This is a genomic window from Solibacillus sp. FSL W7-1464 (genome assembly GCF_038004425.1).
GTDB lineage: Bacteria > Bacillota > Bacilli > Bacillales_A > Planococcaceae > Solibacillus.
Map to the genome: position 1 here is coordinate 3,315,001 of NZ_JBBORC010000001.1, position 165,000 is coordinate 3,480,000.

Sequence of the window (165,000 nt, forward strand, 5' to 3'; positions counted from 1 at the left end):
GAAGATTGCTTCGTTTTTAGCAATAACCGCTTCCACCAGAATGAGCTCTCTTTCAATTAAGTATTCAACAAACACTTCCAAGTCCACAGAGTAATAACTCAACTCCGGATGATCATGCAATTGCTGAATCGTCCATGAAGGTTGTGCAAGCATTGTCTCCAAAATATGTTGTGCCCCATCAGCAGTTCTGGAATTTATTAAAAACTCACCGGCTAAAAATAACAACTCCAGACGCTTCTCAAGACTTTCGCTGCTCATAATCAATTCTTCATATAATTTATAAATTGCAGGATCATTGCGTTTCACCTGGGCCCATACTGTCACTTCCGGATAATGCCCGCTATCGATAATCGATAATCTCCCTAAATGATGCAATGACGCAACTACATGATTGTACGCATCTAAATAATGACCATCTTCAAACAATTCTTTTCCTTCTTTATAACGGCGGATTAACTGGGCAAACTGGATACCTGTTTTTAATTTACGACCGAAGAACGGGAACTCTTGCAATTCAGAACGCAGTTTATATAAAAACTCATTGCGGTCAAACATAACCTTCCCATGGAAAAGCCAATCAACCAACCGCTTATGCGAGCCAATGAAAATCCATTTACGCAACCGTTCCTCCGTTAAAATATGCATCACCATTTTCGCTTCACCATATGAATAGTGTTTCGAATAAATAGGCTTATCGCTTTCTTTCACAATAATTAAAAGAACCGAATCAAATGTATCGGTCATATTCTCAGCACCTTCGCGCTTGTTTATCAATATTACTCCAAGCGTTTCCGGCTGGCTTGCACGTTCCTGATATATCGGTCTTAAAATATGTTCCATTGTTATCCCCCTATAAAGTATACCTTCTATATAATGTCCGTGTAGATGCTGTAAGATAAATTAACTAATATTACGCCGATAAACTTCCAACATGCTGAAAGTCCATCATTTCCTTAAAATAAATAATAGCAATCCCGCTACTTTTTCTTTCGCCATTCATTTATAAAAACCCTTCATTTTAACATTTTTATATAGTATTAGAGGATCTTTATAAGCCACCTAATTCTTTCCTGTCTACTAATTTATATCCAATTCATGTTATAGTATATTTTAGATTAGGAGGCAATTGAAATGAAAAAATATAATAGTAAAATTAATAAGATCCGCTCTTTTGCATTATCCCTTATTTTCATCGGCTTCGTTATTATGTATGGTGCAATCTTTTTTAAAAATAACCAAATACTTGTATTAATCTTCATGACAATTGGACTTCTTTGTATCATCGGCAGTACAGCTGTTTACGGCTGGATAGGATTGCTGTCTACAAAGGCTGTGCAAGTCGTCTGTCCGGAATGCGGGAAATGGACAAAGGTTTTAGGTCGCGTGGATATTTGTATGTACTGCAATGAACCGCTTACTTTAGATCCTGCATTGGAAGGAAAAGAATTCAATCAAGAATACAATAAAAATTAAATGTCCAATAAGGGCTGGAGTAAAGGTGATTAAACTTTTACTCCAGTTTTTTGTATAAAAAAAACCCAGCAACAACACCGTTACTAGGTTAAATTATTATTGGACTTTTGTTGCGCCGACTGCAATACAGTCAGGACATGTACCATAGACTTCTAAACGGTGCGAATTAACTTGAAAGCCCGTTACTTGCGAAGCAAACTGCTCCACTTCATTTAATCCGGGATAGTGGAAATCTACAATTTTACCGCAGCCATCACAGATCATGTGATAATGGTCGCCTGTTACAAAATCAAAACGACTCGCTGCATCCCCATAAGTAAGCTCTTTTACTAAGCCCACTTCACGAAAGACACGTAAATTATTATAAACTGTTGCTACACTCATATTAGGAAACTTATCGCAAAGCGCCTTGTATATATCATCAGCTGTTGGGTGAATCATACTTTGAATTAAATATTCCAAAATCGCATGACGCTGAGGAGTAATTCGTACACCAGTAGTCTTTAACGTGTCCAGCGCATCCTTTAAATGCAATTCAGACATCGTCATGCACCCCTTTTCATACATATTATTAATTTGTAATCGTTATAAATAGTGTAGCGAATTTGTCCATGCGTTGTCAACAATTGCTTATTCCATTCAAAATAAAAGTATTCGATAAAAAAGCTAATTGAAAATGAAAACGATTAAAGGCTTATTCTTTCATCTAGCATTCTCAATTAGTACCCTCGTAAAATATCCATTTTATTCTCTAAATCACGTTCCCCTTTCAGCCACTTTTGCAGACTTGGTTTGAAAATATCCAGACTGCGCTCCACATAACGTGATGAATGACTTGAAAAATGCGGTGATAGTGTCACATTATCCAATTCCCATAGCGGGCTGTCTGCCGGTAATGGTTCGATTTCATAGACATCCAGTACGGCATGCTCAATTAGCTCGTCTTGTAAAACCCCGACAAGAGTATCCGTTTCGACCAAGTCTCCTCGCCCGAAATTCATAAAGATGGCAGAACTTTTCATCAGTTCAAAATGCTCTCGAGTCAGCATATGTTTCGTTTCCTTTGTAGATGGCAGCATAGAAAGAATAATATCCGCTTTTGGTAACTGCTCTTTTAAATCATCCAGCTTATACGTTTCATTCATATACGGTGCTTCTTTGCCTGAACGATTGCAGCCAATTGTATGAACATCGAATGCCTGCAGTATACGTCCTACTTCTCCGCCGATTGCACCCGGACCGATAATCAATGCTGTACTTCCATTTAACTCTGTCGGACGCGCCTTTTTATTCCATTCTTTCTTCTGTTGCTGCTCATAAATAAACGGCAATACACGTTTCAATGCTAAAATATGAGCTAAAATCGATTCAGTCATCGGCTTCTTATGTATACCGCGCACATTCGAAACAAGTATATTACGTTTCGCGATCGCTTCTGCCGGCATCTTCTCGATTCCAGCAGAAGCAACGAAAATCCATTGCAGTTTGTCTGCATGCTGTACATGCTCTTCTTTTAAATCTTCCCCATAAGTTACTAAAACATCTGATTGAGCAAGTTTCTCCACATCCAGCTTCTTATCGAATAAAAAATCGGCTTGAGGAAACTGTGCCAAAAGCGGCTGCTTTAAATCCTCGCGCGGTTCAAATGTAAAATAAATCGTTACCATCATAATTCCCCTTTGTGCACCTATTAATTTGTGCGATTTTTTAAATAGTTTAACACATCTTCAATATGATTTTTCACCCGTACTTTACGCCACTCTTTTTCAACGATTCCCTCTTCATTGATTAAAAACGTTGAACGTTCAATACCCATATACTCTTTCCCAAAGTTTTTCTTCAACGTCCATACACCATATTTCTCAGCAACTTCATGGTTTTCATCGACTAATAATGAAAACGGCAATCCGTGCTTTTCAATAAACTTTGTATGTTTCGCTGCATCATCCAGACTCACACCTAAAATTACAGCATTCAAATCCGAGAAATCCTCATATTTATCGCGAAAGTCGCAAGCCTGTGTTGTACAGCCAGGCGTTAAATCTTTCGGATAGAAATAAAGAATAACGTTTTTGCCTTTATATTCTTCGAGCGTAACCGTTTTCCCCTCTTCATTTTGCAATGTAAATGCCGGTGCTTGTAAATTTTCTAATGTCATGTGTATTACCTCCAAAATTTTCTTCTATGATACAAAACAATGCCCGATGCTTCAATTTCTTTGGCGTTCCCTTTCATTACATACTACAATAGATAAGAAATCATTTCATGTAACCTATTTTGGAGGAATAAATTATGAATCATACTAAATCTGAACAGCTTCATGCAGAAGCACTCGAACATATCGTCGGCGGGGTAAACAGTCCATCCCGTTCTTATAAAGCAGTAGGCGGCGGAGCACCTGTTGTCATGGTCCGCGGTAAAGGAGCATACTTTTGGGATGTGGACGGTAATCGTTACATCGATTATTTAGCAGCCTACGGACCGATCGTTACAGGCCACGGCCATCCTCATATTGCAAAAGCCATCGCACATGCAGCAGAAACAGGCGTATTATTCGGTACACCGACAGAACATGAAATTAAATTTGCTAAAATGCTGAAAGATGCTATTCCTACATTGGATAAAGTGCGTTTTAACAACTCCGGTACAGAAGCCGTGATGACATGTGTACGTGTAGCACGCGCATTTACAGGCCGTACAAAAATTATTAAATTCGCCGGCTGCTACCACGGACACTTCGACCAAGTACTTGTCGCTGCTGGATCAGGTCCAGCAACATTAGGTTCACCTGATTCTGCCGGTGTTCCCCATGCTGTCGCAACTGAAGTCATTACCGTACCTTTCAACAATAAGGAAGAATTTACATTAGCAATGGAAAAATGGGGCAATGATGTTGCGGGGATTTTAATCGAGCCAATTGTCGGCAACTTCGGAATTGTAGAACCGCATAAAGGATTTTTGGAACATGTGCATGCACTGGCAAAAGAGTATGGTGCATTAACAATTCACGATGAAGTTATTACAGCTTTCCGTTTCCACTACGGTGCAGCACATACTATGCTCGGCTTAACTCCGGACTTAGTTGCAATGGGGAAAGTAATCGGCGGCGGTCTGCCAATCGGTGCATACGGTGGTCGTAAAGAAGTTATGGAAACAGTTGCTCCACTTGGCCCTGCATATCAGGCTGGTACTATGGCCGGAAACCCTGCAAGTATGCAAGCAGGTATTGCATGTCTTGAAGTGTTGCAGCAACCGGGGATTTATGGAGAAATGGATCGCTTAGGTGCCCTTCTTGAAGAAGGTATTTTAGCTGCTGCCCAAAAACATAATGTGACGATTACATTAAACCGTTTAAAAGGCGCATTCGCTATTTACTTCACTGATGTAAAAGTGGAAAATTACGAGCAAGCGGAAAATACGGACGGTGAAAAGTTCGGCCGCTTCTTCAAATTAATGTTATCTCAAGGCATCAACTTAGCCCCATCAAAATATGAAGCATGGTTCTTAACGACAGAACATACAGATGCAGACGTAGAAGAAACGTTAAAAGCAGTGGATTACGCATTTTCTCAACTATAATAACAACTGCCGCTATACATTTTATAGCGGCTTCTCTTCATTGACTCTCCGAGAAAGGAGGAAAAGAACATGAAACTAGGTGCACGCGTTTTAAAAACGGGTGTTGCAATCGTTTTCGCTTTATTTTTAGCTCAAATACTGAATGTACCTTCACCTGTGTTTGCTGCAATTGCTGCTGTTTTCGCAATCCAGCCTTCTATTTACCGCTCTTATCTTACAATTTTAGAGCAAATACAGGGTAATATAATCGGCGCTACCGTTGCAGTCCTGTTCGGTCTCATCTTCGGACATCATATCGTGTCTGTCGGAATTGCGGCTATTATTGTACTTGGTATTATGATGAAGCTAAAGCTTGAAAAATCTGTATCCCTTGCACTTGTAACGATGATCGCCATTATGGAAGTACCGGGCGATGATTTTCTAATGTTCGGTTTAATCCGATTTAGTACTGTTATGCTAGGCGTTTTTGCCGCTTTCGTTGTAAACTTATTGTTTTTACCGCCTAAATACGAAATAAAACTATTTAAAATGATCAACTCTGTCCAGGATGATATCATTCGCTGGACACGTTTGGCCGTTCGTCAAGCTAGTGAACACACATCTACAAAAATGGCAGTAAATAAATTGCAGTCCCGACTAAATGAAATTGATACAATGTACGGTTTTTTCAAAGAAGAACGCAACTATTTCAGAAACCGGAAGTTTGTGAAAGCCAGAAAGCTTGTTATTTACCGTCAAATGTTATTAACTTCGAAAAAGAGCTATGAGTTGCTCGTCCGTTTACACAAACATGAAAATGAGCTCGGAAAGTTACCTAGTAAATTTCAAGTAATTATTCAGGAACGTTTAGATTTCTTACTAACCTACCACGAACAACTGTTATTGAAATATACCGGGAAACTCAGGCCGGAACATTCAAAATGGACACGGCACGAAGAATATCTGCAAGGCAGTGAGCTAATGGAGCAGTTTATCAAACAGATTGCCCTTGCTCAGGAAGAGGCAGCGGAGGATGAGCAGTTTTCAAGCTACCATCTGCTTTATATTTTATCGCGGATTTTGGATTACGAGGAAAACCTGGAGCATCTGGATACATTGATCGTATCCTATCGCAGCTTCCATAGTGAAGAAAAAAACTTAGATCTGGAATCAGAGTTCTACTAAATAAAAAGAAGGTGTGCAATTTTCGCACACCTTCTTTTTAACTTTTCATCTTCGGATCAAGCGCATCCCGCAGTCCGTCGCCCATAAGATTAAAACCAATTACAGTCAGCATAATCGCAAGTCCCGGGAAAATCATTGCCCATGGTGCGTTCAGTAAAAACATCCGCGCATCCGCAAGCATTTTCCCCCACTCCGGCTGGGGCGCTTCTGCACCAAGTCCTAAAAACCCGAGTGCTGCCGCTTCGATAATCGCAGTCGCAATCGCCAATGTCCCCTGTACGATTACAGGAGTCATCGAGTTCGGCAAAATATGTTTCCATAATATACGGGAGTTTTTCATACCGATTGCTCTGGCGGCATGAATATACTCTTCCTCTTTTATACTCAGTACCCGCGACCGGATTAGTCGGCCGAAGTTCGGTATATTAATAACCGCGATCGCAATTAATGCGTTTTGCAATGATGGTCCTAAAATCGATACAATGGCAATCGCCAATAATATACTTGGAAACGCAAGCATAATATCAAAGATCCGCGAAATAATCGTATCAACCCAGCGACCGTAGTAGCCTGCAATAATCCCCAAAAAACTTCCGGCAACTGCTGAGATTAGTACAGCCGATAAACCAACCGTCAACGAGATGCGGGCCCCATGCAAAATTCGCGAAAATATATCGCGACCGAGATCATCTGTTCCAAACCAGAAATCAGCAGATGGAGGCTGCAGACGCATACTTAAATTTTGCTCGTTTATACCTTGTGGTGCAAACAAAGGGCCTAATACTGCCAGAAGCACAAAGAATAACACTATTGCACTTCCGAACAGCGCAGACTTGCTTTTCTTGAAATTCGTCCACGCCTCTTGCCACGGTCCCTTCACTCGTTCTTCTTCAATTCGCTGAACTTGATTTTGTATAATTTCAGCCATGCTATGCGCCTCCTCTCTAGTTGTATTTAATGCGCGAATCAATCACGGTATATAAAAGGTCAACAATCAGGTTGATCATCACGAATAAAAAGGCAACGATTAAAATACCTGACTGGATGACAGGATAATCGCGGAATCCTATCGCTTCGTATATATAGCGCCCAATTCCCGGCCAGCTGAAAATCGTTTCCGTTAAAATAGCGCCGCCTAAAAGCATGCCTGTTTGCAAGCCGACCACTGTCAAAACAGGAATCAACGCATTTTTCAATGCATGCTTATAAACAACGACGAACATTTTTTGACCTTTTGCCCGTGCTGTACGTACAAAATCCGAACGCATTACTTCCAACATGGAGGCTCTTGTCATACGTGCAATGATCGCCGTCGGAATCGTTGCAAGTGCAATGCCAGGTAATAATAAGTGCTTAAAAACAACAATAAATTGATCAAACCGGCCTTGCCATAATGTATCAATTAAGTAAAAGTGAGTAATTGCCATAACCGGATCCCGCACTTCTTCCCGTCCCGATGTCGGCAACCATCCCAGCTGAATACCGAATGCCCATTGCTCCATTAAACCTAACCAGAAAATCGGCATCGAAACACCGATTAAAGCAATCACCATCGCTAAGTAATCAAACCATGAATTTTGAAACCATGCCGAAACAATCCCTGCATTTACCCCGACGATAATTGCAATAATCATCGCGAAAAATGCCAGTTCAAATGTAGCTGCTAAGTATGGCCACATTTCAGAAGAGATCGGCTGCCTCGTTCTTAATGACTCTCCCAAATCTCCCGTTACAATCCCTTTTAAGTAATCGAAATATTGAATATACCACGGATTATCCAGACCCAGTTTCAGGCGAAGTGCCGCGATTGCATCTGCAGTAGCTTGCTGTCCTAAAATGACTTGTGCCGGATCACCGGGAATGGCACGAATGATCAGAAATACTAAAAAGGTCATCCCGAGTAATACAGGTATTAAATGCAGTAGACGTTTGCCAATGTAGTGAAGCATGCTCTTCACCCCTTTTATGAATGTATGTTTCTACTAGTTGAAAAAAAGGAGAGGAATATTCCTCCCCTTTCACTTAACTTTCTATTACTCCATTGAAACGTTATCTAATTTATCAGAGCCTGTTGGGTGCGGCAAGAACCCTTTCACACCTGCTTTAGCTGCAAGTAGTGGTGTAGAGTGAGCAAGCGGAACCCATGGAGCATCGTCATGAATGATTTCCTGTGCTTTTTTGTATAATTCATTACGCACATTTTCATCTGTTTCAGACTGCGCCTGGATTAATAGACTATGAACTTCTTCATTAGTATAGTACGCATAGTTGTTTGAACCGATATTGTCTTTGTCTAATAATGTGTAGATGAAGTTGTCTGCATCTCCATTATCACCAGTCCAGCCAAGCATGAATGCATCTGCTTCACCGTTGTTCGCTTTTTCCAAATATGTTGCCCATTCAAATGTTACGATTTTCGATGGAATCCCAACATCTTCTAAGTTTTTCTGAATAACTTCCGCAACTTTCGCTCCGTCCGGCATATATGGACGAGGTACCGGCATTGCCCATAACTCAATTTCTTTTCCGTCATAACCAGCTTCAGCTAATAAAGATTTCGCTTTTTCAGGATCATACGGATATGGGGAAATTGCATCGTTGTAACCGCTAATTGATGGTGGCATCGGGTTTGCCGCCACTTCTGCACGTCCTTCAAAGAACGCATCAACAATCGCCTGTTTATCGATTGCATAGTTTACTGCCTGACGTACCAGTTTGTTATCAAACGGTGCGCGTGTATTCGTTAAACCTAAATAGCCAATGTTCATTGATGGACGTTCAATCAGTTGTAACGTCGAATCACCTTCCACTGTTTTACCGTCTGAAGGATTAATACCATCAGCTAAATCGATATTGCCTGCCATTAATTCATTTAGACGAGCAGAGTTATCCGGAATTGAACGGAAAATAACTTTATCTAATTTCGGTAAACCTTCTTGCCAGTAATCTTCAAACTTCTCAATCGTAATTGAGTCATTACGTTTCCAGTCTGTAAATTTAAATGGACCTGTACCTACAGGGTTATCGCCGAATTTATCGCCTGCTGCTTCAAATGCAGTTGGAGAACCAATTCCGAACGGGCTCATTGCCAAGTTTTTAAGGAATGGTGCCTGCGGACGGGAAAGTGTGAAGACAACTGTGTAATCCCCTTCTGCCGTAACATCTTTAATAATATCTTCGCCCTCTGCTTTAAACATCGAGTTGAAATAGTAGAAATCTTCCTCTTTTCCACCTTTCCAGCGGTTGATATTTTTAATAACCGCTTCTGCATTGAAGTCTGTGCCGTCATGGAATTTTACACCTTCCTGAAGCTGGAATGTATAAGTTAAACCGTCTTCACTTACTTCCCATTCTTTTGCTAGTCCAGGGTTGATCGTTGTATCCTGTTCCCCGAAGTTCAGTAATGTTTCAAATAGGTTTTGCGTTACTTTGAATGATTCGCCATCTGTTACGATGCCTGGGTCAAGTGAAACAGAATCTGCTCCACGGCCAAATACTAAAACTTGAGGTGTTGAAGAACTTGAATTGTCTGTCGTATTGCTGTCTGTATCTGTACTTGAATCATTGCTTGTTTCTGATGATGACGTTTCTGCATCGTCAGTACCGCAAGCAGCTAAAAATAATGACATTATTAATAGCATCATAAGACTTACTAAATACAATTTACCTTTCCTCAATAAAAAAACCCCCTAGACTTTATAATCTATTATCATTGTGGCGTTTCATATAAATGACACGCTACAGAATGACCTGGTTTAACTTGCTGGAGCATCGGAGTGACTTGCTTGCACTTTTCCATCGCAAAAGGACAGCGCGTATGGAATGTGCATCCTGTCGGCGGGTTTGACGGGCTCGGAATATCCCCTTTGAGCAATAGCTGTTCCCGCTCAAACTGCGGATCCGGAATTGGTACAGCCGATAATAGCGCTTGTGTGTAGGGATGTAATGGCTCATGATATAACGATTCGCTCTCCGCAATTTCGACTAGCCTTCCCAAGTACATCACACCTACCCGGTCACTAATATGTCGCACAACCCCTAAATCATGGGCAATAAATATATATGTCAGTTTCAAATCTTCCTGCAATCGCTGCATTAAATTTAATACTTGTGCTTGAATGGATACGTCCAGTGCAGATACCGGTTCATCTGCAATAATCAGTTTCGGATTAGTCATTAAAGCTCTGGCAATACCGATCCGCTGTCTTTGTCCCCCGCTAAACTGGTGTGGATAGCGCTTCGCATGATAGGAGCTTAAACCGACGATTTCCAAATATTCACGGACTTTCTTTTTGCGCTCCTTCGCATTGCCGATTCCGTGGACAATTAACGGTTCCTCTAAAATTTTTTCAACCGTATGTCTTGGATTCAATGAAGCATACGGATCCTGAAACACCATTTGGATTTCCCTTCGGACTTTTCGCATTTGTTCGCTGTTTAACTTTGTGAGCTCTACGCCATCAAATGTCACCTGGCCATCTGTAGGTTCATGCAAACGCATAATCGCACGGCCCGTAGTAGATTTCCCACAGCCGGATTCTCCGACAATGCCTAATGTTTCCCCTTCATAAAGCTCAAACGATACGTCATCGACAGCCTTCACATCACCTACATGGCGTGCAAACATCCCATGCCGGATCGGGAAATACTTTTTCAGATTGTCAACTTTCAGCAGCACTTTCGACATGTGTGACTCCCCCTTCTTCCATATCCAATAAAAAGCATCTAGCTTTATGTGTACCGGATGATTCATAGAGCGGAGGAGTATTTGTCATACAACGATCGAATGCATATTCACAACGTGCTGCAAAACGGCATCCTTCCAAAATCGAACCTGGTTTCGGAACATTCCCGGGAATCGAATAAAGCGTATCCTTTTTATAACGCATATCCGGTACTGACTGGATAAGTCCTTTTGTATAAGGGTGCTGCGGATTTCTGAATATTTCATTAACCGGAGCTTCTTCTACGATTTGCCCCGCATACATGACAATGACGCGCTCACAGGTTTCCGCAACAACACCTAAATCATGTGTAATGAGTAAAACAGCGGTGTTCAGCCGTTCATTTAAGTCCCGCATTAACTTTAAAATTTGGGCTTGGATAGTTACATCGAGGGCTGTTGTCGGTTCGTCGGCAATAAGTACTTTCGGATTGCATACAAGGGCCATCGCAATCATTACACGTTGCCGCATCCCTCCCGACAGCTGATGTGGATAGTCTTTAAGCAACTGTTCCGCGCGCGGCAAACCGACCAGCTTCATGATTTCCACCGCCCGGGTACTCGCTTCTTTTTTTGACCACTTCGGATGGTGAATTCTGATTGCCTCGATCAATTGGTTCCCGATTGTAAACAATGGATTCAGCGAAGTCATAGGCTCCTGGAAAATCATCGCGATTTCATTGCCTCGTATTTTGCGCATTTGCTTATCTGAAAGCTTTGAAATGTCTTGCCCTTTCAGTAAAATTTCCCCATTTGTTATTTTTCCGGGAGGATTCGGCACAAGGCCCATAATGGATAGGGAGGTAACACTTTTGCCACAGCCGGACTCCCCTACAATGGCGAGTATTTCCCCTTCATGAATTGAAAAGCTTATTCGATCGACAGCCGCAACCTTTCCACTGTCTGAAAAAAATGTCGTTTCTAACTCTCTCACTTCAAGCACAGCTTTTCGACTCATTTAAACACCCCAATTTTCTGAAGATTAAAAGTATTTGAAAATATGATATTATAACATCTACTAATTTACAACATTATCGTAAAAAAATGTAATTTTAAATATACATAAAAAAAAGTGACCATGCTGATTTATTTCAACATAGTCACTTAAATTTAATCTAATTTTTGTACTTGGAATAAGTTATAATATGCTCCTTGTTGCTCCATTAGTCGTTGATGTGTACCGGATTCTACAACTTCTCCGTGTTCAATAACGAAAATGTTGTCAGCGTGGGTAATTGTAGACAGTCGGTGAGCGATAATAATCGTCGTCCGCTCATGTGCTAAACGGTCAAGCGAGTCTTGAATTAGCGCTTCACTTTCCAGATCGAGTGCAGAAGTCGCCTCGTCCAACACAAGAATTGGCGGATTTTTTAGAAATACCCGTGCAATTGCCACACGCTGTTTCTGCCCGCCTGAAAGTTTAACACCGCGTTCTCCCACTTTCGTGTCATAGCCTTCCGGTAAACCCATAATAAAGTCATGGGCATTCGCCGCTTTGGCAGCAGCAACTATTTCCTCATCTGTAGCATGCGGATTTCCCATTAAAATATTCTGCTTCACCGAATCACTAAACAAAATATTATCCTGTAATACTATCCCGATTTGTGCGCGTAATGATTCAATCGTAACATCTTTAACGTTTTGATCATCAATTTTTACCGCTCCCTCCGTTACATCATAGAAGCGTGGAATTAAGCTGACGATTGTCGATTTCCCCCCGCCACTCATACCTACAAAGGCGACAGTTTGTCCAGGTTCAATCGTGAAATCAACTTCATTTAAAATTGTGTTTCCAGCTTTATCATACTTGAATGTAACTCGATCAAATTGAAGCTTCCCTTTTGCTGCGGGTAACACCATCGCGTTAGGCTTGTTTTGAACTTCATATTTCTCATCCATCAGTTCAAACATTCGGTCCATTGAGGCAATTGACTGAGTCAATGTTGTCGACGAACTCACCAATCGGCGAAGTGGTCCATACAAGCGTTCAATATAAGCATAAAATGCAACAAGTACACCGATGGATAGGTCACCTTGTAAAAACTGATAACCTGCGTAGCCAATCACGATCAGCGGCGCCATATCCGTAATAGTATTAACGACAGCAAAAGATTTTGCGTTCCAGCGTGAATGGTCCAACGCTTTATTAAGAAATTCTCCATTCGTTTCATCGAAAATTTTCTGCTCATGCTTTTCCAGTGTAAAACTTTTAATGATGCTCATACCGGCAACACGTTCATGTAAATAACTTTGAACACCTGCTAGTGCCTGAGATCGCTCCTTCGTTAAACTACGAAGTCTTCCGAAGAAATACTTTACACTAAATGCGTAAAACGGCAGTGCTATAAGCGACACAAGCGTCAGCTTTACATCCATTGCAAACATGACGGCAATGACGATTAAAATCGTCGCTAAATCCAGCCATAAGTTCATCAATCCTGTCATAACAAAGTTTTTCGTCTGCTCAACATCATTGATGACACGTGAAATTACCTCTCCAGCCCGGGTATTCGCATAATACTTTAAGCTTAATTTTTGTAAGTGCCCATACAGCTCTTTACGTATATCAAATAAAATATTGTTACTCAAGTTTTGAGCAAAGTATTGGCGGTAATACTCGATTGGTGGCCGAATAACAAAAAACAGTACGAGCGCAATTCCGATCCATGTAAATAATTGCTTTGTCTTCTCCTCTGTAGACATACCATCATTTAACAATATATCATCAATAATTATTTGCAGGAGCCACGGTAAAAATAACGGAATCGCAAATTTAAGTATGCCGATTACGATTGTTAAAAATAAAAGCATTTTATACGGCTTGACGAACCGCATATAACGTTTAATACTATCCAATGCAAAAAACACTTCCCCTCAGAAATTTTGCAACAGCAATTATCATATCATAATTCCCCATTAAACATTTACACATGTACTTTACCCAAAAGAAAAACACAAGCAACATAAAATAGCTGCTTGTGCCTCATTACTCTTTATTTGCCTGAATTTCACTCAATAAAATATAACGGTTCGTCCAAGATTCTATGAAGTCCGGAGCGAACGGTCCACGGCGTTGTTCAATCCAGCTTACCAATGTTTTAACATTCCGCTGTAAGATTTTATCTATGACTTCGGGGTAGTTCATTTCCAACCTGTGCTGCTCATATTCATCTTCATCCAATAATGCATGAGTCATATCAGGAAACACCTTTACGTCCAAATCATAGTCAATATATTTTAAGCAGTTGTTATCAAACACAAACGGTGAACTGATGTTGCAATAGTAATACACGCCGTCATCCCGCAGCATACAAATAATATTGAACCAATGCTCTGCATGAAAGTAACAAATCGAGGGCTCACGTGTCAGCCAGGTGCGACCATCCGATTCAGTAACAAGTGTTTTTTCATTGGCGCCGATAATAATATTTTTTGTTGCTTTTAATACCATCGTTTCTTGCCAGACACGGTGGATATTACCATTGTGCTTATAACTATGTATTTGGATTTTTTCTCCTTCAACCGGTAATGCCATCATAAAGCCCACCTTTTCGTCTTAGCTAAAAATTCTAGCAGTCTTTATTGTATTATAACAATGCTTTGGCAAAACTTGTAGTTCGAATGCAATTATTTTCAATTTTGCGTGAAAATCATTGCGAGCCCTTAATAGTTGCACCTATTTAAACAGAGCATCTAGAAGTATAGCTTCTTTTATAATTTCCCTGCTCTTTCTTTTTAAAACAAAAAGGCGCTCTGAAAGTTTGCACTTTCAGAACGTCTTCCTTCACTTCATTAGAAGTTGTTGTTGTTACGCTTCGCGAATTGTGCGTTACGCTGCTCTTGTTCGCGTTGCTGTTTTTGGTTTTGTTGTTGAACTTCGTTGAAATTTTCGTCTTGACCGAACTCTTCAAGGTTGTTGTTTTGTTGGTTGTTTTGACGCTTATTTTGTTTTTGGTTTTGATTTTGGTTTTGGTTTTGCTGGTTGAACTCGTTGAAGTTTAGTTCTTGACCAAACTCTTCAAAGTTGTTCTGTTGGTTGTTACGTTGGTTTTGGTTTTGTTGATTATTACGGTTTTGCTGATTATTACGGTTTTGGTTTTGTTCATTGCGACTCATCTTTTGTCACCTCCACGACCTTTATTGTGGTCCGGTGATAAAAGAATTATGCATTGATTTTTCCCCAGATTTTTAACATCGGCACGGGCATTGGTAAATTGGCAATATGTTCTTTTGTAAAGAATGCCGTATTTTCCGGATTACCCTTCGTCTCAACAGCATCGACTAAATAGCTGTCGAGATGCCATTTCAAATGAGAAAACACATGTTTAAAATTTAAAATCGGTTCTTTAAAATTGCGCTCCAAAGTTACGTTATATTGTTTTTCAACTTTGGTTAAACTATTTTCATCTGTCTGGCGCTCAATCATAATAAACTGCCACATATTCGCGAGCAGACCATCTTCCGGACGCTTCTCCATTAAAAAGCGACCTTCTTTGTCACGAATAATATAAACATCATATTCAATATTCTTTGTTTTAAGCTTTTTGGATTTAACTGGCAAGCTGGATGGATCGCCTTCATGGAATGCCGTGCAGTAATCACGCACTGGACATAATAAGCATTTTGGTGAAGTCGGTGTACAAATCAATGCACCAAGCTCCATCAGTCCTTGATTAAATGCAGATGCATTTTCAGGATCAATCAGCTCTGTTACCGCTTGTTCAAAAATTTTCTTTGTTTTCGGCAAAGCGATATCGGCGTCAATATTTAATACGCGACTTAAAACACGCATAACATTTCCATCTACAGCATGTTCCGGCTTTCCGTAAGCAATACTTAAAATTGCACCTGCAGTATAAGGTCCAACACCTTTTAGCTTTGATATGTCGACACGGTTATCCGGCACTTTTCCGCCGTACACCTCGACTACTTCCCGGACACCTGCTTGTAAATTACGGACACGGGAATAATACCCTAGACCTTCCCACATTTTAAGCAGCTCTTCTTCCGGTGAATAGGCTAAGCTTTCCGCTGTCGGATATTTTTCTATAAAACGGTTGTAATATGGGATGACTGTATCAACTCTTGTTTGCTGCAGCATTACTTCTGATACCCAAATTTGATACGGTTCTTTCGTACGACGCCAAGGCAAATCTCGTTGCTCTTGCAAAAACCATTGCACTAACGCTCGGCGAAACTCTTTTGTATATGGATAGTTCACATTGTCCTCCAAAAATTCGATTTTATTTCCTTAAAAAAGGGTATATTATAATGTGGATACTATTGCTAAATTTTTCCGTTCTCGAACGGGTTTAAGATCGAGGGGTTGATACATTTGGATTCAGGCACACATTTCGTCATGGGGATTGCAATTGGAGGCCTAGCACTTGTAGACCCGACTGTCGCAAGTCATTCCATGACCTTTACGGCTGTAATGGCAGGAACGATTATCGGACAACAGGCACCGGATATTGATACGGTTTTAAAACTTCGTAATAATGCGGTTTATATACGTCATCACCGAGGGATTACACATTCAATACCAGCCGTTTTACTATGGCCTCTCTTAATAACAGGTGTTCTCGCTCTTATTTTACCTGACGTCCACCTATTCAATGTTTGGCTATGGACACAGATCGCCGTATTTTTACATGTGTTTGTAGATATTTTCAATGCATACGGCACACAGGCATTGCGCCCGTTTTCAAAAAAGTGGGTTGCACTCGGTGTTATTAATACATTTGATCCATTTATATTTACGATGCACTGTATCGGTATTTTACTTTGGTTATTAGGGACAGAACCTGTCCTCACATTTACGGTCATGTACATCATTATTTTCTTCTATTATATTTTACGTTTTGCTCTTCAAAAGGCGGTTAAAACTGCTGTCCATCATGAACTGCAGGACGAAGAATTTGTAATTGTTGCTCCGACAATGCGCTTTTTCCATTGGAAAGTTGCTGCTAAATCTAAAACGCACTTTTACGTTGGCCGTGCCTATCGCAGATCCGTCAATATTTACGATAAGTTCGAAATTGAGCCAATCCCAAAAACGGAGCTCGTTGAAAAAGCGATAAAGGATCCAAACTTAGATGCCTTTTTATCGTTTTCACCACTTTACCGGTGGGAAATTTCAGAGCTTGAAAGCGGCGTAACAGAACTGCGTTTAATCGATTTACGCTACCGCAGTAACGATCGCTATCCTTTCGTTGCAGTCGCCCATTTAGATGATGAGCTTAACATTGTCAATTCTTATACCGGCTGGATTTTCACAGAAGAAAAACTGCAGAAACGACTGCAAATAGGAGCCGGAAATGACTAAATAAAAAGACGGAAAACCACCAGCCACAACTGGTGGTTTTATTTTGCAATCAGCTTAGAAGCTACACAATTACATTATAGCTGGATTGGTTTTAATTTAACGTATCATCACTGTCGTTTAATAAATGGGCATATTTCGGATTTTGTGCCGCAAATAAATGCAGTTTATCCCCATAGCTTTCAATTAACTGGCTCACTAATTTAGCCGTATATTCCGCGCCGCGGTAATCCGCACCGGCTTTGGCAGATGTCGACTCGAAATCGCTGCATAATAATTCCACCCATGTACGAGCACGGCCTGCCGGTAATTTAGGATTTTTCGCTAATAATTGTTCTGTTAATCTTTGATATAATTCTTCCATGCTACTTCCCTTCTTTCATTGGACGTAATATAGAAACTGGTAATGCTTCTTCAAAACGTTCCGACCCTAATCGGTGTCCCCATGCAAAGCGACCTTTTAAATAATCTACTTGGAAAAATTCACCTGGCGATCCGTTCAGGCGATAGATTTCACCCGGAATAATTGTTGAAAGATCAACTAAATACGCCTCTGCCATCAATGCTTTACGCTCATATACTGCATACTCATTTACAATCCCCAATTGCTCGGCTTTTCTTGCACGTTCACGTAAATTTGCAATTTCCTGACGCAATTCCTGTTCAGACATTGAACTATATGTTAATTCATTCATTTTGTTGTTGCTCCTTCTGTTCAATATATTCATTGATTTTCTCTATTGGAAAGCCCTTTTGATAAAGTGCCTGTTTAACTTTTTGCCGAAGATCGGAACCTGTTAATTTGGATGCATATTTGCGCCAAATTTTATCACCTTGAGCTTCTATTAACTCGGACCATTCATCTTCATCACGCTCTAATGTAATCTGGCCGAGTATTTCTTTAACAATCTCATAGGAATAACCTTTACGCAACAGCACATCCTGAATTTTCTGTTTCACTTGTGTCGGCGTTTTGTTTGTATTGGAACGTACGGCTTTTTCCGCTAATTCCATTGCAAGCTTTAACTGTTCATCATGTTCAAATGTCGCCAATACTTTCTGCTGCAAACTTTTATCAATTCCTTTTTGCATCAGATCCTGGCGAATTGCTGCCGGACCTTTTTTTGTCGTACGCTTTCTCGTTTCAAGCAGCGCTTTTGAATAACTTTCATCATTTAAAAAGCCTAAGCTCGTCAATTTATGAATCGCTTCAAGTACAACTGCTTCCCCATGCCCTGCTTTCAGAAGCTTGGATTTCACTTCATGTTCACTGCGCATTTGGAAGCTTAAAAAGTTTAGCGCCTTGTTAAACGCTTTTGCAATTTCATCTTCATATTGTATTTCATCTATTTCCATCTGCTCAAGTACTTTGCCTTTTTGCAGGCCGAACTTAATAAGTGTGCCTTCATCAACTGCAAAAGCATACTTTTCGTTCAAGTATATATTGTAGCGCTCCTGATTGTTTTTTTGACGACCAATTTTTGTAATGATTTGGACTTGCACCGTGTACACCTCACAATAACAATGTACATTCTAGTATACATCTTTTTACTTATAGTTTCATGGAACGGTATACTTATAGGAACAAAAAGAAATAAAGGCGGTGTTTGTCATAAAAGTTGCAATTGCAGGCGGTACAGGAATGGTTGGCAGGAGATTGAGTAAACTATTACTTGAACAAGGTCACGAAGTCATAGTATTGACACGTGGAAAGCAGCATACTGAAAATAATATACTTTATGTGCAATGGCTAAAAGACGGGGCGACACCGGAGCATCATGTTGAAAATACGGATGCATTCGTAAATTTAGCGGGCGTCTCTCTAAATGAGGGAAGATGGTCAGATGAACAAAAACAAAAAATCCTATCAAGCCGTTTGGAGTCTACCGATGAAATCATCCGTATTTTACAAACCGTGAAGCAAAAACCGAAAGTACTCATTAATGCGAGCGCTGTTGGTATTTATCCTGTTTCCGAAACAGCTGTTTATACGGAACAAGCTACCGAACAAGCTACTGATTTTTTAGGGAGCGTTGTGGCACAGTGGGAAGAAAAAGCATTGCAGGCTCAACTATTAGGCATTCGCACTTGTTTAACCCGTTTTGGCGTTATTTTAGAAAAAGGCGAGGGTGCATTGCCGATGATGGTACTTCCTTACAAACTTGGTGTTGGCGGTACAATCGGATCAGGCAGACAGTGGCTTAGCTGGATTCATGCAGAAGATGTGGCGCGTGCTATACTTTTTGCAATAGAAAACGGTACGTTATCAGGACCGATTAATTTTACGACACCGAATGTAAAACGAATGAAGCAATTCGGGCATTCAATTAGTAAAGCACTGAATCGACCACATTGGTTCCCCGTACCAAGCATGGCTTTAAAGATTGCACTTGGCGAGAAGAGTATGCTCGTACTGGACGGTCAGCATGTCGTGCCCGAAAAATTATTAAATGCGAATTTCGATTTTAAGTTTATTTCTGTAGAGGATGCAATTCGTGATCTATATGAATAAAACAATGCTTTTCACGCAACCTACCTTGTAAAAGGAGGTTGCTTTTTCATTGAAAAAACATATTTTAGGGATTAGCTTCGTGTTAGTCGCCACATTTATTTCCTTTATATCTGTGTCTGTTGCAAAAGCCGAGGAATTTCATTGGGGCTTCAAGCCAAGCCGTAATGGCGCACCTGTTGAAATAGGAGAACCGCTTGAGTCTATGTTAAGTAAATACGGAGCCATTTATAAGGGGAATGAAGAAAAGAAAATTGTTTACTTAACATTCGATAACGGCTACGAAAACGGCTATACCGAGAGTATTTTAAATACTCTGCGGGAAGAAAAAGCCCCAGCCACTTTCTTCTTGACCGGGCATTATTTAACGAGCGCGACCGACTTAGTAAAAACGATGGTTAAAGATGGCCATATTATTGGAAACCACTCATATGGCCATCCAAATATGGCGCGTTTGACTCCTGATGGAATGAAGAAGGAATGGAAACAGTTTGATGATAAATTAAATGAGTTGACTGGTGTAAAACGGACTTATTACGCCCGACCGCCGGAAGGTATCTTTAATGAAGAAGTTCTGAAAGTCGGCAATGAAGCGGGCTATCGCCATATGTTCTGGTCGATCGCTTTTAAAGACTGGCTGAAAGATGAACGACGCGGTGCAAAATATGCCTATGATGCATTGATGAACCAGCTTCATCCAGGTGCCATTATTTTAATGCATACAGTAGCACAGGATAATGCCGAAGCGTTACCTCAATTTATAAAAGATGCTAAAGCAAAAGGCTATACATTCGGCTCTTTGGATGATTTGGTGCTTGAATACGAAAATATTTCCCCTTATTAGAAAAGTAGCGTTCCTTTCTTTTCATTGTACTTTCCGCTATACTGTAATGATGAAGAAAAGGAAGTGACTCGCACTAAATTTTGGTGCGAGTTACTCTATTTAAAGGACGTGTAAACTTGAGTGAACTAAAAATGGAAGTCGGGCAAAAATTCCCGTTAACAATAAAGCGCCTTGGCATTAATGGTGAAGGTGTCGGTTTTTATAAACGCAATGTCGTATTCGTAAAAGGTGCGATTCCCGGAGAAGAAGTAACAGTAAAATTAACTAAAGTATCACCTAAATTTGCTGAAGCGGAAATCTTAACAATACGTAAAGCAAGTGAATTCCGTCAAGAAGCGCCTTGCCCTGTGTATTCTGAGTGTGGTGGCTGTCAATTACAGCATATGACTTATGACGCGCAGTTAATGAATAAGCGGGATATCGTCGTACAAGCATTCGAAAAATACGCGAAAGAAATCGGTCAGACCGCTGAAATCCGCCCAACAATCGGAATGGATAATCCTTGGCATTACCGCAACAAATCTCAGTTCCAAGTACGTAAAGAAGGCAAGCGTGTATATGCAGGTCTATTTGCTGAAGGAACAAACCAGCTTTTAAATATTAATGACTGTCTTGTACAACATCCTGTAACTTCAAAAATTACAGTTGCTACTCGTAAAATTTTACAAAAGCTAAATATCCCGATTTACGATGGAAAAACGTTAAACGGCTTAGTTCGTACAATTGTTGTCCGTACAGGTATGCGCTCTGGTGAAACACAAGTATGTCTTGTCACAACACGCCGTGAGCTTCCGCATAAAGAAGAGTTGATCGAACGTATTAAAAAGATTGATCCTTCAATCGTTTCTATTACACAAAACGTCAACCGCGAGAAAACCTCGTTAATATTTGGTCCGGACACTTATATTTTAGACGGAAAAGACGCGATTCATGAAAAGTTGGGAGAATTTGCATTTGATTTATCAACTCGTGCATTTTTTCAGCTTAACCCTGAACAAACAGTCCATTTATATAATGAAATTAAAAAAGCTGCGGCACTGACTGGAAAAGAAAATGTTGTCGATGCATACTGCGGTGTTGGTACTATCGGTATGTGGCTGGCAGAAGGTGCCCGCGAAGTGCGCGGTATGGATAATGTAGACGAAGCAATTGCCGATGCGAAGTACAATGCACGTACAAACGATAACCTGCAGCATGTACGTTTCTTCCCAGGCTCTGCAGATAAATGGCTGTTCCGCTGGTCAAAAGAAGATTACCGTCCGGATGTCATTTGTGTGGACCCGCCTCGTACAGGTTTAGAGCCAGGCTTTATTCGAACTGTATTAAAAATCAAACCAAAGCGTTTCGTGTACACATCTTGTAACCCATCAACACTTGCGCGTGATTTAAAGGAATTATCAAAGTCTTACAACGTTGAATATATTCAACCAGTCGACATGTTCCCGCAGACGGCACAGGTTGAATGTGTTGTAAAACTGACTTTAAAAAAATAGTAAAATCTATTGCCTGCACAAAAATCTTGTGTAGGCTTTCTTTTGGTGAAAACTTGCAAATAGACTTCAATTGACGCAATATTGAATTAAATATATTTTCGGAGGGATCTAATTGGGGAGAATCATTCATTTTGAAATTCATGTAGACAATATGGAACGGGCGAAAAACTTCTATCAGACTGTTTTTGGGTGGAGTTTTGAGGATTATAGTGAATATGCAGGCATGCCTTATTTTGGAGCCATTACTGGCGACGACCAATATCCAGGCATTAATGGTGCATTAATGCAGCGGCAGGGCCCTTCCCCTGCAGAAGGACAAAGTGTCAATTCGGCAGTATGTACTTTAGGTGTAAGCGATTATGATGAAACCGGAGCAAAAATCTTAGCTAATGGCGGTAAAGTAGCTTTGCCTAAATATGCGCTGCCAGGTATGGCTTGGCAAGGATATTTCATTGATACTGAAAATAATATTTTTGGTCTTCACCAACCAGATCCTGAAGCAAAATAACACGAAAGCGGCGAATTTTGTTTTATAAAGGCGCGCCGCTTTTATGAATCTTTTAGCAGAACCTCACCCACTTCTTTACTTTTCATGTAAAATAGAAGTCGCCAGGAGGTATTAATATGAAGAATTTTCTATTTGTAGTGCTCACTTTTATTATTTCTTATTGGGCGATCTCATCTTTTGCAGGTTTCATCTTCCCAAGCAATGATGAAAATTCCGCAACTTCAGCAAGCTCACTTCAAGCCGCTGTTACATTTGGTGGAGTGAACTATTTAAATGTGTTCATCTACATAATTTTAGCAATGATTTTAACAGCAATAGTCTTCTTTTCAGTAAAAAGCAGACGTTCTAATTAAGAGAACGTCTGCTTTTTTATACAGCTGTTTTTCTTGATTTGCCGAAAAACAGAATGACAACCGCCACCGTTAGAAGCATGAGCGAAATCACAAATAAGAACCCGTTGTTCGGGAACACTTCCAAATATAATCCGCCTAAAAGCGGGCCTGTTAAACTTCCTAAGCTGAAGAAAATACCACAAAGCAAGTTCCCTGTCGGCAACAGCTCTTTCGGAGTCAAATCGGTCATATATGTGATACCGAGCGAATACATCGAGCCTACACACATACCTGCAAAAAAGAAGACTGTCGCTACAGACAGTTCCGAATGCTCATAAAAATTACCTATTAAGAAAAATATGCTGCCGGCAAAGAGCCCAGAAACTACGACTTTATGGCGACCAATTTTATCGCCTAATGCACCAAGCGGAAATTGCATAACAATCGCACCGATCGAAAAGCCGGCCAAAATAATTGATACAAATGCTACGTCAAATTCTTTTCGCAATGCATAAACCGGGAATAAAGCATTTAATGATGATTCTAAAAAACCATAAACAAACGGTGGTAAAAAAGCAATCCAGCCGTACTTTACAGCAAGACTGTAACGCTTGAAACCCGACTCATTCGCATCTCCTGCCAACGCTTCCGGTTTTTCATTTTTCACGAAAAAGACTAGCGACCATGCCAATAAACATAATGCCGATGAAATAATAAACGGAAAGCTTTCCGAAATTTTGATTAGCGGAACAAACAGTGGGCCAAGAGCAAACCCGACACCAAAAGATATGCCGTATATTGACATGCTTTTACCAAGTTTTTGTGTAGCTGTTGTTGAAGTAATCCAAGTTTGTGTTGAAAAATGCAGTGCATGATCCCCGATGCCAATCAACAGGCGGAGAATAAACCAGAACATGACACTTTTCCATAATGGAAATAAAAACAGTGACACAAAAACGAGTGCCCCACCCAATATGATAATCGGTTTATAGCCATACTTGCGTAATGGCCGCTCGATAAATGGTGATATCAATAGTGTTCCTATGTATAAACCTGTTGCATTCAATCCGTTGAGCGTTGAGGATACGCCGTCCCCTTCAAAAATCACTGAAATCAGAGGTAAAAGCATTCCTTGCGAAAATCCTGAAATCGATACAATAATAACTAAAATAGCAAATCTGCGCTGTTCATAACTCATTACAATATTCTCCCTTAGTTCATACAATTTATCGTATCACAGCTTTCAGGAGAAATAAAAGTAAACTCAAAAACCCCAGCTAACTTTATCTCTAAAAGTTAACTGGGGTTTTAAATATCACTATATTCCATTTCTGCGTTGCGTAAACAATCGTATCGGCATTGAGCCGTAAATGTTTAAACTTCCTCCTTTTCTTGAGTTTGTCTATACATGTTTTTTCCGACCATCTCCTTCGTATTTAAGTATGAGTTTACTTTATCATAACACTTCATTAATGTAAATATTCAAAATTAACAGAATGTTAAAATAATTAACAAGTACTATACAATTTCCTATTTTTTAAAGTTAATTTAATAGAATGGTCCGATATATCCTACAAGTTGTTGTTTAACTTTTAGAAAATAGCGTAGTATAATATTAATAAGTCAATACAAAAGGAGCATCATACATTATGAAGCCAATTACAAACAAAGAACAACAAGTAACCTATTTAAAAGAACGCCTGGAAATTTTCCTTGAAGTGCTTGATGCCATCGATCCTGCAACGACGGAAATTGAAGATATTGATCGCTTAATTCAAATGATGGATGATTTAGAAGAAAAAATGGACCAGTTCCAATCCCGCGAAGAAAAATAGAAAAATTCAGCAATGCCTGTACAATAGGTATTGCTTTTTTCATTCTTTTGACTAGTTCTGCTATTATTCGTCGTTTTTTCATTTAATCCGACAACATTCATGTAAGCGCTCTTTTTTTTCCACTTTAAAAGAGTTATAATGTAAGATGGATTATCAAGAAGGACATCACAATCGCTTTTTAGTGAAAGTTTTGTTCTACCTTATATCAAGCTTTTCACTGATCAAAATACACATATTTTTCTGGGGGGAAAAATAAGATGGCATACTTAGAAACTTTAGAAAAAAGTCTTTATTCTTTAGTAACTGAAACATCTACTAACTTACCAAAAGACGTTCGTCGTGCTATTAAAGCTGCAAAAGAAGCAGAAAATGCTGGTACACGTGCAGCGATGTCTTTAGACACAATCACTACAAATATTGTAATGGCAGAAGACAATGTATCTCCAATTTGTCAAGATACTGGTCTACCAACATTTAAAGTATATACTCCGGTTGGCGTAAACCAAATCGAAATTAAAAAAGCAATCCATACTGCAATTGCTGCAGCTACAGGAGATGCAAAATTACGTCCAAACTCAGTTGATTCATTAACTGGTAAAAACTCTGGTACAAACATTGGTGCTGGCCTTCCAGTAGTAAAGTTTGAGCAATGGGAAAATGACTATATTACAGTGAAGCTTATTTTAAAAGGCGGCGGCTGTGAAAACAAAAATATCCAATATTCTTTACCTACAGAATTAGAAGGTTTAGGCCGCGCTGGTCGTGACTTAGACGGGATTCGTAAATGTATTTTACATTCTGTATGGCAAGCACAGGGACAAGGCTGTTCTGCTGGTTTCATCGGTGTTGGTATCGGTGGTGACCGCTCTTCAGGTTACGATCTTGCAAAAGAGCAGTTATTCCGTCACGTTGATGATGTGAATCCAATCGAAGACTTAGCAAAACTAGAACAATATATCGTAGAAAAATCAAATACATTCGGTGTTGGTACAATGGGCTTCGGCGGTGAAGCAACATTATTAGGTTGTAAAATCGGCGTAATGGACCGTTTACCAGCTTCATTCTTCGTATCTGTAGCGTACAACTGTTGGGCTTACCGTCGTATGGCAATCGATATCGATCCGGTGACTGGCGAAATCACAAACTGGCACTACCAAGAAGGTGAAAAAATCACTTTCCGTGATGAAGAAAAACAAGACAACTCTGACAACAAAGTAGTTGAATTAGTTGCACCAATTACTGAAGAAAAAATTCGTTCACTTAAAGTTGGGGATGTTGTAAAAATTTCAGGCCGTATGTACACAGGTCGTGACGCAATCCACCACCACCTAATCGGTGAAGGTGTAGAAGCGCCAGTAGACTTGGACGGTCAAATTATTTACCACTGTGGTCCGGTAATGGCTAAAGACGAAGCAGGCAACTGGGTTGTTAAAGCTGCGGGACCTACAACTTCAATTCGTGAGGAGCCATACCAAGGCGATATCATGAAAAAATTCGGTATCCGTGCTGTTATGGGTAAAGGCGGCATGGGTCCAAAAACACTTAAAGCTTTATCAGAACACGGTGGCGTTTACTTGAACGCAATCGGTGGTGCTGCTCAGTACTATGCAGACTGCATCAAATCTGTTGACGGTGTAGACTTAATGGAATTCGGTATTCCGGAAGCGATGTGGCATTTAACAGTAAAAGACTTTACTGCAGTTGTAACAATGGATTCTCATGGTAACTCATTACATGCTGATGTAGAGAAATCTTCTTTAGATAAACTAGCATTGCATGCAGAGCGTGTATTCTAATAGATAATAAAACGACTTCTTCCTCTAAAGGTTGAAGTCGTTTTTTATTTCTGTATTTCAAATTACATATTATTCTAACTATTCTTTTTATTGGTATGCTATACTATTTTTCATAAAAGGTATAGGTGGTGTTTTATGTTCTATATTAAGATACTGATCAATGCATTATTTATAGCTGCTCAAATACATGTGAGCACAAAATATCAGTATAAACGCAGTTTCCTTGTAGCTCTTTTATATACGATTTATGTTAGTATTATTTTCCCTTATGTAACTTTTGGATATATATATCTATATCTTTCAGTAATGCTTTGGCTATTTTTCAGCGCGACCTTTTTTATGCGAGATCGATTGTTTGGTTAATAAAAAGCAGCACAGAACTTAATCTGTGCTGCTTTTTACTATTATTGAACTAATTGTTTATCAGCTGATTCATTGTAAATTGTTGTATCGAGCTCTTTTGTTGCACGGCTTGATACGACACCCGAAACCATTGACCCGCTAACATTAAGTGCTGTACGTCCCATATCGATTAACGGTTCTACAGAAATTAAAACACCTGCTAGCGCAATCGGTAAATCCATTGCAGATAATACGATAATGGCTGCGAATGTCGCACCACCACCAACACCGGCCACACCAAACGAACTAATCGCTACAATTAAAATCAATGTTGCGATAAAGCCAGGTGTTAACGGATCAATACCAACTGTCGGTGCAATCATTACCGCCAACATTGCCGGATATACACCCGCACAACCGTTTTGCCCGATTGAAAGACCAAATGAAGCAGCAAAATTGGCAATTCCATCAGGAACTCCAAGACGCTTTGTCTGTGTTTGAATATTTAACGGCAACGCCCCTGCACTTGAACGTGACGTAAAAGCAAACAGTAATACTTCTGCTGTTTTCTTCACATAAGTTAATGGACTTAAACCTGTTAACGAAACAATGACTAAATGTAGGATGAACATAGCGATCAATGCCACATAAGAAGCCAGGATGAATTTACCTAAATCCATAATCGCCCCTAAATCACTTGTTGCTACTGTACGTGCCATAATGGCAGCTACACCATATGGAGTCAAACGTAAAATAATACGTACAACACCCATAATTAAACCGTAAAGTGCATCGACACCTTTTTTTACATTTGCCGCCGTTTCTTCCTCTTTTCGACGGAGTGTTAAATAACTAAATCCTAGAAATGCTGCAAAAATTACAACCCCAATTGTTGACGTTGCGCGTGATCCGGTTAAATCCGCAAATGGGTTTGCAGGAAACATTGATAAAATCTGTTCCGGTAAAGGTGTTACTTCCGCAGAACGTTCAACCAGTGATTCTCCGCGAGCGATTTCGGCTTCACCTTGCATAATTTGAGAAGCATCTAAATCAAACAGCACTGTTGATGCAATACCTAAACCAGCCGCAACCGCAGTTGTTCCGATTAATACCGATAAAATGACTGCTGCTGACTTACCTAAGTTTTTACCAAAAGTAACTTTTGTAAAGGCAGCTAATATTGAGATGAATACTAAAGGCATCGCAATCATCTGCAGTAACTTTACATAGCCGGTACCGACAATGTTATACCATGGAACAGTTTCATTAATGGCATCAGCCCCTGCCCCATAGGCAAACTGTAAAACTACTCCAAGTAAAATACCTAATCCTAAGGCAATAAAAACACGATTTGAAAACTTAACATGCTTCGTTTTAAGGAAATATAAAAAAGCAATGACGATTAGCAACAAAGCAATATTAAGCAATACGTAGAAATTCAAAGTAAACTCCTCCAATTTAATAAATGTACTCCATTATATTACTCTATAATCCTTATAAGTCAAGTTGGCATTATTTTTTTTAATTCTCTATTGTATGTTATTTACAAAATAAGTTACCTATATTATAATTATTCTAAACAAGAAATCATTCTAATCTAAATGAAATCCATTATCAGTCCTTATTAATATTAATAATCATTATCAAGGAGGTATTTATGAGTAATTCTAATCGAGAAAACTTATCATTAAATGAGAAAATCTTAGAACATAAAGAATTAATAGCTGCATTGGTGTCCGGCTTTATCATTTTGCTCGCATGGCGAATGGAATCAACGGATCAAACGACAGCTGCTGTAATAGCCTATTTAACCGCGTTTTTCATCGGTGGCTATGCAAAAGCAAAAGAAGGTATTGAAGATACAATTGAAGATAAATCTTTAAATGTAGAAATTCTAATGATTATTGCTGCCATTGGTTCTGCCGTTATCGGTTACTGGATGGAAGGCGCTGTATTAATCTTTATATTTGCCTTAAGTGGCGCACTTGAAACATATGCAATGAATAAAAATAACCGTGAAATCTCTACATTAATGGAATTACAGCCGGAAGAAGCTTGGCTGGTACGAGGCGGATTCGAACCGATTAAAGTTTCGGTTAAAGACTTGAAGATAAACGATCATATTCTAGTCAAGCCCGGCGAACGTATTCCAGCTGATGGCGAAATTTTTAAAGGTGTCTCAACAGTCGATGAGGCAGCAATTACAGGTGAATCAATGCCGATTACTAAAAATATAGGGAATGAAGTTTTTGCAGGGACAGTAAATTTAAACAGTGTATTAACTGTAAAAGTAACGAAGCCCAGTTCCGAAACGTTATTCCAAAAAATCATTACACTTGTTCAATCTGCACATAGTGAAAAATCACCTTCCCAACAGTTTATTGAACGCTTTGAAAATGTGTATGTAAAAGCTGTATTATTGGCCGTAGCACTTATGATGTTTTTACCGCACTATTTATTAGGTTGGGACTGGACGACAACACTGTACCGAGCAATGGTGTTACTAGTAGTTGCTTCTCCTTGTGCATTAGTTGCTTCTATTATGCCGGCTACCCTTTCAGCTATTTCCAATGGGGCAAGAAACGGGATACTAGTTAAAGGTGGTGTGCATTTAGAGCATTTAAGCGCGATTCGCGTATTGGCTGTCGATAAGACCGGTACATTAACACAAGGAACACCTGTTGTGACGGATTTTATTGTACGTCAAGACTTAGACGAACAGCAGACGTTAGCTTTAATAGCAGGAATTGAGGGACAATCAAATCACCCCCTTGCACAGGCAATTAATGCATTTGCAAAAAAGCAGGATGTCATTACTACGTACAATATTACTATTGAAGATATTCCGGGTTACGGGATGAAAGCGCTGTTTAATGAACAGCCCTATTTAATCGGAAAACCTGATTTTGTAGGAGCAACTTCGGCCCATCAATTTGCTGACGGAGCACTCGAACATTTAGCGAATGAAGGTAAAACAGTTGTGTTCCTGAAAGATCAACATGGCATTGCAGCACTAATCGCCCTTAAAGATATCGTTCGGGACGAAGCAAAAAAAGCGGTAGCCGCACTGCAAGAGCTAGGTATTAACGTAGCCATGCTGACTGGTGATAACGAAACAACGGCAAAAGCGATTGCAAAAGAAGCGGGTGTTTCAACTTATGTAGCAGAATGCTTACCGGAAACGAAAGTCGAGCATATTAAGCACTATCAAAAAACATCCGGTCATGTCGGAATGGTTGGCGACGGTATTAATGATGCCCCTGCCCTTGCCACTGCATCCATCGGTATTGCTATGGGTGGCGGTACAGATGTGGCACTCGAAACAGCGGATGTCATTTTAATGAAAAACGACTTATCTAAAATCGCCCATGCCGTTAAGCTTTCGCGCAAAATGCAGCGTATTGTGAAACAGAACATTATTTTTTCATTAACGGTTATTACATTGCTGATCATATCGAACTTTTTCCAAGCAATCAGTCTTCCTTTAGGCGTTATCGGTCATGAAGGCAGTACGATTCTAGTTATTTTAAATGGATTACGTATGCTAAGTAAAAATGTTTAATCCAGCTTTAAAAGGTGCATCCCATTAGCAGGATGCACCTTTTTGCTTTGTCCATTAAATTTGTACAAAACATACAGCCATTATTGACATTTCTATAAAAAGAAATGGCATTTTTCCGCATACAGTTTCGGCTAAAAAACAGGTGTTTTAGCTTGCTTTTTGCTTTCCTTCGCAAGCTGTCTCTTTTGGAATGATGCGTTTAACAAACCGCCAAGGATAAGAATCATTCCGGTGAAATAGAGCCAAAGCATTAAAATAATGACCCCGCCGATACTTCCGTATGTTGAACTGTAATTACCGAAATTGTTAATATAGAATGAGAATCCGTAAGTTAATACAAGCCAGCCTAAAGTCGCAAAAACAGCCCCTGGAATAACACTAAACATCGTTAACCGCGGATCTGTATTCGGAACGATCCAATACATGATCGATAGGACGATAAAAATAAGTGTTGGTGGCGTAATCCAGCGAACAAAGGTCCAAATGCTTTCAAATGATTCCTCGACACCTAAATAGCCGAATACAATATTCCCGATCTGCTGACCAAAAACAGGGAATAACAGGGCAATTAAAATAACCGCTACTAATGCAATCGTAAAAATAAGTGACCATAAACGGTTGATAAACCCTGCTCTGCCTTCCACATCATAGGCACGGTTCAATGCTTTCATCAGTGCATCTACACCTCTTGAGGCAGACCAGATCGTACCAATGATACCGATTGAAAGCAGACCACCGTTTTGATTATTCAAAACATCTGCTAACGTTGTTTCAATCAGTCCATATACTTCTTCAGGCATAACATCACTTAAAAAATCGAATATTTGCCCTTGTTCCAAATTTAAGTAAGGTAACAGTGTTACCATAAAAATAAGCATAGGGAAAAATGATAACAGGAAAAAATAGGCCAATTGTGCTCCCATGCCCGACATATCCACATTTTTAATCCGATAAATTAAATCTTGGATGAACCCTTTTGTTGTCAATATATTTATTTGGCTGCGCTCCGGTGAAACATATGATTTCACTAACGAAATTTTTTCTTTCAGTTCTTCCTTTTCTTCCATGCTGCCACCACCTGTTCACATTATGATGATTCAGTGGATATCATGGACATCCGCTTACCCGATTTGCTCATCCTTTTTCGAGAAAGCCTGAATCGTTTCTGAAACCATACTTTGAATTGTAGCAGGTAACTCTTTAATATCATTTTCATTTTGCATTATTGATTGGACACCATTATTTACTGTTCCATACAATGATTGCGCCTGTTCCATTTTTGTTTCTACCAACGCCATTAATTCATCCCGGTTTTCGGAATAGTACGCTACTGTATCCTTCGCTTTTTTTGCTGTTTCTACAGTATGTTCACGTGTTTGTTTGTCCAACATGCTAATCGCTGCTCCAGTTACTGCTCCAATTGCTATAAAAGGTAATAGTTTACTTTTCATCTTTTTTTCTCCTCCTATATATGCTTTCGTATTCCCTTAATATTTTTTCGTAAAACTTATCTACTTGTATTTTAACGAATGTTCGATATTATTAAAAGTATTCAGTAAACTTTAACCTGTTGACAAGATGATGGTTGCATGAAATGATATTTTTGTAAACATTGAAAGGTAGGGCACACAAATTATGGATTTATCAAACCCGTCGCAGCAAAACGTCATCTATATGATCGAGCAAATCAAAGAAAAACTTCGTATGGTAAATGTTGATGCTATGCAGTCTACTGCATTTGATGAAGAAAAATACGAAGATCTGCAATATTTATATGAAATGGTTATGAAACGCGATTCATTTAGCCCAAGCGAGATGAATGCCATCGTAGCAGAACTAGGCGCCCTTCGTAAATAACTTCAAATGTGAAATGTGAAAAAGAAGCTCATCGATTAATTCGACAAGCTTCTTTTTTCATTTCCTATTCCCCAGGAAATATTAATTATTTATTTAATTCGACAGCGATTTTTGCACCTACACGGGCATTATGTTTAACAAGGGCAATATTTGCATCCAATGATTTACCTTCTGTCAGCTCTTTCACTTTACCTAATAAGAATGGTGTTACATTTTTGCCTGCGATACCTTGTTCTTTCGCTTCATTTAAAGCATTGTCAATAATTCCGTCGATCACGCTTGATTCCATAGCATCTTCTACTGGAATCGGGTTTGCGATCAATGCACCGCCACGTAAGCCTAAATCCCATTTCGCACGTAGGATTGCGGCTGTTTCTTCTGCAGAATCAACACGGATATTTACATCAAATTCACTCTCACGTGCATAGAATGCAGGTAATTTATCTGTTCCGTAACCAATTACAGGTACACCTTTTGTTTCAAGGTATTCCAATGTTAAGCCGATGTCTAAAATTGATTTTGCACCTGCACATACTACAGCTACATTTGTCATTGCCAGCTCTTCCAAGTCTGCAGAAATATCCATTGTAGTTTCAGCACCACGGTGAACTCCACCAATACCGCCTGTTACGAATAGTTCAATACCAGCAAGCTCCGCACAGATCATTGTAGCTGCTACAGTAGTTGCACCGATTTTCTTTGTTGCAAGTAAGTAACCGATATCACGACGGCTTGTTTTTGCTACACCTTGAGCATTACCGAACATTTCTAATTCTTCATCAGAAAGACCGATTTTAATTTTTCCGTCGATTAATGCGATTGTTGCCGGTACTGCACCGCCATCACGAATAATTTGTTCTACTTCACGAGCTGTTTGTACATTTTGAGGATATGGCATACCGTGTGAAATAATTGTAGATTCCAACGCTACGATTGGTAAACCTTTCTCTTTAGCTTCTAATACCTCTTGTGAATATGATAAATATTGTTCCATTATAAATTCCTCCATTCAAGTAAGTTATCTTTTGTTAAATCTTCACGTACTGTTTTATCCGATTGCAATGTTTTCGATGCATTTACTAATCCGAGCTGGATTGCTTCTTCAAGCTCCTCATCGTTTAATACACCATGTAAAAATGCACTGACAAAAGCATCTCCTGCACCTGTAACATCGACAATATTTCTAGTTGCAATTGCTTTGTAATGTACTACATTGCCTTCGTTACCTACCATTACTCCATGTTCGCCCAGAGTGAGCACAACATGCTCCGCCCCTTTTTGCAATAGCATGTTAACTGCCTTTTCATAATGGCTAAATGTATTCAGCTCCACATTTAAATAGCTTTCCGCTTCATCACGATTGCAGATGAAGTAACGGATACCGTGCAAATCCTGCGACACATTTTTCATTTTAGGTGCGGAAACCGGGATAACCGCCAATGCGATATTACGCTCCATTGCGAAATTCCTAATATATTCTACTGTTTCTACCGGACTGTTTAAGTCAATGACAATACAGCTGGCATTTTGTAATATTGCTTCGTGCTTTTTTAAAACACTTGGCAGCAACTGATCATAAATCGCCATATTTGCCATTGATATTACCAGCTCGCCCATATTGTCAAGTACTGCTGTATAGGAACCTGTATTATAATCACTTAATTTCTCTACTAAATCCACATTCATCATACTCTTACAATTTTGTTCAATAAATGCACTATCATGATCTTCACCCATTACAGTAATCAAGGATACCCGGTTGCCTAAACGTCCTAAGTTTTCAGCGATATTACGGGCTACACCGCCTACCGATTCTGTAACAGCAGCAGGATTGGAAGTCCCTAGTTGGACATTTTGCTCAATAGTGAATTTACGATCGATATTGGCACCACCAATTGCAATGATTTGATTTTTTTCCGGCAAAACATAAGCACGTCCTAAAATTTCCCCTCGTTTTATAAGCGATGAGATCATATTGGCAAGCGCCGGCCTGGACATTCCAAGTTGTTCTGCCATTTCCTGTTGTGATAAGTAGGGATTTCTTTTTATTAATTGAAAGATTAATTTTTCCTTTTCATTCAACTTTATCACCTCGAATCAAACATTTGTTTATTATTATAAACTTTTGTTTAATTAATGTCAAATTTATATTAAGTCTTTTCATCCCGAGTAGTATGGAAGTACTTTCTACTTTATGAGCGATTTAATTTAATAAAAAAAGCTGTTCAGAAGGTTTCCCCTTCCAAACAGCTTTCTTGCTATTCCACGATCACATCGCCATTTTCTGCTATACGCGGCTGTACGAGCACTTCAACACGACGGTTTTTAGCTCTGCCTTGTTCTGTATCATTCGTAGCAATCGGCTGGAATTCACCAAAACCTTTTACACTGAAATATTTGGAATCAAGTTGCTCATTGCCCGAAACGATTTCCTTCATGAAGTTTACTGCACGCATAACTGACAGATCCCAGTTAGAGTCAAATTCCGGTGTCTTAATCGGTACATTATCTGTATGACCCGTAATGACAACATTACGCGGTGGATCAAACATTAATAGTTGCGCAAGCTCGTCAGCAATTGAATCGTATTCCGCTTTTACATCCGCTCGCCCCATATCGAATAAAATACTGTCCCGGATTGTAATCAATAATCCTTCTTCTGTCATTTTCGTTTCAAACTGGTCTTCCAGCTCATTAACGGCAATAAACTCATCCACACGGTTTTGTGTTTCTTGAAGATGTTCCTGATCCTCCATATATTTGGAGACTCCTGTTGGTATAGAACTATCCGGAGTTTGTATAAGAGATGTGTTATCCATTACACCTGTACTACCGGTAAAAATATCATTAAACACTGTAGACATTTGCTGTAATTTCTGCTCATCCACTGAGCTTGATGCAAATAGTACAATGAATAATGCTAATAATAACGTCAATATATCTGCATAAGGAACTAACCAGGACTCGTCAATATGCTCCTCATGCTTTTTATGTCTTTTACGCTTCTTTGCCAAGGCCACCCGCCCCGCTTTCGGTAATTTGCTTACGTTCTTCCATCGTTAAATATGAAGCCAGCTTTTGCTCGATTACACGAGGTGCTTCACCTTCAAGTACGGATAAAATTCCTTCAACCATCATTAGCTTTTGCTTAACTTCTACAGCAGATTTGCGTTTTAGCTTGTTGGCAAATGGATGCCATAAAACGTAACCTGTGAAAATCCCCAATAATGTTGCAACAAAGGCCGCTGAAATGGCATGTCCTAATTTATCAATATCAGACATATCTTTTAATGCAGCAATAAGACCGACTACAGCACCAAGTACCCCAAGTGTAGGTGCATATGTACCTGCTTGAGAGAAAATACCCGCTCCACTTGCATGGCGGTCTTCCAGCGCTTCAACTTCCTCTGTTAACACATCGCGAATATAGTCAGCGTTTTGACCATCGATTGCTAATGTTAGACCATTTTTTAAAAACGGATCTTCAATTTCAGCTGCTTTACCTTCTAATGCCAATAGTCCTTCACGGCGGGCTAAGTCAGCCCATTGCGAAAACATTTTTATCAGCTCAATATCACTTGCGAGTTTTGTTTCTGAAAACAAAATTTTAAAAAGCTTTGGAACCCTTTTTAGTTCTTTCATCGGGAAAGCGATTGTAACTGCAGCAATCGTACCGAAAATAATAATTAAAATAGCAGCAGGGTTTATTAGCACTTCCGGTGTAACACCTTTTAAGAACATCCCGACTAACAGGGCGATAAAGGCGATGATAACCCCAACAACTGATGATATATCCATATGTAGTACCTCCAAATTACGATGTCTTTTCTTTATTTCGGTATATTTAAATTTTTGTTAACTTCCTTTACACTAGTTATAAGAAGATTTTTTTGTTTTTGACACATTATTGTTCTTTTCTAAGCTGGAATATGACTATTAATGTGTCTGAAATTAACTAATTTTTAAGATAATTATTGGAGGAATGAATCAATGAATTCTATATTCGAAGCAAATTTAACGAAATACGCAGAACTGGCAGTAAAAATCGGTGTCAATATTCATCCGAATCAATATTTGTATATTGCGGCTTCTATCGAGTCGGCACCATTTGTACAAGTAGTTACTAAAGTTGCCTATGAAATTGGAGCCAAACAAGTATTTGTAGATTATACAGATGATCAAATTACACGTACTCGCTATGAGCTGGCACCGGATGATTCTTTCGATTTCTTCCCGCCTTGGAAAGTACAGGAGCGTGAATGGCTTGCTGAAGAAGGTGCGGCATTTATGAGCATTGTATCTCAAAGTCCGGATTTACTGTCGGGGATCGATTCAAAACGTATTGCAGCATTCCAAAAAGCTTCAGGCACTGCTTTGAACAAGTACCGTCAATATGTTCAGTCAGATAAAATCAGCTGGACGGTTATTGCTGCTCCATCAAAACAATGGGCTCGCAAAGTATTCCCGGATTTACCGGAAGAAAAGCAAGTAGAGGCATTATGGGATGCCATCTTTAAAGCGACACGCGCAGATCTGGATAACCCGGTAGAAGCTTGGGCACAGCATAATGACAACTTGCATGAAAAAGTTGATTACTTAAACAATAAAAACTATGCGAAATTACACTATACAGCACCAGGTACGGACTTGACGATCGAGCTTCCTAAAGGACATTTATGGTGTGGGGCAGGCAGTGTCAACGAAAAAGGCGAAGAGTTCATGGCAAATATGCCGACTGAAGAAGTTTTCACAGTACCGCATAAAGATGGTGTAAACGGGTATGTGTCTAGTACAAAGCCATTAAGCTATGGCGGTAATATTATCGACAACTTCAAACTTACATTTGAAAACGGACGTATTGTTAAAGTAGAGGCTGAGCAGGGAGAAGAAGTATTAAAAAATCTTATTGCTACAGATGAGGGCTCGCATTATCTAGGAGAAGTGGCGCTTGTTCCATTTCATTCTCCAATTTCTCAATCGAATATTTTGTTCTACAATACGTTATTCGATGAAAATGCGTCAAATCACCTGGCAATCGGCAGCGCCTATGCATTTTGCATCGAAGGCGGAAAGACAATGTCACGTGATGAATTAAAAGCTAACGGTTTAAACGAAAGTATTACACATGTCGACTTCATGATTGGCTCTGAACAGATGAATATTGATGGAATTACAGAAGACGAACAAGCTGAACCCGTTTTCCGCAATGGAAACTGGGCATTTTAATAACTGTATAGATTCCATTTATACAAGAAATAATTTTCAAGATGTCGCCATATTTACAATATTTTCTACATTAACTAACTAAATTACCCTACAATGTTCCAATTTATTAGGTTATAATTGGTTAATGATTGATATCACTAAATAGAGAGGAGTTTTTATAATGTTTGATCACCATTATCCGTTCTTATCCGACTACTATACGATAGTATTAGGATTTACGGTAATACTTCTTGTATTCTTATTTATGTTTATTATGTTCTTACGTATTGGTTTACAATCACACGACTCTGTTATAGTAGATTCAAAGGCAAATACATTTGCGCCAAACGAAAAATCATTGGATGGCCACCATCAGCATTAAAATTTTTACAACCACTTTATTGAGTGGTTGTTTTTTTATAGCGGATTTTTGCGATACTTCTCTCTTTTTATTATAAATTTAACCTTAATAATGCGCATTTGTTTGAATTATCTAAAAAATATTTTAAAATATAAAAGAATCGAAAGGGGTTTGAGGAACAAATGTCTGCATTACAAACAATTTTAGAGTTTAACGGAAAATTCGTAGATGAAAAACAATATGAACAGTATGCTACAACAAAATATCCTGATAAAAAAATTGTTGTTTTAACTTGTATGGATACACGTTTAGTTGAATTACTACCTAAAGCAATGAACTTACGCAACGGGGATGTCAAAGTTGTGAAAAGTGCAGGAGCAATCGTAAATCACCCATTCGGCGGGATTATGCGCAGTTTACTTGTAGCGGTTTATGAATTGCAAGCGGATGAAGTATACATTATCGGCCACTACGACTGCGGGATGAGTGCAGTGGATCCGAACGTCATGATCGGTCATATGCTTGAACGTGGGGTTAAACAGGAAACGATCGACGTCATCAATTACGCTCGGTTTGATTTAAAAGAATGGTTATGCGGTTTTGGGGATGTTGAAACAAGTGTATTAAAAAGTGTTGACTTAGTCAGAACACATCCATTAATGCCAAAAAGTGTTCCGGTACATGGTCTTATTATCGATCCTGCTACAGGAAAGCTGGATTTAGTAACGGACGGCACTGTAGACCAAAACCAATAATAAATAATTAGCGACAGTGCTCTTCAATGAGTACTGTCGCTATTTTTATTATGTGGTACCTTTATATTCCCGCTGTAAAATGGCATACATATAATGATCAACCCATTTGCCGTTTATATACAACAGCTCCCGTAATAGCCCTTCCCTTGTAAAGCCCGCTTTTTCCAATACACGGATGGAAGCAGAATTTTGTGGTGCGACATACGCTTCTATTCGGTGAATATTTAATGTGATAAAAGCGAATTCCATTACTAGACGTACCGCTTCGGTCACAATTCCTCTACCTGTAAAATTCTCATCCATCGAATAGCCGATAAAACCGCTTGAGTAAGGTAATCGTTTAATTGAATAAAGTGATATATGCCCGATTAACTGACCTGTTGCATTGTAAAAAATACCGAAAGAAAATTCACGGTTTGACTGCAGCAGATGTATGCTTTCCAAAATTTTATTATACTGAACTTGTTCTGTATAAAATTCATCGCGATGTAATGGCTCAAATTCGGACCAATACATTTTATTGTCCTTTAATAATTTTGCCAACCCTTTCGCATCGGACGGGGTAAATGTACGAAGCGAACATTGTTGCCCAATAAGTCGAACCATTGGACCCTCCTTCTTGTGAAATAGCTTGAATAAGCTTTTCATTGAACCACCTACATTTCATTTCAAAGCTTGCCTACTTTTTTTTCAACTTTTTCTTTTTTGATTTTACAGGCTTTGGTATTATTTCTATAAATCCCGATTTATTTTTATCTGCTGTTGTTTTATTGCCGCTTTCGAAAATGTTCGTAAGCTTTAGTCCACGCTTTGTAACTTCCTTTTCTATATGGGCAACTGTTTCTTTTAGCACTTGAACACGTGCATAGTTTTTGTCGTTCCCTGGGATTAAGTGCCAAGGGGCATTTTCCGAATCATTGCTTTCGAACATTTCATCCGCTGCCTCACAATATAAATCGAATTTATCACGGTTCCGCCAATCTTCAGCCGTCAATTTCCATGATTTATACGGATCGGCTGCTCTTTCATTAAAACGTTGAAGCTGTTCATCCGCATCGATATGAATCCAAAATTTAATCATTATATAATCTTCTTCTGTCAATTGCTTCTCAAAACTATTAATTTCTTCATAAGCCCGTCTCCATTCCGCTTCTTCAGCGAAACCTTCTATGCGCTCCACAAGCACCCGCCCATACCAGGAACGGTCGAAAATGGCGATTTGGCCATGCTGCGGCAACTTTCTCCAGAAACGTTGCATATAATGATACCGCATTTCATGGGGCTGCGGGGCTGAGATTGGCCATACCATTAACCCGCGCGGATCGATACGTTCTGTTAAGCGTTTGATTGCTCCTCCTTTGCCTGCTGCATCCATTCCCTCAAAAGCAATAATAAGACCGATTTTATTGTTAAATAAAAATTGCTGGGCATTAAGCATCTCGTATTGTAAAGCTTTCAATTGCTTCTTATAGATTTCCTTCTCCAGTTTTTGCGATAAATCCACATCTTTTAGCTTTTTCAAATAGTACTGCCTCCCCTACTCCATTTATTTATGTATATTTTACTTGAAAGTGTATGGAATTGGTAATTGTTGCAGTCATTTATTTGAATCATTTGATTATTTTATGTTGGCGTCACGTTTTGTTAGAACAAAAAAACGCGGGTGCACTTTTGTAGGCTCCCGCGTTTATAAATTAGTCTTCCAATGTTGTTAAAATGATCGGTTTATCTTTCGTTACGATAATCGAGTGTTCGATTTGGGCAACTAATGATTTGTCCGGTGTGATGAATGTCCAGCCGTCACCTGATTCTACGATATGCTCAGCCTTCGCCGAAATGAACGGTTCAACCGCCAACACCATACCTTCTTTCATGATTGTTGTATCCCAAGCATCGTAATAGTTCAATACATGGTTTGGCTCTTCGTGTAATGATTTGCCTAAGCCGTGTCCTGTTAAGTTCATAATTACCGTCAATCCGTGATCACGTGCTTCACGCTCTACCGCTTTACCGATCTGATTTAATTTCGAACCTGCTTTAACCTTTGTCATTGCACGGTCAAACGCCGATTTTGCTACAGTGCAAAGTTTTTCTTTATCTTCATAACCTTCACCAACGACAAAAGAAATACCTGTATCTGCAAAATATCCGTTTAAAGAGCCCGAAACATCAATGTTTACGATATCGCCCTCTTGAATAACCTTGTTCCCTGGAATACCATGTGCAACTTCATGATTTACTGAAATGCATGTATATCCCGGAAAGTCGTATTCGCCTTTAGGACCAGAAACCGCGCCTGCTTCCGCAAACATACGGCCTGCAATTTCATCTAATTCTTTCGTTGTCACGCCAGGTACTGTCGCAGCTTTCATCGCCTCGCGAATTTCAGCACAAATGCGTCCAATTTTTTTAAACGCCTGTATTTCTTCTTGTGTAGTAACAATCATGTGTAACTTCCTTCCTCTTAAACAATGTCTACCCTTAACTATAGCATACTTAAAATCGGTTGTAATTGTTCAAGGATTTAAAATTTTACCGGTTTATTACTATTTCGGTACAACTTTCTACCACGAAAAAAGAGAAAACTTGCAGCAGGAATAGTATCCGTTGCTGCAAGCCTTGAGTTTCGTATTCGTTATGTTGTTTTTACTTTTTGCAGTAAACGGGGTGCAGAAGTGAATAAAATAACTGCGATAATTGCCGTAAGTATTGTAGCAGGTACCATATAAGTACTGTTGTAAATAATTGAATAGGCCCATACATTATCATCGCCTGCATATTCTTTAAAGAACACGACACCTGCAAGCAAGTGCGATACAAATCTTAAAGCTCCGCCTATAAGTGCCCCAATGACGATATAAAGTGCCATTTTCACTTTATTGAGTGATTGTGTAGCCTGTAATAACGGCTTTCTTACAATTGCCGCTAATCCTACTACTGTAAAGGCAAGACCATAATCCAAAATTGCCTGTAGCCAGTGCACGATGTAAGCTCCGAACATCATTTGCATAACACCGATCAGCAAACCCGTTGCAAGTCCTGCCGTTAATCCCCAACGAATGGCCATTAACATAATCGGCACCATAACAAAGCTGATTGACCCGCCTTGTGCCCACATTTTAAACGATACTTGGTCCAATACCAGTCCGATGGCAGCAAATATCGCTATCTCCACCATCATCAATAATTTCTTTCTGTCCACAACAATTCCCCTTTCTTTTATCCGATGTAACAAAAGTGAAGAGGGATAGAATGGAACTTTTACTTCTTCCATGTATTCAGAAAAAGCAAAAAACGATAATCAGGACAAAAGCCTGACTATCGTTTGAACAGTCGGATTCTATCCACATCCCTACGCAAGTGCTAACTTACAGGTTCAAAGAGTCAGTGCAATCCCGTGCACAATCTCAGCCGACTTTCTCGGCACCCCTTGTGGTACATCTAAATTTTTATTGTTTGAACATGCTCATTGTAACGAATATTTTTACAACTTTCAACAGCTATTATTTTGAAACGTACTAGAATTACATATAATAGATAAGAAGGAGTGATAAATAATGGAATCGAAAGGTTTAAGTGCACTGAGCTATTTGAGCTTTTATTTTGCACCATTTATTTTACCGTTAATTATATTTATTGTTACGAAAGATGATGCCGTTAAAGGCCATTCTAAAAAAGCTTTCATTTCCCAACTCATTCCGATACTATTAGGGATTTTGTACATGATTTACTTTTTCACTTCTGTTCTTTCATGGGATAATACTATGACACTGAGCATTCAGGATTTTTTCATTAGTTCGCATTTTATCGGATTTATTCTTTTAGTTGTTATTACCTTCATCCTGGCGATTTGGAATCTAGTTCAAGCAATTAAAGTTTTACGGTAATGTTTATGAAGGCTCCCATTATGGGTATATTTTTTATACGAACTGTATTCGTTAAGGAGTGTATATTATGAAATTAAATAAACTCATTAAAACAGCAATTAAATATGGGCCAATCGTGTACCCCATCATTAAAAAAATGATGGATAAAAAATCTACACCCCAACCAGCAACTACACGACGAACTCCAAAACGTTAATGCAAAAAAACACATTTCCCATTTTTAACTGTGAACTGCACCTCCAATTGTTAGATGTGTCTAGCAATTGGGGTCGCTTCACTGGAGGGAAATGTGTTTTTTCTTATTTAAGAATAATCTCTGTTTTACTGTAGCCTTCTTTTAGCTTTTGGACTTGTAAAATAGCGGGCATTGCTGCTTTTAATTCGGCCACATGGGAGATGACACCGATTAAACGGCCTGTTTGCTGTAGATCGATCAATATATCGATTGCCCTTCTTAATGCCTCTTCATCCAATGTACCAAATCCTTCATCGATGAACATCGTATCGATATGCACACTTCCTTGAACACTTTGAATAACATCGGCCATTCCTAATGCCAATGAAAGTGAGGCATTGAATTTTTCACCGCCGGACAGTGTTTTTACATCCCGTGTTTGCCCTGTATGGCTGTCAAATACATCGATACTGAGTCCGCTTTGTGCATTTCCTTCTTTCCTTCCTGTAGATTTCAAGAAGTATTGGCCATTTGATAAGACACGCAAACGTTCATTTGCCGCATGTGTCACTTTTTCCAAATAGCCGATTTGTACAAAACGCTCAAATGAAATTTTCGCATCATTTTGACCGCGGATTAAATTGTAGACATGTTCGACTTGCATCAGTTTCGCTTTATAGCTTTCAATTTGCTGTGCGGATTGGTCAAGTTTATCGCGCGTCTCCTCACATTGCTCCACATAGGACTGAATCAATGTCATTTTCGAGTACTGTGCCTCAATCTGCTCATTCAGCTCATGTATTTGTTGCTCACATGCCGTTAAATCGGCACGTTCTTTTCCTACGAGCAAAGGTTCTTCCTCAGTAATTTGTACAGATAATGTATGAACGTTTTGCTTGTACGCTTCAACTGTATCTTGTATTTGCTGCTGTACATTTAATGGCAGCAGCGCAGTCCTATATGTTTCCAAATCGAAACCTTCCTGCTGCAATGCTGACTCAAATGCTTTTTGTGATAATAGAGTTTCCTGCTGTTTTTCTATTACAAGGTTTTGCGCATGCAGATGGTTCACTTCACAAGATTTTTCATCTAATTGAATCTTTTGCATCGTTTCAAGTGCACTTTGAATCGCAGCTTTTAAATGGCGATGTTTTTGCTGCTGACTTGACAATTCTTGTGTTACTTCATCCAAGGTAGAGAACCGAGGCAATAATGACTGTTCACTTTGCTCAAGCTTCCCTTTTTCCTGCGCATATTGTTTATCGATCTCGATTACATATTGCTGCCCTTTTTCAATACGCCCTTGCAGCACTTCTTTACTTTCCAGAAGCTGTGCCAGCGTTTTCTTTTCAGCGATAAGCTGTGCCTGCTGCTGTTTCTGCTTTGTCAATTTTTCTGTCAGTATGGCTAATTGCTGTCCATACTCACGTAGTTGCGAAAGTTCTGCGCCGAGTAATTGAAGCGCACTATTTTTTTGTTCCCATGTTGCCTTTTCTACATCTAATTTCGAAGTGACCTGATAAAAGCTTTTCATCGCCCGGTCGCCTTCTTGACGCAGCAGTGCCAATGCATTTTCATCAACGACAACCGCTTCATTGTTATGAATGGCCGGGTGGTCTGTGCTTCCACATACAGGACATGCTTTCCCGTGCTGTAACGATGCTGCCAGGAAGGCTGCCTGGTTGCTGCGTATTTGCTGCTCCATATTTTGCAGCTTCTGTTGTGCTTCATCGGCAATTTGTTTCTTATCAGCAAGCTGTTTCACTAAAGTTTCGACATTCATTTGTATTGCTGCCACTTCTTTTGCCATTTCAATTTTCCGTGTTAATGCCGCATGTGCCTCATACGTTTCATGGTATGTCACTGTTGCATCTTCCAGCTCATTTATAATGGCTTGCTGCTCTTGGTATTTTTCTTTTAAAGAGATTGCTTCGCTTTGCAGCTTATCAAATAATTGTTTGGCATTTTTCTGATTTTCTGCAAGCTTGGACACATTTTCCCGCTGCGTATTAATCGATTGATAGATCGGAACAAGCTGTTCTAGCTGCGAAATCGATTTTGTATATTCATCCAACAATGGTTCTTGCTGTTTTTGCTCCTGATAATGATTTGCCGCCTGCTGAAGTTGTGCCTGTGCACGTTCATAGTCAGTCTTTGCTTTTTGCAAGGAGACTTCCGCTTGGTCAAGCTGCCGCTTTATCTTCACATATTCACGTTCTAAAGGTTCTATTTGATTAGCCTTTTTGGCAAGTACAAGTTTCTGCTGTTCTGCCTGGATTTTATCCTTTTGCTGCAGTAATTCTTCGAGCCGCGCTTTCCTGATTAAAAACTTTTCAATCCGCTCATTCAACAGCCTTTGTTCATTTAATGTTTTAACTAATGATTTTAAATTCTTTTTGGAGGCATCATATTCCCCTTTTAATGCAGTACATTGATTTTCGTAATGTTGCTGTTCTGTCAGCAAGGCACTCTTTACTTGATACAGATTAATGACATCATTGTTCAGGGCAGTAAACAGTTCGGATTCTCTTAGCGGGAGTCGGGAACGAATTTCATGAATCGTATTGTCCTGCTGCATCTTGGCTTGTTCATAACGTTTTTCGGCAATAGTCTTTTTCTCTTTCAGCAGTTCCACCATTTTCGTAAAGCGTTCCGTTTTGAAAATCTTCCGGAAAATCTCTTCTTTATGCTTTGATTCCGACGTGAGGAGCTTTTGAAATTCCCCTTGCGGCAGCATGACGATTTGATTAAATTGGGACTGTGTCAAGCCGATCAGTTCTTCCACTTTCGACTGAATGAGCTTCACTTGAAACTTTTCTACAGCGGGTACAATGATTCCATCGGTAATCTCAAAAAACTCGCGCTTTGCACTTGCACCATCATGACCAAACTTCCGCCAAATACGGTAAAGACGACCGCGCACTTCAAATTCAAGCTCGACTTCTGTATCGACCGTTTCATCCGCAAAATCACTGCGCAGAAACAGTGACTTTTCCCGATCCTCTCCACTTCCGGAATCATAAAGGGCAAACGTAATCGCATCGAAAATAGTCGTTTTCCCTGCGCCGGTTGCACCGGAAACGACAAAAATTCCATGCTCATGGAGTTTAGTAAAATCAATGACTTCCTTTTGATGATACGGTCCAAATGCTGTCATCGATAATTTGATTGGTTTCATCGTTACAGCACCTCCTGTTTTTCACGTTCATTTTCGATCAACTGCTCTAATACATCCGTATAAATCTCTTTAATTTCATCACTTACAGGCTTGCCCGTCATTTCCGTGTAAAATAGTTCAAACAGCTCCGAATCATCCATTTGAACACGGTTCATTGTTGTCGCATGCTGTTCAAGCTGTTCATATACAACTGTTCGTTCAATATGCAAAGCATTTGGATAAACAGTACGGACAAGTTCGGCAGCACCCTTTACATAATGTTCATCCTGTAATTTAACAAATACATAATCATCGTTTACTTTATGCTGCAATATATCCTCTAAAACCCCCGTCACAATACGCATATCCCGTATTGGTGTGAGCATCCTTTTTTCAATTGCTACTGATCCATCTTCTTTTAAATCAACAATCAAAAATCCCTTTTTATGAGTCACTTCAGACTCCGAATACTTAAGCGGTGATCCGGAATATTGAATTTTCTCGTTTGCCACAAAGTGCGCCTGATGTAAATGCCCTAAAGCGGTATAACAGAACGGTTCAAACAACGCTGAACTGATACACTCTGTCCCGCCAATCGTCAACTTGCGTTCAGAGTCACTCGTATTCGGTTCCGGCATCCCGTCTTTAGTAATGAAGGCATGACCGATGATAATATTGCGCTTCGTATCATCCATTGTCTGCTTAATCTGTTCAACGATTTTCGCCATCGCCGCCTCATGCGATGTAATGGATTGGTCGTCAAATAGTGCCCGTACAATTGATGGCTCTGCAAAAGGAACTAAATAAAAGTGAACTTCCCCATATTCATCATGCATGATGACCGGATCGATCTGTTGTTCTAGATGTCCAACGATATGTAAACCACTCGCCTTCATAAATTCACTGCCAAAATTTAAACGTGTAGCGCTATCATGATTTCCAGCGATTGCTAAAATCGGTGTTTTTTCATCGACTAAAATTTCTTTCAATGTTTTATTTAATAGTTGGATCGCATCTGTCGGTGGTACGGACCGATCATACAAATCTCCGGCTATAATGATGACATCCGGCTTTTCTTTTCTGATTTCTTCGATAAACTGTTCAAGCACAAATTGCTGGTCTTTCGTCATCGATACACCTTGTACTATTTTTCCTAAATGCCAATCTGCTGTGTGGAAAATTTTCATGAATACCGCCTCCTATCTTATAATTATAAGTGTACATGAGGGCAAATAAAAAAACCACATCGCACGAATATTCGTTCGTACGATGCGGTCGATGCTTACTGCTTTACAGCCATTTTGCCGGCTGAAATTTCTTCCATGTAGTGGCATGCCGCCTCATGCGTATTCTTCATAATAGAAGAGGTACGTAAAACAGGTTCTTCCGTTCGGCACTTATCTGTCGCAAATGGACAGCGTGTATGGAATCGGCAGCCTTGTGGTGGATCGATTGGTGACGGTACATCACCTTTTAAAACAATACGATTTTTTACAGCATCCGGATCTGGCACGGGAATCGCAGATAATAATGCTTTCGTATAAGGATGCTGCGGGTTTTCGAACAGGCTTGTTTTATCGGCAATCTCCACAATTTTCCCTAAATACATTACGATAATACGATCCGAAATATGACGTACTACCCCTAGGTCATGCGAGATGAATAAATAAGTTAAACCGTATTCATTTTGCAGCTCTTCCAGTAAATTCAGCACTTGTGCCTGAATCGATACGTCCAGCGCAGATACTGCCTCATCACAAATGATCAGTTTTGGATCAACCGATAACGCGCGGGCAATGCCGATACGCTGACGTTGACCACCTGAGAATTCATGCGGGTAGCGGTCTGCCTGATATGGTCGTAACCCAACCGTCTCGAGCAGTTGTTCAATACGGGCACGTCGCTGATTTGGCGGCAGTACATTTTGAATATGCATCGCTTCGTTCAGCACACTTGCAACTGTCTGACGAGGATTGATCGACGCATACGGATCCTGGAAAATGATTTGCAGATCTTTCCGGAATTTACGCATTTCGCCTTTCCGAATTTTCGTAATATCGGTCCCCTGAAATACTACGGATCCATCTGTCGGCTCTTCCAGGCGTAAAATCGCCCGGCCTGTCGTAGATTTACCACAGCCTGATTCTCCCACAATGCTGACAGTCTCTCCTTCATAAATCGTAAAGGAAATATCATCTACCGCTTTTACGTGGTTGACTGTACGGCCTAAAAAACCTCCCTTAATCGGGAAATACTGTTTTAATCCCTCAACCTTTAACAGTTCTTTTTTCGCCATATAGCGTCACCTCCGATTCTCCATCCCATTCATCCGAATACATCCAACAGCGGATTTGCTCTGAACTATTGCCATCTGTATTCAGTAAATCCGGCTGCTTTTTATGGCAAAGCTCGATCGCAACCGGGCAACGTGGAGCAAAGCGGCATCCTACCGGCATTTCATGCGGGCTTGGCACCATTCCTTTAATCGGAATCAGTTTTTCCTGTTCCACATCATGACGTGGCAATGAATTAAGTAATCCTAACGTATATGGATGTTTCGGATTTTTGAATAATGAACGGACATCTGAGTATTCAACCACTTGTCCTGCATACATTACTGCCACATAATCACATGTTTCCGCTACTACACCTAAATCATGGGTAATCATAATAACAGACATGCCTAAACGGTTTTGCAGATCTTTTATCAGTTCCAAGATTTGCGCTTGTATCGTTACGTCCAGCGCTGTTGTAGGCTCATCCGCAATTAAAATTTCCGGGTCACATGCCAGTGCCATTGCAATCATTACACGTTGACGCATCCCTCCTGATAGTTCGTGAGGGTATTGCTTAACACGCTTTTCGGGAGAGGGAATACCTACAAGCTTCAGCATCTCTACCGATTGCTGCATCGCTGCTTTTTTGTCCATTTTTTTATGGATTCGGATTGTTTCACTAATCTGTTGGCCTACTGTATAAACGGGGTTTAACGATGTCATAGGCTCTTGGAAAATCATAGAGATCTGGTTCCCCCGAATATCACGCATCGCTTTTTCAGAAAGCTTCAGCAAGTCCTTCCCTTTAAAAAGAACTTCGCCACCTTTCGTTTTACCGTTTGATGCAAGTAAGCGCAGTATTGAAAGTGATGTGATACTTTTCCCGGAACCTGACTCCCCTACAATTCCGATTGTTTTACCTTTTGGAACAGTAAAGCTTACACCATCAACAGCACGTACTTCTCCAGCATCCGTGCCGAAAGAAGTTTGTAAATTATTTACGACTAAAATGTTTTCCATTTCATTCATTTGCCACACCTCTTTTCATGTTTAGTTCAAGTCAATTCGTTTATTTAGGAACTTGTAAGAAATATCAACAAGCAGGTTTACAATTACGAATAATAGTGAAATTACAAGTACAGTACCTTGGACAATCGGGAAATCCCGTTGCCTGATTGCATCAATTGTCAATCGCCCCATACCGTTAATAGCGAAAATTGTCTCAGTTAATACTGCACCGCCCAGGAAACCACCGAACTCCAGACCAATAACTGTTACAACAGGTATTAGTGCATTTTTCAGTGCGTGGCGGTAAATAACGATACGCTCTGACACACCTTTTGCACGAGCAGTACGGATATAGTCCTGACCGATTACTTCAAGCATTGATGAACGGGTCATACGAGCAATAATAGCTGCTCCGCCTGTTCCTAGTGTTACGACAGGTAAAATAATTTGGCGCCATGAATCTCCCCATCCGGAAGGGCGCATTTTTAGAAATTCCGGCAGGTCCATATCGAATGGCAGGTTCCCTAATGCAAACCATTGGATCAAGAGTAAACCTAACCAGAAGTTCGGCATTGACAGACCGAAAAGCGCGACAATCATAATCGATACATCTGTAAGCGTATAATGACGAACTGCCGAAATGATTCCGGCAATTAAACCGATAAATACAGCTAAAATTGTGGCATATACAGACACTTCCACCGTAATCCAAAAACGTGCCTGTATCTCATCCATTACCGGGCGTCCGCTGCGAATAGAGTTTCCTAAATCACCTTGCAGTGCATTTCCTAAAAACCGGCCGTACTGCACATATGGCGGATCATTAAGACCCAATTTTTCCCGTAAATTGTCTACCGTTTGTTGAGATGCACCTTCTCCTGCCATTACTTGGGCAGGGTCTCCAGGAATTAGGAACATCAATGAAAATACTAAAATTGAAACCCCAAACAAGACGGGAATCGTTTGTAATAAACGACGAATGATATATTTAGTCATTTACTGTTCCACCTCCTATTGTTTCATCTTCGGATCAAGTGCATCACGTAACCCGTCACCAAAAATGTTAAATGCCAAAACTACAATTACAATCATCATTCCAGGAATTAATACCATATGGCCCGCACTATGCATAAACGCACGTCCATCACTTAACATTGCACCCCATTCCGCTGCTGGCGGCTTTGCACCTAAACCAAGGAACGCCAAACCGGAAGCAGTCAATATTGCTGTTGCAACACGCATCGTTGCCTGAACAATAATAGGCGACAAAATGTTCGGTAAAATATGTTTAAAGATGATGCGGATATCCGATGCACCGAGTGCTTTAACTGCATCAATGTACTCGAGCTTTTTCACTTGTAAGGTCGATCCACGAACAATACGTGCGAATGCTGGTATCGAGAATATCCCTACCGCAATAATTACGTTTATTAAACTGCCCCCTAATACTGATACAATCGCAAGCGCCAGTAAAATACCAGGAAATGCCAATAAAATATCCATCAGACGCATCGTAATTGTATCTATTGCCCCTCCATAGTAACCAGCTACAATTCCTATTACAACTCCGATAATTCCGCCAATAAATACGGATAAAAATCCTACAGTTAACGTAAGCTTTGTTCCGTTAACAATACGGGAGAAAATGTCCCGGCCAAAGTTATCAGTACCAAACCAATGTTCTTTTGAAGGTGGCTGTAATTTGTTTAAAATATTTTGAGCATTTGGATCTGTCTTTACTACAAATGGCCCTAGTATACCTACTAAAATGATGAAAATAATAATAATTCCACCAACTACAGCCGCTTTGTTTTTCAATAAACGCTTCATGACTGTCATAAAAGCTTCTGCCCGGGGATTGCTTTTTCTCACAGTAGAAGGATTTTGCTCTGTTTGTGTTGTGTTCAATCTAATTCACCCTTTCAAATTTTTTTTCCTTCCTACAACAATATTAAATTTGTATAAGCATTAGTATATAGAGTGAAATCTGAACATTTCAACATAATATTTTTTTACTAAAATTCAGAATATTTTAATATTTTTATGTTTTTTAGTTCGAAAGTTATACTCAGATAATATACTTTTATTTGGAAATATAGTTAAAAACTTGATTCCGTTATATTATTATCATTTTTCTGAATATAACAACATTATAATAAGATACTATAAAATACATAATTTTTCTACTTAAAAAAGTTTTTTTCTTTTTTGTATTTGATGCTATGGAATCATGTGCTATTCTATTAACAGAAATTACATTTTTGTAATATTCTAAAATTACTTATTGGGGGGACTTCCAACATGTCATTTTCTAAAAAGTCGCTATGGATGCTACTTCTTACATTTACACTTGCACTTGTGCTAGCTGCATGTGCTGGTGGAGATGATTCAGAAGACACATCAACAGATAGCGGAGACACTGGAACTGAAACAAATACTGACTCTGGTAATACCGAGGAAGCTGCGGCTGGCGGCGACTTAATTATCGCCGAGTTATCTGATGCAAGCTCATTGGATCCACATGGTTCAAATGACGTACCATCATCTAACGTACAATCAAACCTTTATGAAACATTAGTAAACCGTAATGCAGACGGTGAATTAGTACCTGGTCTAGCAGAATCTTGGACTCAAGTAGACGATGTAACTTGGGAATTCAAGCTTAAACAAGGTGTTACTTTCCATGACGGTGAAGAATTTAATGCAGAAGCAGTAAAGGCATCATTCGACCGTTTATTAGATCCAGAAGTTGCATCTCCACGTGCTTTCTTATTTGAGATGGTAACAGAAATTAAAGTAGTAGATGAATCTACTGTTCAATTTGTAACTGAATACCCATTCTCACCATTACTTGCTCACTTAACGCACAATGGTGGTAGTATTATTTCACCTAAATCTATTGAAGAAGATTATGCTGCACTGAAAGCTGATTCATCACTTAAAGCTGGCACTGTAATCGGTACAAATCCGGTTGGTACTGGTCCATTCAAATTTGAAAGCTGGACTCCAGGTACTGAAATTAAATTAGTTAAATTTGAAGAATACGCTGGCACTCCAGCAAACATTGATTCTGTAACATTCAAAGTAGTACCTGAAAGCGCTACTCGTGTTGCGGAATTACAATCAGGTTATGCACACATTATCGGTGCAGTTGAGCCTGGTCAAGTAGCAAATGTTAATAGTTTTGAGGGCGCTTCTGTATTAGAAACAGCTTCTTCATCTTTAACATACCTTGGTTTCAACACTGAAAAGGAACCTTTCAATGATCCAAAAGTACGTCAGGCAATTTCTAAAGCAATCGATCGTCCGACATTAATCGAAGGTATTTATGAAGGCTTTGGTATTCCTGCTATCTCACCATTAGCTCCTGGTATTTTCGGATACACAGAAGATGTAACTTCGATGGCATACAACATGGATGAAGCGAAAGCATTACTTGAAGAAGCAGGTTATGCGGACGGCTTTAAAACAACAATCTGGACAAATGACAACCCGGCTCGTCAACAAGTTGCAATTGTTTTACAAGAGAACCTGAAAAAATTAAACATTGAAGCTGAAATCGAAGTAATGGAATTCGGCTCATACTTGGAAAAAACAGCTGCCGGCGAGCACGATATGTTCATCTTAGGCTGGTCTAACCCAACTGGTGATGCGGACTACGGTCTATATGCATTATTCCACTCTTCACAACATGGTGACCCAGGTAACCGTTCATTCTACACAAGTGAAAAAGTAGATGAACTATTAGAAAAAGGTCGTCGTGAAGCTGATTCATCTGCACGTGAAGCAATCTACAAAGAAGCATTACAACTGATTTCAGACGAGTCGCCAATGGCATTCGTATTACACCCATATACTTTAACTGGTGTATCTGATAAAGTTTCCGGCTTCAATGTTGGTACTGACAGCATCTATCAATTACGTGACGTTAAAATTAGCGAGTAATTGAACACAAAAAAGCATTCCTACAAGAAATTCTTGATGGAATGCTTTTTTTATACAAATATCGGTACTGGTTGATCCAGTCTGTGCAGTGCGATATTTGGTACTTCTACTACATCTGACTCCCTTTGCAGCTGCAGTATTTCTTCAAATGTTTTCGGGTTTGGGGCCGGCATTGCATCGATCGGCAGGATAAGTGCCTCATTGCCGCTGTAACTTTTCAGCATTTCATTCGCCATAATACGGTACCCGAGCTGGTTTGGATGCACATCCGCCACATTCGGCAAATATGTTGTGCGCTGCTGTTCAAATGTTTCATAAACATCCACAAATATATGGTCTGCTGCTTCAGTTTCCTGCTTCAGTATCGCATTTAAAAGCTGTACCGCCTCTACCGCTCCATCTGCCTGTTCTTTATGAACACTTACATAGGGGAAATAATAGCCAAGTACATAAACTGTCGCTTTCGGTGCCTTTTCATTTATTAGCGAAAGCAGCTCTCCCATCTGGACACGCACTTCATTTAATGCGAAATTGGCGTTAAGCTGACTAAAAGCGAGTGTTCCCTGTTGCGGGTTATGTGTAATGAGCGGGAGTAGATTATTCGCTCCTGCTGATAGAGTAATCAGTGTTGCTTCACTCAGTAATGGTGCAGCTTTTTCAGACTGAACGGTTTCAATCACATTTCCTACACGATAACCCGGGAAAGTAAGCTCTTTTGAAAAATGTGCGAGCTTGCCATGGCGCTCCAGCTGTAAAGCAATGTAATCCGTATACCCAGCATCAATTTGACTGTAAGGTGTTTGCCCTGCTGCCAAAGAGTCACCAAGGGCAACATAAACTTCCCGTTCGCTTGCTAATGCTGCCACCGGAAAGAGGGCAATGCAAAAAATAAAAACAGCTATTATTTTTCGCATTATTTCACCCCCGCTTCTATTGTTAGAATGCCCAATTACCTTTTCTGAAAATCGGTTCTGTTGTGCCATTTGCCAGGATCCCGTCAATATCCATTTCCGCACTGCCGATCATGAAATCCTCATGTGTGATCGACGTATTAATGCCCAGTGCTTCCAGTTGGCCCTTTTCAAGTTCCTTGCCGCCTTCATAGCACGTCGGATATGCTTCTCCGATTGCTAAATGGTTAGAGGCATTTTCATCGAATAATGTGTTGTAATATAAAATATTTGATGAAGATATAGGTGACTTATGCGGCACTAATGCCACTTCCCCCAAATATGAAGACCCTTCATCAGATGCAACTAACTGCTGTAATAAGTCCTGACCTACTTTTGCCTCAATGTTAACAATCTTACCTTTTTCAAACGTCAGCTTGAATTCATCGATAATATTCCCTTTATAAACGAGCGGTTTTGTATTGGATACATAACCGTTTACACTATATTTTGCTGGTAGCGTAAATACTTCTTCAGTCGGCATATTCGCAATGAATGTCGTGCCATCAGGCGCCTCGCTGCTTCCGCTTTTCCATAAATGTTTGTCCGGAAGTTCAATCGTCAAGTCTGTGCCAGGTGCCGTGTAGTGAAGCTTCGCATATTTTTTCTTATTCAGCTGATCGGCGCGTGCGTGTAGGTTTTCAATATGAGTTTGCCAGTTTGCTACTGCATCCCCTTCACCGATACGTACTGTTTTGAAAATAGCATCCCACAATGCTGGAACCTGCTCCTGTTCCGGTAAATCAGGGAATACTTTTGCCGCCCATTTCGGCGAAGGAACAGCAATAATTGACCATGCAATATCATCATTCATCACAGCCTTACGGTAATTAACTAATGCTGCACCGGCTGCTTTTTGCTGTGCTCCGATTTTTTCTGAATCAATACCTGCTAGTAAATCAGGATTTTCCGCATCGATCCAAAGAAGTGCACCTTTACGTTCAATTAACTCTTCACGTTGTGCGACAACCCATTTCGGGAAATTAGCTGTTTCTTCCACCGTAACATTCTCATAGTAAGCTCGCTCAAAGCTGGCATCAGTCAAGTTTACATGAACACGGCTTGCCCCTGCTTCATATGCCTTTTTAACAACAATACGTGTAAAGTCCAGCGTATCCGTAGATGTATTGATTAATAAATATTGCCCTTTTTGAATATTTACTCCGATTCGGACGGCTAAATCTGCAAATTGCTCTAACTTCTCTTGGAATGTCATGAATTATTTCTCCTTTTTCTTACTGAAAGTCATGCCTTTTTTATTGGACTTCGTTTGGTATGTTTTTTTCTCCGTTGCTTTGTTCGCTGCAGGTGCCGCTTTTGAAGCTACTGTCTTTGCATTCCCCTCGACAAGCTGTCCTTGAGTCCATACTTTTTGAACACCTTTAAAGGAAAGATCGCGCAACCATTTTTTGAATGTCTTTTCATCTTTATACGATAATAATGTCAGAACTTCTCCGTCTGCACCCGCACGTCCTGTACGTCCTGAACGGTGTGTATACTGCTCGATCGTTCTTGGTACATCAACATGAATAACATGTGTTAAACCTGAAATATCTAAACCTCGTGCTGCAATATCCGTCGCAATTAAAATGCGTGCTTCTCCTTTACGGAATGCATCCAGCGCTTTTTTACGCTCATCTTTTTTCATATCCGAGTGAAGTGCTACAATCGGTGCATCACGGTATTCCAGTTTGTTCTGTTTCATTAGTACTTGATCGATGTTATTAACAAATGCCAATCCGCGCAATCCTTCAATGTTAGCGAGACGACGAAGCATATCTGTTTTGTCCCGCTCGTCCACTTTCACAAATGAATGGACGACTTTACCGAATTTCACCATATCTTCCGGTTTGATTTCGATGCTGATCGGTTCGAACATTAATCGTTCTGCTACTAGTTTGATCTCTTCTGTAATCGTAGCCGACACGACAACAACCTGACGGCCGAATGCAGCATTTTCGATAAATGATTTTACGACAACACGGTACTCTCGGCTAAGGAGCTGATCGCATTCATCCAAGACAATTGTTTCGATTTCTTTAAGTTTTAATTTACCTTGGCGTGCCAATTCATTTAGACGACCTGGTGTTCCGACAACAATCGTTGGCTTTTTCTTTAATTTTTCGATTTGGCGTGCCGAGTTCGCTCCGCCGATTAATTGCTGCACAGTGATGTCTGTTCCTGCTGTCCAATCACGGATTACTTCAACGATCTGCATCGCAAGTTCTTGTGAAGGTGCGACGATTAATGCCTGAGTTTGTTTCTTGTTACCGTCTACTTTATTTAAAATCGGTAATGTATAGGCCAGTGTCTTCCCTGAACCTGTCGGTGATTCCGCTACGACATCTTTTCCCTCAATCATCGCCGGTATCATTTCCTCTTGTATTTTCATTGTTGTTTCAAACGACCATTTATTTTGAAGTGTTTCGTTTAATAAGCTAATTGCTGACATATTGTTTTACCACCTTTTATTCGTTGGCTTTAGTGTACCATATTCGGTTATTAATGCGGAAATTTGGCAGGAAATCAGTTTGTGTTTTACAGACAAAAAGGGAGGTTATGTGTCAATTGAAAAATGGGGTGTGGAAGTTGGGGGTTTTCCAATAAATTTATAAATCATCTAATATATTCTAATTTATTCTAATAAAATTGCGATTTTCTAATATATCCGGCCGATGTGCTAATATCGGATCGCTTTGTTCTAATATCATATTGCCTTTATCTAATAAAGCTTGGACATTTTCTAATATCCCACAGCAATGTTCTAATAAAAGTTAAACCGTATGCTTTTCCGTACGATTTGAACTCAAAAACTCTCCCATGTACATAAGTGTCAACCGAAGTTCTAATAACCTCTCCTTTCTTCTAATATTCCCTTCATTTCTTCTAATAACCCTCCCCATTGTTCTAATAAAGAACCCACAACAAAAAAGCATGCCGGAAACTAATTTCCAGCACGCCTCGTTTTTACACTCTTTCGATAATTACAGCAATCCCTTGTCCGCCACCGATGCAAAGGCTGGCAACCGCATACTTTCCGTTGCGTCGTTGCAGTTCATATGCTGCGGATAAGATAATTCTCGTCCCACTTGCACCGACCGGGTGACCGAGGGCAATTGCACCACCGTTAACATTCGTTTTTTCACGGTCCAGGCCAAGTTCCTTTTCCACCGCGATATATTGGGCTGCAAATGCTTCATTAATTTCAACTAAATCCATGTCTGCAATTGTTAAATTCGCACGCTCCAATGCTTGGCGAATTGCCGGAGCCGGGCCGATTCCCATGATAGTCGGGTCTACACCAGCTATTCCCCATGATACAATGCGAGCTAACGGCTTTAGTCCTTGTCCGTTTACAAAATCTTCACTTGCCACAACAACCGATGCTGCCCCGTCATTGATGCCGGAAGCGTTCGCGGCTGTAACTGATCCGTCCTTTTTGAATGCCGGGCGTAATTTTGCCAAGCTTTCCATTGTACCGCCTTCTTTAATATGTTCATCCTGATCTATTAAAATCTCGCCTTTTCTAGTAGGAACAGCAACCGGCACAATTTCTTTTGCAAATGTGCCGTCCCGGCGCGCTTTTGCCGCACGTTCATTAGAAAGAAGTGCGAATGCATCTTGTTCTTCTCGAGAAATCGTATATTGTTCAGCAAGTTTTTCTGCCGTCAAGCCCATCCCTGAACCTGTATACTGGTCAGTTAATGTCGCTTGAAGCATATCTGTAAACTCCAAGTTGCCCAGTTTTGATCCGCTGAAACGTTGTTCAAAATTCGAATACGGCGATTGGGACATATTTTCCGCTCCTCCGGCGAGTACAACTTCACCTTCACTTAGCTGAATCATCTGAGCCGCCGATACGACCGATTGCATACCCGATCCGCAAAGGCGGTTTAACGTTAATGCCGGAACTTCTTTTGGTACGCCTGCATAAAGACCGATATGACGGGCTAAATATGCCGAGTTTGCTCCTGTTGTAATTACACCCCCGTAAATTACATGGTCGACTTGCTCAGGTTGTACATTTGCACGCTTTAACGCTTCCACTGCAGTTTTTGTACCAAGCTGTACTGCATCTATTGTTGCAAAAGAACCTCCAAAAGCTGTAAATGCTGTACGTGCTCCGTCTACGATATATACATTTTTCATCATTCTATCCCCTTTATAAGTCCTATTTTATAATTTGCTTTGCGATGATCCCCTTCATGATTTCGGTCGTACCCGCGTAAATCGCGGCTACCGGAATATCCCGGTATCGTCTTGCGATTTCATATTCCTCCATATAACCGTAACCGCCGTGCAGCTGCAGACAGTCTGCTACGACACGCTTGGCCATTTCACTGATCCACCATTTGGCCATCGAAACTTCTTTCACAATTTCTTGTCCTTCAATATGTTTCGCAATTAAACTATCGACATATGTACGGCCAAGGTCAATTTCAGTAGCTATTTCCGCTAACTTGAATTGAGTATTTTGGAAATCGGCGATGCGGCTGCCGAATGCTTTTCGTTCTTTTACATAGTCTACTGTCAGTTTTAAACAGCATTCAGCCTCGATTTGTGTTTCCAGTGCAACAATAAGTCGTTCCTGCTGCAGTTTTTCCATTAAATAATAGAAGCCCCGGTTTTCTTCCCCTAATAAGTTGTCTGCTGGTACGCGTACATCTTCAAAAATAAGCTCTCCTGTATCTGCACTATGCATCCCGATTTTATCGAGTTTTTTCCCGCGCTTAAAACCAGGTGTACCACTTTCCACAATAAGCAGACTAACCCCTTTGTAGGCAGGACTTGCCTGCGGATCTGTTTTACAAACGACCACCACATAATCTGCATGAATGCCATTCGTAATAAACGTTTTTTCACCATTTAATATAAAAAAATCGCCGTCTTTTTTCGCTGTCGTTTGAATGCCTGCGAGATCAGATCCTGCACCCGGTTCCGTCATAGCAATCGCTGAAATGTACTCCCCTGTAACACTTTTAGGAAGCCATTTTTCCTTTTGTGCAGTTGTCCCGTACGCTTCAATATAAGGTGTCACGATATCGGAATGAAGTGAGATCCCGCTAGCTAACCCTGCGCCAACACGCTCAAGTTCCTCCGTTAATATAGCAGAATAGCCAAAATCCAGCGCAAGCCCTCCATACTCTTCACTCACCATTGGACATAAAAAACCATTCTCCCCAAGCTTCAGCCAAAAATCACGTGGTATATCCCGATCCTTTTCCCATTGTTCAAAATAAGGATATGCCTCTTTATCCAGCATTCTGCGTAAAGATTTTCTAAACATCTCATGCTCTTCTGTATAAATGCCCATTTCCCCGCCCCCTTTGTTTTTTCTGAATATTATTACACTTTAATATTAACAGGCACAAAAAATGGAAACAATGGTTTTATAAGAAATATTATTGCGCTATACAGAAATTTTCGCGAAAAACAAAAAAGAGTCGCCATAATCATTCATGACATCTCCTGATATTAACTATTGTTTAAAAGTAAAATAGCTTTTCTCGTATGGCCCTTTTCAAACCGGCCCCACGGTGGATTTTACGAAAATATTTTCTTTATATTTATCTAGCACAATCCTGCTAACAAAAGAACTTCATAAAAAACCTATATTACTAGCCGGCAGTATTGCCTTTTTATTCCCTGAAAATAAAAGGAAATAAATGTTTTATTTTATCGATAAATTGACTATTGCTATAATATTGTAGAAATCCAATTATACGGTGGTGATTTATTATGAAATATGCAATATTGAGCGACTTACATTCGCACTATAAAAATACAAAAAAGGTCTTAAGCCATATCCAGCAAGTGGCTCCCAATGCAGAGATTATTGGCTTAGGGGATTTATTCGAGTGTAAAATCGGCAAGAAAAAGGCGAAGTTAATTCGTAATGCAAAGTTAAGGGATGCGGCGATCATTGATGATAAGTTTATGAGCCTCTTAACATTCCCTTCAATTATCGGCAACCAGGAAGAACGTATTGCGCTTGTAACAGGCGACAATCGTTTTCTGCAATACGAGAATGCACTTGTAATTGAACATGCCACTTTAATTCATGGACATCAAATAGAGTGGGATAAAACATTCAACCCTACCTTCCCCAGTATTCAAACGCCATTGCTGTTTTTTGGACATAGTCATGAAGCAGCGATTTATAAAGATGGGCTGCGACAACCTGTGCCTTACGACATCCCTCTGGCTGTTGGAAATAAACAATATCAGATTAATGTAGGTCCTGTCGTAGATAACAAAGAATGGTGTTTATATGACAGCAAGGAAATGACGGTTACATTTATGCAGGCTCAATAGGAAAAGGCTGCCCTGGAGTAGATTCAGGACAGCCTTTTTTATCTTTCAATATAGCGGACTATAAAACATCCGGCAGCTCGGAATCCATGCCAAACTTTTGGCGGAAACCGCATTTTTTGCAAAGTTCTTCAATAGCTTCACGACGAGAAAATCCATCTACTAAGTTTTGTGCACGGTCAGTAGTAATAATGTCGCCGAACTTCTGGTCGTGGACATTTCCTAAATTAATGACACCCTCGCCATCCAAACAGCAAGGTACAACAGAGCCATCTACTAAAATGGCTGCATGTGTACGCAATGCATGACAGAAACCTTTGCCTTCATCCGCTTTTTCAAGCAGGCTCGGCCAGCGGAATTCATGATCTTGGTTCAAATAGATGTTTTTTGCGATTTTTACTCCTGAGCCCATTTCTACCCGCTCTTGAATTTCATAGTCCAGCTCATACTCTTTTTCCAGAATTTCAAGTGTTTCACGGTTTCTGCGGTTTGCCAGCTCGGAAATATTATTACGCTGTAAATTCCATAGGCGGTAAGAAATAATGACATTATGTTTTCGTACATCCCGTACAAATTCCAAAATATCGCCTAAGTACTTTTCACGGTTTTCAGAACCTTCATGTCCATCAAAACTATGAAGCGAAAAATTTATTTGTCTGAGTGCAGGCTTGCCCAGAAGCTTTTCACGGTTCTTTTTAATTAATGTCCCATTTGTCGTAATATTGACTTTAAAGCCTTTTTCATGTGCAATATCGAGTAACTGCCCGATGCGAGGATGCAATAAAGGCTCCCCTTTTACATGTAGGTATATATATTTTGTATAGCCGCTAATTTCATCTAAAATATGAGCAAATTGCTCTACCTTTATTAATCCTTTTGCTCGCTCTGTAGGTGGACAAAAGCTGCATGCTAAATTACATACACTTGTAATTTCGATATACACTTTCTTAAAAGTTTTCAACGCTCGTTCACCATTCCTTTTTTTATCCTAAACAATACTACTCATTGTAACAAATTTCTTATGTAAAAAGGAAGCTGTCTGTTTGGCTTAATATAATGCAAATAAAAAACCGAGGCTGGACATAAACCAAAAACACCATTTTTCTCCCTGAGAAAAATGGTGTTTTTTCGCTGTATCTAAAAATTGATTTCCATTCCGGGACGCTTTCCGCGGGCACGGCCTTACACGAACGTCTCAGGCGTCGTGCTATTCCCGCTGGAGTCGCCCTCCATTCCAATCAATTTTATAAAATATCCATTTCATAATAAGAGTTATTTCCTTATTGTATGAAATTTCTACTTATGTCCCAGCCGCAGTTCGTGTTTTTATCCGCGGTACCTTACAGAAAGGCCTTTTAGGAATTTACGGGCAAAGTTATCGCCGCATTCTTTGTAATTACGGTGTCCCGGTTTACGCATAATAGCACCAAGCTCGCCTTTTGATACGGCAATACCGCCGTCATCGAGTACATCCAGCATCTCTTCTGTCGTCAGCTGGCACGCCACTTTCAGCTTTTTCAGCATCATATTGTTCACATGGTCGGGCTTTTCCTGCACTGGCGCCGGCTGTCCTTCTTTTTTCGGCATCGGCCCACGCTTATACGTAATCAGCCCATTGAAAAATGCTTCCAAGTTTTTATGATTCACTTTCATCTGATCATAATCAGCTGGTGCTTCCTCATCCTTTTCCAAAGACTTCGTTAAAATTTTCGGCATATCCTCCGGGGTAACAGTAACGCCACCTAATTTAAAAATTTCGATCATTTCTCTATTTTTCAAATCCATTGCGTAACGTACACGGATTAAAATATCATTATTATCCATAATTGCCTCCATCATGTTTTGCTTACGCCTATTATACCAGACGACAGGGCAGGTTTGTTAGCTGGACTCTTTAAGGACTCGTTTTTATAAAGGATAGGAGAATGCTTCTTATTTTAATCATGAAAAAAAGCCTCGACAAAAAATCGAGGCTACCATATTTTAAATCGTCTGTTTTGGTCTTAACGTATGCTTCAGTACTTTACCTGATGCATTACGAGGCAGTTGACCGATAAAATCGACTTCAAACGGAACTTTATACTTTGCAAGCTGTGTCATGCAATAGTCCAGCACATCCTGCTCCATTAGTTGTTGGCCTTCTTTTAATACAACAAATGCCTTTGGAACTTCACCATAAACTTCATGAGGCACCCCTACGACAGCAGCCTCTAAAATTTGAGGCATTTGGTAAAGTACTTCTTCCACTTCAATCGGGTAAATATTTTCCCCGCCGCGAATAATCATATCCTTTTTGCGGTCTACAATATATAAATAGCCTTCCTCGTCAAAACGGCCTAAATCTCCTGTGTACAACCATCCGTCTTGAATCGACTTTGCTGTTTCTTCCGGTGCGCGCAAATATCCCTTCATTACTTGAGGACCTTTCACGCAAATTTCACCAACCTCCCCTAATGGTACAACTTCACCATTAGCATCACGCAGCTGAATTTCCGTCCGTGCTAACGGTTTGCCTACTGAACCGATTTTAAATAGTGCAGCATCATCCAGCAATGAACTCGCTGCAGGTGAATTTTCCGTTTGCCCGTACAAATTCTGTACTTTTACTTTCGGGAATGTATCCTTCAGACGCTTAACAAGCTCATATGGCATCGGTGCAGCTCCATAGCAGAATAGGCGCAGTTGACTAAAATCATAGGACTGCAGCTCAGGTTTGTTCAATAAAATCGTATACATTGCCGGCACACCAAAGAAAATGGTTGCCTTTGTTCCAACTAGATTTTTCAATGTCTGATCTGGTGAAAACGCCTCTTCTATAAGAACTGCTCCACCTTTATAAATTGTCGGCACCGCAAACACATGGCTGCCTGCACAGTGGAACAATGGAGTACAAATAAACATGCGGTCCTCATTCGTCATATTCATCGAATCAGACCAGATTTGCGCTGTCTCCAAAATATTCCGGTGACTGAGCATAACCCCTTTTGGTTTTCCTGTAGTTCCGGATGTATACATGACAACAGACGTATCCTCAGGCTCCAACTGCGGCAATTCCGGGGAAGCGCTACCCCCCTTAATAATTTCTTTGATTTGTGAAAGCGACAGGATTTCCTGAAAACCATGTGTCGTAAGGTCAATCGTCGCTTGCAATTTTTCATCATAAACTAAAATTTTTGCTTCTGAATGTTTAAATATAAAATCCACTTCAGGAGGAGCCAGCTTTGTATTTACAGGCATTACGGTTAAGCCTGCGAGCTGCACACCATAATAAACAGCCATAAACAAATGGGAGTTGAGCGCAAACTCTGCTACAATATCATCTTTTTGAAAACCTTTTTCGATCAGATAACCGGCAATTTTCCGCGAGTTATTCAGAAGTTCTTCGTAGGACCATACTTCATTTTCAAATTGAATAGCCGTTGCATTTGGTGTCTCCAGAGCTTGGTCAACTAATGCCTGTAAAACTGTCATTTAAAATCCCCCTTAGTATATAAATATCTCAATATTCTAAATTTTAACAATTTTAAGCTGCTTAATGCAATATTTTCTGTCTGTTTATTTTTTTTAGCAACTCACAAAAATTTTAGTATTTGCGAATGGTATGTATTTATTTTGGATAAGCTAGTTGTCAAATAAAGCTAATTGATCCATTTTATTTGAACATAAAAACATTCAGAGTGGACAAATTAATGATGAAGTTTGAAAAGGAAAGTAATCACACGCCTTTTACTTCAACATTGCTAAATCAAAGAGGAGGAAAACTATGCCAGCTTTAGAGGTGAAATGTACTGTATCAGATTGCTTTTTCCATGCAAAGGGGAATTTTTGTGGGGCCGAAAAAATAGAAATCGATATGGAAAGTATAACCAACAAAAAAGAGCGGTCGGAATTTGCTTCTGACTTTGATTTGCAAGCCCCTAAACAAAAAGAAGCCAAGTCTTCCAGCGACACTTGCTGCAAAACATTTATTTGTAAAAAAGATGCAGAAAAGCGGCACTAAGTAATTTGAAGAAGCTGTCTAGAAAGTGTATACCACTTATTTAGACAGCTTCCTTTTTATTGCAGGTTTAATGCGGTCCGTTGCCACCTAACTGCCCACTGCCGGGCACTTCATTGACCTTGTAAGTACCGCTGTCTACTTCCAGATTTTCCGTTAAAGGACGAAGCGGCATTTCATCGTTCGTCTTCACTTCCTGTTCCTTGGCAAGCATGGCAAGCGTTTCATTATACGAAGGACCTGAAGCTGCATTCAGACGTTTTACTTCATCAACATCTGTTCCTGCTTTTGTGAAATTTTTTTCGTTCATACATCCACCTCCTCCGCTATTAGGATGTACGATGATTAATTGTTTATGTAACTATTAGTTAATCAATCCTATAATGTTTCCGTAACATGCGCTTCTTTGTACAACATAATTCCAACTAAACCGACTAATGAAAAAAGAACCGGAATTATAAAGCCATAAAAATAACCAGATTGTATATTTATCGAGCTTGCCTGAACATAATCCAAAATAGCACCTAAAAAAATCGGCAGTAAAACGGCACTTAAAAAGCCTCCTGTATTTGCAAATCCCGATACAATGCCTGACTCTGTCATTGGGAATGACTGCCTTACAGCAGCAAATGTCAATGCACTTGCTCCATACCCGAAGCCGATAAGGAAAAAAAGAATGATGACCCCAACTAAGGATGGATACCCTTGAAATAAAAGAAACATAAACCAGCTGGCAAAAACAAGCGATTGTACCGCTATATAAGGTTTTTTAATCGATTCATACATACTTGCCACCCAGCTCATAAATGGAGCCCCAATAATTGCTCCGACCAGCCCTACCATAATTAACTGGCTCGCTTGAGACCGGCTCATTTCGTAAAGATCCATTCCATACGGTACAGCCCATGAACTGATAAACCCGACATACCCGCCAACTACCCCAAAGTGGCATAAAAATAAAGCCCATGCTTGACGGCTTGAAAAAACTCTTTTTACAATGCCCGCTGTTTTTTCGCGTTGGGCAGTTTCTGTTACTACAGGACTAGTTTGCGGAAAAGCCTTTTTTGCTTGTTTTATTAGCACCATAAATAGCAGTATGCCGCATAAGCTTACAAGAAGACCTAAAGAGAAAAATGCCCATCTCCATCCAAAGAGTCCAATCCAAGCAGAAAATGGAACAGTCGCCAACAGGAACCCTAAACTGCCTGTCATCCCGGCAAAACCGACTAATCGGACAAATTCCTTCTTATAAAACCACTGGCCTAATATGAGCATCATATTAACCCATATCGTCGCATCCCCTATTCCGGTAAAAATTCGCGATATAAATAATACCGATTCATGTGTACCGACACTGTAAAGAACTGTCCCCACACCGGTAAGGACGGCACCAAAAATAAGAAAGAAATTCGGACCGAAGCGATCCGCCAAAATCCCCATCGGTATTTGCAGACTAGTATAAACAAAAAATTGCACCCCTGTTATCAATCCGATTGTCGTAGCCGTAATATTAAAGTCGTGCATCAGCTGATCAGTAATTAATCCGGGCGCTGTCCGTTGACTGGCCATCAGTAAATACGTAAGCAATACTGAAACAAATACGATCCATCTGTACTTACTATTTTGCTTTTCCAATGATCACTGCTCCCATAAATTTTTTATTTACACATTTGAATTTTTAATTATGCGTTCTTTTTCTTCTTCATTTTATGAAAGTACCTTGCCTGTTATCTTTTCGAGCCAACACTTTCATAAAGTTATATACCCTACATATAAATAACAGTATGCAGGGTAAGTTGCATAGTTTTTATTTAAGAAAAAAAGGTGAAGGAAGTGAAACTATTCTTCAAATTGGTCCAATGCCTGTAAGTACTGTTCGTTTAGATTATGGACCGAATCAATTGGTATATTATCCACATGTTTTTTACAAGTTTGATCAGTCGTGGGAAAACGAGATGAATGAGACGATTAAGGAGCAAGTACACAAACAAATTGCACAGCAAGTTGGCGAAATGCCGACATCAGTAGAAGAAATGCAAGGGCTATACGAAATAAAAAACAATCAGCGGCAAGTATTAAGCTTGAGCCTCTCTAATTATACGTATCATCAAAAGGCCGCACATGGAATGACGACAATTGAATCAATGACATTTGATATAGAAAAAAAGAAGCTATGTACACTCAAGGATTTATTTAAACCCGGCAGCAATTATGTCAGAAGACTATCTGCTCTTGTCGATATTCAAATACAGGAGCGGGACCTTCCTACACTAGGAGATTTTCAGGGTATAAGTCCAGATCAGGATTTCTATATTGCAGATAAAACACTCGTTATTTACTTTCAGCTATATGAGATAACACCATATGTTGTAGGTCTGCCAATGTTTCCGATTTCTGTTTTTGATCTGGCAGATATTATCGACGAATCCGGTCCGCTTGGCAGATTGGCGACTAACGGTTAATGTTAATTAAAAATGTACTATATTTTTAATTTCAAAATATAGTACATTTCTTTTCATACTTGTAATGAGGTGCCAAGAAAAAAATTATATGTCCCCTTCCAATGTTAAATAATGAAAAGCGCTACAATCGTCGTCACGATTAAACCGATGATTACCGGTACAAGATTTCTTCTTGCAAGCTCAAACGGGCTAACATTACAAATGGCTGCCGCAGGAATAAGCGCCCATGGAACAAGTGTCCCTCCACCTACCCAAATGGCCGCAATTTGACCAAGAGCAGTCAATGTTGCAGTACCTTCTCCGATTGCAGTACCAAATAGATTACCGAGTGACCCTACTAAAGAAATTCCGGAAAAGCCGGATCCGTCCAGTCCTGTAATAGCCCCGACACCTGTCAATGTCACAACAGCAATTTCCGTTGTTAATGGAACAAGCGCCGCCAGTCCCATACCAAGGTCATTCACAATACCATGTGATGTTTCAGGCAGATGATTTCCGAGAATTGTAAGGAATCCTGCGTCCCCTAAATAGAAAAATGCCGCAATCGGAATGACCGGTCCAAATACTTTAAACCCAAACTGGAATCCTTTAATAAAGTAGCTCGTTGTTTGGTCGAGCCCCTTCTTTTTATAAGCAATCACACAAAGTATCAGCAGGATAAAAACAGAAGTGCCTCCTACCAGCGCTGTTGCGTCTCCTCCTTGAAGATCGAAAATAGCCATTGCAACAACATCCAGTATAAAGGCAACCGGAATTAAAAGAGCGAAGATTTTCTTCTGGGTCATCGATAAGAGTTCTTCTGTTTGCTCCAGCTCTTGCTCCGTACTATTATCATACGTTCCGACTAAAGGAATAGTGCCGCGCTTCATATCACGTTTCAAAAAGTAAAATGCTACTGCTGTCGTCACAACCCCCATCGTTATGACTAGAGGAATACTTGCCGATATAACATCTCCTACAGGAAGCCCGGCAGCATCGGCCGTTAACTTCGGGGCGCCTTGAATAATAAAATCACTGGATAAAGCAATCCCGTGACCGAATAAGTTCATTGCCATAGCCACACCTAATGCCGGCAGCCCCGCTCTTATTGCTACTGGCAATAAAACAGCTCCGAGCAGCGCTACTGCAGGTGATGGCCAGAAAAACCATGAAATGATCATCATTAATATCCCGATTGTCCAAAATCCTAGTGTCGGGTTTTTAATAATCTTTGTAAAAGGGGCAATCATTACTTCATTAATTCCTGTTTTCGTAAGTACCCTGCTCATCGCAACGATAATTGAGATAATTAAAATAGTAGATAGAAGTTCGGTTATTGCATAAATAAAGCTATTAAATACCCCTCCAATTGAAGAAACAAAATCCCCTGTCGCGACGAAAGCAATAACGAAAATCCCCACAATACTAATCAGTGTTGTGTCCAGACGCCTCACCATAAAGATAATGATCAGCATGATGAAAACAACATAGATCCAGTGGAGAGCTGTTATTTCAATCCCCATACTCTACCTCTTTTCCTTTTTACTTAGCATATGGAGAGAAAAGAAAGGTTGTGAGCGCCTAGTAACAATATATATTTTTTAAGTTTTTATGTTATTCGCCTAGATTCTATAAATCATAGCCCAATGTTAGTAAGGACATTCTAAAATAACTTCATCAGTCATTTATGTTTATTTATTGATGGTAAAGAGACATATTACATATATACGATAAAAATAGAGGTGTAATTATGGCGATTTGTCCGTTATGCAATGCATTAGAAAAAGTCAGTATGGATTGTCCTACATGTAACAGTCCGCTACAGGATGGAGGAAAAGTAGCCGATTACTCAGATCCATACGGACATTATAATGACGAAAATACTGTTAAGCTTTTTGACGGCTATCCAAATACCGCTAAAGACGAGATTTGCCCACATTTACTCGTTTGTAAAGAGTGCAGCTTTGAGCGGGTCCTGTTTATACAGGAACAATAAAAAGCATGTCCGAAATAAAGTTTCGGACATGCCATAATCAAAATTATCAAATAAATATATCCAAGATCAATACTACGCCAAGACCTACAATCGAAGTCGTGAATAGTAATAGCCCCCATGTTTTAAATGTATCTTTGATCGATAAGTTAAAGTACTCTTTAAACAGCCAGAACGATGCATCATTGACATGTGTAATTGTATTACTGCCCGCCGCTGTTGCCAAAACCATCAGTACCGGATTGACATCAAATGTATGGATTAACGGTCCTACAATACCTGCAGCTGTAATCGCCGAAACAACCCCTGTACCAGTAGCAATACGAATAACCGCTGTAATCAGCCATGCCATAATTAACGGATTAATGGACGTGTTTTGCATTACACCTGCAATAAGATCACCGATGCCTGTATCCAGAATGATCTGTTTAAATGCCCCACCAGAACCGACGATAAAGATTATCATTGCAATACCTTCTATCGCACCTGAGAACGAATTCATTACTTCTTTCATCGTACGTCCAAGACGGATGCCAAATACATAAATTGCAATCAGTACTGCCAAAATCATACTAATCTCAGCACTACCTAAAAAGTTGATAAATTGGCCAACAGCCGAATCTTTATCGAAAATCATATTGTAAATCGTAGCACCTGTAATAATAATCGCCGGTAATAATGGAATCAATAAACTAATTCCAAACCCTGGTGCCTCATCCAAATTTACTTCTTCAGATTTTTTCAGTAATGGAGGTATTGGCAAATCCAAATTTTTCAAAACACGCGGAAGAATTATTCCTGCTGCAATAATAGCCGGTACTGCTACAACAATCCCTAGCAGATAGACCATTCCCATATCCGCACCATATGCTTCTACAAGTGCAGTCGGACCTGGCTGTGGCGGGAATATACTATGCGCCATTGTAGCAGCTGCAACCATTGTAATTCCTAAGCGCAAGTAAGGCATTTTCGCTTCAATCGCAATTGAAATTACTAATGGTGCCAAAATAATAAACGCCACTTCATAGAATACGGAAATACCGAAAATCGCTCCGACAATCAAAATCGCCCATTCTACATTTTTGGCTCCGAATTTTTTGAGCAAGGTCGAGGCAACTCGTTGGGCAGCCCCTGAATCAACCATTAACTTCCCGAGAACTGCACCCATACCGATAATAATCGCTAAACTACCAAGTGTGCTCCCAAAGCCTGTTTTTACAGATGTCACAACATCCGTTAACGATAAACCATTTAAAACCCCAACAAGAATTGCAACAATTAGTAAAGCTAATACACTATTTAATTTTACTACGATGTTTAAATATAATAATAAACCGACACCAAGTGCGACCCAGATGATCGGTAAATAGTCTACTATGAAATCCATGTTTTCCCCCTAGGTTAATAGCTGTATCTCCATGCAATAATCGATATAGCTTTTGTATTAATGACTTTGACGCATATTAAGTTGGCCACCAAAGCGGATAGTTTTGTAGTCAGACAGCTTTTGATCCCCTTTGATTTGCTGTAGTAACAACTCCACGGCTTTATTCGCCATTTGTGTTGTCGGCTGTGAAATGGTCGTAAGTTGGGGTGTAAACAAGTTTGCAAATGATACATCATCAATTCCAATAACGGCTAAGTCTTTTGGAATTGCAAGTTGATGCTCTTTTGCAAAATTTAAGATTTCGACTAATACACGGTCACTGCCTGCGATGATCGCTTCCGGCCGTTGATCCAGTTCAAACATATTACGAAGAGATACTTTCATTTCTTCGACTTCGACACTATGTATATATTGATCTTTTACTTGTATGCCTCTACTCACTAAAGCTTTTTTATAACCTTCTATTCGCTCCAGCCGTGGTGTAATATTACGTGTTACCGGTGCGGTCAGCATAGCTATCCTGCTATGCCCGTTATCGGTCAATGCCTTTACCGCCATTTCTGCCGCTTGTTCATTTTCCAATAAAATAGAAGGAATTCCTAACCCCTCTATCGTACGGTCCATAAAAACAATCGGATATTTTTTCTTTTTCATTTGCTCATACAAATCCAGATTATCGCCAGTCGGGAAAATAATCATCCCATCCACCTGTTTTGCCATGAGCATTTCAATGTACTGTCGTTCTTTTTCAGGTTCATCATCCGCATTGCATACAATTGTATGAAAGCCGTGTTTATTAAAGTTCAGTTCAATTGCTCTAATAATATGAGTGGAGAATGAATGTAGAATATTCGCGACAATAATTCCTACAGTGAAAGTAGACTTTTGCGACAAACTACGAGCAATAATATTTGGTCGATATTTAAGCTCTCGAATGGAATATTCCACTTTTTTTCGGGTATGCTCACTCATATATTCATAGCGGCCATTCAAATATTGCGATACAGTACTTTTAGAAACCCCTGCATGCTTTGCGACATCGGAAATAGTGGTATTTTTCAAATATCACACCCCCGAATATGCGTTAAAGCCACCATCTACTGCAATTGTTGTTCCCGTTATAAATGATGAATAAGATGAGTCCAGTAAAAATAGCAGCGCACCTAATAATTGATCTGGTTCACCAAATTTTTTCATCGGAGTTGCTTCAATTATTTTTTTCGAACGTGCTGTATACTCTCCTTCTGCATCAACGAGCAGATCTTTATTTTGCTGAGTAATGAAAAATCCCGGTGCAATTGCATTTACACGTAATCCTGTTTCAGCAAAGTGAACAGCCATCCAGCTTGTATAGTTGTTGATCGCCGCTTTTGCTGCACTATACGCGGGAATTTTCGTTAATGGTGTGTATGCGCTCATTGATGAAATATTAATGATGGCTGGATTTTCGGCTTGTAAAAGCGCCTCTCCAAACACTTGGCACGCCAGGAATGTCCCTGTGAAATTTAAAGAAAATACATCAGAAAAACCATTTTCCTGAAGATCAAAAAATGAAAGACCTGTAGAATTTTCCTCATAATACTCTTTTTCTGTAATCGCATCCGGATGATTTCCGCCTGCACCGTTAATTAAAAAGTCAATACGTCCAAACTGCTCAAGAATCTGTTCTTTTGCTGCAAGTAAAGAATCTTTGTTAAGTACATCAGCTGTTATAGCCACAGCTGTTCCACCTTCTGCAACGATCTCTTCTTTAACTGCTTCAACCTTTGACTCAGTACGTCCGACAATCGCTACCTTTACATCATGGCGTGCCAATTCCAGTGCCATTTTTGAACATAGAACACCGCTGCCGCCTGTAATTACCGCTACTTTATTTGCTAAATTTTCGTGTATTGGAATCATTATTTGCCTCCTAATTGTTCGCTGTAAGCATCCCATAAACCATTTAAATACATAATGCCGAGTGCGCGATCATATAAACCGTAGCCCGGGCGACATACCTCTCCCCATAAGTGACGGCCATGGTCTGGTCGCACATAGCCTGTATAATTCTGATTATGCAAAGTTTTTACGATCCCTTTAATATCTATTGAACCATCTGATGTAAAATGAGATGTTTCTGCAAAGCTGCCATTTTCATAGATTTTAACGTTACGTATATGGGCAAACGGTGAACGGTAAGCATATTTTTCAGCAATCGCAACCATATCATTTTCTAGTGATGCACCCATCGAACCCGAGCAGAATGTAAAGCTGTTCGCTATAGAATCATTGATCTGGATTAATTTTTCATAGCTAGCGGCTCCTGTAATGATACGCGGTAAGCCGAAGATCGAGTACGGTGGATCATCCGGATGGATCGCCATGCGTATTCCAACCTCTTCAGCAACAGGGATAATAGCTTCTAAAAAGTAGCGCAAGTTGTCCCATAGCTTTTGCTCATCCACTTCTTTATACGCTTCGAAAAGTTCCGCGATACGGGCCATACGTTCAGGCTCCCAGCCCGGTAATGTTAAATCAGAAGCTTCACTAACCGTTTTCACAAGCTGCTGCGGATCAAGACTTTGTACTTTTTCTTTATCGAAGTAAAGTGCTGTCGACCCGTCTTCAAGTGGGTGGAACATCTCTGTACGCGTCCAGTCGAAAATCGGCATGAAATTATAACAGATTACTTTTACACCAACTTCAGCTAAGTTACGTATTGTTTGTTTATAGTTTTCAATATATAAATCACGGTCACCAATACCAAGCTTAATATCTTCATGAACGTTGACACTTTCAACAACATCAATATGGAAGCCTTTTGATTGTATATAATCCGCTTCTTCTTTAATTTCTTCTATTTCCCAAAGCTCGCCTGCAGCTTTTTGATGCAAAGCCCAAACAATTCCTTTAACATTCGGAATCTGGCGTATATGATCAAGCGTTACTGTATCATTGTCTCTACCGTACCAACGAAATGTAATATTCATCTTTTACACCTCTCCTTTTTTTACTGCTGCTACATATTTTCTGCTCGCTTCTACAACTGCTGCATGTCCACCTGTTGCATAAGCTTTATTTAGATCGCTGCCGATCCCTACTGCGATTGCTCCCGCATCAAGCCATTCACCAATATTTTCAGTATTTATGCCACCAGTCGGCATAATCTGTACGTGTGGTAATGGACCTTTAACCGACTTAATGAACGAAGGCTTAAAGTTATTAGCAGGGAATAATTTAATCACATCACAGCCATATTCAAGTGCCGATACCATCTCCTGAATCGTCATACAACCCGGGAAATATGGAATAGCATAACGGTTGCATACTTTTGCTACTTCTTTACTAAACTGTGGACCTACAATAAATTTTGCTCCATTCAAAATCGCATGGCGTGCTGTTTCCGCATCAAGCACCGTTCCTGCACCTACTACTGCATCAGATTTACGGAATGCTTCCAGGACTTGCTGCGTATTTGGCGTTGTGTAAGTGAGCTCGATTAAATGAATGCCCCCTTCAATCGCTGCATTTGAAAGTGCAATTGCTTCTTCAGCTGAATTACCTCGTATTACTGCGACTACTTTTGAACTTGTGATCGCTGCTAATGTTTCAGTCTTTGCCATATGTCCATCTCCCTTTTTTGTGATTAGCGTTCAATTGCTTTTTTATTGTTCATGAAGTCGAGCACTTCCTGCAGTTCCGGCAATCCTTCATTATCACCTTTTACAGTCGTTACTAACGCGCCTACCGCATTCGCAAAGGTAAGGCTTTCTATTGGTGAATAATTGTGAAGAGTGGCGTATATATAACCTGCATCAAACCCGTCTCCGGCACCAACCGTATCAATTGGCGTAATCTTGAAAGCTTCTTTTTCATACCAGACATTTTCTAAATAAAGTCTTGCACCATTAGCTCCATCTTTAATGACGAGTTGTTCAATTCCGTATTGCTTTGCAAAAGCTTCCAATGCTGGTTTGCTTACTTCATCTTGAATAAGCTCCATTTCTTCCAGCCCTGCCAGTAAAATATCTACGTAAGGGAAAACTTGCTCATATGCTTTACGTGCTTCTTCAATCGTCCATAGTTTTAGTCGAATATTCGGATCGAACGATATCTTTATGTTTTTTTCTTTCGCCTTTTTTAGTACAGCTAGAACGATTTGAAGATTTTTTGGAGCGATTGCCAAAAATACACCTGTTAAATGGACCATCGACACGTTATTCAACAATTCTTCGGTAATATGTTCTGGCTCGATTGTCAGTACTGGAGAATGATGACGGTAGTAAAAAGTTTTTCCGGAGCCGTCTTCGCGAATTTCCTTAAAGTTCAGTGATGTCGGATACCCGTCAACGAACTCAACTTCCGATACATCAATGCCTTCTCCTCGTGCAAATTTGTATATCCCTATACCGAATTCATCATTACCTAGGCGACTCATCCATTTCGACTGCAATCCAAGTCGGGAACAACCAATAGCAAAGTTTAACTCTGCCCCACCCGCTTTTTTAGCAAAGCTTTGCACATAACGGAGCGGTCCTGTTTCCGATGGGTTAAACGTAACTAATGCATCTCCTAATGTAAAAACAGTTGGATTTGTAGTCAAAATTATTCCTCCTTGAGCAAACTCTTAAGCAAAATATTATTTACTAAACCGGTTTAGTAAATTGAATTATTCAAATCTTACATTGAAAGTGCTTTCATTTCAATAGTAAATTTTAGAATATTTTAAAATGAAAGTGTTTTTCGACAGTACTGAATGCTGTTACATAAGGGGTTAATACGCTTTATCAGGTCTAATTTTTCTTTTTTTAAAAAAATAATCATTTTCATAGTAATTCGAAATATCTTTGCTTTATTCATCATTAATAAACCCATTTTGTTTTTACCAACATATACTGTTATGACGGCAAATTTAAATATCGTTTCACTAAACTTCCAAATTATAACTATTAATTACATTTAATGGACTTACTAATAAAAGAAAGGAGAGAACGGATGATTGTAGACGGGGTTTTTTCAGGCGGTGGTATTAAAGGTTTTGCATATGTTGGAGCCATTCAGGCGCTCGAAGAAAAAGGCATTAAATTCGAACGTGTGGCCGGTACGAGTGCCGGGGCTATATTAGCCACCTTTATCGCTGCAGGATTTAACACTAAAGAACTTGAGGAGATTTTTGACGAATTGAATTTAAAAGTTTTACTCGATCCTCCGAAATTTATTATCGAGCTTCCATTTTTAAAATGGCTTAATTTATATAAAAGAATGGGATTGTATCGCGGTAAATCTCTGGAAAACTGGTTTCTCGAAAAGCTGGCGACAAAAGGCATCTATACATTCGGAGATTTACCAAAAGGGATATTGAAATTAGTAGCTTCCGATTTAACGAACGGCAAAATTCTTGTTCTTCCCGATGATTTGCAACAATATAATATCGATCCAAATACTTTTCCGGTCTCCCGTGCATTACGCATGAGTTGTGGTCTTCCATTCTTCTTTGAACCTGTCTATTTAAAAAACGGAAAAAGCGAGTCTGTTATTGTAGATGGTGGGGTTTTGAGTAACTTTCCAATGTGGATTTACGATAATGGAAATAAAGAGCGGCCCGTTCTTGGTATGAAACTCAGTAGTTCAAGCGAGGACATGAAGCCACATGATATTAATAATGGGATTCAACTTTTTGAAGCTTTATTTAGTACAATGCAAACTGCACATGATAATCGTTATATTTCCCGTAGACACGAGAAGGATATTATCTTTATACCGGTTGAAGAATATAGTGCAACCCAATTTGATTTAGATGAGGCGACTAAAAATAAATTGATGGGCATCGGAAAAGAGCGGACAGCTCAATTTTTAAAAACATGGTCCCCCGTTTGGTAAAAACCTTCAATACTTGCAAAAAGGCATGATTCCATTTATCGGAATCATGCCTTTATTTATTCTTCTTTATTTAACTCGAAGCTATGAAGCAATGCACGTACTTCATCGGTAGATTTCGTGTTCATCAACTGATTTCTCAACTCTCCAGCTCCGCGGAAGCCTTTTACATAAATTTTGAAAAAGCGGTGAAGACCTGACATTGAACGAGGCAGTTCTTCGGCATACTTGTCCTGCAGATCAAGCTGCAGTTTCAGAAGATCAAGATACTCCTCTGGACTGTGCTCTTTTGGTTCCTTTTCAAAAGCGAACGGATTTTTGAAAATACCGCGTCCAATCATTACTCCATCAATTCCGTACTTTTCTGCAAGCTCTAAACCAACTTGACGGTCCGGAATATCACCGTTAATTGTTAACAGTGTATTTGGAGCGATCTCATCACGCAATGCTTTAATTTCCGGAATAAGCTCCCAATGTGCATCAACAGCACTCATTTCTTTTCGTGTACGTAAATGAATGGAAAGATTAGCAATATCCTGTTTTAAAATATGTGTAAGCCACTCTTTCCACTCGTCTATCTCTTTATACCCAAGACGTGTTTTCACGCTTACAGGCAGACCCCCTGCTTTAGCAGCTTCGATTAGTTCTGCTGCCACATCCGGACGTAAAATCAGACCGCTGCCTTTCCCACGTCCTGCAACATTCGGTACCGGGCAACCCATATTAATATCAATTCCTTTGAAGCCCAACTCCGCCATACCAATGCTCATTTTGCGGAAGTTTTCAGGGTTGTCTCCCCAAATATGTGCAACAATCGGTTGTTCATCTTCTGTAAACGTTAAGCGACCACGGACACTTTTGATCCCATCAGGATGACAGTAACTTTCCGAGTTAGTAAACTCCGTGAAAAATACATCCGGTCTTCCTGCTTCAGCCACTACATGCCGAAATACTAAATCTGTTACATCTTCCATCGGCGCGAGTACAAAAAACGGTTTCGGTAACTCTTGCCAAAAATTCTCTTTCATATGTTAAGTTCAAATCCTCTCATTACAACAATCATCATTCTTACTTTTAAATTTCCTCTAACAATATTAGCGTAAATAGTACAGAAAAGTAAAAGCAGATGATTTAAAAAGCAGTCTTTTACTAAAAAGACTGCTTATTTGTTTCATTAGCCGATAAGTAGCTTCCGGTTTATTCTTTTTAGCGTTCCTAAAATACTCATCGCTGCCAAATAACTCGTTTTAGGATTTGCAGGAAGCGGATTATTTTTAATAGTAAATGATGCTTCCCCAAAATCCCCTGTCACTTCAATTTGATGAATATTTTTATCGATTCTCGGATCGGCCACTAATAGGACTTTCGTTTCTTCAAATCCCATTCCAGCCAGTGCAAGCACAATCGATACGTTCATATTTTTCGGGTAAAGTCTAATTGCTTCTGTCGCATTCCCTTCAAATATCACTTTCTCTTCCTCGATAGTTTCCTCAATTAACGATTTTGCAGGTTTGCGTGTTGTTAGTGAAACGGATGTAACTGTGCCAAGCACTTGCGCATTTTGAAGTAAATCCAATCCGCCGATTGCACCGGACGGCAAATAAAGTCTCCTGTTGAATTCATCCGCCAAGTTGTTCAGCCCTGTCAACAGCTCCTCGTCCCCCAATGCCCCAATGCTGATTATGACGACATCCTTTTTCCTGATAGCTGCCGGAAGCAATGCATGAACTGCTTCAATATTTGCAGCCTCCACAACAATATCAATTTCCGACTCCAAAAATGCATCTAATTCTGTGTACAGCTTTATGCCATAATTGGATTCAAGCAATTGATGCTTTCCCCTATCCCTCACAAATACACTTGTAATACGCAGGTTTTCTTGCAGCTTTTCATTTATTTCTTCCAACAGAAAATGAGCAATTGCACCCGCGCCAATTAAACCGATTCTCATTGTATACCTCCTTTAAATCTTCTTCTATTTTCAATAATGCTCTTCTATAAACATATCATATTTTCAGTAATGCATTCCCCGCGTTCTTTTAGCAGAGGCTTTACTTCAAATATAGGGGCCAATTCGTTAGTATGAAGATGAGTCAAGAAATTAGAGGAGGCATTTGTATGAAACTGACAGTTTATTTAGCAGGCCAGATTCATGATAATTGGCGGGAAGAAGTTGCGCAAAAGGCGGAGGAAAAAAATCTTCCATTACACTTTGTAGCACCACAGACAGACCATGACCGTTCGGATAATATCGGCGAGCAAATTTTAGGTGCTCAGCCTTCAGCATATTATAAAGACAATGCTGCATCAGACATTAATAATTTCCGGACACAAGTATTAATGCAAAAAGCAGATATCGTCATTGCGTTATTCGGTGAAAAGTATAAACAATGGAATACCGCAATGGATGTAAGTACAGCGATTGCAATGAATAAACCGACAATCATCATCCGTCCCGAGTCATTAATTCACCCTTTAAAAGAGCTGTCCAATAATGCAAACGTGACTGTAGAAACGGTTGACCAGGCGATTGAAGTTATTCGTTACATTTTCGATTAAGCGTTATTAAAAGCAATTCCCATAAAAGTATACGTCAAAAAAGAACGAACTCCCCTTGGAATTCGTTCTTTTAATGATTATTTATACGATTAAATACGCTTCAATGCACCATTAGGTTGTGGTAATTCTGACGCTGTTATTTCATTCATTTTACAGAAATGCGTAAAGAATTGTTGAGCTAGCTCTTTTTCCTGAGGGTCCGTTTTCAAGGAAACGATATCACGTAAAATTTGAGCCATCCACACATTATCAAAATAACGATGCTTACCTGTATTCCACGTCATTTTGTGAGTAAATTTCTCGTTTACATAATAGTTCCAGAACAGCATTTGCTCTGCTTCCTGTTCTGTCAGCTTAATTCTGTATTTTGAATGTGCCGGAATATATCCATCTTCACTCAGTTTCCCGATAAAATTCTCTTCTACCATATACACACCTAAAATGCGTCGGTCTTTTTCAGGCGAATTTTCATCTACAGCCGTTAACAAAACGGCACTGTTTAGATGCAGGCGAATAGGCTTTACAGGCTTTCCTTTATTAACACCGCTTTTCGTTAATCCTGAAAACACTTTCCAATCTGAAAAAGCTGTTTGCTGTTCTTCAGTGTCACACCAAAAGACTAATTGTGATTCTGGGTGAAGCTTGAAGTTTTTCATATGTTTTTCATGTATTAAACGAGTTTCCTGATTTTTACGCTGGAGTTTTAAATTCTCTTCTTTTTGCCACTCTTCTTCTCTTCGTTCAAGTTCTTTTTTCTGAATAATTTTTTCAAGTGTTTGAACATCATCTTTGTCGTGAAGTACTAAGTGCTTTCCGAATACATCAGGGAAAACAAACTTTTTACTTTCAGATGCGAAATGTATTTCAATACTTGATTCATTCTGTTGAACAATACTACCCGTTCCGAAATGCTTATGTGTAACCTTTTTATTGATTAGATTCATTATTTAAATCCTCCTTGTAAAATAAAAACACAGTTACGTTACATCGTCTGTCAATACTCAACCCTTTTTTGGGCTTAGACAACTGCCTGAATTTTTTGCTTTCATGAATAAAAAAAGTACATAAAAACGTATCCTTAATACAGAATTAAAAAAGCACAAAGAATACATAATACGCACCGAAAACAATTATAAGACTATTATAACATTTTTTTAAAGAAAATACAAAAATTTTATTGACTTTCTATTTTGCGTTAGATAAAATTAAACTTTTATTCTCAACCAATTAAAATATTTATCCCTTAAAATTGTAATAGGCATCGGATTCGGACGTATAAAAACACGTCTCTACCCGATGCTTTTTTTCTTTCTTGACTCAACAAATGTTACAGTTGCACAGCTCCTTTTAAAAAGTTACTGTTACGATTCACTTTAGTACCGGTCCTTACATATGTTGCGTATATAAAAACATACAAAGAGCGACCAGTTTTAGTTCAAGCCTTCATTTGCATATAAGTAAGTAAATGGCTGGCGATATTTATGAAACTTAAGGAGTGGATGCATGGGTGCAATTAATGGTGAAAGTTATATTAGCCGATTAAATGCGTTAAATAATGAAATATGGCTGGACGGAGAAAAAGTGGAAGGTTTGTTATCTGAGCACTCTGCCTTTAAAGGGCTAATTCAGACGAAAGCTTCCCTCTATGATTTACAGCATGATCCTAAAATTGTAGATGAAATGACTTACTTATCCCCTCTTTCAGGAAAGCGTGTCGGTTTTTCCTTTTTAATGCCTAAAACGAAAGAGGATTTAATAAAAAGGCGAAAAATGATGGAACATTGGGCCAGACATACACATGGGATTCTAGGGAGAAGTCCCGACTATCTGAATTCCGTTTTAATGGGTTTCACCTCATCAGCAGCACTTCTTGAAGGTCAGGAAAACTGTTACCCAGACAATCTCCGTGCATTTTTTGAAATGGTGAGAGAAAATGATTTATCGCTTACCCATACATTTATTACACCTCAGGTTAATCGTTCTCAAAGTTATATTGAACATACAAATGAACCTATTTCTGCAAAGGTTGTCGCGGAAACTGAAGATGGCCTTATTATAAAAGGCGCACGTCTTTTAGCGACACAAGGCGGTTTAACTGATGAAGTGTTTGTATTTAATGTCGGTAAACTTGTATTCGGTGAAGATGAAACTTTTTCTTTTGCTGTCCCATCGAATACGAAAGGACTAAAATTTATTTGCAGAGATTCCTTTATAGGTGGAGAATCTGTATTTGATCATCCTTTAAGCTCAAAATATGAAGAAATGGATTCCATCGTCGTATTTGACAATGTATTAGTACCATGGGAACGTGTCTTTTTTTATAACAATGTCGAGGTTGCCGAAAAATTCCTTATTCAAAGTGCTTTTAATCATTTTGCCAAGTCTCAAGTCTTAATCAGGCAAATAGTGAAGACGGAATTTATTTTAGGAATTGCCGAACTCCTCATCGAAACGATCAAAGTTTATGAATATCAGCACATCCATGAAAAAATGTCGGAAATTATTGTTGGCTTGGAGACAATGAAAGCACTATTGGAGAAATCGGAGAATGATGCATCACTTGATGAATACGGCTATTTACGACCAGCTATTTTCCCCTTGAAAGTTGCCGGTTATACGTTTTCAAAAATTTATCCACGTCTCACTGAAATCATTCAGCTTATTGGTGCAAGCGGAATGATTACACTACCAACAGAAAAGGCATTTCACTCCCCAATTAGAGGCGATTTGGATCAATACCTTCAAGCTGCAACAAAACCTGCTGAAGAGCGAGTAAAAATATTCCGATTGGCCTGGGATTTAACGATGAGTTCATTTGGAACGAGGCAAACACAGTATGAACGTTTCTTCTTCGGTGACACCGTTCGGTTAGCGACCGAATTGTATTTTACTTATCCTAAAAAAGAATTTGTAGAGGCAATTTATACTTTCCTCAGTCGGAATAAGGAAGAACGTTGATTTCTTAAGCACCATTGGAATCGAACTAATCTTATACTCCCGCATATACTAGAGTAGAACGATAATCAAAAAGGATGATGTTTAAATGACATTGCTGGAAATGGTGAGCTTTATTGTGGCATGTACAAATCCCCATCCATTTGACGAAAATACAAATCCCAATGTAATTGAAGAAAGCAGCGATATGAACCGCTGGGAAAATGAGGGCGGAAGAACCCTTTAATTGATTCAACTTACTGTTAATATAATGATGGCTTCCAATTACAATTGATATAAAAAATATCACTTTTCTCTATGGAAAAAAGTGATATTTTTTGCGTGTTTTTAAGCCATCCCTTTAGGGTGCTTGTCCCAATTTAGATTGTACTTTTCTCCATCGTTTACGCGCTTAACCAAACATCGGTACCTGTATATAACTAATTTGTTCTAAAACAACAATTCTTGTTGTACTTTCTCGCTCATATGTGTCTGTAGATTCTGTTAAAGTCAGGAAATCCTGATTTACAGATTCCAGTTTTCCGGTAATAAGTTCCTCACCAACCGCTACTGTTATTTCCTGATTTAATAATCTCAAAAGCTGAATATATAAAATGCCATTCAATCTAATCCCCTCCTTTTTAATAAGCTATATTTTTAATGCTAGTTAACGGAATGTACAGGAAGTTCGAGTTTGAAGAAAGTGTTATATAGTCAAAGTTTACTTCCAATAAAGTACCCGTGACTTTTCCATACTCCGTTGCAACTGTGAGACTCGATTCTTTTAAAGTTCCGAGAATATTACGTAATTGCCACATATTTACCCCCCTTTATGATGTTATGTTAAAAGGATATGTTTGCCGGAGAAACTTGCTTGGGTAAATATTCTGTTTTTTAAGATTCCCCCAAAAATATAAGTATGCCGCACAATTATTGTGAAATAAGATTCATATCATACTACTGAGGTGAGAAGTATGAAGGAAAGACAGGAAGGTTTAGTAAGTGTAGTTATTCCATGCTATAATGCCGCGCCATTTATAGTAGATTGCCTAGACGGCCTTAAAGCACAAAAATACAATAAAATGGAGATCATTCTTATAAATGATGCGTCAACTGACAACACCCCTAAAATAGTTGATGACTGGCTGGAAAATGAAAATCCTCCTTTTTCGGTTATTGTATGTAACCTGCCTGTAAATACAGGCTTTGCCGGGGCTCTAACAATCGGATACTTTATGAGTTCCGGCGAGTATATTGCAGTTAATGATGCAGATGACATTTCGCACCCTCTGCGTTTTGAAAAACAAGTAGATTTTTTGTTAAACAATCCAGATTACGATTTAGTCGGATCAAATTACCAAGTATTCTACGATGGGAATTTAGAAGCGCTCGGTAAAATGGCCGACTGGTTGAAGTATGGTGAGTCTATACGGAAATGTTATGAAGCAGGCGGTCATTGTGTTTGTCATGGAACGATTCTATTTCGCGGAAAAATTTTTGATAGGCTTGGTGGCCCGACTCGAAGAATTGTCGGAGCAGAAGATTATGAATTCATCGTAAAATTTTTGAATGCAAAATTAAAAATAGACAATCTGAAAGATATTTTATATTACTACCGGAAACATGATCAACAACGTTCCAATACTTTTTATGGAGGTGATAAGAGTGGCTGACGAAAGGATATTATTAGTAGTAGATGCTTTATATATCGGGGGAACCGAAACCCATGTTTTAGGCTTGGCAAAAGAACTGGTTAAAAATAATGTATTTGTGGCGATTGCAGCAAATAAAACCGGTAGTTTAGTTGATACATTTGAAGCATTAAACTGCCCTATTTATTCAATCGAATTTCCAAAATCAATTTCTTTGGAAAAAAATGATGAAATGGCATTAGTAAAAGAAATCGAGAAAATTATCGAGGCCGAAAATATTACTCATATTCATATTCATCAGGCCCCTTCCGGATATTTAGCTGGTAAAGCAGCCGAAAATAGAAATATCCCTACAATCATCACCATACACGGAACATATTATCCTAATCATGAAATACAAGAACTCCTTAAATTATCCGATGCAGTCATCTGTGTAAGCCCTCCTTTATGCAACTATGTAAAAACATTTGATATAAAAAGTCCTTATTTAATACCAAACGGAATCAATTTAGAGGATTATCCAAAAAATCGCCCTGTAAAAGATATAAGAAGTGAATTGAAAATACCTGAAGATGCTCCCCTTCTTCTCTATGCAAGCAGAATTACATGGGCAAAAGCACAAGTTTGTTCTATTTTTTTAAGGGCTTGCAAAGATCTCAAATTAACTACTATCCCTAAGCTTCATGTCATTGTAGTAGGTGATGGCAATAAATTGAGCGAGATAAAATCATTAGCTCGAATGATTGAAGAAATGTGTGACGAGGCTTTTATCCATATAGTAGGAGAGCAAAAAAATATGCACCTCTATTACTCAGCAGCAGATTGTGTTGTAGGCACAGGCCGTGTAGCTTTAGAGGCTATGGCTTCAGAAAAGCAAGTTGTTGCAGTCGGCAACCATGGTTATTTTGGAATTGTGGATATGAACAATTTCGAAGATGCCTGGAGTCATTATTTTGGAGACCACGGTTCAAAAGCAACTTGCAGCAGACACATATTACGGGATGATTTGAAGAAAATCTTGATGGATCAAAACCGTCTGAAACTAAACGGGATTAAAGCAAGGGAAATAGCCGAGGAACTATTTAATATTAATAATGTAGTAAAAGAAACATTGAAAGTTTATTCCGAGACGAGGAAAGGTGGGATAAAAAAATGAAAAAGGTATTATATATAGGCTGGATCGGGTTTAATAATTTAGGTGATGAACTGTTATGGCATATTTTCAAAGATACGTGTACCAAATACTTGGATAAAGAAAAAATCACCGTTAAGCCATCAATGCCCGGAACTGACTTAAAAAATCTTGACGAGTTTGATACGGTTGTACTCGGTGGAGGCTCATTGTTATTGCCGGGCTACCTTCAAATTCTGCAAAATGCCATTCATAAAGGAAAATCAGTACTCATATGGGGATCCGGGTTAGATTGGATTGAAGAGTCAAACCTGAATTTATTGATAAATGATCAACTGACTTCTTTGGAACAAAACTTTAAACAAAAAGATATCGATGTACTGGAAGAAGTTTTGGAGCATGCGCTTTTTGTAGGTGTTCGAGGGCCCCTAACAAAAAAAGCGGTCGAAATTATGGTTGGCAAAGAAAAATCGGAAAAGGTTAAAATAATCGGCGACCCTGCTTTACTATTACAAAATAAAGATGCAATAAAGCCTCATGTACAAGAAAAAATAATCGGGGTCAATTGGGGAACAACATTTAATCGTTTATACGGAGCAAATGAAAATTCAGTAGAAGAACAATTAGTCGTAGCAGTGAAAAGACTAATTGACAAGGGTTATAAAATACTGATTTATACGATGTGGTCAGACGATATATCCCATTGCGAAAGACTTTATAATAAAATCGGCGACACAGAAAATGTACAATTAGATAAAAATCTTTATACCGAACAGCAAATGATCAATAAGTTATCAACATGTACTGCAACGGTAAACTTTAAACTCCATGCCAATTTACTGTCTATGGCTGCAGGTATACCAGCGATTCCACTGGGCTACCGCTTCAAAGTTTTTGATTTTGCAGCACTGCTCGGATTACTGGATCTAGTCGTTTCTACAAGTTCAAAGCAGTTAACGGATGACGTGTTACATCGTATCGCAATGATTGAAAAAAGAGAACTAATGCCAGTTAAGCAATACAATTCGGCCCAGCTGACATGCACCCCACTTTTAGAATCACCATTCACCAATCAATATCTTTAACTTTATACATTTAACAAGACTCCACTTTCCAACAACCCGGGCTCAGGATACTGGTTGGTTCAAGACTGTTTAGCGAATTTTAAGGAGTCTTTTTTTTTTGAAAAAATTACATATAAAAGGAAAGAAATAAGCTTGATTCCGCAATAAATCCCTTCTCATAAATACTTCTTTCTTAAGACAAACTAAAGCAAATCTAAAAAGAAGGTGTTGTGCAAAAACATGAATAAACCTTTCGTGCCACAGCTTGTTTATTTTGAACCGAAAGCATTGGACTATCCGCTCGGTAAAGAATTAAAAGAAAAATTTGAAGCATTGGGCATTGAGATACGTTATACAACCTCCCACAACCAAATAAGAAATTTCCCTGGAGACAATGATTTGCAAAAGTATCGAATCGCAAAATCTACCCTTGTCGTTGGTATTCGTAAAACTTTGAAGTTCGATACGTCCAAGCCATCCGCAGAATATGCTATTCCGCTTGCTACAGGGTGTATGGGGCACTGTCACTATTGCTATTTACAAACAACAATGGGAAGCAAACCTTACATCCGCACTTATGTAAATGTGGAAGAAATATTTGGTGCGGCTGATCGGTATATCGAAGAACGTGCCCCTGAAATCACAAGGTTTGAAGCGGCATGTACTTCCGATATTGTTGGGTTGGATCACTTAACACATTCATTAAAGAAAGCGATAGAGCATTTCGGCCAAACTGAGTTAGGCAGGTTAAGGTTTGTTACAAAATTTCATCATGTTGATCATTTACTCGATGCAAAACATAATGGCCATACACGATTCCGTTTTAGTATTAATGCGGATTATGTTATAAAAAATTTCGAACCCGGTACTTCCTCACTCGCCCAGCGTATTGAAGCAGCAGGCAAAGTAGCGAGAGCGGGGTATCCTCTCGGGTTTATCGTAGCACCGATTTACCTTCACGACGGATGGCAGGATGGCTACTATCATATGTTTGAACGACTTGACGCTGAGCTCCCCCAAGATGTTCGTGAAGATATAACATTCGAATTTATCCAGCACCGTTTTACAAAGGCTGCTAAAAACGTGATTAATAAAAACTATCCAAAGACAAAGCTTAAATTGGACGAATCTGTAAGACGAGTAAAGTGGGGAAAATACGGAATCAGTAAGTATATTTATCAAAAGAACGAAGAAGATGAAATGAAAGAACAGCTCTACAGCTATATGGAAAAGTTCTTTCCACATGCGAAGCTGGAATATTTCACTTAAAAACCAAAAGCAGACACGTTCAAATTGAACTGTCTGCTTCTTATATTTAACGGATTTTTAATTTTTATTTTGTAAAATCAATTTTCTTTTGCAATAAATAAATTGTGACGCCGCCTACTAGCATTGAAAAGGCTTCTCCCACTGCCACCATTCCGTACGTTGGCCAAAATGGCAGATCAAAAACGATCATCAACTGTGTTGCAACGGTAAACATGGATGCCGTAAAAATAATACCGGTTACAACAATTTTTAACACTAAGTTTTCCATATTTTTTGTAACGATACGGCAAATTACCAACACAATCAGTGTAGCGATCCCGCCTACCGGTACATCAATCCACCACATCGGTGAAAAGAAATTTGCAATGACTACTCCTAATGTTACAGCTACTATGTAACGTTTATGGAACAGTACTAAATAGTTAAACATTTCCGACAGCCTTAATTGTACGGCTCCGAAACTAATGACAGCCAAAACAAGCGTCACTGCTACATAAAGTGAAGCAACGATCGCAACTTTAGCTGTTTCATGTACGTTGACACGTGATGATGAAACAGAATTTTCCACTATTTAATTTCCTCCTTTATAAAATAGCTAATACTAGCTATTTTACTGATAACTATGACCAAAGGAGCATGGGTGCTAGTACCTTGCCAAAGTGCCATAGTGTGATTTTGCACCCATTCATTATGGAGTAAATATTAAATAATGGCAACACTTTATTTATTCAACCATCCACCATCAACCGGTAAAATTGTTGCATGCATATAATCGCTTGCTTCACTCGCTAAAAATAGCGTAACATTTGCAACCTCTTCCGGCTTCGCCCATCTGCCGGCAGGTGTTTGCTCTGCCACTAACTTCGCCATTTCGCCTGCCCCTTCAAAATCTGCCGCATTCATCGGTGTTTCAATCGCCCCCGGTGCAATCCCGTTGACACGTATCCCTTCCTTGCAATAATCATAGGAAAGCTGCTTTGTATAACCGATTACAGCATGTTTGGAAGCGGTATATGCCGCTCCCCCGCCACCGGCAATCATTCCAGCAATCGATGCCATATTTACGATAACACCGCGCTTTTGGTTAAGCATTTTCTTTAATACTGCGTTCGTTACAAAGAACATCCCTTTTACATTCACATTGAAAATTTTGTCCCATAGCGCTTCTTCTGTTTCAAGTGAAGGGACATAACCATCGAGTATACCAGCTGTGTTGCATAAAATATCAATCGTCTCTATTTGTCCGATCGTTGCTTCAATAAACTGTTGATCCGCTACACTACCTGTATAATGATGATAATTACTGTCTGTTAAAGCTGCTTCCTGAATATCGATTCCAATAACAGTAGCCCCTTCCTTTAAAAAGGCAGCTGCTTGCGCTCGTCCGATTCCGGAAGCTGCACCTGTTACAACGACCATTTTATTTTCAAATCGGTTCTCCATTGTATTCCCTCCAAAAAAAGAACTGACTTGTATAAAAACAAGCCAGCATAAATTTCTTATTGAACGATTTCCCAATCTTCCGCTAAAATATCACAGACTGTCGGTGTAAACATCGTATACCCTTCACCTGTTACATTAATTACAAAGTATGGGTTCATGTCCAAGCCATCCAATGTAGTCGCCGGCACATACTTCACATATAGCTCAGCACCGCCCCAGCCTTTACGGATTATCTTCTCTCCATTTTTTAAACGAGGCAAAATTTCTTCAAATGTCATATTCATCTTCCTTTATGTATTCATATTTCTTACACATATTATAACAATAAGTTGTATAAATCACATGAGGCCGGGACATAACCCAAAAATGCTATTTTTCTCTGAGAGAAAAATAGCATTTTTTTGCTGAGCGTTAAAATTGATTTCCATTCCGGGACGCTTTCCGCGGGCGTGGCCTGAGCCTGTAGTCTCAGGCGTCACGCTATTCCCGCAGGAGTCGCCCTGCATTCCAATCAATTTTGCAAAATATCCGTTTCTTAATAAAGGTTTTCCTGTTATTTAACGGTCATTCTACTTATGTCCCAGCCTCATGGCATCCTTATGTTCCTCTATGCTTTGTTACTTCTTGCGGCGGGTTATTATGAATTACCTGATTAAACTCTTTTGAATACTCTTCACGGCGATTCGTATCCTTCTTTTCCTTTTTATTCTTAGTGAAGCTTGTTTTACTCTTTTTCGCCATACTATATCACCTCCAAAACGAATTAGATTCTCATCTATTTTGCGTAAAATTGATGAATGTATGAAGACAATTTTTAGAGCTTTGAAACCAGATGAGTTTCCGGATGAATTTTAAAACTTTTTGTATAAAAAATTAAATATGGCCTATACTATTAAAGATTTCACTTCAAATCTAAGTGACTGGAGGGTTAACCCGATGAGTGCGAATGATCAATCTCAAAAGGACCAACAAAAACTGAATAAGCTTACACAGAGTATTTTTGGAGCAATCTAAAATTAATCTGAAAGCGAGGCAGTGTGTCATGGAGGATCATAAGTGGTAATCAACAAAAGAACCTGGAATTAAAAAATCCAGGTTCTTTCTTATTGTAGAAATCATTAGGTGATACAATTGAATACATTTTATTTTTATTTTTTTAAAATCAACGTTTAAAAAATGAAATACGGCCTATACTATTAAAGATTTCACTTCAAATCTAAGTGACTGGAGGGTTAACCCGATGAGTGCGAAAGATCAATCTCAAAAGGACCAACGAAAACTGAATGAGCTTAAACAGAATACTTTTGGAGTAATCTAAAATTTAATCTGAAAGCGAGGCAGTGTGTCATGGAGGAGCAAAAGTGATAATCAAAAAAGAACCTGGAATTAAAAACTCCAGGTTCTTTCTTATTTTTCATTTATAATTCTATCCCGGCAATACCAAATCCACCAGGACCTGCATGAGTAGAAATCATTGCACCGGCCTGCATCCATCTTACATTTTTGAAACCGGTATCCTTCGCGATTTCCTCCAGACGTTTCTTGATCTGCTCATCAAGTCCAATCGAGTAGATTAAATACAATTGTTTGCGATCAATATTGTATTCAGCTAAATAATCTCTCATCAGTTTTTCTGCAACAATGTCCATCTTACCGCGGTATTTTCTAGTTGAAACAAGCTTTCCTTCTTTTAACTCAATACAAGGCTTAATTTTAAGCAAAGCACCACCGATGTATGCAATATTGCTCACTCGTCCACCCGCTTTTAAAAAGTCTAAACTTCCGGGCAAAAACGCCAGCCGTGTTTTAGGAACGATTGATTCAATTTTTTCAATTAAGTGTTCAGGACCGATTTCAGGCTCCTCTTCAAGTAAATGGGCAGCATACATCACCACTGCACCTAATCCACCCGTTACATTTAATGTATCAATCAGAAAAAGATCGTCAAAATCTTCTGCTGCAATTACCGCACTTTGAAAGGAAGCAGATGCTTTCGACGTATAGCCAATGTGAATAATAATGCTTTCAGGAAATTTCAATCGGATATTTGTAAACAAATCTTGATATTCATGGACATTCGTCGCAGCTGTAGACGGAATTGTTTTCGTCAAATTGTAAAAGTCAAAAACTTCTTCTACAGACAGCTTACCATCCAAATAATCTTTTCCTTCCATAATAACGTGCATCGGTACTACTTGAATTTGATGTTTTTCAACCAGGTCCTTCGGTAAATCCGCACCACTCTCAGTCGATAAAATAATTCTTCTTTTCATTGTACCTTCCTTTCAAAAAGTGCAGTCATTACTGCAATCTTTTTTGCATACTTATTTTAAATATACACTAATAAGGAGATGCGGGAAGCACAACATTTAGAATGAACAATCTATATAACACATATAGTAAAAACGAATGGCAGATCATTCGCATCGTTTATAATAAAACACCAACTTTTTATTGACGTACAATTGGCATAGAACAGCATCTGAACGAGCCGCCCGATTTAATGATCTCCGAAAAATCGACTTCCAGCACTTCATAGCCATGCTGGCTCATTTGATAATTCACATCACGGTTAACAGGTAAGCTCAATACACGATTTTGTCCAATAGAAAGCACATTAGTCCCCATTGTAAACTGCTCGTTTTCGCTTACTTCGATTAAATCATACATACTCGATAAAAGTTTGACTACTTCCGGTTCGAATGCATCCGGAAAAATAAGTGCATCTTTTGATGAAAGAATATTGAATACACAGTCTAAATGTAAATATTTCGGGTTAAACGGGATTGGAAGAACTTCAAAATCGGGCAGTTGTTTTTGTAAATTTTGAATGGCCTTTTCGCATGTGCGATCACTGATTCCGACAAAAACCCGAGGACCATCAATAATCACATCGCCACCTTCAATTGAATATTTGGAAAGGTTATGATAAGGGATTTTATTTTCAATCAGCCATTGTGCCAGTACTTCATCTTCACCTTGACGGATAGGATTGGCCATCTGTGAAACAAACAACTGATTTCCGATAGTAAAACCGATATCTCTTGTAAACACTTGTTCCGGGTGCTCTTTACTAGGAGGTAGTTTAATTACTTCCACACCAGCATTGCGCAGCGTTTGTTCAAAGTTTTGGTGCTGGGCTATTGCAAGATCCTGATCGATATTATCATGCTTATATTTTTTTTGGACATCATTGATTACTTCTTTAATTTCCATATATTTAGGTTCGCATAACACAACCTTTTTTAAAGTTCCATATTCACTTTGACATACTATTTGGGATTGCTTTGAAAATGTTTTTACCATAAGTCATCCTCCACATTCTTGATTCACCTTTATACCATTCCCTATTTTTACGATTTCATAAACAATTTACGTTAAATACTCGGTGATTACTTTAGTTTCAAGAAATTTCCGTCGGGGTATGGATTAGCAATAAAATTTTAAGCGAAGATTTTTAATGGAGGAGATTTTATGATTACGAAGGGGCAGGCATTATTAACTAAAGAAGATTTCCACAATCGAGCGGACTTGCCAAGTTGGCTCTATAAAGAATATGAGACTTTTCATACCACGGTAACGGATAAAACATTCCCGTGTTTTTTTGGGATGAGCGGCGAACTAAAAGGTGAACTCCGCTATGCGTATATTAGTCAGGATGATTGGAGTAATTTACCGAACGCAGTAGAAAGTTTTTTAGATTTGTTTAAACAGCCTAATTATAAAAGACACGGTCTCTTTGTTTTTGTGGAGCCTTTTGAACAAGAAGGTGCGCTAGATGATTATCGTCAACAGTTTTGGGATATCCTCCAATACCTGCATTCAGTCGATAAAGTTGAATGGCCTGAAAACAGCCCTCGTAATCCAGATCATTATTTGTGGGATTTTCATTTCGCTGGCGAGCCGGTCTTTGTGTTCGGGAATGCTCCTGCATACAAGAAGCGCAAAACCCGGCATTTAGGAAATGCGATGGTACTCGGATTTCAGCCGCGGAAAATCTTCCAAGGTTTAGAGGGTACGGAAAAAGGCGGTATTATGTCCAGGGAAAAAGTACGGAAACGTGTGGAAGTTTGGGATCAGCTTCCGAAACATCCTGATATCGGTCACTTTGGAGATCCGACACATAATGAATGGAAACAATCCTTTATTGGGGACGATATTGTACCGATTCAAGGAAAATGCCCTTTCCAGCATAAATCATTGTTATTATAGTGCTATAAAAAAGAACGAATTCAATGTGAGATTCGTTCTTTTACCTTTACTTTCAGGCTAACGCTTTCTTACCTACATAATAAATGACAGCTACTAAAGCAATTAATGCAATATAAATTAGTGCAGACATCTATACAATTTTATACATACTGTACCTACACCTCAATCGACGAAACGTTCCAACCGCTATACAGCTAGCATTCTAATCCGGCAATTCCAACTCCTCCCGGACCGGCATGCGTTGATATCCCGGCTCCCGCCTGCATCCATTTCACATTTTCGAACCCTTTCCCCCTGGCAATTTCAACCATCCGATTTTTAATACTTTCATCAAGCCCGATTGAGTAAATCAAAAATAGCAGTTTTTTATCAATATTATACTCATTTAAAAAATCGCGCATAAACTTCTCTGCTACAATACTCATCTTTCCGCGATAGTTTCTTGTTGAAACAAGTTTCCCTTCTTTTAATTCAATGCAAGGTTTTATTTTTAATAATGCCCCTCCGAGATAAACAAGATTACTCACTCTTCCTCCGGCTTTCAAAAAATCGAGACTGCCTGGTATAATTGCAAGCCTTGTTTTGGGCACAAAGGATTCTATTTCCTTAATTAAATGAATATGGTCAATGGAAGGTTCGTTTTCAAGCAATACGGCCGCATACATAACGATTGCCGCTAACCCTCCCGTTATATTTAATGAGTCGATCAGATAAATATCATCAAATTCTTCTGCTGCGATGACCGCGCTCTGGAAAGTGACAGATGATTTTGATGTACACCCAATATGAATAATCATACTATCCGGAAAATCAGATCTGATTTTTGAAAACAAATCATGATATTCCTGTACATTAGTAGCTGCAGTAGATGGAATTTTCTTAGTGCGATTGTAATAATCAAAGACTTCCTCTACAGACAGCTCCCCGTCCAAATAATCTTTCCCATCCATAATGATATGCATTGGAGCTACTTGAATTTGATATTTTTCAACCAGTTCTTTCGGTAAATCTGCCCCACTGTCAGTTGATAAAATAATCTTTCTCATCGTATACACCTTCCAATTAACGCAGCCAATTCTGCGCACTTATATTTTTATCGATAATAAACCTGTAATAGAAACTTACTTATATTTTAATTGAACCTCTAATATATTTATATGTAAGAGTTAGATTGGCATAACCTGTTTAGATATGTTCAATAGAAAAAAACGAACTCTTTTTCAAAAATCCGTTTTGTAAATTTAATGATCTTATTCTTTTTCTTTCTATTAAAAACGTTCCTCTGTAAGATCCACATTTACCGAAACTGCCGCTTTATTCCCTCTGGCAGCAGAAATCATTAATGAAGACGGTCGGGCTGTTTCAGTTTCTCCTGCAATATATATATTTTTCTCAGATGTTCTGCCGACACCGTCCGTTATGACTTTTCCATTTTCGTGTATTTCGCAACCTAGCATTTCCACAAGTTTATTCGGACGGTAATACGTTGGTGCTACAAACCCAAAAGACCGTTGAAGCATTTTTCCTGAATCAAATTCAATTTTTTTTAAAAACCCGTCATTACCAATTAAAGTTTTTATCCGATCCTCTATTATTTCGATATTTCGTTTTTCTAACTGCGAAGACGCCTCTTCCGAAAGTTCAAGACCATTCGTCAGAACAACTAAATCCTGTGACCAGTTATAGATTAGTTTGGTCAAATGCAACACATGCTCTTCTTTTTCCGCGATAACCACCAGAGGTTTATCCCGCTGCTCCCAACCATCGCAGTATGGACAGCTGAATAAACTTTTTCCGTAATAGTTTCTTATGCTCGGTATGAAAAAAACCTCCTGAATACCTGTAGCCAATATAATTTTTTCTGTCATATACTCCTTGTCATTAGAGGCTTTGACAATATATTTTTCATTATCTTTATCCTTGGTTATCTCCGTAACTGTTGCGTTTACGTATGATACTGACGGATAGCTCTCCAGTTCTTTCAATCCCATTTCTCTGAACTCCTGGGGATTGGTCCGATCCCGTGTGATAAATCCGCGCGCCTCTGCTGTCACACGATTGCGATTCGTTTTATCATCGAATAGTACAATCTCTCTTCTAGCCCTGCCTAAAACTAAACTGGCACTTAATCCAGCGGGTCCACCGCCGATTACAATACAATCCAATACATCCATTTTTATCACCCACTCATTTTGTTTCTGATTTCATTAAATTCCCAGTATTTATATAGAAAAAACATCCATAATTCTTTATGCCCTATCTTGGATATTTTGAACCAAAAATCCAGTAGTATCCTTTCGTCATTTATTTTCATTCGAAACATTGTATGAATAGTAAAATAAATCAAAAAATTATAACTTCTTAATAAATACTGAAACTACCAATCATATAGTTAGACAAAAGTCCCATAATAATATATTCTATTACACGTCTTTAAAACCCTCATTTTGGGAATGAAAGTCAATATATAAGTAAAAGGTAGATGAAAATGAATATCCTCAAAAACTCGAAGATAAAAACTAAGTGGATCGTTTTAATTTCACTTGCAATCATTACAGCGGTCGTCATTACTGTATTTTTTAGTCAATGGACAGTACGTAATATTTTGACGGAAGAAAACGAACAGACATCTTCTAACAATGCTAAAAATGCTGTTGACCAAGTGTCATTAAGTTTGGAAACTTATGAAAAAAACCTTCTGCAATTCGGTCAAATTATCGAAACGATTTTACAAAAAGATGAAGTGGATTATTTACATATCGATGAAATTACCAGCACTATAAAAAAGAACAATGAAAATTACTTATCCGTCTACTTCATGGATTTTAATTCCGGTAAACTGCATGCTACGCCTGGAATTGATTATGAATGGGATGTGCGTGATTCACAAACATACGCAAAATTGAATGCAAATCCAAACATACAATGGATGGATGTCTATTTGGATACTGGTATAAATAAACTGATGACATCTGTTATTGCCCCTGTATTTAATAATGGTGAACTTGTCGGTGCGATCGGCTATGATGTTGATTTCTCTACAATTGGTAAGGTTCGTGAAGGGATTGAAGCAAAATCATCTTCAAAATTAATGATTGTCGATCCAAATGGACTGATTGTGTCTTCATTTATCGAAGATGGGGACGGAAAGAATATCATTGCCGGTAATTCCGGCAAGATTGCGGGCGTTACCGATCTATTAGATACTTCTGAATTAGAACAAAAGTTTGATTGGCTGTCAGGTGCTAAAAGCGGAAACAGCCAAATTGAACAGTTTGAATGGAATGGCGTGAATTATACGGGTGAAATTCAAGTAATCGAAAAAAATAACTGGCAAATTGTTTCTTTAGTGGATGAAGATAGCTATGCACAACAGTTGGAAAGATTAACGATTGCCGGCTGGATTTCTTTGGCAATCGGTCTGATTATAGGATGTTTATTCGCCTATTATATGGCACGAAAATTAGTGGATATTTTAAACAGCTTTAAAGTAGTATTTGAAAAAACAGCAAGTGGTGACTTTATTTCACGTTTTGAAACAACTTCAAAAGATGAAATTGCAGACTTGGCAAATCAATATAACATTATGCTTGATGAGATTCGCAGTTTGATTAACCAAGTAAATGAAAACTCAATGGAAATCCAGCATTCTTCTAACAGTTTAGCTATTATTGCCAAGGAAAATGAGCAAGCGTTGAATAATGTCTCAAGCAGCATCGAAGAAATTGCTATGAATACGAGCACACAGGCAGAAAAAATGCATGATGGTTCTACAGCTATTCATGAATTGGCCGATGGTATAGAATCTATAGAACTAAAAACGCAGCAAATGGTAAATGATGCTGACGAAGCATTGGTAGAAGTGCATTCAAGCATTGACAAAGTTCAGCAATTGGAAACGTCCTATGCGAATTTAGAGCGAGCATTCAATGAAGTTACGGTCGTAACCGGACAGTTAGATGGAAAAACGAAATCCATTTCGAAAGTAACTGATGTAATTGCCCAAATTACTGAACAAACGAATTTACTTGCACTTAATGCTTCGATTGAAGCAGCTAGAGCAGGTGAGCACGGAAAAGGATTTGCGGTTGTAGCAGATGAAGTAAGAAGCTTGGCAGAAAGTTCAAAAGCGGCAACAACTAATATTCAACAGATTATTTTAAGTATTTTAGAGGATACTCAGCAACTCGTTCAAGTGATGAATCAGACAAATGAGATTAGCGAAGATCAGAAGTTAGCAGTTAATACGGTAGATAATGCAATCAAACAGCTTTCCGATACACTGGAAAATATGAAAGTGTCGATTTCAAATACGATGGAAGATGTATCAACAATGCAGCAGCAAAAGAATGTCGTTGTATCTTCAATAACAGTTGTTAATGAAATGGCAACAGAGGTAACAGCAGAGACGCAAGAAATTGCGAGTTCAATCGAAGAACAAACATCCGCCACTTCTGAAGTAACAATGCATGCTACGCACTTAAATAAACAAGTTGAAAAATTAACTGACTCTGTTTCGAAATTTAAGTTATAAAAATTAAAGTACCCCAATACACAATTTAACGTGTATTGGGGTTTTTCTGATGAAAGCTTAGCAATCCTTCTTATTTTGTTTTTGGTTTTTATTACGATTCTGGTTTTGATTCTGATTTTGATCAAAGTTTACTTCCTGAGCAAATTCTTCTCTGTTTGCCCGTGGTCTGTTAGCATTTTGATTTTGGTTCTGCTGCTTTTTGTTATCCTGAGTTTTATTGTTTTTATGTTTATTGTTACCCATTCCAACTCACCTCCACTAACAGTGTGTGTGGAAAGTAAATTTCTATCCAATTGTTAACTAAAAGCTCGTATAATTTTATACTTGGTCTTCTTTTGCTGCGAGCTGATTTATTTTATATTCTTCCTCTATTGTTATAAATAAGACATATGACTTGTCAATCATTGACTCATCAACTAAAATAAAAACCTATTCTAATTTAGATAAAAAGGGTGAAAAAATATGTTACAACAAAAAACAGCTTTAGAAAAATTAATGGAAGAACGTAAATCAGTCCGTAAATATGTACCGGGTGTTACGATTCCCCGCGAGACAATTCAACATATTCTGCAGCAGGCAACATCAGCTCCTTCATCAAGTAACCTTCAGCCTTGGCGCTTCCTTGTTATTGACGATGCTGAACAGAAGAAAGAGTTGCGCATTGCCGGATTTAATCAGGAACAAATCGAAACATCATCAGCGATTATTGCGGTAATCGGCGATATTGAAATGTATAAAAATGCCAAGCAAATTAACGATTTAAATGTAGAGCTAGGCTATATGCCACGCGAGATTGCTGATATGATGATTTCTAATTCCGAAGCGGCGTACAGCAGTTTTTCTGATGCTGAACGTAGTAATATTGCCCATTTAGATTCAGGTTTGATTTCTATGCAAATCGTACTTTTGGCGAAGGATATGGGCTATGATACAGTAATAATGGGTGGCTTTGATAAAGCGGCATTCGCTAAAAGATATGAGCTGCCTGCAAATGAGGTACCGATGGTTTTAATTGCTATCGGAAAGGCTGCTATGCCGGCTCGTAACTCATCTCGCCTGCCATTTGATCAAATTATTCGTTTCTCTAGCTAATGTTATTACAGGTTTCTTTACAAGACATATGTAATTTAAATCATATAGTATGAAATTTTTTTATTCTTTATCCGAATGAACGGAAATGCTACCATATAGGTATAGATACCTAGAACGAAGTGCAATCAATGTAGGGAGGGTTAGTATGGAAGTTTGTTTGGATGATAAAAAACAGATGATCATGATGTTAAAAAGATTAGACCGTCACGTAACGCAAATTTTTGAAAAAAGAACAGAAATCAGTTTGACAAGATACGAAATTTTAGTTTCTTTAATTAAAAAAGGAAGCGTTACACAAAAGGTGCTGCAACAATCCTTAGCTATCGACCAAGCAGCAATTACACGCCATTTAAAATTGCTTGAAGAACAGCAGTATGTCGAACGTAAACGCAATGAAAAGAACAACCGCGAAGTACTTGTAACGATTTCCGATAAAGGACGAGCATTACTTGAGGGTTGCACAATGTTTAATGATCAGTTTCTGAATGATCTCTATGAAGATTTTTCAGATAGTGAATTACAGCAACTTAAGCAATTTCTTACACGGTTAAATGATAATGTAGATAATCTTTAACCGTTGCATAATAGTGAAGAAAGAAGAACGATTCCCCCCAAAACCGGGATATCGTTCTTCTTTTTTATTATAAAACACCTAACATTCACAACTATTTAATCTATTACAGATATTTTTAAATGAGAATGTTTATCATCTGTGATATACTATAACTATAAGAAAATAAGCATTACTTAAGGAGAATGTATTATGCAAATATACTGGACGAAAATAAACAAAATCATCGAAGAAACACCCGAAGTGAAAACGTTTTTGCTGGACCTTCCCGAAGGCTTCACATGGGAAGAAGGTGCCCATACACACCTCGCTTTAGAAGGTTTTAATGCCGGTGAACAACCTAATAAAAGCCTGGTTCGCCATATGTCCATCTCCACATTACCAAATGAGCAGACTGTCGGCATTACAACTCGCATAAGAGAACTTTGCTCTGAATTTAAATCGATTTTAAGAAATCTGGAAGTCGGCGATAAAGTTGCACTATTTAAAATCCATTCCAATGTACCGCTGAAAAGAGAAGGCAAAAATGTTTACTTATTATCTTCCGGTGTAGGCCTTGCAACGTTCCGACCGCTTGTACTTACTTATTTGGAACGACCTGATCGTATTAATCGCCTTCATTCTCTAAATATTGATTCATCAAAAGACTACTTATTTACTGATGTTTTTGAATCTGCACCTGATAAAAATTTCTCATCACAGTATGTTGATAATCGAAAAGTTTATTATGAAGAAGTGAAAAAACTTGCTGCAGATCAGGACGGTCTATTCTACGTTGTCGGCAGCGACGAATTTATTTTGCAAAACATTGACGTGTTGCGTGAACAAGGCATTAAACCGGAACAAATCGTCCTTGATAAACGCGAACGACAATTACCTAAATTTTTTTCGCCTGAAACTGTAGTTTAAACAATTGTATTTCCGAAAAAATCACAATGGGCAAAAGCAAGTAAAAGAACGAATCAACCATGAATCCGTTCTTTTTTCTATACTAACCCAAATCAGGCGACTATTTATTCCTTTATTGCCAATTTCCTACCCCGAAATCAAAAAGACCTAGAGACTACACCTCTAGGTCTTTTTACATATTACACCAACTCTAGCCAGGCACCGCTTCATTAAAACGAGGTGGTAACTCTTGATACTTAGGAATATACTGAATCAGCTTCTAATATTGAATATAATATAAATTGTACGGAATATCATCCTGCTAATTCTAGTTCACCTGGTTTGATTATAAATCGCATTTATTTTTCCAGCCACTTATCTACTGTTTCTTGATTTTCTTCCACCCATACTTCCGCTAACTCTCTCAGCGGCTTCCCTTCATCCAATTGCATAATCCATTCTTCTACCATATCCAACGTCAGCTCCATGTTGGAAAATAACTTATAGGCTGTCGGTGATTCTTCCTTAAGATTCGGCGTGACTGCAATTTGAACATCATCGCTCTTCCATGTATTAAGTGGATCCTCTAAAAATTTAATGTCAAAACGAACAAACATAGGATGCGGGCGCCAAGCATTAAATACAATGGCCTCTTCCTTTTCAAACATGGTATCTACTTGGGCAAGCATTGCAGCAACACTACTATTTTGTACTTTAAAGTCGTCCATGCCATATGTTTTTATCATTTCTTCAGTCGTCATAGCCATACCGCTTCCTGGCTCAATGGCATAAACTTTATTATTAAAAAGCTCTGGATGATCTGCAACATCTTGAATTGTATTAATATCCTCTAAATACTGTGGCACTGCCATTCCAAATGGCATATCTGAATATAAAGTACCCGCTATTTCAAATGATTCACTATATTTCTCCAAATAATCTTTATGTAAATTCGGACTCCAAACATCGACAAACGCATCTATCGTCTGATTAGAAAGCGCTTCATATAAGATTCCGATTTCCGCTTCCTCAATCTCTACTTCAAAACCTTCTTGCTCCAAAATAACTTGTGATAAATAAGCTGGTACCGTCGAATAATCATATGGGTCTAACCCAATTGACAACTTAGTTTTTTCTCCTGTTCCACTTGTATCATTTGCTGTCCCCTCGTTTTTATCATCGGTATCTCCACAAGCTACAAGTAAAAGCGCCAACATTGCTACAATAAGACCATTAATAATTTGTTTTTTAGAATGCTTCATAATAATAAAAATTCCCTCTCTCCTATTAAATTTTCCTTTTTCTAACTTAATTTACAACTATATCATAATATCTTGGTATACCGCTACCTTCATACAAATTAATAAGTAAAAGCAGACGGTTTAGAAGTTTGATACCAATACTTCTAAATCGTCTGCTTTTTCACCTTATACTAGCTCCAGCCAAGCAACCGCTTCACAGTGTGTCGTGTGCGGGAACATATCAACTGGCTGCACTTCTTTTGTTTTATATCCGCCATCTTCTAAAATGCGGAGATCGCGTGCAAGTGTTGCAGGGTTGCATGATACGTATACGACACGCTTCGGTTTTTGCTCGATGATTGTATTCAGTAACGCTTCATCACAGCCTTTACGTGGTGGATCGACTACCAATACATCTGCTACTTTACCTTCTTTGTACCAGCGTGGAATGACTTCTTCTGCCGGGCCTGCTTCGAAATACGTGTTTGTAAAACCGTTTAGCGCGGCATTACGTTTCGCGTCCTCAATTGCTTGCTCGACAATTTCAACACCCATTACGTGACCAGCCTTTTGGGCTAAAAACAGTGAAATAGATCCGATACCGCAGTATGCGTCGATTACACGTTCATTACCTGTAAGTTGTGCATAATCAAGTGCCTGTTTATAGAGAACTTCTGTTTGAACAGGGTTGACTTGATAAAACGAGCGTGCCGAAATTTCAAAGCGGACATTGCCGATTGTATCTTCAATTGTATCCTTGCCCCAAAGCGTGAATGTATCATTGCCGAATATAACATTTGTTTTCTCACCATTTATATTTTGTACAATCGATGTGACATTAGGGATAAGCGCACGGATTTTTTCGATTGCCGCACTCGCCTGCGGGAACTTCTTGGACTTTGTAACAAGTACGACCATTACTTCGCCTGTCGCACGCCCTTTACGAACGACAACGTGACGCAACATGCCTTGATGGGTTTTTTCATCATATGGACGCACACCTAAAATTTCTAATTCACGTTTCAAGTCTGCCATGACAACATCGGCTTCCCCTGTTTGAATTAAACAACGTTCCATATCAACGATTGAGTGTGACTTCGTTTTATAGAAGCCTGCCACCATCTGCCCTGCTTCGTTTTGCGCGAAAGGTATTTGTGATTTGTTGCGGTAATGCCAGGGCTCTTCCATCCCTTTTACCGGAAGGACAGGTGCATCGATTTTACCAAGACGCTTCATCACATTTGCGACCATATTTTGCTTCCATTTTAATTGTCCCTCATACGAAAGGTGCTGTAACTGGCATCCTCCACATTGCGAGAAATAGACACATGGCGCTTCTACACGATCAGGCGACTTTTCCAGTATATTCACTACTTTAGCAAAGCCATAATTCTTTAATGTTTTCATGACATGAATTTCGGCGGTTTCTCCAGGTAGTGCCCCTTGTATAAATAATGGATAGCCATCAATTTTTGCGACGCCATTGCCATCATGTGTTAAATCTTCTATATAAACTGTTTGACGATCATTTTTTTTTATTGGTGCAGACATGTTCATTTCTTCCTCTCATTTCAATCACTTTATTGTACCATGCTCCATATATTTTGCACTTATTATACTTTCCTTCACATATCCTTACTAATTCCAATTATTCCTTTTTTTCTAGTATTCAGTAAGTTTTACCTATATAATTCAATTTATAGCTCTAATAATTCTATTTTAAGGAGAAGAAAACCATGTCAGTTCGCAAAAAACTTAATATAGGCTTCATTTTAATCGGAATGATTCTTCTACTTTCAATCGGATTTGCAACCGTTCAGTTTTTCCGTATTGGTGATGAAGTTTCCAAAGCCGTTGATGTACAAATGGCGCAGGTTACGCGTATTAATGATATCCAGCAGCACATATTGTCGCAGGGGATTTATGCACGTGCCTATGCAGTAGACCCTTCTCAAAATAACCTGGATTTACTAAACAGCCATACAACAAGCCTCATTCAGTTAATCGAGGAGGTGCAAGGTGAAAATATTTTAGCGGAAGCTTCACCAGTTATCACTAACTTAAAGGATCAGTCCGAAATAATCGCGGAGCAAATGGATAAGGTCATCTCATCTGTACAGGCACGTGATATTTCATCCGCTCTTTCAATGGTGAATGGCGATTATACATATACGAGCGGATTCACGAGCGAACTTGCGGAGAAAGTGGAACAAATCGAAAACAAAGAGCTTGATAAAGTTGTAAACAATACGAAAGACATGATTTCACTTTCTACGATTTTGTCGATCGTTTTTCTTATTATTACGCTTGTCGTTATCGGCTTTTATATGATTTATACGAAACACGGCATTACACAGCGCCTCCAATCCATTACAAATGATCTGGAACAAATAGCAGACGGGAACATTAAAGTTTTACATAAACCGGTTCGTACAAAAGATGAATTCGGTATGCTGTCGAATGCTTTCATTTCATTACAGCGTAATTTTGAGGAACTGTTAACAAGCATTCAGCAAAACGCCACTCAGCTTAGCAATTCGGCTGATTCGCTTTTGAAAAACAGTGAATCGATTTCTGTGGAAACAGTTCACATTAAAGAATTGGTCGAGCATACTGCACAGACAGCCGCGACGATGACTATTGGAGCAAATGAAAGTGCACTCGCTGTGGATGAGACGTCACAAGGAATTAATTCGATTGCACGATCTACACAAGACTTGCATAGTGGTGCGGTGACATTGACACAGTTTGCCAATGATGGGGTAAAAATTATTGATGAAGCGATGCAGCAAATGGAAACCGTACATGCATCTACTGAATCGATTTCCAACCTTTCCCATGTTCTAATCGAACAGTCAGGACAAATCAGTGCAATAACAAAAGCTATTACCGATATCGCCGATCAGACGAATCTGCTTGCCTTGAATGCTGCCATTGAAGCAGCCAGAGCTGGTGAACATGGGAAAGGCTTTGCTGTTGTGGCAGATGAGGTCCGCAAACTCGCGGAACAATCCAAAAAGTCCGCAAACGAAATTGTGCATTTAACCGAAACGATTCAGCACAATTCCCAAAACGTTGGCGAAGCGGTGGAAAGCAGTCTCAAGTGTGCAAATGATGGCGTCGTTATCATTGATCGTGCCGGTCAGTCATTCCATACGATTACCGACAATATATACAATATAACGGAGCGTGCAGAACATATATCTGCTACATCACAGCAAATTTCAGCAAGCTCTGAAGAAGTTGCCGCTTCAGTCATCGAAATTTCGCAAGGTACAGAGAAAACGATGATGAATGTAGAGCAAGTAGCCAATGCAACTCAACTCCAAACTGAAATTGTCGTTGAAATGGAAGAATTGTCTAAACGATTAGCGAATCAGGCAAAACAGCTCCAACAAAGCATGGATAAATTTACATTATAGAATGAATTGATTTTGAATTACCTTCACTTTAACGGTTTTTAATTGTTGAAGTGGAGGTTTTTTAGAAGTTTCTCATTGCTTATTAGAACAATTTTTCATTTATTAGAAAAGTTGAGGGAGATATTAGAAAAGTGGCTTTTTATAGGACGTTTAAGGTTTTCTTTCTTATGAGATTGTGCGGATATTAGAACAATGGTGTACTTTATTAGAAAGTGTTAAAAGGATATTAGAACATTCGATGGGTTTATTTGAACATCTCGGCCCGATATTAGAAGTTCATGCCGATATATTAGAACTTTCGCCTTTTATTAGAACTTAATTTATTTTATTAGAACTTTTAACTATATATTAGAATCCACCTGCCTGCTCGCTCAGTCCCCGCCCCCAATCTCCTCCCAAAACAAAAAACTTACAAGGGCATTCCACTACCCTTGCAAGCTTCAATTAAATTACTTCTTCATCCGTTTCAATTTCACGAATTTTATCGATTGGCACGAATACTTCAATATGCCGTTTTAAATTTTGGAAAACGGCCGGTGCATCGCCGCCGTATTCACCATCCAGGTTTATATGGACTTCCTGATCGGATGATACAACAACACGATTGGCTTTTCGGTAAACGACACGCTCATCGGATAAATGCTCGCCACGCAATGCAAGTGAAGCTATACGTATGAAATCCGCAATATTGCATTCCTTTAAAATCATAACGGTAAACAGCCCGTCATTGATTGATGCATCTGGTGCAATTTTCTCGAAACCGCCTACTGAATTTGTTAAGCCGCATAAAAACATCATCGCTTTTCCATCAAACTCTTCATCATCCATTTGGATTTTCATATGCGTCGCTTTAATGGAAGGAATCATTTCAATCGCTTTTAAATAATATGCCATTTGTCCAAGAACCGTTTTCATTCTGCTCGGGACTTCATATGTCAGCTCGGTAATTCGCCCGCCAGCAGCAATGTTAATGAAGTAGCGGTCTTCATTCAAAATGCCGACATCGACAGGTATTGTATCCCCTGCAAGAATAATGTTCAGCGCTTCCTCGACATTACGTGGAATACGAACAGCCCGTGCAAAGTCATTTGTCGTCCCCATTGGAATCAAACCTAGCTTCGGCCGTTTTTCACATTGACTGACACCTGCTACTACTTCATTTAAAGTACCGTCACCACCTACTGCAATTACAACATCAAATTCGCGACGTACGGCTTCGATTGCAGCATTTGTCGCATCACCTTCACCAGTCGTTGCATGGCATGAAGTTTCGTATCCTGCTATTTCGAGTTTCTCCAATACTTCCGGAAGATGCCTCTTAAATGCTTCACGACCCGAAGTCGGGTTATATATAATTCTCGCTCTTTTCATTTTGATCTCATCCTGATTAATTATATTTTTCATCCTGCCCAAAGTATACTGCTGTCTGATTTAGAAAAGCAACAATAGTACCCGGGATCATCTCTTCAATAATACGCTTAAAATAGAAAAAAGTTCCTACTATATTATATAGTAAGAACTCGTAAAAGTAACAGGATAAGTAAAATTATATAGCTGCACTTACCTTGTTTTTAAAATCTTCATATACGTAGCTCCACAGCTTTGAATCGTTTACATACTGTCCGCGCATATTTTCATATACTGCTTTTTGTGCTTCTTCAAATGACGGATCTTCTTTATCCGGTAAAGTCGCACGTAAATCCGTTACAAGCTGCTGTAATTGCGGCGCACGTGGCCCCCATGTAGTAATTACTTCCCCGGCTTCATTTAAAATTAAATACATCGGAATAGCTCGTCCGCCATTTGTTAAATAACGGTCGATTAAGTCAGTATCCGCATCACGTAATGCCGTGCGAATTTCCACATTTGCCGCTTCCGCTACTTTGCGAATGATCGGGTTGTTAATCATAGCATCCCCGCACCAGTCTTCCGTAATCGCCAAAATATGGATATTGGCACTTTTCAGCTTTTCAATAAAAGCAGTATCTTCCGGAAGTTCAAAGCCCTCGTAAATTGCAAAGCTTTGTTCTTTCAGTTGAGACATTGCATCCATATATTCTCTCATCGACTGGCTCTCTTCAAAATATTGTTGTTCTGTTTTCATATATATACCACCTTTCAAATTCTCTCTTCTATTTTGCACGTTTTAAAGAAAAAAAGAAAGTTTTATGTGTCAAAATTGTTACACAATAATACAATTCGAAATTTTCAAAACAAGTTACATAAAACAGCAAATTTTTAATATTTTCGAGCATATAAAACCAATTCAATATTTTATAGAAATAATATTAACTTATAGTAAAATAATTAAAAATTTTCTTAATTGTTTTACTTATTAGTATCTATAAAAAATTTTTAATCTAGTATATATTTCTTATAAATATTCTGATATATTAAAATAACGCATCAAAAAATTATCAGAAAATTTAATTTACATGATTTTCTAGGAGGGGTTATTTATGAAACGCAATAAAAAGGTCGCATTGACTGCTACAGCACTTTCATTATCTGCATTACTTGCAGCATGTGGCGGTGGAGAAGAAACAAAATCTACATCATCTGGAGATGGTGAAAAAGAATTAGATCTATTAATTACATCTGAGCCGCCTTCATTACATCCACAATTAGCTTCAGATACAACTTCTGGTGCTATTTTAGAAAGTACATTTGAAGGTTTAACAACAATGGTTGAAGGCGGGCCGGTTCTAGCTGCCGCTGAAGACTATAAAGTATCGGATGACCTATTAACTTACACATTCACTTTACGTGACGCACAATGGTCAAATGGTGAAAAAGTAACGGCTGATGATTTTGCATACGCTTGGAAATGGGCATTAAACCCGGAAAATGCGTCAGAATATTCTTCAATCCTTTACGCTATTAAAGGAGCAGAGGCATACAATACTGGTAAAGGCACTGCTGAAGATGTGGCGATTAACGTAATCGATGAAAAAACATTGGAAGTAACGTTAAACGCTCCAACTCCATATTTCTTGGAATTAACAGCTTTCAAAACATTCTACCCAATTCATAAAGCAACAGCTGAAGCGGATCCAAAATGGTACACAGAAGCAGATACATATGTATCAAACGGTGCATTCAACTTAACTACTTGGAACCATTCAGGTGATATCGTTTTAGAGAAGAGCGATACTTACTGGGATACGAAAAACGTAGATATCGATACAGTTAACATTGCAATGGTTGAGTCTGAAACAACTCAAATGACAATGTTTGACGCTGGCGAAATCGATTTCCTTGGAGCTCCTTACGGGACAATTTCTCTTGATGCAATCGACCGCTTAAAATCAGAAGACAAATTAAATGTTTCTGATATGTCATCTATTTACTGGTACAAGTTCAATACAGAAGATCCAGTAATGCAAAACGAAAACATTCGTAAAGCATTAGCATTGTCAATCGACCGTGAAAGCTTAATCAGTAATATTGTAAAAGGTGAACAAGAACCTGCATTAGGTATCGTACCAAACTCTGTTGAAGGCTTCGGCGATGACGAAGGTTACTTCAAAGATGCTGATTTCGATGAAGCAAAAAAATATTTAGATGCTGGTTTGAAAGAATTAGGATTAGCTAGCGCTAAAGATTTAGAAGTAAAAGTTTCATACAACACTTCTGAAGCACACTCTGCTATCGCACAATTCATTCAACAAGGCTGGTCATCGAATTTAGGTATTACTGTTAAACTTGATAACTCGGAGTGGCAAGTATACTTAGATAAAATCGGCAATGGCGATTACCAAATCGGTCGTCTTGGCTGGGGCGCTGACTACAATGATGCATATACATTCCTTGAAATGTACAACTCTGCTGAAAACGGCAATAACCAAACTGGCTGGTCAAACGATGAGTACACTGCATTATTGAATGAATCAATCACTGAAACAGATCCGGCAAAACGTACGGAAAAACTATTGGCTGCTGAAGCAGTAATCATGGAAGAAATGCCTGTAGCACCAATTTACTACAACACGAACTTAAACGTTGTATCTGATGAAGTAGAAAATATGGTTCCAGATGCTTTAGGTAACATTAACCTGAAATACGTTAAAGTGAAGTAATTTTAACTATTTAGTATTTACTCCTGCGATGGACGAGATCATTTCAAAAATCATCGTAAATAGGGAGTGCCTCGAAATTATATTTCGGGCACTCCCTTTCATAGTTTTATCAAATATTCAAAATAGTATAAAAAGGAGGTACGGACATTGCTTAACTTTATTATTAAACGATTACTCTATATCGTACTTGCAATGTACTTAATTATTACAGCGACGTTCTTCTTAATGCAGCTTGCTCCCGGTAGCCCGTTTACTAGCGAACGTGAACTGCCCCCTGCCATCGAAGAACAATTAAACGCGAAATACGGGTTGGATAATCCTTGGTATATCCAATATAAAGATTATTTAGTAGACACAATGACATTTGATTTTGGGGAGTCGATGAAATACAAAGGCCGTTCCACAAATGACATTATCGCAGAAAGCTTCCCTGTATCACTTGCTTTAGGTCTTCAGGCGATGGTTTTAGCCATTGGTCTTGGCGTATTGCTCGGCGTTATTTCTGCACTGTACCATAATCGCTTTGGAGATTATGCCGCAACCATTTTTGCAATTTTAGGGATTTCGGTTCCTTCATTCATTTTAGCCGGACTCCTGCAGTATTACTTGGCATTTGAAGCTGGCTGGTTCCCGGTAAGTGGCTGGAAAGGATTCGCCTATACGATCTTACCTTCGCTGGCAATCGCCGTTACCCATGCCGGATTTATTGCTAAACTTACGCGTTCTAGTATGTTGGAGCAAAACAATAGTGAGTATGTAAAGCTTGCTCGTGCAAAAGGTCTAGGAAAATGGACAATTGTGTTCAAGCACTCTTTACGTAATGCATTATTGCCGGTTGTAACGTATTTAGGTCCACTGTTTGCAGGTGTTATTACAGGTTCGTTCGTCATTGAACAGATTTTTGCGGTACCAGGACTTGGCCGCCACTTCGTAACAAGTATTACAAACCGTGACTATACGGTAATTATGGGTACGACAGTGTTCTATTCACTAATTTTATTGCTGGCTGTGTTAATCGTAGACATTTTATACAGTGTCATCGATCCACGTATTAAATTGAAAGGAGCGAAAAAATAATGGCTCAAAACGAACAGCAAATACCAAAAGTATCAGCTGACATGTTCGATGTTGTCGGTCGTTCAGAAAATACAGATGCCCTTTCTAAAAAGCAAGTATCTTATTGGAAAGAAGTATTTTATCGCTTCTCTCATAACAAGTTAGCTGTACTAGGGTTAATCCTTTTAGTTCTGATAGCAGGATTTGCAATTTTTGCACCAATGTTCTCTTCTTATACATATGAACAGAATGTCGGATTATACAATACCGCTCCTTCTGCAACACATTGGTTCGGTACGGATGACCTTGCGCGCGACATTTTTGTCCGTGCCTGGGAAGGTGCCCGAATTTCATTGTTCATCGGTATTACTGCTGCTGTAATTGATTTGATCATCGGTGTTTTATGGGGAAGTATTGCAGGTTTGGCTGGTGGACGTGTCGATAATATCATGATGCGTATCGCAGACGTATTAACGGCAATCCCTTATTTATTAGTAGTAATTATTTTATTGGTAATTATGGAGCCTGGTTTAGTTCCTATGATTATCGCCCTTTCCATTACAGGTTGGGTAAACATGGCACGAATTGTACGAAGTGAAGTACTGAAAATCAAAAATCAGGAGTACGTACTTGCAGCCCGTACATTAGGCGCAAATCAATGGCACATCATTAAACGTCACTTAATCCCAAATGCAATGGGTGCTATTTTAGTAACAATGACAATGACTATTCCAAGTGCAATTTTCACAGAGAGTTTCTTAAGCTACTTAGGTTTAGGGGTTCAGGCTCCTTTAGCCAGCTGGGGTACGATGGCCTCTGAAGGTTTCAAAGCACTTCAATCTGCACCATGGCGATTATTGTTCCCTGCAGCTTTAATCTCGATTACAATATTCGCATTTAACGCAGTTGGGGACGGCTTACGTGACGCACTTGATCCGAAATTACGTAAATAAGGAGAGTGTACGCAATGAAGAAAAAAGTATTAGAAGTAAACGACTTACGTATTAATTTCAAAACGTACGCTGGCGTCGTACAAGCCGTACGCGGAGTAAGCTTTGAATTATACGAAGGCGAAACATTGGCAATCGTTGGTGAATCCGGTTCCGGAAAATCCGTAACGAGCAATGCACTGATGAAGTTAATTCCACAGCCACCGGGTATTTATGCCGGTGGTGAAATTAACTTCAATGGCCGCAATATTATCCCTTTATCTGAAAAGGAAATGATGAAAGTACGCGGAAATGATATTTCAATGATTTTCCAGGATCCTATGACGGCATTAAACCCGACAATGAGAATCGGGAAGCAAATTACCGAAGTACTGTTGAAGCATAATAAAGTTACAACTAAGGACGACGCAAAAAAACGTGCGATTGAATTACTTGATCAAGTAGGTATCCCTTACCCTGAAAAACGTTATAAATCTTACCCTCACGAACTGTCCGGCGGGATGCGTCAACGTGTTGTTATTGCCATTGCTCTTGCAGCAGATCCAAAGCTTTTAATTGCCGATGAGCCGACGACAGCACTTGATGTAACGATTCAGGCACAAATTTTAGAGCTGATGAAAGAGCTACAAAAGAAATCGAATACATCGATTATTTTCATCACACATGACCTGGGTGTTGTAGCAAATGTAGCAGATAGAGTTGCGGTAATGTATGCCGGTCAAATCGTAGAGTATGGTACAGTAGAAGACATTTTCTACAACCCGCAGCACCCGTACACTTGGGGACTGCTTGGATCTATGCCGGACTTGAACAACTCTACAGATGAGCTGTTAATGGCGATTCCGGGTTCACCGCCAAACTTGATTGAACCACCTAAAGGCGATGCATTTGCCCCTCGTAATGAGTTTGCAATGAAAATCGACTTTGAGATGGAACCGCCAATGTTTAAAGTTTCGGATACACATTATGCTAAAACTTGGCTACTGCATCCTGATGCACCAAAAATGCCAGTCCCTGATGCGGTAGCACGCCGTATTAAAGGCTATCAACAGGAGGGCATGTAATCATGGCAAATAAAATATTAGAAGTTAAAGGCCTAAAACAATATTTTGGCACTGCCAAGCAACCGATTAAAGCGATCGATGGCATCTCCTTTGATGTATATGAAGGCGAAACATTAGGTTTAGTTGGAGAATCCGGCTGCGGTAAATCAACGACGGGCCGTTCAATTATCCGCCTTTACGATATTACAGAAGGCCAAATTACCTTCAGAGGCAAGAATATATCGGAAATGAAGTCACGAAAAGAATTGATGCAGTTCAACCGTGAAATGCAAATGATTTTCCAGGATCCTTATGCGAGTTTAAATCCTCGTATGACGGCCGGTGAATTAATTGCGGAAGGTTTTGACATCCATGGTCTGTATAAAAACAAAAAAGAACGTCAAGCTCGTATTGGTGAGTTATTGGAAGCAGTCGGACTGACACGCGAGCACGCTAACCGTTATGCCCACGAGTTTTCCGGTGGGCAGCGTCAACGTATCGGTATTGCCCGTGCGCTTAGTCTAGATCCAAGCTTCATCATTGCCGATGAGCCGATTTCTGCGCTTGATGTTTCCATTCAGGCACAGGTAGTAAACTTACTGAAGCAGCTTCAGAAAGAACGTGGATTAACTTATTTATTCATCGCCCATGATTTATCGATGGTAAAGTATATATCAGACCGAATCGCGGTTATGTATCGCGGAAAAATATTAGAACTTGGCAGTGCGGATGAGATTTACAACAATCCAATCCACCCGTATACGAAGTCTTTATTATCTGCAGTTCCTCAGCCGGATCCGGCATATGAACGCAGCCGTACACGTATTCCGTACAAACATGTTGAACATGATCCGGCAGCTCAAGTAATCGAAGCCCGCCCTGGCCATTTTGTCTTTGGCACAGATGCACAAGTGAAAGACTGGGCTAAATAAAAAACAAATAAAAACTCCTTCACGAGGCAATGTGAAGGAGTTCTTTCTATTATATAAGGAAATTTCCAATGACTATGACTTAATAATTAAAATGATTCAGATGTTGTTTTCGCTTGCATATGCAATGTTAAATAATCCGGTCCGCCTGCTTTAGAGTCAGTACCTGACATGTTGAAGCCGCCAAATGGCTGGTAACCAACGATTGCACCTGTACAGCCGCGGTTGAAATAAAGGTTTCCAACATGGAACTCTTCGCGAGCATACTCCAAGTTCATACGGTCATTTGTAATAACTGCACCTGTTAAGCCGTATTCCGTGTTGTTTGCAATATCAATCGCTTCTTCAAATGAATCTGCTTTTGTAATGGCTACAACCGGACCGAAGATTTCTTCTTTCATAATACGCGCTTCCGGGTCTACATCCGCAAATACAGTCGGATGTACGAAGTAACCAACAGAATCGTCTGCAGTACCGCCAGCAACTAGACGGCCTTCTGTTTTACCGATTTCAATATATTCGCTGATTTTTTTGAATGCAGCCGAATCGATTACTGTTGCCATAAAGTTATTATTGTCTGAAGGGTCACCGATTGTTAATGAATTCGTTAACTCTTCCACACGGTTTACAACTTGATCATATACATCTTTTACGATTACGACACGTGAACAAGCTGAACATTTTTGGCCAGAGAAACCGAAAGCTGATTTTACAATGGACTGTGCAGCTAACTCTAAATCTGCATCTTTATCAACAACGATTGTATCTTTACCGCCCATTTCAGCGATGACACGTTTAATCCAAATTTGGCCAGGGCTTAATTTGGATGCGCGTTCGTTAATACGTAAACCGACATCACGGGAACCTGTAAAGCTGATGAAGCGTGTTTTCGGGTGGTCTACCAAGTAGTCCCCTACTTCCGCACCGCTACCAGGTACGAAGTTTACAACGCCCTTTGGTAAACCAGCTTCTTCAAGCACTTCAATAAACTTATAAGCGACAACCGGTGTTGTTGATGCTGGTTTTAATAATACTGTGTTACCAGTTACCACAGCTGCTACAGTTGTTCCTGCCATAATTGCAAACGGGAAGTTCCAAGGTGAAATAACGATCCCGATCCCCAGTGGAATATAATCATAACGGTTGTATTCATTCGGACGGCTTTCTACTTTACGGCCATCTTTCATTTCCAGCATTTGGCGGCCGTAATATTCTAAAAAGTCGATTGCTTCTGCAGTATCTGCATCCGCTTCATTCCATGGCTTACCTGCTTCTTTCGTCAACCATGCAGAAAACTCATGCTTGCGGCGGCGGATAATTGTCGCTGCTTTAAATAATACATCTGCACGGATTTCAGGTTTAACTTTTTTCCATGATTTGAATGCTTTATCTGCTTCTTGCATCGCTTTTTCAGCCAAGTCTTTTGAAGCTTTTGAAACAGACCCGATCACTTCTGTTTTCTTTGCCGGGTTATATGATACAATTTTTTCTTCTGTCGTTATACGTTCGCCACCGATAATTAGAGGATAGTCGGCACCAAGCTGTGATTCTACTTTTTTAAGCGCTTCCAAATAAGCTTGCTTGTTTTCTTCTACCGAGAAATCTGTAAATGGTTCATGTTTATAGTTAATCATTTATCATTACCTCCGATATTAAGTGCAATATTTTTTTGCATCATTTTATGTTTCTTAATTTGAATTATGCAATATAATATTGCTTAAAGCAATTATTTTTTCTAAATTACGCAAATTATCTCATTTCGACAGTCACATGATAAAATGAATTGGAGGGGGTTACACCGCATGAATCAACTAGATCGCTCTAGTGTTTTTGAATTTTTGATCGAAAAAATAGAAACCGGACTTTGCGCTATCGACGAAAATGGACGAGTCATCGTTTACAACAAAAAAATGCGCGAACTTACCGGTGAATCACTTGAACAAATTACACAGCGCTTTTTATCACAGTCACTTGACTTTAACTTGGAGCAAAATATGCTGCAAAAAGTTTTAGCTTCGGGTCAAAGTTTCAAACATATTAAGCAAACGTTCTGGAATGCCCGTGGTGAAGAAGTGACCATGATGAATGACTATTATCCATATACCCTTAATGACGGAACGAAAATCGCCATTCAATTTTCCCGCGACATTACACAGCAGGAGTTTTTAATGGACCGGCCTTTAAGTCGTTACGGGGCTCCATTAACTTTTGATATTATTACCGCTGTCTCAAAATCGATGAAGCAAGTCATCCAGCAAGCAAAAATTGCCGCGCTAGGCCGGATTCCGGTCATGCTTGTCGGTGAATCAGGGACAGGGAAAGATATGATTGCAGAAGGTATTCATCATGAGCTGGCAGAAAAAAACGAACGCTTTATTACATTGATTTGCCGCCGCAATGAAGAAACATTGCTCGCTCAAATCGAGAAATATATTGCCGAGGAAAAAAACTATACGTTTTTTGCCGAGCGGATTGAGTTTTTATCAGATGAAGCACAAAATCGCATCGTGGAGCTTCTGGAAAAACATTCCGAACGTAATCATGTATTTATTGCAAGTATTGGTGAAGATCCGATTGATTTAATTCAGAAAGGTCAACTTTCCAAAAATCTGTATTACTTATTTTCCAACTTAACGATTCAAGTACCGGCATTACGTGAGCGCCGTGAAGACATCAAACCTTTCGTGGACGATTATTTTGCTCGCCGACGCATTGCATATGGCAGTCCTGTTAAAGGATTGGCACCTGAAATCGAGGAAATATTTATGAACTATGACTGGCCGGGAAATTTAAAAGAACTTGAAGTATTGCTCGATGATATTAGCGCATTGCTAACAACGGAAGAATATGTCGAACTTATCCATATTCCAGCATATTTCAAGTGGAAACTCCAGCAAGCAGAGCCACATACTTCAGAGCAGCAAAAATTATTCGACTTCTCCGGACAAACATTGCAGCCTCTTGATGAATATATGCGTAAAGTTGAAGATTATTATATTTCACATGCATTACAGCTGAATGATGGAAATATTTCACAAACAGCTAAAGCACTGGGCATCCACCGTCAAGGTTTACAATATCGTTTAAAACGTAAATAGATTTGGTAATTTATTCTATTTTTTACCATTAGAGAGGCCCTTAACTTGAGGGTCTCTTTTTCATTTCACGTTGTGCATAATTTTATTGCACTATATGTAAACTGCGTATTTTAGAGAATGTAAACGTTTTAATAAAGTATTTCGGCAAAATTTTTTCGCACTAAAAACTGTTGCTATTCCTCACTTTCCCTTCTAGCAAACACTAAACCTTTCAAAATTTATTTCCTTTTTTGATTATTTTGTTTTATACTCACCTCAATAACAATAAAATACTTTTTTAATCGCAGGGGGATTGATTAAAATGTCATTAAAAGATTTTTTTATCGCACTTTCAGAAAATCAAACATTAAATTCTGCAGCCCAAAAATACGGATTTAAGCTGGGGGCGCAAAGTGTCGTTGCAGGTACAAATATCGATGAAGTGATAGAAAGCATCAAGCATTTAAATGCACAGGGTATTTCTTGCACTGTCGATAATCTGGGGGAATTTGTATTTGAGAAGTCTGCTGCACTTGCTGCAAAAGAACAAATTTTAGCCGTAATCGAACGCATTCACAGTGAAAATCTTGAAGCACACATCTCTTTGAAACCTTCTCAGTTAGGGTTGGATATTGATTTTGAATTTTGCTATGAAAATTTAAAAGAGATTGTTGCATTGGCAAATGAATATCAGATTTTCGTTAATTTTGATATGGAAAACTATGCTCGGCTACATCCTTCATTTGAACTATTGGAAAAGATCCATGCTGAATACAATAATGTCGGTACAGTAATTCAAGCATACTTTTTCGAGTCGGATGAAAATGTCGAACGCTTTAAAGATTACCGTTTACGTCTCGTAAAAGGCGCATACAAAGAAGATGAATCTGTCGCTTATCAAAATAAAGCCGATATTGACCGCAAATTTATAGATCAAATTGAATACCATTTACTACATGGCAAATTCACTTCGATTGCAACACATGACCATAATGTAATTAATCATGTAAAACAATTTGTCGAAATGCATAATGTTCCGAATGATAAATTCGAGTTCCAAATGCTTTATGGCTTCCGTAAAGAAATGCAGTTGAGTCTTGCAAAAGAAGGATACAACTTCTGTACGTATGTACCGTTTGGTAATGATTGGTACGGCTACTTTATGCGCCGTTTAGCTGAACGCCCGCAAAACATGACTCTTGTCACAAAACAAGTATTTACGAAAAAAACAAATACAATTTTAGCAGTTGCAGCAGGTGCATTTTTAGCTGGACGTATGTCTAAAAAGTATAGATAAGTACAGATGCGCCATATTTTATTGCGTTGACGCCCATCTATTGAAGCATGTTAAACTAGTCAAAAATTATCAATAAAGGAGTTGTCTTTATGTCGGATTATAGCTATCAGTTGTTGGCCATTATTCTTTACATGATTGCAATGCTCGGTATCGGTTGGTATGCCTTCAGAAAAACTAGCAACCTGACAGATTATATGTTAGGCGGGCGTGGTCTAGGTGCAGCTGTAACAGCATTAAGTGCCGGTGCAGCGGATATGTCTGGCTGGCTGTTAATGGGGCTTCCAGGTGCAATCTATTTATCAGGACTTGTGGAAGCATGGATTGCAATCGGATTAACAATCGGTGCTTATCTAAACTGGTTACTAGTAGCACCTCGTTTACGAGTTTATACACAAGTAACAAAGGATTCCATTACAATTCCAAGTTATTTGGATAACCGTTTACGTGATAATACAAAACTATTGCGTATCGCATCGGGAATTATCATTTTAATATTCTTTACATTCTATGTATCTTCCGGAATGGTATCCGGCGGTAAGTTTTTCGAAAGCTCATTCGGAATGGATTATCATACAGGTCTTTTATTCGTATCTGCCGTAGTTGTGGCCTACACGTTATTTGGCGGATTCCTGGCAGTAAGTTATACGGATGTAATTCAAGGTCTAATTATGCTTGTTACATTAATTGCGGTTCCTGTTTTCGGAATTTTCTTAACTGGCGGTATTGGAGAAACGGTCGATTCTATTAAAGCAGTAGATCCGGAAATGTTCAGCCTTCTTCCATCTACTGTAACAGCTGCGGCTATTATTTCTTCTCTTGCATGGGGGCTTGGTTACTTTGGTCAGCCGCATATCATCGTACGCTTTATGGCGATTTCATCTGTAAAAGAAACGAAAAGCGCGCGCCGTATCGGTATTGGCTGGATGATTTTCAGTTTAATAGGTGCCCTTGCAACAGCATTGGTCGGTGTAGCATACTTCCAGCAGCAAGGTACGGAATTGAAAGATGCTGAAACGGTATTTATCGTATTAGGGCAAATTCTATTCCATCCATTCATCGCAGGGATTGTACTTGCAGCAATTCTGGCAGCAGTTATGAGTACAATTTCGTCACAATTAATCGTTACTTCTTCAGCACTCATTGAAGATATTTATAAAGCTTTATTCAACAAAACTGCGACAGATAAACATTACGTATTTTTAGGTCGTGTCGCTGTACTTTTCGTATCTATCTTTGCGGCAATTGTTGCATGGAATCCTGAAAGCACAATATTAGGGCTGGTAGCATTCGCATGGGCCGGTTTCGGTGCAGCATTCGGTCCAATCATTTTACTTTCTCTATTCTGGCGCAAGCTTACAAACTATGGAGCACTTGCCGGAATGGTAGCCGGTGCTGCAGTTGCATTCGTATGGGGACGTACGGATAGTTTAACAAGCATGCTTTATGAGATTGTACCTGGCTTTATCGCGTGTTTAGTCGTTGCAGTTGTTGTAAGTATGCTGACATATAAACCAAATGCGGAAATCGAAGAAGAGTTCAATGAAACTCAGCGTATTTTAAAAGAAGAGCAATAACATCAATATAACGGTAGAAGAAGCAGTCAGAAAAAATCTGACTGCTTCTTTTTAATTTTATAGCAACGCTGCACCTATGAGTCCTGCATTACCTTTATTTATGCTTGCCTGCACTCTGCCTTTTTTATGTTCAAAGAATGGATGGCTAAAATACTGATCAACTAAACCGGAAATTTCATCAACAATTTGCGGATGATGATTCATAACGCCTCCGCCTAGTACAACAACATGCGGATCTACTAATAGAATGAAACTATGAATTTTTCGGGCGATTTCCTGCTGCCATTTTTGGATGAGCGGTACAATACGTTTATCCTTTTCATAGTAGAGGTCAAAAAACTGCTGTAATGTTCTTTCTTCATTTGTTTTCTGCTGTAAATTCTTTAATAAACCAGGTCCGGAACATACTTCTTCAAAATAGGCATCTGTACTTGTTAACGAAAAGCCGATTTCACCGGGAACTCCGGCACCTCTTAAAAACTTCCCATCATGAATGGTACAGCAAGCAATTCCTGTACTGATCGTGATATAAATGAATGTCTCTTTTTTAAATTGACGGATTTTATATTCCCCGTTTGCTGCTGTCATCATATCGGTCTCCATAAAAACTTCAGCTTTCGGAAATGCTTTCTCAAGTCTTTGGACAAGCGGAAAATTACGCCATGGCAAGTTTTGCTGAAATACTACAAGCCCTTGTTGTAAATCTAATATTCCGGGTAAACCGACCGCAACTTTTATAACGTCCCCCTCTTCACCTTCCAGAAGCTTATGAAAACCTGAAATAATTGCATCAAATAATGGTTCAGATTGCTGGGGACTCTTTACTTCCATTTGCTTTATCAGTTTTTCCGGTTGTTCTTGCTTCGATAAAGCAAGTGCCAGTTTTGTCCCTCCGATATCAGCACTTAAAATCCACATTTAGTCCACCTGCTTTACAAAAATTCCGTAGTCTTTTCAAATGGTATAGCCAAGTACCCGCTACGAGTATGCTTTGAATTGTCCTATAGTTTTACTGCTTGCTTTCTGTTGTTTGATTCATATGCTGCCAGCGCAATTTCCAGAGATTTCAACCCATCATAGCCGGAAATAAGCGGCTGTTCTTGTTGCTGAATCGAATTTAGAAAGTCGACAATTAAATCGAAGTCGGTATCATTTCCGCTATATAAATGTGTGAGCGATTTACTGCCCTTCCCATACAAGTTAAGCTTCTCGTTAAACACATCGACTTTTCGCGTTGCTTTCGTTCCGATTACTTCAATCATCGCGTCACCCCATGTCGGAAATTCCGGGAACCGTGACCAGCTTGCATCGTGTGAAGCAATCACTCCATTATCAAATACAATTGTCATGATTCCGGCATCATCCGTACCGAGTTCGGTAAAATAGTTGTTTGCAAATGCTGTAATCTCTTTTGCTTCGCTGTTCATATACCAGCGCATAATATCTACCATATGGACGGTATGATCCAATACCGCGCCACCACCTGCCAACTCTTCATCGACAAACCATCCACCCGGGTTTTGCCCGCGGTTAGTCGAACGGATAGCAACAATTTCTCCAAGTTCACCTGCATCAATCGCTGCCTTCAAATCCCGGATAGGCGCACTGTACCGGACCGGATAAGCGATTGACAGATGCACACCGTTTTCTTTACATACATCGATCATCTCTTTTGCATCATCAATATTTGTAGCAATCGGTTTTTCACATAAGATATGTTTTTTTGCCTTTGCTGCCGCAATGACCATTTCTTTATGAAACACATTTTCACTGCAAATGAGCACAACATCGATATCTTCTGCTAAGAATACATTCATATCTGCAAAAAATGGTACATCATATTGCTTACTAGCCTTTTCCCCTCTCGTCATATCCGTATCAAAAATAGCGGTAAGTTTCGTGCCGGGTATACGCTGAATTGCCGTTGCATAGCTCGTAGCATGAATATGGGCAAAGCTCATAATACCAATGTTCATCGCAGTTCACCTCTTTGTAGGAGCAGTTGAACAGCAGCCAACTTTTCATCATAGGCATCATTCCATTGAACCGCATACCGACGAACTGCATCTATATTTTTAAACAAGTTTTGATTGTTGTCACTGTCACCCGTCATTTGTAAACTATCAAACTCTGCAATATGCAAATGGCTGCTCCATTCAAATTCAATACGGTCCTGACCCGTCCGGTATTCTAAATGGGCCATGATTGATTCACCGAATTCACAAAGAACGATCGTATAATGATTCTCTCCGATTTCATTCGAACGTACCGATACGTTTTGAACGGTTCCAAACCATAGAGATAAAGCAAAGATGTCTTCTTCTATATATGAAAAATTATCCGTCGTTCTCCGCAGTCGCAGGACGCCTTTTACCGAATCATGTGCTTTCAACACTTCATATAACTGAATGGCAAATGAATATGACCATAAATCGAAGTAAATCCAGCCTTGTTTATCAGAAATGGAGAATGGCTTATAGGCGTCTGCTGCAGGATGTTGCAGAATTGTTACGGTATTAGGCTCGTCGCTGTTCTCATTTGTAAATCGGTACAGCGGAGAATGCATAAGTAGCTGCCGGTCTTTTTCCAATACGATTTTCACTAGTAATCACCTACAATTTTATTTCTTGATTTGTTGCAGCCGATTCATAAATCGCCGCCAACATTTTCGTCACTTCAACCCCGTCTTCCACCGTAGAAATAGGCTGCACATTATTAATACAGCACTCCACAAAATGATTAATCTCATTGATGAATGAACCTGTAAAATCGAAACTTAATAAATCTATTTGTGGTGTAATATTTAAAATTGTGTCATGCTGCTCTTTTATAATTGCCAGCTCCGGTTCTACTTCCGCCCCGCCATTTTCACCATAAAGTTTTACGGATACTTCATCTTGTTTTGCATGTAGTGTAAAACTTACATCCACATATAGGGAAGCACCGTTTTCAAAACGAATGAGGGCATTCGCAAGGTCTTCCACATCATTATGTTCGGCGTCATAATCTGCCGCCTTATAGAAAGATAGGTTTTCAATATGGGCGCGGTTCCCCAGTTTTTTGTACGTATTACCTGTAACTGAAATTGGTTTTGGTTTACCCATTAAGTACCAGCAAAGGTCGATCATATGCGTTCCTAAATCAATTAAAGGCCCGCCGCCGGATCTTTTTATATCACTGAACCAACCTCCCGGATTCCCTAATCGGCGTAAGCATGAAGCCTTCGCATAATAAATCTCACCCAGTTCACCTGCATCAATAAATTTTTTGAGAACGCCTACATTTGTTGCAAATCTACGTACATAGCCAACTTGTAATATCTTATTCGACTCTTTTACCGCTGCTTCTACTGCATAAGCTTCATCAAGCGTTAAGCTTAATGGTTTTTCAAGTAGAACATGCTTACCTTTTTTTAGTGCCTGAATGGCAATTTCTGCATGGGAATTATTCCATGTACAAATACTGATTGCATCAATTTCCTCGTTTGCAAGAAAATCACTCACTTTTGAATATAAACTCTCTACGAAATATTTTTTGCCTAACGCATGCAGCCTTCGTTCATCACTATCACAGATCGCAACAATCTCTACATTGGGATTTTCAAAATAAGGTTTTAAATGGTACTCGGAAATGGATCCTCCTCCAATTACACCAACCTTTAACATGTTAATTCCCTCCCGACTATTCAATGATGGCGGTCAATGCCTCACTGCTCTCTAATATGTCATACACACCGGCTGAATTATCAAAAGGAATTTCCATTTGCACAAAGTCAGAAACATCGATCGCTTTTCGTTCCAGTAAACGGATTGAGGCTGCCAGATTGTATCCTTCCGTTTAGCGAACATAATGATACGGATAGTCAAACACTTCTCTTACATAGCGTGCGTCATAACGGCCTGGCCACCAGCACCTGAGTGAGTGAACAGCATTTATACCATCCTCTTCGTATAATCCAAAATATGCTGTTCCATTTCATTTAAATCCGAAAAATTTTAATACCCGGTGTAACTTTCAGCATTTCAGCTCTTTTTCCATTAGGTTCATAGCAGATTATGTCATAAGTTTCTGCTGTACATATCGTTGCAAACATTCGGTCGATTACACCTAACCCGATAACTACAACCCTTTCACCGAACTACAGCTGTAATTTCCCCATTTACATCCATGTCAAGTATGTGCTCAATGGATACGCGGGGATAGCAAAGTAATTTATGAGCATGGGCCGCTGTATTTAATAATGCTGTTCCCTGTCCGACCCTTATAATTATAGTTTCCTTATTAAAGCATTTTGCAAACTCCTTCACCTGCCTGTGAACAGATAATGTTTCCTTTCATGTTACATTCAAAATCTTTAAAGATGCATCGCCATGTAATAGCGCGGTTTGCGTATTTGTTTAACCGCAAAATGGAGGCCCGCTAGACTTTCGCGGACCCCCATTTCTTTATGCCAGACCACTATACGGATAAAGCACATTGTTCGGATACTTAATATCTTTTTGATTTTTAACAAACATTGCTCCCTCTTCGATGAGCACATTTTGGATAACAGGAATCTGTAAATTATCCGGTGTAAAGCAAAGTCTGATTTTTTCGGATTGTATAGGTAAGCAACCGAGTATTTCCTGTACGTCAACCTGCTCTTTAGAAATCACGTCGACTAACTCGGCATGCTCGGCTGTTTCATTCAAAATGACAAACGCCTGAAACTTGGGAACATAGTAAATACAGTCCCAGTATTGTGTTAATGCATGGAACATCACGATATTTTCATTATTAACCATACTCATTTTCTGACTGACAGATTTTCTGAACACCGTTGTTTCATAAAATAGATTTCTTGTAGGTTTATCATCCAGGTTCACTTTCTTTACTTCTGCATGAACCGCCTCAATATCTTTTTTATCCACAGTAAATGTAGATTGTATACGCGTCTCAAAACCGAATTTCGGATAAAAATCCAATACTGTTTTATTCGCGAATAGGTAGATGATCTGGGCACTCATATGATCCTCCAACACCTTATCCATAAGCTGACGCGATAATCCTTTCCCTTGGAATTTAGGATTTGTCATAACAGTCCCGATTTGAACAGCTTTATACTGCCTTCCATCCAAAATCATCGTTCCGCTACTCGTAGAAACATTTGCTATTATTTCTCCACCCACTTCAAAAGCATAGGGGCTGTATGTATCGTTCCAATATCCCTGCTCATCCCATTGTTCGAAATCCAGACCAAAAGTATCATTTGCCAGTTTAAAGAAACTCTTTTTCAACTGGGGGTTAAGGCGCACAGCCTCTCCTTTAACAAAATTCACATCCACCCATCCTTTTTCTCATAAATAATCTCTCCTTCTGAAACAGTTAATATAACATCTTCGTTTTCATTTACGATATAAAAATCCGCATCTTTTCCGATTTCAATCGACCCTTTACTTCCAAATAATCCCAACAATTTTGCGCTGTTTATTGAAGTCAGCTTAGCCAGTGTCATATCCGACAACCCAAGCCACTCTTTCATATTTTTTCTGGACCTGTTTAAATTGAGCGTACTTCCCGCAAGTGCATCACTTTCGACTAATTTACACAAGCCTTCTTCTACACGAACTTGTTGTCCACCTAAATCATAAATACCGTCTGCTAATTCGGTTGCCCGCATACTGTCTGATATTAATATCATTCGGTCTTCACCGATCGTGTCGTAAATAAAGCGAATCATGTCCGGGTGAATATGAAAACCGTCAGCAATAATTTCCAGCATACACTCACTTTGCAGTAAAGCGACCTGCAAGCCAGGCTCTCGGTGATGAATCGGTCTCATTCCATTGCAGAAATGGGTGGCATTCTGAATAAGCTGCTGTTCCAACAATGCCTTTGTCTCGGCATATTTGGCATCGGAATGACCAATGGATGCAACAATCCCTTTGTTTTTTAAGTATGTTGAAAGCTTAAGGTCTTCATCTAACTCTGCTGCTAAAGTAATAAGCTTTATTTCATTTTGGGAAGAAGCGTTTAAATGGTCAAATATTTCTACAGAAGGCTTTATTATAAACCGATCGGACTGTGCCCCTTTTTGAACCGGGTTAATGAAAGGACCTTCTAAATGGATGCCGGCAACTTTGGCACCTTTTACATTGTTCTTCGTATTGGCAATCGATTGTACTACGCGCTCGATCTGAGTTTCTGAAGCGGTCATCGTTGTTGCTAAAAAGGTTGTTACCCCGTATTTTGCGAGTGCAGTACTGATTGTATTTAGACTGCTTTCCGTTCCGTCCATAACGTCAGCACCCGACATTCCGTGAATATGCTGGTCAATCATTCCCGGCATCATTTTATACGCAGCCTTTGTTTCCACATAATCGATTTGTTCAGGCAATTCGTTTTTTTTACAGAACCGGACTATTTTTTTGCCTTCAATAACGGCATAACAATCTTCATCTATCCGCTGTTCCCTCACAATTTGGAGTGGTCCAATACACCATGTCTTTTCCATGAACATTTCCCTCCTCTATCTCGCCTTATATATTTCTCATTATTCTCCTATACTTGTCATTTTTCAAGAAAATTCCTATTAGAACAAAATAAAACGGCAGTCCAGTTAAAGATTGGACTGCCGTTTCTCAGATAGAAATTAACGTTTATTAATTTCTTCCATTAAGATTTGGTTTGTTAATTGCGGGTTTGCCTGACCTTTAGAAGCTTTCATAATTTGGCCAAGAAGTGCTTTAATCGCACGGTCTTTACCAGCTTTGAAGTCTTCCACCGATTTTGCATCATTATCAAGAACTGTTGTTACGAAACCACGGATTACTTCCGGATCAGAAATTTGGACTAAGCCTTTTTCCTTCACGATTTTCGCCGCGTCTCCACCGTTTGTTACTAGCTCAGTGAATACTTTTTTCGCGATTTTAGAAGAAATGGTACCGTCTGTAATTAATTTCACCATACCTGCCAAGTTTTCAGGTGTTAGAGCTGTATTTTTCAACTCTTTTTGCTCAGCGTTTAAGTATGCAGAAATATCACCCATTAACCAGTTAGCCGATAACTTCGCATCAGCACCGGCATTTACAGTTACATCAAAGAAATCGGAAATCTCTTTGTTTACTACAAGTACGTTTGCATCATAATCATTTAAACCTAATTCAGAAACATAACGTGCTTTACGTGCATCCGGTAATTCAGGAATTTCGTTGCGTACGCGTTCTACCCATTCATCCGAAATTGAAAGACGCACTAAGTCCGGCTCTGGGAAGTAACGGTAATCATCTGTACCTTCTTTAACACGCATAAGGATTGTTTTACCTGTTTTCTCATCAAAACGGCGTGTTTCCTGCTCAATAACGCCACCAGCCATCAATACTTCTGCTTGGCGGATTTCTTCGTGCTCTAAACCACGACGTACAAAGTTGAATGAGTTTAAGTTTTTAAGCTCAGTTTTTGTACCGAACTCTTCTTGACCGTATGGACGAATAGAAATATTCGCATCACAACGAAGCGAACCTTCTTCCATACGTACGTCAGAAACGCCTGTATATTGGATGATTGATTTTACTTTTTCAAGATAAGCATAGGCTTCGTCCGGCGTACGGATATCCGGCTCAGAAACGATTTCTACTAATGGCGTACCTTGACGGTTTAAGTCCACTAAAGAATAGCCGTCAGCATGTGTTAATTTACCAGCATCTTCTTCCATGTGAAGACGTGTAATACCGATTTTCTTTTTGTAGCCTGGTGTATCACCTTTAGCTGGAATTTCGATTTCTACCCAGCCGTTTTTACCGATTGGCTTATCAAATTGTGAAATTTGGTAAGCTTTCGGATTGTCCGGATAGAAGTAGTTTTTACGGTCGAACTTAGTTTCTTGTTCGATTTCCATGTTTAATGCTAAAGAAGCACGCATTGCGTAATCTACTACTTGTTTATTTAATACTGGTAAAACACCCGGATAACCAAGGTCGATTACTGTTGTATTTGTATTTGGTTCCGCCCCAAAGTGGTTCGGACTGCTAGAGAAGATTTTTGAGTTTGTTTTTAACTCAACGTGAATCTCTAAGCCAATGACTGTTTCAAAGTTCATTTTATTTTACCTCCCATAATGCTGGAGTTTGTTTAGCGAAATCTGTTTGTTGCTCATAAGCATATGCCACACGGTAAAGTGTTTCTTCATCGAAATGCTTACCGATAATTTGTAAACCTAATGGTAATCCGTTTTCAAAACCGCATGGAACTGAAATTGCCGGTACACCTGCTAAGTTGATTGGAATTGTTAAAATATCGTTTGCGTACATTGTCATTGGGTCATCAATGTTTGCACCAATAGCGAATGCCGGTGTTGGTGCAGTTGGCCCGATGATAACATCGTAGTTTTCAAACACTTTGTCATAATCGGCTTTAATTAAAGTACGTGCCTGTTGTGCTTTTTTGTAGTAAGCATCATACGTACCTGCTGATAATGAATATGTTCCAAGCATAATACGACGTTTCACCTCGTCGCCGAAACCTTCAGCACGAGATTGTTTGTACAGCTCCAATAAGTTTTTCGCGTTTTCTGAACGGTAGCCGTAACGAATACCATCGAAACGGGAAAGGTTTGAAGATGCTTCTGATGAAGAAAGAATGTAATAAGCTGCTAATGCGTATTTAGAGTGTGGTAATGATACCTCTTCTACTGTAGCACCTAATCCTTTTAATACTTCCAATGCATCAAGAACCGACTGTTTTGCTGCTTCGCCAACGCCTTCACCTAGGAATTCTTTTGGTACAGCAATTTTCAAGCCTTTAATATTACCGTCTAAAGCGGCTGCATAGTTTGGTACCGGAACATCTGCAGAAGTTGAATCCATTTCGTCTACACCTGAGATTGTTTCAAGTAATAATGCATTGTCTTTTACATTGCGCGTAATTGGTCCGATCTGGTCTAAAGAAGATGCGAATGCAACTAAACCAAAACGAGATACACGACCATATGTAGGTTTCATTCCTACAACACCACAGTAAGCTGCTGGTTGACGGATTGATCCACCCGTATCAGAACCTAGTGAAAATGGTACTTCACCCGCTGCAACTGCTGCTGCAGATGCACCTGAAGAACCACCTGGTACATGTGAAAGATTCCATGGGTTTTTAGTTGTTTTATAAGCCGAGTTTTCGTTTGAAGAACCCATTGCGAATTCATCCATGTTCAATTTACCGACTGTGATCATACCTGCATCACGTAATTTTTTTACGATTGTTGCATCGTAAATCGGCATAAAGCCTTCCAGAATTTTAGAAGCACATGTTGTTTCCAATCCTTCTGTTACGATGTTATCCTTTACGCCAATCGGCATACCGAATAATGGACCGCGCTCCTCAAAAGGAACTTGATCTAATTCAGCTGCTTTTGCAGTTGCTTGTTCTTTATTTAATGCTAAAAAAGCTTGTACATCGCCGTCCAACTTTTCAATGCGGTCAAACGCTTCTTTTGTTAAATCCGCAATTGTTAGTTCACCCGACTTTAAGCTCTCTTGCAATTGTGCTGATGTGCGCTCAAATACTGTCATGCGAGTGGTTCCTCCTATTACTCCATAATTGATGGTACTTTAATTTGACCTGCTTCTTGTTCTTTTACGTTCAGCATTACTTTTTCAAGAGGTAAGCCTTCTTTTGCTACGTCCTCGCGAAGTACGTTCACTAAAGGTAAAACATGTGAAGTCGGTTCTACATTTGTTGTATCTAATTCATTTAACTGCTCTGCGAAATCAGTAATTTTACCTAATTGTTCAGCAAATTTCTCTGCTTCCTCTTCTGTAATAGCAAGTCGTGCTAAGTGTGCTACGTGTTTTACTTCTTCTTTCGAAATGTTTGCCATTTGTTACACCTCCAAATTGTCGAATCAAATATACCTCGGCAAAATCCGGATCATCCGCCGGGGCTATATGTGGAGTCAGTGATTGTTTTGGATACCCGCTGATTCTACATAAACCATGCCCATAATGATAACATTTTTCCTTGTAAAAATCTCCGCTTTAGGAAAAAATCCAGCAAACAATCCCCCACTTATGACGATTTTTCGCCAAATTAACGCATTAACGTAGTGAAGTAGATATTCTGTACAAAAAGAAAATACCACACTCGTAAAAGTATGGTATTTTTCGTAAGATTTTACTCATAAATATGAACAAAAGGCTCATCTTCATTTGGTTCTTTAATAATTAGTACTTCCGGTCCGTTAACGGAGGTGATACTTACCGAAATATACAGGTCAAGCGGTAAATGATTGAGCATTAAGCCGGTTAAATACTGGGTGAATCCTGTAATTTCAGCTGTTCCGTAAAACTGAATCGGGATTTCGATATCCAGCTTCTGCACTTTTTTGTTTTGGTAAAAGCCAGTCGCAAACACACTTGTGAAGTTCGAGAAATATTTGTCGACATCCTGTTTGAAGTTCTGGAATTTCGTATTCAGATCACGATATACATCATCCGGCGAAGTCATCGGGAAAGTAACGTACTTCTCATCGATTGCTTTCCATTCACCCAATTCCGTCTTTCCATTATCCGCGAAATTATAATCGGTATACGTACCCGGTACAATCGCATTTCTTTCAGCTTGTTTAAATAGAGCAATGACAATCGGAATATCTGCCAGTTCCGGACGGGCACGCAATCGATTAATCACTTCCTGCGCTATTTTTTTACCTTCCGCTTCTATTTTTGCATCGGGAATTTTTTCTTCAAAAAATTCTCCATACTGCTCTTTTTGATAATAGTAAACTGAATTTAGAGCTAAACCGATCGAAACACCCGCCAGCTTTACTTTATTTTCGTCAGTTTTTGTTAAATAGTTCTGTTCCACAATATGTGCCAAATAAACAGGTGCTTCTGTCGCTTTTACTGTCGGTTCCATTTCCTCGCCTGTTGTCTCATCAACGCTTGACGGGTTTAAACCTTGGTACTCCGGTCCTTTGTCTTCTGTTTGGTTTGGACGGGCTAACCAGTATTTCAATGTTTCTTCATCTAAATACTGACCTTCCTGAAAATAATGGTCTTCCGTATCGAAATGATTTTGTGAAATACGCATTAAGCCTGTCTCGACTTCCTTCATATCGTACTTCGTATAAATATTGGAAACAACTAAACCACGGCTTGCACTTTCCTTATATGGAATCAATATACGATAAAATTTATCGTTTATTTGCATATTCGGGATAATTGTTGTTTCCACTGCTTGTTCTGTATCTGATTCTTGCGTCAGTTCTGTTTCAGGTGTGAGGTTTGGTGCACACGCTGACAACATCGCCGCTACAATTATCGCAGGTATCCAGCGATAACGTTTCATGAGAGCAAGTCCCCTTTACTATATTAATTGTTCGATTAGGCGCACTTCATCCCAAATTTCGATGCCCAAGCTTTGAGCCTTTTCAAGCTTAGAGCCTGCATCTTCTCCGACAATTACAAGGTCTGTTTTTTTACTGACACTCCCTGCAACCGTACCACCTAACTGTTCTATTTTCACCTTTGCTTCGTTACGTGTCAATTGCTGTAATTTACCTGTCAGTACAATTGTTTTTCCTGCAAAAGGATTCGTCCCGGCTTCCACGACAATTTTCTTGCCTTTATAGGACATATTTAAGCCAAATTCCTTTAAGCGTTCAATCAATTGCTGCACTTGCTCGTTGGCAAAATATGCGACAATTGATTCAGCCATTTTATCGCCAATTTCATGGATATCTTTCAATTCTTCCTCGGTCGCAACCATTAGTGCATCAATTGTTTCAAAATGTGCCGCCAAAATCTTGGCTGCTTTTTCCCCTACATGGCGAATACCGAGACCGAACAGTAATCGTTCCAGCGAATTGTCCTTTGACTGAATTAGCGCTTCAACTAAATTCGTCGCCGATTTTTGCCCCATTCGCTCCAGATTGATCAGTTGCTCTACTGTGAGTTCATACAATCCCGCTACATCTTGAATATAGCCTTCGCGCAACAGCTGCTCCACTACCTTTTCTCCAAGGCCGTCGATATTCATCGCATTACGGGAAACGAAATGCTTCACACCTTCCGCGATTTGCGCAGGACATTGTGGATTCACGCAGCGCAGTGCTACATCAGTATCAATGCGTACAACTTCTTCATTACATGCAGGGCAATTGGTCGGCATTTTATACGGTACGGCTTCATCCGGTCGCTGCTCCAGAACGACCCCCACAATTTGCGGAATAATATCACCCGCTTTTCGTACGATGACCGTATCATCAATTCGAATGTCCTTTTCACGGATCAGGTCTTCATTGTGCAATGATGCACGGCTCACAGTAGTTCCCGCTACAAGTACCGGTGTTAAGATTGCCGTTGGGGTAATAACCCCCGTGCGACCTACCGTCAGTTCAATATCCAATAATTTAGTTATAACTTCTTCAGCCGGGAATTTGTAGGCAATCGCCCAGCGCGGTGATTTTGCCGTATAGCCAAGCTCATCTTGGTGCGCATAGCGGTTTACTTTGATGACGATGCCATCAATCTCATACGATAAATTTGGGCGTGCTTTAGTCCACTTTTCTATAAACGCCAAAACATCCTCAATAGTTTCGCAATACTCACGCTCTTTATTTGACGGAAAACCTAGCTCCTCCAAATACTTGAGCATTTCCCAATGCCCGTCGATGCCATAGCTTTCTCCGTCACCGCCAACTGCATATATAAACGTCGATAAATTTCGGCTTGCCGCAATTTTCGGGTCTAATTGACGCAATGATCCTGCTGCCGCGTTCCGTGGATTTGCAAATAGCTCTTCGCCATTTTCAGTACGACGCTCATTGAGCTTCTCAAAAGATTTTTTCGGCATATAGGCTTCGCCGCGTACTTCTAATGTTACTGGTTCCTTTAAACGTAAAGGAATGGCACGGATCGTTTTCAGGTTTGCTGTAATGTCTTCCCCTACTGTTCCGTCACCGCGTGTAGCACCTTGTACAAATCCCCCGTTTTCATAGCGCAGGGAAATAGCCAAACCATCGATTTTTAGCTCACATACATAAGAATAATTTTTACCTATTGCCTGCTCGATTTTCCGGTCGAAATCACGCAAATCTTCTTCATTGAAAGCATTCGACAGACTAAGCATTGCTGTTTCATGCGTTACCTTTTTAAAACCTTCCAATACCATGCCACCGACACGCTGAGTAGGAGAATCAGGATAAATAAATTCCGGATTTGCTTCTTCTAATGCGATAAGTTCATGTAAAAGCTGATCATATACACTATCTTCCACTACCGGTTTATCCAGCACATAATACGCATAGCCGTACTCATGAAGAAGCTTGTTCAATTCCGCAATTCTTTGTTCTATTTCATTCATCAACTGTTCCTCCTAAGCTTTTGTAATCGGCGCAAACTTTGCAAGCAGACGTTTTATTCCAGTCGGTGACGGGAAAGCGATGTCCAGTTCCATACCATCACCCTCACCTTTTACGCTTACGACCATACCGACACCCCATTTACCATGGGCAGCTTTGTCGCCTACTTTCCAGTCAAACTTATCCCCGCCTGTAGAATTCAGTCGTGACGTTTGGGAAGCAGGTGCCTGTACACTTCCTAGTGAACGCTTCGGCATGCGGTCATAACGGTTCGATTTAAATGGTAATGATTCATCACGATAGGATGTAGTATTTGCTTTTGAAACTTGCTCTAACACATTTTCATCAATTTCACGTAAAAAACGTGATGGAGCATTATATCCTGTACGGCCAAAAATCGTACGGGAGCCCGCGCAAGACAAGTAAAGACGCTGTTCTGCACGAGTCGCGCCGAATGGTGATAGGTAAGCCTTTGAAGTTATCTCCAGCTTTTCCCCCACCCCACACCGTGCGTGCGAGTTTCCCCGCACACGGCGTTCCATCTAACCATCAATAGTCAATTTCGCATTATTTTAATACTTCATAACCACATAATTTTCTATATTTGTTCAATTGTTTTAAGTTAATATAGGCAGGTAAATCTTTTAATTTTAAATTCACATCATGGACTAGTTTATGTGAAGTTTTACTTAACATTATGAGATTATTATAACTGTCCGTACCACCTAAACTTCGTGGTATTTTATGATGTATATGAATTTCTTGCGGGTCCATTGCTAAATAGTCTTTATCTAAAATCGGCTCTTTCTTTTGCTGGTTCAGTAGACTTGGGATATAAATAATATTACTACTATTTTTCCCGGTTTTCGTTCGGTTATCAAAGAAATAGTTCACCCATTCAAGTGCTTTATATTTTGTTTGATTCGGTTCCCATAGTTTGTGAACTTCATACATGTAATCAGCTGTACTTTTCACGCTATGTTGCCGCATCTCCCATAAATCAAGTAGTTGCCCATTGACCATAAAGCTCACATGTGGGTTACGGACTATATCAATTTTAACTTCCCGTCGCCTTATCATTTTCTTAATTAACAATAAGTGAATTCTACTTATGAGCCATGTTAAATTCGTGCAGATTGTATAGTAATTAAAAATACCTCTCATATATACAATAAAATAATCTAACTTACCTTTCCAAAGACACCATTCAAGCCTACTTTTCGTTTCTTTCCAAAGTTTCTTTTGGTCTTTAACCGAAATTATGAATGAGTTTGGTTTAGTACTATTCGTTTTACGATATTTAAAGCCTAGAAATTCTAGTTCAGTGTCTCCATGAATGGTTATTAACTTGGTTTTATCCTTGTTTATTTCCAATCCATTTTCCTTACACCAATCTTCAAACATCATAATCACATCATATATATCGTATTTCCCTTTACTAATTAGTACAAAATCATCTGCATATCGAATGATTTTTACTACTCTACGTTCTTGCAACCAGTTAAAATAAAATTCACGACCACGTTTGTATGACCTACCGTGGTTTCTATGAATATTAGGGTTTTGGATAATTTGGCGTCCATTGTCTCGCTTAAAATCATTTATTTCATGAAGTCGAAGTTCAAAATCATGAAACATTACATTAGCGAGTATCGGACCTAAAATCGTACCTTGCCTTAATCCAATTCCGTTATATTTCTCTTTTGGCTGTATCAAATCAATCCACATTAACCGTTTTATACATTTTAAAAATGCTAAGTCATGTATATTATGGTTTAACTTTAACTTATCTAACACTTTGTCAATTTGTACTGTATCAAAGTATTCTTTCAAGTCGCAGTCGTATATGTGTCCTTCATTGTTGTATTGTAAAGTAGTTGCGATATAGGACATACATTCTTGGGCATTGCGATTTTTCCTAAAACCAAAACTTTCAGGATTAAATTGTGCTTCAAGAATTGGTTCAAGGATATTTCTAACACATTGCTGTGCAATCCTGTCATATAAATTTGTTATGCCTAACGGTCGCATTTTCCCATTGCTTTTCGGTATCATTACACGTCTTGCTTTACCTTGTTTTGAACCAAATAATCGATTTTTGATTTCCTTTATAACATCTTCAATATCTAATTTCATAATGTCATTAAAGGTTATACCATCTGGACCTGCTGTTTTCTTGCCTTTATTGCTACCTATTATTTTAATTGAACATATAATGTTTTGTTCATCAATGACATATTGCCATAAGTGGTTAAATCGTGTTTTTGTTAATGCTTTTTCAAATAATATTTGTTCGACATCATTAATACCATATCGCCAAATATCCTTTTCTTTGACTTTCAACTGTATCGCCTTCTTTCCACAAGGGATAGCGATTACTATTGATGTTAGACTTGGGGCCTTCCTTCCACTTCCATTACGAAGCTTCAACAGTACTATGCCCCTACTGACTCCCCTATTCATGCTCTTTCATGCGATTTGCAATCCCCGAGCGATTACTAAAACGTTAGGGGTCTCAAACGTTCCGATATTACTAGGTATATAACTGTACTTAGGTTCCACCTTTATCCCGACTATATCAATAAGTAGAACAACCCATTAGTTCTATCCATCAGACTCTGTACGATAAATATCTTTTGGAATATAGTTAATTAGACAACATTTCTATTGCCCGCTCTACGAGACGTACATTCAGTGGTTCGTCATTAGCTATCTAAATCCTAACCATATACAGCTGCCCAGCCCGCACCATCTTCGCAGTAATGTTTAACATTTCCTCAGCTTAACCTGTTAGGGCTACTTAGCGCGACTTCACCCAACTTCACACAACCTGTTACCAGTGTTGCATGTGGGAGTATCAGCTTCCATCTTGTCACGGAGATTATTTGGGTTCTCCGCCGTGGTGTCGTAATATCAGTTGTTGTTAGCAAAAATATTCTTGCTAACCCTGCCAATCCCTTCGCCTAAGCGATTTCTGGCAAACGTTTCATACCATACATCAAGCGACGTTCCTCGGCCATTTCATCTTCACTTTCCAATGAACGTGAATGCGGGAATATATTCTCTTCCATCCCGATAATGAACACAACAGGGAATTCCAGCCCTTTTGCGGCATGCATCGTCATTAAAATAATCGTACCTTTTGCCTTTTCTTCTTCATCCAAAGAATCAATATCTGCAATGAGTGCCAGGTCTGTTAAAAAGGCTACTAATGACTGGTCTTCACTGCGCGCTTCAAAAGCCTGTGTTACCGTTAGAAATTCTTCGATATTTTCCAGTCGGCTTTCCGCTTCAATCGATTTTTCCGCTTTCAGCATTTGGCGGTATCCTGATTTTTCAAGCACCTCTTCCACAATTTCTGTAACCGATAAGTCTTGCTGACGTTCACTTAACGAACGAATCATATTGTAGAAATTTTCAGCGGAAGTTGCTGCTTTCCCAGACAGCCCCATAAATACTAGTTCACCCATTGCATCAAATATTGAACGGTCACGCTCCATTGCATAAACAAGCATTTTATCAAATGATGTCGCACCGATCGCACGTTTTGGTTCATTGATAATTCTCGCCAGTGATAAATCATCATCATTGTTTGCAATCAAACGCAAGTAAGCGAGCAAATCTTTAATCTCTTTTCGATCATAGAACTTTGTACCGCCGACGATCTGGTAGTTCATATTCGATTTTACAAGCACATCCTCGATTACACGTGACTGTGCGTTAGTACGGTATAAAATCGCAAAATCATCCAGTCTGTAATCTTCATCCTTCATGAGCTTTTGAATCGTACGGACCACATACTGCGCTTCATCCTGTTCATTGCCGGCTTTGTATAGCTGTATCTTTTCGCCTTCCGGATTTTCTGTTCGAAGTACTTTTTTATAGCGGTCTTTATTCTTTTCAATTACGCTGTTTGCCGCTTGTAAAATACGCTTCGTTGAACGGTAGTTTTGCTCAAGCATAATGACTTTTGCTTCTTTGTAATCTTTTTCGAACGATAATATATTCGAAATATCGGCACCGCGCCAACGATAGATCGATTGGTCCGAATCCCCGACAACACAAATATTGCGGAATTTCTTAGCCAGCAGTTGTACGAGCAGATATTGGGATTTATTGGTATCCTGGTACTCATCAACGTGAATGTACTGGAATTTATTCTGATAAAACTCAAGCACATCCGGCGCTTCATTGAATAGACGGATTGTCAGCATGATCAAATCGTCAAAATCAAGACTTTGATTTTGTCTTAATCGTTTCTGATAGCCTTTATATACTTGCGCTACAATTTTTTCAAATGGATTATGCGGATTCATGTTCGCTTCAAAGCCGTCCACAGTAATGCATTCGTTTTTTGCCGAACTGATCGTATTTAATATTGCACGCGGATCATACTTTTTCGGGTCGATATTATCCTGCTTCAAAATATTTTTTATAACCGTCAGCTGATCCGAACTATCTAAGATTGAAAAGCTTTTCGAATAGCCGATCCGGTCGATATTACGTCGCAAAATGCGGACACACATCGAGTGGAATGTGGATACCCACATGCTTTCCGTTGTTCCGTTTCCTAAAATCCCGTCAATACGTTCACGCATTTCGCGGGCAGCTTTATTTGTAAATGTAATGGCCAGAATTTTCGAAGGATACACTTCACGCTCAACGACTAAATAGGCGATACGGTGAGTCAGTACCCGTGTTTTTCCAGAGCCGGCTCCTGCCATAATCAGGAGCGGGCCTTCTGTTGTTTTCACCGCTTCAGCTTGCTGTGGATTCATCCCCGCTACTAAGTTTTTTGCTATATGCTCCATTTTGCACCTTCCCATCTAAAGAACATTTGTTCCTATTATATAACACTTTTTACTGCTTGTACGGTTTTTAATGCCGCTTTTAAATCCTCATAAATAATATTTCCGACAACTATGGTATTGGCATGTGCAGCCATTTCCTTCGCTTGCTCTACAGACGTAATTCCGCCCCCATAAAAAAGCTTTGTTTCATTTAAAACTTCGGCTGTCGCTTTCACCATTTCAATATCACCGTATGCACCGCTGTACTCTAAATAAAAGATCGGCAATTTAAAGTAGTTTTCGGCCATCCGTGCATAGGCCACTACATCTTCCACAGTCAAATCTGTTTTCGCATCAGTTGCTTGTGCTACTTTACAGTCCGGATTCAGTACACAGTACCCCTCCGCTACAAGCTCTTCCCAAATCAGCACATCGCCGTATTCTTTAATCGCTTCATGATGCAAATCTTTCACCCATTTTGTATCACGGCTATTCAACACTGTCGGAATGAAATAATAGTCATATCCCGGTGTAATGCTGTCGACATTTGAAATTTCAAGCGCAATCGGCACTGAAAAACGACGTACACGGACGAGCAGATCCAAAACGCCATCCAATGTCACATCATCTGTCCCGCCGACTAAAATAACATCCGTACCCGATTCGCAAATCTGCTCTAATGCCTCATCCGAAATTTCCTTTGCAGGGTCCAGTTTAAATACATGTCTCCAGTTTAAATATTCCATGAATATATCCACCTATCTCAAAAATTTTATATAGAACTTTTCATTATCTTAGTTTTTATTGACCATCTCTTAGTATAACGAAAATCGATGAAATATTAAAAGACTGAGCGGGTAAATCTGCTCAGTCTTTTAAGCTTGCTCATATATTTATGATTGGGCGCTTCTTTACTTTGACGTAAATGGCTTTTCGTCTGGATAAAGACGGCCCAGCATTTCATCATAAGTGTCATTTCCGTAATCAAAGCAACGACGTACACGGGAAATTGTAGCTGTTGAAGCACCAGTTTCCTTTTTAATTGTTTCATACGTTTTCTTCAAACGTAATAAATGTGCAACTTCAAATCGCTGTGCCAATGACTGGATTTCACTAATCGTGCACAAGTCATCGAAAAATTTATAGCATTCCTCAATATCTTTTAACTCTAGAACAGCTTTAAACAACTGATCTGTTTGATGACCGCGAATTTTTTCAATTTGCATGTACCCACCATTTCCTCTCTACTCTGAATATATAACAGATGCCGCTAAACCGGGAGATGTTGGTACGAAAAGTATCCACGTTTTTCCTTGAACTAACTTTACTTCCGATCCATCTTCTTCAACTGCCACGAGCAGGCCATCTGCATTTTTCCATTTTACTTCACGTATCATCCCAGCCTGGGCTACATACGCGTTGCCGCCACCCGTAATTGTAATTTCACGTCGACCCGCATTGTCTACAATTCGGTGAGGCATTTCAAAAAATAAAATATTGGCTAATTCGATGGATTCATTTGTTTCATAATCGATTGTTTCTACATTTGCAGAATAACGCTTGTACTGATTCGTTTCGGCATTGTAAACATACTGACTGTTAAATGAACCACTATTATTGTACTTCATCGATACTTCATTAGCCGTTATTCCTATTTTAACATTATCTTCGGCTTCATAGAATGGGTAGGACACTTTTTTCTGATAAAGTAGTGAAGTCCCTGTTTTTTCGGCACCGGCCTTTACATTTTCACCTGAAATATAGGAATTGTGGGGAGCGACCCGTGTCGATGAACGTTTGAAGTAAGTACCGTCATAGTGCATTCCATTTATATTATCGACAACTCTTCGTTCAAGCATCGATTTTGCTTCAGGACTGTATCCGTGCGCAATATAAAATGCGTCCAGACCTTTTGCAATATCAACGAAGTACGACCGTGCACTGCGAATCGGTCCGATTGATTCTGGAAGTTCAGACTGGTAAAGTGCTAAAAAACGTGTGACATCACCTTCCGCCAGCATTTCATATACAACATCCGCCTGTGCAAGTCCGGATTGCGGACGTGCTTGCGGATGGTTATTAATCGTTGCAAGTATCGGACGCATCGTCGCTTCTTCTGCTACACGTTCCCCTGTAAAAGGAGTAACAAATGGCAGTATTTCTTCGGCCTCCGCAACAATAATGTCTTCCTCTACCTCTGTTTCTTCTATTTCTACAACAGGCTCCTCTGTTTGTTCTTTGTCGGAACAACCTGCCGTTAAGGTTATGCCTAATAGCGCTAACATAAATATACTGCGTTTCATCGTGCTACTCCTCTCATTTTTATCGGTTTATCGCATTACAGCAGGTAGCATAACCTTATTTTTCATGACATCAAAAATCCCACGTGTCGTAATACGAATATATGGTAAATGTGTCGATTGTAAAAACAGCAATGTGTAAATTGCATCTGTATGGTGATAACCACGCTCTTTCAAAGCACTCTTTAATGCAAGTTCAAGCGGTATTACATCTTCCACCGGCCCATCATAAATAGATCCGGCCAACTTTAAAGGAATACTTGTTACAATTTGATCATCTTCTACAAGTACAATCCCGCCATTCATTTTCTTCAGTTCCCGGAACGCGTGCTGCATATCCTGGACCGATTTTCCGATCAAAATAATATCTCCAGTATTGGAATACGATGAAGCAAAACCTTTTACATGTGTCGCAAATCCTTTGATCATCGTATTAATTCGCCATTTACCATTACGGTCGACAAGCATTAAATAGCTTTCATCATGATCTGTAGATAATGTATGATGTTGTCCGAGATTTTTTATACTATACGGTTTTGTAATAACATCATTCACCATTTCAACGCCAATCGGCATCGAAAATTGAAAATCTCCTTCATGCAAATCAAAATCGATTTTCAAATCACCAAATAGTGATAAGTCAACTGCGGGAAGTGCTTTCAAATCATTATTGTCTCGCTTCAGCCATACTCCTTTTGAAATGACTGATTCAGGTGTCGGCGAATATTCGTCCGACAGAATATTAATATTTGCATAACGACCTGTAGCAAGCAGCCCATGCAGATTGGTCATATTATAATAGCGTGCAACATTATAACTTGCCATATTATAAGCGTCAATCGGACGCACACCCGCTTCAAGGGCGGCCCGAATACATTTATCCATCACACCGTCTTCATGGAAACTCGGTGTGGAACCATCTGTTGTCATCATTAACTGATCAAATATTTCGTAGCCTTTATCGACAACCGCTTTTAATAGATGCGGTAAATCCGGGCGAATTGAAGAATAGCGGAGCGTAACAGCATAACCGTGCTGCAAACGTGCTTCAATATCTTCAACCGTCATGGATTCATGATCACCATCGACTCCTAGTAAACGCATTTTAGCCAACGTTTTTTCGGAAGCTCCCGGTAAATGCCCCTCGACTTTTTTTCCTTTATGCTTGGCTGCCTGTATCCAGTAAAGCATTTGATCATCCCCGCGCATAAGACGAGGCCATCCTGTCAGTTCCCCGCCGAGCAGCACGTCTTGACGGTCAAGCCATTCCAATACGGATGCATTTGAATATAGTTCCCTTTCATTTTCAAGCTCCGTTTGTGAATCGAAGCGACTCCACCAGTAAAATGAAAATGGCAATTTGGCAAGCTCGTCCATAAAAGAAAACGCTTTCTTATTTTTCATTAGAGAAACAAGTGTCATATTGTCTGAAATGAATGTTGTCGTGCCGGTCTGTGCACTAAATTCTGCGAAGCTGTGGGGATTGTACAATTGGAAAGGATGTACATGCGGCTCAATATAACCTGGTACAACTACTTTTTCGGATAAATCAACAACTTCTGTTCCTTCTACATTTGCAGGCAGTTCCTTCCCGACATAAACGATGCGGTCATTGGATATCCAGATGTTCCCTGTTACCCAACTTTTCATCATACTATGTAAGTACTTTGCATTTTTTAAAACTAGACTCGGAGCAGCATGCCCATCTATGATACTAACTTGCTCTCGAATATTACTTAACTTCCAATTAATTTCCGGCATATTCTGCACTCCTTTCAACTTTCACACCATAATATAAGGACGCCCATAACTTTTCCAAGATGCTTATACCAGCTCTAAAAAATATACTGCTGCGATTCAAGTAGCTTCAGCAATTGTCTTTAACAGCTGCTGAAGCTAGATTAATGCGTATTGATTTAAAAGAAAAACACATACTTAATTCAATATATTTTGCTTTATGCAGGCAATTGCTACAATATTCCTTTTGGTGAATTAATCGTAACATAGCACTTTCATAAAGCAAAGTGTTTCCAAAATAATTTTTAAATTTTCTAAAAAAAGGAGTGAAGTATACTTGCTAACCCCCAATATTTCTGAAACAAACGCTTTTATCCGTATGATGTGCGGTGTTGCAATGACCGCATTCGGTGTCGGGAGAATCGCTCATAAACCTCAATGTACAGTTGGTCGTATGATGATTCTTGCCGGTTCAATGAAAGTGGCGGAAGGATATTATCAATATTGTCCAGTAGTCGCAATGGCAAAGTCAGAACAGATGAACGAAATGATGCCCGTCAATGATTAAGAGGTGGATCTAGGGTATGTTGAATAAATCTATGTAAGTTAACTGTTAAAATAAAAAAGCGCTATATCGATTGAAGGAATATAGCGCTTTCGGGTTTGTAGGTTTCAGTAATAACTTTTATGCGTTTATGAAATTGTTATACCAGCACTTGCAGAACCTGTCAGTGCAGCAGCTAATGTAACTCCTGTTCCAGCAACTGAGTAAACCATTACTAAACGGTCGCCTTGTGCAACAGGAACCGGTGGCACATTTGCTGAGCCATAAGATGTTTGACCAAGAGTGATAAGCCCAGTAAATGGTGGTGTCAACGTAACTCTAGCATTTGTAGCAGTGAATACTGAGCTTCCAGCAGGAGCACGGTAAATTTGAGCAGTAACCGACAGAGATCCTAAACCTAGATCAAGGCCAGCAAGTTCAGTGAATGATGCAGAAATGGCTGTAATACTACCATTGCGTGGAACTACGAATGCTTCAGTAGCAATACCGGACAAGTCAATTGTATTCCCCAAAATTGAAATACTAGGAACTGAAGTACCAAATCCAATTAAACTCCCTGTGCCCACTAATCCTCCAGCAAGTGTAGTTAATACAGCATCTACAATACCGGAAGAGAATGGAATGATCGACCCTGTATTTGGTGGTGTACAGCCTGGTCTTACAGCTCTGAAAGGTCCTAAGTTTACGCAATTTGATCCACACGGATGTAAATTACTCATGTTCATACTTTTAGAACACATACACATATTTTTCACCTCCTTCGCAATTATTCTATTCACCAATCAATAGAATCAAAGGGCAATTAACTAGTAATCAAATTTTGTATTTGAGTTTTTTGAATAAGCAAATCGACAGTCAATTTGGGCAAAAAAAATAAAATCACCCTAACGCTAGGATGATTTTAAAAAAGCTTTTCTATTTATTTTCTGAAAATATTAAAGAACGAGGAATTCCACTGTTTCTTCGTCTTTTCTTCTCCGGAATCTGAATTATCCATACTTTCTTCAACCGTTAATTTAATACTTTCCAGCTGCTCATTTTCCCGCATTGAACTGCCTTCATTTATTTCACTTAAATCGAAAGTTTGTAATTTTTCTACTACAGACTCATCTTCATCAAGTTCAGGACTTTCGATACTACTCTTAGTTACATTCTTAATTAGAGATGGAGGTGTTTCTTCGGGCTCATTCGCTGGCTCAAAGAAGTTTGAGGTTTTATTTAAAACCGGTAAAAAGGCTGCTTCACCTTTTGATGATTTATTAGGCTTGAGCGAAGCCTCATTCAATGAATTTCTACTTACATTTTGATGTGGTGGATGGTTGATTGTTTGGAAATAACGCTGATTAAAATAGCGCTCATCAACTTGATCTGCTTTATATTCTATTGGTTCTTCCGTTTTCGGCTTTTCATCCTCTTTTTGCAGTTGGATCACTTGATTTGCCAAATTTCTCAACTGCATATATGAAGGTTGATTCGGTAGAGCAGGTACAGGTACATTTTCCTGAGTCCCGTTCTGAAGATATTTCATTGTACTATCAGGCTTTGGCGCACTAAATTTTTCTGCTGACGGCTGCACATTCTTTTCCTCTTCTGCCTTTTCTTCTTTAACATTATTTAACTTCTTCGATATTAATACAATTTCTTTACCCATTTTTTCAACCGTCTTATTTAACGAAGCAATCTGCATTTCAAATTGTTTTGCTTGCTCTTCATAAATTACAGTTTGAGTTTGTTGTTTTTCTTCCATTGTTTTCGTTAAGTCTTCAATATATGTTAATTGGCTTTTCAATGCTTCAAATTCATTCTTCATCATTTGGAAATCTTCAAACGATGTCCCCATTTTCAAAGTCATCAATGTATTTCTGTACCCAGAGATTTTTAATTTCAACTTTTCAATTTCCTGGAGAGTATAGGTTGTGGATTCTTCCATTTCATTCACCCCTTTCAATCCGCATCTCTTCATATTTTATTGACGTTAACTGTTGTATGTGACAACAGTTCTCCTTTGCTGTCATTTTTAATTATAAAGTCACACATGTAGGCTACAATCTATTAGTTCCCAAATGAACCTGATTTACAGAATTCCCAATAGTTAAACTATTTCTTTGCCTATGCACTTCTATTTAAGCGTCATAAAATACAAACGAAAGATAAAAATATAGAAGGAGGTGACAAGAACATGAAGGAACAAATGCCATCGCAACAAGAACTTATCTGTATCAATGTGGAAAAGGTTTATGACTGGGTAGTGAAAGATATGTCTTTTGAGTTCACTCCAACAAGCCCAATTACGTTTCCAGGTTTACCAGTAGATGCTGTTGTCGGAGGAGCGCAAGTTACATGCCAAGTAGTACCAGCAGCAGTTAACCCTGTTGTTATTATGAGCCGTGAAAATCGTACATTTACGATTGACGGAACATCAGTTTATTTACAGCAGCTTATGATTCAAAAGAACTTTACTGTGACAATTTGCATTACGTTGGCAAACGGAACAACTTACACAAGTAACGGCTTTGAAATTTCACGCTGTGAACATGTTGTAATGTGTGCACCTAAAGGGACAAATGTTGATGTAACATATACTGATCTTGATTGCTTCGTATGCTCAACTGGTCCATTCTTCAACAATGGAGACGGGACAATTACATTTGAAAACTTATCACTTTCAATCGCAGTTTGCCAAAGCATTCAATCAACATTCCCAGTGACAGTAGAATTTTTGGCAGACTACTGTGAACCACGAGCAGATTTACCATTTGCTTGTTCACCAGCATCTCGCCCTAACAACTGTGCTGTTGTTTTCCCATAATATTATGAATCAGTGTTATCACCAACTTCATCGTCATATAATAAAGAAAGGGAGAAACACCCTTTCTTTATTTTGCTTACATAAGCAAATAAAATTTAACTGTAAGGAGGAGGCATTTCCAGTGCCCAAAAGCTCCCACCCTTTCGAGATAAAGTTAAATGCTCTGCAAAATCAAACCCAAACCTATCTCCACGAAATAAAAGAACTCATCGAAAAACTTCCTACTTCCGACAATACCAAAGTCATTAGCTATTTCACTTCCACTTTTAATATTTCCCATCAATTAGATCAGGAGAGTTTATGTTTAGGTTCTTATCATATTTACAATATCGGTAAAGAACCATTACTAAACCCTTCCATTTGCATAACATTGCCTGAATCATCCCCTTTTTCATTTAGTGGTCGGTATGTACATGAAAAGCTCCAACAAAGGCTAAAAGGGCAGAATGAATGGTTGCGTTTCTCAAAAACGCCAAATAGAAACGAATACTGGCTTAAACCAGTTAGCAAAACATCGATCGAACCGAATGAAATCATTTCATTTCCAAATTTCCAGATAAGATGGTTTCCGGATAAATCTTACGCCGGAAGCATTACTGGCTTCACTTATTGTGATCAGTTTCAAGATGGGATTGCTGTTGTAAATCCTATTAATTTAAGCGTCATTCATTTGGAACAGGAGGAGACAACATAAACGAATTTGAAGATAAACAAGAAGAATCCGAAGTACTAACAATTGAAAAGATATTAAAGCAATTCATGAAAGAACATTTTTCATCGATAAAAGATGAGCTCCAGGAAAATAATAATAGCTTTATCTTTCTGGAAAAAAGTTCACTCAATTTATTATTGGCCTATTTATTATCAAATAATAAATATGATACTTCATACCCTGTCAGTGAAGAAGAAGAAGAAAAAAAAGCTGTAGAAAAAATAAACCAGCTCATCAATGAAAATGAAAAAGAATTTCAGGAGATTATAGGCTTACTGAAAGATATGACTTGATTGGAGGGAACTATGTGGATATTGAAAGCGTGAAAAATAAGGATGTACTACAATTACAGCAAACCATCATCTTTTTAAAATCAGAAATCGCGAAGTATCAAAACGAAATATCCTCCCTACAAAGTATGGACTATTATTCAATGGTTAATAGTCTTGAGCAGGAACTGAGTCAGTTAGTAAACGAGAAAAAAGAATTGTCCATGGAATTAATGATGCTGAGGAAAAGCTTTGAAAAAGAGCTTAATGAGCTGCATGAAAATATTCAATTACGCGAAGAGCAACGAGTAAAACTGATTTCTTCCATTGAATCACTAGTGGAAAAAAAAGAAAACTTACAGAAAGAAAACAAACAGTTAAAAGAAACAATCGAAAAAACAGCTAAAACTGATATTCCCGCTGCCCGTTCAGAAAGCTATATACAGGCCGTCGAAGAACTGGATCATTTGCTGCGTTCTTTCATGAACAGTAATAATGAACAATTAATTTCTCTGCGTGAAACAATCAATCAACAGCATGATCTATTAAAGGATATTAAAAATAAAAACGAGGAAATTCAATTTACTCTTGAAGAAATGACACAAATAAAAGAGCCCGAACATAATAATTATTCACCAACTGATGAACAAACGATTACCCGAATTAACCTTGAGAATCAGCTCCAAAATTTATTCATTCAAGCAACCAGTTTTGAAACAGAGCTTGATGAAAAATTACGTATACTGGATGAATTTGATGACAAGTTACTTTTACTCGCCATTGAAATTGAGAAACATAAAAAAGGCGATATTTAACAGACAGCTGAGAGAGTAGAAAAGGCGACACGTTTGCACGTATCGCCTCTCCTTTATTTAAATGTTCTCCACCCAATATCTTTGCGGAAGAAAAAATTCGTCCATTCTTTTTTGGCAAGTTCAGCATATACTTTTTCCTGTGCTTCTTTCAACGTAGCTGCTTCCGACGCCACTAATAACACACGGCCACCGTTACCGACGAACCGGTCGCCCGCAAGCTTTGTCCCCGCATGGAATACCGGGAGTTCAATATCCGAAAGTTCCGGTAGGGCATTTCCTTTTTCCACATCACCCGGGTATCCTTCAGCCGCAACAACTACCCCTAGCATAGCCTCTTCTTTCCACTGTAAATCAAAAGACTGCTCGTTCATTAGGCTCATCATAAATTCACCGAAGTCTGAGGCCATACGTGGTAACACGACCTGTGTTTCCGGATCACCAAAACGTGCATTGAACTCAATTACTTTCGGGCCTTTCGCAGTTAAGATCAAGCCTGCATACAGGATACCAGTGAAAGATACCCCTTCTGCATCCATTGCTTTTACAGTTGGCTCTACGATTGTGTCATACGCAACTTTTACAATGTCCTCAGAAATTTGCGGTACTGGTGAATACGCACCCATTCCGCCTGTATTTGGTCCTGAATCACCATCATATGCACGCTTATGATCTTGAGCAATGACCATCGGGTAAATTTGCCCTTTATGTACAAAACTCATGAAGCTGAATTCTTCGCCATCGAGGAACTCTTCCACCACAACACGGGAAGAAGAATCGCCAAAACGCTGGTTACCAATCATATCTTCCACCGCTTCAATAGCTTCTTGTTCCGTCATGGCTACAATAACACCTTTTCCTGCAGCTAACCCGTCCGCTTTAATTACAATCGGTGCACCTTGCGCTTTAATATAAGCAACTGCTTTTTCCGATTCTGTAAAAGTTTCATGTGCTGCCGTCGGAATATTATATTTGTTCATAATCTCTTTTGCATAAGACTTCGAACCTTCGATTTTAGCCGCCGCTTTCGTTGGACCGAAAATAACCAAGCCCTGCTCATTGAAGTAGTCAACAATTCCTTCTGCCAATGGCTGCTCAGGACCTACAAATGTTAACGCTACATCATTTTCAATTACAAACTGTGCAAGTGCCGCGAAATCTAGTGCATCAATTGCAACAACTTGTGCATCTTGCTTCATTCCATCATTTCCTGGTGCTACGAATACCTTTTGTACAGAAGGTGCATTGTTGAATTGCTTCGCGATCGCATGCTCACGACCACCACTACCGATTACAAGAATGTTCATATTAGCTTCCCCTTTTATAGAAATTTGGATAAAAAAAACGCCCGCCAAATTTTAGGCGAGCGTTTTTCATTAATGGTCGTTTACACTGCGCTACCCGACCAAAAGTAGTGCTGTGCATCTTACAATCAATGATTATTTTATTATTAACAGCGTATCTCCCGGCCAAAGTCGATACTGCTGTTAATAAAATTTGGTTACGATGGGGACCCGGCCAAGAATCGCCCAATCGTCTTATTTACCCCTCTCCCGGCCAGAAAGAAGAATAAATAAAGCATTTGCAAACGCTTCTGCTAACGTCCGGCCAGAACATTAGCGAAACTTTATTCTATTATAACGTACATTTAATAATTTCTCTACTGCTAACTTATTAATTAATGTTTAAAGTGACGAACCCCTGTAAACACCATTGCAATACCGTACTTGTTCGCTGCATCGATTGATTCCTGATCTTTAATCGAGCCGCCTGGTTGAATGATCACTTTAATACCGGCTTTTGCCGCTGCTTCCACTGTGTCGCCCATTGGGAAGAATGCATCTGAAGCCAATGCCGCGCCTTGTGCTTTATCTCCCGCTTGTTCAAAGGCAATTTTTGCTGCGCCTACTCGGTTCATTTGACCAGCGCCAACACCTAAAGTCATTTGTTTATCCGTTACAACAATGGCATTTGATTTTACATGCTTCACAACTGCCCAGCCTAGTTTTAATGCTTCCCACTCTTCTTCAGTCGGTTCACGGTCTGTCACAACTTGAATGTTGGCATCTTTAAAGCCGAAACGGTCCGGCTCCTGTACTAGTAAACCACCTTCGACAGCAACAACATTGAATTGATCCTGCTTTTCCTGTGCAAAATCGATTGTTAGCAGACGAATGTTTTTCTTTTGTGTTAAAATCTCTAATGCTTCTGCAGTAAAGCTTGGTGCAATGATGATTTCAAGGAAAATACCCGACAATTTTTCTGCAGTTGCCTTATCCACTTCTTTGTTTAATGCAATGATGCCGCCGAAAATCGATGTTGAATCTGCTTCATATGCCTTGTTGAATGCTTCTTCGATTGTTTCACCTGTACCGACACCACATGGATTCATATGCTTCACTGCAACCGCTGCAGGCATTTCAAATTCTTTTACGATTTGCAATGCTGCATTTGCATCCTGGATATTGTTGTACGATAATTCTTTACCGTGTAATTGAGTTGCATAGGCAATCGAGAAATCTGAACCTAAACGTTTCGCATAGAACGCCGCTTTTTGGTGAGGGTTTTCACCATAGCGTAATGTTTGCTTCAGTTCATATGTTAATGTCATGTTTTCCGGGAACTCTTCTCCAATTGCATTTGATAAATGATTGGAAATATACGAATCATATGCAGCCGTATGACGGAAGACTTTTGCCGCTAAACGACGACGTGTTGTTAATGCCGTTTTTCCATCTGCCTTTAACTCTTCCAATACGGCAGAATAGTCATTTGCATCAACAATTACCGTTACATAATCATGGTTTTTTGCTGCCGAACGTAGCATTGTCGGACCGCCGATATCGATGTTTTCAATTGCATCATCCCAAGATACATCCGGCTTTGAAATCGTTTCGACAAAAGGATATAAGTTGACACATACAATTTCGATTGGGCGGATGCCATGTTCATTCATTTGCGCAACATGGCTCGGCTCATCAAACTTACCTAATAGACCGCCATGGATCATCGGGTTTAATGTTTTTACACGGCCATCCAAAATTTCCGGGAAGTTTGTTACTTCATCTACCGCTGTTACCGGAACATTATTTTGTTGTAGTAAACTTTTTGTTCCTCCAGTAGAAAGTACTTCATAGCCAAGAGCTACTAATTCTTTTGCAAATTCTAAAATACCATTTTTATCTGAAACACTAATAAGTGCACGTTTCGTCACGATTAGGTCCTCCAATTCATTTTTTCGGTGAGCAATGCCCTCACTGGAGCGGCTCATGCGAATTTACTTATTTACGTTAAATAGTTGCTGTAATGTCTTTTTGTAAAGCGCATGCTCTAATTTATGTATACGCTCTTCAGTCGCTTCACGGTTACCATCGACAACTTCAACTGCTCCCTGCGAGATAATCTTTCCTGTATCCATTCCCGCATCTACATAGTGCACCGTCACACCCGTAACTTTTACGCCGTGAGTCATCGCCTGACCAATGGCGTCTTTCCCGGGAAATGATGGCAGCAGCGACGGATGAATATTAATAATCCGATGCTCATAAGCCGATAATAGCGTTTCTCCAACAAGTCGCATATAACCTGCTAAGATGATCCATTCAATCTCTCGTTCTTTTAACAGTTCAACAAGTTTTGCTTCATAAGCTGCCTTGTCGGCAAAGGTTTTCGGTGCAAGCTCCATAGCAGGTATACCGAAGTTTTGTGCACGTGTCACCACATAAGCACCCGGCTTATCCGTAATGACAAGCTCGATCGTCGCGTCAAGCTCACCGCGACTAATCGCTTCTTGAAGTGCCTGAAAGTTACTACCGCTTCCAGAAGCGAACACGGCAATTTTCGTACCCATTACACTAAACTCCCGTCATGTTCGCCGTTGAAAATAACGCCTTCACCGTTCACAACGCGACCGATTGTGTAGGCTTTTTCACCTTCAGCTTCCACTGCAGCAATCACTTTATCAGCTTCACTCGCTGGCACCGCAATAACAAAGCCGATTCCCATGTTGAATACGTTATATAAATCTTTGTCCGCCAATGCACCTTTTTCTTTTAAAAATTCAAAGATGCGCAGCACCGGCCAAGATCCTAAATCGATTTCAGTCGCCAAACCTTGTGGCATCATACGTGGCAGGTTTTCATAGAAGCCTCCGCCTGTAACGTGTGCGCAACCGTGTACTTCCGCAGCTTTAAGTGCTGCTAAAACAGGCTTTGCATAAAGCTTTGTAGGAACAAGAAGCGCTTCGCCGATTGGACCGAGGTCTTCATAGCCTTCTACTACTGCATCGACTGCGATTTCATTGTCCGCGAACACAATTTTACGTACTAACGAATAGCCGTTTGAATGTACACCGCTTGAAGCAAGACCGATTAAAACGTCGCCTTCCACAATTTTTTCGCCCGTAATGATGTCCGATTTTTCACAAGCACCTACAGCAAAACCAGCTAAGTCGTACTCGTCTTCTTCGTAAAGACCCGGCATTTCAGCTGTTTCTCCGCCGATTAATGCTGCACCGGACTGTACACAACCGTCCGCAACACCTTTTACGATCTGCTCAATTTTTGCCGGCTCAGCTTTTCCAACTGCAACATAATCAAGGAAATAAAGCGGCTCAGCACCTTGTGCAACAATATCATTTACACACATTGCAACACAGTCCACACCGATTGTATCGTGTTTATCAACCATAAATGCAAGCTTCAACTTTGTCCCAACACCGTCCGTACCTGAAATAAGAACTGGTTCCTTTAAGTTCAGTGCAGACAAATCAAACATGCCTCCAAAGCCGCCAAACGTTCCCATCACACCTAAACGGTTTGTACGCTCGACATGTGATTTCATACGTTTTACTGCTTCATAACCTGCCTCAATATTTACGCCTGCCTGTTCATATGCTTTTGACATAATGTACTTGCTCCTCCTTAATTTCTAACAGTCTTTTTCATGTGGTAAAACTGTGTCCGGAAAAATCTCTGTCGGGTATTTACCAGTAAAGCATGCGACGCAGAGCCCGCCATTTTCATCTTCAAACGGGCGGTTCGTCGCACGGACCATACCTTCCAGCGATAAAAATGTTAATGTGTCCGCTTCAATTGCTACTCGTATATCTTCCACACTGTGGCTTGATGCAATCAGCTCTTCATGTGTCGATGTATCGATTCCGTAATAACAAGGATCCGTCATTGGTGGTGAAGAAATAACAACATGCACTTCTGCCGCCCCTGCTTCTTTCAGCATGCGCACAATACGTCTCGATGTTGTACCGCGCACGATTGAATCATCCACCATTACGACACGTTTTCCTTTTACGACTTGTACGACAGGTGAAAGCTTCATTTTTACACCACGTTCGCGAAGCTCCTGTGTCGGCTGGATAAAAGTACGTCCAACATAGCGGTTTTTAATTAAACCGAGCTCGTATGGAATACCGCTCGCTTCAGAAAACCCGATCGCTGCAGAAATGGATGAATCAGGAACTCCTGTAACGACGTCCGCTTCAATGTGGGCACATTCTTTTGCGAGTTCTTTCCCCATACGTTTACGTGCCATATGGACATTTACTTCATCAATATTCGAGTCAGGACGCGCCAGGTATACATATTCCATCGCACACATTGTCCGATTGTCCTTCTCCACATAGCTGTCGATTTCAAGACCATTGTTTGAAATGATCAATAACTCTCCAGGTTCCACTTCACGTACGTACTCCGCACCGATTAAATCAAATGCACATGTTTCAGAAGCAACGACATAAGAATCACCCAGCTTCCCAAGTGAAAGCGGACGTAATCCGTTACGGTCCCGTGCCACAATCATTTGGTCATTCGTCAATAAAATAATAGAAAATGCTCCTTTTAATAACGACAATGCTTCTTTCACTTTTGAACGAAATGGTGAGTGTTTTGATTTTTTAATGAGATGTACAACAACCTCTGTATCAGATGTCGAATTGAAAATGCTGCCCGATCGCTCTAAAAACTGTTTTAAATGTGTAGCATTCACCAAGTTGCCATTATGGGCAATTGCCAGTGAGCCAGTTGAAGAACGGAATAACAATGGCTGAACATTTTCCAGCCCTTTGCCGCCTGCTGTAGCGTAGCGTACATGCGCAATTGCCGCGTGTCCTACTACTTTACGTAATTTATCTTCATTGAACACGTCATTTACAAGACCTTCGCCGCGTACAGCCTGAAGCTGATTACCGTCAGTTGTGACGATACCAGCTCCTTCCTGTCCGCGATGCTGTAATGCGTGTAAACCGTAATAACTTAGGTGCGCTGCATCTTGGTTTCCCCAAATGCCAAATACGCCGCATTCCTCATTTAAGCCTCTGATTTCAGCAAGCATGGAATTGCTCCTTTCCAGGCAGAACGGAATTCCTCCACAGTACCTTCAACAAGTACACCAGTTTCGCCGCTAATTTTAATACTTGCGTCGTCTGTAACTGTACCGATTTTTTGTGCATCTTTTACGATAGTTTCAAAGCCTTCTGCATGTTCAGCTTTCACTGTTAATACAAAGCGTGATTGTGATTCTGCGAATAGAGCCGTTGTTGCAGAACCTGTTAATGCTACGTCCAATCCTAAACCTTTGGCAGCGAAAGTTTTCTCCGCTAATGCAACCGCAACTCCGCCTTCAGAAACATCATGCGCTGACTGAACAAGTCCTGCCTGAATTGCTTCCAAAACAGATTGTTGACGTGCCGCTTCTACTGTTAAGTCGATTGAAGGTGCTTTACCTGAAATGCCGCCTTCCACTAACTTTTGCAATTCAGAACCACCGAATTCTGTTTTTGTGTCACCGACTACGTACACAACGTCACCCGCAGCTTTAACTTCCTGTGTTGTAACATGTGCTAAATCTTTTACTAATCCGACCATACCGATTGTTGGTGTTGGATAAACCGCTTCACCTGAACGCTCGTTGTACATTGATACGTTACCGCCAATTACTGGTGCATCTAATGCTAAACAAGCTTCCGCAATACCGTCAGCCGATTTTTGGATTTGCCAGAAGATTTCCGGTTTCTCCGGGTTTCCGAAGTTTAGGCAGTCTGTAATTGCAAGTGGTTGTCCCCCAGAACATACGATGTTACGCGCAGCTTCTGCAACAGCAATTTTACCGCCAGTTGTCGGATCCAGGTAAATATAGCGAGCATTACAGTCTGTCGTCATCGCCAACCCTTTATTTGTACCTCGTACACGTATTACTGCAGCGTCCGAACCTGGTGCTACAACCGTATTTGTACGTACTTGGTAGTCATATTGATCGTAAACCCACTCTTTTGAAGCGATTGTCGGAGCTTTTAACAGTGCAGTTAACGTTTCTTTATAATCTGTTACTTTTGGCTCTGCATTTTCCATTGCCTGATATTCAGCAAAGTAAGCTGGCTCAGCATCCGGCATATTATAAACCGGTGCGTCTTCAGCTAATGCATCTGCAGGTACTTCTGCAACAACTTCACCTTTGTGCAGTAAACGAAGCATTTTATCTTCTGTCACTTTCCCTACAGCTACCGCGTCAAGATCATATTTATCAAAGATCGCTTTAATTTCATCTTCACGGCCTGCTTTTACAACGATCAGCATGCGCTCCTGAGATTCTGATAACATCATTTCATAAGCTGACATGTTTGTCTCACGTTGAGGAACTAAGTCCAAGTTCATTTCTACACCAGTACCGGCTTTAGAAGCCATTTCCGCTGAAGATGAAGTAAGACCCGCTGCGCCCATATCTTGAATACCGACTAATGCGTCTGATTTTACAACTTCCAGACAAGCTTCAAGAAGTAACTTTTCCATGAACGGGTCCCCAACTTGTACCGCCGAGCGACTTTCTTCAGTATCTTCTGTCAATTCTTCAGATGAGAATGTTGCACCGTGAATACCGTCACGACCTGTTTTCGCACCAACGTACATGACAGTATTTCCTACACCTGCAGCAACACCTTTTTGGATATCCTTATGATCGATCAATCCGACACACATTGCATTTACAAGCGGATTTCCTTCGTAGCATGGATCAAAACCAATTTCGCCGCCTACTGTCGGAATACCGATACAGTTACCGTACCCTGCAATACCAGCAACAACTTCTTCAAATAAATACTTGCCGCGTGCTGATTTTAACTCACCAAAACGTAAAGAGTTCAGCATGGCAATCGGACGGGCACCCATTGAGAAAACGTCACGGATAATTCCGCCTACACCTGTTGCAGCACCTTGGTATGGTTCAATCGCAGATGGATGGTTATGGGATTCCATTTTGAAAACAACTGCCTGCTCATCACCGATGTCAACAATGCCGGCGCCTTCACCAGGGCCTTGCAGTACTTGAGGACCTTTAGTCGGGAATTTACGAAGAACTGGCTTCGATTTTTTATAAGAGCAGTGCTCAGACCACATTACCGAGAAAAGACCTGTTTCTGTCCAGTTTGGAATGCGACCTAATTTTTCAATTGCTAAGTCAAATTCCGCATCTGACATCCCCATGTCCGCATAGAGACGTTTTTCCTTAATTTGCTCTGGTGTTGGTTCGAAATTAGTTGTTAACATGCTGTTCCCTCCACTGCTTCACAATTGATTTAAATAGTTTAAGACCATCTGCGCCACCAACGATTTCGTTTGCAGCACGCTCTGGATGTGGCATCATGCCGAGTACATTGCCTTCTCTATTGATGATTCCAGCAATATCCGCTAAAGAACCGTTCGGATTTTCGCCTTCATATGTAAAGACAATCTGATTATTGGCTTGTAAAGAAGCTAATGTTTCGTCATCGCAGTAGTAGTTACCTTCACCATGCGCGATCGGAATATTAATGACTTCTCCCTCTTCATATCCGTTTGTAAATGGTGTGCTGTTGTTTTCAACTTTTAACTGTACTGTACGACACATGAATTTCAGGTTTTTATTGCGGATAAGAGCACCTGGTAACAGTCCTGCTTCCGTTAAAATCTGGAATCCGTTACAAACACCTAATACTGGTTTGCCTTGTGCCGCAAATTCTTTTAAAGCCGACATAATGTTTGATTGGTTTGCCATTGCGCCACAACGTAAATAGTCCCCATATGAGAAACCTCCAGGCACTAATGCCCCGTCAAATCCGTCCAGACTTGTAGCTGTATGCCAAACATATTCTACTTCTTCATCTAACTCGTCCTTAATCGCATGAAACATGTCGATATCACAGTTAGACCCCGGGAAAACGAGTACTGCAAATTTCATCGTATTATGCCTCCTCAACTTCGTAACGGTACTTTTCGATCACCGTGTTCGCTAATACTTTTTCACACATTTCTTTCACGATTGTGTCAATATCACGGTCAGTGTCTTCGATTGCAACTTCCAAATACTTGCCGATACGTACATCAGAAACTTCACCATAACCGATTTTTTGCAATGAGCCTTGAACTGCAGAACCTTGTGGATCCAGGATGCTTTCTTTTAATGTTACATATATTTTAACTTTTTTCATGAGTTAGTTGCCTCCAAGTTTTTGTAATATAATCTCATATACTTCCGTTAGATTGCCTAAATCACGGCGGAATACGTCTTTATCAAGCTTTTGCTTAGTATTAGAGTCCCATAAACGACAAGTGTCAGGAGAAATTTCATCGGCAAGTAAAATATTGCCGTCTTTATCACGACCAAATTCCAGTTTGAAGTCGACTAAAGTTACACCAACAGCTGTAAAAATCGGACGCAGCACTTCATTCACATGCAGTGCCGCCTTATATAGCTGTTCTACTTCCATTGGTGTTGCGATATTCAGCACATCAATATGCTCTGTTGTAATCATTGGATCACCTAATGCATCATCTTTATAGTAAAATTCGACGATCGGACGCTTAAGCGGAGTGCCCTCATCCAAGCCTAGACGTTTTGCCAGGCTGCCTGCAGCAATATTGCGTGTAACGACTTCGATTGGAATAATTTCGACTTTACGTACAAGCTGTTCGTTCGCTGAAAGTCTTTTTACGAAATGTGATTCAATTCCGTTTTCTTGTAACTTCTCGAAAAGTAATGTCGTAATTTGATTGTTTAAATTTCCCTTACCAGCGATTTCGGCTTTCTTCTCGCCATTAAATGCTGTTGCACTATCTTTGTATTCAACAAAAAGGATTTCAGTATCTTCTGTTGTATATAGTCGTTTTGCTTTCCCTTCATATAAAAGCTGCCCTTTATTCATGACGTATTCCTCCTGATAAATTGATTAGTTAGTTAAGACCTAAACGTTCGAAAATCAAATCAACATTTTGAATATGGTAGTTGTAGTCAAAGCAGTCTGCAATTTCTTCCGGTGATAGATATGCTGTGATTTTTTCACTAGCTTCCACAAGCGGACGGAATTGTGTTTGCTCATCCCAAGCACGCGCTGTTAATGGCTGAACCGTATCGTACGCTTCCTCACGTGATAATCCTTTGTCGATTAACGCAAGTAAAATACGCTGTGAATAGATCAGACCAAATGTACGCTCCATATTGCGTTTCATATTGTCAGGGAATACAGTTAAGTTTTTCAAAATATTACCGAAACGATTTAACATATAATTCAATGTAATTGTGGCATCCGGAATAATGACACGTTCAGCTGAAGAGTGTGAAATATCACGTTCATGCCATAAAGCTACATTTTCATAGGCTGTCAGCATATAGCCGCGCATTAATCGTGCCATACCTGTCATATTTTCAGAGCCGATCGGATTTCGCTTATGCGGCATGGCAGATGAACCTTTTTGCCCTTTCGCAAATCCTTCTTCCACCTCACGTGTTTCGGATTTTTGCAGTCCGCGGATTTCTGTCGCAAACTTTTCAATTGATGTAGCGATCAAAGCCAGTGTAGAAAAATACTGGGCATGGCGGTCACGCTGCAATGTTTGTGTAGAAATTGGTGCTGCTGCTAATCCAAGATGTTCACATACATAGCTCTCCACGCGTGGGTTAATATTCGCATATGTTCCAACAGCACCGCTCATTTTCCCAGTTTCGATTACTTTTGCTGCTTCTTCAAAACGTGCTAAGTTACGGCGCATCTCTTCAAGCCATAATGCCAGCTTTAAACCAAATGTTGTCGGTTCTGCATGTACACCGTGCGTACGTCCCATCATTACTGTAAATTTATGCTCTTTCGCTTTTTCAGTCAGAATAGCGATGAATTGATGTATATCTTTACGTAAAATTTCATTCGCCTGTTTGATTAAGTATGATAGTGCTGTATCTACAACGTCCGTTGAAGTTAAACCGTAATGCACCCATTTCTTTTCCTCACCGAGTGCAGGTGTTTCCGAAACAGCTCTTGTAAATGCCACTACATCATGACGTGTTTCCTGCTCAATTTCATAAATACGATCGATATCAAATGATGCATTTGCACGTAATTTTGCTACATCTTCTTTTGGAATTTCACCGATTTCCGCCCAAGCTTCACAGGCTAAAATTTCTACTTCAAGCCATGCTTTAAATTTGTTCTCTTCAGTCCAAATTGCACCCATTTCAGGACGTGTATAGCGTTCTATCATAAATCTTCTCCTTTTACTCCGGCCAAATACCAGAGTCTGTAATTTGTTGTAATGCTGTATTTATATCATCTGTCATGACTGTGACATGACCCATTTTCCGATTTACCTTTGCTTCTGATTTTCCGTACAGATGTACAGACCAGTCAGGAAACTTTGAAATTGAATTTGTTAATGGTACGACATGCTGACCAAGTACATTTACCATGATCGATGGCGCCCAAAGTTTTGGTTTACGCAGCGGCCATCCGCATACTGCACGGATATGCTGAGTAAATTGTGAAATATTGCATGCCTCAATCGAATAATGACCTGAGTTATGCGGACGTGGTGCACATTCGTTAATTACGATACTGCCATCTTCAAGGACAAACATTTCAACCGCCAATGTACCAATCAGTTGTAGTGAATCTGCAATTTTTAGAGCCGCTTCCTCAGCTAATTGTGCTGTGGACTGTTCGATACGGGCAGGCACAATCGTTTCATGTAAAATGTGGTTTATATGAATGTTTTCTCCGACAGGTAAGCAGTATGTTTCACCATATCCATTGCGTTGCACAATGACTGAAATCTCTTTCGTAAACGGAACAAAGCCCTCTGCAATACACTGTGAATGTGCAAATAATTCTTTTGCCAAAGGTAAGTCCTCAGCAGATTTCAATAGCTGCTGACCTTTCCCGTCATAACCGCCCCGTGCTGTTTTTACGATACATGGGAAGCCGATTTCTCCGATATTTTCTAGAAGCTGATCATATGTAGAAGCGACAATATATGGCGCAACCGGACAGCCTGCATCAACAATCATTTGCTTTTCAGTGATACGATTTTGTGTAATGCGCACAAGCTCTGCACCTTGGGGAACATAGGCCATTTGTGTTAAACGCTTCAAGCCATCGTAATCGATGTTCTCAAACTCATATGTTATGACATCACTTACTTCCGCCAGTTCTTCCAATGCTGCTTCATCATCATAAGCTGCGACGATTCGAATGTCCGCCACTTGCCCACAAGGAGAATCCATCGTTGGTTCCAGTACTGCGATTTTATAGCCTGCTTCTTTTGCTGCAACTGCCATCATACGACCTAGCTGACCACCGCCGATAATACCGATTGTTTGTCCAGGGTAAATCATTTTCGTCACGTTAAGTCACCTGTGCTTTCCAAAACTTGCGCTTTTGTCGCTTCACGTCGTGCTTCAAGCTTTGCAGCAAGCTCCTGATCAAACGCTCCTAAAATTTGCGCTGCAAGAAGACCGGCATTTGTTGCCCCAGCCTTCCCAATTGCTACAGTTGCTACTGGTACACCACCTGGCATCTGCACAATCGATAGTAATGAATCAAGTCCGTTCAGTGCGCGTGACTGTACTGGTACTCCGATTACAGGTAATGTCGTTTTTGCTGCTACCATACCAGGTAAATGAGCTGCTCCACCAGCCCCTGCAATAATTACTTGAATACCGCGTCCGCGTGCAGCTTCCGCATATTCAAACATTAAATCTGGTGTGCGATGTGCTGAAACGACTTGCTTTTCATAAGGCACTTGCAGCTCGTCTAAAATGTCACAAGCATGCTTCATCGTTTCCCAATCACTTGAACTTCCCATAATAACGCCAATTTTCGGATTCATGAATTTCGCTCCTTTAAACATCTTCTCCACTTGTTAAAAATCAATGTAAAAAATCCTCAAATAAACTGCTCTCTAAGCACTACGCATGAGAAAGCAATCTACTTGAGGACTGAGCATTAAAAGTATATGTAGATAATTGCATTGCGATCCACACCCTTTATTCATCATACCTGAAGTTGCTTTCCCACATAGTCCGGTATTTACGGTGCCGGGTAGAGACACTAGAGCCATATTCTCTAGCATATATGAGGGATTAAATGTTTTTCCTTTTCACATTTTAACAAGGGTTACGCATAAAATCAATGCAAAAATGCGAACAATATTTTTAAAGAAAAAGATAATGTTCGGCTTTTAATCAAATCATCCGTTAATCTTCTATTAATACACCTTTAAATTGTATTTTTTGACGTAAGTAAACAGGTTCACCATTTACCTCTTCAAACACCGGCTCTTCTCTTCGTCCAAATGGCATATAGCCGTCTTTCTTCATTCTTTCAAGGCACTGCTCGATTGTTTCATTTTCTTCTACTTCATACCATACTTGCTTTTTAGCCAAAAAGGTCATCCTTCCACATGTAAAATATCGCTCTAACTATACCACGATATTTTTAGTACTTTCTAATAGAAAGATTTTATTTTGTGAACGATTTGTCACAACTGGAAAATAAAAAGCGCAATCACATATTACATGTGATTGCACCTGTTCATTTATTTTATATACTCCATTTGTTCAGTTAACTCCAGTATATCCTCAAACGTTAAGTCAGGATTTTCAATAATTATATTATAGCGCAAGCCCTTTTCATCCCATTGGAGTAATTTGAAAGTCTCCAAATCAATTTTAGATCCTTTTTGACCGCGTACTTCAATGATCTCTTCATCTTCACCGATGGACTCCATTGGTTTGAAGATTGAAAGCGAAAATTGCTGCTCACCGGTTTTGGAATATGTTAACGCAATTTCTCCAGTTTCCGCCATCCCCATATCTTCAATTCCTTCCAATGTGTAGCCAAGTGATTCGGGAAAGATTAAAAAGGAGCCCAGCTTCTCGACAGCTTCCTGCTCTGTTAATTGTTCAGGTGGCTGTATAGATTCGGTTTTAACAATGGCACCTTCCGGAATATCCAGAGTAAATTTGGAATCATCAACTTTACTGTTCGGTTCAAATTTGGTAAATTCAGAAGTTATTTTCATATCGCCACTTACCGAAATCGTCTTTAAAGTCATCCATGTCTTTTTATCTACCCAAACTTCCATATCCCCAATTAGCGTATTTTGCTTTTTCGCTTTTGCGATTAAATGGTATGTTTCATGACCCGCGATCTTTTCTTCTTCGCCAATCGTAATATCATGGGAATTTTTTATTAGTTCCAGCGTACGTAATGCCTGCTCTTTTAACGTTGGTCGAACAAAATTTTCAACGTCCGATCCGAGTTCAAAAATAATCACTTCATTCGCTGTTTTCGAATAGGAAGATAATGTTTTTCCGTCGTTTACTGCAATCGATTCCTCACCTGTGGAATCGACCATTTCTACACGAGTTTTTCCGTTTTTCTCCCATTGCTTTGAAAGTATTTCCGTTCCGTCGTCCATTGTCATTTTATATTCTCCATAGAAGGAGTCAAGCTCAGACGTCTCCTGCATTGCCTGATTCAATATTTCCTGGGGTGAATAATTTTCCTCATTGCTGCATGCCGCCAAAGATAGCGTTAAAACTAAAGCTGCTGAATAAATCATTTTTTTCATTTTATCCATTCCTCTCTTCTTCAAGTGGTGGCAGCCATATGACAATCGCTAATTGATTTTGCTGCTCTATAGCTGTAATTGTTCCATTGTGCTTAGCCATAATTTGTTTTGCAATACTTAACCCGAGACCTGCCCCCCGCTCACCTATATGGCTACGGGAATCATCAATCTGATACAGCGGTTCAAACATTTGTTTACATTGCTGTTCCGATATCGTTGCGCCGCTGTTTTGTACAACTATATAAACGCCCTTTTCTGTAAAGCTTTCTGCTAATTTTCCAATACTCCATGAAGGAATATTCGGTATTTCAAATGCGGATACATAAATCATTCCTCCAGGATTTGTGTACGTCCAGGCATTCGCGATAACATTATCGACAACGCGCATCAGCTGTTTCGGATTTACATAATAACTTCCTACCACATTGACTGTCGTTTTCGCTTCAAACCCTTTTTCTCTGCTGATCTGTTCATAGTCACATAAAAGCATATCAAAAAACTCTTCGCCCTCAACTTTTACAAGTTCCAACTCATATGTCGGGGACTGCAATAATGTCAACATCATTAAATCATCAAGCAACTGCTTCATATAATCCGATTTCGACTGAATGATCTGCAAATACTCCTGATGATCCTTTTCAGAATGGTTTCCGTACCGTAAACTTTCTGAGTATGCTTGAATTGATGTTAGAGGCGTTTTCAAGTCATGTGAAAGACTAGCAATCATAAATTCCTTTTGCTGCTGCTCCGCTGCAAGCTTTTTTCGAGTCGCAGATATTTCCTGCTGCATTTGTTGAAAGCTCTTGGTTAATTCCCCGATTTCGTCCTTTGTTACAGGTAGCGGATTTGTTGCTTCATCTTTGGCGAAAGCACGCATTTGTTCCATTAGTCGTTTTGCCGGCTTATTGAGGCGTCTATTCAGCAAATAGATAACCGCCGCGTATAAGAGCAGCATTACTATAGTTAAACTAGTTACAACAAATAGCGATTTTGTATTTACTTGTTCCAGCCATTCCGAACGAACGAGCGCAATTTTGTATACACCCTTTATTTCCCCATCTTCATAAACAGGTTCTTTATAAACAAATGTCTTATAATTTTGTTCAAATTCATACAGATTTTTGTAAACCGTGCTTTTCGATTCAAAGCTGCTGAAAGAATTAATTAAATTTGAAGAATAATAAATCTTCCCATTCGGACTGTACAGCGTAATCATCAACTGATCGGATGTCAGTTTTTCGATTGCCTTATAATTCGCATTAATATTGTAAAGTGATGGATCATCCAGTTGATCTTTTAAATCTGTAACGACTGCCCACTTTTCTAAATATTCATCAACACTTTTATCTTGGTAGTACGCGTTAATCGTTACATAAAGACCATACAATGCAAGTAACGGCAATATCATGACAAGCAAATACGTTAGTAGAAGCCATGATTTAATTTTCATACTTGTTCACCTATAAAACGGTAGCCCTTTCCCCATACAGTTTGTATATAGTTAGGTGATTTTACAGGATCGTGCAGCTTTTCACGCAATGCTTTAATATGCACTGTTACCGTATGTGTCTGGTCCAGCTCAACCTGGTGCCAAACAAGTGTATACAACGCTTCCTTTGTAAATAGCTCGAATGGGTTTTGTGCCAATACTTTTAGTAACGCAAACTCTTTTTGCGTTAAGTTGATTTCAGCCTCTTCGATATAAACACGTTCTTTTACCCAGTCGATTTTTAGCCCATGTACATACGAAAACATATCTTCTGCTGCAAAAACTTTATTATATCGCTGCCATCGTCGTAATTGAGAACGAACACGCGCCTTTAATTCTTCTAAAGAAAACGGCTTCGCCAAATAATCATCGGCATCCTGTAACCCTGTGACTTTATCCGTTTCATTGCTTTTTGCGCTGATCATAATAATTGGTATATCACTTTGCAGTCGAATATGTTCAATCATTGATATCCCATCCATTTCAGGCATCATCCAATCAACAAGTATTAAGTCATAGTTTCCGGCAGAAAAATCCTCCAATCCTTCAATCCCTGTCGTTGCCCATGTTACTGCATAGCCTTCCTTTAGTAACGTGTCTTGAATAATACGTGCAATTTCGCGGTCATCTTCCACTAAAAGAATTTGTTGTGCCATCAAGTACGCCTCCTACAATCACTATAGCAAGTAATTTCTTCGATCATTGCAACTTTATAAATCCTTTATATTTAATCTTACTTTGTACCGGCTGTTAAAAGATAGCCAAAGTTACCTTTCACTGTAGAGATAATCATTTCAAAATGGGTATTTATGCTAGTATCAACTATTTAATTTGTTATAAGAGGGGTCATAAAGAAATGGAAGACTTCTTTGAAAAGCTGAACTGTAAGGTGGCCACGACCATCCTTGATTTGATTTTTCTGGACCGGGGAGAGTGCTCGAGTACTTAGCGGAAATAAGTTTGATATTTATAAGGATGATTTTGGGTCAAGGCTGGGGTTCGAGTTTTGTACATACATTATGAAATTTATTAAAGTTAACATTTACCGTAGGAATGTTTCTTGAAAGAGCCATTTATAATGGTCAGAGAATAAGCGACCTTTATTTTTCTTTATAGAACAACAAAAAAACCACTGATTCCTCAGTGGTTTTGCGTGTGCGAAGCGACGTCCTACTCTCACAGGGGGAAGCCCCCAACTACCATCGGCGCTAAAGAGCTTAACTTCCGTGTTCGGTATGGGAACGGGTGTGACCTCTTTGCCATCATCACTTCACTTGCACATGGATGTGCTGGCGTCTACGTTACCACAGGACGTGGTGCTTTTAGTAGACGTTCCTTAATCGGCTTCCAATACACGGCGCTATCCTTCGTCAACTTCCCTCGTTCTTTCAGTCACGTACTTGAGTACGCTCCTTCAATCACTCAGTCGTTTCCTCGACTAGCTTGTGTCTTGAAACCCTTAAAAAGAATTTTCATTCTTTCAAAACTGGATAAACGTTTCATTGAATTTTTGCAATAAAATGTGGTTAAGTCCTCGACCGATTAGTATTCGTCAGCTGCATACGTCACCGCACTTCCACCTCGAACCTATCTACCTGATCGTCTTTCAGGGGTCTTACTTACTTGCGTAATGGGAAATCTCATCTTGAGGGGGGCTTCATGCTTAGATGCTTTCAGCACTTATCCCGTCCATACATAGCTACCCAGCGATGCCTTTGGCAAGACAACTGGTACACCAGCGGTATGTCCATCCCGGTCCTCTCGTACTAAGGACAGCTCCTCTCAAATTTCCTACGCCCACGACGGATAGGGACCGAACTGTCTCACGACGTTCTGAACCCAGCTCGCGTACCGCTTTAATGGGCGAACAGCCCAACCCTTGGGACCGACTACAGCCCCAGGATGCGATGAGCCGACATCGAGGTGCCAAACCTCCCCGTCGATGTGGACTCTTGGGGGAGATAAGCCTGTTATCCCCGGGGTAGCTTTTATCCGTTGAGCGATGGCCCTTCCATGCGGAACCACCGGATCACTAAGCCCGTCTTTCGACCCTGCTCGACTTGTAGGTCTCGCAGTCAAGCTCCCTTATGCCTTTACACTCTACGAATGATTTCCAACCATTCTGAGGGAACCTTTGGGCGCCTCCGTTACTCTTTAGGAGGCGACCGCCCCAGTCAAACTGTCCGCCTGACACTGTCTCCTACCCCGCTAAGGGGCATGGGTTAGAAGTTCAATACAACCAGGGTAGTATCCCACCGACGCCTCCTTCGAAGCTGGCGCTCCGAGATCTCTGGCTCCTACCTATCCTGTACAAGTTGTACCAAAATTCAATATCAGGCTACAGTAAAGCTCCACGGGGTCTTTCCGTCCTGTCGCGGGTAACCTGCATCTTCACAGGTACTATAATTTCACCGAGTCTCTCGTTGAGACAGTGCCCAGATCGTTACGCCTTTCGTGCGGGTCGGAACTTACCCGACAAGGAATTTCGCTACCTTAGGACCGTTATAGTTACGGCCGCCGTTTACTGGGGCTTCAATTCACAGCTTCGCTTGCGCTAACCGCTCCTCTTAACCTTCCAGCACCGGGCAGGCGTCAGCCCCTATACGTCACCTTACGGTTTTGCAGAGACCTGTGTTTTTGCTAAACAGTCGCCTGGGCCTATTCACTGCGGCTTCTCTAGGCTATGCACCCAAAGAAGCACCCCTTCTCCCGAAGTTACGGGGTCATTTTGCCGAGTTCCTTAACGAGAGTTCTCTCGCACACCTTAGGATTCTCTCCTCGACTACCTGTGTCGGTTTGCGGTACGGGCACCTCTCACCTCGATAGAGGCTTTTCTTGGCAGTGTGAAATCAGGAACTTCGCTCATACGAGCTCGTCATCACAGCTCAACGTTATAGTATGCGGATTTGCCTACATACACGCCTTACTGCTTGAACACGCGCAACCAACGGCGTGCTTACCCTATCCTACTGCGTCCCCCCATTTCTCAAACGGTGAGGAGGTGGTACAGGAATATCAACCTGTTGTCCATCGCCTACGCCTATCGGCCTCGGCTTAGGTCCCGACTAACCCTGAGCGGACGAGCCTTCCTCAGGAAACCTTAGTCATACGGTGCATGGGATTCTCACCCATGTTTCGCTACTCATACCGGCATTCTCACTTCTAACCGCTCCACCAGTCCTTCCGGTCTGACTTCAACGCTGTTAGAACGCTCTCCTACCACGCATACTC

At 39.6% G+C, this 165,000-nt stretch carries 154 protein-coding genes, 2 rRNA genes, 2 pseudogenes and 2 riboswitches (2 of these 160 cut by a window edge); of the genes and pseudogenes, 50 read left to right on the top strand and 108 right to left on the bottom strand.

What is annotated here, in order from left to right:
• Positions 1-840: the 5' portion of a nucleotidyltransferase-like protein gene (locus MKZ25_RS16600; protein WP_340802433.1), read on the bottom strand. The gene continues 54 nt to the left of window position 1, outside the view; only the first 840 of its 894 coding nucleotides appear in the window; the start codon lies at positions 838-840; its stop codon lies off the left edge, out of view.
• Between the two features lie 291 nt (positions 841-1,131).
• On the opposite strand from MKZ25_RS16600, the gene MKZ25_RS16605 reads away from it, so the two are divergent.
• Positions 1,132-1,473, top strand: a complete 342-nt coding sequence (locus MKZ25_RS16605) for a YgzB family protein (protein WP_008405748.1) — start codon at positions 1,132-1,134, stop codon at positions 1,471-1,473.
• A gap of 96 nt (positions 1,474-1,569) precedes the next feature.
• Here MKZ25_RS16605 and perR read toward each other — a convergent pair whose 3' ends face one another.
• From perR to bcp, 3 genes are all read right to left on the bottom strand, one after another.
• Entirely contained in the window at positions 1,570-2,016 is a 447-nt protein-coding gene (gene perR, locus MKZ25_RS16610; RefSeq protein WP_014822720.1) for a peroxide-responsive transcriptional repressor PerR, read from the bottom strand.
• A 176-nt stretch (positions 2,017-2,192) separates the two neighbouring features.
• The gene (locus MKZ25_RS16615; protein WP_340802434.1) at positions 2,193-3,140 is read right to left on the bottom strand and encodes a D-2-hydroxyacid dehydrogenase; all 948 of its coding nucleotides are present in this window, start codon (positions 3,138-3,140) and stop codon (positions 2,193-2,195) included.
• A gap of 23 nt (positions 3,141-3,163) precedes the next feature.
• A complete protein-coding gene (gene bcp / locus MKZ25_RS16620) occupies positions 3,164-3,631 on the bottom strand; it encodes a thioredoxin-dependent thiol peroxidase (RefSeq protein ID WP_340802435.1) in 468 nt (155 codons plus the stop codon).
• Between the two features lie 134 nt (positions 3,632-3,765).
• Here bcp and MKZ25_RS16625 point away from each other — a divergent pair, with 134 nt between their 5' ends.
• Both MKZ25_RS16625 and MKZ25_RS16630 read left to right on the top strand, forming a co-directional pair.
• Complete coding sequence (locus MKZ25_RS16625) at positions 3,766-5,052, top strand: glutamate-1-semialdehyde 2,1-aminomutase (RefSeq protein WP_340802436.1); 1,287 nt, start codon at positions 3,766-3,768, stop codon at positions 5,050-5,052.
• A gap of 69 nt (positions 5,053-5,121) precedes the next feature.
• Positions 5,122-6,216: an FUSC family protein gene (locus MKZ25_RS16630; protein ID WP_340802437.1), complete on the top strand. Its 1,095-nt coding sequence runs from the start codon at positions 5,122-5,124 to the stop codon at positions 6,214-6,216.
• A 37-nt stretch (positions 6,217-6,253) separates the two neighbouring features.
• Here MKZ25_RS16630 and nikC read toward each other — a convergent pair whose 3' ends face one another.
• The 9 genes from nikC to mutY all read right to left on the bottom strand — a co-directional run bounded on the left by nikC (position 6,254) and on the right by mutY (position 16,160).
• A complete protein-coding gene (gene nikC, locus MKZ25_RS16635) occupies positions 6,254-7,144 on the bottom strand; it encodes a nickel transporter permease (protein ID WP_340802438.1) in 891 nt (296 codons plus the stop codon).
• 16 nt (positions 7,145-7,160) lie between these two features.
• The gene (locus tag MKZ25_RS16640) at positions 7,161-8,165 is read right to left on the bottom strand and encodes an ABC transporter permease (RefSeq protein ID WP_340802439.1); all 1,005 of its coding nucleotides are present in this window, start codon (positions 8,163-8,165) and stop codon (positions 7,161-7,163) included.
• Between the two features lie 84 nt (positions 8,166-8,249).
• Positions 8,250-9,893 carry an ABC transporter substrate-binding protein gene (locus tag MKZ25_RS16645; RefSeq protein ID WP_340802440.1) on the bottom strand — a complete coding sequence of 548 codons (1,644 nt, stop codon included), beginning with the start codon at positions 9,891-9,893 and terminating at the stop codon, positions 8,250-8,252.
• Positions 9,894-9,925: 32 nt separating this feature from the next.
• A complete protein-coding gene (locus MKZ25_RS16650) occupies positions 9,926-10,903 on the bottom strand; it encodes an ABC transporter ATP-binding protein (RefSeq protein WP_340802441.1) in 978 nt (325 codons plus the stop codon).
• Positions 10,878-11,897 (bottom strand): ABC transporter ATP-binding protein, encoded by a 1,020-nt coding sequence (locus tag MKZ25_RS16655; RefSeq protein ID WP_340802442.1) that lies wholly within the window; start codon positions 11,895-11,897, stop codon positions 10,878-10,880. Before MKZ25_RS16655 ends, MKZ25_RS16650 begins: the two co-directional genes overlap by 26 nt.
• A gap of 152 nt (positions 11,898-12,049) precedes the next feature.
• On the bottom strand, positions 12,050-13,774 hold the full coding sequence (locus tag MKZ25_RS16660) for an ABC transporter ATP-binding protein (RefSeq protein ID WP_340803034.1): 1,725 nt from the start codon (positions 13,772-13,774) through the stop codon (positions 12,050-12,052).
• Between the two features lie 151 nt (positions 13,775-13,925).
• The gene (ntdP, locus tag MKZ25_RS16665; RefSeq protein WP_340803035.1) at positions 13,926-14,474 is read right to left on the bottom strand and encodes a nucleoside tri-diphosphate phosphatase; all 549 of its coding nucleotides are present in this window, start codon (positions 14,472-14,474) and stop codon (positions 13,926-13,928) included.
• 257 nt (positions 14,475-14,731) lie between these two features.
• Entirely contained in the window at positions 14,732-15,055 is a 324-nt protein-coding gene (locus tag MKZ25_RS16670) for a hypothetical protein (RefSeq protein ID WP_340802443.1), read from the bottom strand.
• Positions 15,056-15,101: 46 nt separating this feature from the next.
• Positions 15,102-16,160 (bottom strand): A/G-specific adenine glycosylase, encoded by a 1,059-nt coding sequence (gene mutY, locus MKZ25_RS16675; RefSeq protein WP_340802444.1) that lies wholly within the window; start codon positions 16,158-16,160, stop codon positions 15,102-15,104.
• A 114-nt stretch (positions 16,161-16,274) separates the two neighbouring features.
• Between mutY and MKZ25_RS16680 the strand changes: the two genes are divergently transcribed.
• Positions 16,275-17,264, top strand: a complete 990-nt coding sequence (locus tag MKZ25_RS16680) for a metal-dependent hydrolase (RefSeq protein WP_340802445.1) — start codon at positions 16,275-16,277, stop codon at positions 17,262-17,264.
• Between the two features lie 91 nt (positions 17,265-17,355).
• Here the strand turns inward: MKZ25_RS16680 and MKZ25_RS16685 are convergent, their stop codons facing one another.
• The 3 genes from MKZ25_RS16685 to recX are packed head-to-tail and all read right to left on the bottom strand — an operon-like array spanning position 17,356 to position 18,764.
• Entirely contained in the window at positions 17,356-17,625 is a 270-nt protein-coding gene (locus MKZ25_RS16685; protein ID WP_008405720.1) for a YfhJ family protein, read from the bottom strand.
• A gap of 1 nt (position 17,626) precedes the next feature.
• A complete protein-coding gene (locus MKZ25_RS16690; RefSeq protein ID WP_079523624.1) occupies positions 17,627-17,956 on the bottom strand; it encodes a YfhH family protein in 330 nt (109 codons plus the stop codon).
• Positions 17,949-18,764 carry a recombination regulator RecX gene (gene recX / locus MKZ25_RS16695; RefSeq protein ID WP_340802446.1) on the bottom strand — a complete coding sequence of 272 codons (816 nt, stop codon included), beginning with the start codon at positions 18,762-18,764 and terminating at the stop codon, positions 17,949-17,951. Before recX ends, MKZ25_RS16690 begins: the two co-directional genes overlap by 8 nt.
• Before the next feature lie 109 nt (positions 18,765-18,873).
• Here recX and MKZ25_RS16700 point away from each other — a divergent pair, with 109 nt between their 5' ends.
• The 5 genes from MKZ25_RS16700 (at position 18,874) to MKZ25_RS16720 (ending at position 22,968) form a co-directional block, all read left to right on the top strand.
• The gene (locus MKZ25_RS16700) at positions 18,874-19,773 is read left to right on the top strand and encodes a TIGR01777 family oxidoreductase (protein ID WP_340803037.1); all 900 of its coding nucleotides are present in this window, start codon (positions 18,874-18,876) and stop codon (positions 19,771-19,773) included.
• Positions 19,774-19,822: 49 nt separating this feature from the next.
• A complete protein-coding gene (locus MKZ25_RS16705) occupies positions 19,823-20,614 on the top strand; it encodes a polysaccharide deacetylase family protein (protein ID WP_340802447.1) in 792 nt (263 codons plus the stop codon).
• Positions 20,615-20,745: 131 nt separating this feature from the next.
• Positions 20,746-22,107, top strand: coding sequence for a 23S rRNA (uracil(1939)-C(5))-methyltransferase RlmD (gene rlmD / locus MKZ25_RS16710; protein WP_340803039.1), 1,362 nt, complete (start codon positions 20,746-20,748; stop codon positions 22,105-22,107).
• Between the two features lie 112 nt (positions 22,108-22,219).
• Entirely contained in the window at positions 22,220-22,615 is a 396-nt protein-coding gene (locus MKZ25_RS16715) for a VOC family protein (protein WP_340802448.1), read from the top strand.
• Between the two features lie 116 nt (positions 22,616-22,731).
• Complete coding sequence (locus MKZ25_RS16720; RefSeq protein ID WP_340802449.1) at positions 22,732-22,968, top strand: carboxypeptidase; 237 nt, start codon at positions 22,732-22,734, stop codon at positions 22,966-22,968.
• A gap of 16 nt (positions 22,969-22,984) precedes the next feature.
• Here MKZ25_RS16720 and MKZ25_RS16725 read toward each other — a convergent pair whose 3' ends face one another.
• The gene (locus MKZ25_RS16725) at positions 22,985-24,145 is read right to left on the bottom strand and encodes an MFS transporter (RefSeq protein WP_340802450.1); all 1,161 of its coding nucleotides are present in this window, start codon (positions 24,143-24,145) and stop codon (positions 22,985-22,987) included.
• A gap of 451 nt (positions 24,146-24,596) precedes the next feature.
• Here MKZ25_RS16725 and MKZ25_RS16730 point away from each other — a divergent pair, with 451 nt between their 5' ends.
• A complete protein-coding gene (locus MKZ25_RS16730; protein WP_445326873.1) occupies positions 24,597-24,782 on the top strand; it encodes an SE1561 family protein in 186 nt (61 codons plus the stop codon).
• 257 nt (positions 24,783-25,039) lie between these two features.
• Complete coding sequence (locus MKZ25_RS16735; RefSeq protein ID WP_340802451.1) at positions 25,040-26,578, top strand: fumarate hydratase; 1,539 nt, start codon at positions 25,040-25,042, stop codon at positions 26,576-26,578.
• A gap of 404 nt (positions 26,579-26,982) precedes the next feature.
• On the opposite strand, the gene MKZ25_RS16740 is transcribed toward MKZ25_RS16735, so the two are convergent.
• Complete coding sequence (locus MKZ25_RS16740) at positions 26,983-28,362, bottom strand: L-cystine transporter (RefSeq protein WP_340802452.1); 1,380 nt, start codon at positions 28,360-28,362, stop codon at positions 26,983-26,985.
• 215 nt (positions 28,363-28,577) lie between these two features.
• Here MKZ25_RS16740 and MKZ25_RS16745 point away from each other — a divergent pair, with 215 nt between their 5' ends.
• The gene (locus MKZ25_RS16745) at positions 28,578-30,482 is read left to right on the top strand and encodes a heavy metal translocating P-type ATPase (protein ID WP_340802453.1); all 1,905 of its coding nucleotides are present in this window, start codon (positions 28,578-28,580) and stop codon (positions 30,480-30,482) included.
• 131 nt (positions 30,483-30,613) lie between these two features.
• On the opposite strand, the gene MKZ25_RS16750 is transcribed toward MKZ25_RS16745, so the two are convergent.
• Positions 30,614-31,549 carry a YihY/virulence factor BrkB family protein gene (locus MKZ25_RS16750; RefSeq protein WP_340802454.1) on the bottom strand — a complete coding sequence of 312 codons (936 nt, stop codon included), beginning with the start codon at positions 31,547-31,549 and terminating at the stop codon, positions 30,614-30,616.
• A gap of 54 nt (positions 31,550-31,603) precedes the next feature.
• Entirely contained in the window at positions 31,604-31,933 is a 330-nt protein-coding gene (locus MKZ25_RS16755) for a YtxH domain-containing protein (protein WP_340802455.1), read from the bottom strand.
• A 184-nt stretch (positions 31,934-32,117) separates the two neighbouring features.
• On the opposite strand from MKZ25_RS16755, the gene MKZ25_RS16760 reads away from it, so the two are divergent.
• Positions 32,118-32,339, top strand: coding sequence for a DUF1128 domain-containing protein (locus tag MKZ25_RS16760; RefSeq protein WP_079523640.1), 222 nt, complete (start codon positions 32,118-32,120; stop codon positions 32,337-32,339).
• 85 nt (positions 32,340-32,424) lie between these two features.
• Here MKZ25_RS16760 and MKZ25_RS16765 read toward each other — a convergent pair whose 3' ends face one another.
• The 4 genes from MKZ25_RS16765 to motA all read right to left on the bottom strand — a co-directional run bounded on the left by MKZ25_RS16765 (position 32,425) and on the right by motA (position 36,137).
• The gene (locus MKZ25_RS16765) at positions 32,425-33,333 is read right to left on the bottom strand and encodes a pseudouridine-5'-phosphate glycosidase (RefSeq protein ID WP_340802456.1); all 909 of its coding nucleotides are present in this window, start codon (positions 33,331-33,333) and stop codon (positions 32,425-32,427) included.
• Positions 33,333-34,421, bottom strand: coding sequence for a carbohydrate kinase (locus tag MKZ25_RS16770; protein ID WP_340802459.1), 1,089 nt, complete (start codon positions 34,419-34,421; stop codon positions 33,333-33,335). The genes MKZ25_RS16765 and MKZ25_RS16770 overlap by 1 nt, the downstream gene beginning before the upstream one ends.
• A gap of 176 nt (positions 34,422-34,597) precedes the next feature.
• Complete coding sequence (motB, locus tag MKZ25_RS16775; RefSeq protein WP_340802460.1) at positions 34,598-35,353, bottom strand: flagellar motor protein MotB; 756 nt, start codon at positions 35,351-35,353, stop codon at positions 34,598-34,600.
• The gene (gene motA, locus MKZ25_RS16780) at positions 35,337-36,137 is read right to left on the bottom strand and encodes a flagellar motor stator protein MotA (protein ID WP_340802462.1); all 801 of its coding nucleotides are present in this window, start codon (positions 36,135-36,137) and stop codon (positions 35,337-35,339) included. Before motA ends, motB begins: the two co-directional genes overlap by 17 nt.
• Positions 36,138-36,329: 192 nt before the next feature.
• Here motA and MKZ25_RS16785 point away from each other — a divergent pair, with 192 nt between their 5' ends.
• From MKZ25_RS16785 to MKZ25_RS16795, 3 genes are all read left to right on the top strand, one after another.
• Positions 36,330-37,565 carry an aminopeptidase gene (locus MKZ25_RS16785; protein WP_340802463.1) on the top strand — a complete coding sequence of 412 codons (1,236 nt, stop codon included), beginning with the start codon at positions 36,330-36,332 and terminating at the stop codon, positions 37,563-37,565.
• Between the two features lie 160 nt (positions 37,566-37,725).
• A complete protein-coding gene (locus MKZ25_RS16790; protein ID WP_340802464.1) occupies positions 37,726-37,926 on the top strand; it encodes a hypothetical protein in 201 nt (66 codons plus the stop codon).
• Between the two features lie 161 nt (positions 37,927-38,087).
• A complete protein-coding gene (locus MKZ25_RS16795; protein ID WP_340802465.1) occupies positions 38,088-38,660 on the top strand; it encodes a beta-class carbonic anhydrase in 573 nt (190 codons plus the stop codon).
• 48 nt (positions 38,661-38,708) lie between these two features.
• On the opposite strand, the gene MKZ25_RS16800 is transcribed toward MKZ25_RS16795, so the two are convergent.
• From MKZ25_RS16800 to thiT, 4 genes are all read right to left on the bottom strand, one after another.
• The gene (locus MKZ25_RS16800; RefSeq protein ID WP_340802466.1) at positions 38,709-39,266 is read right to left on the bottom strand and encodes a GNAT family N-acetyltransferase; all 558 of its coding nucleotides are present in this window, start codon (positions 39,264-39,266) and stop codon (positions 38,709-38,711) included.
• Between the two features lie 73 nt (positions 39,267-39,339).
• Positions 39,340-40,182 carry a polyphosphate kinase 2 family protein gene (locus MKZ25_RS16805; RefSeq protein ID WP_340802467.1) on the bottom strand — a complete coding sequence of 281 codons (843 nt, stop codon included), beginning with the start codon at positions 40,180-40,182 and terminating at the stop codon, positions 39,340-39,342.
• A 172-nt stretch (positions 40,183-40,354) separates the two neighbouring features.
• The gene (map, locus tag MKZ25_RS16810) at positions 40,355-41,107 is read right to left on the bottom strand and encodes a type I methionyl aminopeptidase (protein WP_251690699.1); all 753 of its coding nucleotides are present in this window, start codon (positions 41,105-41,107) and stop codon (positions 40,355-40,357) included.
• A 188-nt stretch (positions 41,108-41,295) separates the two neighbouring features.
• Positions 41,296-41,862, bottom strand: coding sequence for an energy-coupled thiamine transporter ThiT (gene thiT, locus MKZ25_RS16815; protein ID WP_340802468.1), 567 nt, complete (start codon positions 41,860-41,862; stop codon positions 41,296-41,298).
• A 130-nt stretch (positions 41,863-41,992) separates the two neighbouring features.
• A riboswitch (TPP riboswitch) is annotated at positions 41,993-42,101 on the bottom strand.
• 116 nt (positions 42,102-42,217) lie between these two features.
• On the opposite strand from thiT, the gene MKZ25_RS16820 reads away from it, so the two are divergent.
• Together MKZ25_RS16820 and MKZ25_RS16825 are read left to right on the top strand one after the other, a co-directional pair.
• Complete coding sequence (locus tag MKZ25_RS16820; protein ID WP_340802469.1) at positions 42,218-42,547, top strand: DUF4870 domain-containing protein; 330 nt, start codon at positions 42,218-42,220, stop codon at positions 42,545-42,547.
• 67 nt (positions 42,548-42,614) lie between these two features.
• A complete protein-coding gene (locus tag MKZ25_RS16825; RefSeq protein ID WP_340802470.1) occupies positions 42,615-42,743 on the top strand; it encodes a hypothetical protein in 129 nt (42 codons plus the stop codon).
• A gap of 103 nt (positions 42,744-42,846) precedes the next feature.
• Here the strand turns inward: MKZ25_RS16825 and MKZ25_RS16830 are convergent, their stop codons facing one another.
• The 6 genes from MKZ25_RS16830 to MKZ25_RS16855 form a co-directional block, all read right to left on the bottom strand.
• Positions 42,847-45,900: an SMC family ATPase gene (locus tag MKZ25_RS16830; RefSeq protein ID WP_340802471.1), complete on the bottom strand. Its 3,054-nt coding sequence runs from the start codon at positions 45,898-45,900 to the stop codon at positions 42,847-42,849.
• Between the two features lie 2 nt (positions 45,901-45,902).
• Positions 45,903-47,066: an exonuclease SbcCD subunit D gene (locus MKZ25_RS16835; RefSeq protein WP_340802472.1), complete on the bottom strand. Its 1,164-nt coding sequence runs from the start codon at positions 47,064-47,066 to the stop codon at positions 45,903-45,905.
• A gap of 95 nt (positions 47,067-47,161) precedes the next feature.
• Entirely contained in the window at positions 47,162-48,175 is a 1,014-nt protein-coding gene (locus tag MKZ25_RS16840; RefSeq protein WP_340802473.1) for an ABC transporter ATP-binding protein, read from the bottom strand.
• The gene (locus tag MKZ25_RS16845) at positions 48,147-49,184 is read right to left on the bottom strand and encodes an ABC transporter ATP-binding protein (RefSeq protein ID WP_340802474.1); all 1,038 of its coding nucleotides are present in this window, start codon (positions 49,182-49,184) and stop codon (positions 48,147-48,149) included. Before MKZ25_RS16845 ends, MKZ25_RS16840 begins: the two co-directional genes overlap by 29 nt.
• Before the next feature lie 21 nt (positions 49,185-49,205).
• Positions 49,206-50,159 (bottom strand): ABC transporter permease, encoded by a 954-nt coding sequence (locus MKZ25_RS16850; RefSeq protein WP_340802475.1) that lies wholly within the window; start codon positions 50,157-50,159, stop codon positions 49,206-49,208.
• Positions 50,160-50,174: 15 nt separating this feature from the next.
• A complete protein-coding gene (locus MKZ25_RS16855; protein ID WP_445326874.1) occupies positions 50,175-51,071 on the bottom strand; it encodes an ABC transporter permease in 897 nt (298 codons plus the stop codon).
• A gap of 393 nt (positions 51,072-51,464) precedes the next feature.
• Between MKZ25_RS16855 and MKZ25_RS16860 the strand changes: the two genes are divergently transcribed.
• Positions 51,465-53,108, top strand: coding sequence for a glutathione ABC transporter substrate-binding protein (locus MKZ25_RS16860; protein ID WP_340802476.1), 1,644 nt, complete (start codon positions 51,465-51,467; stop codon positions 53,106-53,108).
• A gap of 50 nt (positions 53,109-53,158) precedes the next feature.
• Here the strand turns inward: MKZ25_RS16860 and MKZ25_RS16865 are convergent, their stop codons facing one another.
• The 5 genes from MKZ25_RS16865 to MKZ25_RS16885 all read right to left on the bottom strand — a co-directional run bounded on the left by MKZ25_RS16865 (position 53,159) and on the right by MKZ25_RS16885 (position 59,372).
• On the bottom strand, positions 53,159-54,022 hold the full coding sequence (locus MKZ25_RS16865; protein WP_340802477.1) for an SGNH/GDSL hydrolase family protein: 864 nt from the start codon (positions 54,020-54,022) through the stop codon (positions 53,159-53,161).
• Between the two features lie 22 nt (positions 54,023-54,044).
• Positions 54,045-55,274: an aminopeptidase gene (locus MKZ25_RS16870; protein WP_340802478.1), complete on the bottom strand. Its 1,230-nt coding sequence runs from the start codon at positions 55,272-55,274 to the stop codon at positions 54,045-54,047.
• A 3-nt stretch (positions 55,275-55,277) separates the two neighbouring features.
• A complete protein-coding gene (locus MKZ25_RS16875; RefSeq protein ID WP_340802479.1) occupies positions 55,278-56,510 on the bottom strand; it encodes a DEAD/DEAH box helicase in 1,233 nt (410 codons plus the stop codon).
• 515 nt (positions 56,511-57,025) lie between these two features.
• Positions 57,026-58,207, bottom strand: coding sequence for an acetyl-CoA C-acetyltransferase (locus tag MKZ25_RS16880; RefSeq protein ID WP_340802480.1), 1,182 nt, complete (start codon positions 58,205-58,207; stop codon positions 57,026-57,028).
• 22 nt (positions 58,208-58,229) lie between these two features.
• Positions 58,230-59,372, bottom strand: a complete 1,143-nt coding sequence (locus MKZ25_RS16885) for an acyl-CoA dehydrogenase family protein (RefSeq protein WP_340802481.1) — start codon at positions 59,370-59,372, stop codon at positions 58,230-58,232.
• Positions 59,373-59,797: 425 nt separating this feature from the next.
• Between MKZ25_RS16885 and MKZ25_RS16890 the strand changes: the two genes are divergently transcribed.
• On the top strand, positions 59,798-60,373 hold the full coding sequence (locus tag MKZ25_RS16890; protein WP_340802483.1) for a metallophosphoesterase family protein: 576 nt from the start codon (positions 59,798-59,800) through the stop codon (positions 60,371-60,373).
• 58 nt (positions 60,374-60,431) lie between these two features.
• Here the strand turns inward: MKZ25_RS16890 and MKZ25_RS16895 are convergent, their stop codons facing one another.
• The 3 genes from MKZ25_RS16895 to MKZ25_RS16905 all read right to left on the bottom strand — a co-directional run bounded on the left by MKZ25_RS16895 (position 60,432) and on the right by MKZ25_RS16905 (position 63,841).
• Positions 60,432-61,331, bottom strand: coding sequence for a radical SAM/SPASM domain-containing protein (locus MKZ25_RS16895; protein WP_340802484.1), 900 nt, complete (start codon positions 61,329-61,331; stop codon positions 60,432-60,434).
• Positions 61,332-61,696: 365 nt separating this feature from the next.
• Positions 61,697-62,194, bottom strand: a complete 498-nt coding sequence (locus tag MKZ25_RS16900; protein WP_340802485.1) for a YehS family protein — start codon at positions 62,192-62,194, stop codon at positions 61,697-61,699.
• A gap of 159 nt (positions 62,195-62,353) precedes the next feature.
• Positions 62,354-63,841 (bottom strand): class I adenylate-forming enzyme family protein, encoded by a 1,488-nt coding sequence (locus MKZ25_RS16905; RefSeq protein ID WP_340802486.1) that lies wholly within the window; start codon positions 63,839-63,841, stop codon positions 62,354-62,356.
• 292 nt (positions 63,842-64,133) lie between these two features.
• Between MKZ25_RS16905 and MKZ25_RS16910 the strand changes: the two genes are divergently transcribed.
• Positions 64,134-64,370, top strand: coding sequence for a DUF1540 domain-containing protein (locus MKZ25_RS16910; RefSeq protein ID WP_079523677.1), 237 nt, complete (start codon positions 64,134-64,136; stop codon positions 64,368-64,370).
• Positions 64,371-64,437: 67 nt separating this feature from the next.
• On the opposite strand, the gene MKZ25_RS16915 is transcribed toward MKZ25_RS16910, so the two are convergent.
• Together MKZ25_RS16915 and MKZ25_RS16920 are read right to left on the bottom strand one after the other, a co-directional pair.
• Positions 64,438-64,677: a hypothetical protein gene (locus MKZ25_RS16915; protein ID WP_340803052.1), complete on the bottom strand. Its 240-nt coding sequence runs from the start codon at positions 64,675-64,677 to the stop codon at positions 64,438-64,440.
• 68 nt (positions 64,678-64,745) lie between these two features.
• A complete protein-coding gene (locus tag MKZ25_RS16920) occupies positions 64,746-66,002 on the bottom strand; it encodes an MFS transporter (protein ID WP_340802487.1) in 1,257 nt (418 codons plus the stop codon).
• Between the two features lie 266 nt (positions 66,003-66,268).
• Between MKZ25_RS16920 and MKZ25_RS16925 the strand changes: the two genes are divergently transcribed.
• The gene (locus MKZ25_RS16925) at positions 66,269-66,829 is read left to right on the top strand and encodes a DUF3298 and DUF4163 domain-containing protein (RefSeq protein ID WP_340803042.1); all 561 of its coding nucleotides are present in this window, start codon (positions 66,269-66,271) and stop codon (positions 66,827-66,829) included.
• Between the two features lie 104 nt (positions 66,830-66,933).
• Here MKZ25_RS16925 and MKZ25_RS16930 read toward each other — a convergent pair whose 3' ends face one another.
• Positions 66,934-68,331 carry a hypothetical protein gene (locus tag MKZ25_RS16930; protein ID WP_340802488.1) on the bottom strand — a complete coding sequence of 466 codons (1,398 nt, stop codon included), beginning with the start codon at positions 68,329-68,331 and terminating at the stop codon, positions 66,934-66,936.
• Between the two features lie 227 nt (positions 68,332-68,558).
• Between MKZ25_RS16930 and MKZ25_RS16935 the strand changes: the two genes are divergently transcribed.
• The gene (locus MKZ25_RS16935) at positions 68,559-68,804 is read left to right on the top strand and encodes a hypothetical protein (RefSeq protein ID WP_340802489.1); all 246 of its coding nucleotides are present in this window, start codon (positions 68,559-68,561) and stop codon (positions 68,802-68,804) included.
• Between the two features lie 46 nt (positions 68,805-68,850).
• On the opposite strand, the gene MKZ25_RS16940 is transcribed toward MKZ25_RS16935, so the two are convergent.
• Genes MKZ25_RS16940 through MKZ25_RS16965 form a run of 6 tightly spaced genes read right to left on the bottom strand, consistent with a single transcriptional unit; the run spans position 68,851 to position 74,773 of the window.
• Complete coding sequence (locus tag MKZ25_RS16940; protein WP_340802490.1) at positions 68,851-70,188, bottom strand: gluconate:H+ symporter; 1,338 nt, start codon at positions 70,186-70,188, stop codon at positions 68,851-68,853.
• A 57-nt stretch (positions 70,189-70,245) separates the two neighbouring features.
• Positions 70,246-71,250 (bottom strand): LacI family DNA-binding transcriptional regulator, encoded by a 1,005-nt coding sequence (locus MKZ25_RS16945; RefSeq protein WP_340802491.1) that lies wholly within the window; start codon positions 71,248-71,250, stop codon positions 70,246-70,248.
• 3 nt (positions 71,251-71,253) lie between these two features.
• A complete protein-coding gene (locus MKZ25_RS16950; protein WP_340802493.1) occupies positions 71,254-72,090 on the bottom strand; it encodes an SDR family oxidoreductase in 837 nt (278 codons plus the stop codon).
• Positions 72,090-73,160 carry a mannonate dehydratase gene (gene uxuA / locus MKZ25_RS16955; protein WP_340802495.1) on the bottom strand — a complete coding sequence of 357 codons (1,071 nt, stop codon included), beginning with the start codon at positions 73,158-73,160 and terminating at the stop codon, positions 72,090-72,092. The genes MKZ25_RS16950 and uxuA overlap by 1 nt, the downstream gene beginning before the upstream one ends.
• 3 nt (positions 73,161-73,163) lie before the next feature.
• On the bottom strand, positions 73,164-73,793 hold the full coding sequence (locus MKZ25_RS16960) for a bifunctional 2-keto-4-hydroxyglutarate aldolase/2-keto-3-deoxy-6-phosphogluconate aldolase (protein WP_340802498.1): 630 nt from the start codon (positions 73,791-73,793) through the stop codon (positions 73,164-73,166).
• A gap of 23 nt (positions 73,794-73,816) precedes the next feature.
• Complete coding sequence (locus MKZ25_RS16965; RefSeq protein WP_340802500.1) at positions 73,817-74,773, bottom strand: sugar kinase; 957 nt, start codon at positions 74,771-74,773, stop codon at positions 73,817-73,819.
• Between the two features lie 392 nt (positions 74,774-75,165).
• Here MKZ25_RS16965 and MKZ25_RS16970 point away from each other — a divergent pair, with 392 nt between their 5' ends.
• Complete coding sequence (locus tag MKZ25_RS16970) at positions 75,166-76,050, top strand: patatin-like phospholipase family protein (protein WP_340802502.1); 885 nt, start codon at positions 75,166-75,168, stop codon at positions 76,048-76,050.
• Between the two features lie 56 nt (positions 76,051-76,106).
• Here MKZ25_RS16970 and MKZ25_RS16975 read toward each other — a convergent pair whose 3' ends face one another.
• Together MKZ25_RS16975 and nadX are read right to left on the bottom strand one after the other, a co-directional pair.
• The gene (locus tag MKZ25_RS16975; protein WP_340802504.1) at positions 76,107-77,075 is read right to left on the bottom strand and encodes a tRNA dihydrouridine synthase; all 969 of its coding nucleotides are present in this window, start codon (positions 77,073-77,075) and stop codon (positions 76,107-76,109) included.
• Positions 77,076-77,221: 146 nt separating this feature from the next.
• Positions 77,222-77,998 carry an aspartate dehydrogenase gene (gene nadX, locus MKZ25_RS16980; protein ID WP_340802506.1) on the bottom strand — a complete coding sequence of 259 codons (777 nt, stop codon included), beginning with the start codon at positions 77,996-77,998 and terminating at the stop codon, positions 77,222-77,224.
• A 167-nt stretch (positions 77,999-78,165) separates the two neighbouring features.
• Here nadX and MKZ25_RS16985 point away from each other — a divergent pair, with 167 nt between their 5' ends.
• Positions 78,166-78,606: a YtoQ family protein gene (locus MKZ25_RS16985; protein WP_340802507.1), complete on the top strand. Its 441-nt coding sequence runs from the start codon at positions 78,166-78,168 to the stop codon at positions 78,604-78,606.
• Positions 78,607-78,695: 89 nt separating this feature from the next.
• On the opposite strand, the gene MKZ25_RS16990 is transcribed toward MKZ25_RS16985, so the two are convergent.
• Positions 78,696-79,550: a malate synthase gene (locus MKZ25_RS16990; protein ID WP_340802508.1), complete on the bottom strand. Its 855-nt coding sequence runs from the start codon at positions 79,548-79,550 to the stop codon at positions 78,696-78,698.
• 559 nt (positions 79,551-80,109) lie between these two features.
• On the opposite strand from MKZ25_RS16990, the gene hpaB reads away from it, so the two are divergent.
• Positions 80,110-81,564 (top strand): 4-hydroxyphenylacetate 3-monooxygenase, oxygenase component, encoded by a 1,455-nt coding sequence (hpaB, locus tag MKZ25_RS16995; RefSeq protein ID WP_340802509.1) that lies wholly within the window; start codon positions 80,110-80,112, stop codon positions 81,562-81,564.
• A gap of 85 nt (positions 81,565-81,649) precedes the next feature.
• Entirely contained in the window at positions 81,650-81,787 is a 138-nt protein-coding gene (locus tag MKZ25_RS17000) for a hypothetical protein (protein ID WP_340802510.1), read from the top strand.
• Positions 81,788-81,952: 165 nt separating this feature from the next.
• Here MKZ25_RS17000 and MKZ25_RS17005 read toward each other — a convergent pair whose 3' ends face one another.
• Positions 81,953-82,165: a hypothetical protein gene (locus MKZ25_RS17005; protein WP_340802511.1), complete on the bottom strand. Its 213-nt coding sequence runs from the start codon at positions 82,163-82,165 to the stop codon at positions 81,953-81,955.
• Between the two features lie 16 nt (positions 82,166-82,181).
• Positions 82,182-82,358 carry a DUF2642 domain-containing protein gene (locus MKZ25_RS17010; protein WP_340802512.1) on the bottom strand — a complete coding sequence of 59 codons (177 nt, stop codon included), beginning with the start codon at positions 82,356-82,358 and terminating at the stop codon, positions 82,182-82,184.
• Between the two features lie 156 nt (positions 82,359-82,514).
• Between MKZ25_RS17010 and MKZ25_RS17015 the strand changes: the two genes are divergently transcribed.
• From MKZ25_RS17015 to splB, 4 genes are all read left to right on the top strand, one after another.
• Complete coding sequence (locus MKZ25_RS17015) at positions 82,515-83,213, top strand: glycosyltransferase family 2 protein (protein ID WP_340802513.1); 699 nt, start codon at positions 82,515-82,517, stop codon at positions 83,211-83,213.
• Positions 83,206-84,348, top strand: a complete 1,143-nt coding sequence (locus MKZ25_RS17020) for a glycosyltransferase (protein ID WP_340802514.1) — start codon at positions 83,206-83,208, stop codon at positions 84,346-84,348. The genes MKZ25_RS17015 and MKZ25_RS17020 overlap by 8 nt, the downstream gene beginning before the upstream one ends.
• Positions 84,345-85,409, top strand: a complete 1,065-nt coding sequence (locus tag MKZ25_RS17025; protein WP_340802515.1) for a polysaccharide pyruvyl transferase family protein — start codon at positions 84,345-84,347, stop codon at positions 85,407-85,409. Before MKZ25_RS17020 ends, MKZ25_RS17025 begins: the two co-directional genes overlap by 4 nt.
• Positions 85,410-85,628: 219 nt before the next feature.
• Positions 85,629-86,657 carry a spore photoproduct lyase gene (splB, locus tag MKZ25_RS17030; RefSeq protein WP_340802516.1) on the top strand — a complete coding sequence of 343 codons (1,029 nt, stop codon included), beginning with the start codon at positions 85,629-85,631 and terminating at the stop codon, positions 86,655-86,657.
• Positions 86,658-86,721: 64 nt separating this feature from the next.
• Here the strand turns inward: splB and MKZ25_RS17035 are convergent, their stop codons facing one another.
• The 6 genes from MKZ25_RS17035 to MKZ25_RS17060 form a co-directional block, all read right to left on the bottom strand.
• Positions 86,722-87,225: a QueT transporter family protein gene (locus MKZ25_RS17035; protein WP_340802517.1), complete on the bottom strand. Its 504-nt coding sequence runs from the start codon at positions 87,223-87,225 to the stop codon at positions 86,722-86,724.
• Positions 87,226-87,377: 152 nt separating this feature from the next.
• A complete protein-coding gene (locus tag MKZ25_RS17040; RefSeq protein ID WP_340802518.1) occupies positions 87,378-88,100 on the bottom strand; it encodes a 3-oxoacyl-ACP reductase in 723 nt (240 codons plus the stop codon).
• Between the two features lie 56 nt (positions 88,101-88,156).
• Positions 88,157-88,378, bottom strand: coding sequence for a DUF2829 domain-containing protein (locus MKZ25_RS17045; RefSeq protein ID WP_340802519.1), 222 nt, complete (start codon positions 88,376-88,378; stop codon positions 88,157-88,159).
• 319 nt (positions 88,379-88,697) lie between these two features.
• Positions 88,698-88,841 carry a hypothetical protein gene (locus MKZ25_RS17050; protein ID WP_014822645.1) on the bottom strand — a complete coding sequence of 48 codons (144 nt, stop codon included), beginning with the start codon at positions 88,839-88,841 and terminating at the stop codon, positions 88,698-88,700.
• A gap of 677 nt (positions 88,842-89,518) precedes the next feature.
• Complete coding sequence (locus MKZ25_RS17055; RefSeq protein ID WP_340802520.1) at positions 89,519-90,373, bottom strand: DegV family protein; 855 nt, start codon at positions 90,371-90,373, stop codon at positions 89,519-89,521.
• A 178-nt stretch (positions 90,374-90,551) separates the two neighbouring features.
• On the bottom strand, positions 90,552-91,406 hold the full coding sequence (locus tag MKZ25_RS17060; RefSeq protein WP_340802522.1) for a dimethylarginine dimethylaminohydrolase family protein: 855 nt from the start codon (positions 91,404-91,406) through the stop codon (positions 90,552-90,554).
• A gap of 168 nt (positions 91,407-91,574) precedes the next feature.
• Here MKZ25_RS17060 and MKZ25_RS17065 point away from each other — a divergent pair, with 168 nt between their 5' ends.
• Positions 91,575-92,312, top strand: a complete 738-nt coding sequence (locus MKZ25_RS17065) for a YqcI/YcgG family protein (protein ID WP_340802523.1) — start codon at positions 91,575-91,577, stop codon at positions 92,310-92,312.
• Between the two features lie 194 nt (positions 92,313-92,506).
• Here MKZ25_RS17065 and MKZ25_RS17070 read toward each other — a convergent pair whose 3' ends face one another.
• Together MKZ25_RS17070 and MKZ25_RS17075 are read right to left on the bottom strand one after the other, a co-directional pair.
• A complete protein-coding gene (locus MKZ25_RS17070; RefSeq protein WP_340802524.1) occupies positions 92,507-93,358 on the bottom strand; it encodes a DegV family protein in 852 nt (283 codons plus the stop codon).
• Between the two features lie 222 nt (positions 93,359-93,580).
• On the bottom strand, positions 93,581-94,486 hold the full coding sequence (locus tag MKZ25_RS17075; protein ID WP_340802525.1) for an NAD(P)/FAD-dependent oxidoreductase: 906 nt from the start codon (positions 94,484-94,486) through the stop codon (positions 93,581-93,583).
• Between the two features lie 314 nt (positions 94,487-94,800).
• Here MKZ25_RS17075 and MKZ25_RS17080 point away from each other — a divergent pair, with 314 nt between their 5' ends.
• Positions 94,801-96,846, top strand: a complete 2,046-nt coding sequence (locus tag MKZ25_RS17080; protein ID WP_340802526.1) for a methyl-accepting chemotaxis protein — start codon at positions 94,801-94,803, stop codon at positions 96,844-96,846.
• A gap of 57 nt (positions 96,847-96,903) precedes the next feature.
• On the opposite strand, the gene MKZ25_RS17085 is transcribed toward MKZ25_RS17080, so the two are convergent.
• Positions 96,904-97,089 carry a hypothetical protein gene (locus MKZ25_RS17085; RefSeq protein WP_339173762.1) on the bottom strand — a complete coding sequence of 62 codons (186 nt, stop codon included), beginning with the start codon at positions 97,087-97,089 and terminating at the stop codon, positions 96,904-96,906.
• Between the two features lie 219 nt (positions 97,090-97,308).
• Here MKZ25_RS17085 and MKZ25_RS17090 point away from each other — a divergent pair, with 219 nt between their 5' ends.
• The 3 genes from MKZ25_RS17090 to MKZ25_RS17100 all read left to right on the top strand — a co-directional run bounded on the left by MKZ25_RS17090 (position 97,309) and on the right by MKZ25_RS17100 (position 99,418).
• The gene (locus MKZ25_RS17090; protein WP_340802527.1) at positions 97,309-97,938 is read left to right on the top strand and encodes a nitroreductase family protein; all 630 of its coding nucleotides are present in this window, start codon (positions 97,309-97,311) and stop codon (positions 97,936-97,938) included.
• Positions 97,939-98,083: 145 nt separating this feature from the next.
• On the top strand, positions 98,084-98,512 hold the full coding sequence (locus MKZ25_RS17095) for a MarR family winged helix-turn-helix transcriptional regulator (RefSeq protein WP_340802528.1): 429 nt from the start codon (positions 98,084-98,086) through the stop codon (positions 98,510-98,512).
• A 189-nt stretch (positions 98,513-98,701) separates the two neighbouring features.
• On the top strand, positions 98,702-99,418 hold the full coding sequence (locus MKZ25_RS17100) for a ferredoxin--NADP reductase (RefSeq protein ID WP_340802529.1): 717 nt from the start codon (positions 98,702-98,704) through the stop codon (positions 99,416-99,418).
• A gap of 338 nt (positions 99,419-99,756) precedes the next feature.
• On the opposite strand, the gene MKZ25_RS17105 is transcribed toward MKZ25_RS17100, so the two are convergent.
• Together MKZ25_RS17105 and rlmD (MKZ25_RS17110) are read right to left on the bottom strand one after the other, a co-directional pair.
• Entirely contained in the window at positions 99,757-100,659 is a 903-nt protein-coding gene (locus MKZ25_RS17105; RefSeq protein ID WP_339196188.1) for a glycine betaine ABC transporter substrate-binding protein, read from the bottom strand.
• Between the two features lie 165 nt (positions 100,660-100,824).
• Positions 100,825-102,189, bottom strand: coding sequence for a 23S rRNA (uracil(1939)-C(5))-methyltransferase RlmD (rlmD, locus tag MKZ25_RS17110; protein WP_340802530.1), 1,365 nt, complete (start codon positions 102,187-102,189; stop codon positions 100,825-100,827).
• Between the two features lie 185 nt (positions 102,190-102,374).
• Here rlmD (MKZ25_RS17110) and MKZ25_RS17115 point away from each other — a divergent pair, with 185 nt between their 5' ends.
• Positions 102,375-104,060: a methyl-accepting chemotaxis protein gene (locus tag MKZ25_RS17115; RefSeq protein WP_340802531.1), complete on the top strand. Its 1,686-nt coding sequence runs from the start codon at positions 102,375-102,377 to the stop codon at positions 104,058-104,060.
• Positions 104,061-104,504: 444 nt separating this feature from the next.
• On the opposite strand, the gene MKZ25_RS17120 is transcribed toward MKZ25_RS17115, so the two are convergent.
• Together MKZ25_RS17120 and MKZ25_RS17125 are read right to left on the bottom strand one after the other, a co-directional pair.
• Positions 104,505-105,431: a diacylglycerol kinase gene (locus MKZ25_RS17120; protein WP_340802532.1), complete on the bottom strand. Its 927-nt coding sequence runs from the start codon at positions 105,429-105,431 to the stop codon at positions 104,505-104,507.
• Positions 105,432-105,606: 175 nt separating this feature from the next.
• Complete coding sequence (locus MKZ25_RS17125; protein ID WP_340802533.1) at positions 105,607-106,164, bottom strand: thioredoxin family protein; 558 nt, start codon at positions 106,162-106,164, stop codon at positions 105,607-105,609.
• Positions 106,165-106,519: 355 nt separating this feature from the next.
• Between MKZ25_RS17125 and MKZ25_RS17130 the strand changes: the two genes are divergently transcribed.
• The 5 genes from MKZ25_RS17130 (at position 106,520) to MKZ25_RS17150 (ending at position 112,120) form a co-directional block, all read left to right on the top strand.
• A complete protein-coding gene (locus MKZ25_RS17130; protein WP_340802535.1) occupies positions 106,520-108,139 on the top strand; it encodes a peptide ABC transporter substrate-binding protein in 1,620 nt (539 codons plus the stop codon).
• 147 nt (positions 108,140-108,286) lie between these two features.
• Positions 108,287-109,216, top strand: coding sequence for an ABC transporter permease (locus tag MKZ25_RS17135; protein WP_340716521.1), 930 nt, complete (start codon positions 108,287-108,289; stop codon positions 109,214-109,216).
• The gene (locus MKZ25_RS17140) at positions 109,216-110,148 is read left to right on the top strand and encodes an ABC transporter permease (protein WP_340802536.1); all 933 of its coding nucleotides are present in this window, start codon (positions 109,216-109,218) and stop codon (positions 110,146-110,148) included. Before MKZ25_RS17135 ends, MKZ25_RS17140 begins: the two co-directional genes overlap by 1 nt.
• A gap of 14 nt (positions 110,149-110,162) precedes the next feature.
• Positions 110,163-111,209, top strand: coding sequence for an ABC transporter ATP-binding protein (locus MKZ25_RS17145; RefSeq protein ID WP_340802537.1), 1,047 nt, complete (start codon positions 110,163-110,165; stop codon positions 111,207-111,209).
• Between the two features lie 2 nt (positions 111,210-111,211).
• Complete coding sequence (locus tag MKZ25_RS17150; protein ID WP_340802538.1) at positions 111,212-112,120, top strand: ABC transporter ATP-binding protein; 909 nt, start codon at positions 111,212-111,214, stop codon at positions 112,118-112,120.
• Between the two features lie 86 nt (positions 112,121-112,206).
• Here MKZ25_RS17150 and pruA read toward each other — a convergent pair whose 3' ends face one another.
• On the bottom strand, positions 112,207-113,751 hold the full coding sequence (gene pruA / locus MKZ25_RS17155) for an L-glutamate gamma-semialdehyde dehydrogenase (protein WP_340802539.1): 1,545 nt from the start codon (positions 113,749-113,751) through the stop codon (positions 112,207-112,209).
• A 168-nt stretch (positions 113,752-113,919) separates the two neighbouring features.
• On the opposite strand from pruA, the gene MKZ25_RS17160 reads away from it, so the two are divergent.
• From MKZ25_RS17160 to putP, 3 genes are all read left to right on the top strand, one after another.
• Positions 113,920-115,215, top strand: a complete 1,296-nt coding sequence (locus MKZ25_RS17160) for a sigma 54-interacting transcriptional regulator (protein ID WP_340802540.1) — start codon at positions 113,920-113,922, stop codon at positions 115,213-115,215.
• A gap of 301 nt (positions 115,216-115,516) precedes the next feature.
• Positions 115,517-116,491, top strand: a complete 975-nt coding sequence (locus tag MKZ25_RS17165; RefSeq protein WP_340802542.1) for a proline dehydrogenase family protein — start codon at positions 115,517-115,519, stop codon at positions 116,489-116,491.
• An 89-nt stretch (positions 116,492-116,580) separates the two neighbouring features.
• Positions 116,581-118,065 (top strand): sodium/proline symporter PutP, encoded by a 1,485-nt coding sequence (putP, locus tag MKZ25_RS17170; protein ID WP_340802543.1) that lies wholly within the window; start codon positions 116,581-116,583, stop codon positions 118,063-118,065.
• Between the two features lie 57 nt (positions 118,066-118,122).
• Here putP and MKZ25_RS17175 read toward each other — a convergent pair whose 3' ends face one another.
• The 18 genes and pseudogenes from MKZ25_RS17175 to MKZ25_RS17260 form a co-directional block, all read right to left on the bottom strand.
• Positions 118,123-118,983 (bottom strand): ROK family protein, encoded by an 861-nt coding sequence (locus MKZ25_RS17175; RefSeq protein ID WP_340802544.1) that lies wholly within the window; start codon positions 118,981-118,983, stop codon positions 118,123-118,125.
• Between the two features lie 83 nt (positions 118,984-119,066).
• Entirely contained in the window at positions 119,067-120,041 is a 975-nt protein-coding gene (locus MKZ25_RS17180; RefSeq protein WP_340802545.1) for a Gfo/Idh/MocA family protein, read from the bottom strand.
• Positions 120,038-120,667, bottom strand: coding sequence for a peptide ABC transporter substrate-binding protein (locus MKZ25_RS17185; RefSeq protein WP_340802546.1), 630 nt, complete (start codon positions 120,665-120,667; stop codon positions 120,038-120,040). The genes MKZ25_RS17180 and MKZ25_RS17185 overlap by 4 nt, the downstream gene beginning before the upstream one ends.
• Before the next feature lie 10 nt (positions 120,668-120,677).
• Positions 120,678-121,730, bottom strand: a complete 1,053-nt coding sequence (locus tag MKZ25_RS17190; protein WP_340802547.1) for a Gfo/Idh/MocA family protein — start codon at positions 121,728-121,730, stop codon at positions 120,678-120,680.
• A gap of 780 nt (positions 121,731-122,510) precedes the next feature.
• On the bottom strand, positions 122,511-123,383 hold the full coding sequence (locus MKZ25_RS17195; protein ID WP_340802548.1) for a GNAT family N-acetyltransferase: 873 nt from the start codon (positions 123,381-123,383) through the stop codon (positions 122,511-122,513).
• Positions 123,380-124,558 carry an N-acetylglucosamine-6-phosphate deacetylase gene (gene nagA / locus MKZ25_RS17200; protein ID WP_340802549.1) on the bottom strand — a complete coding sequence of 393 codons (1,179 nt, stop codon included), beginning with the start codon at positions 124,556-124,558 and terminating at the stop codon, positions 123,380-123,382. The genes MKZ25_RS17195 and nagA overlap by 4 nt, the downstream gene beginning before the upstream one ends.
• 138 nt (positions 124,559-124,696) lie before the next feature.
• On the bottom strand, positions 124,697-126,142 hold the full coding sequence (gene gatB, locus MKZ25_RS17205; protein WP_340802550.1) for an Asp-tRNA(Asn)/Glu-tRNA(Gln) amidotransferase subunit GatB: 1,446 nt from the start codon (positions 126,140-126,142) through the stop codon (positions 124,697-124,699).
• 1 nt (position 126,143) lies between these two features.
• A complete protein-coding gene (gatA, locus tag MKZ25_RS17210; RefSeq protein ID WP_340802551.1) occupies positions 126,144-127,607 on the bottom strand; it encodes an Asp-tRNA(Asn)/Glu-tRNA(Gln) amidotransferase subunit GatA in 1,464 nt (487 codons plus the stop codon).
• A 17-nt stretch (positions 127,608-127,624) separates the two neighbouring features.
• Positions 127,625-127,915 (bottom strand): Asp-tRNA(Asn)/Glu-tRNA(Gln) amidotransferase subunit GatC, encoded by a 291-nt coding sequence (gene gatC, locus MKZ25_RS17215; protein ID WP_079523753.1) that lies wholly within the window; start codon positions 127,913-127,915, stop codon positions 127,625-127,627.
• Between the two features lie 293 nt (positions 127,916-128,208).
• Entirely contained in the window at positions 128,209-129,384 is a 1,176-nt protein-coding gene (locus tag MKZ25_RS17220) for a CamS family sex pheromone protein (RefSeq protein WP_340802552.1), read from the bottom strand.
• Between the two features lie 18 nt (positions 129,385-129,402).
• Entirely contained in the window at positions 129,403-131,400 is a 1,998-nt protein-coding gene (ligA, locus tag MKZ25_RS17225; protein ID WP_340802553.1) for an NAD-dependent DNA ligase LigA, read from the bottom strand.
• Positions 131,401-131,412: 12 nt separating this feature from the next.
• Positions 131,413-131,853 (bottom strand): annotated as a pseudogene (locus MKZ25_RS17230) (ATP-dependent DNA helicase PcrA); the annotation flags it as partial.
• Positions 131,854-131,965: 112 nt separating this feature from the next.
• The gene (locus MKZ25_RS17235; RefSeq protein ID WP_340716540.1) at positions 131,966-133,741 is read right to left on the bottom strand and encodes a reverse transcriptase domain-containing protein; all 1,776 of its coding nucleotides are present in this window, start codon (positions 133,739-133,741) and stop codon (positions 131,966-131,968) included.
• Between the two features lie 650 nt (positions 133,742-134,391).
• Positions 134,392-136,209, bottom strand: a pseudogene (gene pcrA, locus MKZ25_RS17240) (DNA helicase PcrA); the annotation flags it as partial.
• 35 nt (positions 136,210-136,244) lie between these two features.
• Complete coding sequence (locus tag MKZ25_RS17245) at positions 136,245-136,934, bottom strand: heptaprenylglyceryl phosphate synthase (RefSeq protein WP_340716541.1); 690 nt, start codon at positions 136,932-136,934, stop codon at positions 136,245-136,247.
• A 165-nt stretch (positions 136,935-137,099) separates the two neighbouring features.
• Positions 137,100-137,414, bottom strand: coding sequence for a YerC/YecD family TrpR-related protein (locus MKZ25_RS17250; protein WP_008408714.1), 315 nt, complete (start codon positions 137,412-137,414; stop codon positions 137,100-137,102).
• An 18-nt stretch (positions 137,415-137,432) separates the two neighbouring features.
• Complete coding sequence (locus MKZ25_RS17255; protein WP_340802555.1) at positions 137,433-138,491, bottom strand: DUF3048 domain-containing protein; 1,059 nt, start codon at positions 138,489-138,491, stop codon at positions 137,433-137,435.
• 27 nt (positions 138,492-138,518) lie between these two features.
• Positions 138,519-140,249: an adenine deaminase C-terminal domain-containing protein gene (locus tag MKZ25_RS17260; protein WP_340802556.1), complete on the bottom strand. Its 1,731-nt coding sequence runs from the start codon at positions 140,247-140,249 to the stop codon at positions 138,519-138,521.
• A 313-nt stretch (positions 140,250-140,562) separates the two neighbouring features.
• On the opposite strand from MKZ25_RS17260, the gene MKZ25_RS17265 reads away from it, so the two are divergent.
• Complete coding sequence (locus tag MKZ25_RS17265) at positions 140,563-140,793, top strand: YgaP-like transmembrane domain (protein ID WP_079523760.1); 231 nt, start codon at positions 140,563-140,565, stop codon at positions 140,791-140,793.
• Between the two features lie 125 nt (positions 140,794-140,918).
• Here MKZ25_RS17265 and MKZ25_RS17270 read toward each other — a convergent pair whose 3' ends face one another.
• Positions 140,919-141,536 (bottom strand): exosporium glycoprotein BclB-related protein, encoded by a 618-nt coding sequence (locus MKZ25_RS17270; RefSeq protein WP_340802557.1) that lies wholly within the window; start codon positions 141,534-141,536, stop codon positions 140,919-140,921.
• A gap of 173 nt (positions 141,537-141,709) precedes the next feature.
• On the bottom strand, positions 141,710-142,720 hold the full coding sequence (locus MKZ25_RS17275; RefSeq protein WP_340802558.1) for a hypothetical protein: 1,011 nt from the start codon (positions 142,718-142,720) through the stop codon (positions 141,710-141,712).
• A 249-nt stretch (positions 142,721-142,969) separates the two neighbouring features.
• Here MKZ25_RS17275 and MKZ25_RS17280 point away from each other — a divergent pair, with 249 nt between their 5' ends.
• From MKZ25_RS17280 to MKZ25_RS17295, 4 genes are all read left to right on the top strand, one after another.
• Positions 142,970-143,599 (top strand): hypothetical protein, encoded by a 630-nt coding sequence (locus MKZ25_RS17280; protein ID WP_340802559.1) that lies wholly within the window; start codon positions 142,970-142,972, stop codon positions 143,597-143,599.
• Between the two features lie 121 nt (positions 143,600-143,720).
• Positions 143,721-144,293: a hypothetical protein gene (locus MKZ25_RS17285; RefSeq protein WP_340802560.1), complete on the top strand. Its 573-nt coding sequence runs from the start codon at positions 143,721-143,723 to the stop codon at positions 144,291-144,293.
• A gap of 65 nt (positions 144,294-144,358) precedes the next feature.
• Positions 144,359-144,604, top strand: a complete 246-nt coding sequence (locus tag MKZ25_RS17290) for a hypothetical protein (RefSeq protein WP_340802561.1) — start codon at positions 144,359-144,361, stop codon at positions 144,602-144,604.
• 14 nt (positions 144,605-144,618) lie between these two features.
• Positions 144,619-145,395 carry a multidrug ABC transporter ATPase gene (locus MKZ25_RS17295; protein WP_340802562.1) on the top strand — a complete coding sequence of 259 codons (777 nt, stop codon included), beginning with the start codon at positions 144,619-144,621 and terminating at the stop codon, positions 145,393-145,395.
• A 53-nt stretch (positions 145,396-145,448) separates the two neighbouring features.
• On the opposite strand, the gene purD is transcribed toward MKZ25_RS17295, so the two are convergent.
• From purD to MKZ25_RS17385, 18 genes are all read right to left on the bottom strand, one after another.
• Positions 145,449-146,699, bottom strand: coding sequence for a phosphoribosylamine--glycine ligase (purD, locus tag MKZ25_RS17300; RefSeq protein WP_340802563.1), 1,251 nt, complete (start codon positions 146,697-146,699; stop codon positions 145,449-145,451).
• A gap of 371 nt (positions 146,700-147,070) precedes the next feature.
• Positions 147,071-148,606, bottom strand: coding sequence for a bifunctional phosphoribosylaminoimidazolecarboxamide formyltransferase/IMP cyclohydrolase (gene purH / locus MKZ25_RS17305; RefSeq protein ID WP_340802564.1), 1,536 nt, complete (start codon positions 148,604-148,606; stop codon positions 147,071-147,073).
• A gap of 63 nt (positions 148,607-148,669) precedes the next feature.
• Complete coding sequence (purN, locus tag MKZ25_RS17310) at positions 148,670-149,242, bottom strand: phosphoribosylglycinamide formyltransferase (protein WP_340802565.1); 573 nt, start codon at positions 149,240-149,242, stop codon at positions 148,670-148,672.
• Positions 149,242-150,297: a phosphoribosylformylglycinamidine cyclo-ligase gene (gene purM / locus MKZ25_RS17315; protein ID WP_340802566.1), complete on the bottom strand. Its 1,056-nt coding sequence runs from the start codon at positions 150,295-150,297 to the stop codon at positions 149,242-149,244. The genes purN and purM overlap by 1 nt, the downstream gene beginning before the upstream one ends.
• A 24-nt stretch (positions 150,298-150,321) precedes the next feature.
• The gene (purF, locus tag MKZ25_RS17320; protein WP_340802567.1) at positions 150,322-151,740 is read right to left on the bottom strand and encodes an amidophosphoribosyltransferase; all 1,419 of its coding nucleotides are present in this window, start codon (positions 151,738-151,740) and stop codon (positions 150,322-150,324) included.
• Positions 151,716-153,947 (bottom strand): phosphoribosylformylglycinamidine synthase subunit PurL, encoded by a 2,232-nt coding sequence (gene purL, locus MKZ25_RS17325; protein WP_340802568.1) that lies wholly within the window; start codon positions 153,945-153,947, stop codon positions 151,716-151,718. The genes purF and purL overlap by 25 nt, the downstream gene beginning before the upstream one ends.
• Entirely contained in the window at positions 153,934-154,617 is a 684-nt protein-coding gene (gene purQ, locus MKZ25_RS17330) for a phosphoribosylformylglycinamidine synthase subunit PurQ (RefSeq protein WP_340802569.1), read from the bottom strand. Before purQ ends, purL begins: the two co-directional genes overlap by 14 nt.
• A 4-nt stretch (positions 154,618-154,621) precedes the next feature.
• Positions 154,622-154,867 carry a phosphoribosylformylglycinamidine synthase subunit PurS gene (gene purS, locus MKZ25_RS17335; protein ID WP_340802570.1) on the bottom strand — a complete coding sequence of 82 codons (246 nt, stop codon included), beginning with the start codon at positions 154,865-154,867 and terminating at the stop codon, positions 154,622-154,624.
• A gap of 3 nt (positions 154,868-154,870) precedes the next feature.
• Entirely contained in the window at positions 154,871-155,581 is a 711-nt protein-coding gene (gene purC / locus MKZ25_RS17340) for a phosphoribosylaminoimidazolesuccinocarboxamide synthase (protein WP_340802571.1), read from the bottom strand.
• Positions 155,582-155,609: 28 nt separating this feature from the next.
• The gene (gene purB, locus MKZ25_RS17345; protein WP_340802572.1) at positions 155,610-156,911 is read right to left on the bottom strand and encodes an adenylosuccinate lyase; all 1,302 of its coding nucleotides are present in this window, start codon (positions 156,909-156,911) and stop codon (positions 155,610-155,612) included.
• A 13-nt stretch (positions 156,912-156,924) separates the two neighbouring features.
• Positions 156,925-158,049, bottom strand: coding sequence for a 5-(carboxyamino)imidazole ribonucleotide synthase (gene purK, locus MKZ25_RS17350; protein WP_340802573.1), 1,125 nt, complete (start codon positions 158,047-158,049; stop codon positions 156,925-156,927).
• Positions 158,046-158,534 (bottom strand): 5-(carboxyamino)imidazole ribonucleotide mutase, encoded by a 489-nt coding sequence (purE, locus tag MKZ25_RS17355; protein ID WP_014822577.1) that lies wholly within the window; start codon positions 158,532-158,534, stop codon positions 158,046-158,048. Before purE ends, purK begins: the two co-directional genes overlap by 4 nt.
• A gap of 169 nt (positions 158,535-158,703) precedes the next feature.
• A riboswitch (purine riboswitch) is annotated at positions 158,704-158,803 on the bottom strand.
• A 98-nt stretch (positions 158,804-158,901) separates the two neighbouring features.
• Positions 158,902-159,090: an NETI motif-containing protein gene (locus tag MKZ25_RS17360; protein WP_079523775.1), complete on the bottom strand. Its 189-nt coding sequence runs from the start codon at positions 159,088-159,090 to the stop codon at positions 158,902-158,904.
• Between the two features lie 152 nt (positions 159,091-159,242).
• Entirely contained in the window at positions 159,243-160,280 is a 1,038-nt protein-coding gene (locus MKZ25_RS17365; RefSeq protein ID WP_340802574.1) for a LolA family protein, read from the bottom strand.
• 1 nt (position 160,281) lies between these two features.
• Positions 160,282-161,730, bottom strand: coding sequence for a HAMP domain-containing sensor histidine kinase (locus MKZ25_RS17370; RefSeq protein ID WP_340802575.1), 1,449 nt, complete (start codon positions 161,728-161,730; stop codon positions 160,282-160,284).
• Complete coding sequence (locus MKZ25_RS17375; RefSeq protein ID WP_340802576.1) at positions 161,727-162,425, bottom strand: response regulator transcription factor; 699 nt, start codon at positions 162,423-162,425, stop codon at positions 161,727-161,729. The genes MKZ25_RS17370 and MKZ25_RS17375 overlap by 4 nt, the downstream gene beginning before the upstream one ends.
• Positions 162,426-162,926: 501 nt before the next feature.
• Positions 162,927-163,042 (bottom strand): 5S ribosomal RNA (gene rrf, locus MKZ25_RS17380).
• A 249-nt stretch (positions 163,043-163,291) separates the two neighbouring features.
• Positions 163,292-165,000: ribosomal RNA gene (locus MKZ25_RS17385) — 23S ribosomal RNA — on the bottom strand (it continues 1,220 nt past the right edge of the window).

Coding starts and splice junctions, on each gene's coding strand:
- uxuA (WP_340802495.1), bottom strand. CDS start 73,160: ATGAATATTACATTTCGTTGGTACGGTAGAGACAATGATACAGTAACG.
- MKZ25_RS17290 (WP_340802561.1), top strand. CDS start 144,359: ATGAAAGAACATTTTTCATCGATAAAAGATGAGCTCCAGGAAAATAAT.
- motA (WP_340802462.1), bottom strand. CDS start 36,137: ATGGATATATCATCAGTTGTTGGGGTTATCATCGCCTTTATCGCCCTG.
- MKZ25_RS16830 (WP_340802471.1), bottom strand. CDS start 45,900: ATGAAACCAATCAAATTATCGATGACAGCATTTGGACCGTATCATCAA.
- MKZ25_RS16640 (WP_340802439.1), bottom strand. CDS start 8,165: ATGCTTCACTACATTGGCAAACGTCTACTGCATTTAATACCTGTATTA.
- MKZ25_RS17065 (WP_340802523.1), top strand. CDS start 91,575: ATGATTACGAAGGGGCAGGCATTATTAACTAAAGAAGATTTCCACAAT.
- MKZ25_RS17140 (WP_340802536.1), top strand. CDS start 109,216: ATGGCTCAAAACGAACAGCAAATACCAAAAGTATCAGCTGACATGTTC.
- MKZ25_RS17000 (WP_340802510.1), top strand. CDS start 81,650: ATGACATTGCTGGAAATGGTGAGCTTTATTGTGGCATGTACAAATCCC.
- purF (WP_340802567.1), bottom strand. CDS start 151,740: ATGCTTGCTGAAATCAGAGGCTTAAATGAGGAATGCGGCGTATTTGGC.
- MKZ25_RS17125 (WP_340802533.1), bottom strand. CDS start 106,164: ATGAAAACAGAACAACAATATTTTGAAGAGAGCCAGTCGATGAGAGAA.
- MKZ25_RS17105 (WP_339196188.1), bottom strand. CDS start 100,659: ATGAAGCATTCTAAAAAACAAATTATTAATGGTCTTATTGTAGCAATG.
- MKZ25_RS17040 (WP_340802518.1), bottom strand. CDS start 88,100: ATGGAGAACCGATTTGAAAATAAAATGGTCGTTGTAACAGGTGCAGCT.
- MKZ25_RS17150 (WP_340802538.1), top strand. CDS start 111,212: ATGGCAAATAAAATATTAGAAGTTAAAGGCCTAAAACAATATTTTGGC.
- MKZ25_RS16735 (WP_340802451.1), top strand. CDS start 25,040: ATGGCATACTTAGAAACTTTAGAAAAAAGTCTTTATTCTTTAGTAACT.
- MKZ25_RS16625 (WP_340802436.1), top strand. CDS start 3,766: ATGAATCATACTAAATCTGAACAGCTTCATGCAGAAGCACTCGAACAT.
- MKZ25_RS16630 (WP_340802437.1), top strand. CDS start 5,122: ATGAAACTAGGTGCACGCGTTTTAAAAACGGGTGTTGCAATCGTTTTC.
- MKZ25_RS17080 (WP_340802526.1), top strand. CDS start 94,801: ATGAATATCCTCAAAAACTCGAAGATAAAAACTAAGTGGATCGTTTTA.
- MKZ25_RS16865 (WP_340802477.1), bottom strand. CDS start 54,022: ATGCGAAAAATAATAGCTGTTTTTATTTTTTGCATTGCCCTCTTTCCG.
- hpaB (WP_340802509.1), top strand. CDS start 80,110: ATGGGTGCAATTAATGGTGAAAGTTATATTAGCCGATTAAATGCGTTA.
- MKZ25_RS16650 (WP_340802441.1), bottom strand. CDS start 10,903: ATGTCGAAAGTGCTGCTGAAAGTTGACAATCTGAAAAAGTATTTCCCG.
- nadX (WP_340802506.1), bottom strand. CDS start 77,998: ATGAGAATCGGTTTAATTGGCGCGGGTGCAATTGCTCATTTTCTGTTG.
- MKZ25_RS16720 (WP_340802449.1), top strand. CDS start 22,732: ATGAAGAATTTTCTATTTGTAGTGCTCACTTTTATTATTTCTTATTGG.
- MKZ25_RS17050 (WP_014822645.1), bottom strand. CDS start 88,841: ATGGCGAAAAAGAGTAAAACAAGCTTCACTAAGAATAAAAAGGAAAAG.
- purS (WP_340802570.1), bottom strand. CDS start 154,867: ATGAAAAAAGTTAAAATATATGTAACATTAAAAGAAAGCATCCTGGAT.
- MKZ25_RS16845 (WP_340802474.1), bottom strand. CDS start 49,184: ATGAATGAAATGGAAAACATTTTAGTCGTAAATAATTTACAAACTTCT.
- MKZ25_RS16910 (WP_079523677.1), top strand. CDS start 64,134: ATGCCAGCTTTAGAGGTGAAATGTACTGTATCAGATTGCTTTTTCCAT.
- MKZ25_RS16975 (WP_340802504.1), bottom strand. CDS start 77,075: ATGAAAGAGAATTTTTGGCAAGAGTTACCGAAACCGTTTTTTGTACTC.
- MKZ25_RS16860 (WP_340802476.1), top strand. CDS start 51,465: ATGTCATTTTCTAAAAAGTCGCTATGGATGCTACTTCTTACATTTACA.
- MKZ25_RS16890 (WP_340802483.1), top strand. CDS start 59,798: ATGAAATATGCAATATTGAGCGACTTACATTCGCACTATAAAAATACA.
- nikC (WP_340802438.1), bottom strand. CDS start 7,144: ATGGCTGAAATTATACAAAATCAAGTTCAGCGAATTGAAGAAGAACGA.
- splB (WP_340802516.1), top strand. CDS start 85,629: ATGAATAAACCTTTCGTGCCACAGCTTGTTTATTTTGAACCGAAAGCA.
- MKZ25_RS17090 (WP_340802527.1), top strand. CDS start 97,309: ATGTTACAACAAAAAACAGCTTTAGAAAAATTAATGGAAGAACGTAAA.
- MKZ25_RS17010 (WP_340802512.1), bottom strand. CDS start 82,358: ATGTGGCAATTACGTAATATTCTCGGAACTTTAAAAGAATCGAGTCTC.
- MKZ25_RS17250 (WP_008408714.1), bottom strand. CDS start 137,414: ATGCAAATTGAAAAAATTCGCGGTCATCAAACAGATCAGTTGTTTAAA.
- perR (WP_014822720.1), bottom strand. CDS start 2,016: ATGTCTGAATTGCATTTAAAGGATGCGCTGGACACGTTAAAGACTACT.
- MKZ25_RS16690 (WP_079523624.1), bottom strand. CDS start 17,956: ATGAATGAATTAACATATAGTTCAATGTCTGAACAGGAATTGCGTCAG.
- MKZ25_RS16660 (WP_340803034.1), bottom strand. CDS start 13,774: ATGCGGTTCGTCAAGCCGTATAAAATGCTTTTATTTTTAACAATCGTA.
- MKZ25_RS16970 (WP_340802502.1), top strand. CDS start 75,166: ATGATTGTAGACGGGGTTTTTTCAGGCGGTGGTATTAAAGGTTTTGCA.
- purB (WP_340802572.1), bottom strand. CDS start 156,911: ATGATAGAACGCTATACACGTCCTGAAATGGGTGCAATTTGGACTGAA.
- MKZ25_RS16605 (WP_008405748.1), top strand. CDS start 1,132: ATGAAAAAATATAATAGTAAAATTAATAAGATCCGCTCTTTTGCATTA.
- MKZ25_RS16750 (WP_340802454.1), bottom strand. CDS start 31,549: ATGGAAGAAAAGGAAGAACTGAAAGAAAAAATTTCGTTAGTGAAATCA.
- ntdP (WP_340803035.1), bottom strand. CDS start 14,474: ATGGCATTACCGGTTGAAGGAGAAAAAATCCAAATACATAGTTATAAG.
- MKZ25_RS17280 (WP_340802559.1), top strand. CDS start 142,970: ATGAAGGAACAAATGCCATCGCAACAAGAACTTATCTGTATCAATGTG.
- MKZ25_RS16835 (WP_340802472.1), bottom strand. CDS start 47,066: ATGAAAATTTTCCACACAGCAGATTGGCATTTAGGAAAAATAGTACAA.
- MKZ25_RS16990 (WP_340802508.1), bottom strand. CDS start 79,550: ATGAATCTAATCAATAAAAAGGTTACACATAAGCATTTCGGAACGGGT.
- MKZ25_RS17095 (WP_340802528.1), top strand. CDS start 98,084: ATGGAAGTTTGTTTGGATGATAAAAAACAGATGATCATGATGTTAAAA.
- rlmD (WP_340803039.1), top strand. CDS start 20,746: ATGGAAGTCGGGCAAAAATTCCCGTTAACAATAAAGCGCCTTGGCATT.
- MKZ25_RS16730 (WP_445326873.1), top strand. CDS start 24,597: ATGAAGCCAATTACAAACAAAGAACAACAAGTAACCTATTTAAAAGAA.
- MKZ25_RS17075 (WP_340802525.1), bottom strand. CDS start 94,486: ATGGATGTATTGGATTGTATTGTAATCGGCGGTGGACCCGCTGGATTA.
- MKZ25_RS17270 (WP_340802557.1), bottom strand. CDS start 141,536: ATGTGTATGTGTTCTAAAAGTATGAACATGAGTAATTTACATCCGTGT.
- MKZ25_RS16850 (WP_340802475.1), bottom strand. CDS start 50,159: ATGACTAAATATATCATTCGTCGTTTATTACAAACGATTCCCGTCTTG.
- map (WP_251690699.1), bottom strand. CDS start 41,107: ATGATTGTTACTACACAAGAAGAAATACAGGCGTTTAAAAAAATTGGA.
- MKZ25_RS17160 (WP_340802540.1), top strand. CDS start 113,920: ATGAATCAACTAGATCGCTCTAGTGTTTTTGAATTTTTGATCGAAAAA.
- MKZ25_RS16930 (WP_340802488.1), bottom strand. CDS start 68,331: ATGGGGATTGAAATAACAGCTCTCCACTGGATCTATGTTGTTTTCATC.
- MKZ25_RS17070 (WP_340802524.1), bottom strand. CDS start 93,358: ATGAGAAAGATTATTTTATCAACTGACAGTGGGGCAGATTTACCGAAA.
- MKZ25_RS17220 (WP_340802552.1), bottom strand. CDS start 129,384: ATGAAACGTTATCGCTGGATACCTGCGATAATTGTAGCGGCGATGTTG.
- MKZ25_RS17245 (WP_340716541.1), bottom strand. CDS start 136,934: ATGGAATATTTAAACTGGAGACATGTATTTAAACTGGACCCTGCAAAG.
- MKZ25_RS16940 (WP_340802490.1), bottom strand. CDS start 70,188: ATGGATTTCATAGTAGACTATTTACCGATCATCTGGGTCGCACTTGGT.
- MKZ25_RS17085 (WP_339173762.1), bottom strand. CDS start 97,089: ATGGGTAACAATAAACATAAAAACAATAAAACTCAGGATAACAAAAAG.
- MKZ25_RS16800 (WP_340802466.1), bottom strand. CDS start 39,266: ATGGTTCGACTTATTGGGCAACAATGTTCGCTTCGTACATTTACCCCG.
- MKZ25_RS17275 (WP_340802558.1), bottom strand. CDS start 142,720: ATGGAAGAATCCACAACCTATACTCTCCAGGAAATTGAAAAGTTGAAA.
- putP (WP_340802543.1), top strand. CDS start 116,581: ATGTCGGATTATAGCTATCAGTTGTTGGCCATTATTCTTTACATGATT.
- MKZ25_RS16655 (WP_340802442.1), bottom strand. CDS start 11,897: ATGAGTCGAAAAGCTGTGCTTGAAGTGAGAGAGTTAGAAACGACATTT.
- purC (WP_340802571.1), bottom strand. CDS start 155,581: ATGAATAAAGGGCAGCTTTTATATGAAGGGAAAGCAAAACGACTATAT.
- MKZ25_RS17370 (WP_340802575.1), bottom strand. CDS start 161,730: ATGAAAATTAAATCATGGCTTCTACTAACGTATTTGCTTGTCATGATA.
- MKZ25_RS16915 (WP_340803052.1), bottom strand. CDS start 64,677: ATGAACGAAAAAAATTTCACAAAAGCAGGAACAGATGTTGATGAAGTA.
- MKZ25_RS17115 (WP_340802531.1), top strand. CDS start 102,375: ATGTCAGTTCGCAAAAAACTTAATATAGGCTTCATTTTAATCGGAATG.
- MKZ25_RS17255 (WP_340802555.1), bottom strand. CDS start 138,491: ATGAAACGCAGTATATTTATGTTAGCGCTATTAGGCATAACCTTAACG.
- rlmD (WP_340802530.1), bottom strand. CDS start 102,189: ATGTCTGCACCAATAAAAAAAAATGATCGTCAAACAGTTTATATAGAA.
- MKZ25_RS16825 (WP_340802470.1), top strand. CDS start 42,615: ATGAAATTAAATAAACTCATTAAAACAGCAATTAAATATGGGCCAATC.
- MKZ25_RS16685 (WP_008405720.1), bottom strand. CDS start 17,625: ATGGAAGAATTATATCAAAGATTAACAGAACAATTATTAGCGAAAAAT.
- MKZ25_RS16960 (WP_340802498.1), bottom strand. CDS start 73,793: ATGGCAAAGACTGAAACATTAGCAGCGATCACAAGTTCAAAAGTAGTC.
- MKZ25_RS17145 (WP_340802537.1), top strand. CDS start 110,163: ATGAAGAAAAAAGTATTAGAAGTAAACGACTTACGTATTAATTTCAAA.
- MKZ25_RS16950 (WP_340802493.1), bottom strand. CDS start 72,090: ATGATTCCAATACACGAAAATTTAGCAAATAAAGTAGCGGTAATTACA.
- MKZ25_RS17100 (WP_340802529.1), top strand. CDS start 98,702: ATGCAAATATACTGGACGAAAATAAACAAAATCATCGAAGAAACACCC.
- MKZ25_RS17120 (WP_340802532.1), bottom strand. CDS start 105,431: ATGAAAAGAGCGAGAATTATATATAACCCGACTTCGGGTCGTGAAGCA.
- MKZ25_RS16840 (WP_340802473.1), bottom strand. CDS start 48,175: ATGGCGAAAAAAGAACTGTTAAAGGTTGAGGGATTAAAACAGTATTTC.
- MKZ25_RS16785 (WP_340802463.1), top strand. CDS start 36,330: ATGAATTCTATATTCGAAGCAAATTTAACGAAATACGCAGAACTGGCA.
- MKZ25_RS17180 (WP_340802545.1), bottom strand. CDS start 120,041: ATGAACATTGGTATTATGAGCTTTGCCCATATTCATGCTACGAGCTAT.
- MKZ25_RS16885 (WP_340802481.1), bottom strand. CDS start 59,372: ATGGGCATTTATACAGAAGAGCATGAGATGTTTAGAAAATCTTTACGC.
- MKZ25_RS17055 (WP_340802520.1), bottom strand. CDS start 90,373: ATGAAAAGAAGAATTATTTTATCGACTGAGAGTGGTGCGGATTTACCG.
- MKZ25_RS16935 (WP_340802489.1), top strand. CDS start 68,559: ATGGCGATTTGTCCGTTATGCAATGCATTAGAAAAAGTCAGTATGGAT.
- MKZ25_RS16745 (WP_340802453.1), top strand. CDS start 28,578: ATGAGTAATTCTAATCGAGAAAACTTATCATTAAATGAGAAAATCTTA.
- MKZ25_RS17260 (WP_340802556.1), bottom strand. CDS start 140,249: ATGCCGGAAATTAATTGGAAGTTAAGTAATATTCGAGAGCAAGTTAGT.
- purN (WP_340802565.1), bottom strand. CDS start 149,242: ATGGGTACGAAAATTGCCGTGTTCGCTTCTGGAAGCGGTAGTAACTTT.
- MKZ25_RS16880 (WP_340802480.1), bottom strand. CDS start 58,207: ATGAAAAATGTATATATCGTAGACGGAGCACGTACAGCATTTACAGCT.
- MKZ25_RS17045 (WP_340802519.1), bottom strand. CDS start 88,378: ATGACATTTGAAGAAATTTTGCCTCGTTTAAAAAATGGAGAGAAGATA.
- ligA (WP_340802553.1), bottom strand. CDS start 131,400: ATGAATGAAATAGAACAAAGAATTGCGGAATTGAACAAGCTTCTTCAT.
- gatB (WP_340802550.1), bottom strand. CDS start 126,142: ATGAACTTTGAAACAGTCATTGGCTTAGAGATTCACGTTGAGTTAAAA.
- MKZ25_RS16760 (WP_079523640.1), top strand. CDS start 32,118: ATGGATTTATCAAACCCGTCGCAGCAAAACGTCATCTATATGATCGAG.
- purD (WP_340802563.1), bottom strand. CDS start 146,699: ATGAACATTCTTGTAATCGGTAGTGGTGGTCGTGAGCATGCGATCGCG.
- MKZ25_RS16755 (WP_340802455.1), bottom strand. CDS start 31,933: ATGAAAAGTAAACTATTACCTTTTATAGCAATTGGAGCAGTAACTGGA.
- MKZ25_RS16820 (WP_340802469.1), top strand. CDS start 42,218: ATGGAATCGAAAGGTTTAAGTGCACTGAGCTATTTGAGCTTTTATTTT.
- purE (WP_014822577.1), bottom strand. CDS start 158,534: ATGAATCCGAAAATTGGCGTTATTATGGGAAGTTCAAGTGATTGGGAA.
- gatC (WP_079523753.1), bottom strand. CDS start 127,915: ATGGCAAACATTTCGAAAGAAGAAGTAAAACACGTAGCACACTTAGCA.
- MKZ25_RS17165 (WP_340802542.1), top strand. CDS start 115,517: ATGTCATTAAAAGATTTTTTTATCGCACTTTCAGAAAATCAAACATTA.
- MKZ25_RS16765 (WP_340802456.1), bottom strand. CDS start 33,333: ATGGAACAATATTTATCATATTCACAAGAGGTATTAGAAGCTAAAGAG.
- MKZ25_RS16615 (WP_340802434.1), bottom strand. CDS start 3,140: ATGGTAACGATTTATTTTACATTTGAACCGCGCGAGGATTTAAAGCAG.
- MKZ25_RS17190 (WP_340802547.1), bottom strand. CDS start 121,730: ATGTTAAAGGTTGGTGTAATTGGAGGAGGATCCATTTCCGAGTACCAT.
- MKZ25_RS16670 (WP_340802443.1), bottom strand. CDS start 15,055: ATGAGTCGCAATGAACAAAACCAAAACCGTAATAATCAGCAAAACCGT.
- MKZ25_RS16905 (WP_340802486.1), bottom strand. CDS start 63,841: ATGACAGTTTTACAGGCATTAGTTGACCAAGCTCTGGAGACACCAAAT.
- bcp (WP_340802435.1), bottom strand. CDS start 3,631: ATGACATTAGAAAATTTACAAGCACCGGCATTTACATTGCAAAATGAA.
- MKZ25_RS16870 (WP_340802478.1), bottom strand. CDS start 55,274: ATGACATTCCAAGAGAAGTTAGAGCAATTTGCAGATTTAGCCGTCCGA.
- purQ (WP_340802569.1), bottom strand. CDS start 154,617: ATGAAATTTGCAGTACTCGTTTTCCCGGGGTCTAACTGTGATATCGAC.
- MKZ25_RS17375 (WP_340802576.1), bottom strand. CDS start 162,425: ATGGCACAACAAATTCTTTTAGTGGAAGATGACCGCGAAATTGCACGT.
- purL (WP_340802568.1), bottom strand. CDS start 153,947: ATGTTAACAACTAATTTCGAACCAACACCAGAGCAAATTAAGGAAAAA.
- MKZ25_RS16985 (WP_340802507.1), top strand. CDS start 78,166: ATGAAACTGACAGTTTATTTAGCAGGCCAGATTCATGATAATTGGCGG.
- MKZ25_RS16900 (WP_340802485.1), bottom strand. CDS start 62,194: ATGGATAATAATGATATTTTAATCCGTGTACGTTACGCAATGGATTTG.
- nagA (WP_340802549.1), bottom strand. CDS start 124,558: ATGGAAAAGACATGGTGTATTGGACCACTCCAAATTGTGAGGGAACAG.
- MKZ25_RS16790 (WP_340802464.1), top strand. CDS start 37,726: ATGTTTGATCACCATTATCCGTTCTTATCCGACTACTATACGATAGTA.
- MKZ25_RS17365 (WP_340802574.1), bottom strand. CDS start 160,280: ATGAAAAAAATGATTTATTCAGCAGCTTTAGTTTTAACGCTATCTTTG.
- MKZ25_RS16875 (WP_340802479.1), bottom strand. CDS start 56,510: ATGTCAGCAATTAGCTTATTAAACGAAACACTTCAAAATAAATGGTCG.
- gatA (WP_340802551.1), bottom strand. CDS start 127,607: ATGACAGTATTTGAGCGCACATCAGCACAATTGCAAGAGAGCTTAAAG.
- MKZ25_RS17015 (WP_340802513.1), top strand. CDS start 82,515: ATGAAGGAAAGACAGGAAGGTTTAGTAAGTGTAGTTATTCCATGCTAT.
- MKZ25_RS16725 (WP_340802450.1), bottom strand. CDS start 24,145: ATGAGTTATGAACAGCGCAGATTTGCTATTTTAGTTATTATTGTATCG.
- purM (WP_340802566.1), bottom strand. CDS start 150,297: ATGTCAAAAGCATATGAACAGGCAGGCGTAAATATTGAGGCAGGTTAT.
- MKZ25_RS17130 (WP_340802535.1), top strand. CDS start 106,520: ATGAAACGCAATAAAAAGGTCGCATTGACTGCTACAGCACTTTCATTA.
- pruA (WP_340802539.1), bottom strand. CDS start 113,751: ATGATTAACTATAAACATGAACCATTTACAGATTTCTCGGTAGAAGAA.
- MKZ25_RS16795 (WP_340802465.1), top strand. CDS start 38,088: ATGTCTGCATTACAAACAATTTTAGAGTTTAACGGAAAATTCGTAGAT.
- MKZ25_RS17025 (WP_340802515.1), top strand. CDS start 84,345: ATGAAAAAGGTATTATATATAGGCTGGATCGGGTTTAATAATTTAGGT.
- MKZ25_RS17060 (WP_340802522.1), bottom strand. CDS start 91,406: ATGGTAAAAACATTTTCAAAGCAATCCCAAATAGTATGTCAAAGTGAA.
- MKZ25_RS17175 (WP_340802544.1), bottom strand. CDS start 118,983: ATGTGGATTTTAAGTGCTGATATCGGAGGGACAAAACTGGCACTTGCT.